This window comes from Butyricimonas faecalis (genome assembly GCF_003991565.1).
In the GTDB taxonomy this organism is placed as follows: Bacteria; Bacteroidota; Bacteroidia; order Bacteroidales; family Marinifilaceae; genus Butyricimonas; species Butyricimonas faecalis.
In genome coordinates this window covers 1,493,756-1,724,441 of sequence record NZ_CP032819.1, presented here as the reverse complement: position 1 = coordinate 1,724,441, position 230,686 = coordinate 1,493,756, and the positions used below count along the sequence as shown (strand labels likewise).

The 230,686-nt window shown below is 43.7% G+C and carries 178 protein-coding genes, 2 tRNA genes and 6 pseudogenes (1 of these 186 only partly in view); 88 read left to right on the top strand and 98 right to left on the bottom strand.

Features of this window, described 5'->3' with window-relative positions; all coding sequences use genetic code 11:
* From tgt to D8S85_RS07730, 6 genes and pseudogenes are all read left to right on the top strand, one after another.
* Positions 1–1,096: the 3' portion of a tRNA guanosine(34) transglycosylase Tgt gene (tgt, locus tag D8S85_RS07760; RefSeq protein WP_106480206.1), read on the top strand. Its footprint begins 35 nt before the window's first position; 1,096 of the gene's 1,131 nt are visible here — the last part of the coding sequence; its start codon lies off the left edge, out of view; the stop codon is at positions 1,094–1,096.
* Between the two features lie 23 nt (positions 1,097–1,119).
* Complete coding sequence (locus D8S85_RS07755; protein WP_106480205.1) at positions 1,120–2,199, top strand: LptF/LptG family permease; 1,080 nt, start codon at positions 1,120–1,122, stop codon at positions 2,197–2,199.
* Positions 2,200–2,340: 141 nt separating this feature from the next.
* Positions 2,341–3,728 (top strand): annotated as a pseudogene (locus tag D8S85_RS22335) (pseudouridine synthase).
* A gap of 94 nt (positions 3,729–3,822) precedes the next feature.
* Entirely contained in the window at positions 3,823–5,811 is a 1,989-nt protein-coding gene (locus D8S85_RS07740; RefSeq protein WP_240648908.1) for a polysaccharide biosynthesis protein, read from the top strand.
* Positions 5,811–6,191, top strand: coding sequence for a UpxY family transcription antiterminator (locus tag D8S85_RS07735; RefSeq protein ID WP_106480203.1), 381 nt, complete (start codon positions 5,811–5,813; stop codon positions 6,189–6,191). Before D8S85_RS07740 ends, D8S85_RS07735 begins: the two co-directional genes overlap by 1 nt.
* A gap of 101 nt (positions 6,192–6,292) precedes the next feature.
* Entirely contained in the window at positions 6,293–7,642 is a 1,350-nt protein-coding gene (locus D8S85_RS07730; RefSeq protein ID WP_106480202.1) for an ATP-binding protein, read from the top strand.
* Between the two features lie 40 nt (positions 7,643–7,682).
* Here D8S85_RS07730 and D8S85_RS07725 read toward each other — a convergent pair whose 3' ends face one another.
* From D8S85_RS07725 to D8S85_RS07710, 4 genes are all read right to left on the bottom strand, one after another.
* Complete coding sequence (locus D8S85_RS07725) at positions 7,683–8,018, bottom strand: alkaline phosphatase family protein (RefSeq protein ID WP_127074953.1); 336 nt, start codon at positions 8,016–8,018, stop codon at positions 7,683–7,685.
* Between the two features lie 565 nt (positions 8,019–8,583).
* The gene (locus D8S85_RS07720) at positions 8,584–9,669 is read right to left on the bottom strand and encodes a glycosyltransferase (RefSeq protein WP_106480200.1); all 1,086 of its coding nucleotides are present in this window, start codon (positions 9,667–9,669) and stop codon (positions 8,584–8,586) included.
* Positions 9,670–10,008: 339 nt separating this feature from the next.
* Positions 10,009–10,440: a glycosyltransferase family 2 protein gene (locus tag D8S85_RS07715; RefSeq protein WP_172726484.1), complete on the bottom strand. Its 432-nt coding sequence runs from the start codon at positions 10,438–10,440 to the stop codon at positions 10,009–10,011.
* A gap of 5 nt (positions 10,441–10,445) precedes the next feature.
* On the bottom strand, positions 10,446–11,609 hold the full coding sequence (locus tag D8S85_RS07710) for a glycosyltransferase (protein WP_127074951.1): 1,164 nt from the start codon (positions 11,607–11,609) through the stop codon (positions 10,446–10,448).
* 419 nt (positions 11,610–12,028) lie between these two features.
* On the opposite strand from D8S85_RS07710, the gene D8S85_RS07705 reads away from it, so the two are divergent.
* Entirely contained in the window at positions 12,029–12,421 is a 393-nt protein-coding gene (locus D8S85_RS07705; RefSeq protein WP_127074950.1) for a hypothetical protein, read from the top strand.
* 537 nt (positions 12,422–12,958) lie between these two features.
* Here D8S85_RS07705 and D8S85_RS07700 read toward each other — a convergent pair.
* From D8S85_RS07700 to D8S85_RS07685, 4 genes are all read right to left on the bottom strand, one after another.
* Positions 12,959–14,248 (bottom strand): oligosaccharide flippase family protein, encoded by a 1,290-nt coding sequence (locus D8S85_RS07700; RefSeq protein WP_106480196.1) that lies wholly within the window; start codon positions 14,246–14,248, stop codon positions 12,959–12,961.
* Positions 14,249–14,278: 30 nt separating this feature from the next.
* Positions 14,279–15,193, bottom strand: a complete 915-nt coding sequence (locus tag D8S85_RS07695; RefSeq protein ID WP_158641523.1) for a GumC domain-containing protein — start codon at positions 15,191–15,193, stop codon at positions 14,279–14,281.
* An 80-nt stretch (positions 15,194–15,273) separates the two neighbouring features.
* A complete protein-coding gene (locus D8S85_RS07690; RefSeq protein ID WP_106480194.1) occupies positions 15,274–17,091 on the bottom strand; it encodes an aminotransferase class I/II-fold pyridoxal phosphate-dependent enzyme in 1,818 nt (605 codons plus the stop codon).
* An 84-nt stretch (positions 17,092–17,175) separates the two neighbouring features.
* Entirely contained in the window at positions 17,176–18,201 is a 1,026-nt protein-coding gene (locus D8S85_RS07685; protein WP_127074949.1) for a hypothetical protein, read from the bottom strand.
* Positions 18,202–18,701: 500 nt separating this feature from the next.
* On the opposite strand from D8S85_RS07685, the gene D8S85_RS07680 reads away from it, so the two are divergent.
* The 15 genes and pseudogenes from D8S85_RS07680 to D8S85_RS07610 all read left to right on the top strand — a co-directional run bounded on the left by D8S85_RS07680 (position 18,702) and on the right by D8S85_RS07610 (position 38,647).
* Entirely contained in the window at positions 18,702–19,604 is a 903-nt protein-coding gene (locus D8S85_RS07680) for an NAD-dependent epimerase/dehydratase family protein (RefSeq protein ID WP_158641522.1), read from the top strand.
* Positions 19,601–20,587, top strand: a complete 987-nt coding sequence (locus tag D8S85_RS07675) for an MraY family glycosyltransferase (protein ID WP_127074948.1) — start codon at positions 19,601–19,603, stop codon at positions 20,585–20,587. Before D8S85_RS07680 ends, D8S85_RS07675 begins: the two co-directional genes overlap by 4 nt.
* A gap of 185 nt (positions 20,588–20,772) precedes the next feature.
* The gene (locus tag D8S85_RS07670) at positions 20,773–23,139 is read left to right on the top strand and encodes an SLBB domain-containing protein (RefSeq protein ID WP_106625013.1); all 2,367 of its coding nucleotides are present in this window, start codon (positions 20,773–20,775) and stop codon (positions 23,137–23,139) included.
* Position 23,140: 1 nt separating this feature from the next.
* Positions 23,141–24,274 (top strand): Wzz/FepE/Etk N-terminal domain-containing protein, encoded by a 1,134-nt coding sequence (locus D8S85_RS07665; protein ID WP_127074947.1) that lies wholly within the window; start codon positions 23,141–23,143, stop codon positions 24,272–24,274.
* A gap of 141 nt (positions 24,275–24,415) precedes the next feature.
* Positions 24,416–27,331, top strand: a complete 2,916-nt coding sequence (locus tag D8S85_RS07660) for an FAD-binding and (Fe-S)-binding domain-containing protein (RefSeq protein WP_181951149.1) — start codon at positions 24,416–24,418, stop codon at positions 27,329–27,331.
* A 124-nt stretch (positions 27,332–27,455) separates the two neighbouring features.
* Positions 27,456–28,426 (top strand): annotated as a pseudogene (locus D8S85_RS07655) (Gfo/Idh/MocA family protein).
* An 82-nt stretch (positions 28,427–28,508) separates the two neighbouring features.
* The gene (locus D8S85_RS07650; protein WP_106480188.1) at positions 28,509–28,904 is read left to right on the top strand and encodes a WbuC family cupin fold metalloprotein; all 396 of its coding nucleotides are present in this window, start codon (positions 28,509–28,511) and stop codon (positions 28,902–28,904) included.
* A gap of 121 nt (positions 28,905–29,025) precedes the next feature.
* A complete protein-coding gene (locus tag D8S85_RS07645; protein WP_106480187.1) occupies positions 29,026–30,315 on the top strand; it encodes a nucleotide sugar dehydrogenase in 1,290 nt (429 codons plus the stop codon).
* Between the two features lie 34 nt (positions 30,316–30,349).
* A complete protein-coding gene (gene rfbA / locus D8S85_RS07640; RefSeq protein ID WP_106480186.1) occupies positions 30,350–31,222 on the top strand; it encodes a glucose-1-phosphate thymidylyltransferase RfbA in 873 nt (290 codons plus the stop codon).
* A gap of 184 nt (positions 31,223–31,406) precedes the next feature.
* Complete coding sequence (gene rfbB / locus D8S85_RS07635) at positions 31,407–32,459, top strand: dTDP-glucose 4,6-dehydratase (protein WP_106480185.1); 1,053 nt, start codon at positions 31,407–31,409, stop codon at positions 32,457–32,459.
* 64 nt (positions 32,460–32,523) lie between these two features.
* Complete coding sequence (gene rfbC, locus D8S85_RS07630) at positions 32,524–33,069, top strand: dTDP-4-dehydrorhamnose 3,5-epimerase (protein ID WP_106480184.1); 546 nt, start codon at positions 32,524–32,526, stop codon at positions 33,067–33,069.
* An 11-nt stretch (positions 33,070–33,080) separates the two neighbouring features.
* Positions 33,081–35,021, top strand: coding sequence for a polysaccharide biosynthesis protein (locus D8S85_RS07625; RefSeq protein WP_106480183.1), 1,941 nt, complete (start codon positions 33,081–33,083; stop codon positions 35,019–35,021).
* An 83-nt stretch (positions 35,022–35,104) separates the two neighbouring features.
* Positions 35,105–35,959 carry a dTDP-4-dehydrorhamnose reductase gene (rfbD, locus tag D8S85_RS07620; protein WP_106480182.1) on the top strand — a complete coding sequence of 285 codons (855 nt, stop codon included), beginning with the start codon at positions 35,105–35,107 and terminating at the stop codon, positions 35,957–35,959.
* 38 nt (positions 35,960–35,997) lie between these two features.
* Positions 35,998–37,608 (top strand): ABC-F family ATP-binding cassette domain-containing protein, encoded by a 1,611-nt coding sequence (locus D8S85_RS07615; RefSeq protein WP_106480181.1) that lies wholly within the window; start codon positions 35,998–36,000, stop codon positions 37,606–37,608.
* A 106-nt stretch (positions 37,609–37,714) separates the two neighbouring features.
* Positions 37,715–38,647 carry a UDP-glucuronic acid decarboxylase family protein gene (locus tag D8S85_RS07610; RefSeq protein ID WP_106480180.1) on the top strand — a complete coding sequence of 311 codons (933 nt, stop codon included), beginning with the start codon at positions 37,715–37,717 and terminating at the stop codon, positions 38,645–38,647.
* Positions 38,648–38,805: 158 nt separating this feature from the next.
* Here the strand turns inward: D8S85_RS07610 and D8S85_RS07605 are convergent.
* From D8S85_RS07605 to D8S85_RS07420, 37 genes and pseudogenes are all read right to left on the bottom strand, one after another.
* Positions 38,806–39,417 (bottom strand): annotated as a pseudogene (locus D8S85_RS07605) (glycosyltransferase family 2 protein); the annotation flags it as partial.
* Between the two features lie 358 nt (positions 39,418–39,775).
* The gene (locus tag D8S85_RS07600) at positions 39,776–40,540 is read right to left on the bottom strand and encodes a S1C family serine protease (protein WP_240648906.1); all 765 of its coding nucleotides are present in this window, start codon (positions 40,538–40,540) and stop codon (positions 39,776–39,778) included.
* Complete coding sequence (locus D8S85_RS07595) at positions 40,506–41,201, bottom strand: hypothetical protein (RefSeq protein ID WP_127074945.1); 696 nt, start codon at positions 41,199–41,201, stop codon at positions 40,506–40,508. The genes D8S85_RS07600 and D8S85_RS07595 overlap by 35 nt, the downstream gene beginning before the upstream one ends.
* A 6-nt stretch (positions 41,202–41,207) precedes the next feature.
* A complete protein-coding gene (locus D8S85_RS07590; RefSeq protein ID WP_127074944.1) occupies positions 41,208–42,770 on the bottom strand; it encodes an AAA family ATPase in 1,563 nt (520 codons plus the stop codon).
* 80 nt (positions 42,771–42,850) lie between these two features.
* Positions 42,851–43,780 (bottom strand): coiled-coil domain-containing protein, encoded by a 930-nt coding sequence (locus D8S85_RS07585; RefSeq protein WP_127074943.1) that lies wholly within the window; start codon positions 43,778–43,780, stop codon positions 42,851–42,853.
* The gene (locus tag D8S85_RS07580; protein WP_127074942.1) at positions 43,777–47,208 is read right to left on the bottom strand and encodes a cell division protein FtsA; all 3,432 of its coding nucleotides are present in this window, start codon (positions 47,206–47,208) and stop codon (positions 43,777–43,779) included. The genes D8S85_RS07585 and D8S85_RS07580 overlap by 4 nt, the downstream gene beginning before the upstream one ends.
* Positions 47,209–47,210: 2 nt before the next feature.
* Positions 47,211–48,605, bottom strand: coding sequence for a hypothetical protein (locus D8S85_RS07575; protein WP_127074941.1), 1,395 nt, complete (start codon positions 48,603–48,605; stop codon positions 47,211–47,213).
* Positions 48,606–48,624: 19 nt separating this feature from the next.
* Positions 48,625–49,083 carry a hypothetical protein gene (locus tag D8S85_RS07570; RefSeq protein WP_127074940.1) on the bottom strand — a complete coding sequence of 153 codons (459 nt, stop codon included), beginning with the start codon at positions 49,081–49,083 and terminating at the stop codon, positions 48,625–48,627.
* Between the two features lie 11 nt (positions 49,084–49,094).
* On the bottom strand, positions 49,095–50,282 hold the full coding sequence (locus D8S85_RS07565; RefSeq protein WP_127074939.1) for a hypothetical protein: 1,188 nt from the start codon (positions 50,280–50,282) through the stop codon (positions 49,095–49,097).
* Between the two features lie 317 nt (positions 50,283–50,599).
* Positions 50,600–51,331, bottom strand: coding sequence for a UpxY family transcription antiterminator (locus D8S85_RS07560; protein ID WP_127074938.1), 732 nt, complete (start codon positions 51,329–51,331; stop codon positions 50,600–50,602).
* A 636-nt stretch (positions 51,332–51,967) separates the two neighbouring features.
* A complete protein-coding gene (gene mobV, locus D8S85_RS07555) occupies positions 51,968–54,028 on the bottom strand; it encodes a MobV family relaxase (protein WP_317128931.1) in 2,061 nt (686 codons plus the stop codon).
* A gap of 160 nt (positions 54,029–54,188) precedes the next feature.
* On the bottom strand, positions 54,189–54,938 hold the full coding sequence (locus D8S85_RS07550) for a P-loop NTPase family protein (RefSeq protein WP_240648904.1): 750 nt from the start codon (positions 54,936–54,938) through the stop codon (positions 54,189–54,191).
* The gene (locus D8S85_RS07545) at positions 54,826–55,335 is read right to left on the bottom strand and encodes a helix-turn-helix domain-containing protein (protein WP_127074937.1); all 510 of its coding nucleotides are present in this window, start codon (positions 55,333–55,335) and stop codon (positions 54,826–54,828) included. Before D8S85_RS07545 ends, D8S85_RS07550 begins: the two co-directional genes overlap by 113 nt.
* On the bottom strand, positions 55,332–55,739 hold the full coding sequence (locus D8S85_RS07540; RefSeq protein ID WP_127074936.1) for a helix-turn-helix domain-containing protein: 408 nt from the start codon (positions 55,737–55,739) through the stop codon (positions 55,332–55,334). Before D8S85_RS07540 ends, D8S85_RS07545 begins: the two co-directional genes overlap by 4 nt.
* Positions 55,740–56,022: 283 nt before the next feature.
* On the bottom strand, positions 56,023–56,832 hold the full coding sequence (locus tag D8S85_RS07535) for a hypothetical protein (RefSeq protein ID WP_127074935.1): 810 nt from the start codon (positions 56,830–56,832) through the stop codon (positions 56,023–56,025).
* Positions 56,829–57,842: a nucleotidyl transferase AbiEii/AbiGii toxin family protein gene (locus D8S85_RS07530; RefSeq protein WP_127074934.1), complete on the bottom strand. Its 1,014-nt coding sequence runs from the start codon at positions 57,840–57,842 to the stop codon at positions 56,829–56,831. Before D8S85_RS07530 ends, D8S85_RS07535 begins: the two co-directional genes overlap by 4 nt.
* Positions 57,839–58,456, bottom strand: coding sequence for a DUF6088 family protein (locus D8S85_RS07525; protein WP_127074933.1), 618 nt, complete (start codon positions 58,454–58,456; stop codon positions 57,839–57,841). Before D8S85_RS07525 ends, D8S85_RS07530 begins: the two co-directional genes overlap by 4 nt.
* Positions 58,457–58,585: 129 nt before the next feature.
* Positions 58,586–59,914 carry a tyrosine-type recombinase/integrase gene (locus tag D8S85_RS07520; RefSeq protein WP_127074932.1) on the bottom strand — a complete coding sequence of 443 codons (1,329 nt, stop codon included), beginning with the start codon at positions 59,912–59,914 and terminating at the stop codon, positions 58,586–58,588.
* A gap of 45 nt (positions 59,915–59,959) precedes the next feature.
* Positions 59,960–61,279: a site-specific integrase gene (locus D8S85_RS07515; RefSeq protein ID WP_127074931.1), complete on the bottom strand. Its 1,320-nt coding sequence runs from the start codon at positions 61,277–61,279 to the stop codon at positions 59,960–59,962.
* Between the two features lie 189 nt (positions 61,280–61,468).
* Positions 61,469–62,056, bottom strand: a pseudogene (locus tag D8S85_RS07510) (glycosyltransferase); the annotation flags it as partial.
* Between the two features lie 10 nt (positions 62,057–62,066).
* Positions 62,067–63,155, bottom strand: a complete 1,089-nt coding sequence (locus D8S85_RS07505) for an endonuclease/exonuclease/phosphatase family protein (protein WP_106480178.1) — start codon at positions 63,153–63,155, stop codon at positions 62,067–62,069.
* 105 nt (positions 63,156–63,260) lie between these two features.
* Positions 63,261–64,121 (bottom strand): glycosyltransferase family 2 protein, encoded by an 861-nt coding sequence (locus D8S85_RS07500; protein WP_106480177.1) that lies wholly within the window; start codon positions 64,119–64,121, stop codon positions 63,261–63,263.
* A 77-nt stretch (positions 64,122–64,198) separates the two neighbouring features.
* Complete coding sequence (locus D8S85_RS07495; RefSeq protein WP_106480176.1) at positions 64,199–65,332, bottom strand: glycosyltransferase family protein; 1,134 nt, start codon at positions 65,330–65,332, stop codon at positions 64,199–64,201.
* Positions 65,329–66,768, bottom strand: a complete 1,440-nt coding sequence (locus D8S85_RS07490) for a lipopolysaccharide biosynthesis protein (RefSeq protein ID WP_106480175.1) — start codon at positions 66,766–66,768, stop codon at positions 65,329–65,331. The genes D8S85_RS07495 and D8S85_RS07490 overlap by 4 nt, the downstream gene beginning before the upstream one ends.
* Entirely contained in the window at positions 66,765–67,235 is a 471-nt protein-coding gene (locus D8S85_RS07485) for a DUF1016 N-terminal domain-containing protein (RefSeq protein WP_106480174.1), read from the bottom strand. The genes D8S85_RS07490 and D8S85_RS07485 overlap by 4 nt, the downstream gene beginning before the upstream one ends.
* Before the next feature lie 27 nt (positions 67,236–67,262).
* The gene (locus tag D8S85_RS07480) at positions 67,263–68,192 is read right to left on the bottom strand and encodes a glycosyltransferase (protein WP_106480173.1); all 930 of its coding nucleotides are present in this window, start codon (positions 68,190–68,192) and stop codon (positions 67,263–67,265) included.
* Positions 68,189–69,013, bottom strand: coding sequence for a class I SAM-dependent methyltransferase (locus tag D8S85_RS07475; protein ID WP_106480172.1), 825 nt, complete (start codon positions 69,011–69,013; stop codon positions 68,189–68,191). Before D8S85_RS07475 ends, D8S85_RS07480 begins: the two co-directional genes overlap by 4 nt.
* The gene (locus tag D8S85_RS07470; RefSeq protein ID WP_106480171.1) at positions 69,010–69,654 is read right to left on the bottom strand and encodes an acyltransferase; all 645 of its coding nucleotides are present in this window, start codon (positions 69,652–69,654) and stop codon (positions 69,010–69,012) included. Before D8S85_RS07470 ends, D8S85_RS07475 begins: the two co-directional genes overlap by 4 nt.
* A gap of 95 nt (positions 69,655–69,749) precedes the next feature.
* On the bottom strand, positions 69,750–70,907 hold the full coding sequence (locus tag D8S85_RS07465; protein WP_106480170.1) for a glycosyltransferase family 4 protein: 1,158 nt from the start codon (positions 70,905–70,907) through the stop codon (positions 69,750–69,752).
* A 10-nt stretch (positions 70,908–70,917) separates the two neighbouring features.
* Positions 70,918–72,096, bottom strand: a complete 1,179-nt coding sequence (locus D8S85_RS07460) for a glycosyltransferase (protein ID WP_106480169.1) — start codon at positions 72,094–72,096, stop codon at positions 70,918–70,920.
* Positions 72,093–72,998: a glycosyltransferase family 2 protein gene (locus D8S85_RS07455; protein WP_106480168.1), complete on the bottom strand. Its 906-nt coding sequence runs from the start codon at positions 72,996–72,998 to the stop codon at positions 72,093–72,095. Before D8S85_RS07455 ends, D8S85_RS07460 begins: the two co-directional genes overlap by 4 nt.
* Complete coding sequence (locus tag D8S85_RS07450) at positions 72,982–74,406, bottom strand: O-antigen ligase family protein (RefSeq protein WP_106480167.1); 1,425 nt, start codon at positions 74,404–74,406, stop codon at positions 72,982–72,984. Before D8S85_RS07450 ends, D8S85_RS07455 begins: the two co-directional genes overlap by 17 nt.
* Entirely contained in the window at positions 74,399–76,003 is a 1,605-nt protein-coding gene (locus tag D8S85_RS07445) for a GumC domain-containing protein (protein ID WP_148114320.1), read from the bottom strand. Before D8S85_RS07445 ends, D8S85_RS07450 begins: the two co-directional genes overlap by 8 nt.
* Positions 75,997–76,614, bottom strand: coding sequence for a hypothetical protein (locus tag D8S85_RS07440; RefSeq protein ID WP_127074928.1), 618 nt, complete (start codon positions 76,612–76,614; stop codon positions 75,997–75,999). Before D8S85_RS07440 ends, D8S85_RS07445 begins: the two co-directional genes overlap by 7 nt.
* 2 nt (positions 76,615–76,616) lie before the next feature.
* Complete coding sequence (locus tag D8S85_RS07435) at positions 76,617–77,390, bottom strand: TolC family protein (RefSeq protein ID WP_106480165.1); 774 nt, start codon at positions 77,388–77,390, stop codon at positions 76,617–76,619.
* Positions 77,391–77,406: 16 nt separating this feature from the next.
* A pseudogene (locus D8S85_RS07425) lies at positions 77,407–78,554 on the bottom strand (sugar transferase).
* Between the two features lie 4 nt (positions 78,555–78,558).
* Positions 78,559–78,924 (bottom strand): response regulator transcription factor, encoded by a 366-nt coding sequence (locus tag D8S85_RS07420; RefSeq protein WP_106480163.1) that lies wholly within the window; start codon positions 78,922–78,924, stop codon positions 78,559–78,561.
* 167 nt (positions 78,925–79,091) lie between these two features.
* Between D8S85_RS07420 and D8S85_RS07415 the strand changes: the two genes are divergently transcribed.
* Positions 79,092–80,249: a hybrid sensor histidine kinase/response regulator gene (locus D8S85_RS07415; protein ID WP_127074926.1), complete on the top strand. Its 1,158-nt coding sequence runs from the start codon at positions 79,092–79,094 to the stop codon at positions 80,247–80,249.
* Between the two features lie 169 nt (positions 80,250–80,418).
* Here D8S85_RS07415 and D8S85_RS07410 read toward each other — a convergent pair whose 3' ends face one another.
* The 12 genes from D8S85_RS07410 to D8S85_RS07355 form a co-directional block, all read right to left on the bottom strand.
* On the bottom strand, positions 80,419–80,895 hold the full coding sequence (locus tag D8S85_RS07410) for an NADH-quinone oxidoreductase subunit NuoE family protein (protein WP_106480161.1): 477 nt from the start codon (positions 80,893–80,895) through the stop codon (positions 80,419–80,421).
* A gap of 17 nt (positions 80,896–80,912) precedes the next feature.
* Positions 80,913–82,685: an NADH-dependent [FeFe] hydrogenase, group A6 gene (locus D8S85_RS07405; RefSeq protein WP_106480160.1), complete on the bottom strand. Its 1,773-nt coding sequence runs from the start codon at positions 82,683–82,685 to the stop codon at positions 80,913–80,915.
* A 57-nt stretch (positions 82,686–82,742) separates the two neighbouring features.
* Positions 82,743–84,533 (bottom strand): NADH-quinone oxidoreductase subunit NuoF, encoded by a 1,791-nt coding sequence (locus tag D8S85_RS07400; RefSeq protein WP_106480159.1) that lies wholly within the window; start codon positions 84,531–84,533, stop codon positions 82,743–82,745.
* Between the two features lie 42 nt (positions 84,534–84,575).
* A complete protein-coding gene (locus D8S85_RS07395; protein ID WP_106480158.1) occupies positions 84,576–84,965 on the bottom strand; it encodes a (2Fe-2S) ferredoxin domain-containing protein in 390 nt (129 codons plus the stop codon).
* A 34-nt stretch (positions 84,966–84,999) separates the two neighbouring features.
* On the bottom strand, positions 85,000–85,539 hold the full coding sequence (locus D8S85_RS07390; protein WP_106480157.1) for an ATP-binding protein: 540 nt from the start codon (positions 85,537–85,539) through the stop codon (positions 85,000–85,002).
* Between the two features lie 266 nt (positions 85,540–85,805).
* The gene (locus D8S85_RS07385) at positions 85,806–86,183 is read right to left on the bottom strand and encodes a response regulator (protein ID WP_106480156.1); all 378 of its coding nucleotides are present in this window, start codon (positions 86,181–86,183) and stop codon (positions 85,806–85,808) included.
* Between the two features lie 769 nt (positions 86,184–86,952).
* The gene (locus D8S85_RS07380) at positions 86,953–87,672 is read right to left on the bottom strand and encodes a PHP domain-containing protein (RefSeq protein ID WP_106480155.1); all 720 of its coding nucleotides are present in this window, start codon (positions 87,670–87,672) and stop codon (positions 86,953–86,955) included.
* Between the two features lie 11 nt (positions 87,673–87,683).
* Complete coding sequence (locus tag D8S85_RS07375; RefSeq protein WP_106625011.1) at positions 87,684–88,019, bottom strand: DRTGG domain-containing protein; 336 nt, start codon at positions 88,017–88,019, stop codon at positions 87,684–87,686.
* Between the two features lie 43 nt (positions 88,020–88,062).
* On the bottom strand, positions 88,063–89,409 hold the full coding sequence (locus tag D8S85_RS07370) for a [Fe-Fe] hydrogenase large subunit C-terminal domain-containing protein (RefSeq protein WP_106480154.1): 1,347 nt from the start codon (positions 89,407–89,409) through the stop codon (positions 88,063–88,065).
* Between the two features lie 136 nt (positions 89,410–89,545).
* Positions 89,546–89,956, bottom strand: coding sequence for an ATP-binding protein (locus D8S85_RS07365; protein ID WP_106480153.1), 411 nt, complete (start codon positions 89,954–89,956; stop codon positions 89,546–89,548).
* 12 nt (positions 89,957–89,968) lie between these two features.
* On the bottom strand, positions 89,969–90,313 hold the full coding sequence (locus D8S85_RS07360) for a DRTGG domain-containing protein (RefSeq protein ID WP_106480152.1): 345 nt from the start codon (positions 90,311–90,313) through the stop codon (positions 89,969–89,971).
* Between the two features lie 80 nt (positions 90,314–90,393).
* Positions 90,394–93,393, bottom strand: coding sequence for a hypothetical protein (locus D8S85_RS07355; RefSeq protein WP_228423151.1), 3,000 nt, complete (start codon positions 93,391–93,393; stop codon positions 90,394–90,396).
* Positions 93,394–93,610: 217 nt separating this feature from the next.
* Here D8S85_RS07355 and ligA point away from each other — a divergent pair.
* From ligA to D8S85_RS07345, 3 genes and pseudogenes are all read left to right on the top strand, one after another.
* Positions 93,611–95,290 (top strand): annotated as a pseudogene (gene ligA, locus D8S85_RS07350) (NAD-dependent DNA ligase LigA); the annotation flags it as partial.
* Positions 95,291–96,115 (top strand): helix-hairpin-helix domain-containing protein, encoded by an 825-nt coding sequence (locus D8S85_RS22330; RefSeq protein WP_455423434.1) that lies wholly within the window; start codon positions 95,291–95,293, stop codon positions 96,113–96,115. It abuts the pseudogene before it with no gap.
* 124 nt (positions 96,116–96,239) lie between these two features.
* Positions 96,240–98,741: an ATP-dependent Clp protease ATP-binding subunit gene (locus D8S85_RS07345; protein WP_106480150.1), complete on the top strand. Its 2,502-nt coding sequence runs from the start codon at positions 96,240–96,242 to the stop codon at positions 98,739–98,741.
* A 96-nt stretch (positions 98,742–98,837) separates the two neighbouring features.
* Here D8S85_RS07345 and D8S85_RS07340 read toward each other — a convergent pair whose 3' ends face one another.
* Together D8S85_RS07340 and D8S85_RS07335 are read right to left on the bottom strand one after the other, a co-directional pair.
* On the bottom strand, positions 98,838–100,829 hold the full coding sequence (locus D8S85_RS07340; protein WP_127074925.1) for a hypothetical protein: 1,992 nt from the start codon (positions 100,827–100,829) through the stop codon (positions 98,838–98,840).
* A gap of 88 nt (positions 100,830–100,917) precedes the next feature.
* Positions 100,918–101,439, bottom strand: coding sequence for a GNAT family N-acetyltransferase (locus D8S85_RS07335; RefSeq protein ID WP_106480148.1), 522 nt, complete (start codon positions 101,437–101,439; stop codon positions 100,918–100,920).
* 179 nt (positions 101,440–101,618) lie between these two features.
* Here D8S85_RS07335 and miaA point away from each other — a divergent pair, with 179 nt between their 5' ends.
* Entirely contained in the window at positions 101,619–102,527 is a 909-nt protein-coding gene (gene miaA / locus D8S85_RS07330; protein ID WP_106480147.1) for a tRNA (adenosine(37)-N6)-dimethylallyltransferase MiaA, read from the top strand.
* A gap of 10 nt (positions 102,528–102,537) precedes the next feature.
* Here miaA and D8S85_RS07325 read toward each other — a convergent pair whose 3' ends face one another.
* Together D8S85_RS07325 and xerD are read right to left on the bottom strand one after the other, a co-directional pair.
* Positions 102,538–103,110, bottom strand: coding sequence for a hypothetical protein (locus D8S85_RS07325; RefSeq protein WP_106480146.1), 573 nt, complete (start codon positions 103,108–103,110; stop codon positions 102,538–102,540).
* A gap of 55 nt (positions 103,111–103,165) precedes the next feature.
* Positions 103,166–104,080, bottom strand: coding sequence for a site-specific tyrosine recombinase XerD (xerD, locus tag D8S85_RS07320; RefSeq protein WP_106480145.1), 915 nt, complete (start codon positions 104,078–104,080; stop codon positions 103,166–103,168).
* Positions 104,081–104,332: 252 nt separating this feature from the next.
* On the opposite strand from xerD, the gene aroQ reads away from it, so the two are divergent.
* The gene (gene aroQ, locus D8S85_RS07315; RefSeq protein WP_106625009.1) at positions 104,333–104,746 is read left to right on the top strand and encodes a type II 3-dehydroquinate dehydratase; all 414 of its coding nucleotides are present in this window, start codon (positions 104,333–104,335) and stop codon (positions 104,744–104,746) included.
* Positions 104,747–104,813: 67 nt separating this feature from the next.
* Positions 104,814–106,214, top strand: a complete 1,401-nt coding sequence (gene pyk / locus D8S85_RS07310; RefSeq protein WP_106625008.1) for a pyruvate kinase — start codon at positions 104,814–104,816, stop codon at positions 106,212–106,214.
* 103 nt (positions 106,215–106,317) lie between these two features.
* Here the strand turns inward: pyk and mscL are convergent, their stop codons facing one another.
* Complete coding sequence (gene mscL, locus D8S85_RS07305) at positions 106,318–106,746, bottom strand: large-conductance mechanosensitive channel protein MscL (protein ID WP_106480144.1); 429 nt, start codon at positions 106,744–106,746, stop codon at positions 106,318–106,320.
* Between the two features lie 116 nt (positions 106,747–106,862).
* On the opposite strand from mscL, the gene D8S85_RS07300 reads away from it, so the two are divergent.
* The 4 genes from D8S85_RS07300 to D8S85_RS07285 all read left to right on the top strand — a co-directional run bounded on the left by D8S85_RS07300 (position 106,863) and on the right by D8S85_RS07285 (position 110,945).
* Positions 106,863–107,756 carry a cation diffusion facilitator family transporter gene (locus D8S85_RS07300; protein WP_127074924.1) on the top strand — a complete coding sequence of 298 codons (894 nt, stop codon included), beginning with the start codon at positions 106,863–106,865 and terminating at the stop codon, positions 107,754–107,756.
* Positions 107,757–107,760: 4 nt separating this feature from the next.
* A complete protein-coding gene (locus tag D8S85_RS07295; protein WP_106480142.1) occupies positions 107,761–108,393 on the top strand; it encodes a DUF5715 family protein in 633 nt (210 codons plus the stop codon).
* A 124-nt stretch (positions 108,394–108,517) separates the two neighbouring features.
* Positions 108,518–109,618: a redox-regulated ATPase YchF gene (gene ychF / locus D8S85_RS07290; protein ID WP_106480141.1), complete on the top strand. Its 1,101-nt coding sequence runs from the start codon at positions 108,518–108,520 to the stop codon at positions 109,616–109,618.
* Positions 109,619–109,646: 28 nt separating this feature from the next.
* Positions 109,647–110,945 (top strand): NCS2 family permease, encoded by a 1,299-nt coding sequence (locus D8S85_RS07285; RefSeq protein WP_127074923.1) that lies wholly within the window; start codon positions 109,647–109,649, stop codon positions 110,943–110,945.
* Between the two features lies 1 nt (position 110,946).
* Here the strand turns inward: D8S85_RS07285 and D8S85_RS07280 are convergent, their stop codons facing one another.
* Complete coding sequence (locus tag D8S85_RS07280; protein ID WP_106480139.1) at positions 110,947–112,023, bottom strand: RluA family pseudouridine synthase; 1,077 nt, start codon at positions 112,021–112,023, stop codon at positions 110,947–110,949.
* A complete protein-coding gene (locus D8S85_RS07275) occupies positions 112,020–112,844 on the bottom strand; it encodes a PASTA domain-containing protein (protein ID WP_158641521.1) in 825 nt (274 codons plus the stop codon). Before D8S85_RS07275 ends, D8S85_RS07280 begins: the two co-directional genes overlap by 4 nt.
* Before the next feature lie 161 nt (positions 112,845–113,005).
* Between D8S85_RS07275 and D8S85_RS07270 the strand changes: the two genes are divergently transcribed.
* From D8S85_RS07270 to D8S85_RS07235, 8 genes are all read left to right on the top strand, one after another.
* Positions 113,006–114,784, top strand: a complete 1,779-nt coding sequence (locus D8S85_RS07270; RefSeq protein WP_106480137.1) for an amino acid ABC transporter substrate-binding protein — start codon at positions 113,006–113,008, stop codon at positions 114,782–114,784.
* Between the two features lie 371 nt (positions 114,785–115,155).
* Positions 115,156–117,339, top strand: coding sequence for a RelA/SpoT family protein (locus D8S85_RS07265; RefSeq protein ID WP_127074922.1), 2,184 nt, complete (start codon positions 115,156–115,158; stop codon positions 117,337–117,339).
* Positions 117,340–117,402: 63 nt separating this feature from the next.
* The gene (locus D8S85_RS07260) at positions 117,403–117,966 is read left to right on the top strand and encodes an RNA polymerase sigma factor (RefSeq protein ID WP_106480135.1); all 564 of its coding nucleotides are present in this window, start codon (positions 117,403–117,405) and stop codon (positions 117,964–117,966) included.
* 73 nt (positions 117,967–118,039) lie between these two features.
* Positions 118,040–119,206, top strand: a complete 1,167-nt coding sequence (locus D8S85_RS07255) for a FecR family protein (protein ID WP_106480134.1) — start codon at positions 118,040–118,042, stop codon at positions 119,204–119,206.
* Between the two features lie 60 nt (positions 119,207–119,266).
* Positions 119,267–122,239 (top strand): SusC/RagA family TonB-linked outer membrane protein, encoded by a 2,973-nt coding sequence (locus tag D8S85_RS07250; RefSeq protein ID WP_127074921.1) that lies wholly within the window; start codon positions 119,267–119,269, stop codon positions 122,237–122,239.
* An 18-nt stretch (positions 122,240–122,257) separates the two neighbouring features.
* Complete coding sequence (locus D8S85_RS07245; RefSeq protein WP_127074920.1) at positions 122,258–122,857, top strand: hypothetical protein; 600 nt, start codon at positions 122,258–122,260, stop codon at positions 122,855–122,857.
* 12 nt (positions 122,858–122,869) lie between these two features.
* Positions 122,870–124,279, top strand: a complete 1,410-nt coding sequence (locus D8S85_RS07240; RefSeq protein WP_106480130.1) for a RagB/SusD family nutrient uptake outer membrane protein — start codon at positions 122,870–122,872, stop codon at positions 124,277–124,279.
* A gap of 204 nt (positions 124,280–124,483) precedes the next feature.
* Complete coding sequence (locus D8S85_RS07235; protein WP_106480129.1) at positions 124,484–126,466, top strand: TlpA family protein disulfide reductase; 1,983 nt, start codon at positions 124,484–124,486, stop codon at positions 126,464–126,466.
* Between the two features lie 51 nt (positions 126,467–126,517).
* Here D8S85_RS07235 and D8S85_RS07230 read toward each other — a convergent pair whose 3' ends face one another.
* Positions 126,518–127,918: an alpha/beta hydrolase family protein gene (locus tag D8S85_RS07230; RefSeq protein WP_106480128.1), complete on the bottom strand. Its 1,401-nt coding sequence runs from the start codon at positions 127,916–127,918 to the stop codon at positions 126,518–126,520.
* A gap of 172 nt (positions 127,919–128,090) precedes the next feature.
* On the opposite strand from D8S85_RS07230, the gene D8S85_RS07225 reads away from it, so the two are divergent.
* Positions 128,091–131,384 (top strand): golvesin C-terminal-like domain-containing protein, encoded by a 3,294-nt coding sequence (locus D8S85_RS07225; RefSeq protein ID WP_106480127.1) that lies wholly within the window; start codon positions 128,091–128,093, stop codon positions 131,382–131,384.
* Here D8S85_RS07225 and D8S85_RS07220 read toward each other — a convergent pair.
* Positions 131,377–131,769 (bottom strand): response regulator, encoded by a 393-nt coding sequence (locus D8S85_RS07220; RefSeq protein ID WP_106625007.1) that lies wholly within the window; start codon positions 131,767–131,769, stop codon positions 131,377–131,379. The two genes, D8S85_RS07225 and D8S85_RS07220, sit on opposite strands and share 8 nt — an antisense overlap.
* Positions 131,770–132,069: 300 nt before the next feature.
* On the opposite strand from D8S85_RS07220, the gene ybaK reads away from it, so the two are divergent.
* The 7 genes from ybaK to D8S85_RS07185 all read left to right on the top strand — a co-directional run bounded on the left by ybaK (position 132,070) and on the right by D8S85_RS07185 (position 140,051).
* Positions 132,070–132,546 (top strand): Cys-tRNA(Pro) deacylase, encoded by a 477-nt coding sequence (ybaK, locus tag D8S85_RS07215; protein ID WP_127074919.1) that lies wholly within the window; start codon positions 132,070–132,072, stop codon positions 132,544–132,546.
* Positions 132,547–132,687: 141 nt separating this feature from the next.
* Positions 132,688–133,482, top strand: coding sequence for a metallophosphoesterase family protein (locus D8S85_RS07210; protein WP_106480125.1), 795 nt, complete (start codon positions 132,688–132,690; stop codon positions 133,480–133,482).
* Positions 133,463–134,122: a hypothetical protein gene (locus D8S85_RS07205; protein WP_106480124.1), complete on the top strand. Its 660-nt coding sequence runs from the start codon at positions 133,463–133,465 to the stop codon at positions 134,120–134,122. The genes D8S85_RS07210 and D8S85_RS07205 overlap by 20 nt, the downstream gene beginning before the upstream one ends.
* Positions 134,123–134,370: 248 nt before the next feature.
* The gene (locus D8S85_RS07200) at positions 134,371–136,596 is read left to right on the top strand and encodes a patatin-like phospholipase family protein (protein WP_106480123.1); all 2,226 of its coding nucleotides are present in this window, start codon (positions 134,371–134,373) and stop codon (positions 136,594–136,596) included.
* Between the two features lie 742 nt (positions 136,597–137,338).
* Positions 137,339–138,337: an IS110 family RNA-guided transposase gene (locus D8S85_RS07195; RefSeq protein WP_106625029.1), complete on the top strand. Its 999-nt coding sequence runs from the start codon at positions 137,339–137,341 to the stop codon at positions 138,335–138,337.
* 266 nt (positions 138,338–138,603) lie between these two features.
* Complete coding sequence (locus D8S85_RS07190; protein WP_106480122.1) at positions 138,604–139,152, top strand: hypothetical protein; 549 nt, start codon at positions 138,604–138,606, stop codon at positions 139,150–139,152.
* Between the two features lie 242 nt (positions 139,153–139,394).
* On the top strand, positions 139,395–140,051 hold the full coding sequence (locus D8S85_RS07185; protein WP_106480121.1) for a hypothetical protein: 657 nt from the start codon (positions 139,395–139,397) through the stop codon (positions 140,049–140,051).
* A 162-nt stretch (positions 140,052–140,213) separates the two neighbouring features.
* On the opposite strand, the gene D8S85_RS07180 is transcribed toward D8S85_RS07185, so the two are convergent.
* Entirely contained in the window at positions 140,214–141,005 is a 792-nt protein-coding gene (locus D8S85_RS07180; RefSeq protein ID WP_106480120.1) for a hypothetical protein, read from the bottom strand.
* A gap of 127 nt (positions 141,006–141,132) precedes the next feature.
* On the opposite strand from D8S85_RS07180, the gene D8S85_RS21470 reads away from it, so the two are divergent.
* From D8S85_RS21470 to D8S85_RS07170, 3 genes are all read left to right on the top strand, one after another.
* Positions 141,133–141,288 (top strand): hypothetical protein, encoded by a 156-nt coding sequence (locus D8S85_RS21470; protein ID WP_172726482.1) that lies wholly within the window; start codon positions 141,133–141,135, stop codon positions 141,286–141,288.
* Between the two features lie 113 nt (positions 141,289–141,401).
* Positions 141,402–142,136 (top strand): hypothetical protein, encoded by a 735-nt coding sequence (locus D8S85_RS07175; RefSeq protein WP_106480119.1) that lies wholly within the window; start codon positions 141,402–141,404, stop codon positions 142,134–142,136.
* Between the two features lie 67 nt (positions 142,137–142,203).
* Positions 142,204–142,773 (top strand): hypothetical protein, encoded by a 570-nt coding sequence (locus D8S85_RS07170; RefSeq protein WP_106480118.1) that lies wholly within the window; start codon positions 142,204–142,206, stop codon positions 142,771–142,773.
* 291 nt (positions 142,774–143,064) lie between these two features.
* Here the strand turns inward: D8S85_RS07170 and D8S85_RS07165 are convergent, their stop codons facing one another.
* From D8S85_RS07165 to D8S85_RS07115, 11 genes are all read right to left on the bottom strand, one after another.
* Complete coding sequence (locus D8S85_RS07165) at positions 143,065–144,486, bottom strand: NADH-quinone oxidoreductase subunit N (RefSeq protein WP_127074918.1); 1,422 nt, start codon at positions 144,484–144,486, stop codon at positions 143,065–143,067.
* 340 nt (positions 144,487–144,826) lie between these two features.
* Positions 144,827–146,323, bottom strand: coding sequence for a complex I subunit 4 family protein (locus tag D8S85_RS07160; RefSeq protein ID WP_106480115.1), 1,497 nt, complete (start codon positions 146,321–146,323; stop codon positions 144,827–144,829).
* 69 nt (positions 146,324–146,392) lie between these two features.
* Positions 146,393–148,297: an NADH-quinone oxidoreductase subunit L gene (gene nuoL / locus D8S85_RS07155; protein WP_106480114.1), complete on the bottom strand. Its 1,905-nt coding sequence runs from the start codon at positions 148,295–148,297 to the stop codon at positions 146,393–146,395.
* Between the two features lie 244 nt (positions 148,298–148,541).
* Positions 148,542–148,871, bottom strand: coding sequence for an NADH-quinone oxidoreductase subunit NuoK (gene nuoK, locus D8S85_RS07150; protein WP_106625006.1), 330 nt, complete (start codon positions 148,869–148,871; stop codon positions 148,542–148,544).
* Positions 148,872–149,110: 239 nt separating this feature from the next.
* The gene (locus D8S85_RS07145; RefSeq protein ID WP_106480112.1) at positions 149,111–149,623 is read right to left on the bottom strand and encodes an NADH-quinone oxidoreductase subunit J family protein; all 513 of its coding nucleotides are present in this window, start codon (positions 149,621–149,623) and stop codon (positions 149,111–149,113) included.
* A 232-nt stretch (positions 149,624–149,855) separates the two neighbouring features.
* On the bottom strand, positions 149,856–150,308 hold the full coding sequence (locus D8S85_RS07140; protein WP_106480111.1) for a 4Fe-4S dicluster domain-containing protein: 453 nt from the start codon (positions 150,306–150,308) through the stop codon (positions 149,856–149,858).
* Between the two features lie 10 nt (positions 150,309–150,318).
* The gene (gene nuoH, locus D8S85_RS07135; protein WP_106480110.1) at positions 150,319–151,395 is read right to left on the bottom strand and encodes an NADH-quinone oxidoreductase subunit NuoH; all 1,077 of its coding nucleotides are present in this window, start codon (positions 151,393–151,395) and stop codon (positions 150,319–150,321) included.
* 271 nt (positions 151,396–151,666) lie between these two features.
* Complete coding sequence (locus tag D8S85_RS07130; RefSeq protein WP_106480109.1) at positions 151,667–153,292, bottom strand: NADH-quinone oxidoreductase subunit D-related protein; 1,626 nt, start codon at positions 153,290–153,292, stop codon at positions 151,667–151,669.
* 195 nt (positions 153,293–153,487) lie between these two features.
* On the bottom strand, positions 153,488–154,051 hold the full coding sequence (locus tag D8S85_RS07125) for an NADH-quinone oxidoreductase subunit B (protein ID WP_106480108.1): 564 nt from the start codon (positions 154,049–154,051) through the stop codon (positions 153,488–153,490).
* A complete protein-coding gene (locus D8S85_RS07120) occupies positions 154,042–154,392 on the bottom strand; it encodes an NADH-quinone oxidoreductase subunit A (RefSeq protein WP_106480107.1) in 351 nt (116 codons plus the stop codon). The genes D8S85_RS07125 and D8S85_RS07120 overlap by 10 nt, the downstream gene beginning before the upstream one ends.
* A gap of 131 nt (positions 154,393–154,523) precedes the next feature.
* Positions 154,524–154,895: a hypothetical protein gene (locus D8S85_RS07115; protein WP_127074917.1), complete on the bottom strand. Its 372-nt coding sequence runs from the start codon at positions 154,893–154,895 to the stop codon at positions 154,524–154,526.
* A 195-nt stretch (positions 154,896–155,090) separates the two neighbouring features.
* Here D8S85_RS07115 and D8S85_RS07110 point away from each other — a divergent pair, with 195 nt between their 5' ends.
* Positions 155,091–156,977, top strand: coding sequence for an amidophosphoribosyltransferase (locus D8S85_RS07110; RefSeq protein WP_127074916.1), 1,887 nt, complete (start codon positions 155,091–155,093; stop codon positions 156,975–156,977).
* A gap of 267 nt (positions 156,978–157,244) precedes the next feature.
* On the opposite strand, the gene D8S85_RS07105 is transcribed toward D8S85_RS07110, so the two are convergent.
* The 13 genes from D8S85_RS07105 to D8S85_RS07045 form a co-directional block, all read right to left on the bottom strand.
* Positions 157,245–158,237: a hypothetical protein gene (locus tag D8S85_RS07105; protein ID WP_106480104.1), complete on the bottom strand. Its 993-nt coding sequence runs from the start codon at positions 158,235–158,237 to the stop codon at positions 157,245–157,247.
* 16 nt (positions 158,238–158,253) lie between these two features.
* The gene (locus D8S85_RS07100; RefSeq protein WP_127074915.1) at positions 158,254–159,255 is read right to left on the bottom strand and encodes a hypothetical protein; all 1,002 of its coding nucleotides are present in this window, start codon (positions 159,253–159,255) and stop codon (positions 158,254–158,256) included.
* 197 nt (positions 159,256–159,452) lie between these two features.
* On the bottom strand, positions 159,453–159,902 hold the full coding sequence (gene smpB / locus D8S85_RS07095) for an SsrA-binding protein SmpB (RefSeq protein WP_106480102.1): 450 nt from the start codon (positions 159,900–159,902) through the stop codon (positions 159,453–159,455).
* Positions 159,903–159,914: 12 nt separating this feature from the next.
* Positions 159,915–160,493 (bottom strand): YIP1 family protein, encoded by a 579-nt coding sequence (locus D8S85_RS07090; RefSeq protein WP_106480101.1) that lies wholly within the window; start codon positions 160,491–160,493, stop codon positions 159,915–159,917.
* 179 nt (positions 160,494–160,672) lie between these two features.
* Positions 160,673–160,915, bottom strand: a complete 243-nt coding sequence (locus D8S85_RS07085; protein ID WP_106480100.1) for a hypothetical protein — start codon at positions 160,913–160,915, stop codon at positions 160,673–160,675.
* Between the two features lie 69 nt (positions 160,916–160,984).
* A complete protein-coding gene (locus D8S85_RS07080; RefSeq protein ID WP_240648902.1) occupies positions 160,985–162,259 on the bottom strand; it encodes a sugar MFS transporter in 1,275 nt (424 codons plus the stop codon).
* Between the two features lie 117 nt (positions 162,260–162,376).
* Positions 162,377–163,546, bottom strand: a complete 1,170-nt coding sequence (locus D8S85_RS07075; protein ID WP_127074913.1) for a TlpA disulfide reductase family protein — start codon at positions 163,544–163,546, stop codon at positions 162,377–162,379.
* A 7-nt stretch (positions 163,547–163,553) separates the two neighbouring features.
* Positions 163,554–164,804, bottom strand: coding sequence for a thioredoxin family protein (locus D8S85_RS07070; protein WP_106480098.1), 1,251 nt, complete (start codon positions 164,802–164,804; stop codon positions 163,554–163,556).
* 11 nt (positions 164,805–164,815) lie between these two features.
* Positions 164,816–165,541 carry a fibrobacter succinogenes major paralogous domain-containing protein gene (locus D8S85_RS07065; RefSeq protein WP_106480097.1) on the bottom strand — a complete coding sequence of 242 codons (726 nt, stop codon included), beginning with the start codon at positions 165,539–165,541 and terminating at the stop codon, positions 164,816–164,818.
* Between the two features lie 10 nt (positions 165,542–165,551).
* Positions 165,552–166,427, bottom strand: coding sequence for a hypothetical protein (locus D8S85_RS07060; protein ID WP_106480096.1), 876 nt, complete (start codon positions 166,425–166,427; stop codon positions 165,552–165,554).
* A gap of 16 nt (positions 166,428–166,443) precedes the next feature.
* A complete protein-coding gene (locus tag D8S85_RS07055) occupies positions 166,444–167,982 on the bottom strand; it encodes a RagB/SusD family nutrient uptake outer membrane protein (RefSeq protein ID WP_106480095.1) in 1,539 nt (512 codons plus the stop codon).
* A 12-nt stretch (positions 167,983–167,994) separates the two neighbouring features.
* Positions 167,995–171,513 (bottom strand): SusC/RagA family TonB-linked outer membrane protein, encoded by a 3,519-nt coding sequence (locus D8S85_RS07050; protein ID WP_228423147.1) that lies wholly within the window; start codon positions 171,511–171,513, stop codon positions 167,995–167,997.
* A 170-nt stretch (positions 171,514–171,683) separates the two neighbouring features.
* Positions 171,684–172,844, bottom strand: coding sequence for a FecR family protein (locus D8S85_RS07045; RefSeq protein WP_106480093.1), 1,161 nt, complete (start codon positions 172,842–172,844; stop codon positions 171,684–171,686).
* A 615-nt stretch (positions 172,845–173,459) separates the two neighbouring features.
* Between D8S85_RS07045 and D8S85_RS07040 the strand changes: the two genes are divergently transcribed.
* The 13 genes from D8S85_RS07040 (at position 173,460) to D8S85_RS06980 (ending at position 190,209) form a co-directional block, all read left to right on the top strand.
* Positions 173,460–174,851 (top strand): aminopeptidase P family protein, encoded by a 1,392-nt coding sequence (locus D8S85_RS07040; RefSeq protein ID WP_106480092.1) that lies wholly within the window; start codon positions 173,460–173,462, stop codon positions 174,849–174,851.
* A gap of 18 nt (positions 174,852–174,869) precedes the next feature.
* Entirely contained in the window at positions 174,870–175,994 is a 1,125-nt protein-coding gene (gene dnaN / locus D8S85_RS07035; RefSeq protein ID WP_106480091.1) for a DNA polymerase III subunit beta, read from the top strand.
* 250 nt (positions 175,995–176,244) lie between these two features.
* Positions 176,245–177,021: a 3'-5' exonuclease gene (locus D8S85_RS07030; protein ID WP_106480090.1), complete on the top strand. Its 777-nt coding sequence runs from the start codon at positions 176,245–176,247 to the stop codon at positions 177,019–177,021.
* A 578-nt stretch (positions 177,022–177,599) separates the two neighbouring features.
* Positions 177,600–178,253, top strand: a complete 654-nt coding sequence (locus tag D8S85_RS07025; RefSeq protein ID WP_127074912.1) for a hypothetical protein — start codon at positions 177,600–177,602, stop codon at positions 178,251–178,253.
* 258 nt (positions 178,254–178,511) lie between these two features.
* Positions 178,512–179,561, top strand: coding sequence for an efflux RND transporter periplasmic adaptor subunit (locus D8S85_RS07020; protein WP_106480088.1), 1,050 nt, complete (start codon positions 178,512–178,514; stop codon positions 179,559–179,561).
* A 9-nt stretch (positions 179,562–179,570) separates the two neighbouring features.
* A complete protein-coding gene (locus D8S85_RS07015; protein ID WP_106625004.1) occupies positions 179,571–182,606 on the top strand; it encodes an efflux RND transporter permease subunit in 3,036 nt (1,011 codons plus the stop codon).
* Between the two features lie 60 nt (positions 182,607–182,666).
* Positions 182,667–183,929: a TolC family protein gene (locus D8S85_RS07010; RefSeq protein WP_172726481.1), complete on the top strand. Its 1,263-nt coding sequence runs from the start codon at positions 182,667–182,669 to the stop codon at positions 183,927–183,929.
* A gap of 240 nt (positions 183,930–184,169) precedes the next feature.
* Positions 184,170–185,957 (top strand): arginine--tRNA ligase, encoded by a 1,788-nt coding sequence (gene argS, locus D8S85_RS07005; protein WP_127074911.1) that lies wholly within the window; start codon positions 184,170–184,172, stop codon positions 185,955–185,957.
* A gap of 20 nt (positions 185,958–185,977) precedes the next feature.
* Positions 185,978–186,481 (top strand): flavin reductase family protein, encoded by a 504-nt coding sequence (locus D8S85_RS07000; RefSeq protein WP_106480085.1) that lies wholly within the window; start codon positions 185,978–185,980, stop codon positions 186,479–186,481.
* Positions 186,482–186,484: 3 nt separating this feature from the next.
* The gene (locus D8S85_RS06995; RefSeq protein WP_127074910.1) at positions 186,485–187,330 is read left to right on the top strand and encodes a histidinol-phosphatase; all 846 of its coding nucleotides are present in this window, start codon (positions 186,485–186,487) and stop codon (positions 187,328–187,330) included.
* Between the two features lie 4 nt (positions 187,331–187,334).
* Positions 187,335–188,381 (top strand): FKBP-type peptidyl-prolyl cis-trans isomerase, encoded by a 1,047-nt coding sequence (locus D8S85_RS06990; RefSeq protein WP_106480084.1) that lies wholly within the window; start codon positions 187,335–187,337, stop codon positions 188,379–188,381.
* 32 nt (positions 188,382–188,413) lie between these two features.
* On the top strand, positions 188,414–189,430 hold the full coding sequence (locus tag D8S85_RS06985; RefSeq protein WP_106480083.1) for an FKBP-type peptidyl-prolyl cis-trans isomerase: 1,017 nt from the start codon (positions 188,414–188,416) through the stop codon (positions 189,428–189,430).
* A gap of 5 nt (positions 189,431–189,435) precedes the next feature.
* Positions 189,436–190,209, top strand: coding sequence for an inositol monophosphatase family protein (locus D8S85_RS06980; RefSeq protein WP_106480082.1), 774 nt, complete (start codon positions 189,436–189,438; stop codon positions 190,207–190,209).
* 32 nt (positions 190,210–190,241) lie between these two features.
* Here D8S85_RS06980 and D8S85_RS06975 read toward each other — a convergent pair whose 3' ends face one another.
* The 4 genes from D8S85_RS06975 to tilS all read right to left on the bottom strand — a co-directional run bounded on the left by D8S85_RS06975 (position 190,242) and on the right by tilS (position 195,074).
* Positions 190,242–191,543, bottom strand: coding sequence for a DEAD/DEAH box helicase (locus D8S85_RS06975; protein ID WP_106480081.1), 1,302 nt, complete (start codon positions 191,541–191,543; stop codon positions 190,242–190,244).
* 49 nt (positions 191,544–191,592) lie between these two features.
* A complete protein-coding gene (locus tag D8S85_RS06970; RefSeq protein ID WP_106480080.1) occupies positions 191,593–192,405 on the bottom strand; it encodes a patatin-like phospholipase family protein in 813 nt (270 codons plus the stop codon).
* 52 nt (positions 192,406–192,457) lie between these two features.
* Positions 192,458–193,462, bottom strand: a complete 1,005-nt coding sequence (gene gap / locus D8S85_RS06965; protein WP_106480079.1) for a type I glyceraldehyde-3-phosphate dehydrogenase — start codon at positions 193,460–193,462, stop codon at positions 192,458–192,460.
* Positions 193,463–193,742: 280 nt separating this feature from the next.
* On the bottom strand, positions 193,743–195,074 hold the full coding sequence (gene tilS, locus D8S85_RS06955) for a tRNA lysidine(34) synthetase TilS (protein ID WP_106480078.1): 1,332 nt from the start codon (positions 195,072–195,074) through the stop codon (positions 193,743–193,745).
* Positions 195,075–195,288: 214 nt separating this feature from the next.
* Here tilS and D8S85_RS06950 point away from each other — a divergent pair, with 214 nt between their 5' ends.
* The 15 genes from D8S85_RS06950 (at position 195,289) to D8S85_RS06880 (ending at position 217,553) form a co-directional block, all read left to right on the top strand.
* On the top strand, positions 195,289–195,801 hold the full coding sequence (locus D8S85_RS06950) for a TlpA family protein disulfide reductase (RefSeq protein ID WP_106480077.1): 513 nt from the start codon (positions 195,289–195,291) through the stop codon (positions 195,799–195,801).
* A gap of 150 nt (positions 195,802–195,951) precedes the next feature.
* Positions 195,952–196,524 (top strand): RNA polymerase sigma factor, encoded by a 573-nt coding sequence (locus D8S85_RS06945; RefSeq protein ID WP_106480076.1) that lies wholly within the window; start codon positions 195,952–195,954, stop codon positions 196,522–196,524.
* A gap of 92 nt (positions 196,525–196,616) precedes the next feature.
* A complete protein-coding gene (locus D8S85_RS06940) occupies positions 196,617–197,789 on the top strand; it encodes a FecR family protein (protein WP_106480075.1) in 1,173 nt (390 codons plus the stop codon).
* A gap of 83 nt (positions 197,790–197,872) precedes the next feature.
* Entirely contained in the window at positions 197,873–200,038 is a 2,166-nt protein-coding gene (locus D8S85_RS06935) for a SusC/RagA family TonB-linked outer membrane protein (RefSeq protein WP_127074909.1), read from the top strand.
* A gap of 21 nt (positions 200,039–200,059) precedes the next feature.
* On the top strand, positions 200,060–201,241 hold the full coding sequence (locus D8S85_RS06930; protein WP_127074908.1) for a SusC/RagA family TonB-linked outer membrane protein: 1,182 nt from the start codon (positions 200,060–200,062) through the stop codon (positions 201,239–201,241).
* A gap of 11 nt (positions 201,242–201,252) precedes the next feature.
* Positions 201,253–202,791 (top strand): RagB/SusD family nutrient uptake outer membrane protein, encoded by a 1,539-nt coding sequence (locus D8S85_RS06925; RefSeq protein WP_106480073.1) that lies wholly within the window; start codon positions 201,253–201,255, stop codon positions 202,789–202,791.
* 18 nt (positions 202,792–202,809) lie between these two features.
* The gene (locus tag D8S85_RS06920) at positions 202,810–203,550 is read left to right on the top strand and encodes a DUF4843 domain-containing protein (RefSeq protein ID WP_106480072.1); all 741 of its coding nucleotides are present in this window, start codon (positions 202,810–202,812) and stop codon (positions 203,548–203,550) included.
* Between the two features lie 16 nt (positions 203,551–203,566).
* Positions 203,567–205,174, top strand: a complete 1,608-nt coding sequence (locus D8S85_RS06915; RefSeq protein ID WP_158641519.1) for a PKD-like family lipoprotein — start codon at positions 203,567–203,569, stop codon at positions 205,172–205,174.
* Positions 205,175–205,332: 158 nt separating this feature from the next.
* Positions 205,333–206,265, top strand: a complete 933-nt coding sequence (locus tag D8S85_RS06910) for an ABC transporter ATP-binding protein (protein WP_106480070.1) — start codon at positions 205,333–205,335, stop codon at positions 206,263–206,265.
* 11 nt (positions 206,266–206,276) lie between these two features.
* Positions 206,277–208,577, top strand: a complete 2,301-nt coding sequence (locus D8S85_RS06905; protein WP_106625003.1) for a Gldg family protein — start codon at positions 206,277–206,279, stop codon at positions 208,575–208,577.
* Position 208,578: 1 nt separating this feature from the next.
* Complete coding sequence (locus tag D8S85_RS06900) at positions 208,579–210,882, top strand: Gldg family protein (protein ID WP_106480069.1); 2,304 nt, start codon at positions 208,579–208,581, stop codon at positions 210,880–210,882.
* 29 nt (positions 210,883–210,911) lie between these two features.
* The gene (locus D8S85_RS06895) at positions 210,912–211,838 is read left to right on the top strand and encodes an ABC transporter ATP-binding protein (RefSeq protein ID WP_106480068.1); all 927 of its coding nucleotides are present in this window, start codon (positions 210,912–210,914) and stop codon (positions 211,836–211,838) included.
* A 6-nt stretch (positions 211,839–211,844) separates the two neighbouring features.
* Positions 211,845–214,166, top strand: a complete 2,322-nt coding sequence (locus D8S85_RS06890; protein WP_106480067.1) for a Gldg family protein — start codon at positions 211,845–211,847, stop codon at positions 214,164–214,166.
* Positions 214,167–214,562: 396 nt separating this feature from the next.
* Positions 214,563–216,047, top strand: a complete 1,485-nt coding sequence (locus tag D8S85_RS06885; RefSeq protein ID WP_228423144.1) for a hypothetical protein — start codon at positions 214,563–214,565, stop codon at positions 216,045–216,047.
* Positions 216,048–216,173: 126 nt separating this feature from the next.
* Positions 216,174–217,553: an MATE family efflux transporter gene (locus D8S85_RS06880; RefSeq protein ID WP_106480066.1), complete on the top strand. Its 1,380-nt coding sequence runs from the start codon at positions 216,174–216,176 to the stop codon at positions 217,551–217,553.
* On the opposite strand, the gene D8S85_RS06875 is transcribed toward D8S85_RS06880, so the two are convergent.
* Positions 217,524–218,102, bottom strand: coding sequence for a Crp/Fnr family transcriptional regulator (locus D8S85_RS06875; protein ID WP_106480065.1), 579 nt, complete (start codon positions 218,100–218,102; stop codon positions 217,524–217,526). The genes D8S85_RS06880 and D8S85_RS06875 overlap by 30 nt on opposite strands.
* Before the next feature lie 71 nt (positions 218,103–218,173).
* On the opposite strand from D8S85_RS06875, the gene D8S85_RS06870 reads away from it, so the two are divergent.
* The 5 genes from D8S85_RS06870 (at position 218,174) to D8S85_RS06850 (ending at position 227,698) form a co-directional block, all read left to right on the top strand.
* Positions 218,174–221,101: a transglutaminase-like domain-containing protein gene (locus D8S85_RS06870; protein WP_240648899.1), complete on the top strand. Its 2,928-nt coding sequence runs from the start codon at positions 218,174–218,176 to the stop codon at positions 221,099–221,101.
* Positions 221,102–221,143: 42 nt separating this feature from the next.
* A complete protein-coding gene (locus D8S85_RS06865; RefSeq protein WP_106480063.1) occupies positions 221,144–223,354 on the top strand; it encodes a beta-N-acetylglucosaminidase in 2,211 nt (736 codons plus the stop codon).
* A 408-nt stretch (positions 223,355–223,762) separates the two neighbouring features.
* Positions 223,763–224,920, top strand: coding sequence for an MFS transporter (locus D8S85_RS06860; RefSeq protein ID WP_106480062.1), 1,158 nt, complete (start codon positions 223,763–223,765; stop codon positions 224,918–224,920).
* 55 nt (positions 224,921–224,975) lie between these two features.
* Entirely contained in the window at positions 224,976–226,070 is a 1,095-nt protein-coding gene (locus D8S85_RS06855) for an ROK family protein (protein ID WP_127074906.1), read from the top strand.
* A gap of 122 nt (positions 226,071–226,192) precedes the next feature.
* Positions 226,193–227,698 (top strand): glutamine synthetase family protein, encoded by a 1,506-nt coding sequence (locus D8S85_RS06850; protein WP_106480060.1) that lies wholly within the window; start codon positions 226,193–226,195, stop codon positions 227,696–227,698.
* A 55-nt stretch (positions 227,699–227,753) separates the two neighbouring features.
* Here the strand turns inward: D8S85_RS06850 and D8S85_RS06845 are convergent, their stop codons facing one another.
* Both D8S85_RS06845 and D8S85_RS06840 read right to left on the bottom strand, forming a co-directional pair.
* On the bottom strand, positions 227,754–228,437 hold the full coding sequence (locus tag D8S85_RS06845; RefSeq protein ID WP_106480059.1) for a hypothetical protein: 684 nt from the start codon (positions 228,435–228,437) through the stop codon (positions 227,754–227,756).
* A gap of 58 nt (positions 228,438–228,495) precedes the next feature.
* Positions 228,496–230,280 carry a MutS-related protein gene (locus D8S85_RS06840; RefSeq protein WP_127074905.1) on the bottom strand — a complete coding sequence of 595 codons (1,785 nt, stop codon included), beginning with the start codon at positions 230,278–230,280 and terminating at the stop codon, positions 228,496–228,498.
* 166 nt (positions 230,281–230,446) lie between these two features.
* On the opposite strand from D8S85_RS06840, the gene D8S85_RS06835 reads away from it, so the two are divergent.
* Positions 230,447–230,520: transfer RNA gene (locus D8S85_RS06835), tRNA-Asp, on the top strand.
* A gap of 19 nt (positions 230,521–230,539) precedes the next feature.
* Positions 230,540–230,613 (top strand) — tRNA-Asp (locus tag D8S85_RS06830).
* The last annotated feature ends 73 nt before the right edge of the window (positions 230,614–230,686 follow it).

Below are 230,686 nucleotides of genomic sequence, written 5' to 3'. Positions count from 1 at the left end.
TGATGCACGGTGTGGTGTGTTAACCACGGATCATGGGAATATTGAAACTCCGATCTTTATGCCGGTGGGTACGGTGGGAACCGTGAAAGCCGTACACGCGAGAGAGTTGAAGGAAGATATTAAGGCCCAGATTATTTTGGGTAACACGTATCATTTGTATTTGCGACCGGGTACGGAGGTGTTGGAAGAAGCAGGAGGGTTACATAAATTTAATTCATGGGATCGTCCGATCCTCACGGATAGTGGTGGTTTTCAGGTTTTTTCTTTGGGTGATTGCCGGAAGATTACGGAAGAGGGCGTCGTGTTTCGCTCTCATATAGACGGTTCTAAGCATCTGTTCACGCCGGAGAATGTGATGGATATTCAGCGTAAGATAGGGGCTGACATTATCATGGCGTTTGATGAGTGTCCTCCGGGACAGAGTGAGTACGGTTACGCGAAGAATTCTTTGGAGTTGACGCAGCGTTGGTTGGAACGATGCGTGAAACGATTGGATGCCACGGAGCCATTGTACGGTTATCACCAGTCATTGTTCCCGATCGTGCAAGGATGTACTTTCCGAGATTTACGTGAAAAGGCGGCGGAACACGCTGTCGCTCTTGACCGGGAGGGATACGCTATCGGGGGATTGGCCGTTGGGGAGGAGGCCGATGTGATGTATGAAATGATTCAAGTGGTGAACCGGATTTTACCGCAGGATAAGCCCCGTTACCTGATGGGGGTCGGGACCCCGGAAAATATTTTGGAAGCTATTTCTTTGGGCGTGGATATGTTCGATTGCGTGATGCCAACCCGAAACGGGAGAAATGGTATGTTGTTTACCACGGAGGGCGTGATTAATATAAAGAACAAGAAATGGGAAAAGGATTTCAGTCGTATTGACCCGGCCGTCTTGAGTTTTGTTGACAGCGATTATTCGAAAGCGTATTTACGTCATTTAATCAAGGCGGATGAAATTTTAGGGCTACAAATTTGCTCGATCCATAATTTGTCGTTTTATTTGTGGTTAGTACGTGAAGCTCGCAAACACATATTAGAAGGAGATTTCGTGACATGGAAAGAGAGCACGATAAAAAAAGTTACACGAAGATTATAGTGCTGAGAAGCAACTAACATAAAATGAAAAAATTAGATTTATATATTATCCGGAAGTTCCTAGGTACCTTTTTCTTTTCGATGGTACTGATCTTGAGTATTGTCGTGGTTTTTGACCTTTCGGAAAGACTGGAAAAATTTATTGAAAACGAGGCACCCGTGAAGGAAATCATATTTGATTATTATCTGAATTTCGTGCCTTATTTCGCGAACGTGTTTTCCTCGTTGTTCACCTTTATTTCGGTTATTTTCTTTACTTCTAAGATGGCTTATAATAGCGAGATTATTGCTATTTTAAGTACGGGTATCAGTTTCCGGAGGATGGTTCGCCCTTACATGATTTCGGCCGGAGTGATTGCTTGTCTGTCGCTCCTTTTAAGTGCTTTTATTATTCCGAATGCCAACAAGAAGCGTATCGCGTTCTCGGAGCAATATATCTGGAAAAAGTATAGTAACAAGGAAGAGAATATTCACCGGCAGATTGCACCCGGTGTCTTTATTTATATGTCGAGTTTTAATGTCTATTCCAGCCGGGGGAATGATTTCACTTACGAGGTATTTCGGGAAGACACGTTGGTTAGCAAGTTGACGGCAAAATCGATTTCATGGAATAAAGAGCTTGAGAAATGGCGGATCAATAACTGGACGTTGCGGGAATTTGACGGGATCAAGGAGACTTACACTACCGGGCAAACGATTGATACGGTATTGAGTTTCAGTGCGGCTGAATTTTCAGAGGATCCCAAGAAGATCAAGGAACGATTGACATTGCCGGAGTTGGATGAATACATTGCCCGGCAAAAATTGCGGGGAAGCAGTAACGTGGTCGAGTTTCAGATCGAGAAGTACAAGATGTTTTCGGGGGCTTTCGCGACATTTATATTAACGTTAATCGGGGTATGTATTGCTTCTCGTAAAATTCGGGGAGGGATGGGATTCCATTTGGGATTGGGGTTGTTAATTAGCTTTTCGTACATATTATTTATGCAATTTTCCACGGTTTTCGCAACCAATGGAGGTATGAGTCCGTTATTAGCGGTATGGATACCGAATATGTTGTTCGCTGTGGTGGCCTTATTTGTATACCGGGCGGCACCGAAGTAATAGAAAGTTGAAAAATGTAGAATTGAAAATGGATAATTAAGAAGGTATGAAAATGAGTGCATATCTTCAAGCAATAGAGTAGGCCGTGATGGCTGTAAGCAAGAATCATAAATTTAAAATTAAAAATTTATACGTAAGTATATGAATAGGGAGACTAAAAGACCTAGAATTACAAGACCGATCGAGCATCGTGATGAGAATCGTCGGGGTAGAACATCGCGTTTCGAAAACCGTGAAGGTGGAGAAAGCGAAACAAGAAGACCTAATCGTTTTAACACGGACAGGCCTAGACGGGAACAAGGATACGGGTATATCCGTGATTTGAACAAAGAACGTGAAAGAGAGCGTAACGGAGGTGCGGGAGATCGGGAGATCGGGAATCGTTATTACCGGGATGCCGATAGAAACCGGGAAAGGGGGATCGGGACAATAATCGTTACGAGAACCGGGATAATAGAAGATCATACGAGAGAGATTCCAGAGATAACAATCGTTTCTCCGACCGGGGTGATCGTCGGGAAAGACGTCCTCAAGATCGGAATGATAATACAGAAAGAAGAGATAATCGTTATCAAAACAGGGATCGCAATGATCGGCGTGATGAAGGACGTCGGGAAAGAGGTGCCCGCGATGAAGGTTTTCGTAGAGAGGGTTATCGGGGAGAACGTCGGGATCGCAGAGAGGAAAATGATCGTCGGGATCGTAATTCTGATCGTCCGGTAAGAAAAGTGATTGCTCGTCGGAAAGATGAAGATAACGCCCCGAAAAGCGTGTACAGCAAGAAAAAACAAATTGAATATCGCAAGAAAAACGAGGGGGAGGAGACGGAATTGCGATTGAACCGTTATATCGCTAAAGGCGGTGTGTGCTCCCGTCGCGATGCTGATGTATTGATCGCTGCCGGTCGGGTGAAAGTAAACGGGGAAGTCGTACAACAGGTTGGGGTAAAAGTGAAACGCACGGATAAAGTGGAGGTGGATGATCAAATGATTACTCCCGAGCGGAAAGTATATTTGGTGTTGAATAAGCCGAAAGATTACGTGACGACGGTGGAAGATCCTTTGGAGCGTAAAACCGTGATGAGTTTGATCGAGGGAGCTTGTAAAGAGCGCGTGTACCCGATCGGGCGACTTGACCGTCAGACCACGGGAGTGTTGCTTTTCACGAATGACGGTGATTTGGCAAAAAAATTGACACACCCGAAGTATAACCAGAAAAAGATATACCACGTGTTCTTGGACAAGGTTGTTCAAACGGGTGACTTGGAGGCTATTCGTAAGGGAATCGAGTTGGAGGATGGTTTTATCCAGGCGGATGACGTGAGAGTGGCTGAAGATGATCGTACGCAGGTAGGGATTGAAATTCACTCCGGTAGAAATCGTATTGTCCGGAGAATTTTTGAGCATTTGGGTTACCAGATCCTTCGCTTGGACCGCGTCTTTTTTGCCGGGATTACAAAGAAAAATTTGCCTAGAGGGCATTGGCGATTCTTGACGGAAGAAGAGGTTAATATTTTGAAGACCTACTAAAAATTTTTTTTTAATATAATTACTATTACCTTTGCGGATGTCCACCTTTTAGGAGGTTTGTTCCGTAAAGGTTTTATTTTTATATTAGAAAATTATGGTTGCACTTATTACAAATGGATTGAATAGGATGAGAACGTTGCGCTCATTCTCGTACACGCCACGTTGGATTGTATTTTTGATCGACGTGGCTCTTGCCATTATGGCAGTAAGCATTGCTTATCTGATTTGGGTCAATTTCCAGATCGACCGGATGAGGTTGGATTTCGTCTTGACCGGAGCCCTTGTTATTGTCGGCGTTCGGGTGATCAGTTTTCTCTTGGGACATACTTATTCCGGAATAGTACGTTTCACGGGAACGGAGGATGCATTGCGCATCTATTACGTGCTGACGGCAGGGGAGATCGTCCTTCTTCTGGCGAGTGGCGTGTTTTTCCTGTTGTATGGTTATCTTTTTATCCCGGTTTCGGTTTTACTTACGGAGTACATTCTTTTGACCAGTTTGATGGTTATGAGTCGGGTGATCGTGAAAAAAGTTTTCGCACAATATATCGGTGCCGAGCGTACCAAAAAGAACGTGATTATATGTGGTAGTGATGAATACGGAATCATGGCCAAGCATGCTATGGATAACGTGGAGGATGCCACGTATAATATTCTTGCATTTGTTGATGTGAATGACCGGAAGGCGGGAAAAATTATCGAGGGGGTCAAGATTTATAAGATGTCGTCTTTACCCGATTTGTTGAAACGTAACCGGGTGGATAAGGTGGTTATTGCTAAAAAGATGATTTCTCCTGATAAAAAGCGGGAAATTGTCGAGATTTGTTTGGCTGCCGATGTGAATGTGCTTGAGGTTCCTCGTTTCGAAAGTTGGATTAACGGGGAGTTGAGTATACGACATATCCGGAATATCAAGATCGAAGATTTGCTGGAGAGGGACGTGATTCACATGGAGGAGACCAATCTCCGAAAACAGTTGTTGAACAAAGTGGTACTAGTGACCGGGGCTGCCGGTTCGATCGGGAGTGAAATCGTGCGGCAGTTGACGCATTTTAATCCATCCCTGATTGTTTTATTTGATCAGGCCGAGTCGCCACTTTATGATATTGAGTTGGAGTTGAAAGAGGAGTGTGGTTTCACGGATTACAAAGTCGAGATCGGGGATGTGCGTGATGTAGACCGGGTGGAAGGACTTTTTAAAACTTATCACCCAAATATCGTGTATCACGCGGCGGCTTACAAGCACGTGCCTATGATGGAAAAACACCCGATTGAAGGCGTGAAAACGAATATTTTCGGAACGAAAAATGTTGCTGATTGTGCTGTAAAATATGATTGCCAGCGTTTTGTGATGATCTCCACCGATAAGGCCGTGAACCCGACAAACGTTATGGGGGCAAGTAAACGTATCGCGGAAATCTACACGCAATCATTGAATCATATTACGAATACTCGTTTTATTACCACTCGTTTTGGTAACGTGTTGGGTTCGAATGGTTCCGTGATTCCTCGTTTCAAGAAACAGATCGAAGCGGGTGGTCCGATAACGGTTACTCACCCGGAGATCACCCGTTTTTTCATGACGATTCCCGAAGCCTGTCAACTTGTTTTGCAGGCCGGGGCCTTGGGGCATGGCGGTGAAATATTTGTGTTTGATATGGGGAAGAGCGTTAAGATTGTCGATCTGGCTCGCAAGATGATTAAACTTTCCGGTTATGAGGTAGGGAAAGATATTCATATTGTTTTTACCGGTTTGAGGCCGGGAGAGAAATTGTACGAAGAGGTGCTTAACGTGAAGGAGAAGACCTTGCCGACCGTGCATGAACGAATAAAGATTGCTAAGGTACGTGAGTATAATTATGGTGAAGTTACAGATGCGATGAAGGCTCTTGATATAGCTTTACAGACAAAAGATAATTTTGCCGTGGTGAAACAAATGAAATGTATCGTTCCTGAGTTTAAATCAAAAAATTCAATCTATGAATCTATCGATTTCCAAATGGAAGAGGAAGGGGTAGAGCATCATATGGAGGAGGTTTTAAATAAAATTCAGGTGACCGAAAACTTAGAAGTCAGAGAGTAATGGAGAAGACGAATTGGTATGCAGTTTTCACTGCTTTTCGGACGGAAAAACGTGTGAAGGAGCGTTTGGAGCAAGCGGGAATCGAAAATTATTTACCTGTACGGGAGGTGGAATTCGAGAGAGACGGGCAGGTGAGGAGATTGGAAATTCCTGTGATTTCAGGGTGTATTTTTGTGCATGTTCCTGAAATGAGTTTACCATCCGTGTTATCAATTTTGGGTGTGATCGCGTTGTTGAGGAAAGAACGGGGGCCGATCGTGATTTCGGACAAGCAGTTGGATAGTTTGCGGATGTTGTGTGAACATGCCGAGACGCTTGAAGTTGTAAATGAGGGATTACCGGGAGAATCTGTTATAGGATTGTTGCTACCGAAAAAGTAGATACTGAATGGTAGAAAAAGATTGAAAAGTGTATTTTTAACACGACTTATTCATTGGAAAAGTGTATATTTGTACTTATGTAAACCAAGGAAAAGTGTATTATGTTATACCGGAAAATCGGAGACTATATTGAAAAATATTTGCAATCAGGTTCTAATAAAGTGCTGATTGTAGATGGTGCACGTCAAATAGGAAAATCCTATATTATTCGCTATGTCGGACAAAAATTGTTTCAGAATTACATAGAGGTTAATATGGAAGCGGACAAACTGGGGGATCGGATTTTTGCGGAAGCCAAGACGGTAAATGACTTTTATCTAGCATTAAGTGTCGTGGCGGGAGATAGGATGAAAGGAAAGGAAAACACGCTTGTCTTTATTGATGAGATTCAAGCTTATGATCACTTGCTCACGTTACTGAAATTTCTGAAAGAGGATAATAGATTTACTTATATTGCTAGCGGTTCCTTGTTGGGGGTGATGTTGAAAACCACCTCTTCAATTCCTTTAGGAAGTATAGAAATCAAGCACATGTATCCGATGGATTTCGAGGAATTTTTGATAGCCAATGGTATCGGAGAGTTTGTTATGCAAACCATGCGAATGCATTTTGAGAAACGGCAATCCTTGCCTGATGCTCTTCACGCTAAAATATTGGATTTATTCAAAAAGTATTTGATCGTGGGAGGATTGCCTGATGCGGTGAATACGTTCGTGGAACAGCGTAACGTGATGGCTATTCGTAAGATCCAAGAAGATATTCATGCCCTATACGCCCTTGATGCTTCAAAATACGAGAAGGAACATGCCAGATTGAAAATACAGCGTATCTATAACCTTATACCGTCAAATCTTGAAAACAGGAAAAAGCGGATAATAGCAAAAAGCATTGAGGATAAGAAAGGTAAACGAATGACGGATTATGAAGATGAATTTGATTACCTTATTTCGGCAGGAGTGGCTTTGGAGGTGAGAGCTATCAGGGTTCCGAGTTATCCGTTGATGGAGAATTGTGGAAAGAATTTACTCAAACTTTACTTGAACGATGTAGGTTTGTTGACAGGTTTGTTTTTTAAAAATAATATTCAAGCCATCCTGCAGGATGTGCGAAGTATCAATTTGGGGTCGGTGTACGAGACTGTGGTGGCGCAAGAGTTGCGTGCTCATGGATTTAATCTCTATTACTACGATAACAAAAATAATGGTGAAGTGGATTACTTGATAGATGATGCCGATCAACTTACCGTTTTGCCGTTGGAAATAAAATCCGGGAAGGATTATGCCATTCACAGTGCGCTTAATAAATTGTTGAAAATAAAGGAATACAATATACACCAAGGCTTTGTATTGTCCAACGAGCAAAAGGTTTATCAAGAAAATGGTATTACCTATCTTCCTATTTATGATATCATGTTTTTTGAACCGGGAACAAAAGTCGTGGGTGGGCTATGATATACCGATAGTTCTTTATTTGGGTTAAGTTTGGGTTACACTACATTTTCTGGGCTGTAATTTTGTTTGGTTGGGGTAAAAGTCCTGTTAGATAAATTATTTGTCTGTCACTTGATTCTCCCGACTTTGTTTGAGGGAGTATATGTGGAAAATAATATGTATTTTCTTTTTTTAGTTGATTAAGATTAGGTGTTATTGCCTTTCCGTTGAAATAAAGATCATTAGCATATGACAAAAACGATTCGACAATAATAATGATTATATTATTTGATGAATTTATAGGTCGTATATTTGAAGATTGGGCGAAAAATAATGGTTCAAATTTTTGATCTTCTTCTGAAAATTGTTTTGTTGTGTCAATCGTCTTTATTTCCATGATGAAATGATATGTTATCCCGTTCCGGAAAGTTGATTCTGTTGGAGAATACATGTATGGGGAGATAAATTTGTCTTTTAATGTATAAGATTTTAGGAAGGTAGAACAAAAGAAGAGTCCTGTTAATAGTATGGCTAAACCTAAAAAACTTAAAAATACTTTCCATTGACATTTAGGTGATATTATATGCAATATGCGTTGAGTGATGATTACAAAAATTATTGTTGAAATGGGGATAATACAATCTAGTACTTTCATACTGTCGATAATATTATTTTTCAAACCGTGTAAGTTATTGAATTCACAATATAAAGATATCGAAATATACGCATGAAAGTTTCGACTATACCAAATATTTGCTAATGTGAATATATCAATGAATATAAGTAAGAAAATAGACATGTTTTTACTCCTGCTGATGAGGGGTATAAATGCACATAACAAAAGAGATGTATCTATAATTGCAGTACTGATGTTCTCCAAAAGACCAATAGGATTTATTGTCCATTTTTCTGTAAAAACACAAAAAGAAGCAATATCCCTATTTGTTTTGAAAAAAGATGAATCAAAAATTTGCACATCGACCGTTGTTTCTTTTATATATTTTTTGATATAATTGTTTGTATGTATCAGCCATTTTTTTCACGGTGAAATCGGCTAAAAATGTACATCTTGCTTGTGTGGATAATTGAGAGTATAGTTGAGGATTAGTGGTTAATTGAAGTATTGTTTCTTTAAATGCTTGTGATGAATTTTGAACTGTAAAACCTGCTCCAGTAGATAGTAGTTCTTTAATACCGCCAACATTTGATGCTATGACTGGTTTACTATAGGATAATGCTTCTATAATAGAAATTGGAAGCCCTTCGAAATTAGAAGGTAAAATGAACAAATCTGAGTATCGAATATATAAAGATGCGTTTATGACACTACCTAAAAAATACGTATTAGACGAATGTTTACATTGAATATCACTAGTATTGCCAATCCAGATAAACGCAAAATTAGGTAATTGCTCGGCAATATCAAGGAATAGGTCTAGTCTTTTAGGTGGTTCTGTTCTTGCAATACACAAAATAAGTTTGTCATATTGTTTTTTTAAATTTTGAATTTTTTGTGCGATTGGGGCAGAAATACCTTCTGTTTGTAATGTGTTATCTTCGATTCCATTATATATATAACATATATTTTTTTGGATATGTTCTTTTTTTAAATTTTCGAAATCATAACGACTTACCGCAACGATCTGTGCTGCTCGTTTTTTTAGTAATTTTTCAAGCCATAAAAAAGACTTGTTAGCAATACGTATCGTGTCAAAGCCATGTACTGTATATACAATTTTCCTTTTGGGGAAGCATAGACGTCCTAAAATTCCAATTTTAGAAGAATGTAGATGAATAATATCTGGTTTTAAATGAAAGCGATAATATAATAACTTGAATATAACTATGAAGTCTAAAAGAGAAATAGCTCGTTTTAGTTGTTTAATTTTGATGATACATACGTTAGGATGCAATGCTTCCCATGCGTTACCATCGGAACCGGAAATGACGAATACTTCATTATCTGTTGATTGTTGATTTGCTAAATTGATAACAACAGATTGTGCCCCTCCCAGGGTCGAACGTGTTATAATATGGACAATTCGCATCTTATTTTATATATTTCAATATTAATCGGCGTAAATATTTTACAAGAGAAAAAGCGGATAAAATAATCCAATAGAGAAAATTAATATATCTTTTTTGATAGCAGTATTGTAAATTTTCTAATTCTCCTTTTTCCATTTTCCATAATTTGGAAGATAAGTTTTGGGATGAATTGTTGATATTGTTACTATTTTGAGAATATTTTACTAATGGTATATTTAAAATTGCACATGAATGTTGGTGACATATTTCTAACCAAAGTTTGTAATCCTCTGAATATTTCTTGTTAAAGTCAAATGGTGGATTTGGTAGAATATCTTTCCTTACGAGTACAGAGGATGTTATAAAGTAGTTTTTGAGAAGTAATTGGTTAAAACTGATAGTTTGTATAATTTGTGCTGTTTTATTTTTTTGAGAGATTCTCCTAGAAGAACAATGTTGGGGTTTTGTAATAAATATTTTTGTTGTATTTCAATTTTAGAAGTATCCCATATGTCATCACTATCAAGAAATGCAATCCAATCTCCTTTGGCTAGAGTGATGCCATGATTTCTAGCGGCAGCGGGACCTGCATTTGTTTGTTTAACGAGTTTTAAATTCGTGATGTTGTGTTGTTCTTTGAAGTTTAAGATTAATTGATAAGATTGATCTGTAGAACCATCGTCAATTACTATTACTTCGTGGACGGCTAGGGTTTGGGAAAATATGGACAAAAGTACTTGTATAATATTTTGTTCCGAGTTATAGCAAGGTATGATAACAGAGATCTTCATATACTTTATTTTAGTAGCGTTGTTTGAATTTTTTTTGTCCATTCTTCGACAGTTAAATCTGCGATACCCTTATGTATTGTTGATTTTTTTATAGGATTTGAAAGAATATCATTAATTCTTTTTGCATATATTTTTGGTGAATAGTCAGAAATATAGCCATTTCCCCCTTCTTGAATAAGTTCTTCTGTCCCTCCTACGGGTGTTGTTACAACAGGAATTCCTAGATACAGGGCTTCAACAATTACAGTGGGAAATCCTTCAGAGTAGGAGGAAACTAATAAACAATCAGATGTTTTTAAAAGAGGATAAGGATTAGGTAAAAATCCGGTTAGAATTACATCCTCTGTTAATTGGTTGTTATTTATATAGTTTGTGAGATTATTTCTTTCATTTCCTTCTCCAATGATAATTAATTCTATTTGTGAATTGTTTTTTTTCAAGATGGATAATGCTTCTAGTTGGAGCATGACATTTTTATTTTGGTCAAGTCTACCAATTGATATAAGACGATATTTTTTTCTTTTGGGAATAGAAACAGGTTCTTTTGATAATATTTCGATGTGGTTAAAATTGTATCCATTGTTAATCATTGTGATTTTTGGATGACTGAATGGGAATAATTTTTCAATTGATTTCTTTGTATTTATGGAGATGGGAACAATATGATCAGCTTTTTTTAATGCATTTTTTTGCATTTTGAAAAGGGCTTTATAGATATATCGTTTTATACCATGATAGTTTTTCCATTCAAGATCATAAATGGAACCATGGAACCACATGATTTTTTTTGAAGAAGAATTAGGACTATGTGCAACTAAATATGATGTATATAAATAATTGAAAGAAATTTCAAAATCATAATGCCGTGAATGAATATAATATTTATATACCCATTTGGGAAAAATAAATATCATTAAAGATAGTAATATACGATGAATATGTCCCCAAAATCTATTACCATTGTGAATCTGTAAATATTTATCTGTAAATGACATCGATTTTAATTTGCGCACATTGTCGGGTAGTTGATATGAGTGGGTAGAACATTCTAAACGTTCGATCAAATCTATTTGATAATGTTTAGAAAGCTCTTCTATTAAGGTATATAGAACCTTTTCGGACCCCCCTCCTGTTGATATTGTGAAAGGAATAATTAATATCTTTTTCATGAGAAATTTATCTGATGTTTTTCCGATACAAAAATAGAATAATTAAAGCAGGAATTGCATTGTAAAATAAGAATTGTCCCATTACTTGGAAACTTTGTAAAATGGATGAATTAAATAATATGGCAATATAAAAAATTGCTGCACGAAAGAGCAATTGAGAGTCCATGCTATGTATATATATATGATTTAAATAGGCATAAAAATATCCTATTAAGATAAAAAAGAGTATAACCAAGATATATCCACCATTCATGTAACATTCAGATTGTGTATGAAAAACGAGATCGCTTCTTCTACTAAATCCGAAATATAGTTGATTGTAAATAGTCAAACCAGAATGATCTCTAAATAGTTTTCCGATAGCAGGAAGGCTATGGAAAAATGAATTGATGATTGTGCATTTGAACTCATTATTCTCAATGACTGGAGTGATCATGTGTGCTCCTCCTGCATATAGTTCAACTGTTTTAGCTAGTTCTTGTGTTTGTATGGAGTATGCTGTTGTAGAAGCATTAGGTGATGTACGTATATCTGCAAAGGCGATTAGAAAATATAGGCAAATAATACCACACAATATTGCTGGAATAGGCTTGATTTTTATGATTTTCGGAGTAAATGCGGCAAATAAAGTTAGTAAGGGGTATACCATACTTTGTCTATTACTATTTAGAGAAAAGAATAATATCAATATGGCAGATAAAAAAAGTATACAAAATTTGAAGACGATGTTTTTGTTATTAAAACAGATAAGTGTTAAATATCCCAATATAGCAAAAGGAAGGAAAAATTTAGCCCAAATAGAACATAACTGAATAATTTTATTTTTAAAACCAATAATTTCTTCTGTTTCGGATAAATAAATGTTTGAAAGATAGGTGTTTATATCTCTAAAATATATAATTAATGAGAATATTCCAAATAAAAGAAAAATAGAGGATACAATATAAATTTTCTTGTGATTTATTTTGTATTTATATACGTTATTTCTAGGCTTTAATTGAAAATATGTCCAACCGCTTATAAAGGATATATACATGAAGAGTAAGATGATATAACTTTGAAGTATCGTTTCTTGTGTGAAGTCTTCATTATATCCTCCGACACTTGGATAACCGTAAAATATAGCAATACAAGGTATAATGTAAAGTCGAAAGAAAAATATAATAAAAGCAAAGTTTTGAGGTGCAAATAAATATTTGAAATTAATGTTGAACTTATGATAACTGAGGTTGGAAACAAGTAAATAGAAACATACAACGCCAGACTCTATTGCAAGAAAATGACCTGAAATTATTTGAAAAAAGACAAATAGGCAGAAACATAAAACAGTACAAATAGAATTCATTGTATTATATTTTAAGTTTATATTTAAATATACAGAGAACAATAGTTCCCATTAAAAATGAAAAAAAATAACTTATTGGTAAAGCATAAATAACTTCATGCTGATTAATTATATGGACAGTAATAATTAAAGTTATGGCGATTGCTGCATCGGCAATTGTTCTTATCCAGGTTTCTCCGTGGGCAATAATTGTTTGACCAAGGTATAAATTTATAGTTGATAATAATCCTGTGAATAAAATGATTTTAAACACGACATGGGATGTTATATATTCAAAGTGATATAAATCTTCTATAATAAAATGTGAAAAAATAAGTGATAAGATTACGATTACAGTGGCGATTCCAAGGCTAAAATATAAACCAAGTTTTTCGGTATTTTTGTAATCTCTTGTTTCTTGCATTGAAGTGAGCCATGGTAATGCTACTCGTGATATTTGAGTTGGGAAAAATTGGATTAAGACTAACCATTGATAGGCGATAGCAAATATACTTAAAGCATTTTCTCCTCCTTGTGTATTATAAATAATATAATTTGCATACCATTGTGCTGGTGCAACAAATATTGCGGCGCTAAAAATAGGAATTGATAATTTGAAAATTTCAGAATAAACAGAGTTAGAGAGTTTCCAAGTTAGTGTGATTGTATATTTCTGACAATTTTTTCTAATGAAGTAATAATTACAGATTAAACTTAAAATGAAACTAATTGAATTTCCCAAAACTCCGCCTTGTACACCATGTTTTGCAACTAAAGTATAAGTAATTGCTATGGAAATAATTCCTTTTAAAAGGCTAACTTTTGCGACATCTTTGAATGCTTTAAAGCCTAATAAGATTGCAATTTGTACTAAGTCTAAAGCACTTGTTAGGAACCAAATTATTGCAGCAATAAGGGTAAGTATGGAGGAAGTTTCCCATATTTTAAACTCAACAGGTAAATACTGAAGAATTATTCCGACAAAAGAAACAATCAGAGAAGCACTACATACAATAATATAAATAGCAGGGATCAGTCTTCCTATTTTTCCTTTATCATGGAGATATTTGGCAACTAGAACAGTGGCAATGACATTGAGCCCAATAACACCAAAAGTATGTAAGCCTGCGTTTGCGGAAATAAATAGCGTGTATTCTCCCAGTAATTGTTTTCCTAATATTCTAGCGATGAGAATATTAGCAATGAAATTTAAACCTTGGCTGAGAATACCAGCTAAAGTCCCCCAAAATAAAGATTCGAAGAAATATTTGCGTTTTTTGAATTGTTCTTTTATAGAATTACTTATAAATGACATTTTGTGAGGGCTAAAATCTTATATGTTTCTTTAATCATTTTTATTACTCCAAGAATTGATGATTGGGTGAATAATTACAATATATAAACTGACAAGTATTCCTAATAATCCAAATACTGCTATGTAAAAAATTATACTTCTAGGAGAATTAGTTGGAGAATTTGGTATAATAACAGGATCTATTGTGGTGATATAGGTTGATAGGTTTTGTTGAGTTAATTTTTTTTGTTGTAATTGTTTGGTTAGCGTTGTATTTAGCGTGATGAGTGTTTGATATTCAGTTTCTAATCTTATTAGATCGGGAGTTGAAACAGAATGTTGTTTTTTTGCCTTTGTGAAGTTTAATTTTTGTAGCTCTTGTTGTTTTTGAATGATTTTTTCTAATACTTCATTTATGTTGTTTTGTAATAATACAATAGCAAGTTCTTGTTGTTTTGAATACCAATTTATTAAATAATTGCAGAGGGTTTGCTGTATTTTTAGTGCTAGGCGAGCGGCTTCTATAGGGGTTGGCATGTTTGCTTCAATGAAAACGGTTTGATTGGCTTCATCAACAGATATTTTGAAATTATTTTTAATCGGTATTATATTTTCTAGTTCTTCAGATCGCAGTAGAGTTGAATCTGTAATAGAATTTGAATCTATTAATTGAACTAAAAATGGGATACTTTGTGCAATTTGTGGATATAGTCGTAATGGAAGAATATTTTCTTTTTTATCTAACCCGAAATTATTTTGAATAACTACTCCTTTGTCATTATTTATATTATTGAATAAGACTAAGGTGGAACATTGTGCAGAATAAGAAGGAGGTGTTTTCATCTTGAAAAATGTTCCGATTCCAATTATAATAAAAATTCCTATTGTAAAAAATATAATTTTTTTCTTTTGTACAAGGACCGAAATCAAATTAGTTAAATTGTTCATTTGTAATTGTGTGCTCATATTTTGTTTCATTTTTGTATGTTTACTTTGAATACAAATATAGATTATAATTTGCCTATTTAGCAAGAAATCAAATTTGTTTATATTGCTTGAAGTTCTTTTAAGGCATTTACTAATGCGTTGTTATCATTCGTGTCTCGAATGGCAATACGGATATAGTTGGATGAATTAAAAGCTGATTTAGTGCTACAATCTTTGATTAGTATATTGTAATGTTTTAATAATAATCTAGTTAATTCTCTTGATGTGTATTGTTTTATAATTTCACATAGAAAGTAATTAGCTTGCGATGGGATGATACGTAAAAAATCTATTTGTTGTAGCTCAGATAAAAAACGTTTCCTTTCAGCGATAAATTTTGAGCAAGCATTTGAATAGTCTTGCTCGTATTTACCGAAAATTTGCATATAGAATTCTGCAAACGAGTTGATATTCCAAATGGAAATATCTTTTTTTATCCATGCAATTAATGCTTTATCACTAGATGCTAGTATTCCTAATCTAAGTCCTGGAACTCCGTAAGATTTTGAAATACTTTTTATTACAACTAAATGATTATAGTCATCTAATGTTTTATTATGTAGTAATGAATTGTTGGGATAACCTTCGGAAAAATCAACAAAAGACTCGTCTACTATAAATCGAATATTCTTTTTCTTTGTCCATTCGGCTAGTTCTAGCACCTCTTTCATTGGAACAAAATTGCCAGAAGGATTATCTGGATTTATTAATAGTAATGTCTGAATGTCTTTTTCTGCGAAATAATTCATAATGTCCTTTGCGGTATAAGAAAAATCACGATTATCTGGAATGTAGGTAACGAGTTCTTCTTGTTTTTTCCTATTGGGATATTCTTCGAACGTGGGGAATATAACTCCAATTTTCCCATGTAATTTCTCTATTAGACTTTTTATTAGTTCTGCAGCACCGTTTCCAATACATACGTAATCACTTTTTATACCAAAGTATTTCCCTGCAAGTAAAGAATTTATTTTCATGCCAGAAGGATATTCGGTCAATAATATGTCAAAATTGGCTTTTAATTCTTCTTTCATTTTTTTAGGAGGAAAGTATGGGTTTACTAAATAACAAAAGTCTAATAATGATGGAAATCTCCAATATCCACCGTATCTAGATTGATATTTTATTAATTGGTCTTTCTTAGTAGCGAAAATTGTTTCTGCAATGTCTAAATCTTGTATGTCATCAATTTCATACCATTTTTCCCCATTTAATGGTAATGCTTTTAAATGAGTGTCGTCTAGACGAGAGATGACTTTTAGGACTTGTTCATAATATTCATTGTGTCCTAAAGCTTTGCAATAAGCGTCTAGAAAGGGAACATATTTGTGTTTTGAGAACTCTTTACTGAATTTGTAGATATTGACAGTTTTGTAATAATTATGTGCATCTGAATATTTAAATGCTTTTTTGGAAACAAAATTTTCAATATTATTTTCTTCATCCAGCGTGACCATTGTGCCATCCATCCAAGATTCGTATTTATCTACCAATGCAATATCAGGATATGGGTTGTCAATTATTTTTCGGAATAGTGAATTATCAAATATTAAATCAGATTCAATTAGAAGAGAATCATCTTCTTGTAATGATTCTTTGGCTAATGCAAGTGAATATATATTGTTGGTCTTATCGTATATAGGATTGTAGATGTATTCTATTTTTGTGTTTAAATAATTATCACCTAAATAAGAACGTAGTTTTTCTCCTTGATACCCAATGACGATGATGATTTTTTTTAAACTCAATTCGGAGAGTTGAGTCATTAAGCGATCGATTAAAGTAATACCGTTAACTTTAACCATGCATTTCGTGTTATTTTGGGTTAGTTCTCCTAGTCTTTTCCCCATTCCCGCTGCCAGAATAATTGCTTGCATATATTTTTATTTTGAACGTTCTGAAAATAATTGAATCTACTTTTTAGTAGGGTTATACATAATTGCATGAAAGAACCTTGGGTATTAAGATCTTTCGAATGGATAACAAAATTCAGGTAACTCTCTTTCTATTTTTTCTAAAACACTTTGAGGAACGGGATAACGTTTCCATAAACAAGTGTTTTTTATCGATATTGCAGGATCAAAGTTGCGTTTTGGAAAAAGGTGATCTTCTTTTTTTAAACCAAGAAATGCATTGACTTGTTCTGCAAATTCGTCATAGTGATAAATGGCATCTTCAAATTTTATTCTCAGTATATTTGAATTTTCCGGTTCAAATATAAGTTTTTTACGAATACCTCTATAAAGGGCAATATATTTATCTAAATCTAAAGGGATCCATCCCTCTCTCCAATAAAAATAATTATCGATATAGTGATCTCTAGGATCTCTGTCAACGATAACTACCTTTAAGTTGTTGCAATAATTGAAATAACGATTCACATTTGTTGGAGGAAGCAATTGGTCGAAATATATAAAATCAAATTTGTGTTGAGGATCAAGAGACTCACAAAGAGATTCCATGTATTCTTTTACACATTGATAAAAATATTCTGGTTCTGGATTGGAGAAATACATCGGAGATTTCGGGAGATAACGGGCTATATATTTGCGATTACCGCCTAGAAGTCGTCGAATTCTTGGGTATAACTTATACATAAACAATCGTTTCGTTTTTGGGGCAATAATTTGATGATGCTCCCAGTAACCGGGCCATTCAACATCTATAAGTTTATTGATAAATTCATAACTTATTTTTTTGAAAGCACCTTTGAAGAATTTCTCGTAATGTTTTGCTAATAAATCTCCAGATTGATATTCGATATAATGAATAAAATCTCGTATCGCAATATCCGTGTTCATTCTATGTTGATTGTGTAGCAAAGCATCTTCTAGGGTTGATACTCCACCATAATCTTGTAAAAAACGGAATTCATAATCTCCTGGATTATGAATAGATGGAAATTCTAATAGATAATCTGTAACAATTCCAGAACCTGTATTTCCGAAACTTGCACATGTTACGATTTTGTATTTTTGTTCATTCATTGTTCTAGAAATTTGAGTGAAAAGATTGGAGCCTTTTATGTGTGACAAATATAGGAAGAATTTTGGATGTAGAGATGAATTTAATATAGCTGTATTGGTATCGAACATTTATGAATGGATAATAAATATAAAAATAAATGTAAATAGTATGTGTGTAATTTGAATTAATAGACATTGGTGGAGGTGTAATTGTTTGATTATATTGTGTATATATGTATTTGTGATACATGTATTTGTTAATAGTTTGTTAAAAACAAAAAACATCATTTTATGACGCAACCATTGATGTACTTTTACATCTTGATTAAAAACAACACACACAACACTATTATTGGTATATATGAGAACTAATAAAACATCTGAGGTCTATACGACGTAAAAGAGGGGAGGATAAAAGGAGAGAGCGTATCCTATTTTTAAACACGCTAAGATGAAATAATAATGATATCCCATGTATATGGGAAAGCTAGAAGTTTATGCCGTTTTAAATGGATCAAGGAATGAAGAAAATATTGATTATTGGAGGAGATAGTTTTATTGCTGGGCAATTTATAAATAAATATGTATCAACGGATTCTATCACGTGTTACAGTCGTAGACCGACAGGATACGAGAAGGAGATCGTTGTGAAAGCATTTCGAGATATGCCTGTTGAGGCATTTTCAGGATTTGATGCGGTAATAAATTTTGCGGCTATTGTGCATCGTCCCGAGGTAAAAGATCAAGAGCTTTATGATGACGTGAATTATCGGATGGCTTGTTTGTTAGCACAGAAAGCAAAACAGGCTGGAGTACGTCAGTTCGTACAGATGAGTACAATAGCGGTCTTTGGTTGTGCCAGTCGAATTTCTGAGACAACCCCGGAAAGACCACAGACTTATTACGGAAGTTCTAAACTTAAAGCAGATAAAGAGTTAGTGGCAATGAGCGATCGGGAGTTTAAAACTGCGATTATTCGTCCTCCGATGGCTTATGGGGGAGGTATGGCTCCGGGTAATATGTTGCGTTTGATTCGTTTGGTAAATAAACATATTCCGCTACCTTTTGGTTCTGCCCGGAATAGTCGTGATTTTATTAATGTGAAAAATCTGGTTGAATTTATTCATTTAGCAGTGGAGAAAGAGGTTGAAGGAGTATTCTATCCGACGGATAAAGTTCCTTATTCTACGCGTAACGTGATCGAGGAAATTTCTCGTCAATTAGGGGTACACACGATAAATTTGCCTTCTCCTTCCATATTTTTGAAGCTGGTAGAGAAGGTTCGTCCTGATCTGTATCAGAAACTCTGGGGAGATGTGGTTATTGATCGTCAGTTAGCATTGAGTGCTATCGGTTATGAGCCTCGTTATACTTTGGAGGATGGAATACGTGAGATGGTTGAATCGTTTAAGCAACAGAAATGATAAATTGGATCTATGGATTTGTTCTCTTGCTGCTTTTCGTGCTGGAGAACATTTATTTTAAGATAGCCAAGCGGTATAATATTTTGGATATTCCTAATGCAAGGAGTTCTCATCATGCGATTACCCTACGAGGAGGTGGGGTGATTTTTTATTTAGGGGTACTCGTGTATGGATTGATCTTTGATTTTTTCGCACCTTGGTTTTTGTGTGGGTTGACATTGGTGGCTTTGGTGAGTTTTATTGATGATATGCACCCGCTTTCTGCCAAGATCCGTCTTTTGGTCCAAACCTTTTCTCTGTTATTGCTTCTCTTACAGTTGGGTGTCCACGAAGTCTCGTGTGGATACGTGGTTGAGACTTTATTTTTCGTGGTTGTGGCTTTGTTCTTCGGATTGGCCATACTCAACATTTATAATTTCATGGATGGTATTAACGGTATTACCGGAGGATATAGCCTGGTTGCCATGTTGGCGTTATGGGGAATCGATGCTTGGATTCTCCCAATAGCGCCGACGGGGTTTATTCCTGTGATAATACTTTCGTTGTTTGTATTTAATTTTTATAATTTCCGTTCTCGTGCCAAATGTTTTTCCGGGGATGTGGGGGCTATATCAATGGCTTTTATTATCCTCTTTTTGTTGGGGAACTTTATAATACCTACCGGACACGTCTCGGTATTAATATTTTTAGCTGTTTACGGGATAGATGGGGTGTTGACGATTATACATCGTATCTTGTTAAAAGAAAATATTGGTCAACCCCACCGGAAACATTTGTATCAATTGTTGGCTAACGAGGGAAAATTTCCCCATTTATCAGTTTCTTTGATTTACATGGGAGTGCAGGCGATTGTTAATGTGGGGTATTTGTTGGTGTTGGTGTATGCACCCGAGCGTACGCTGATGTATTTCATGATTGCATTGGTCGTGTTGTTGGTCGTTTATTTGCCTTTGAGGCGTAAATTTTATGCGTTAAGGGGATAAGTGCAAGTTTTATCGGGACATATTAGGCTGGAAACGATAATAAAATTCAATGTTTGATTTTTGATTTTCAATTAATACCGTATCTTTGTGACCGATCCGGCATATACGTCCATCACGATTGATTTAGAGATTCAATCGTGATGGACGTATGGGATGGTTGCATAAAAACATTCAAAAAAAGTAATATGAGATTTTTAATATTTATTGTACTTATGCTTGGCATCACGGGAATCGCTTGGGCGCAGATGACCGATGCACAAGTCGTTGAAGCAGTGAAGTCCGCACAGGCTCAAGGAAAAAGTCAAGACGAGATTATTTTGATGTTATCGCAAAAAGGTGTCACGAAAGAGCAGGTGTTGAGAATCAAGGAGAATTACGAGCGAGAAAATGCGGGGAAGCAAGGTGGTTTGGCACAGGGAAATAGAGAACGTATCGAAACTATTTCGTTGGGAAATCGGGATGTGGTGTTAGTTACCGAAGGGGATAAACATAGCATTTTTGGACGGAATTTGTTTAATAATAAGAATTTAACCTTCGAGCCGAGTTTGAATATCCCTACGCCGGAGAATTACGTGTTAGGACCGGGGGATGAGGTGATCATTGATATATGGGGAAATTCGGAACTAACCGTTCGCCAGGTGATTTCCCCGGAGGGAAATATAAACGTGTCGAATATCGGACCGATTTATTTGAATGGAAAACGGATACAAGAAGCATCATCTTATTTGAAGGCGATGTTTAGTCGTATATACTCGGATTTAGCCTCAGAAAATCCATCAACATTCCTGAAAGTGTCGTTGGGACAAATTCGAAGTATTCAAGTAAACGTGATGGGAGAGATCGTCATGCCCGGAACGTATATGTTGCCCTCTTTGGCAACGGTGTTTCACGCGTTGTATGCGGCAGGAGGTGTGAATAACGTGGGGACTTTGCGGGATGTTGTGTTATACCGGAATGGAAAAGCCTTTAAGCACGTGGATGTCTATGACTATATCATGAATGGTAATAATAGTTTTGACATCACGTTGCAAGATGGTGATTTGATTAACGTGGGTACGTATGAAAAGATTGTTACCGTGGTTGGTAAAGTGAAACGTCCGATGCGTTACGAAATGAAGGGTGAAGAAAGTTTGACTCAATTGTTGGAGTACGCGGGAGGATTTGCGAGTGATGCGTACAAGAAGAATGTGAATGTGAGCCGTAAGGGCGATTCCGAATTTCAAATATATACTGTAAACAATGCAGATTTTGCCGATTTTATCTTAGCAGATGGAGACTCCATTATGATTGATCCGATCATTAGTCGATATGAAAATCGGGTAACCGTGGATGGAGCTGTATATCGTCCGGGAAATTACGCGATAAATAGTTCCATAAAGACCGTGAAAGATTTGATTAACCTGGTGGAGGGACCGCGGGAAGATGCCTTCTTGAACAGAACTATTTTGTACCGGGAAAAAGAGGATTTGACGAAAGAAATGCTTGCTGTCGATTTGGGAAAACTACTAAGAGGTGAGATAGATGATATTCTTTTAAAGAAAAATGACCGCTTGTATGTGCCTTCTGCAACGGAATTACGGGGTGATTACGTGATTGATATTCGGGGAGAGGTAAAGAACCCTCGAAAATATCCTTTCGTGGATAACATGACATTGGAAGATGCCGTTCTTCAAGCGGGAGGTTTGTTGGAATCGGCATCCATGGTACGCGTGGATGTCGCTCGGAGAATCAAGGCTCCTAATAGTACGGAGGAAGCTCCGGAAGAGGCAGAATTATTTACATTTGCCTTGAAGAATGGTTTGGTTGTAGAGGGCGATCCCGAATTTACTCTTGAGCCGTTTGATGAGATTTATGTCCGTCGTTCTCCGGGATACAGCGAACAACAGAACGTGGTGGTGAGGGGTGAGGTACTTTACCCGGGTGTGTATGCCAAACGTTCATCGAATGATCGTCTTTCGGATCTCGTGAAACGGGCTGGTGGTGTGACTTCGAAGGCTTACGTGAAAGGGGCACGCTTGTTGCGTCGTATGAATTCGGACGAGTTGGATAGAGTGAAATCTGCGATGCAGTTGGCAAAGCATTCCAAGCGCGATTCCGTTGTTATTGATAGCATGGTGTTTGAACAGGTATATTATGTCGGTATTGACTTGAAGGATGCGTTAGAGAATCCGGGAGGGGAATCCGATTTGGTGCTTCGGGAAGGAGATATATTGCAAGTGTCGAATTACGTGAATACCGTTAAGATCAGTGGAGCGGTGATGTATCCTAATGCCGTGACTTACATTAAAAAAATGAAATACAAGGATTACATAGAGAACGCGGGAGGATATAGTGTCGATGCAAAAAAAGGAAAGGCTTACGTGTTGTACCCGAACGGGACACTCGCTGTTTGCAAGGGAAATCGGACAAAAATCGAGCCGGGAAGCGAGATTATCGTTCCGTTGAAATCCATGAACAGGAATCGGCTGGGATTACCGGAAATTTTAAGTCTGACATCATCAACGACTTCGATAGCGGCAATGGTTACTGCAATTCTTAACAACACGAAATAGTATGGAACAGGAAGTAAAGCAGGCAAATCAGATGCCACAGGAAGAAGAGATTGATTTGGTTGAGGTGGTTCGGAAATTGTGGAAAAACCGGAAACTGATACTGAAAATTACCGTCGTGTTCATGGTGTTAGGGGTATTGGTGGCCCTATTTAGTCCGAAAGAATATACTGCCGGATGCACGATGGTCCCTCAATCTGGAGATAAAAAAGTGGGTGGCAATCTGAGTGGATTGGCCTCCATGGTTGGGATTAATTTGGGGGGTGCTTCGGGAGGTGAGGTTTTATCTCCGACAATTTATCCTAAAATTGTGGCAAGTATTCCTTTCAAGAAAGATTTGATGGTAACACCTTTAAAGTTTGAAGGATACGCTCAACCGATTACGCTATTGGATTATTATACAAAAGATGAATACCAAAAATTTAGTTTGGGTCATGCGATTGTAAAATACACGGTTGGGTTACCGGGGGTAATCATGAGTGCGATTCGGGGAGAAGATACAACTCGGATTTCCGCGGGAAAAGGAAGTGCGATACAGTCTCTCTCAAAGGATGAGAAAAAGATGGCCGAGATGTTGAATAAGATGATTTCTTTGAACGTAAATGATAAAGATGGTTATGTACAACTGTCTGCATCTTTGGGAGAACCATTGGCTGTAGCTCAACTGGCGGAACGGGCACAAGAACTGCTGCAGACGTATATTACGGATTTCAAGATTGAAAAGGTGAAGTCAAACTTGACCTTCGTGGAACAACAGTATGATGCCGCGAAAAAGCGTTACGAGAAAATGCAGGATAGTTTGGCTCGTTTCAGAGATGCAAACAAAAGTTTTTCTTCTGCAGTGGCAAAAACTCAGGAAGAGGCTTTGACGAACGAGTATAATCTTGCTTATAGCGTGTATTCCGAATTGGCAAAACAGATGGAACAGGCTAAGATTGCCGTGAATGAAACTACCCCGATTCTGACGATCGTGGAGCCGGTTGTTGTCCCGATGGAACGCTCTAAGCCGAAGCGCGGATTAATCTGCGTGTTGTTTACCTTCTTGGGTGGTTTTGCCGGAGTTGGTACGGTCTTGGCATTACCTTTCGTGGCTGATGTTTTTGGAAATGATAAACTAAGACGGTTTATAAAAGAGTAAACTCGTGACCGGAAATCTGGTTGTCCTATTATAGGAGGTATGTCAAAATGTATTGGCATACCTCTTTTTGTGGGAAGTTTTTTACCTTTGTAACATGAGGGGAATTGGTGTGCGGGGTGAAACATTTGATGGTAATTGAAAATGATTGATTTTGAGCAATTAACACGAAATATAAAGGGGGATGTGATGACGGACTCCCTTCACCAAATGATTTATGCAACAGATGCATCAGCTTACCGGGAGATGCCGTTGGCCGTTGTATATCCTCGGGATGCCTCGGATGTGAAGGCGTGTATCGGGTTTGCGAGGGAAAATGGGATTACATTGATTCCCCGGGCTGCTGGAACTTCTTTGGCCGGGCAGGTTGTGGGGAATGGGGTGGTCGTTGATGTGTCCCGGTATATGAATCGCGTGTTAGAGATAAATGAAGAGGAACATTGGGTTCGGGTTGAACCGGGGGTGGTGTTGGATGAATTGAATATGCGGGTAAAATCATTGGGACTGTTCTTTGGACCGGAAACCTCTACGTCTAATCGTTGCTGTCTGGGAGGAATGGTGGGGAATAATTCGTGTGGTTCTCATTCTTTGGTGTACGGGAGTACGCGGGATCACCTTTTGGAAGCAAAAGTTATTTTGAGTAATGGCGAGGAGGTTGTGCTGAAAGGGCTGGAGAAAAAAGAAGTGTTAGACAAGATGACATGCGACTCGTTGGAGGGAAAGATATACAAGTGTGCCGTGGAGATGCTGGAAAAGAATGGAGAGGAGATTGTTCAACATTTTCCCGATCCGGCATTGCGAAGAAGAAATTCCGGATACGCTATAGATCAGTTGTTATACTCAAATTATTTTGATGCTACTCGTGAAGATAAGTTTAACTTGTGCAAGTTGTTGGCCGGATCGGAAGGAACTTTGGCGTTTGTAACCGAGTTGAAATTGAATCTTGTCCCGTTGCCACCCAAAGAGAAGGCGGTAATTTGTGTACATTGCAGGACATTGGAGGAGGCATTCGAGGGAAATCTGGTTGCGTTGAGACATCATCCGGTGGCGATCGAGTTGATGGATCAAAATATTTTGGAATTAAGTAAAGGAAATATAGCACAGAACAAGAATCGTTTTTTCATTCAGGGTGATCCTGCCGCGATCTTGATTGTTGAGTTGGCATTGGACAGTAGGGAGGAGGTCGATCGGGTGGCAGATCGGATCGAGGCGGATATGAGAATGCACTGCTATGGGTATCATTTCCCGCGAATATACGGGAGTGATATTAACCGGGTATGGAGCTTGCGGAAAGCCGGGTTAGGACTGTTGTCCGGGATGCCGGGGAATGCGAAGCCCGTTTCCGTGATCGAGGATACAGCCGTGGCGCCGGAACGCTTACCTGCTTACATGAAAGATTTCGGGAAAATGTTAGAACGGTTGGGGTTAACGTGCGTGTATCATGCACATATCGGTACCGGTGAGTTGCATCTACGCCCCGTGTTGAATTTGAAGGAGGAAAAAGATAGGGTGTTATTCCGGCGTGTGGCCGAAGAAACAGCCAAGCTAGTGAAGAAACATTGCGGATCGTTGAGTGGGGAGCATGGTGACGGACGGTTACGGGGAGAGTTTATTCCCTTGTTATTCGGGGAAAAGGTGTACGGTTTGATGCAGGAAACTAAAGTCTGTTGGGACCCGGAAGGCGTTTTTAACGCTCGGAAGATCGTGAACACACCCCCGATGGATACCTCGCTTCGGTATGAGGTCGGGGATTCGAACGTGACGTGTCACACGTATTTTGATTTTTCGAAAGAAAAAGGTTGGTTGTGTGCTATTGAGCAATGTAACGGTTCGGGAGATTGTCGGAAATCGTATGCTTTTGGTGGAACAATGTGCCCGAGTTTTCGGGCCACGAGGGAAGAGAGCCATACGACACGCGCCCGGGCGAATACATTACGGGAGTTGCTGGCTCGTCCAAGAACGAAAAAAATATATGATCAACGGGAGATTTTAGAGGTATTGGATACCTGTGTTTCATGTAAGGCCTGTAAATCAGAATGTCCTTCTAACGTGGATATCGCTCGTTTTAAAGCAGAGTTCTTGCAGCAGCATTATGACGTGTGCGGCATGCCAATGAAGGCTTATTTAATTGCCCGTTTGACTGAAATTCAGCGTTTGGGTTCGATTTTCCCGTGGCTGTATAATGCCGTCGTTCGAAACCGGGTGACAGGTGGAATATTGAAACGCATATTGCATTTTGCACCGGAGCGGGCAATTCCTACTCTTTATAAAACCACGTTGAAACATTGGTTGGGGCGTTACCGGTGGAAGAATAAGGGAACAACCGTGGGGAAAGTGTTTCTTTTTGCCGATGAGTTTACGAATTACATGGACGTGGAGATCGGGATAAAGATGATCAAATTACTGGATCGGTTGGGATATGAAGTCTGTATTCCAAAACACGTGGAGAGTGGGCGAACGGCCATCTCGAAAGGCATGTTAAAAGTGGCGAAAAAGGTGGCCCGAAAGAATGTACTGCTGCTGAAAGACGCGGTTTCAGAGCGTATCCCATTGGTGGGCATCGAGCCTTCATGCATCTTGTCATTCCGGGACGAGTATCCGGATTTGGTCGGGGATGATTTGAAGGAAGAAGCCGTGAAGTTAGGAAAGAATTGCTTGTTGTACGACGAATTTTTTACCCGAGAGATGCGTGCCGGAAGGATACGGGCAGAACAATTTACCCGTCAGCCGTTGAAAATTATCTTGCATGGGCATTGTCACCAAAAATCGTTGGCTTCCGTGGAACCTTCTCGGGAGATGTTGTCTTTACCCGTGAATTATAGCGTGGAAGTCATCCCTTCCGGATGTTGTGGGATGGCCGGAGCTTTCGGGTATGAGAAAAAGCATTATGAGTTGTCCATGAAAATCGGGGAACAGGTGTTGTTTCCAGCGGTGAGAGATGCGGGGGAGAATGTTTGTATTTCGGCTTCTGGAACGAGTTGTCGGCAACAAATAAAGGATGGTACGGGAAAACAGGCGTTGCATCCGATTGAGGTCCTGTACGAAGCATTGCAGGTATGAAGGAAAAATAACTTCGAATTTCGTCGTCCTTTCGTTTGATGTAAAGTATTAAAATTATATTTTTGAAGTGCAAATTTTTAATTTGACAAAAAGTAGACGTGAGTAAAGAATTAATAAAATAGATATGAAGAACTTTGCAATTATTGGCGTGGCAGGATATATCGCTCCAAGGCATTTGCGAGCCATAAAAGACACGGGGAATCGGCTGGTAGCTGCTTATGATAAATTTGACAGCGTGGGTATTATGGATAGTTATTTCCCGAATTGCTCTTTTTTCACGGAGATGGAGTTGTTCGATCGTCATTGCTCGAAATTGAAAAAACAGATGAACGGGTGAACATGTTATCGATCTGTACGCCGAATTATTTGCATGATGCTCATATCCGTTATGGTTTGCGTTTGGGGGCTGACGTGATTTGCGAGAAACCGTTGGTGTTGAATCCTTGGAACATAGATGCCCTGGAAGACGTAGAAAAAGAAACAGGACACAAAGGATACACGATCCTGCAATTGCGTTTACACGAGTCAATAAAAGCTCTGAAAAAGAAAATAGAAGAAGGGCCGAAAGACAAGGTATATGACGTGGATTTGACGTATATTACTTCTCGCGGGAATTGGTACTACACGAGCTGGAAAGGGGATGAACGCAAGAGCGGGGGTGTCGCCACGAACATCGGGGTCCATTTTTATGATATGCTGTCATGGATCTTTGGTCCGGTGAAGGAAAATATCGTACATGTGATGAGTCACGATCGGGTTGCCGGTTTCTTGGGGTTGGAAAAGGCTCGTGTGCGTTATTTTTTGAGCATAAATGCTGATAATTTACCTGAAAATGCCGTGCAGGGAGAGAAAAGAACGTATCGTTCTATCCGTATAGAAGGAGAAGAATTTGAATTCAGTCAGGGGTTCACGGAACTGCATACCGAAAGTTATCGGAAAATTTTGGCAGGAGAAGGGTTCCGCATCGAAGAAGCTCGTAATTGCATAGGGATCGTTCACGACATTCGACATGCCACCCCGATCGGCTTGAAGGGAGATTACCATCCTCTGGCTAAATTGCCATTGGTGAAGCATCCGTTTGGGTGGGGGAGATGAGAAAGTTAAAAACTAAAAGATAAAAGCTAAAAACTAAAAGCTAAAAAAAGACTAAGGGGTAAAAACTAAAAATAAAGGGAAAATGAAAATTATTGATAATGAGTTGTTGGACGAGGTTTCTCGGCAAGCGGAGGAAAGCCCGCGTTTGAGGATGAATTATAATTTTCACGACACGTTGGAAGCCAATGCTCAACGGTTGCTGAATGCCTTGGAACCGGGAACTGAATTACCCGTGCATCGACATTGTTTTACCGCGGAAACTTATATCGTGTTGCGCGGTGAAATAAACGTGTTCTTTTATGATGACGACAAGCGGGTAACCGAGTCCGTGACATTGAATCCCTTGAAAGGTGAATATGGTATTCATATACCTGCCGGACAATGGCACACGCTGGAAGTCGTGGAGAAAGGGACCGTAATCTTTGAGGTGAAAGATGGACCGTATCGTCCGTTAGGGCCGGAAGACAGACTGGATTAATTTTAGATTTTAAATTTTAGATGTATGATTTCCACCCGCGGGGGGCAATTGCTTTTTAATCGTAAATCGTAAAATTAGTTCATTCTAAACTCTAAATTTTAAATTCTAAATTCTATCACGTATGTATAATAAGTTATTAGATAAAAAGGCAAAGTTAGCATTAATCGGGTTAGGATATGTCGGGTTGCCGATTGCTTTGGAGTTTGCCAAAAAAATTTCTGTGATCGGGTTCGATATAAACGAGGAACGCTTGGCAAAGATGAGAAAGAAGATAGACCCGTGTAACGAGTTGGGGACGGAAGCATTTGAGGATTGTGATATCTATTTTACCTCTTCTGTGGCTGAATTACGGGAAGCGTCGTTTTTTATCGTGGCGGTGCCGACCCCGATCGATAAATTTAATCAACCGGATTTAAAGCCTTTGCTGGCGGCTTCCCGCACGGTAGGGATGGCTTTAAAGAAAGGTGATTACGTGGTTTACGAATCCACGGTTTACCCGGGCTGTACGGAAGAAGATTGCGTCCCGGTGCTGGAAGAGGTGTCCGGGCTGAAAGTTGGAATTGATTTTAAGATCGGTTATTCTCCCGAACGAATCAACCCGGGCGACAAAGTTCACACGTTGGCCAACACGGTAAAAATTGTTTCAGGAGGTGATGCCGAAACCTTGGAAACCGTGGCTAAAGTTTACGAGCTAGTGGTGAAACCGGGAGTACATCGGGCTCCGAACATCAAAGTGGCTGAAGCAGGGAAGATTATCGAAAACACGCAGCGGGACGTGAATATCGCTCTGATGAACGAATTGTCCATTATCTTCAGCCGTATCGGTATCAACACGTATGACGTGTTGGAGGCCGCGGGAACGAAATGGAATTTCTTGAAATTTTATCCCGGTTTGGTAGGAGGGCATTGTATCGGGGTCGATCCTTATTACTTGGTACATAAGGCAAAAGAATTGAAATATCATCCGCAAATGATTAATGCCGGGCGGTTTGTAAATGACTCGATGGGAGGATATATCGCCAAGAAAATCGTGAAAAAGATGATCGGGATGGGAAAGAATATCCTGGGGGCTCGCGTGTTGGTTATGGGTGTTACGTTTAAAGAGAATGTATCGGATATCCGGAATTCGAAAGTCGTGGACATCGTGAGAGAGTTGAAAGATTTTGGCGTGGATGTAGATGTCACGGATCCGAACGCGGATTCGGAGGAAGTGATGCACGAATACGGTTTCCGGTTGATCGAAAAACCCCGGGCAAACTACGATGCCGTCATCGTGGCGGTTGCGCATAAAGAGTACATGGATTTGGACGAGGACTATTTCCGGGAATTGACATACGAACATGCTGTATTAGGAGATATAAAAGGAATTTACAGGGGGAAAATTCACCAGATGAAATACTGGAGCCTATAAATAAAATGATAACTTTGCGTCAGAATTTAATGATATGAAAGGAATTGTATTAGCCGGTGGATCCGGGACCAGGTTATATCCAATTACGAAAGGCGTATCGAAGCAATTATTGCCGATATATGATAAGCCGATGGTATATTACCCCATTTCTGTATTGATGTTGGCGGGAATCAAGGATATTTTAATTATTTCAACCCCGCAGGACTTACCGGGTTTCGAACGTTTACTCGGTGACGGTTCCGATTACGGGGTTCGTTTCACCTACGCGGAACAACCCAGCCCGGACGGGTTGGCACAGGCATTTATTATCGGGGAGGAATTTATCGGGCAGGATTCGGTTTGCTTGGTGTTGGGAGACAATATTTTTTATGGACAACATTTTACAGGCATGTTGTTAGATGCCGTGAAGGCCGCGGAAGGAGAGAATAAGGCAACCGTTTTCGGTTATTGGGTGAATGACCCGGAACGTTACGGGGTGGCCGAATTTGATCAGGACGGGAATGTACTGAGTATCGAGGAAAAGCCGAAAAAACCGAAATCGAATTATGCCGTGGTCGGGTTGTACTTCTACCCGAACGAGGTGGTGCGTATTGCTAAAGAGATAAAACCGTCCGCTCGCGGGGAGTTGGAAATTACTTCTGTGAATCAAACCTTTCTGGAGGCTGGCGATTTAAAAGTTCAGTTATTGGGACGCGGATTTGCTTGGTTGGATACGGGAACTCACGATTCATTGGCTGAAGCCTCCAATTTCGTGGAAGTGATCGAAAAACGCCAAGGCCTAAAGGTGGCTTGTTTGGAAGAAATAGCCTACATGAAAGGATGGATTGATGCAGAGCGTTTGAGGACTGTGGCACAACCGATGATTAAAAACCAGTATGGGCAATATTTATTGAAATTACTGCAATAATTCCAACAAATTGCAGGTTGCAAGTTACAAGTTGTTTTACAGGGTATAAGTTATTTCTAAATTATGGGAACGGTTAAGTGTTTTGAGGATTTTAAGATTTGGCAGGATGCCCGTTTGTTGGTAAATCAAGTTTACTTGTACACGACTGTAGAGAAGTATTATGGGTTTAACTAAATTTTGAAGAATGAAAAATTTACTAATCACTGGCGGGGCCGGCTTTATCGGTTCACATCTGGTTCGGCTAATGGTAAACAAATATCCGGAATATCGTGTGATCAATTTGGATAAGTTGACCTACGCGGGCAATCTGGCCAATTTGAAGGATGTCGAGAAAATGTCGAATTACAAGTTCGTGAAAGCGGATATTTGTGACTTCGAGAAAATACGAGAGATTTTTACCGAATATGAAATAGACGGGGTAATCCATTTGGCAGCAGAGAGCCACGTGGATCGATCGATCAAAGATCCGTTCTCTTTTGCCCAGACAAACGTGATGGGAACGTTAAGCTTGTTGCAAGCTGCCAAGCTGGCTTGGGAGGGTAATTTTGACGGAAAACTGTTTTATCATGTTTCAACGGACGAAGTGTACGGTTCTTTGCAACCGGATGGAGGATTCTTTTTGGAAACCACAAAATACGATCCTCACTCTCCCTACTCGGCCTCGAAGGCTTCCTCCGATCATTTCGTGAGGGCGTACCATGACACTTACGGGTTACCGGTGAAAATCTCGAATTGTTCCAACAACTACGGGCCCTTCCAGTTCCCGGAGAAGTTAATCCCGCTATTTATCAACAATATTCGTCACAACAAACCGCTTCCCGTGTATGGGACAGGAGAGAACGTGAGAGATTGGTTGTTCGTGGAAGATCATGCACGGGCCATTGATTTGATATTCCATAAAGGTAAAGTGGGAGATACTTACAATATCGGAGGGTTCAACGAATGGAAAAACATTGATCTGATCAAAGTGATGATCCGGGTTACCGACCGTTTATTAGGACGTCCGGAAGGAACTTCCGAGAAGTTGATCACGTATGTAACGGACCGGGCCGGACACGATTTGCGTTACGCGATCGACTCCACCAAATTGCACGAAGAACTAGGTTGGGAACCTTCCCTGCAATTCGAGGAGGGGATTGAAAAAACAGTAAAATGGTATTTGGAAAATCAGGATTGGTTGGATAACGTGACGAGTGGAGAATACATGAAATATTACGAATCAATGTATAATCTGTAAATTGAAATATGAAATTGTACCTGGTGTTGCATTTTCAATTTTCAATTTTCAATTTTCAATGATAATGAAGGTTATTGATACAGAAATAGAAGGTCTTGTTATACTTGAACCGCAAGTGTTTGGTGATGATCGGGGGTATTTCTTCGAAAGTTTTTCGTTAAAACGTTTTGAAGAAAAGGTAAGTAAAACCGTGTTCGTGCAAGATAACGAATCTAAGTCTAAATATGGCGTGTTACGAGGATTACACTACCAATTGCCTCCATACACGCAGGCAAAACTGGTGCGTGTCGTAAAAGGCCGTGTGTTGGATGTTGCCGTGGATATTCGTAAAGGTTCGCCCACTTTCGGAAAACATGTAGCCGTGGAATTGAGCGAGGAAAATAAATTGCAATTCTTCCTGCCCAAGGGATTCGCGCATGGATTTGCCGTTTTGAGTGAAGAGGCGGTATTTCAGTACAAATGCGACGAGTACTACGCTCCTGACCACGAAGGGGCGATTCGTTACGATGATCCGGAACTTGGAATTGATTGGAAATTGCCGGTAGAAGATATCATATTATCGGAGAAAGATAAAAAACATCCGAGGTTGCAGGATGCGATATGGTTGTAAAAAAGAATTGAATGAAAAATTATTTATTTGGACCGAATGGATTAGCTACCAAGATTGTACACGCGAAATATCTGAGTCGCTGGATCGTGATGGGGATTGACGTCGTGCTGTCAACTTTGGTAACGGTTTTTGCTTACTGGCTTATCCGGTTTGTCAGAGAAGAACCTGTTGTTTGGTCATTGGCTATATATTTGGCATTACTGGCAGCAACCATCAGCGCGTTAGCGTTTGCGATATTACACGTCCATCGCGTCGTGATGCGTTTCACCACGTTGCGGGAGACATGGCGTATGGGAATGGCGATGACCTTGAAAGTGATCATTCTTTACCCATTGATTCACGTCTTCTACCCGCAAGTATCCAACGAAAGATTGATCTTGGGAGCTTTGTTGGATGTGATGACAACGACGGTCGTGTTGGTATCCGTGCGGGTCGTGTTGGTAAGTTTGTATGATTTCTTGAAGGTGCGCTTGAATGGAGAACAAAAGCGGGTATTGATCTTCGGGATGGACGATTGTTCCGCCTCGCTCAGTACGGCCGTCTCTAACAGTTTCCTGCCTTCATACAAAGTGACGGGCTATTTGACGATAGGGAAAAGATATAAACATTACCGCTTATCCGGTGAATCCGTGTACTTTATCACGGGAGAAGAGGGATTTAACCGCTTGGTAAAGCATTTGCGGATTCATGGTGTCGTGTTTCCGAATTATCGGACGGCCCAGGAAGAACAAAAACGGTTGGTGCGCTATTGCCAGAAATTGGGTTTGGAAATGTTGGTACTGCCTTCCGTGGAGGAAATGAGTGACGGGCAGTTGCCGCGCCCGCAGATGAAGGAAATCCGTCTGGAAGACCTGCTTGGGCGTGACGAAATCAAGATCAGCATGAAAGAAATTGCAGAAGGATTGGAGGGGAAAGTGGTCATGGTAACGGGAGCAGCCGGCTCTATCGGGAGTGAATTGTGTCGGCAGTTGACGCGTTTTAAAGTCAAGCAATTGATCTTCCTGGATTCAGCAGAAACCCCGATGCACAACATTCAGTTGGAATTCACGGATAAATACCCGACAACACCCTTTGTCCCTGTCATCGGGGACGTAAGATCGCTTGATCGCATGGATTTTGTATTCCGTAATTATCGTCCTCAGGTGGTATTCCATGCGGCGGCTTACAAACACGTGCCCTTGATGGAAGCGAATCCTTGTGAAGCCGTGCGGGTGAACGTGTTCGGAACCATGAATGTGGCTGACCATGCCGTGAAATATGGTGTCGAGCGTTTTGTGATGGTATCCACGGACAAGGCGGTAAACCCGACAAATATCATGGGAGCTTCCAAGCGTTTGGCCGAAATCTATGTACAAAGCCTAAGCGTGGCCATTCGGGATGGCTTGCAAGCGGGGACAACCCGCTTTATCACGACTCGCTTCGGGAACGTGTTGGGATCTAACGGTTCGGTGATCCCGAGATTCCGCGAACAGATTCGCAATGGGGGACCTGTAACGGTGACACACCCCGATATTATTCGTTATTTCATGACGATCCCGGAAGCCTGTCGTTTGGTGATGGAAGCCGGCACGATGGGTATGGGCGGTGAGATTTATATTTTCGAAATGGGACGTCCCGTGAAAATTGCCGATATGGCAAGACGGATGATTGAATTATCGGGATTTGATCCGGACAAGGACATCTCCATCGTTTACACGGGATTGCGACCGGGCGAGAAATTATACGAAGAACTGTTGAGTAACAAGGAGAACACCCTACCCACCGCTCATAGCAAGATTCGGGTAGCGAAAGTCCGGGAGTATAATTATTTTGATGTCGTAAATGAATTGAATAAATTGAATGAACTGGCTGCCAGGGTAAATATCCCGGATGTGGTGAAGATGATGAAGGACATTGTGCCCGAGTTTGTCAGCATGAATTCCGAATTCGAGAAATACGATAAGCGAACATAACGTCTTCAAGCCCGTGAAAGCCAACGTGTGTCGGCTTTAAGGGGAAAAATCATAAATCATAAATCTAAAATCAAAAATTACAAATGGCAAATATATTGATCACGGGTGCGAATGGACAGTTGGGTACCGAACTGAGAAATCGCAGTTTTTCTTTGCTGGATGACGTGTTTTACACGGATATCGAAGAATTGGATATAACGAATTTTAAGGCGATATGCTCCTTTATCGAGACGCATGATATCGACACGATCATCAATTGTGCCGCGTACACGGCTGTCGATCAGGCCGAGGAAGACGAGGAAAAAGCGATGAAACTGAATCGTGATGCCGTGGCAAACCTGGCTAATGCAGCAGTGAAATTGGATTGTCTGTTGCTTCATATCTCGACAGACTACGTGTTTGACGGAACCTCCGATCATCCTTACACGGAAAAAGATCCTACAAACCCGCAAAGCGTGTACGGGAGAACGAAATTGGAAGGAGAACAGGCCATCAAGAAATCTGGATGTCTGTATCTTATTATCCGTACGGCTTGGTTGTACTCCGGGTATGGACATAATTTCGTGAAAACAATATCCCGCTTGGCTTCGGAACGAGACGAATTGAACGTGGTGAACGATCAGTGGGGCACGCCGACTTATGCCGGGGATCTGGCCGAGGCGATTATTCGTATCATGGAACGGGATGATCTCCCGGAGTTGGAGGGAGTGTATCACTTCACGAACGAAGGGGCCTGTACGTGGTATGATTTTGCCAAAGAAATCGTGGCGATTACAGGTGCAAAGTGTAAAGTAAACCCGGTGACAACCGGGGAATATCCTTCCAAAGCGAAAAGACCTGCTTATTCAATTTTAGATAAGACAAAAATTAAAGAGACCTTCGACTTGGAAATCCGGGATTGGAGAGAAGCATTAAAAAGTTGCATGGCAACTTTTTAAGGTGTATCTTTGCGGGCGTTTTTAGAAAAAGATAAATAATGATTACAGTTTCGGATTTAGAGATTCAGTTTGGGAAGAGAACTTTGTTCCGGGATGTGAATTTGAAATTTACACCGGGAAATTGTTATGGAGTAATCGGTGCCAACGGTGCCGGAAAATCTACGTTCTTGAGAATATTGAGCGGCGATTTGGAGCCTACGCGGGGAACCGTGATGTTCGGACCGGGAGAACGGTTGTCGGTATTGAAACAGGACCACTTTGCTTTCGACGAGTGTACCGTTTTGGACACCGTGTTGCAAGGACACGCCTCTTTGTGGAAAGTGATGCAGGAGAAAAATGCGATCTACATGAAGGAAGATTTCTCGGATGAAGATGGGATTCGGGCCGCCGAACTGGAAGAACAATTTGCCGGAATGGACGGATGGAACGCGGAGAGTGACGCGGCGAACTTGTTGAGCGGATTGGGAATCAAGGAGGATTTGCATTATTCCTTGATGAAAGATATAAGTGGTAAACAAAAAGTACGGGTTTTGTTGGCTCAGGCCCTGTTCGGGAAACCGGATAACTTGCTGTTGGATGAGCCTACGAATGATTTGGACTTGGAAACGGTGATGTGGTTGGAAAATTATCTGGCCAATTACGAGAACACGGTTTTAGTGGTATCGCATGACCGCCATTTCTTGGATGCCGTGTGTACGCACTCGGTGGATATTGATTTCGGAAAAATCCAGTTGTTTGCCGGTAACTACAGTTTCTGGTACGAGTCGAGCCAGTTAGCCCTGCGCCAGGCTCAAGCTAAGAACAAGAAAGCCGAGGAAAAAAAGAAAGAATTACAAGAGTTTATTTCCCGCTTTAGTGCCAACGTGGCAAAATCAAAGCAAACCACGAGCCGCAAGAAAATGCTGGAGAAATTGAATATCGAGGAGATTTTACCTTCTACCCGGAAATACCCCGGAATAATCTTTACCCCGGAACGGGAAGTGGGCGACCGGATCCTGGATGTTCGTAATTTGAGTAAATCCATCGAGGGACAGACATTATTCCGCGACGTGGAATTTACCGTGGAAAAGGGAGATAAGATCGCTTTCCTGTCACGGGATCCGAGGGCGATGACCGCTCTGTTGGAGATCCTCACGGGGAACGAGAAACCGGACACCGGTAGCTTTACCTGGGGGGTAACGATCACGAGTGCCTACCTTCCGTTGGATAATTCGGCTTATTTCCAGACGGATATGACTTTGGTCGAGTGGTTAGGACAGTATTCGGCAGATACAAGCGAAACATTTTTAAGGGGATTCCTCGGGAAAATGTTATTTTCCGGGGAGGATATCTACAAGCGGGTGAAAGTGTTATCCGGTGGAGAGAAGATGCGTTGCATGATCGCCAAGATGATGTTGACAAACGCGAATGTCTTGTTGTTGGATTCTCCGGCAAATCACCTGGATTTGGAATCTATCCAAGCTTTTAATAACACGTTGGTGGCCTTCAAAGGGATCGTTCTGATGAATTCTCACGACCACGAAATCATCCAAACGGTTTGTAACCGGATCATCGAATTGACTCCTAATGGAATGATAGACAAGCGAATGGACTTCGATGACTATATCACGAGTGACAAAATTAAAGAGCAGTTGAATCAGATGTACTGATATTCATCCTAATTACCGCTGTAAATATAAATATCCGGAAATATTACTAATTAGCAATATTTCCGGATATTTTTTTATACATTTGTGTAAACAATAGAGGTGAATTATGAAGTGTGTATTAGTGACTGGTGGGGCAGGTTTTCTGGGATCTCATTTATGTGATCGATTGATAAAATCGGGTAATTATGTGATTTGTTTAGACAACTTTTTTACCGGATCGAAGGAAAATATTCAACATTTGATGGGCAATTCTAATTTTGAATTGGAGGAACGGGATATTATCTGGCCTTACATGAAGGGGGTGGATGAGATTTATAATCTGGCTTGTCCGGCATCACCGGTACATTATCAATGTGACCCGATAAAAACGATAAATACCTCTGTTTTTGGTATGGTAAATATGTTGGAACTGGCGAAAGGCGTTAAAGCCAGGCTGTTACAGGGATCGACAAGTGAGGTGTACGGTGATCCCGTGAAACATCCGCAAAATGAAGAATACTGGGGTAACGTGAACCCTGTCGGGCTTCGTTCCTGTTACGATGAAGGAAAAAGATGCGCGGAGACCTTGTGCATGGATTATCACCGCCAGGCCGGGGTCGTGGTGAAAATTATTCGTATATTTAACACGTATGGTCCTCGCATGGCCCCCAATGACGGGCGGGTGGTTTCGAATTTCATCGTGAACGCTTTACAAGGAAAAGATATTGAGATTTATGGTGATGGAACCCAGACAAGAAGTTTTCAATACGTGGATGATTTAATCGATGGTATGCTTCGGATGATGGCCACCGGGGATGAGTTTACCGGTCCCGTGAATCTAGGGAATCCCGGGGAATTCACAATGTTGGAATTAGCGAATTTGGTGCTGGAGTTGACAGGGTCCACCTCTCGAATCGTGTTTGGAGCACTCCCGGAAGATGATCCCAGAAAGCGCAAACCGGATATAACGTTAGCTCAAAAAAAGTTGGATTGGCAACCGACAATTCCTTTGCGGGATGGATTGTTGAAGACGATAGATTATTTCAGATCTAAGTTGTAATTCAGCATCTTCTTATCCGATTGGAAAGAGTTAAGCGTGAGTTAAGTCGCGACAAACAGAGGACAGACCTTTCCCCTCCGTTTTAAAGCCGTTTGTAGAAACGAGTATGACACGTCGGCTTCACGACGGGAATCGGGTTATCCCCGTTTATCTCTACCTTATCTTTTCACTTTCTCCCACGTACCTTTTCCATTGAATTTTTTTAAGTAGAAAAAAGCTTTTAACACGCTTAGATTCATAAATATAAAATAGTAGGGGATAAACAAAATTTTTATTTTTATCTGTTTCGTTGCCAGTATTGCCCCGAGGCAGGCTAGGAGGTAAAAAATGGTTTGCAGGATGAATATCACCTTATACATGATACTGTCCTGAATCATGGTGGCAAGTAGCAGGTTCAAGGGAAATAGCAGGAATAACAGGACTGGGGTGACCGACCAACGTAGCACCCGATGGGATATGTATTGAAAGGAGAGGGAGCCGTATTTGAATATGTTCAGCAAATCCTTTAATCGCGTGATGGCTTGTAATCCCCCGGCCGCGATGCGCACTTTGCGTTTTTGTTCTTCGTGCATATCCGCGGAGCCGGATTCAATGGCGTAGGCCTTGTCGCGATAGGCAATTTTGTATCCTCGTGTGGCAATTCGAAGCGAGAGCGTGAAATCGTCCAGTAGGGTGTCTTCCGGTATGTTTTCGAACAATTCCGTGCGGATGGCAAATAACTCTCCGGCGGCTCCTACTGCCGAGTGCAGTTTGGAGTCCCACGCTTGAACCTGTAATCATTTTGTAAGTGTCTGTAAATCAAAAGGAACTTTATAATATCAAGTTGAATTGATACCATAAAGTTCCCATTGGTTGAAAGAGTGTTCTCTTCCGAAAATTTGCCTAACAATGCTTCTTACGCTATATTTTAATGATTAACATCCGTTAACTCGCTACTGAGGGCAATATTCGTTACTTTTCTACATTCAACGATCAGAAAGCAAGTTTTCGTTGCTCTCAATTATCGATAATGTTTTAAGTCTTCTATACATAATCTTTAGATTTTAGTTCGCAGCAATGGCGTACATTTCTATTTTAAGCCATAATTTGAGTACTTTCCTTTTGATCTTCTATTGTATGGATATGTTATTATCTCAGATAGGGTTTGACAATATCTATGCTCCAGGCGTAGTTAAGATTGGCTTGTGAGCCGTCAGCAAACGAACCAGAGGTAATACCCACGACTTCACCATATTCATTGATAAGAGCACCACCACTGCTACCGTGGTCAATAAGCGCACTAATCTGCATAAGATTATCTGCACGCCATTGAGACACTTCGCCAGAGGAGAAGGTGTTTTCAAGACCTCGCGGACTTCCGATAGCATATACTTTCTCTCCGATTTTCGGTTTTTCTGTGGCTATAGGAATATAGTTATTGTTATCACAATCCACTCGGAAAAGGATGAAGTCTTCATCTTCACTCCTTGTAATAATCTCCGTAACTTTATATGCCACGTCACTGCCAACTAATTTGATTTGTTCTAAACCTATACCTGTTCCTTTGAACACATGGTAGTTGCTCACAGCAAGACCACCATTACCAATAAAGAAGCCAGAGCCTTGATAGGCGTTGGAACCATCAGTTGTAAACACCATAAACACCGCACTTCCGTAACGGTCGAAAATTTGTGAACCTTCCAATTTGTCGCTGGAACGTTTATTGACAATTTTACTTTTCCGAGCAGTAGAACGTGACGACTTTCCATTGGAACAATCAGCCATAGTAGTGCCAGGACGCTCTCGGTCACGTCGATGGCCCGACTTGTGAGCGCATGACACAAAGCATATTACCAAACAAAACAGGATGGCAACATGTTTAGATGTTATTCTTTTCTGCATTTTCAGCATCATCAATAATATTTTTCGGAATAATATGTATAACAAAACGTTGGTTGTCTCTTTCTTTGCCTCCTCTTTCTCGCATCAGGGTACCATCCAACAGCTTGAAGCGTTCGGTATTTTCTCCGCCTGTATAGCCAAAGTTATATCTACCATCACCACTTCCTGCTATTTGAATTTCGCAGTTTGCTCCGAAATCAATATGACAAAAATCCTTCCAGAACTTCATCAATGTAAGGGCTCGCTGAAAACTCCAATCGTAGTTAGCATCGGTCTGCTTTGTAGAGTTGCGCGAAGCTTGACCTTCAATAATGAGCAAGTACTGGTTTCCATCATTCCTATCAAGAAACTCTTTGATTTCAGTACCTGCTTGGTGAAGGCTTGCAGTGTCAGCCTCTAAATCGGATAGCTTATATTTGGTTTCCTCAAAGAAACACCTTACGTCGAGGACATATTTTTTATACTCTGCTCGATACGCAAAGTTCTTTGATTTGCCCAATTCTCGGGTTGAAGCCTCTACCTTCTTTATCTCTTCAAGCTGTTTCTCTGTCGCCTCCATACGCTTATGTAGAAGCACAATAACGAGGACGAAGAGTGTTAGCATGATGAAGAACAAGCTCGTCATCAAGTCCGAGTAACTGGTCCAGAAAAATGATTCTTTCTTTTCTGCCATATATACTTAATTGTTAGCATTTTGAGAAGGGACTTGCTGTACAGAAGCCGCTTGGGCAGGTTGTTGAACAGGATTCATCTGTACACTGTCCTTCATTTGTTGTATAACCAAAGTGGAGTCTGTTTTCTCATCTATATCTTCAACGGTAGCTTCTATCGACGCACTATCAGATGCGAACCAAATATTATAGACTGTGTTTGTGATACAAGCCAATGCAATAAGAATCACTGACACAACAACAATCCACTTCATCCATCTTGGCAGAATAGGCTGGACTGAATAAGGCGAGAACTCCCCTCTGAAAGAAACAGAGGTAAGTTCCTTGACAGTTTGTGTCATTGTACTACTTACTTGTGAAGCAAGTGAACTGTTAGAACGTTCCATGCGGTCTATGAGCTTATCTAATTTGCCAGGAATTCCTGCGATTTCTACAAGCTGCTTTTGTAGCATCGGAATTTGGTTTAGTTCTGCTCCAAATTGAACTCTTAACTCAGTATTTAACCTTTCAAAAGATTCTCTCTCGTCTGCAATTATTCTCTTAAACTCTTCTGCTTGCTGAACCAGAGTTGAATTAAGTTCGCTTGTATTGGAGCTGGCTGTTTCTTTCAAAGTCCGCAGCGCATTTCGCAATGCCACGTCAACATCAGCAGAGTCTTTAGCGATTTCTGCTTTGTGACGCATAAAGAACTGCTGAATTTCCTCTAATACATGTAAGCGGTTAGCTTCTTGCTCAAATTGAGTGGTAAAAGTATGGATTGCATCAGTATAGCCGTGAATATCATCCAAATACTTGTTAAATTGCTCCAATTTGTCGGTACATTCTTTCAGTTCTTCAAGTACGCGAACATTTGCTTTTGCCATCTTCATCACGTCCATGTCATGTACGGCTTTGATAACGTCGCCCTGAATGCGGTAGGATTCATTAACCTCACGCAATGCACCGCGCAGTGAAGAGGTGTTCTCAGCAAAAGTGTTGTTGAACTTATTAAGATTCTTCACCAAGCGATTGAGTGCATCGGAGGTATCAGAAGGCAGCTCTGGCAGTAGTTTTGCCTGAAGCCATGCAAGAAATGTATTCTTGCCGGATTCACCTTGCAGTTTATACCTTTTAAATAATAATGATGCTATGGTGGTGAGCATGATACCCATGATGCTGGCAAGCATTGCCCATGCGACCCCTGACAACAAATCGTTTACACCCTCTGCGGCAGTTCCAAAATTTCCAGATCCAGATGAAAGAAGGTCTGTTATACTACCCGTCGTAATAAGAGAACCTAAACCGACAATCACACCTGCCATCGTTCCTGCGAGCCCGCAATACAGTGGAGTTGGTGTAAGCGTGTTGATGTCATTCTCCACAGAATCACAGTGGCGGTCCACTGCATCCTTCAAAAGCGAGAAATCAATCACTGATCCAGAATTATTTTCTAAGTATTTATTGATTGATTCTTTGATTGATTCAAAAACATTGTTACCACGTCCATAAATACCAGAAACGAAATTCGTCTCAGGATTATGAGCGATACCCCAAGAATTTTCTTCCGCAAAGATTTTTTTGTAATCTCTCATGCGTAGTACATTCTTCACGAAGAAGAATATCTGTAGTGCGATTATAAACGCAACTATGATAGGAACTAATAGTGACATATTTACTTGATCAGTTTGATTTTAAGTGGTTTTGTGACTTTCCATGTGTTATCGTCAATTTTTTCACAAATGCCCTCGTCTTCAAGGCGGAAATCTGTTGCTTCTTTTATAGAAACACCACTACATTCAACTTTCTTCTGCCAATCATTTCTAGATTGAATCTTATCCAAGGCAATAATGTTAAACTTACCTTTAGATTGACAGGTGAAGGTAAGTTTAAATACACAACCTTCTTGATTCGATTCATATATCGTAGTAAAGTATATGTCAGTATCGACTTTTGCATACCCTACTTTTTGATATTCATTTTCCTTTCGTGAAGGAGCAGGCTCCTTCCGTGTGGATACGGGTTGGGAAGCAGTGACTGTTATCTTATTAATAATTCCAATTACTTGAGCCATTTGATTTTCCAATTGGCGTAAACGGCTGTCAGAGTTAGGCGCATAAGAAGAACTTATATTTGACATTCTATTATTGCGTTGTGAAGATAATAAGTTGTTTACATTTACTTGAAGTTCTTTAATTCTACGAGATTCGTCAAGAGACTTCTTAACAATTTCATATACCTGTTTTTCTTTTATTCCTTTAGGTTTAAGAAGAGATATAATAAGAGCTATCAAGCCAAGAATAAAAGCCCCAATTGAAATGTAAGCCCATGTACTTTTAGGGCTTTTCAATTCTGCTATTTTTTCTTTCATCTCTGCGCTTTCTTCCTTGGTTAAATTTAACTCTGCTGTAAGTGTATCAACTTTATTTAAGAGTTCTGTCATAAGAGTATCATGATCTGCAATTTTTTGTTTTACAGAATCAGGAAGTTCCACGATTGTCCTAATCTCATCTTTTCCTTTTGAAGATTTATCATCCTCAAAGAAACTACAAGAAGATAAAGCTAAGACGGCAGTCAACACTATGAGACTATAAACTTTTTTCATATACTTGAATTTTCTAAATAATACTCTTGAATTTTGCTTGAAAGAGACTGAAGGACTCCCTTAATTGGATAGAACGTAATTGCATCCTCAATGAGATTATCCTTATTTCCGGACTCTTTAATAGAGAGTTCTATACCTTTATCAAGGTATGTTTCCAAGTCCTTTGTGCATTCTTCTCTCGCAATCTTCATAGTGACGTTATCAACACCGAAGTTGTTGTCTAAGTTGAATGCTGATGGCATTTCAGTAAGAGTAAATCGGAAGAAGTCTTTTACAGACTTAACAATATCTGCTTTTTGAGTTTCAGAAATTGACGCATAGGTATCACTTGCACCAGCCAGTTTGCCAGATGAGTCACGGAGAACTAAAGTTTCCGGCTCTTCATCGTAAGCTTCTGTTGCAATCAAGCCACCCTTGCATGTGGATTCCTTAGGATTAGAGCCCTGCTCCAATCCAAGAATATCAAGGGCAGAACCATATTCAGATTCCAAAACTTTCTCGAAGATGATTTTTGTGTATTTACCAAGAATTTTTGCGTCAGACGATATGATGCTAATAATCTTGCTACCATTACCGCTAAATGCTATATGACGAGGTGCTTTCAGCCCTTTTGCCTTTACAATTTGAGCGATATGATAAATGATGGCAGTATAGAAGATGATGAACACCACCTTAAACTTCGTGTCATTTTGAAGTATCTTATTGAAATCAATATTATTACGGGCAAGTCCTTTTGTGGCAGAATTATCTTTCAGCGAGAAAAGGAATGATGCCATATTTGCAGGTTGTCCGAGGTTGCTATTAAAGATGTTTACTAGTTCGTTAAGTTCTGGTTTTGACTGAAGAAGTCCGAGAATGTCATTCTTGAACCAGTCTACAATACCATTATTAGGATTAATGTCAGAGAAAGAATCCTCAAAGAGCGAGTTCGCAGCGAACTTAAATGACGTGATATATTCTACTTTGCCGTTTGAAGAGAAGGCAATATCAGTAGTGCCACCACCAATATCCACATTAACGAGGTTCGTTGCTGTCGCATATCTACGGAAGTAGAATTGTATTGGAGCAACAGACTCTGATAGATTTCTTGTCGCACCATCATGGTTAAACAATTCTGTGTAGGAGTCGTTCCATGCCATGCGTAGTTGAGCAAGGCGGCGCGGTGACATGCTGTTTGGATAGAACCATGTGATTTTTGTTCGCGCAAGGCTACCGTTATTTGCAATGACCTTGTTGCGAATTATCATCATGATATTACGGATGTAAGCTTGCATTGCTGATTGTGCATTAGGCTTGCTACTCCATTTTATATTGACCATAGGCTTTGCATTGTATGCAATGCCTAATTTTTTATTGTATGTAATATCGAAATTTATTAAGCCGAATGTTCTTAATTTCTCCGTCCAGTCAGTAGATTTTGCATATGACAAAGCGGTTCGTGTTGGGAAAGAAAAATCTGAGTCATCTCCTACCACAGCAGGAATGAAATCACGAACCATCAAGTCGTTTTCATCAATCAAATCTAAAGGAATGAGTTTTCCTTGAATTTCGCGGAAGGACTGAACAAAGAACTCTGCGAATATAGATTCTGAGTCTTTATAGTTGAAAGAGTCAGAACTATTATTGTCAGCTTTCTTAAATTCAATATGTGTATTGGATGTACCCAAGTCAACAGCAAATTCAAAGTCTTCCAGATTTTGATGTGTGAGGAAGTTTGGAATAATTACATTGCTAACGCCTCCCTTATTAGAAACTCTGATAAAGTCAAAGTTGCTATTCTGGATTGTATAGGTTTCGGCCTTAAAGTCGAACAGGCCTTTTTCTTTGTTTCTGCAATCAACAGGAATATCACGTATGATTTCCCCTTCTCGGTAAAAATCAAAATTGAATTGATTGGAGAATGTACTTACGCAGGAAACCGTATATAGAGCATCGTCCTCATTTTGGAACTTTATGGCAGGCATTACAAGACCTGTAAAATCGAAGGTTGTCATGCCACCAGAGTTTTGAGTCTCTGAGACTTCAGCTTGCCTCTGGGCATAATAGATACGCTGATACTCAATGTAAGTTATATTACCATTACCCATAATAGGTATGCGTATAACTACATTTACTGAGCCACCGGCAATGGATTCCATCTCAAACGCTGGTTTACCGTCTGGCATAATTGAGTTGAGTGTTTCAATGGAGAAGTACTTGAAGTAAAGAGGCTTAATCGGGAGTAAGAAAGAGGTCATCTGCTCTACATCTTTAATATTCCCGTCGAAGAAATACTTCTTATTCAAAGAATGAGGGACCTTGACTATAGAATCTTCAAGGAAATCTCCTATGGTCAAATATGCAAAAGTTGAGCCTTCATAAGGTAGCGTTCTACGTTCGATGTTAGAAACATTTGGTTTGTATGGTGCTCTATTTGTGTTTCCCCATGTACCATTAGCATATTGCAGACTAGCATATTTATTTCCTGCTTCAACGGGAAGAACAAGAGGCTTCACACCTGCTACGCTTCGTTCGGGACGGATTGTAAACTCGTTTTCAATTTCTCTTGAAGATTTCTTCTTAAACAGGACAGTACCAAGAACTTCAACCTGGTTACTCTGTTGATGTGACTGCACGTCAATATAAGAGAAATCCTTAGCTGATGCTGGGGTAATCTCGTTTAACTTGTTCTTGATTATCTGGTCTGAAATAGCCCTGAATGTCAAGTTAAGATAATTCTCAATTTCTGGGAACAGGTTTGAGAAGCCGGGGATTGTCTTTCGGAGTGTCCACCATGCCTTAATGTAGTCGAAGTCTCTTTTATAAAGGGGTACATAGTCGCCGTCAAATGGGCGGTCATTGTTTGCAAAGAATATGTCCTGAATATATTCAAGGCTATTCGCACCGCTAAAGAATAACGTTGACGGTGAAGTGGCACCGATGATGTTTAATTCATCTGGCCCATTCGTATAATTCAGAAGATAGATGTTCTTCAACTGTCCGAAGTTATATGTGCGAGCATCGGAAACAAGATACTTCTGTAGGGCATCGGCCACATAGAAGTGGCTTGCGTTTTGGTCGTTCTTCAGAGCATCAATCATCACGGACGGATTCCAAGTGATGATTTCAATCTTATCTTTGAATTTATCGATATTGAAAAAGATCTCACCGACATCTAAAGTATCTGACACCATCTTATGAAATATGGTGTTGCCTTCCAACTCTCTAATATCACGAGTCGCTCTACGACATACTTCCTTAAAGGCTGTTTTCACAAGATCTATTCTTGCAAACGGAGACGGGATTGAAGTAATTTCATTTTTGGCACTTGCTCCATCGGGATCTTCTATTGTGTCCCGAGCATTGGAATTGTATGGGAATGCTGGGCTTTCGTTCCATTCTCGAATGGTGGACGTTCCCTCTCGATATAGTCTAAATACTTTTGACATGGCTACGCATTAAATTTTTCGTTAAACAATTTTCTCATGGCAAGGAAGAACATTTCAAGGAACTTGTCGTTGTCTTCTTTACTTTGGCATTTCTTGACAGCTGAGTTCAAACGATCGGTCACTAAATCATAATCAGATTTAAGGCTGATTATCTTTTTAGGCTTAACTCCTGTGACGACCTCAAAAGGTTTATCTTTTGTGTTAAGGTTGAAAAGATCTAATGAGCGTTTATTTCTCTTCATTTCGTCAAGCCATTCGATGAACAAACCTGTAAGGTTCTGAAGCTCCGTCATAAAAGAAGACCCGTACAGACCATTGAAGTTGTCATTGTTGGCATTGAAATCCTTAGACGAATAATAGTCAAATTTGTGATTCAGGCAGTTGGTCATCATCATGAACTCTGTCAAAGGGGCGAAAAGCAAACGTTTTTGATTCTCGTAGAAGGAGTCGAATGTAACAGAATTAGTGAGTTCCTTCAGACCAAGTTCTTTGTTTGACGTATTTGCGTGTTGCTTGTTACTGAAATCCACGATAGCAGTAGCAGCAAGGAATTCTACGAGATGAGCATCGTTTTGCTGCGCTGATCCACCTTCGTGGTTTTCATAGGTATTTGTAACATTATCAGCAAGAAAATAAAGCGCATCAATAGACTTATTCTTGCTGATATTGTTTTCGTAATAAGCCAATGCGGATTTGGTCTTAGAGATGAAGGTCGATGAATCAATCTCGCTTTCATCGTCATTCTTCAGTTTGAAATATGGAAGAATGGTGATGGCACCAATTTCTGCATGGTTAATCAGATCATTGTTTGGGAAGTTAGTTCCAGTGCGAAGAGTTTTCAATAAAAGAGGAAAACCACTTGCACCAGTTCCACCAAAAATGGAACTAATGATAAAAATCTTGTCACCCGATTCGAAGTTGTTGGCGAAATCCTGGAAGTCATTAGAATCCACAATTTGATTGAGTACAATACTCCCGATATTGGGGTTGCCCTTGAAGCCTACATCCATAGACGAGCCGAGGTTCTTTTCAGAGAATAGCATTCTCATCATGGCCTGCGATGATTTATCCATGGAAGGAAGATCAATAAACTGCAAAAATGTCTTATCATCGGTGTCATTTATGCGAAGAGTATAGTTCACAAGAATTTGGGACAGCTCTTTTCTAAAGAAAGTTGACTCATTTTTCGGGGTGAATGAAAGGGAAGAATGAATAGTCCTGTAGGTGTTCATAAGGGCTACAGTTCTTGTTAAGTCTGCATTAGAAGCGTCGGGGTCGATAATAATAGGCACGATTTCGTCTGCACCAATATTTACACCTGCCGCCATCATCATTGTGAAAGAACGGAGAACACGTGCACCTGTTCCTCCAATTCCGAATACATATAGTTTGGCCATGATTAATAATATTTATATGTTAAAATGGAGCTCGGGAGCAGTTTGTACTCCACCACTTGATAATATACGAGAATATGATGAAAGCTATGATAGCATCAAGCATATTGGTAACTCCAAATGCAAGGATGTCATCTGAGTAGATAGGAAGGTCAACCATCTTTTGGGTCGCGGCATCTTTTTTTACCATTAATCCTGCATAATAATCTTTAAGAACCCATTGCCATCCGACTACAAAGTTTATCACAGCGTTAATACCCAAGAATATAAGCCATCCCCACCAATTGTTCAGGCGTGGATGATTAATAATGTAATAGTAGCAGACAGCTACAATTAGGGAAATCACCAACATGGTAAGGCCGATGCCAATAAACATGTTGCTTAACTGCTCTGGAGATGATTCTCCCCAAAGATACTCTGCAAGTTCTATTCCAAAGAAGTCTTCGAGCCAGCAGTAGATACTTCCAAAAAATTCACTCATGATATTTAACTTTATTTATTTTTTAATTCAAAGGAAACCGATCCATATGTAGTTGAGTTCTTATAGACTTCTGCCACACCCTTAATCAGTGCCATTAGTCCTGTTGTTTTGTCAAGATTTTCTTTTATATTTTGTCCTGTTGTGTCATCTGAATTAGATATCCATGTTGCCAAATAAGGGTAAGAAAAAGAAACCGTTTCTGATTTCAATGTCTCGGGATTGGAGATTTCTAAAGTGACAACATGGCTATACGGACTATCTGTAGCAATAATCTCTTCAACCGACGCCACTGCTACTTGTTGAGGGTTAGCAGATTTGTATTGTGCAATATTCTTATACAGATTGCTGCTTTGCAACGATCCTCTTAAATTTACGAGTAATTCAATATGTATTTTTCCTGAATGGTTTGTTACATAAGTACTTTTACTCATATCGAATGGTATTTTCTGTGGAGCTGCGTACGCACAATATTCTTTAATACCGCCTATAATATTCTCGACAGGAACCTTTTGGTTGAATTCAGCCAAATACCTTTGATTACCAATTACCCAAATATAGTAAGGTCGTTTTACATCCTTCAAAAATTCCCGATTATGTCCGCAAAACCAAAAACCACTAAATTTGGAGTCAAGTTTGATTATTTCAACTCCCAATTCGGGATTTTTTGCCAGAGCTTCATTAAACGTGTTTTTAATAGAAATCTGGTAATTCCCTAAAAAATCAATCGCATTCTGAGGAATGTCAAGGATACAATCTGAGATAAATATAGAAACCGTTTGTTTGCCATTAGCCTTTACTATCGTGTCAAAAATCTGACGAAGGTCTGTATTCGTTCGGTTTCCACCAGCTTTAGCAAAAGATTGTGGGGTAAGATTTTTAATATATGTATTTAAGTCCCCAGTGAAAGGGATAACTTTCGAATTGATATAGTACAATGAACAGGATGTAGTCAATCGCTTCAAGTCGCTTACATAATCAAAAACTGCATCTTTTAGATTTGATCCAGCACACATATACGCATCCATACTACCGGAATTTTCTACATATACTTTTAGCTCAATAGAGTCTTTTGTTTCCTTTGGAGCAGGTACTGCATCCCATGTTAGTTTGATCTTACTACCCTTCCCAACGCAGGTAGAGATAACTGCAATAATGATGATTGTACAGATCACAATCGGAATAATGAACTTTTTATTCATATGAACTTCTTTAATCTTTATTTTAATTGTACTTTTGTTGGCATTAGTGATTGCCACTATCTCAAATCAAGCTTCCATGTTTTGGAACGGCAAAAGAATCTTTTCAAAAGACACTCCATCCATGCCCCTGACATTTAATTTGAGATATTTGGACCTCTCTTTACACAAGGATCCAATATAAACTTATAGAATTTATAACTATAACTCTGTCCTTCAAAACATCTATATCCTATAAGGGCATAATAACAATATGTTGATGACAAATGATACACATAATACAAATTGGAATAGTATCTTTTTCATAAACATTTTTGTTATTATTCAACTAATTCTAGAAACGCATTTGGCACATATGCTGTCACCATCGTTATCAAACCTTCAACAACCACACCTACTCTCTGTTGTCCTTGCCATCTCGCCACTCGTCCAACGACTCCCTTGAATGCACCGTCAACAACTCGTACTAATTGACCTTTCTCGAACTTGGGCACTTCGTCTAACGACACGATAGTATTGTCCGCATCGGCTGCACAGATAATCTTCAGACTTTCCATCTGATAGTCGGGGACTATCAATGGTGTCTTGTTGATTCTGCAGCCAACGTGGACGTGGCGATAGTAAAAACGAAGGAATGGGAGGTTTACGTTGTCGTAAACAAAAGTCTTAATTTGTTCTTCTGTACCGAATGCGAAGAAAATGTTGGGCAATCGTGATTCAGCGACAACTTTGCGTTTGCCGTTGATAATTTTAACTGCATTAGTAGTGGGATAGAAAGCGATGATGCCCTTAGCTACAAAATAATCGTATGCTGCTTTCTCTCTTCCATATGTGCAACGGAGGGCGTACCAATGGGGAGTATCTTCCTGCTTCTGTTGCTTTAATGTCGTTCCCGTATGCACATTTCTGGTGGACACCCCTGTATGTGAACTCACTGCTGATATAGTGCTTTGAGCTTCGGGGAGGACGTTGGGGGTAAGCCCAGCGCAAGGAGGAGTTTCACCATCTCCAACGGTGTGTACATTTTCTGGTGTACATTCATCGATTTTCATATCGGTGCTAACTTTATTCTAGACAGAACTCGGTTAAGTTGCGACACAAAAAAAAGCGTGAGTCGTCCTGTTGTCCGTCCCACGTACCAAGGCTCTTGCATTGCCAAATCCAGTTGAACAGACAACGTTAGAGCCCACGCCGATATGAAAATCGCATCCGTAAAGAGACCTATACAGCATATTACATTGCACCCCCAAGGACACAATCTATGCTTACAAGGTCTCCACGGGATTGATATAATCACACCCGGGACATCTACCGTTGCTACGTTCAAGACTGGATTTTGAATTTGCAAGATTCGGTACGTCTTAAACACAGCGTCGAGTAAACGCCTTCAATATGTCAGAACTATCGTCCCACCCAAGCCCGCTTCGCACAGATATGTCTTTCGATTTTACCATGCTCCACACGGCGTGAGCTGTCTCATTATATCTTCTACAAGAACTCGTCTTGGGCTGATATTCAGTTGAGACATGATAGTCCGAGTGCAAATATAGGCATTTTTAATCAGAATAAAGAATAAATCTCAAAAAAATCTTATTGTTAACTGGGGAATTGGTGGGAATTGGTGAGGAGTTACCCAAAATTGGACTTGTTGAAACTGTGCTTTTGTGTGACATACATTATGTGTAAGGTCAACGCTTTTGCGTCTTTCTCTTGGCTGGTGTTCCCAAGCCGACCTTCTGTGTGCCATCCCAATTCGTAAGCTGGTCGGCACATCCGTTTGAGCCGCTGAGTGAGACATAGGTATCGGCGCTGCATGACATGTGGTCGACAAATGCAAGTAAGTTTTGACAAAGGGGTTCGGTATAAACGACTCCCTTTGTGGCAAAGATCTTTGTCCATGATGTAACACATTCCTTGCGAAAGTTACTGCAATCATCCCATACCATACCTGCAAGGAATTTGTCTGTGGCTGCTTCCACTCTCTTTGCAGAGTCGAGAGAAAGGTTGTACTTTGATGCTGTTGCCATGATGCCATAATAGATAGCGTTGGCTTCTTTCTCAATGAAGTCTATCCGTCCTGTCTTTGAGAAACTTTTGAGGGCATCGTACCCTTCATTTATAAATCGGTCTATGATGTCTTGGTATCTGGATTGTTTGGCTTGCTCCTCTCGTTTAGCTGCCGCTTCCTCTTTCTTGCGTTCCTCCACACGCAGCATCGCATCTATGATTTCAGGTTGATGCCTCATCTCATTCCATTGAAGAACAAGATTCCTATACTTTGACAATAGTGCATTGTAGTCATTGCCTATATCTGTGAGTTCATCCCTTGCAACTGACAGTTGCCTTTTAAGACGGCCAATCATTTCATCTTTTTCTGCAGCCACTCGTTTGATTGCATTCTCGTCAAGTTGAGATATACGCTCTTTGACTATTGCGTTTTCTTCTTTCAAGACTATGTTCTCTGCTTCAAGCGACCTATTCTCATTGATAAGGCGATTGAGTTGCTGCATATAGTAAGTGTAAGTTTTGTTGACAGATGCTCGTATACCATAATTCTGCTTATCACGTTCAACATTGATGGCTGTTACAAGAGCCTTGATAGCATCATTGATGTTTGTTGTCCGTTCCTCTCGCCAAGTCTTTTGTCCGATAAGTGCAGGAATAGGAATGGCAAGTTCTTTCTTAACGGCATCCATTGCCTCTTGAACAGGTGTCTTGATATTGAGAAGAGGGAAGGTGAGCTCTTGCTTGTCAATAGTGGCAAGAACAGCGTATTTCTCCACCTTGTCAAGAGCAGCTTTCGCCTGTCGCTCGGCTTCAAGAACGACTTTGTTCTTATGCCTTCGTCCTCGCTTTTCCTCCTCTGACAATTCATTGTAAGGGATACCGCGTGCAAGACCATACTTGCGGCCAACCTCATTGTGATAGTCTGTATGAAGTTGCGAGAGATATTCCGACTTTGCTTTTCTCGTCTCTCCCCACACCTTGGCATAAGACACACACTCAACATAATCCTTTGAGGCAGTCTGCTTGGTGTAGTTGTCTCGTTCCTCTTTGGGTAATGCTCTCCATTCCTTAGTTGAAAGCACTATGTCGGGATTGTTCTTGTTGACATACTTGCTACCAATGCGTCCACGTTTCTTGACTTTCTCCACAGGAATAGTCTGCACATGGGCATGGATACTTGTTTCGTCACAATGGACTGCGAAACTGATAATATTCTCCTCGCCCCATTTTCGACAGGCAAAGTCGTAGGTGTCCTTTGCCCATTTATAAATGCCTTGTTGCAATACGATGTGGCTATGATCTGCATCAGGATTGGCAGTGTCTATCCTTTGGTTGCCAAAAGCGAGGTTGTACAGCACGTCGTGGTCGCCACTGAATATCATGGCGACAGTGCAGTTCGGACTGTTCTTTGATACTTGGTCTGGATGCCTGGCATCCATGTATGGCTTGAATCCCAATTCATCAAGGCGCATCTGAATGCGCTCATGGAGTGGAATGGGATTGGAACCAAGAGGGACAATCTTTCCATCCTTGACTATCTCGAAGTTGAGATTCTTGCGAGAGAAGTTGTAATGATTGTTCTTCTCCTTGTCGGCATTCTTCAGACGATAAACATTCTCGTCCCAGCCTCTGCGCTCGGCTTCGTTGCCCACTTGGGCGGAGAATGATTTCTTGTCTTTGCCGACATGGATAGCGGCACGTGGTATGTTGCTTTGCATATTGTATTTCTGTCTTGTTGACATTGTAAAAGGCGTAACTCGGTATAATGGCAGCAGGTCTCGGGCGAAGCCTGAGCATAATAGAAGGACTTTTTAAGTGAACAGCGTCAGCAGGTGAATCTAAAAGTCCCTATTATGTTCATGGACTTTTGCAAAAAGTCGGCTCCCTCACGAAAGACTGCCTCTATCCTTGACTATCCGCCATCTGTGCGTTTTCCGTCCGGTAGGTTAGATTACGATAGACCACCTTTGTCATCATCTCGTTGAGTCGGTCGGCAATTCGGTCACCATATCGCTGACGGATTTCCTTGGGCTCAAGGTTTGTGGTGAAGACCGTGAACAGTTGTGCGTCATACCGCATAGCCAAGAGTTCCTTGATGGGATAAATGAAATTGCCGTAGTCCTGCACTTCAGCAGGTTCAGTACCAATATCGTCTATACCTAATATATCAGCTTCCGCCAATTTGCAAAACTTATTATAATCCGTCTTGCGTATTTGCACAATCTGCATGGCATTGACAATGGTAAAACTATAGTAGTTATCAGAACTATGTCCAGCATTAGGCGATAGGTTCGGTTTGAGGATTTCCAATCGTCTGACAAGGTTCTGCAAAGCCTTGAGCATAGTGGTCTTGCCGTTGCCGCATCCGCCACATAGAACGATTCCGAACTTTGCAGTGTTTGCAGTCAGGCAATTGGCTACCTGTTTGAGTTGCTCTTCAACAAAACCATTATAGATAAACCTGCGATAGCGGATCTGTACTTCCATGATATATGCTGCCAGAAGATATTCGTATGCCTGCTCCTCCAACATAGGCAGTCTAAAACGCCCCGTCATAGTCCGTCCCTTCCGCAGGAACTGGACAAGTCCTGCGATTTTCTTTTCGTTTGCTATTTCCATATACACCTCCGTTTTTACTGTCAAAAATCTCACATCTTCCCTTTATAAAAGAATCTTTGCTTTGGTGTTTGTCTTTATCTTTAATATGTGTCAAGTCCTGTGTCAAACCATGCGTCAAGTTATCCGTCAAGCCTACTGTCAAGTTATCTGTCCATTCAAGCAGTGTGTAATTGGACGGTAGATGGCGGGATTTGCCTTCTGTAAAAGCGATAAGTTTGCGCTCGGATAGATGCTTCCGTGCCGTGATGACAGTTTGCCTTGAAAGGCGCAAGTCTTCACATATTCTTGTTGTGGAGCACGCAAACGGCATTTGCCAATACCGCTTGTTGCTCTCGTTCACAAGGTAGGCAAACAAGGCTATCTCACTCGCTGGCATTGGCGACAACAAAGCAGAACGCCAAAGCTGGTTCATGTGTTCGATATACGTCATACGTTCTCTTTACTATCGTTGTCGTAAGCATTAGGCAAGTTCTTGTCCACTTTACTCTTCCGTTTGCAATAGCCTACAACTGTTTCGTTCATGGAGCGAGCGTGTGTAATGGCTTTGACTGTCGAGGCAGGGTACATGTTCTTGTTGCCAAACTTGATGTGTTGCAAGTAGCCTGTGCGATGCCACTGCCATAGGGTAGCAGGACATACATTGAAAATCTTGCAGACCTCCTCTGTTGTAAGAAATGTTTCCTCAGATTCTTCCTTGCGAGCAGACGCAGCTTGTTCCTCCCATTCCTTGCGTGACTGCGCCAAGAGAGCATTTGCAAAATGGTGAAGGTCTTCGGGAGTAACGGTTAGTGCTACTTGTCCTCCCATCTTTGTCAATGACATGATGTCAACCATATTTTTTCTTTTGATATTCGTTATACATACGCTGTTTTGCTCGTAAACCAGGATGCTCTTTCTCGCAGCGTGATAAAAAAGAAACACCGCCAATCCGCTGGTTTGTCGGATTGACGGTGCAAAGGTATATGGCTTTTGACGGCTCTCAATGAGATTTGAATAGGCAGTAGGATGCGACTACTATTGACTACTCTTTGTTAATGGAATTAACGTGACAATATCAAAAATCCTTAGCCAAATGCTGTTTTACGTTTGACTAAGGATTGTAAATGGTAGCAGATTGTCAGAAACGAAATATGCTGCGACAATATGCAATAATCATAGAAAGGAAGTTCTTGCGTCCTAATTTGCGGTCGTAGAAATGCACCTTATTTTCATTGGTGACATTGTAGCCTATGGCATTTCGTAAAGACCTTCTGTGATACTTGATTTTCTCCTCAACCTGTTTCTTGACGGCATCGGACTCGTATTTCAAGTTTATATGATACTTGCTGAAATACTTGTCGAAACTACTTTTCTTCAGGTTGAACTCATCGACCAGCAGACTGCGAGGAATTGTTGGAAACAATATGCCGTCCTCTATTGCACAATGGATAATGGCGGCTGCATCATCTGGATGTTCACCTCTGATAAGCTGGTGAAGTCCGTAATGGATAGCATAGTATTGGGCTGCGAATGGAGTATATTCAATAAGTTTGGTCGGACGTTCTTCATTCGACACCCCACGAATAATCTTCAAGAACCCTAATACCATCTTTTGGGTAATGCCATAAAAGTGCTTCCGTATCAGTTCCTTGGTCAATGCCTCCATCTCGTCATAATGGCAGTTTCCTCTAATGGCAATATATTTGAGTGTCTTGCGGATTGAAGGTTTCTTTGCCAATTCTTCCCAAGGTGTAGTTTGGTATGACATAACAGCAATAATGGTCATGCCGAAGGCTTCAAGACTTGGCTTTTCGATATTCTCGTTCACTTTCGTTCCATCAAATTCTTCCTTTATGAGCGAAAGCATGAACCTAACGTTCTCTTCAGTTATGTTGCGAGGCTTGCCGAACTGCTGTTCAAGATCCTCGCCGAGTTCGTTTATGTTCATGCCTTTCGGTAATTTAACTGTCTAATTTGCTCGTTGAGCATTGACAACTTGCTTATCAGTTCATCAAAAGAAGGCACCTGTCCGAAAATCATGTGCTCACACATGAACTTATAGTCATCTTGCCATAGTCTTGCAATATCCTCGTTGGGCACGATACATAATGTGGCAGGATATAGCTCATCATAGTTGAAGCCCTTAAGTCCGATGAACTTTCTGCGATGTTCAAGTACCGCCTTATACAGGGCTTCGTTGTGGATTGCACGGTCAGCAATTTTGTTTTCAGAATCCATCATCATTGCCAAATCATATATATGGCGAGACATACGCTCCACTCTGACCTCGCTCTTCCTGAACTCTTCATGCAGCAGGAAAACCTTTTCAAGGAAAGTACGCTCGGGGATGACAGCGTTCACCTCAAATGGCTTTTCTGCAAATGGAGCTTTGCTGAAATGGGCGTCAATAGCAGCGTTGATTGCTTTTTTCTCAATAGGCTCCATCATCGATCTGCCGCTGATTTCTATCTTTACCGTATTCTTGATATATGGTGATACTTCATACAAACTATGATAGGTTATTGTTATCACTTCTGGGTCTGTTGTCGTGACTGGTGTGATTACAACATCCACACTAAAGGCATCTGCCCGTATGCCCAAATCCACTAAAGCTTTCCTTACATCATGCTGCATCTTCTCTCTTACGAAAGAACAGGCGGCGCGACGTAGTCTGTCGCTGATTTGAGTTTTCGATAATTCACCGCTAAAGCCAAGGAATTCTCGGCTAAGTGCAATATCCACGTCTTCGGAGAATCTGGCAATCAAGTTCCAACATTTGCTGAGACTTGTACCTCCTTTGAAAGCAATATGTTCTGCATATGGCAAAGTATGAAGGGCTTTCAACACCTGCGTTACCCACCAGTCCTTTTCGATACTTGACGGCGGTAATCCGGTCTGCAATGCCACGGTATTGATAGCTTCACGTTGTCTATCTTCTGGTATGTCTATGAATTTCATCGTGCAATTAGTATTTTGCGCACCCATGCAGGGGCAAGTTTTATATCATGATTGAAATCGTTGTCGTTTACATTCTTTGCGTGCTCGACAAGCACGTTGCGTTCCTCGTCGGTTATTTTGTTCTCGCCTATGGCGCGCATGGCTGTTACAACAAGCATCATCAGCTCTGATTTATAGGCAAAGTTCTTGCCCGAAGAAGAATGCTTGAACAGGATGCCACGCCCATTTCCGATCTTTATCCTACGTGGTGCGCCGTTGGTCAGGAACACGACATTCATGGGCATCTGCGTGGACAATCCGAGACGATTCAATGCATAAGCTCCCATAGGTACAATCTTCGCCTTGTCTCGTTTGGCTATAGCCTGGGCAATGTCTTCAACAGATGGATAGATAATGCCAAGTCCATATTCCTTGTCCTCTTTTGGGTAATAATAAATGCCATGAGCCAACCGCACCAACATTCCGTCAGTGTACATCCGATGGAATGTTGACTTCACGGCTGATGGTGTTCCGCAGTCTGCATAGTCTTGTTGAAAGACTATCGAACCACGTCCTTTTCCTCTAAGCCTCATTTCTATCTTGTTTACAGTGCTTTGGCTTGATGTCTGTACCATGTTTTTGAAACCTTTTTATTATATTTTTGGTTCTTGTTTGTCTGCAAAGGTATAGTATTTTCTTCTAAACGCCAACGTTTTCATTGAATATCCGTTTTTGAAACGCAATTTTGGCAAACTCGCAATAGGTCAGTCTATCAATTTCACCAGCTCGCGTTTCATCTCGTTGTCGATTTCTCTGTAACGTGCAAAAGCTCGACTGCCATCTGTGTGTCCCGAAAGAGATGCAACAAGATTTGGATCTTTCACCTTCTTGTATAGGTTGCCGATGAACGTCTTTCTTGCTGTGTGGCTTGTCGCAATATCACAGATTGGTTTCTGTATAGGCTCACGAGTCTTGTTGTCAATAACAGTCACCATGCGGTCAATGCCGAGCAGTTTCAGAATTTTCTTAATCTGACGGTTGTATATGTTCTGATTTATCTTTGGCAACAACCTTGTTTCAATGTCTGCATATTTAGCGAGAATCGCTTTCGCCTTATCATTGAGCGGTACTCGGATGGTGCGTGGTTTGTGGTTCTTTGTCTTTTCAGCAATGTATTCCACAGCACCATCAACGATGTTGGCACGTGTCATCTTTTCAAGGTCTCCCACACGGCAGCCGATGAGACAATGAAACATGAATATGTCACGATATACTTGTGTGGATGGCGTTTCGTTACTGAGGTCGGCATAGTAGACTTTGTCACGCTCTTCAAGTGTAAGATAAAATGGAGGGCTGTCCAGTACCTTAGGCATCTCAAAGGTGGCGAAAGGGTCGTTTGTCGTGATATTATGCTTCAAACACCAGTTCACAACCGTGCGTATTCTTCTGAATATAGTATTGATGGAATTTTCCGTTAGTTGGCGTGGTTTGAAACGCTCCTCTATGTCATCGAAGATTTGAGGGTAATGCTCATAATATTCAGCCTCGTTTACCAGATATTTATGAAACTCACGCAAGTCATCGGCTGTTATGGCATCAAGTCGCATGGTGTAACCTCGTCTACGCATAATTTCCCTTTGGAAACGCTCGAAGTGCTGCAACTTACGTACGTTATGCTCATGATGCCTTATAGATTCCTTTTCCATTGGGTGGTTCTCGGCATACTGCTGGCATTGATACACAAGACTGTATTCGTCACCTTTTCTGCCTTGGCGGATGTTGATGTTAGGATGATGAAACTCCTCGATAACACCTTTTAGCCAACGGCTGTCCGCTCCATGATAATATTGTGCGGATATAAGCGCTGTCAAGTCCTGCACGGCTTTGTCGAATGCCGTACGCTTTGCCTCCGCTACAAGAGCCACACGTGTCTTGTAACCCTGCCGTTCCGCGCTCCAATGATTAGGATTGATGGATAACTCGCTGACAGCCTTGATGTCAGTCTTGCCGTCACGCACACGGAAATAAACGTGCGCCTGGTCGGTTATGTTGTTCTTTGCCGAGGTTTCTCGGATGAATGCTGTTACTTTCATGCTACTCTATATATAATGATGTATAACTGGTAGATTGTATAAATGTTAGTTGATGAGGTTGACAAGATTTACTTTCGTTTCCTCATCAATCTCTCTGTATCTGGCGAAAGCTCTGCTTCCGTTTACATGTCCTGTCATGGAACTCACAAGCTCGGGGTCTTTCACTTTCTTGTATAGGTTGCCGATAAAGTTGCGTCTTGCCATGTGGCTTGTAGCAACATCACATATTGGCTTCTGAACCTCCTTTCCTGTGATGGTGTCAAGGATAGTAACCTTTCTGTTAATGCCACATTCTCGAAGCACGGCACGGATGCCCTCGTTGTATTGATACACTTGCTTTGTCGGCAGAAGCTTTTCTTGCTTGCCATCGTAACGTTTTAATATTTCCATAGCCTTTGTGGTAAGCGGGACGCTCACGGTCTGCGACCGTTTGCGCATGGTCTTGTGTGGAAGATACTGCAATATGTCACCGACTATATTGTCTTTGGTAAAAGAGAACATGTCTCCGACTCTACAACCCACCATTGATTGGAAGATGAACAAGTCACGATACACTTCTAACTCTGGCTTGTTATGTAGGTTTGTATTGTAAACCTTGTCACGTTCTTCTATCGTCAGATAAAAAGGTGTGCCTTGTACCGATGCAGGAATAGTGAACGCATCGCATGAGCGGTTTGTTGTGAACCCCATCTTGATGCACCAATGCCCAACAATACGCAGATGATGCATGATACCTATAATCTGTGTGCTTGACATCTGCTTGGGAGGGTGCATGTCAAGGCTGAACTGTTCGTAAAACTCAGGGTAGTCATTGTAATGAATATATTCGTTTATGACATACTCTCTAAAATCAAGGTAGTCTTCGGGACGGATAGTCTCGCAATAGAGCGTGAAGCCTTCCTCTCCTTCTACTTCCCTCTTGTAGGCTTCATAGCGTTGAAGCTTCTTGATGGTTGGTTTATAAACGAGTGCTGATTTCGGACTCATGGGATGTTCCGCAATGTATTGTTCCATTCTCGAAACAACTGTAGTCAATGTCTCTGTTGACCTTGAAGTTGGATTGACACATTCATCAATCACATTCTTCATCCATGCAACATCAGCAGTCGCAGAGTTATACTGCTCGCTAAGAGCCGTTGTAATGGTCTGCACCAAAAACTTGACTTTCTTCTGCTCGTCAGATGGTAATTTCTTTGTCCTTCGATAGGAAAGTGCATCATTGTCCCAATAGTCAAGCATAACCTCAATGTCGGAACGGACTTTGAGGTCAACATTCTTATCTCGGAGTCGAAAACAAAGATTGGCTTTTGCAGGAGCGTCTTTGTCTTTAGTCTTGCATTCCTTTGTGATGATGGTAATCTTCATGTTCCTATGTTTTTTATTTCAGCCACAAAGGTAATATCTTTCCCGTAAATGTTCCCACATATCCCCAATAAACTATGATTCGTTTAAATCTATTTATGATTTGGTTTTTGCACTTTATTTCCTTATTATCAGTTATTTGCAGGTATTATCGTCAAAATTCATCAAGTCGAATCATTGTTGTTTTAGTATATACAGTTTCCACTCTTTTAGTTTTGATTCGTAGCGCCAGTAAAAACCTTCCCCGCCTGCCGCCGCGTTGTCTTTCCCCTTGTTTTCGATACGCTTTTCTCCGGCCACGCACCCCGTTTGGGGATCGGTGAAACAAGTCATGATTTCTTTTATCGACGCTGCGTTGAGCATCGTGTTGGCATCCGTGAAAATGGTGTACGAAGTTTTAACATAGGGCATGGCCCGGTTCAAAGCGGCCGTCTTTCCTTTACGTTCGGGGGCAAAGAGAACCGTTGTTTCCGGGTACGCGGCCAATAGCGTGTTCGTGGAATCGGTGGAGCCGTCGGTAACCCACATCACGTGTAACTTGTCTTTCGGGTAATCGAGCAGCGCGCAATTGTCCATTTTTGCTTTGATGACCTTTTCTTCGTTGTAAGCTGCTATCAGAAGCGTGACCTCGGGAAGAGGAACCGGGAGCGTTAACGGCTGTTCCGGGCGGAATTTTTCTTTGATCTTGACAAGGGCGTATAACAGGATGCCGTATCCGATGTAGGTGTAGAATACGATGATGATGGCGAGCCAGAATAAGGTTTGAAGAAATGGTGTCATGATTGTTATTTTAGATCGAATGCTTTAATTTCACTGTCATGATAATCGGGTTGTGGTCACTCCACGGAAGGCGGGGGGAATCGTACTCTAATCCCGTGAAGGATTTGTCGTAACTTATAAAGTCTATTCGTAACAATCCTTTCATCCCGTTGAATGAATACCCGTATCCTTTTCCTCGATCTCGGAAACCGTCTGTTAAGTTATTTCCTGCAATATGATTGTAGGCAAAGGACACGGGGGTGTCGTTAAAATCTCCGCATACGATGATGGGGTAACGTGTCGTGTCAATGATTTTTCGAATTTGCATGGCTTGATTGGCACGAATGATAAAGTTATCTTTTAGTTGTTCCACGATGTTCACGAGCGTACGGGCTTGGCCTTTCCAATCTTTAACGCTTTTGTAGGCTTTGTATTTTTTACTGTTCATACTGACATTTGTTGTTTGTAAGTGGTTGTTGAATACACGGATGGTGTCTTCTCGAACCAAGATGTCCGCCCACATGCCATTGTTTTTTTCGGAATTGAAATTGATTTCACCATATCGGATTATGGGATAACGACTGTATATGCTGATGCCAAAATTAGCCCATGTTGTTTGTTTGTTAAAATACACGCGGCGATGTGGTAATCCAAATTCTTGTTGTATGGCGACGCTATCCAAATTTGTTTTTTCACAATGTTCTTGGATACACAGGATGTCAATATGATTTTCCTCGACAATCTTTTTTATATCATATTGAACGTTACGTGCAATCCAGGAAAATCCATTCACGTTGTAACTGGCAATTGTTATGTCATTTTCTTGCGTGTAAAGAATGTCTTTTTTCCAGGGAGATTGGAATGTTCCGGTGAAATAGTTGTAATTGCAAATAATTGTAACGCATGGAAGTATGATCCACCATTTTTTGCAAATGGCCCAAAAAATAAGAAGGTATAAGTTTGCAAAAATGATTGCAGGCATGAATAATCCGGATAATGCCGGTAACCACCAACTGTTAGGATTGGTGGACGGTGCAAATATGCCGGCTATACCCAAGAATGCCATTCCTAAGGTTGCAGGTTTCATTAATAGATAAAAGAAAAACCTTAGTGCAGCCATTTTTTACAATTTATTAAATAAGTGGGGTCGAAAATATTATGCAAATATAGCAATATCGGTGTGATTTTATTGTATTATTTTTAAAATTTCATTGTTTGGTGATGTTTAATGCCGAGGTTTATCTATTAAATTGGATTCCTCGTCTTTGTATTCTTCTTTTTTGGTAAACAGGTTTCCTGCATTTTTTAATGCTTTCAAGGCTCTTATTTTAAAACTATTAAAAAATGAACCGTTTGCACCTACCGTGCCATACCCCGTGACAGCACGGGCTTTACGCGAGCGGATAAAACGAATTTTGCCATATTTCTTCAGTGCAAATGCCATGGAGCCGTCTTCACCGCGTTTGATTTCTACTCGATAACCGACTTGACGACCGTGTTCGATTCGGTAAGCAAATACGAGTCCTCTCACGCTGAGTTCCGGGCGTTTGAAAGATTGCAAGAGTAAATGGAGATCCCGTAAAAATTCGTAGATTTTTACGGCTAGCCAAGGATGTTGTTTATCCGGAATATAACTCCAAAGCGAGGAAACGGCAACGGTATCGGGTTTTTCTAGCGTTTTGACAAGTGTTTCAATGTACTTTTTGGGATACATGGTGTCAGAATCAATGCAAATATAATATTTCCCTCGGGCATGGTTTAAACCGCAACGGCGGGCATATCCGCAACTATGTTCATATTCCGTGTAATAAGGAACTCCGGTCATTTTGAAGATTTCGGCTGTTTTGTCGGAAGAGTCATTATCCACGCCAATAATCTCCATCGGGTATTGACATTCGCTATCACTTAGCGACCAAAGATTTGCAAGCAGATGTTTTTCTTCATTGTACGCGATAATGACTACTGAAACTAAAGGTGTATCACTTTGTAGTTTTTCAATCTTTGTTTTTATTTCACGAATAATTTCTTGCGGTGCTTCCTGTAATGGTTGTTCATATACTGAAAGATATTTTTTGTACCAGGTCATGATTTGTTGTTATTAGTTAATGATTTTTGTAGAGAATGGTCCCATTTATTTTTAAAATATTTTCGTTTTGAATTAAGTTAGAAGGTTTCATTTTTTGCCTTTATAATAGCATCGATGACTTTCTTCATTTGATTGTTCCATGAAAGTGATTGGATGGAGTTTCTTATCGTTTGCGGTGTTGCATGCAGTTGGTTATAAAACGACAATATGGTTGTTATGTTTACAATACTTTCATCTGCTGGAATTTTCATGATATAAGGCATGTTTTCAAAATCGTCATCTATTTCGGAATATACGAAAGGGATGCCTCTGGCCGCGTATTCCCTGTTTTTAAGTGTTTTAATATGGGTGATTCCGCTGCGATGACGTCCTAGGCTGCCGATTCCGAAATCGCATTGCTCAAAGAGCAGGTCAAGATCTTTTCCCGTTTGGCGTCCATGCAAAATGACATAAGGGGCCAAATGGTTTTCTTTGACGATGGACATGCATTCTTCTCGTTCTCTTTGAGTGAAAAAATCTCCGATAATGTGGAAATATACTTTATATTGAGGAGATGTGTTATAGTAATTGACAAGGCCTTTTAATAAACGGTCAAATCCATGCCAAAAGTGTATTTCGGCAACACCGATGAGATGAATTTCTTGAGAAGTGTCGTTTACGTGTTGTTTCATCGGGATGTCATCAAAATCAATTCCGTTAGATATTTGGATGGTGGGAGTTCCAAATATCGTTTTGTAATTGGAGAAGGTGATGATTCGATCCACGTATTTGGCAAGTCGCTTCCTGAAGCATTGGTCAACAAGTAATTGTATTTTCCTATTGAAGGAAACGTATTCTTGATCGTACGGGTATGTGGGGATCTCCATGACCATGTGAATACCTGCTTTTTTTATTTTACGCGCTAACCTGATCGTGAATGGATTGGCATTATGGTCAGAGCGGATATATACCAGATTGATTTGATTTTTAATGATATAGTGGAGCACCGAATGGAATTCAAAACGTTTGTATAGCTTTCCTTTTATTCCCCCTCCGTAATCGGCTAAAATCTCTTGATCCACCAGGCGGTATTTTATCCCTTGTTTTTCCGATAAGTAACAGAGATGTGTTTCTACCCCGTTAGCCTCGAGAGCTCGTACTTGATAGTGGATTTTTTTGCTAATTCCATTGGTGGCGTGAAAGCCATGGAACGTGAGAAATAGTGCTTTCATGCTTTGAGTTTAAACAGTTTTACTAAATTGTATTCTTTCGTGATATGCATATAGATTGAATCTATCCCTATAAAAACAACCGATTTTATGATCAAATTGATGAATAGTGAATATGAGGTTATGAAAGGGGTAACTAAAAATAGTGTAAGGAATACGATGCCGCCAAGTAAAATAGGAGAGAGAAGTTGTTTGCCCAAATGAAGGATGGAACGACGAAAGGTGATGTGATACATTTGGTAATAGCATTGAAGGAAACTGATTGAAAACGTGATGGTGATACACCAGGCCACGGCATCCAGTGTTTGGAAAATGAACAATCCGACACATATACCTGTCACGTTGATGATCGAGGAGAATACCCCACATAGGAACAGGCTTCTGGTATCGTTGGAGGCTTGGAAGATGGAACCGGAGGTGGACATGATGATTTGTATCCCGACAGAAATGGATAATATTTGGAATATGGACACGGAGGGTAGCCATTGTTCTCCGAATACGATCAGGGTGATTTCACGTGCCGAGAACCAAAGGAAAACGGATAATGGCAATCCGATGAAAGCCAGTAAACGGATGATTTTTTCGTATGCACTTGCCAGGTGATTTAAGTCATGCTGGTAGTCTGAAAAGATGGGGTGCATCACGGGAGTGATAACATGGGCGATATTTTGTAAAGGGAGCATCATCAGCCGGTATGATTTTTCGTAATATCCCAAAGGCGACATCCCCATGTATTTTCCGATGAGGAGCTTGTCGAGATTTCGACTGAAATAGTTGATGATATTGAACATGAATTGATAAGCCGAGAACTTGAATATTTTCCGGATGGAGGGAAGCCCCCAAGTCATTTCTAATGTTTGAGGATATTTTCGATAAGATATGATAAATAATAGGATACTGGAAAGAATGGGGTTTATGATCAATGCATAGAGTCCTGCGCCGCCAAGAGCAGCCAGAATGGCAATTACTCCTCCGATTATTTGCACACCGAGACTTCTCCAGGCAAGGAATTTGAATGCTTTCGCTTTATACAACAAGGCATTGGGGACAATGTTTACGGATGCGAAGAAAAGATTTATGGCTAATAATTGAGTAACTGTCCTCATACTCGGTTCTTCGTAGAAAAAGGAAATAGGCCACGAGCAAAGAAAAAATAATAGCGTTAAGATACATCCGCTCCATACGGTAAACGAGAACAGATGATTGAGATCTTTTTGTTGGAGTTCCTTGTTTTGTATGATAGCCGCTCCGATTCCCAGATCACTGAATATGCTGAAGAAAAAAGTGATAACCGTTACCACGGCCACGATACCGAATTTATCCGGGGATATTAGCCTGGCAAGAACTCCGGCAATAACCAATGAAACGAGTATCCCAGAGTATTTTGCAATGGCCGTGTAGAATACTCCGGAGAGTAGGTCTTTTTTAATCGAACTCATAATAGTTTTTTTAATTCTTCTATAGGGAAGTTTTTGAGTTTTGGTCTTATTAATAGTTGGATTTCATTAGCTGTATTTTGTAATATCGATAAATTGTCAATTGTAACTGATGAATTTGTATTGGTTTTATTATTAGGTAGTTGTAATTCATCAGTTACGACTGATGAATTTTCATCAAGTATTTTCCATTCTTCATAAAAAATGCGCATTAGACGAATATTCGTTTCCGAAAATCCTCTTAAACCAGGTAGTTCTTTATGTAGTTTATTACTGATATAAGGGATCGCGCCGGTTCCCCAGTATTTATTTCGGGAGCTTTGAGAGATATAGCGTCCAACTCCATAATACAAACTCAATTGTTCTTTATTGACAAGTTTTACTGCTTGGTATTGGCTTTGTAGAATGGCTGTTTTTATTGTTTGAGCAGCTATAAGGTATTGTGTTTCTAATGAATAATGTTCTTTCATGATATTAAATTATTTGTATTCAGTATTTTAATTTTTAAGTAAGGATTTGAATAATAGAATGCCGATGGTTTTGCAGTTTACAAACTCCCAATAGTTTATTACAGCGTACCAAGCAATGTAAAGACGTTCTTTTACAGGTAGCTTGAATGCATTCCGTATGGCTGCATTGAGCATTTTAGACAGATGATGGTTTATGATTTCTTTTGTTGTCGTCGGAGAGTCATTGTGATTCATTAATTCATTTGCCACGGTGAAATATCCTTGAATATTTTTGATGGAAAACGGGCGGGTAGTGATCGAATCCGTTCTTACACGTCTTTTGAAAAAAGTTTGTTGAATATATTTTACCCGTGTAGCGTTTAAATATAACCGGGCAGTATATAATTCGTCTTCGTGAATAATATGAGGGTAAAACCGAATGTTATTTTCCTGCAGAAAACTTAAACGGGTAAAGCTAAGGCAAGCTGATGTCCGAAAATTACCCGTACCGTCTTGTATTTCTAATAATTCGATACCCGTCCAAACTTTATCTTCTATTTGTAAATTGCGCTGATACGGATAATTTCTTAGGGTGATGTTTTCTTCACAGAAACTTTCTGCATCGAAAAAGACGAAATCTAATTGTTCTGAGGTACATTTCTGGTAACAAATTTCTAAAGTATCATGATCCAAAAGATCGTCACTATCCATGAAGTAAATGAACTCTCCCGATGCTTTTTCAATCCCGACATTACGGGATACTGACAACCCTTGATTGCTATGAGTGAATATTTTTATCCTATTGTCTTGCTTGGCTAATTCCGAGAGAATGGATAGACTATTATCCGTTGAGCCATCATTGACGGTAATAATTTCTATATCGTATAACGTTTGCCCTAGTATGGATTGAATCGTTTGCCTTACATATAATTCAGTATTATACACGGGGATAATCACGCTTACTTTAACTGGTTTCATTGCATTTTGTTGTTTTCGTGTGTACTTCTTGAATTTCTTTGTGAAAGAGTGTTGTGCGGTTGTAAATGCTCTTCCAATGTTTGAAGTTTCCTGTTTTTGTGTAATGATTCAAGTAATTTTATTTTTATAATGTGGCTTATGGCATCGCATATCGCTTTTAGTTCGTGATAAACATGGCGAGGCGGGAATAGCTTTTCAACCATATTCCGATCCCATTTTTGTGTGAAAAAAGGGAGATAATAATCATCTTGAGGGTTTACGATAATATTGATTTCGTCTTTCCATTCGTAGCGATTGATCATCAGATCCCCTTCTGTTAGTTTTAATAATTTATATGGTAATGATTGATAAGGTAAATAATTAAGAAATAGTTCTCCGTAGTTATTTTTATAATTTCCGGGCATGAGTTCTTTCTTGTATAAAACCAGTTTATCATTGATGTCAAGAATAACCCATTGGTGTGATTCTTTAGGGAATAGAAATTCTCCTATAAGACTGGGAGTTTCTATGTATCCACGTTTACCTACTCTACAAATCTCTTGAATAAATAGTTGAGGGTTGTCTACATGCTCCAAAACTTGATTACAGATCACGTAATCAAATTCTTTGTTTTTGAAGGGCAGGTGTTCTCCATCTGCATGTACAAAATGTTGATGAGGAAAGATTTTTATATCTCCGCATCGGTGCGTATTATTATCGATGTATTTATCAACAATCACATTAGAACGATAGAGAGGATTATGCCCAGAACCGATTTCTAATACCCGATCGTGTTTACAGATGTTCAGATCCCATCTGTCTTTTGGTGTACGAGTTCTCATAAGTTCATTGTTTTATTATTTAAATCTTCCCATACTCTTTTCTGAAAATTGTATTGTTTGATAATCTTGGCCGGGTTACCCACGGCAACAGAATAATCCGGAATATTCTTGGTAACGACACTTCCGGCACCAATTTGACATCTTTTACCGATATGAACTCCTGCAACAATGACAGAGTTGGCCCCGATATGGGATTCATCGTCAATAATAACCTCTTTTTTCACTAATGGCTGTTCATTAGAATCTCGCTCCCCATCTTCATACCCATGGTTGAAACCCGAAATAAAAACATGTTGACCTAATCCTACTTTATTTCCCAAACGTACAGGACCTATAATTACGGAACCAATTCCAACACGAGAATTATTCCCGATAATGATATGCCCAGCCCCGTTATTTATCGTTGTAAAGTCTTCGATGAGACTATTTTTACCTACAATAAACTGGTTCCACGGGAATACATCAATACGTGATCTTCTTTTTCGAATGATAGCTCCTTGCCCTTTTTTATGTATAAAAGGGTTTATAAACCATTTGATCCAAAAGCGGGGGTAAGGATTATTAGAAGGCGTGATAGACCACAAAATGAATTTTCTAATGTGGTCATTTCTTTTTATTATTGCTTTTAGTCTATCAATCATTATTGGTGTATTTATTAATTTGACCTTTAGTAGGGGTTCATTTTTACTTCTTGCTATGCTCTAACATCCGGATGCATTGCTTTCTTTAATCCATTCTAGTGAGGTTGTATATGATAATCGTTCATAACGTTCTTTTCATCGTATATTGATTCATATATTTTCAGTAATTGTTCTGCCGTGTGTTGCCAGGAGAATAGTTTACTTCTTTCCAAACCGTATGCAATTTGTTGATTCCGGTAGGAGAGATCTGTTTCCAGTTTGAGCAATTCTCGGGCGATGGCATTTGCGTCTAGTGGATCAACTAATATCGCTCCGTCTCCCGCAATTTCCGGGATGGCCGAGGTGTTGGAAGTAATAACCGGAGTTCCACACGCCATGGCTTCCAAAAGAGGGATTCCAAAACTTTCCCGTAGGGACGTGTAGAGGAAAGTCCGGGCGCCATTGTATATGGCGGGCAAATCAGAATGGGGGATATAGCCCGGAGAATAGAGCATGTTTTTGATATTTTCGATGCCCTCCTGTTTTAATATTTGATGGATAATTTCTTCTTTCAAATCAGCAATTAACAGGGGTAACGGGTGGGCAGATTGTTGTACGTATACGCTGTACGCCTTTAACGTGCGTGGCGTATTTTTTTTAGGATCGGTATTCCCCAAGAAAAATAAATATTCTTGGGCAGGGATGTATTTTTTCGTGATGTCGTAAACCGAATCCAGCGGATGGAAACGTTCGCTGAAACCATTGTGTATGGCAATAATTTGTTCTTCCGGCAGATGCAATGTTGCCTGAATCCGATGACATTCGAATTGCGACACGGTAATGATCTGTTTGCATTTTTTTAGTATCCGGGGGACAACAAAACGACGATAGTACCACCCCATGTTTTGGTACATGGACCTGTTATTGTGTACTCTTTTCTCTAAAAATATAATGTCATGTAACGTGAGGACAAGCTGTGCCGGACAGCATAATGGAGCCGTGTTACTCGTGCAATGCACGATATCCGGTTTTATGTGGCGAATGGCTAGTGGTAAGGCTACTTGTTCCCATAGCGGATAGGTCGGGCATTTTATTTCTACGATATGGAAGTTGGGAGATTCTTCCAGGCAATGATCCTCTCCCGGGGCAACCAGTATGTAGTATTCATGGGTGTGATCTATTTTTTGCAGTTCTCGAATGGTTTCGAGAGCAACAAAATCCATCCCGTGTTTATTCGTGCGAAAAATGCGTTGTGCTTCAATGGCTATTTTCATGGAGGTATTTTTATAACGTTGAGGATCCGTTTTTTTTCGTGTTCACGAACTTCTTGTTCATTCCCTTCATCCGGAATAAATTGACTACCATCATGACAAATAACAAGGGGAGCTTGTTGATTGATTTTTTGAATTGATCGTCAACCAGTTTGTTCGGTATCGCGAGGCACAACGTGACTCCCATGATAAGAAATAACGCCCACCATTTCAAGGCAAGCGGCCAATCGATGATTTGCATGATACATCCCATCACGATGATTCCCCCGAATAGGATAAGACGGGGTGGTAACATCCATTGAATCAGTTTATCGCTGTAATCGATATTCCCGGACAGAATGGCTCGGGGAAGATCCCTGAAGACTCGCCCCCATTGAGCGAATTGGGTAGCTAACCAGCGACGGCGTTGGTTGTAAAATCCTTTCTCCCCTTGTGTCTTCTCGTCATACACGTACACTTCGTCCAGAAATTCAATAAATATCCTCTGTTTAAGCAATAAAACTTCTAATTCCTTGTCTTCCCCTGTGGTGACGAGGTGTTTTACGTTGTCATGAAACCATGGGTAGTTGAATATCATTCCCGAACCGATCAAGGCGGAAGATATCCCCAATCTTACATGCCCGCGCCGGAAAATGGAGTTATTGACCTCTTCACTCAGGCCGTCCAGAACGGCGATATCCGTGTTCCGATTCTTGGCCGTCCGGTGTGCCTGGATAGCCTGTACTCCGGCGTCAAAGACTTTGTTGATCTCTGTCAAAAAGTTTGAATCGACAACGTTATCCGCATCCAGAATAACAACGGCATCAAATTCATCTCGTCCGAAGTGGTCCATGGCGAAATTCAATGCTTTCGCTTTCGAACTGTTTTCATAGTTCGCCCGGAGTAGTGTGATCGGGAGTTGAGCCAACCGTTTGTTTGTTGAATCCTGCATGTGATCCGATATGACAACCACGTTATACAACTCTTGCGGGTAGTGTTGTTGCAGGAAAGACTCCACGACCGGAATGATAACCCGATCCTCTTTATAAGCGGGGAACAGGACGACAAATTTGTGCTGTTTATGGGCTGTCGGGTAATATGATTTTCTTGTTCCTAGGGAGGCAAGAGAATAAATGAGAGGATATGCAACGGCAACACTTGCAAGGATCCAACAGACATACTCGAATAGGTATAACGCTTCCTGAATATTCATATATTTTCTCTTTTATGTTTTAATTGAAAAAAATCCCTACACCCGTTGAAAATGGCCTTGGCCTGCAATGATCTGCCGTGTAGTAGATGTATCGCTATATTTTTAGGATTGGCCATTAAAAGCTGATATAGTATAGATATATAGAGAATTCCTCCTTGTCGGTTGCGCCAAGTGTATAATAGGCGATTTCGGGTGAGGTAGTATGTTTTTAACGGGGAATCCTTACCGGTACTGCGGCTCTCTTTGTGGTATATGGTGCAACGAGGTTCGTACCATAATTGATACCCTTGTCTTGATATTTGTGTACACCAGTCCATTTCTTCATAATAGAGGAAGTAGATTTCCGGCATGATCCCGACCCGTTCGATGACTTCTCGTTTTACCATCATGGCGGCTCCATGCAAACAATTCGTTTCTTGCGGTGTGTCGAATTGTCCTTCATCCGCTTCGTTATACCCGATCGCCCGATTGCGTAACGTGTATTTACTTAAAGGTGTGAATCCCGCGAATTGTATGTGCCGGGGAGGAAAAGCAAATTTGATTTTCGGACTTACGGCACCTATATTCGGAGAACTATACAACCGTTCGTGTAGATACTTTAGGTCGTTGGCCGTGATCAAGGTGTCGTTATTTAGCAGGAAAATACTTTTCCCTGTTGCGGCTTGAATCCCCAAATTGTTCCCTCCCGAAAAACCTACATTTTGTTCGCTGCGAATGAGGAGAACTTCCGGATATTTTTTTCGAAGAAGTAACGCTTCGTCCCGAATGGAACCATTGTCAACCACGATCAGCTCGTACGAACAATCTTGCGGGTGTTGTTGTAGTGATTCAATGAGTTGACAGGTTTCTTCCAAACCGTTGTAATTAATAGTAATGATGGATATATCAGGCCGTTGGTTCATGCTGTGTTAATTCTTTATCGTAATAGGGGGCAATGAATAAGAATACAAATAGAATACAAATGAGGATGCCGTTCGGGTAAGTCGTGATGTCATTGGCATAGGCCGCGACAAATACACCTGCCAATCCGGCTATAATGGAAAATAAAATATGCTTCAGTCGTTTGTCCTTGATGATGAACATGGCAATGTAGGAGGCTCGTATGAAGATGAGTACCAACAAAGAAAGGTAGAGAGATAATCCCACGATTCCGGTTTCCAACCAATACATCGTGAGGAGAGAATCCGGGGGTAATTCGGATAATTTACTATTTATGGCGAAACGTTCCATGCGTCCCCCGCTTAGTCCCAGTCCGACACCGAAAGGCTTGTCTCTCATGAGAGGAATCATTTTTTCCTTGTTGATCCCTCGGACTTTGAAAGAGGCATCTTCTTTATTGAAGGTGGAGCGCATTCTGCGAATAATGGAGCTGCTGTTGCCGATATGGGTTTGGGTGAGAAATAGAATGATGACGATTAATATGCCTCCGGCAATGAATAGATGCTTGAGGCTTCGGCATAATATGGCGTATGCACATAACCCGACTAAAGGAACGGCAATGGCACTACGGGTTCCGGTGATTAGTAACCCGTAGGTGGAGACGAGGGCTGTAAACCAGAATAGATATTTTATCCAGCGTGTTTTGACGAAAAAACCTGAGATCCCGAATACAACGAGGGAGAGGCCCATCGTGATCCCGAAGTTGGCTGCATCCGACAGGAAGGAGAAGTAGCGAACCCCGTAATGGATAATATGGGTTCTTGCCCCGTCTTCCACGAATAGCCAATATAATTCGGCAGAATCAAATCCATGGCTTTTTTGCCAATATCCTTTTAAGGCTGCCAACGCGGATAGAATGGCCCACAGGACTAATAGCCTATGAAAATGTTTGAATCGAGTAAAGAGGACGGGAATGATTATGGCACTTATCAACGGGAAAAGAGCATATCCGTTGATGGCGATAAACCAGGCGTCAGCCACCGCTAGCGGGTTGAAAAGTTCAAATAAGCAATACAAGAACCATATACCCCATAAAGCGGTTAGTACATTAAAGCTACGTTTCCATTCGTACACCTGGAAGATGTTTTTTAAAAGAAGAAGAGATCCGATACCCAAGGTTAAACCGAGCATAATCATCCCGATTTTCAATGGAATATATCGGTCGATTCCGGTGATGACATAGTTTATGACAAAAAAAACGTAAAAGTAGTACTGTTTCTGACAGCATGCAGCTGTAACAATGGCTATTGCCGGTAAACAAGCAAAAAGAAAGGCAGGGATAATTCCTCCTTTTAGTGTTAATAGGTATATCGCGCCCAGACCGATGAAAAAGGCGACCGTGGTAATATAGGATGAGCCATTTTTAAACATGACTTGGCGGTTTATCTTTAGAGATTCGTGTCGTCTTGTCGTTCGCGGTTAATCCTAACTGTGAGAGTTTATACAATAATTTGCGTAGAAACGTGTAAGGTGGCATCAAACCGTTTATATCTTCCGCCGCGTCCCGTTTCGTGTAATTCAACACCAAAAACAGCGGCGTCTGATGACACATTTCTTTTGTACGTCCGAATCGTTGCTGGTCTGTATTTTTCCACGTACGTCTGGAATCTACGACTTGCAGATTCAGGCTGACATGTTGTAAGATATTGGCTGTTAACGCGGCTTCTTTTAGCGAGGGATACTCTACGATAACGATTTTGTTTTTTAAGTTGTCCTTTTCCAAATCGTCCGGGGCACTCGTGTTCATGGATTGAATAAAAGCTTGAGCATTTGTCTGTGGTTCATTTTGCCAGGATAATGGTGTTACATCGTATCCTCGTTCCATGAATTGTTGAGTCATTTGCTCCAGAATATAACTTTTCCCTTCTCCGGGTTCGTTACTGATTAAATTTATAATATTACTTTGATCGGGCTTGAAATACGTCGTGGCGGAATTACACAAGTTTTGGGTGGAAAGCGTGGTGTACACGTTGTTATATCTTCTGGCTGCAAAAGATAATTGCCGGGTAAAAGCTCCCAGTACCTTACATCCGGTCAATTGCTCTGCCTTGAAGAGGTTGTGTAACGTATGATCCAGTATCTCGATAATCAAGAAGAAAAAGATAGTGAATATCAGTGTGGCCAGGTAAGCTCCGATTGTCAATAATTTGTGCTTGCTCAGTGCAGAGGGAACCAGGGGGTAGTAAGGGGCGTTCATTAGTTTCAGACTGGCAGAATTCATTTGAATACTCTTCTGTTTTAATAAGGCTGTATTCAAGGCATCAAGTATCGCCAAATACCTTCTTTCATTGATATTTACCATACGCTCCTTGCGTGTTAGGGTCGAACCGATAGGGGCAAAATGGATGTATTTTTGAGCCATGTGAAGCTTTCGTTTATTTAAAACGATTAATTCTGCTTCTGCCTTTTTATAAGCGATAACTTGTTGCAGCCATTCCGCGATAACGCTCTCGTTGGAAATTCCCTCTTTACTGTATTTCAAATACCCTATTTTATGAACGGCTTCAGCTAGGGCTGTTTCATTTGTATCTAATTCGCGCTGGAGAGAATCAATGGTTGCTTTCGAAACAACATCATTCGTGTAGTATTTTGCCATGGCTAGCTTTTCATTGAGCTCGCTGATTTTGCTATTTAAAAGGATAAACGAATTATTGTTTTGAATGATTTCCGTGTATAACTGCATCCTTTTTTCGAGTTCCCGTTTTAAACTGTCTGTTGAATTATAATTGTTTCGTGTTTCCCAATATTGTAACTCGTAATCCCGATTCAAAGCAGCCACCTGCTTTGTCTCTTCGTCATAATTGATTACCTGTTTTTCTACTCGATATTGGGTAAGGGAATCTTCTGAAATCTTGAGTTCTTTTCCAATGCTATCCAGTTCATGGCGGAAATGTTTGATGACATTATTGGTTTCCCCGAAGCGTAACTCTTGGTATTGTTTATTAAATTCATCAATCAAAATCACCACGGTTTGGTAGGCAATCCCGGGATCGTTCGTGGTGTAAGAAACTTCAAGTACGTCGCTATTATCGAGGCGTTTGACATGTATTTTTTTAACGCTTCCCGATTAACATAGGGGAGATTCCATTGGTATATTCCATACACATAATTTGTCGGATCGTTCGTTTCGTAAGCAAGTAAATTTTCATAAGTACGTTGCTCGTTAATCGAGTCATTATCAGATTTTTTGTCTATCAAATGATGAATAGGTCTTCCATGATTGTAGAGATTCCTATAATTATTGGCTTGGGTATATATGTTGTCTTTATGGGGATCACCATATACCATGATGCGGGCATATAGGCGCAATGAAACTTGTTTTAAAGTTTGATCCGCCGTGATAATGTTTAACAGGTTATCCATCATACTGCCTTGGGTATAAGAAGTCATGGTCACCCCGCTTTCGGATAAGATATTGACTCCCGTGATAATTCCGGTATATATGGAGCAAGTCGTCGTGTAATCGCGAGGAGTATTATTTGTTTTCCAGTAGACGAGAGAAGCAACGATGATCGGTGCTATGATCAACCAGAATCGAATGCGATAAAAGAACTTGATAAAGTAGGTAATATATTTCATAACTATGGGTTCTTAAAATGAATATTACTGATGAGTTCAAGCTTTAAGAACATGATATTTAATTCATTTATGATTTTCTCATATTCAATTTTTGCTACTTTCTGCGAATGCTTTAAGTCACTTAATGACCTGTCGTTATTGTTTTTGTTATTGATATAGTCAAGTTCCGCTACTTGATATTCTGCATTGTATAAGGTGATGGATTCTGTGGCTAGTTTTAGTAATTTCAACTGGTATTGAATATTGCAGTACAATTCGATGATTTCGTTTTTAATCTCGTCAAATTCGACTTGTTGCGTGTATTCCGCGTTTCGGACAATTTCTTTTTGTTTTTTTACCGTTGCTCTATGGCTGAACAGTCTATTAAAAGGAATATTGATATTTGCACCGATAGACCAACTATTTTGTGTCGATCCCGAGTAAACCGTTGTTAAAGGAACATATTGGGTTTCTTGATCGGTGTATGTCCCGAGAATCCCATACGTGTATCCGGCCCGTACGGAAAAGTATTGCAGCCAATCTCGTTGGGTGGATTTCAAGTCATTGCGGGCAGCTTCGATAGATGCGCCTATGGCTTTTAGCCGGGGATTTCTTTGGGCTCCTTCGAATAACGAGTCTAATGGAGGTAATTGATAATTAATATATTCGTTGGTAGTTAATGCTTGTGGGACAAATCTTTCGGTATTAAGAATAGAATCCCTCGTCTGTGCTTTTTGAGCGGAACAGACGAAATTAGCGTATAATAAACAGGCTATAATAATGAATTTAGCACCCATATTTTAAAATATTGTTTCACACATTCTCTTTTTGCACAAATGCCGTGAATGTTTTGCAAATAATTTTTATATCGTTCCCGAACGAAAAGTTGCGGGCATATTTTATATCCAATTGTTTTCTTTCTTCGGCGGAAAGGGCGCCTTGGTCACCTCTTTTTTCTACTTGCCACAAACCGGTGAGGCCGGCAGGGCCATAAAGCGTTCGATGTATTCGTCCGTGGTCAGCAGTTCCGCCTCGTACAAGGGAAGGGGACGGTTGCCGACGATAGACATATCTCCTTGCAGTATATTAACCAGTTGTGGAAGTTCGTCGATGCTATATTTACGGATGATACGTCCTACCTTGGTGATTCGCGGATCGTTCTCGAACTTGACGAAAGCATTTTGCTGTTGTTTCCGTCTGTTCTTTAATAATTGTTTTTCTGTTGTGATAAAATCGTCAGCCACGAGAAGAGTTTCGCCTGTTTGATGGGATACCGGGGGAATTTCCGTGTAATCCTGTTGTTCCTGCGTTTCTTCCCGGTATTGATTCAATGCCTCGAATTCTTTCAAGCGCTTGTCTGCATCCATGTACATGGAACGGAACTTGAGGAAATCAAATATGTCGTAGTTACTCCCCACCCGTTTGGATTTATATATAACGGGGCCTTTACTTTCCACCCGGATGGCCACGGCTGTTACTATCAGAAGCGGGGAGAGGCAAACGATGGCCGTCCCGGAAAAGAGAATGTCAAATGCCCTTTTCCAACAAGGCAGCTTGAATCTTCGGGGATTATTGGGGGTATTCGTTGTTGAATGCTGCCTTATTTGGGGCAGGACAGTCAATACGGTCTGTAAATCTTCCGGGGTCGTGTTGATATTGATGATCTCACTGGCGCCGGAAAGAAGGTAAGTGGCAATGTCTTCTTTTGACACCTTTTCTGAGAGCAGCAGTAAATACGTGTTTTTCAAATTGCTTTGCTTGATGGCCTCCAGCCATCGTAAATTCCTTGTTTTGTTGTACGATTCGATAAAGACATAGGCGGGCGATACATCTTTCTTCGATTGTTCGTGGATGTACAAAATCGCCTTGATCGGGTTGTTGAAAGTAAGCACTTGACAATCCAGATAATGTGATATTCTATTTATCCAGTCGGTGTTTTTCCCGATATAATACGTGTACATGTCTTTAACGCAATAAATTACGGACTCTGATCTTTAACTCCTGCGGGTTAAAAGGTTTTAGCACGAAGTCCGAGGCTCCGGCTTCCAACAATTCAATCCGATCGTTACTACTCTCCAGGCTGGACAAGATAATAACGGGGATAAAATTGAACGTGGAACTCGCTTTTAGCTGCTTGAGGAATGTTCGTCCGTCCATTTCCGGCATGTTTACATCCGATATAATCAGATCGGGAATATTTCCGGCATACATCCATGCGAGTGCCTCAATCGGATTTCCTTCTGCATGTACGTTGTAGTCTCTAGATAGTTGGATGGTGATAACTTTCGCTATTTCAGGTTTATCGTCCACTATCAGAATGTTTTTACTCATATATCACCTTTTTTGATGGTACAAAGGTATGATATTATTGCAAAGTAGCATTTGTTTTGTTTGTATAAATATGAGAAAAGTTCATTTTTTTGTACATTTATTGAAAGATGTCTAGAAAATAAATTATAGTTTGTACATTTGGGAATGCATTTATAAAAATTGAGGGTATGAAAATAAATCCTGCTGAATATAAAATATTAGTGGTAGATGATGTTCAGTCAAATGTATTGCTGTTAAAGGCTTTGCTTGGACGTGAAGGGTTTGGTATCGTGATCGCGATGAACGGGACGGAGGCCTTGCAAAAAGTGAAAAGTGAACATCCGGATTTGATCTTGTTGGACGTTATGATGCCCGACATGGATGGATTCGAAGTGGCAGGACACTTGAAACTGGAGCCGGAACAAGCTGAAATTCCGATTATATTTTTGACCGCGTTGAACGACTCGGCGAGTGTCGTGAAGGGGTTCCAGCTCGGGGCAAATGATTTTATATCGAAACCTTTTCGTAGGGAAGAATTGTTGATCCGGGTGGAGCATCAACTTTCTCTGGTGGATGCCAGACGAATTATTTTACGTCAGACGGAAGAGTTGAGAAAGACGATTGCCGGTAGGGACAAGCTTTATTCCGTGATCGCTCATGATTTACGGTCTCCGATGGCCTCGATCAAAATGTTGTGCAATACGATCATGATGAGTATTGACCGGCAAACAGTTCCGGCAGACGTGTTCGAGATGTTGGAAATGACCAATAAAACGGCAGAAGAAGTATTTTCGTTATTGGATAATCTGTTGAAGTGGACCAAGAGCCAGTTGGGTAAATTGTCCAATGTCCCGCAATCGATTGACATGGTCGGGTTGGTGAATGGCGTTATCGAGGTGTTTAAGCCGATAGCCGGGAGCAAGTCCATTTCCTTGAAATTGGATTCAGCGGTCGAGTCCGTCCATGTTACCGTTGACATCGAGATGATTAAATCCGTCGTGCGCAACCTAATTTCAAACGCGATTAAATTTAGTCATAAAGATACCGCAGTTGTCGTACACGTGAGGGTACAAGAGGTCGCGGATGAAAACAGGACAGAGGCCGGAAATGATAAAGAAGTACTTGTCACCGTGTCTGATAGCGGATGTGGAATCAAGAAAGAAGATCAAGAAAAATTGTTAAACGAGGCCACGCACTTCACGACCTTCGGTACGGATAGCGAGGAAGGATCCGGCTTGGGCCTATTGTTGTGTAAAGACTTCGTAAGCAAAAATCACGGAAGGCTGTGGTTTACCTCAGAGGAAGGTGTCGGTTCTAATTTTAATTTCACCATTCCGCTAAAGTGATTTCGTCGGGGATAAAATCAATTATAATTTCTGTATCAACAAACTACCCCCTCCAACTCCCCCTTACACGGGGTGAGGGTTGATTACCAAGTGGTTTCCCCTCCTATGTAAGGAGGGGTTAGGGGAGATAGTCGTTAAACAACAGACTTGTTAGACACCCTCCTTCATCTTACTCGAATTCCTTTAGAATTTTCTCCACCTCCCCGGGAGTAACCCGCCCGTAGACTTTTTCACCGATCAGTACAACCGGGGCAAGCCCGCAGGCACCCACGCACCGTAAGCTGGTTAAAGAAAACTTCCCGTCCGGGGTAGTCTCTCCGACATTTACTTTTAGAATCCGTTTGAATTCATCCAGTACCTTCTCTGCCCCCCGAACGTAGCAGGCAGTCCCCATGCACACGGAGATCGGGTGTTCCCCTTTCGGGGTCATCGAGAAGAAAGAATAAAAGGTTACCACCCCGTACACCTTCGATACGGGTATATTTAGTTGACGGGCGATCACTTCCTGTACCTCTCTGGGCAGGTAGCCGATCAGGCCTTGTGCTTTGTGCAAGATATTAATTAACTCTCCCGGTTGGTTCCCGAACTCTTCACACAGTTTTACCAGTTGGTCAACTTTGCACTTCGCTAATGTTATTTGTGTCATAATGATAGCTTCGAATATTATTGTTCAATAATCTCTTTTCCTCTGTTAAAGTAGCACGTGTGCAACAAGTGATGTGCCTTTTCGCTCATGGGTTTGCCCAAGAACTCCTCGTACAGCGAAATGATGTACGGGTTCTGGTGGGACTTCCGGAGCGATTTTTCGTTGTCTTCCGTGTAAAGCGCCTGTGTACGCGCTCTCAACAAAGAAGAATCTCCATGATGCAACGGCTGACCTCCACCACCGATACACCCACCGGGGCAGGCCATGATCTCGATGGCGTGGTATTGGGACTTGCCGGCTCTGATCTCGTTCATCAGCTTGCGGGCATTTCCTAAACCATGGGCCACGGCTACTTTCAATTCAAATCCATCGACGTCTATCGTGGCTTCTTTCAAATTCTCGATGCCTCTGACACCTTCAAAGTCCACGTTATCCAGCGTTTTCCCCGTGTGGATTTCGTAAGCCGTACGCAAGGCGGCTTCCATCACGCCTCCGGTAGCCCCGAAGATGACGGCAGCACCCGTGGATTCTCCCAACGGCGCGTCGAAATCTTCGTCTTCCAACTGCATGAAATTAATGTTGGTCTGCTTGATCAACGCGGCCAACTCGCGGGTAGAGATGGAGTAATTGACATCCGGGTCCCCGTTTGTCTTGAATTCGTCTCTCTCGCACTCGAACTTTTTCGCCAGACAAGGCATCACGGATACCACGATGAGGTTCTCGCGTTTGATACCCATTTTCTCGGCCCAGTAGGTCTTGGCAATCGACCCGAACATCTGTTGCGGGGAACGGGCGCTCGAAGGCATATCCAGTAAATCCGGGAATTGCTTCTCGAAGAAATTCACCCAACCCGGGCAGCACGAGGTAATGATCGGTAATTTCACCGATTTATCGCCGTTTAGGAAGGCTCCCAGGCGACCCAGTAATTCGGTACCTTCCTCCATGATGGTCAAGTCGGCCGCGAAGTCGGTGTCGAACACCTTGGCAAAGCCCAGTTTGCGCAAAGCGGCCACCATCTTTCCGGTAACGGAAGTTCCTGCCGGAAGAGCGAACTCTTCACCCAGGGCGGCACGAACGGCCGGGGCGGTTTGCACGATCACGGTCTTGTCGGGATCGGCTAAATCTTTGATCAAACGGTTCGTGTGATCCAGTTCCGTCAAGGCACCCACGGGACATACGGCAACGCACTGCCCGCAAAAAGTACATTCGGAATCCTGCAATGACTGGTCGAACGCGGGCATCACGACAGAACTGAATCCCCGGTTAACGGCACCCAGTGCGCCCACGGTCTGCACGTCATTACACATCATCTCGCAACGACGGCAATAAATACACTTCGTGGCATCCCGGCGGATGGAAGGGGACAGGTCAACCCGGAACTCGGTCTTCTCTCCCTCGAAAGGCAACTCCCGTATCCCCAGTTTAATGGCCACGGATTGCAATTCGCAATTACCCGATTTGGCACACACCAGACAGTCTGACGGGTGGTCGGACAACATGAGTTCCAGCACCGTTTTGCGGGCATTCAGCACCCGGATCGTGTTCGTGTGTACGTTCATGCCATTCTCGCAGCGGGTGGCGCAAGAGGGGGCAAGGTTTTTCCTGCCGTCCACTTCAACCACGCAAATACGACAAGATGCCGGGGCATTTTTGATGCACAAATCCTTCAGGTTCATGTAGCAAAGCGTGGGTATATCGATACCCAGTTCCCGGGCTGCTTCGAGAATCGTGGTCCCCTTGGGAACACTGATTTCCCGGTTATCTATTTTGAGTGTTATATTTTCATTCATAGTATAAACTTCCTCAACTGCCGAAGCAATTCTAAATTTTAAATTCTACATTCTAACTTATCTCGTACTTACCGCTTTGAACTTACATTTTTCCATACACGCGCCACACTTGATACATTTGGCCGTGTTGATAAAATGCGGTTCTTTGCGTTCCCCCACGATGGCATCTACCGGACAATTACGGGCACAGAGTCCGCATCCGATACAAAGTTCCGGGTCAATGTGGAACATCAGCAATGCCTTACATTGTCCTGCCGGACATTTCTTGTCTTTGATGTGGGCGAGATATTCGTCATGGAAGTTATCTATGGTCGACAGCACCGGGTTCGGGGAGGTTTGGCCCAAACCACACAAAGCCGTGTCTTTGATCACGCGGCTGAGGTTTTTCAACGTTTCCAGGTCTTCCATCGTCCCTTTACCCTGCGTGATCTTGTCCAAGATTTCGTGCAGGCGTTTGTTACCGATACGGCAAGGTGTACATTTACCGCACGATTCTTCCACCGTGAATTCGAGATAGAATTTGGCCACGGATACCATGCAATCATCCTCGTCCATCACGATCATACCCCCGGAACCCATCATGGAACCGGAGGCCAACAGGTTGTCGAAATCGATCGGTACATCCAAATGCTTCTCGGTCAAACAACCGCCGGAAGGTCCTCCGGTTTGTACCGCTTTAAATTTCTTACCGTTTTTGATACCGCCGCCAATCTCGTAAATCACTTCACGAAGGGTAGTTCCCATGGGCACCTCGATCAGTCCCACGTTATTGATTTTTCCGGCAAGGGCGAAAACCTTGGTTCCCTTGGAACGTTCCGTCCCGATTTTGTTGAACCAGTTGGCTCCCTTGATAATAATGGCCGGGATATTGGCTAAAGTTTCCACGTTATTCACGTTGGTCGGGCGATTCAGGTAACCCGATTCTGCCGGGAAGGGCGGTTTTATCGTGGGCTCCCCGCGGTGTCCTTCCATGGAGTGGATCAACGCTGTTTCCTCGCCGCAAACGAAGGCGCCTGCCCCGTAACGCAATTCGATGGTGAACGAGAAATCGGTACCAAAGATATTCTCACCCAGTAAACCGAATTCTTCGGCTTGGTGGATGGCTGTTTTCAGGCGTTGAATGGCAAGCGGGTATTCGGCGCGGATATAAACCAATCCTTTGGTGGCCCCGATACTGTACCCGCAAATGGCCATGGCTTCAATCACCGAGTGCGGGTCACCCTCCATGATCGAACGGTCCATGAATGCCCCCGGGTCACCCTCGTCGGCATTACACACCACGTATTTCTGATCCGCTTGATATTTGCTGGCGAATTCCCACTTCAAGCCGGTCGGGAAACCACCGCCTCCACGACCCCGAAGTCCGGATAATTTGATCTCGTTGATCACTTCCTCCGGTTTCATCTCGGTGATACATTTCGCTAGTGCGGAATATCCTTCGCGGGCGATATATTCTTCAATATTTTCCGGGTCAATGAATCCGCAGTTACGCAAAGCGATACGCAATTGCTTCTTGTAGAACCCCATGTGTTTCGAGTCGCTCACCGCTTCTTTCTTCTCCGGGTCTTTATATAATAATCTTTCGACTTTACGTCCTTTGATAACATGTTCGTTTACAATTTCCTCGGCATCGTCCGGTTTCACCTGTACGTAGAAAGTGTTGTCGGGCATGACTTTCACGATCGGTCCTTTCTCGCAGAAACCGAAACAACCGGTTGCGATGACCTGAACTTCGTCCTCCAGGTTCCTCTCTTTTAGACATTCTTCCAGCCGGGTAATAATCTGATGACTGGCAGATGCTCTACATCCCGTTCCACCACAAACGAGGATATGCATTTTATAACTCATAGATTCAAGGTTTTGATTAGTTGTTCTAGCTGTTTTTTTCTTTTAGATCGTTTCAAAATTCACCGGAATGATATCGGCCACGAGTTCGTCATTCTTCAGGTATTTCTGGATGATTTCTTCGGCTCGTTCCTCGGTGACGTGTCCGAACACGATCGGGTCTTTCCCCGGTTTTGTGATTTCCACGGTCGGCTCCGCGTAGCAGTACCCCATACATCCCGTTTGTGTCACCACGGCTGTAATCCCGTTTTTCTCCAGGTTCTCGATAAAGTAGTTCATGGTGTCCTTACTGCCCGCGGCGATCCCGCAAGTTGCCATAGCCACTTTAATCTGGATCAGGTTTTCAACCTGTTCACTTTTCTCTCGAAGATCAATCTTCGTCTGCACGTTTTCTTTGATGCGTTTGAGGTCCGCGAGTGATTTGATTTTTTCCATATAAAATGATTAAGGTTATTTTGTTTTAATTGGTTTATGTAATCTCTTTGATGTTTTCCCGGATCATTTGTCTCAATGCCATCACGATCTCCGGGTCATTTAGAGGGACTCCCTCCAGTATTTCTTTTACTTCACGCGTGTCGAACGTGTATTCCCCTTTCTCCGTGACATGATGGTACGTGAAATCGATCCCCGGGTTGGCCGACACGAGAATCACGATACTTCCTGCCACATCACCCAGTGGTGGTCTGTCCCAGTGTGAAAGACCGAATTTTGCCTCGATGGTGGTACCTTCTCCCGGTTTGGATCTTATTTTCAAGGTTCCCCCTGTTGCTTCTGCGTTCTGTTTGAATAGGGGAATCCCCAACCCGACTTTACGCACGGTTCTGCTCGTGAAAAAAGGATCGGTAACTTTGGCCGCGGTGGCTTCGTCCATGCCACATCCGTTATCTCTGATCGTGATGACAAGAGAATCTTCTGTTATATTCTCTTGCAAGTCAATCTCAACACGGGAAGCTTGGGCTCGTATCGAGTTCTGGGCTATATCTAGGATATGGTCCGATAACGTTTGCATGTAATACCTGTATTAATTACTCCATTTTTTCTTGAATGAGAAGCACGCATTCTTATAGTTTTTACTTTTTTCCCCTGGTTTTATTTCAATCGCACGAAAAATCGTTCCAAATATAGTTAAATTATTCATGTGAACAAGAAATTTGTTATCAACTTGCCATTATATAGATTGTTTCTAATGTAGAAATTATTCAGTATTTCGACACGTTGATTTTTGTGATTCGTGTATCGGGAAATAGATGTATATCGTGAGAATTTTGTTTTCCCTTAGGGAAGATACTTCTTCAAAGTTTCTTTTAATAAACGCGAGTCGATCGGTTTTACAAGATAGTCAGTGCAACCGGCTTGGCGTGCTTCCTGTTTGTCACCGTCGAAGGCAAAAGCACTCACAACGATAATGGGGATGCACGTGTTTAACTTCCGGATTTCACGGGTGGCTTCCAAACCATTCATGTTCGGCATTTTGATATCCATGAGAATCGCGTCGGGGGAGTATTCCCTGTATTTTTGGATGGTTTCCAAACCATCTACGGCATGGATGATCTGGTAATCTTTTTTCAAGATAGTCATGAGTAAAAGAAAATTACTTTCGTTGTCTTCAGCAACGAGTAGTTTCTTGAGTGGCAATGTGTTTTGACTATCCATAGTGTTTTTTGGGGGTATCAAAAAATGAACGTTTTATTATATTGAAATACTGACCATCAATAAAATGGCGAATATCAATGTTTACTTTGCTTTCTACTTGATCGACAGAATATTAAAAAATACGCAATATAGTTTTGCTTTAGACAAAAATATCTATATTTGTGATATTAATAAACGTTCGTTTTTTGCTATAAAAATCATGTAAAATTATATCCCTGTAATATCGGTTTTCTATTGGAGCTTCTATTTGATAGAGCTATTAGGCTGTGATCAAATTGCTACCATAAACCCATCACCCTGTTAATAATTGCTATGGTACTACAATAATTTCATATTTTAATGGGAGGGGAATAGGAGCGGAATGGGAGGGGAATGGGAGCGGGTCGCTACATGATGGCTATATGATTGCATTTTGATAGCTTTATTTTACATTAATTCAGGCTTAATTGATGTTGAGCTTGAATTCACGTGTGTGGGGTGTGTCAAAAAACTTATTTTTAAGCAAAGTAGGAGAGTAATTCAACGGGACTATCTAACAAGTTTTATTCCTATCAACAAGCTACCCCCTCCAACTCCCCCTTACATAGGGGGAGGGTTGATTACCAAGCGGTTTCCCCTCCTGAGCAAGGAGGGGTTAGGGGAGGTAGTTATTAAAAGACTGACTTTTGATAAGCAGTCGGGTGTTTATCGTTGATAAAATCGTCGAGAAAATGTAGGTATGCGATGCTGAAATGGAGAACTCATCCCGCGGGTATAACGGTATGGGACATCAGGAGACGTGTGCGGTGATGGCCGACCGAATGGAATCGAATGACAAATCCGGTAGCGAGAGTATCGAAAAAACTTTACCGATGTCGTCAACATAATGTGCGTCGGAAGAACGGATAAATTTGTATCCGGATAAATAGGCGTTTTGTTGAAGAAATTGTTCCCGTGTCGTGTGGGGACTGAGTTCAAGCGCTTCGCATTTCAAGTCTTTGGGGACAAAGCCGAGTTGCGAGAGGATGCTGAAACGGGGTTTGTCGATGTGGGCCGGGATGAAGATGCCATCCAGCGCGTGAACGGTGTGTTCTATCGTGTTTATATCGACGTCCAGGGCCGTGATCAGTAGTCGCTCTTCTTCGTAGATGATTTGTTCCATAGCGTCCACCACGACTTGGTAACCGAATTTGTCCGGGTTGTTTTTTATATCCGGGAGGTGGAGATCCAGGAAGTACTGGAATTCGGCAAGGCGTTCCAAGGTGGGGAAGTACGCGAGGGCGTGAACCTCTTCCGCCGTGTTGATTTCCGTTCCGCAAAGAACCCGTACCCCCTGTTGTTCGCCCAGTTGGCGGATCACGGGGGCTTGCCGGGTGGAGTTGTGGTCCGAGATCCCGATGAGGGAGAGGCCTTTCTGCAATGCCATGCCGATGATGTTCGCGGGACTCATGTCGAGATCTCCGCAAGGTGACAGCACGGTGTGTATATGTAGATCGGCCCGGATTTCCATGAGATTCGCGATTACGGGTGAAGTAGTTTGTAGAGTTGTCCCGTGATCTCGAATGTTTGTAACGGGGTGGTGAGGATGGGTATGTTTTCGTTATTGCTTTCTTCCCGGGTGTCTTCTTCCGGAACGTGTCCTTTCACCAGAATGACGGCGGCGATTTCTTTCAGGGAGGCGATGGCCATGACGTTTTTGTGTGTTTGGAGGGTGATCCATATATCGCCTTCTTGGGCGTGTCCCATGACATCGCTTAGCAGGTCGGACGTGTAGCCTCCTTTAACTTCTCGTTGTAAACCTTCCTGTCCGGAGCATACCGTGAGGTTTAGTTGGGAAACAATGTCTTGTACTGTCATAATTCGTAGTTTATGTTTTTTCGTGAATATGTTGTTTGCTTGTTTATTCTCCAAATCTTTTTAATCCCCACGTTTTTTCTGAGAGTTCGAGGGATTCTTCCGGTGTCATCAAGGCTTCGTTGCACAGGAGTTTTTGCATGAACACGCATTGGTTGAGTTTCGCTTTTCCTTGAACGACATCCCTTGCCAGCGTGTGGCAGGCCGGTGCGCCGCAGGCCCCGCAGTCGATACGCGGGAGAACGCTCATGATGCGGTTTAATTTTTCCATTTTCTCCATGGCAACAAGCATGTTTTCGTCGAGTTGTTCGATGGAGCGCGGCGGGATTTCCCCGCTGAGTTTACTTTGTCGGAAGAGGTAGGATTCGTATTCTTGTATGTCATCGAAATCGGGTGGCTGTTGTTCGTGTTTGCTGGCTTGCATCCGTTTGCGCAAGCGTTCGATGGTGAGGAACCGGTTGTTCACGACGAGTGCCCCTCCGGCGCAGGAGTGGTCGCAGGCTCGCAATTCAAGAAAGTCGATGTCGGTGAGTTCGTCATTTTCTATTTTTTCGAGGATGTCGATCACGTTGTGGATTTCGTCGATTGCCAGGCAACGGCCTTCAAATTTGGAGGCTTCCCCTTCCGACAAGTCCCAGGCGATGGATTCGGGGGAGAGATACGTGCGCTCGGTTACCGTTTCCACGGGTTGATCCCGGTGTTGCGTGAGGCCCAGTTGTATTTTGTTGTAGATGAAATTCAGGTTGATAACCCCGTCGATGTTGGATTGATCGTCTCCCACCGGGCTTTTTACAGCCGCTATTTTTGCCGCGCAGGGCGTGACATAGAATATTCCGACGTCATCGGGCAAAATGTTTTTGTCAAGGTATTTTTTGCGGGCAAAGATGGCTGCCAGGTCCATGGCTTGTTTCAACGGCACGATGTGGTCAATCAGCGAGGGGAATCGTACTTGTATCAACCGGACGATCGCGGGACAGAAGGACGAAAGGAAGGGACGCTCGTGGGAATTCTTTTCCATGTGACGTTGTATGGCTTTTGCCAGAATGCCCGATGCTTGTGCCACCTCGATTACCTCGGTGAATCCCATCTGGTGGAGTTCCGCGAAGATTTGTTGTTCCGTGATCTCTTCCGAGAATTGTCCGAAAAGGACTGTCGGGAGAAGGATGATCCGGTGTTTGAAGTTGAATATTTGGTTGAAATCGTCCTGTTCCACGTATATGGCATGTTGCGGGCACGACTTGAGGCATTTGCCACAGTCTACGCAAGCATTTTTGTTTATCGTCGCCAAGCCTCCTTTAATGCGGATGGCTTGCGTGGGGCAAAGGCTCATGCAGTGTGTGCATCCGATGCAGGCGGTACTGGCGACTTTTAACGCGTGGTAGAACGGTTCCATGATTAATTTTAGATTTATGATTTACGATTTATGATTTTAGATTTTGGATTTTAGATTCCAGCCGCACAAGACTGACACTTCTTAATTTCCTACTTTCAACTTTTAGCAGTTAGCTTTTTCTAATCGCCCGTGGCGATTAGAAAAACGTGGTCATCGTGACTTTTGTTCCCTCGTTGACTTTGGATTCGATGGTTAGTTTGTCGCAGTTTTTCTGCATGTTCGGTAGACCCATGCCTGCCCCGAATCCCATTTCCCGGACTTCGGGTGAGGCCGTGGAGTATCCTTCCTGCATGGCGAGGTCGATGTCCGGAATGCCGGGGCCCCGGTCGCTGATGACCACGGTGATGACCGCGGGGTCGATGGACACTTGCATGGTGCCTTCATAGGCGTGAGCAACCACGTTTACCTCTGCTTCGTAGAGGGCAACTACAATCCGCTTTAGCACGGCGGGATTGACGTTTAGTTGTTTCAATATTTTTTTTACCTCGCTGGAGGCGGTTCCGGCACGAGAAAAGTTTCCCCCCTCGATGTTATAGTTGAATTCCATGGTGTTTGTTTTTTAATAGATGGGTTCTAGCCCTGCTTCGTACAGGAGTCCGCAAACTTTGAACATGCTTTGTTTGCTTTGTAGGATAGCGATGTTGCATTCTTTGGCTAGTTCTACCATATCGGGGGTGGCTTGTTTTCCTCGAACAAATAGGATGAAATTGATGTCAGACATTTCTGCCGTGCGAATCACTTGTAAGTTGGCGAGTCCCGTGATGAGAATCATCTCGCTGGTATCTAACCGGAGTACATCGCTCATCAGGTCGGCAGCGAAGGCGTGGCGGATGGTTTTGTCGAGATGGTTGTTTTCGTGGATTACTTGGGCATTTGATAACGCGGCAATTTCCTTGAGAGTCATAAGTTTGTTTTTTGATTGCTCCTAAGGTAATCAAAATATTCGGATTTCCAAATTGTGGGAATCCGAATATTTTGAATCGATTAAATGGTGAAGGCTACCGAGAAGAGCATGTCGACAAACATGGAGTTACTTTTCGTCTCGTATCCGGTTCGGAAACCGATGTTTACGGGGAACGGGAGACGGAAGAAATGGGTTGCGGCCGAGATTTCGATTCCATAGGAGTGGTAGGTTTTGTCCCAATAACGATTTTTTTCCCAACCGGTGTCAAAGAAGGGTTCAGCCGTGAATCGTTTCATGTAGAGAAGCGGTCCGACGTGGGCATCCGGGTACCAGAAGGGGAAGGCGTAGGAGATTTTCAGCGTTGACAGGTTGTACCCGTAGAGGGAGGCTCCCCGGGGGGAGTATATCTGGTTTCCGTAGTAGTTGGTTGTTTTATTGGATTTCAGTTGATGACCAAAATAAAGCGTCCAGGAGTGATGTTTCCAGAATCCGGGAAGGTATAAACGTCCATCCGCCCATTGGGTGTCGCCGTAGTCCAAGCCGTCGAAAGGTGTGTGGGTGTATCCTATTTCCAGACGTTGTCCCCAGCGGGGATAGATGTCCCGCTGGCTCATCCGGGTTTGGTTGCTGAGCACGAGCCCGTAGCGCATGATCTGGAGTTTTACATCATCCGGGTTCGCGAGCACGGAGTTGTACGGGGTGTTGGAAGGTAGGCTGTACCACCGGTTGTGGTTCAACAGGTAGGCATGTTTCGCTGTTATCGAGTGTACGGCTTGAATTTCATATTTCACGTATGGGAGGATGTAACGGGAATAGTTTTTCCGGGAGATGTTGAAAGGGAACTGCACCGTGGCGGTTCCTTTCGTGCGTTGTGATTTGTAAATGGTACGAATCGTGTCGATTTTCCGGGTTAGAATGTTTTTTATCGCGTAGTCTTGCATGAAGTCGTCGTTGCGTCCGCTTTTGAATTCCAGTTGCAGGGTGGGCCAGAATCCTTTGTAGGTGGCTTTTACCTGCCAGTTGCCGTGTTCATACCCTTTTCCTCTCACGAATCCCGCGGTCAGGAACAGGGTGCTTAGTTTGTTCTGGGAACTGACGGCTACCCCGAAGTCAATGTCCACGTCTTCGGCATCCGGGAAGATGGGACCCCAGCTGTGGAAGTTGAAGAGGTGGGAGGTTTTGTTGTATTTTCGGCTGACATAGGTGGAGTCGGCGGTTAATTTGAATTGCCAGTTTTCTTGTCGTGTCACGCTGTCGGCGATGCGGAAGGTTCGTGTGTCTATCGGTTTGTTTTCCAGTTGGCTGATGGCAATTTTCCCCGGTTTGTACCCGTCGGAGGTGTAGAATGAGAATAAGAGTGAATCTTTGTTCGGGGTAACGATCGGGTAGCGCAGTCCGAATTTGGAGTTTAGTATGTTGGTCCCGAATTCCCGCGGTTGGGTTTGCCGGTAGAACGAGTTGTTGGCGTCGAAGGCTCCCCGGTATATGATCTGGTCGTTCACGGTGATCGGGTTATCGATTTCGTAGGGTGTGCAGGCGGTGATCGGGGTACGCTTGCCGGTTTGAATATCGATGGATTCAAGGTGTTTGCCTTTCGAGGAGACTACCACGGTAACGATATTGTTTTTCCCGTCGTAGGAAGGGTGCACGAATAGTTCGTCTCCCGAGCCTTTTACCCGGAATATTTCTTTCTGGAACGTGTTGTCAAGGATCACGATGGAGGCGTTGTCTTCCTTGTCAACTTCTACGAATCCCCAGTTTCCGTTTACGGCAAAGGGGGCGTACCTGTTCTGCCGAGTGGGGTAGCGGTGATATTTTTTGTGGCGTAGGTCATAGCTGGCGAGGACCATTTTGCCCCCGTGTTCCCAGCGGGGATGGTGTTTGTACTCGGACCATAGGAGTGTTTCGTTTTGGTAGGCAAATTTGTAATCATACAGGATTCCCGTACGGGTGATGATTTCGTCTTTGTCCGGGTGTAGGAAAACGAAAGTTCCTTCTTGTGCAAGTCCTTCTTTGTAGGCGATGATTTGGCCGGACGGGGTGGCTGTCGGGTAGTGGTAGTTCGTGTATATTTTGTTCGCGGTCGCGATGGTGTCGAAAGCGTGGGGTACTTGGTCGGCCTCCTGTTTCCATATTTGTTGGAGTTCACTGAAGTTGTCCCGGTAGAGGGTTCGTTTGGCATCGCAATAGGTGTTGGCCTGTTTCACGCTGTCGGGGTTGATGAAAAGAGATTGGAAATGGCGGGAGGACCAAATGGAGTCCCGTTTTTCGTTCATCGTGAGTTTGAGGCTGCGGGAGAAAGGCGTGATCCCGTACGGGCGTTTCCCGACCCGGGTGAGGGCATTCTGCCAGATGGCGGGACCGTAGTGAACACGGCTGTTCCCGACCATGTAGTAGCCGAGGGCGTAGTGGTTGGGAACAAAGTCTTTGTAAGAGCCGAGTACGGCCTTGTAGTAGGTGTATATTCCTTTTTCCGTGATCTGGGCTTTCATTTGGTTGAGAAATTCGGGTGAACGTCCGCGCCCGCCTTTACCGACAGAGGTCTCGAATACCGTGGCGTCTCCTTCGAGAAACCACATGGGGACATATACCCCGATGACGGCCATCGTGATTTGTTCCCCGAAGATGTAATATAATGCTTTGGTAAAGCTTTGATTTACTTTGTCGTATTGCACGACGTGACGGAATTCATGGATACATAGGTGTTCTAACCAGGCATCGCTGACTTCCTGCGGGGGAGCCGTGTAGAGTTCACTTTTTTTGGGGGCCCAGCTTGCATTTCCGTTTGACACGCCACCGTTGGCCCGCACGATCATAGATATCCTTTTGGGAGTGATGCCGAGGGTGTTGGCATGGGCGTATAGTTTCTCGTAGATGTTTGCCAGGTATTGGGCGTTGTCTTCGAAGAAGTCGGGGTAGATGATCTGGAAGTTATCCGTTTTGATTTGTCGCCAGCGGGTGCTGCACGGGTCTTGGCCGAGATCAACAAATTGGGCTTTACCGGGAGTGATGAGAGTGAATGTAAGCAATATGCCTATTGTCAGAGCATTTAAGAATAACGATGTATGTTTGTGCCTCATGTGTAGTGTTGTAGTTTGTTTTTATAAAATTATTCCGCTAAAATAATTATTTTTTCCCACAATCTCCATCAATAACGATTATCTTTGTACATGATGAAAAGGAGATTCAATCTCTTTTTTACCATGGTTACAAGTTACAGGTTACAAATTGCGGGTTATGACCTGAATACATCTGAAATTTTAACTTGTAGCCTGTAACTTGTAGCTTGAAATTGTTATGGATAGAATTGTTGAGTTGAGAAAGTTGTTGGAGTATTACAACTACTTGTACTATGTGAAGAATGAGCCGGTGGTTACCGATCAGAAGTTTGACGAGTTGATGCACGAGCTGGAAAGGTTGGAAGCGGAGCATCCGGAGATGTTTGATCCGAATTCACCGACACAGCGGGTGGGGAATGACACGACGAATGAGTTCGTGCAGGTGGCGCATAAGTATGGCATGATGTCCTTGGCGAACACGTATAGCGAACAGGAGATCCGGGATTTTGACGAGCGGGTGCGGAAAGGTATCGGCGGGGATGACGTGGAGTATGTCTGCGAGTTGAAGTATGACGGGACTTCTATCAGCCTGCGCTACGAGGAGGGTAATTTGCAGGTGGCGGTGACACGGGGTGATGGCGTGAGGGGGGATGACGTGACAACGAATGTACGGACTATTCGAACGGTGCCGTTGCATATGCAGGGGGAGGATTATCCCGCGGAGTTCGAGATTCGGGGGGAGATTCTGATGCCTTTTGCCGTGTTTAATCGATTGAATGAGGAGCGGCTGGAGGCGGGAGAGGCTTTGTTTGCCAACCCGCGGAATGCGGCGGCGGGTACGTTGAAGTTGCAGAATTCGTCCGTTGTTGCCAAACGGCAGTTGGATTGTTATTTGTATTACGTGCCCGGAGAAATCACGTTGACCCCGACGCATTACGGGAATTTGATGAAAGCGAGGGAGTGGGGTTTTAATGTTCCCCCGTATATCGAGTTGTGTCACAATATTGATGAGATTCTAGATTTTATTCACAAGTGGGATGTGGAACGGAAGAATCTTCCGGTACCGATTGACGGGATCGTGATCAAGGTGAATAGTATCAGGCAACAATTGCAATTGGGATACACGGCGAAATCGCCGCGTTGGGCTGTGGCTTATAAGTTTAAGGCGGAACGGGTGGAAACGCGATTGCTTAGCGTGGATTACCAGGTGGGACGTACCGGTTCGATTACTCCGGTGGCGAATCTGGAACCGGTTCATATCGCGGGTACTACCGTGAAGCGGGCTTCGCTGCATAACGAGGATATTATTCGAGAGTTGGATTTGCATCAGCATGATATGGTGTACGTGGAGAAAGGGGGAGAGATTATCCCGAAGATCGTTGGGGTAGACGTGGAAAAGAGGGTGGCGGATGCCCCGGAGATCGAGTTTATCACGCGTTGTCCGGAGTGTGGCACCGCGTTGATTCGCCATGAGGGAGAGGCAAATCATTATTGTCCGAATGAGGATCATTGTCCCCCGCAGATTGCCGGGAAACTGGAACATTTCGTGAGCCGGAAGGCGATGGATATAGAGGGTATGGGAGGGGAGACCATTGATTTGTTGTTGACGAAAGGGTTTATCCGGGATATCGCGGATATTTATACACTGCCCTCTCGGAGAGAGGAGTTGATCGGGTTGGAAAAGATTCTTTACCCGGAGAGTTACGTGATGACCAGTATTCCGTTGGGGAAGGTGATTTACGCTTTTGAGATCGGGATGAAGAATATATCTGCCAAAAACGCGGATGTTTTGGCAGAGCATTTTGGTAGTTTGGCGAAATTGGCCGGGGCTTCAAAAGAGGAGTTGATGGCTGTTGGAAGCTTGCAATTCCCCGGTGACCGGGAGAAAAGTGTCAATAAAATATTGGAGTATTTCCGGATGCCGTTCAACGAGCCGCTGGAGCGTTTGAAGCAGGCCGGGGAGGTGGATATGCTGCCGTTGGATGTGGTGATTTACGCGCTGGATATACCCGGAATTGATTTCCATAAGGCGGGGTTGTTGTCGGTTAAGTTTGACTACATTTACCGTCTGTACACGGCAACGCTGGAGGAGATCGCGGAGACTGACGAAATGTCACGTGAGGATGCCGAGCGGGTGTATCGTTTTTTGCAGGGGAAGGAAAAGTTGATCCGGAAGATGAACACCTTGAGCGTGTATCGTTTACAGGAAAGATCGGTGGATAATTTGATTGCCGGGATCGAGAAATCAAAGCAGAGGAATCTGCCGGAATTCATTAATGCACTGGGGATTCGCTATATCGGAGAGACGGCTTCGAGAAATTTGGCCCGTCATTTTAAGGAGGTCCGGAAGTTGATGGACGCGACATTTGAGCAGCTGACGGAGGTGGAAGATATCGGGGAGCAGATGGCGGGTAGCGTGATCCGTTATTTTGAAAAAACGGAGAACCGGGAGATGATGGAACGCTTTTTGCAATATGGTATTAGCGGAACAATGCAGGAAGAGGAGGGAGAATCCGATCGGTTGGCCGGAACTACCTTCGTGATCACGGGAACTCTTTCGTTACCGCGGGAACATTTTAAGGCTATGATCTTGAAGGCCGGGGGAAAAGTCAGTGATTCCGTGTCTAGCAAGACGACTTATCTGCTGGCGGGAGAGAATGCCGGGAGTAAATGGCAAAAAGCACAGAAGTTAAATGTAACTATTTTGACCGAAGAAGAGTTTAACACGTTAATGGGTTCATGAGGAGGAGGATGTTTTGAAGGGGAGTAAATGCTTGTGGACTTATTTTGAATATTGAAGTATATCGTTTATCTTTACGATAAATAAAAAGTAACAAGTAAAGCCGTGGAAGGGCGGCATTGAAAATATGGGAAAAGAAGATACAAGACGACTAAAACAGATTATGACTTCGGCAGGCGAGGAAGCAAAGCGACTGGGAAATTCTAAAATTTACCCGGAGCATTTGTTTTTGGGTTTGTTGAAGTTGAGGAGTGGAAGGGCGATTGATATATTGATGTCTTTGGGATTGGATTTTTACGAGGTGAAAGATAAGATAGAGCAACGCCTGGGGGGTAAACGTTATAAATCCGATAAAGTGGAAAGTTTTGACTTTACATTAGCGGCGAATAGCGTGTTGAAGCGTGTATCCGACGAGGCGTGGGATCTGGGGGATAATGAACTGGATTCGGAACATGTGATGCTGGCCATATTGAGAAATCAAGCCGGTTTTGTGACAAAGTTGTTTAAAACTATGAATATAGATTACGACATCTTTAAAGAGGCCGTGCTAAAAGAGAAGATGCGGATGCAGTCCGAGTTCAATGACGAAGGGGATGATCCGGAAGAGGGAGATGATGAATCTTCGATGTATAATCCTTATCGTCAGGGAGGGCCTGTTTCTTCCAAATCCGATACTCCCGTGTTGGATAATTTCGGGAATGATATCACGAAAGCCGCGGAAGAGGGGGCTTTGGACCCGATCGTGGGACGTGATCGGGAGATCGAGCGTTTGGCACAGATTCTGAGCCGTCGTAAGAAGAATAACCCGGTGTTGATCGGGGATCCGGGAGTCGGTAAATCGGCTATTGCCGAGGGCCTTGCCTTGCGTATCGTTCAGAAGAAGGTGTCGCGGGTGCTATTTGACAAGCGAGTGATTTCTTTGGATATTGCTTCTATCGTGGCGGGAACGAAGTACCGCGGTCAATTCGAGGAACGGATGAAAGCGATTCTTGCCGAGTTGGCAAAGAATCGGAATATCATTTTGTTTATCGATGAGATTCACACGATTGTCGGGGCCGGAAGTTCCGGGGGTAACTTGGATGCGGCCAATATGTTGAAACCGGCGTTGGCCCGCGGAGAGATTCAATGTATCGGGGCAACGACGTTGGATGAGTATCGCCAGAATATAGAGAAGGATGGAGCCTTGGAGCGTCGTTTCCAGAAGGTGCTGGTGGAACCGACCTCGTTTGACGAGACGGTGGAAATATTGAATAATATTAAGTCCCGTTACGAGGATCACCATAACGTGCGTTACACGGACGAGGCGATCAAGGCCTGTGTAAAACTGACAACCCGTTATATTTCCGATCGGGCTTTGCCGGATAAGGCGATTGATGCCTTGGATGAGGCGGGGTCGAGAGTGCATATATCCAATATAAATGTACCACCTATTATCGAGCAGTTGGAGAAGGACGTGGAAGAGGTGAAGGAGAAGAAGAAGGAGGCCGTGAAACAACAGAACTTTGAGGTGGCGGCTGCTTTCCGGGATAAGGAACGACAGTTGTTGAAGCAGTTGGAAGAAGAGAAGGTAAATTGGGAACGGGATTTGCAGGAGAACCGGGTGACCGTGACCGAAGAGCATATTGCCGAGGTGGTGGCTATGATGACCGGGGTTCCGGTGAAACGTATTGCCAAGACCGAGGGAATGAAGTTGTTGCAGATGCATGATGAATTGAGCGAGAGTGTTGTCGGGCAGCAGGAAGCGATAGAGAAGATCGTGAAGGCGATACACCGAAACCGTGCCGGGTTGAAAGATCCGAATCGTCCGATCGGTTCATTTATTTTCTTGGGACCGACAGGTGTCGGGAAGACGCAGTTGGCCAAGGTGCTGGCCCGTTACTTGTTTGATACCGAGGATGCGTTGATCCGGATAGATATGAGTGAGTACATGGAAAAATTCGCCGTGTCCCGACTGGTGGGTGCACCTCCGGGATACGTGGGATACGAGGAAGGTGGGCAGTTGACCGAGAAAGTACGTCGTAAACCGTATTCTGTGGTGTTGCTGGACGAGATCGAAAAGGCTCACCCGGATGTGTTCAATATTCTGTTACAGTTGTTGGATGACGGGCAGTTGACCGATAGTTTGGGACGGAAAGTAGATTTCAAAAATACGATCGTGATTATGACATCCAATATCGGTAGCCGTCAGTTGAAAGATTTCGGTCGGGGAATCGGTTTCGGTTCTCAGAATATGGAGGGAAATAGCGAGTACGCCAGGGGTGTTGTTCAGAAAGCGTTGAAGAATGCTTTCTCGCCGGAGTTCTTGAATCGTATTGATGATATTATCATGTTTAATCCTTTGACGAAAGAGGATATCTATAAGATTATCGATATCGAGTTGAAGAGTCTGTTTAAACGGGTGAACGATCTCGGTTTGGTGATTACGATCTCGAAAGAGGCGAAAGATTTCATCATCGAGAAAGGGTATGATCCGCAGTATGGTGCCCGTCCGCTGAAACGAGCTATCCAGAAGTATCTGGAGGATGAGTTGGCAGAGGTGATTATCAAAGGAGTCGCAGAGGGAACGGAGTTGGATGTGGGGTATGATAAGGAGAACGATAAATTGATGATCGCCGAGAAAGAAAAATAAATGAGGGTGAAATATAACAACAGCCGATGGTTACTTTTAGTTCCATCGGCTGTTGTTATATTTCTAACTCTCTCCCTCCTCTGGTTATAGAGGAAATTATTTTTTAATTACTTTTTGTAAAGCATGTATCATGGGTTCCACGCTGAGGTCATTGCCCGTGGCTTGTATCATCCACTCGTTTGGAGTTAAACGTCCCAGACGGTAAATGCGATCGACTTCTTGAGCGAAATTCTTGCCGTTAAGATAGTCTTCCAGTTGGAATTCGATGATTTGACCGAATGCATACGCTGACAAGTATAGCGGATAGCTGATCATGTGAGAATAGATGGCTAAAACCGTTTCGTCTTTTTTGCCAAAAACAGGAGCGTAATATTTATTCCATATTTCTTTTGATAAGTTGATTGTGGCTTCTTTTAGCTGCTCGGCTGTCGCATTCGGGTTCGCGTACAACCATTCCCAGATGGAGATGTCAAGCATGGATACACCCATGATTTCGTATAGACTCCAGAATTTATCAAGAATGTCCATGTTGTCTTTTTCCGGATCATGGTTTTCGATGCCCAGTAATTGCAGATCCCGTTTTTGGAACACGAAAGCGAGGGCTTCGGTAAAGGCGGTATTGGGGACTCCTGCCATCATGAAGTTGTCGACGTTGTACATGGAAATGGTTTGTTCCACGTTATGGCCGAATTCATGGACGGCAATGTTGTATCCCTTGTAATTCATACCTTCTGCCGGGATTCTAGTGCGGAGGTGTGATTGTTGGCCTTTCATGGCGGCTCCCCACGCGTGTCCTGAACCCCTGGCTGCATCCACGGCTATTTTATCGCAAATTTCGTTTGCTCTTTCGGGGGTGAACCCTAAATGCACGAGCAAGGAAGGAAGTCCTGCCTTAAAAGCTTCGGCAGTGGGGTAAAGTTTTTGAATTTGTGTGTCCAGTTTGGTTTCATCCAGGTTGCTGCGGGGTTTGAATCCATCGTACCAAATGTCATAAGCTTCCAGTTTTCGGCCCAGGCGTTTGGAGATGATCTTACCGACCTCTTTCAGCTCCGGTGAAGAGAGAAATTGGGTGAAGAGAGTTTTTACATCTTCTACCGATACTTCCATTTCTCCCGAAAATTTCCTTTCAATGAAATTTTTACCGGTGTAAGGATCGATGGCTTTCATGGCGTGGAAGTTATTCAACATACGTTGATAGCGTTCTGTCGCCTCCGGGGTTCCCGTTGCGGTTTGTCCGTTTTGGGTGAGCGTGTTGGTGTAAGGATTCCAGTCGTAAGTTCCGGAATTGATGACTTGCACGGGAATTTCCTGCGAGATAATCCGTTTCATGACTTCATAAACCGTGCGTTGCTTGGACAAGCCTTCTTTTCCTTTGTTGTAGTTGGCCTTGATTTCGTCTCTTAAATTCCAATGGGTAAGTAAGATTTTGTCTTCGGGGAAGAGTTTTTGCCCCTTGGCGTTTAACACGTGGCCCATGTAGATGTTGTAGCTTGAAATGTACACGTCGGCATCACTTTCCGCTTTTACTCCGGCTTGGATTAGTTCTGCCGGAACCCGTTGGGTGAATACATCACCAAGACGGGCATAGGCCCAAGCCATGCGGTCGGAGCCTAGTTTTTCCTTGTCCTGTAAAGGTACTTCCGGGAAGTTGAGGGCAATGATAAAGCCGATTTTATTGTTGTAAAGATCGTTGATCAAATGAGAGCCGGGGCTATAAGCACCGAACATGGGATCGATGTCATGAAGAGGACCGTTGTCTTGGTGCAGGTTTAATTGAAGTTGAAGCGTGATTTCATTAAAATGTCCCCATAGGGCTTCGAAGTAATGACTTACTTTTTGGAATACTTGTTGTTTTTGTTCGGGAGTGGTGATGTAGTTTTTCACGCAAAATTCTTGGAATTCGGAGTCTGTGCCATCTTGTGGTTGCCAAAGATGAGCGACTTGTCGTACCCCGGTTTCGATGGCGATGGTGTTAGTAACTCCTTTTGCCTGAATGTCGGTAATGGTGGCTTGAATTGTTTTTTCCGGAATAGCAGCTTTCGTCAAGAATCCTGAGAATAGACAAACTAGTAATAACGAGTGTTTCATAATCGTTTGGGTTTAATAAACTTTTTGGACAACCTTCTAAAATGAAGAAAAAAGGCTGTCTATTTACTTTTGACAGCCTTGATTTGGTTTATTGATTTAGTAGTTGGAAATATACAATGTCTTCCCAGCCATTTCCTCGTCGGAGCCAATTTTTTCGGTATCCGGTCTGCACGAAACCAAGTTTTTCGAAGAGTTTGCGGCTGCCAATGTTGCCACTGGGTACGCTACTGTAAATCTGGTTTAGTCCCAATGTTTCGAAACAGTAGTCGATCATCAGGCGAATGGCGGCTGTCGCGTAGCCCTGTTTTTGATTTTCCGTATTGTGGATCATAATTCCGATACCGGCACGCTGATGGTACGGGTCGAAATCATAGAGGTCAACTAGTCCAATCCGCTCGTTCGTATCCACTCTTTCAATCATTAAGCGGAGTTGTTTGGTGGTATATATATCCAGATGACAAGTTTCGATGTATTTCTTTAACGTAAACAGGGAGAAAGGGGTAAGCGTGTCGCTGACTTCCCACAGATCCATATCGTTTTCCCATTTATACAGGCATTCCAAGTCTTCAGGTTCTAAAGCTCTTAAGCGAATGATGTCATCATTTATCATAGTTGCTGTTTTATAATTTTTTAATAAGTAGTATTATTTGTCGCTTTCAAATATAACACTTTTTGGCATTAGTTGGTATTAACTCAGAGAAAAAAATCGGAGGGGAGATGAATCTTGCCACTTTTAAAGCTATCTTTGTCGGGAGAGATAAAAACAGGTATCATCATAGAGCAATATTCATGTATAATTTACTGACCATTTTGGGGGCTACGGCCACAGGGAAGACCTCTTTAGCGGTACGTTTGGCCGCGGAACTGAAAGGAGAGATTATTTCAGCCGATTCGAGACAAATTTATCGTGGAATGGATCTTGGCACGGGGAAAGATTTGGACGAATATGTTTACGAGGGGAGACGTGTGCCTTATCATTTGATTGATATTGCTGATGCCGGGTTTCGTTTTAATCTGTTCATGTACCAACAGGAGTTTTTAAAAGTGTGGAGGGATTGCGAACGCAGAGGTGTTTTTCCTGTTTTGTGTGGGGGAAGCGGTTTGTACGTGGAGTCTATCCTAAAAGCTTACCGGATGACTCCTGTTCCGGAGAATCCCGAGTTACGGGAGCAGTTGGCTCATAAGTCTTTGACAGAGTTATCGGGTATATTGGCTTCTTATCGTTCGTTGCATAATACCACGGATACGGACACGGTGAAGCGAGCTATTCGGGCTATCGAGATTGCCGAGTATTATAAAACTCATGAACCGGAGGAGGGGGAGTTCCCGGAAGTAAAGTCGTTGATTGTTGGCGTGTTGTTTGATCGGGAAACTCGTAGGAAGCGAATTACCGAACGTTTGCACACTCGTTTACAAGCGGGTATGGTTGATGAAGTGAAGGGATTGCTTGATAAGGGGATAAAGCCGGAAGATCTGATCTATTACGGGTTGGAGTACAAATATTTGACCTTGTATTTGACCGGAGAGTTGAAGTATGACGATATGGTGGAACAATTAAATATTGCCATCCATCAGTTTGCCAAACGTCAAATGACATGGTTTCGTAAAATGGAACGGGATGGATTTGACATTAAGTGGTTAGATGGGAATATGCCTTTGGATGAGAAAGTTGGACAGGTGAAAGAGTGGCTTTATTGATAATTGATAACTAGTCATGGCAATGGCAACTACAATCGTGCCCGTGATCGTGATGATGTTCTTCTTCCTCTTCTTCTTCTTCCTTGAGAAGCATCTCTTCTAGGTGAGGGATGGTACCTTCCAATAAGAAGGCGTTGCTTTCATTGCTTTCGGATTTTAAGCGCTGGATGGCTATGTGAATTTTTTCTTCCGGGATGTTGCCGTGTAAGTTTTCAATGACAGTGGATGCTTCTAGTGCCGTGATAAAGTCTTCATGTAATAGCATATCAACGAACACGTCCAGGTATTCTGAAAAATCGATAGCTGATTCCCAACAGATGCGCAATAAATTGGCTTTACCGCTACGATCGGGGGCGTTGATCAATTTATCCATCAAGACCGTTTTGAAGTCGGATTCTTTCACGTCCGAGAGTAAGGCCGTGAGGTTGGTAATCATGTTCGGATCCTGACTTTGTAGCAAAATATCCAGCAATTCGGGGGCGATGGAAATGTCTCCTTCTTGTTTTATTTGTTCGATAGCTCCTCTAACGACGTCCATGTCGTTGCTGGACAACTGTTTTAATATATCTTGTTTGTTTTCCATGTGTTTTCGTGTATTTGTATCCAATACTTTTGAATACTGGATACAAATATAAGGATCATTTGCGGGATTTCTTTGCTCTGGGGTGAAAATTTGTGATGGTATCCCTAAGGTACGAGTTATCCAGGTGTGTGTAAATTTCCGTTGTCAAGATAGATTCGTGTCCCAGCATATCTTGAACTGTGCGAATGTCTGCTCCTCCGTTTACCAGGTGTGAAGCAAATGAGTGGCGGAAGGTGTGTGGTGATACTACTTTATTCAAGCCGGCACGGAGTGCTGCTTCCTTGATGATGTTGAATATCATTACGCGGGAAAGAGATTTCCCCATCTTGTTTAAAAAGAGAATGTCCTCGAATCCTCTTGCTTTTTTCATCCTATCACGATCTTTTTTCAAATAGCAACGGATTTCGTCTTTTGCTTTCGCTCCCAGTGGAACAATCCGTTCCTTGTTTCCTTTTCCGTTGATTTTGATGTATCCTGTCCGGAAGTTAATTTGTGATAACTTCAAGTTGACAAGTTCGGATACGCGTAAACCGCAAGAATATAATGTTTCGAGGATTGCTTTGTTACGTTGTCCTTCTTGTTTGGTCAGATCCACAGCATTAATCATGGCTTCAATTTCTTCGACGCTAAGGACGCTGGGAAGGTTTCTTCCTATTTTTGGTGCATCAAGTGAGTTTGCCGGGTTATGTCCGATAGCTCCATCATATAACAAATACTTGAAAAAAGATTTGATGCTGGAGATGCTTCTAGCTTGAGTACGAGGGGTAACCCCGGTGTCTTTGAGGGCGGAGATATACTCGTTTAATACGTCATAGGACACTTCTTTGGGAGTCAATGAGGGTGTCCGTTGTTCACAATAGGCCCCCAGCTTTCTGATGTCATTCAAATAAGCTTCTACCGAGTTGGTTGATAGTGATTTTTCTAAAACCAAATAAGTCCGAAAACTGTCTATCGCTTCGTTCCAAATCATTTTTAGCTATGTTACAAAATAAATACTACAAATTCTAATTCACCACTTTAAACCTATCTCAAGAGTATTTTGATAGATTTTGCCAGATAAAGGTATGAGTTTTTTCTTTGAGTTGTAACAGTTTTGTCAAGTTTAACACTCATAATTTTTATTATTAAGTCTTGTAATCGAAATTTAATGCCTAAATCCGGGTTAAAATGTCCGGTCTCATTGTTTTTTTTGTTAATTTTGTATTCAGTAAAAACGGAGAATATGAAGATATTGATTTTAAACGGTCCCAATCTTAATCTTTTGGGAATCAGGGAAAAAAATATTTACGGGGAGACCTCTTTCGAGGATTACCTGTCGGGGTTGAGAGATTTTTACACGATGGTAGAGATTGAGTATTACCAGTCGAACGTGGAGGGGGAGCTTATCAATAAAATTCATGAGGTGGGATTCTCCTATGATGGGATCATTTTGAATGCAGGGGCCTACACGCATACTTCGATCGCGCTTGCGGATGCTATCTCGGCAGTCCCTTGTCCCGTGATCGAGGTGCATATTTCTAACACGGCAAAGCGGGAAGCGTTCCGTCATGTTTCTTTCTTGACACCTGTTTGCCGGGGAGTAATTGCCGGTTTTGGGTTGAAATCTTATGAGCTTGCATTACAAGCTTTTATGTGAACGGATTCCCGCGTTACAGGTTACAAGTTGGGAAAATACGCGAAAAATAACGATTATTATTAATGATATGAAGAAGACTAAGATTGTGGCTACCATATCTGATAAAAGATGTGAGGTAGAGTTTTTAGAGAAGTTATATCGTGCCGGGATGAACGTGGTGCGGTTGAATACAGCTCATCAGGATATGGAGCAGGCGTTGAAGGTAGTGGAGAATGTTCGAAAAGTTTCGGATAATATAGCCATCTTGATAGATACGAAAGGACCGGAAGTGAGAACCATGCTTATGGATGAACCGATGCACGTGGATCGGGGAGAAACGGTTTATCTGACGGGTGATCCGGAGTTGAAGATGGATGGGAAATTGATACACGTGTCGTACCCTTATTTTGCAGAAGATATAAAGGTTGGTGACAAGGTGTTGGTGGACGATGGGGACGTGGAGTTGGTCGTTGTTGAGAAGAAGGATCATTATCTGGAAATGATGGTGACAAACGAGGCTGTTATTAAGAATCGTAAGAGCGTGAATGTGCCGGGAGCTTCTTTAAAGTTGGAATCATTGAGTGGTAAAGACCGGGCGTTTATTGATTTCGCGATAGATAACAATTTGGATTTTATAGCTCATTCATTCGTACGTAATAAGGAGGATGTTATGGCGATACAGGCTATTTTGGATGCCCGGGGAAGTAAAATCAAGGTTATTGCCAAGATTGAGAATCAGGAGGGAGTGGATAATATTGACGAGATTTTGGATTATGCTTACGGGGTGATGGTTGCCCGCGGTGATTTGGGAATCGAGATCGAGGCGGAAAAAATCCCTAAGATTCAACGATATATTGTTAAGAAATGTATTGAAAGTAAGAAGCCCGTGATTATTGCCACACAGATGTTGCACACGATGATTGAGCATCCCAGACCGACTCGTGCGGAGATCAGTGATATTGCGAATGCGATTTACATGGGAACGGATGCGATCATGTTGAGCGGGGAGACGGCTTACGGTGCATATCCTGAGGAGGCGGTAAACGTGATGCGTGAAGTGGCAGAGGAGAACGAGGGAACAGTCCCTCCGGATGCGGGGAGAAGTTTGGTGCGTATAAATAACGAGATTACGGCAGCGTTGGCTCGTTCTGCTGTCAAAACAGCATTGATGTTGCCAATTAAGGCGATCGTGGTTGACACGCTTTCCGGACGTACGGCCCGTTATTTGTCTGCTTTTCGAAGTGATCTACCGGTTTATGCCCGGTGCTATAATGAACGGGTCATGCGTGAACTGGCGCTCTCGTTCGGGGTGTATCCTTATTATACAGAGAAGCCGATGTCCCGGGATGAGTTTATGAATGATCTTCCGGAGATGTTAATGCAAAATGGTATTAAGGCGGATGACTACGTGGTGGTTGTCGGGGGAAGTTTCGGGCATGGTAAAGGTGCTTCGTTTATTGAGGTATGCAAGATAGGGGAAATTCGGTAGTGGATTTACGATTTGTGATTTACGATTTATGATTTTAGAGGTTAATGATACAACTTACCTTTCTTTTAAATCATAAATCGTAAATCTTAAATCGTAAATTGTATCAGTGTTTGTCTTTTAAGATATCCCGAATTTCTGTCAATAGAATTTCTTCTTTTGATGGGGCAGGAGGAGCAGCAGGAGCCGGGGCCTCTTCTTTCTTGAATCTCAATTTATTCATGAATTTGATCGCGATAAAGATGGAGAAGGCAATAATCAAAAAGTCGATTGTGGTTTGTATAAAATTACCGTAGTTGAGCGTGACAGCTTCGACCATTTTGCCTGTGGCCTCGTTCATGTGGGCTTTTTGCAGTACGATATGTAAATTGGTGAAATTCATACCACCGATAAGCATTCCGATAGGAGGCATGATGATGTCACTGACCAGTGATGATACGATTTTTCCGAATGCACCACCGATAATGATACCGACAGCCATGTCTACCACATTCCCTTTCAGGGCAAAAGCTTTGAATTCATCTAAAAGTTTCATGTTTTGATTCGTTTTGTAATTTGAATTTTTGTATGTTTAAACATTTGAAATGTTCTAAAATCCTGCAGTAAAATTACATTAATTCTTGTAACTTTGCAAACATTTAGCTATTATCGATGGAAAGCCGGGAAAAGCAAATATATAGGGTTACAATTGTTGGTTCAATTGCCAATTTCTTTTTGTTGGTGTTCAAGTTTGTTGCGGGAACATTAGGGAAAAGTAGTGCCATGATTGCTGATGCAGTACATTCTTTATCCGATTTTGTAACAGATGTAATCGTCTTGATTTTCGTGAAAGTTTCTGCCAAACCCAAAGATGCGGGGCATGATTACGGGCATGGTAAATATGAGACATTGGCAACTGCAATTATCGGGATTGTTTTGTTGATGGTCGGGACAGGGATTTTCTGGAACGGGTTGAATCAGATACTTGCTTTTTATCGAGGAGAAGAATTAGGTGCTCCCGATTTAATAGCTTTGATAGCAGCTCTTGTTTCGATCGTGGTGAAAGAAGTCCTTTACCGTTATTCGGTTATCGTGGGGCATAAGGTGCAAAGCCAAGCTGTTGTGGCAAATGCTTGGCATCATCGTTCGGATGCTTTCTCGTCTATCGGTACTGCTTTGGGGATTGCCGGGGCTATTTTTCTAGGGAAAGACTGGCGGGTACTTGACCCGATAGCAGCCGTTATCGTGAGTATTTTCATCGTAAAAGTGTCCATCCGGCTTTTGATTCCTTGTTTGAATGATTTATTGGAACGATCTTTGCCGGAGGAGATTGAAAGGGAAATAATTGCGATAATAGATGAAGACCCGCAAATAAAGGATCCTCATAATTTGAAAACTCGTCGTATCGGTAATGATTTCGCTATAGAAGTGCATATCCGCTTACAGCCGGATATGACCGTTCGGGAGGCTCATGGGGTCGCTACCGGTATTGAGAATCGTTTGAGGGCTAAATACGGATCACATACTCACGTGGCCGTGCATGTGGAACCAGTGAAAAATGAATAGATAGATGAGAAGAACGGTGTGGTATTATACGGTAGTGTGCGTGTTGTTGATATGGGTCGGGGCTTGTAAGGAAAATGAAAAGAGTAAAAAGCCTTTTGTTTATTTTAAAAATTACCAGAGAACTTTTAACGATCTAAATGACAGGCATCTGTCATCTGCCAAGCGGTTGGGAATTACTCCGTTGAAATCGTCGGAGGATTTGAGTAAGGCAGATCGGAATTTAAAAGAGATTAAATCCTGTAAATTATTCCAGGTAGATAAATTAACACATTCGGAGCCTTATCTTGTCCCGGAGGCCTGTGATTTATTGGCTGATATAGCTCGAAATTTTAAAGATTCCCTGTATCAGAAAGGATTGCCTTCCCATAGTATTGTCGTGACAAGTGTGTTGCGCACGGGATCCAGCGTGAAGGATTTGCGAAAGAGTAATGGAAATGCCAGTGCTAATTCCGCTCACGTGTACGGGACAACTTTTGACGTGGCGTATACACGTTTTAAGAAAGACGGGCGTAAAGAAGCCCCGGAAGAAAAGTTGAAAAGCGTGTTGGCGGAAGTGTTACAGGATTTGCGTTTGCAAAAGAAATGCTATGTTCGTTACGAGTTTAAACAAGGTTGTTTTCATATCACGACAAGGTAACATAAGCAATATTCGTAAAATATGTATTATTAAAAAGAATCGCTATCTTTGTCGGCTGAAAAAAATGCATTCCACGGGAGTGGTGTGCTGGCGGGTTAGGTAATAATTAAAATGACAAAATAGAATGGGTTTACAATGTGGAATAGTTGGTTTACCAAACGTGGGAAAATCGACATTATTTAATTGTTTGAGCAATGCGAAGGCACAATCGGCAAATTTCCCTTTTTGTACGATAGAGCCGAACGTGGGGGTGATTACCGTGCCGGATGAACGACTGAATAAATTGGTCGAGCTGGTACAACCTCAAAACGTGGTACCAGCCGTGGTGGAGATTGTGGATATTGCCGGATTAGTGAAAGGCGCCAGCAAAGGTGAAGGGTTGGGAAATAAATTTTTATCCAATATCCGGGAAACGGATGCAATTATTCACGTGTTGCGTTGTTTTGACGATAATAATATCGTGCACGTGGATGGTAATGTTGATCCGATTCGTGACAAGGAGACGATTGATACCGAGTTGCAGTTAAAAGACTTGGAAACGGTGGAAAACCGTTTGGCAAAAGAGGAAAAGAAAGCCCAGACCGGAGGAGATGCAAAGGCGAAACGTTTGGTCGAGGTGTTGCACTTATATAAGGATGCGTTGGTGCAGGGGAAATCTGCTCGTTCCGTGCAATTGAACGATTTGCAGCAGGAGGCAGCGAAGGAGTTGATGTTGCTGACGAATAAACCGATTTTGTATGTTTGTAACGTGGACGAGGCTTCCGTCGTGACGGGAAACAAATACGTGGATGCCGTTCGGGAAGCCGTGAAGGACGAGGGGGCAGAAGTGTTGGTGATCGGTGCTGCCATCGAGGCGGATATTGCAGAACTGGATACGTACGAGGAGAAACAGTTGTTCTTGCAGGATCTGGGACTGGAGGAAGCCGGGGTGAATAAATTGATTCGTACGGCTTACAAGTTATTGAATTTGCGTACTTATTTCACGGCAGGACCGAAGGAAGTGAGAGCATGGACTTTCAAGAACGGGATGAAAGCCCCACAGACCGCGGGGATTATCCACACGGATTTCGAGAAAGGTTTTATCCGTGCAGAAGTGATCAAATACGAAGATTTTATTGCTTTGGGGTCTGAGGCGAAATGTAAGGAAGCCGGGAAAATGTCTGTGGAAGGAAAGGAGTATGTGGTGCAGGACGGGGATATGATGAACTTCCGCTTTAACGTGTAATGAAGACTTTGTTTTATCTTGAATTGAGATGATATTAAAAAAACTTTTTGGATTTGATCCCAGTGTGATGAAGGTGAAGACCGAGGTCATGGCTGGGATCACTACTTTTTTAACGATGTCGTATATTCTTGCTGTGAATCCGGATATTCTTTCGGCGGCATCGATGGATCGGGGGGCTGTGTTCACGGCCACGGCTTTGGCGGCATCTATTGCCACGCTGCTGATGGCTATTTTGGCAAAATTACCTTTCGCTTTGGCTCCGGGTATGGGATTGAACGCTTTTTTTGCTTTCACGTTGGTGCAGGGTATGGGATATTCTTGGGAGAGTGCCTTGGCGGCTGTTTTTGTCGAGGGGGTAGTGTTTATCCTGTTGACCGCGTTTAATATACGAGAATTGATCGTGAATGCTATTCCCGAAACCTTGAGACACGCCATGTCCGTGGGAATTGGTTTGTTTATTGCCTTTTTAGGATTACAAAAGGCGGGGTTGATCGTGGCTGATCCTGTCACATTTGTTTCTTTGGGCGAGTTTACTCCATCAACGTTGTTGGCCGTGGGTGGAATTATTATCGGCGGAGTGTTGGTTGCCCGGAGAGTGAAAGGGGCTCTTTTTTACGCGATTGTGGCGGTCACGTTGTTAAGTATTCCTTTGGGGATAACCCGGATACCGGAAGGCTTTTCTTTAGTATCGATGCCTCATTCTCTGGAACCGGTCTTTTTCAAATTGGATTTTCATTCTTTGTTGTCCCCGAATATGTTGATTGCGATTTTCTCGCTCGTGTTCATGGATATTTTTGATACTTTGGGAACATTGGTTGGTACGGCAAATAAAGTGGGGATGGTGAAACCGGATGGGAGTATTCCCAAGTTGAATCCTGCGATGATGGCGGATGCAGTGGGAACGACTGTCGGGGCTTTACTCGGGACATCAACTACCACGACTTACGCTGAAAGTACTGCCGGTATTGCCGAGGGTGGACGTTCCGGTTTGACAGCCGCTGTAGTTAGCGGGTTGTTCATTGTCGCTCTGTTCTTTGCTCCGTTCTTTTTGTTGGTTCCGGGTATTGCTACGGCCGGGGTATTGGTGATCGTGGGGAGTTTTATGTTTGACGCGGTGAAGAAAATACATTTTGATGATATAACCGAGGCTTTTCCTGCTTTCGTGACGATTATTATGATGCCTTTGACTTATTCGATTGCCGAGGGGATTGTGTTGGGAGTATTGACTTACGTGTTGCTTAAATTGTTAGCAGGTAAATATCGAGAGTTGAATCTTACGATATGTATACTCTCGATATTGTGTATTTTGAAATACGTGTTTATCTAGGTTATTCCATGTCTTCCAATTCCCGGTTTGCCACGTAGCCTCGCCATTTTTCAATGAGCTGTTGCATGTCTTGTGGTATTTCGGAATTGAAGTCCATCCATTCTCCCGTTCCCGGATGTTCAAAACCGAGGGTCTTGGCATGTAAAGCTTGACGGGGACAGAGAGCAAAACAATTCTGCACGAATTGTTTATACTTTGTGAAGGTGGTGCCTTTCAGTATTTCATTGCCGCCGTATTCAGGATCATTGAATAGCGGATGTCTGATTGATTTGAAATGAGCCCGAATTTGATGGGTTCGTCCGGTCTCCAACACGCATTCCACGACATTCACGTACCCCAGGCGTTCCAACACGTGGTAGTGGGTCACGGCGTGTTTACCGTAGTCGCTTCCTTCCGGGAATACACCCATGATTTTCCGGTTGGAGATGCTCCTCCCGATATTACCGATAATTGTCCCGTTGTCATTTTCCAAGTTTCCCCAGCACACGGCCACGTATTTCCGGCTGGATGTTTTATGAAAAAATTGGGAAGCCAGCTTGGTTTTTGCTTCTTCCGTTTTGGCAATAACCAGCAGTCCGGAAGTATCCTTGTCTATTCGGTGGACCAGTCCGGGACGGGGGTCGTTTTCTTTGAATAACGGATTTCCTTTCAAGTGCCATGCCAAAGCGTTTACAAGCGTCCCCGTGTAATGCCCGTAGGAAGGATGTACCACCATGCCCGGTTCTTTGTTAATGACCAGCAGATAGTCGTCTTCGTACACGATGTTTAGTGGAATATCTTCCGGAATGACTCGTATTTCCCGTTTCGGGTGGGGAAGCATTAAGGTGACAATGTCTTTGGGTTTCACGCGGTAATTGGATTTTACCGGTTTATTATTGACTAGCACGCATTGAGCTTCCGCGGCTTCTTGAATTTTAGTGCGGGATACGTTGGGTAACCGATCGACCAAGAATCGGTCGATACGTAATAAATTCTGGCCGGGATCAACTTCCAGACGGAAATGTTCATACATTTCCTGTTCTTGTTCCGGTTCGTCCTCGCCCAGTTCTTCCAAATCTTCTACTTCTTCTTCTATCATGGTTGTTGCTCCTCAATGGACAGGGAGTCCAATGCCATTATTTTTTCTTTATCTTTTGTGAGGTAAAGCGTGATATCTCCCCCCATCTTCATGGTCATGTTCTCTTCAAATTCAGGCATTTGTTGGTATACAATTGCCGTGGATTGGTCTGCCCCGCTTTTAACCGTGTTGTCGGGTAAGATTTCTCCTACATTCAAGAATGCTCGTAATAGCAATGCTTTTGCTTCTGCCAGAGTTTTTCCCACTAATAATGGGATAGCTACCTGGTCGTTGGACGTATTTCCATTTCCGAGTACGATATCCACCGTTTCTCCCTTTTGTATCAAACTGTTGGGTTCGATGATATTTCCCTTGTATTTAAAATCAAGTACCAGGTTTTTGAAATTGGAAGGAGCATATTCGATCCTCCCGACGTTGATACCCAAGTTCTTCAATCGTTGTAAGGATTGGCGGAAGGCCACGTTACGAAGGTTTGGGAAGATGATTTTTTCCGGAGCATTGGCATTGATGGTCAGTTGAATGGCCCGGTTGTTCTTCACGTGGGCATTCGGTGACGGGAATTGTTCCACGATGGTTCCCGGTTTGGCATGGTTGTCATAGATCGAATCGATGACAAGGATTTGCAAATTCTTGTCCTTGGCGAAAGATTCCGCCTCGTCGGGAGTGAATCCCCGGAGTTCCGGAACTGTGATATAGTAACCATGATTCGTGTATTTATCCAATCGCTTCAGCACGATATACCCGATCAGGAACAACACGATGCAGGCTATGGCTATGTTGATCAATAACACGATGATATGTCCTTTTTTTAAGAAACCCATAGAGTGTATAATGTTTGTAAGTTTATAAACTTTCGTGCTCATCACTGCTGAACACGGGCATTACCGGTATCGAAATACCTTAACTTTGCAAAAATAACAGAGATTTTTCAATTATCACTACTATTTTACTATTTTTGCTTTGAAAATAAGAAGTGATAAAGATGGTAAGATTCGTTTTAGTATGCTTGTTGCTGGGATTGACGGCGAATGTCGGAGCACAAGAAATCAAGATAGAGAAATCGACAGAGAAAATCGTGTATCAAGGAAAGTCCTATTATCTTCATACGGTGAAAGCCAAGGAGACGCTTTTTTCCATATGTAAGGCTTATGGCGTCTCTGTGGATGAAGTGAAAGTATTAAATGATAAAAAAGAGAATGCCCTTTCGATCGGGGAGGTGTTGAGGATTCCTGTGGTGGAACCGTTTAAATCCATTGATGATAAATTTTATTATCACCGGATGAAACCGAAAGAGACATTATATTCTCTTTCCCGGAAGTTTAATATCAAAATGAAACGGATTCTGAAAGATAATCCGGAGTACGACGTAAGTCGACCCATTGCAGAAGGTTCTGTCGTGAAATTAGCATTGAAGCAGATAGACCGAAACGTGTTGGAAGCTGAATTACGTTGGGAAAAACGTCAGGCGAAAGAAATACAACAAGTTCGGAGTGAAGAGATGGAAAAGTACGAGGAAAGTTATCCGAATACATTCCCGCCAGCCCGGGATTCATTGGAAGGAATGGAGCAGCAGGCGGTGGGCGATACCCTGTTTATTGTTCCCGATATTGCTCACGAGCAACGCCACGTGAAGGTTGCTCTTATGTTACCTTTGTACGTGAAAGAAAACAAGTTGCCCTTGTCCGAGGAGGAAATCCCGGTGGACACGCTGGGGGTAAATATACGGAACGAACGATGGCGTTTATCTTCTCGTACAGAACCTTTCCTACAATTTTATCAGGGAGTGCTGATGGCCGTGGATAGTTTGAAACGGCTGGGATACACGATCGAATTGCATGTCTATGACACGGAACGTGATCCCAATACAGTGCAAAGTTTGGTAGGGGAATTGAATTTGTTATCTCCGGATCTAATTATCGGTCCCGTGTACCCGAACACCTATAAGGCAGTTGCCGAACAATTAGGAAACCGGACGATTCCGATGATATTCCCGCTTTCTTCGCGGGGAGGCGATTCGCTTCGTTTCCCGAATTTCGTACAATTGAATACCTCTACGGCTTCTCTAGTGGAAGAGATGGCGGACTGGATTGTCGCGAATGGAGCACAGGCTCATCTGATAAATATCATTCCGGACGGAGGAGCCCGCGCCGGGGATGAGAGTCGTTTGACAAATCTGGTACAGAATCGTTTACAGGAGAACGGGATGAGTGATATGACAAATTGTCAATGGCGCCCTCAAATGCATTTGGATTCATTACGCAAGATCATGAAGCCGGGTGTAGAAAATATTATTTTATTTCCAACGATAAACGAGGCTGCGGCTAGCCGGACGTTGCCTGTACTGTCTGCATTGGCTGATCAGTTCCGGATCACGGTAATCGGTTTCCCCGATTGGTTGAAGTTTACTTCTATTGACGAGGAAGTGCTCTTTAAGTTAAATGTGAAAATGATGACGAATAGTTACGTGGATTATCAAGGTGACGTGGCTAAGAAGTTTTCCGCGAAACATCGGAATTATTTTTATTCGGAACCGAGTAATGTGGCAAATCGGGCATTTGATATGGTGATGTGTTTTATTCCTTTGGTAGATGCAGAACGGGGAAACACGCTGAATGCGTTACGGGAAAAGGATATAAGCGGGGCATTTACCCGATTCCGGTTTCATCCCGCGAGTGGATTGGATGGTTTGGAAAATCGGGGATTATACTTGCTTAATTATAACCGGAACTTTGAGATTATCGTGAAACCGATAATAAAATAAGGAACTCATATACCACTTTACAACGAAATATAAGTAAACTTTTCCCAGATAATACACGTTTGTCTTCCGTGGCATATTCGATGTTCTTAGGGATTAAAGACGTATCAAAGACGAATCAAAGACGTTACAAAGACGTTCGTGAACGTCCCGGATACGTCTCCGTGGCGAAATGGATGGGTGCTTGTCTTGGAAGTTAATTCCTTATCCATTGGATTACGAATGTGAATATACCTTCTTGCATGCAGGAGTTAACATCTCACAATAAAATCGTATAAGTTATTATTATATCTTGAATAGAATGCAGATCGGGGAAGTACGGCATTTTTTTTGATATGATTAATAGGAATAGAATTTAACTAAATTAACCTGTTATGACAGAAACAACGACACTCGCTACGATACAACAAAAATATAGATCTTTATTAAAGTCATGTAAGAATCTGATTTCAGCAGAAGATATTCGTCTCGTGCGCAAAGCTTTCGATACGGCAATGAGTAGCGAGGCAAATGCTCAAGTAGTTACTGAAGAAGATATTCATCGTTTACTGGATACCGGATTAATTATCACGTCCGAAATCGGGTTAGGGAGAACTTCTATTATTTGTTTGATGTTACACCGGGCAATAGCGTCCGGCGCCTTGAAAATAGAACAGGTAAAAACGGTATTTGGAGGAAAAGTGGCTCAAATATTAGCCGGTTTGCGAGATATAAGCCATATTTACGCCACTCACCGGGTGGTGGATTCCGAGAACTTCAGGAAATTACTGCTGAGTTTTGCCGAGGATGTACGGGTGCAGTTGATTTTTCTGGCGGAAAAATTGTATGACTTGCGACATGCCGAGAGTTTACTTCCGGAACAACAACGGGAATTAGCTCGTGAGACCAGTTATATTTATATCCCTTTTGCCCATCGTTTAGGTTTGTATAACATCAAATCGGAGATGGAGGACCTCGCTTTGCGTTACGGGGAGCCGGAGGTGTACAAGGAGATTTCTTTAAAGCTGGAGGGAACACGAGAAGCCCGGGAAAAATATATCAATGAGTTTATCGCCCCCATCGTGGAAGAATTCAATAACCGGGGAATTAAATTCAAGGTGAAGTGGCGTACCAAGACAATTGCTTCGATCTTGAACAAGATGCGGAAAAAGCAGGTGGAGTTCGAGGAAATCTATGACATATTTGCGGTTCGTTTTATATTGGATAGTAAGGGACCGGAGGAAAAGGCTGATTGTTGGAGGGCTTATTCAATCGTTGCCGACAAGTACACGCCTAATCCTCAGCGATTACGGGACTGGATTTCAGTGCCTAAATCCAACGGTTACGAATCATTGCAGACGACGGTACTCGGTCCTAATAACCGGTGGGTGGAAGTACAGATTCGAACGGAACGGATGGATGAAATTGCAGAAAAGGGATTTGCGGCTCACTGGAAATATAAAGGGGGAACGGCCGACAAGGCCATCGAAGAGTGGCTGACAGAGTTACGGGAGATACTGGAGAGTTCGGAAGTCGGGGCGATGGATATGCTGGACGATATTAAAATTAATCTGCAAGATAAGGAGGTACACGTGTTTACCCCGGCAGGAGATTTGAAAACGTTACCGGCAGGAGCGACATTACTTGATTTTGCTTACGCTATCCACACGGCCGTGGGATCCCGTTGCGTGGGCGGAAAGGTAAATCAACGTAACGAGACATTGCGCTACGTGTTGAAGAACGGGGATCAAGTATCTATCCTGACCTCGAACAATCAACAACCGAATGCCGATTGGTTGAATATTGCCACGACTTCAAAGGCCCGTAACAAGATCCGTCAGTTTCTTACCGAAGATTCGAGGGCTCAGGCCACGTTGGGTAAGGAAATGTTGACTCGTCGATTTAAGAATTGGAAGTTAGAGTTGACGGATGAAGTGATTCATCGTTTGCAGCAGCATTATAAATACAAGTTTGCTATCGATCTTTACCAGGCGATTGCCGAAGAGAAGTTGGATATGGCGGAGATCAAGGAGTTTATTACTCGCCCGAAAGAGGAGGAGCGTACGATTGCCACCGCGAAGGAGGAGGTGCAGGTTACCCCGTCCCGCCCGATTAGCGAAGACGTGTTGTTGATCGATCGGAACGTGGATAACGTGGTGTACAAGTTTGCTCGTTGCTGCAATCCGGTATTCGGGGATGATATTTTAGGATTCGTTTCTATTGGTGAAGGGATTAAGATTCATAGGACCCAATGTAAGAATGCTCTTGATTTGCAACGTCGCTATCCATACCGGATCGTGCAGGCTGCTTGGACTAACGCCGGTACGACTTCTTACCAGACGGTGTTGAGTATCGTGGGACGTGAAGATGCGGGAATGGTAACCAAGATTACCGAAGTGATTGCCAAGGACCCGAAGATCACGTTACGAGGATTATCCATTAACTCGAGTGAGGGGTTATTTGATGGACAAATCACCGTATTGGTTAGTGATACGGAACATTTGTCACAATTGATTTCCCGGTTGAAACGTATACCGGGAGTGATGCGGGTATATCGTCATGATTCTGTGAAGGAGTAGTGTTATTTTGATTTTTTTATATATTTGCATGATTCTAAATGATTGGTTACACGCAATAGTAATATGTCGGAGCAGAAAGAGGTAAAATGGTTACAAGGATTGAAGATGGGGGATGACCGGGCCTTTAAAGTCCTGTTTGAAAAGTATTACGCCTCACTTTGTGCGTTTGCAACCAATTTCGTGGATGATCCGGACGTGGCGGAAGATATTGTGCAAGAGATATTTTTTAAACTATATACGGATAAACCGACTTTTGATGTTGTGGTGGCCTTGAAATCCTACTTGTATCTGGCGACCAAGAATCAATGTCTGAATTATTTAAAACATGCCCGAATCGAGCAGGAATATGTGTCTTCCTTAAAGGAACGGGAAACAACGACATTCTTTTTCAACCAGATCGTGGAGCAAGAATTGCTTACCTTGTTGTCGGAAGCAATACTGGATTTGCCGCAACAGACGGGACAAGTATTTCAGTTGGTGATGGAAGGTTTCGATAATGCAGAGATCGCGGAGAAATTGAATCTCTCCATAGATTCGGTAAAGTCACACAAAAAGCGGGGAAAACAATTGTTGAAGAACCGGTTAGGAGATATAACGGCTATCCTTTTGTTCCTGTCGAATTGTTAAATTTACAAGAAAGTGTCATTCAAGTGACACTTTTTTTATACTTGATTGTTTTTAGGTCGTAAAAGAAATCAAGATGAAAGAAGCATTTGAAATAGCGCGAATTATTCAAAAGAGTTTGAAAGGAAAACTTTCAGAATCAGAGGAAAAGCTATTGTCTGATTGGCGAAAAGTTTCTGAGGAGAATGAACATGCCTTTCAACGAATGATTTCGGAGGACTTTTACACGGTTGGGATGGAGAAGTTGGAAACGTATGATTACCGGGTGGCCTACGGACGTTTCTTGCAAAAGAAGTACCAGCGACGTCGTAAAAGAAGATTCTTGATAAGCATGGCTCGGGTAGCTGCCGTTGCTTTGCCATTTGTGATGGCCGTTGTTCTATATGTCGGGTTGAATCGAGAGGAAGAACAAACGTTGCGTCCTTCCTTGGCTTCAAATATCCTTCCGGGAACGAGTAAAGCCGTGTTGACACTGGCGAACGGGCAAATGATTCCTTTGGGCAAGGAAACCACAGATAGTACGATTATCACGGATGGAACACAAATTAGTGCTTCGGGATCAGGGATAACATATGCCGATGGGGGAGAAAGTGAAGCGGTAGTTTACAATAAATTGGATATTCCTCGTGGTGGAGAGTTTTGCTTGACGCTTTCAGATGGAACAAGAGTATGGTTGAACTCGGAAACTTCTATCCAGTATCCGGTGGTTTTCGGGACAAAGGAACGACGGGTTTTCATACAAGGCGAGGCCTATTTTGAAGTGGCAAAAGACGCGAAGAAACCTTTTACCGTGCAGTTCATGAGTTCATCGGTAACGGTGTTGGGAACGTCTTTCAATATCCGGGCCTATCCGGAAGAAAAACAATCGCAAACCACTCTTGCAGAAGGATCCGTGCGGATTTACAGTCCCGGTAGTTCAATGCTGTTGAAACCGGGAGAGCAAGCAGAGGTGAAGGCGTTATCGGGAGAAATGGTAAAGAAGGAGGTTGAGGTAAAGACTTTTACAAGTTGGAAGGACGGGCGCTTCGTGTTTGAGCAGGAACCGTTGGAGAATATAATGAGAACATTGGAACGCTGGTACGATATTCGTGTGATATTCCGGGATGAGGGGGCGAAGCGAATTTCTTTATCGGGAAATTTGAAACGATATGGTGATTTCTCCCAAGTGATGAACATGTTGCAGATGACGGGAGATGTGCGATTTGAATTACATGGAAATGATGTATATATAACTACAGAGTGAACCCCTCGATGGCCACGAGGGGAGAGGTAAGTGTGTAAAACTAACTAAATTAATTACATTATGAAGAAGAACCGAAATAAGTCTCTTCTAGGAGATTTATGGCTAATAAAGAACCGATTAATGAGGAGAATGACGATCGTTTTATTATTGTTTTCGTCATTCACGGCAGTGGCTCAGAATGTCACTGTGAAAATGAAGAATAGTTCATTTATCCAGATTGCTAAAGAAATTCAAAAGCAAACGGATCTTACCTTTTTGTATAATGATGCAAAAGTGGGTAATATTACAGGATTGAATCCTGATTTCACGAATACGGATGTAAAAACCGTTTTGGAGTATTGTTTGAAGAATTCAGGACTTACCTTCTTGATCATGGACAACACGGTGGTTGTTAGTCCCGTGAAACCAACAAACCAACAGCAAGGGAACAAACTTACGGTGACAGGTAAGATCACGGATCAACAAGGACAACCTCTTCCGGGTGTGAATGTCATTATTAAGGGAACAACACTTGGATTCGTGTCAGACGTGGAAGGGAAGTTCACGGCGATTTGTTCGCGGGGTGATTCCTTGCTTTTCTCGATGGTCGGTTTCGAAATGCAAACCGTGGCAATTCATAATGACACCCCTTTAAATATCAAAATGAAGGAAGCCACGGAAGCATTGGATGAGGTTGTTGTTGTTTCAACGGGGTATACCCATTTGCCTAAAGAGCGTGCCACGGGATCGTTTGGCGTGGTTACCGCGAAGGAATTGGAAAAACGTCCTAGCCCGAATGTGTTAAATCGTTTGGAAGGAGTTGTCCCGGGAGTTTACGTGGATATCAAGAATTCAGATATGACTTTTTTGTATGGTTCTAACCGTACTGATGGACAACTGGAGGAACAAAATAATATTTCCATGAATATCCGTGGTAAGAGTAGTTTTACGGATGCAATGGCTCGTCCGTTACTCGTTGTTGACGGATTCCCGACGGATTTGGAAATGAAGAATTTAAATCCTAACGATGTAGAATCAATCACCTTTTTGAAGGATGCGGCTGCTGCTTCAATTTGGGGAGCCCGGGCTGCCAACGGCGTGATTGTGATAGAGACGAAAAAAGGGAAAAAATCAGGTAAACCGGGAACTGCCGTGAGTTTTGGAATGAATATTATGACTTCTGCCGCTCCTCGTTTTAATTCATTGCCTGTAATGAATTCTGCTGAAATGATTGATTACGAACGGGAAATGGTAGATAAAGGATATATTACTCGTCCTGTAAATTCTCCATATAGTGCGGGATATGCAATTTCTGATGCTGCCAAAATATTATTGGATGCTAAAGAAGGGCAGATCAGCCAAGCAGATGCCGATGCATTACTCGATGAATTAGCAAGTCGCAAGGCTTATCGGGATGTGAAAAAATATCTGTTGCAACCCGCTTTTTCTCAACAATATAACCTGTCATTTAGTGGTGCGTCGGATCAGACGTCTTATTTTCTGTCGGCTTCTTACGCTAATGAGCAATCTAGCACGAAAGGAGAACAGGGAGATCGTTTCACGTTGACCTCTAATTTGAATTTTAAATTACTGAATTGGGCTACATTGAGAACAGGGGTGCGGGCTTCCTTGATCAATATTAAAAATAATGGTCTTGGACTTTCCGCCATGCAGCCTTCTCTGGGAATATTACCTTTAATGCCTTATAACCAACTTGTGGATGATAACGGTAACCGGGTTGATTATTATCGTTACAATGAGGAATTTGTGAATGAAAAAGAAGGGCAGGGATATAAAAATTGGCGTTATAATTATCTTGATGAGTTGGATAACATGGATAATACCCGGAAAGAGCAAGCCGTTTCTTTAACGATGGGATTGAATATACCTATTCCCGGGGTAAAAGGTTTGGCTTTGGACGGTTCGTTGATGTACGAGAGGACTAATTCTAAGACGAGAATTTTGGAGAATGGGGATACGTATGCTTCTCGCGACAGATATAATTATGCTACACGGTATGATGCAAATACAGGAACATTGACTCACGGACTTCCGGATGGAGGCTTGTTGAATCTGATTAATTCAGACGCCAGAAATTATAGTTTGCGCGGACAATTAAATTACGACAACACGTTTGATGAGATTCATCAAATATCTGCTTTGGCGGGAATTGAGTTGCGTGAAACGAGAACTTGGCAAAATAGTGCTTGGTATTATGGTTATAATGATCAAACACTGCTAGCGGCTTCACAGATACAGAATCCTTATACCAACATATGGGGATGGACCTCATACTTAAACACGGGAAGTCCGGAAACGGATTACCAGCGTCGTTTCTTATCGTATTATGGAAATGTATCATATACCTTGATGAGCAAATATGTATTGACCGGTAGCGTGAGATACGATGATTACAACAATTTTGGGGTTGACCGGAAATATCGAGCCACGCCGATGTGGTCAACGGGATTGTCATGGCATATCGGTAGAGAAGATTTTATTCAAGACAATGTAGGGTGGTTAAATCAGTTAACATTCCGGGCCACTTATGGTTATAATGGAAATATCGATCAAAATCAATACCCTTTCACGCAAATATCCTTATCGACGAGTAACGACGCCTTCACGCAATTACCTTCTTCAAGTATAAATTTTGCTGCAAACCCATCCGTGCGCTGGGAAAAGACAGGGGTTTTGAATTTTGGATTAGACTTCGCGGTATTGAATCGCAGATTGTCTGGTTCAATCGAGCTATACCGTAAATATTCTCGGGATTTATTTGCCGATTATACAATCAACCCGATATTTGGAGCCAACGCCTCTTCTTCTTACACCCTTTCTCGGAATGCGGCAAAAGTGAACGGTAAGGGTATCGATTTAGCATTGAATGGAGTGATTGTTCAAAAAGGAGATTTTAGATATGATGCAAAATTAACTTATTCGTATAACACCAACGAGGTCATATCCTCACCTTACGAGATGTCTCCCTATTTTTATTCCAGTGGTGGTGGTAGTGGTCGTATGTTGGAAGGATACAATATGAATAACTTCTAGGCTTATCGTTGGGCAGGTTTGGACGAGAATGGAGATTCCCAGATATACAATGCGGATGGAAACATTGTTAAATCAACGGAGAGCGTAACAAACGATGATCTTGTTTACGTGGGAACTTTAACTCCAAAATATTTTGGTGGATTCTTTAATACTTTCTCCTACAAAGGCTTATCCCTTTACGTGGGTATAACCTATAAGTTGGGGTATATATTCCAAAAGCCGACTATTTCCCAACAGGCCGGGGGAAGAAACACGTATTATGAAATAAATGAAGATATGGCAAATCGTTGGCGTGAAGCGGGGGATGAAGCAACCACCAATGTTCCGCGCATCGGGACGGATGCCAATAGTTTCGTGCGTTATCGCGGGGCTGACATACATATCCAGAAAGGGGACCATATTAGATTAAGAGAGGTTTCTTTAACTTATAACATACCGGCTAAGTGGTTGAATAAACTATTGATTAATAGCGGATCTATTGGTTTTAGTGCAAATAATCTAGGGTTAATCTGGAAAAAGAATAACGCGGGGATCGACCCTGACTTTATTCCCAACAGTCGTAGTCTCACGATGTCGCCTACACCGTCCTACAATTTCTCGTTAAACCTTAATTTTTAAAGATTAGTCGATATGAATAAAAATATAATATTAAGTTTGGTTATGGGGTTTTCCTGTTCACTTTCCGCTTGTTCGGATTGGGTGGATATTAAAACAAAAGGAAAACTGATCCCGGAGGAAACGGTGAACTATCGTTACTTGATGAATAATACTGAAAACTTTAAGTACACGCTTTCCTATCAAGATGTTGCTTCGGATGATATTAATATGTCTGATGAGACCCAGCAAAATGCTATTTATGAAACGCATAAATTCATTCCGATATACACTTGGGCCGATGAAATATATAGCCAGTCAGAAAACGACCAGGAGATGAACGCTGTCTATCAAGTCATTTATAACTGTAATGTAGTTATCGACGAGGTGATGGGCAGTAAAAATGGAACGAATGCCGAAAAAATGGCAATTCGTGCTGAAGCACTCGTACACCGTGCCGATGCCTATCTGGCTTTAGTAAATGTTTACGGGAAACCATATAACGCGGCAACCGCGACAACCGACCAAGGCGTACCTTTATTAACGACTCCTCGCGTTGAGGGATCTTTACCTCGTGCCTCCGTGGAAAGAGTATATGAGCAGATTATTCAAGACTTGAATGACGCGTTTGAATATTTGCCGGATGTTCCGGAATACAATTTTTATCCGAGTAAATGCGCGGTATACGCCTTGAAAGCAAGGGCTTATCTGTTGATGGGGAATTATTCAGAAGCAAAGACAAATGCCGAGGAAGCATTGAAATTAAAAGGTGATTTGGAAGATTTGAATTTGTATGCTGGTGATGCTGCATCTTATCCGGAAAATTTGCAAGATAAAGAGGTTATATTGGCCAAAATGCCAAGAACCACCTTTGCTTTGGCTTCGTATAGTGCGGTAGATTTAGTATTAAGTGATGATTTGTTGAATTTATTTGATCAAGAGCATGATTTACGTTACTCGTATCTGACAAGACCCATGTCAGAATTAGGAGTGACCTATTCCGGACGGATATACTTCAAAAATCATTTGTACTCCAATACTTACCCGAAATATGAATCCCGTAACATGGGCCCGTGTGTACCCGAAATGATGCTGATTGAGGCAGAGGCTTGGGCCCGCGAGGGAAACACGGCGGAAGCCATGAACCTTGTGAATAAATTGAGAGAGTATCGTTACGCTACGGGCGAGGACTATTCATTGACAGCCGCGACAGCTAAAGAAGCTCTAGGCCATGTATTGCAGGAACGTCGTAGAGAATTGATGTGCCATGGTTTACGGTGGATGGATCAACGTCGTTTGACCAATGATCCCGACTTCCCGACACAAACGGTAACTCGGGTATTCAAGGGAACAACTTACACGTTGGAACCCGGTGCCGTACGTTATACCTTCCCAATGGGAGAACTTTACCTTGAAGAAAATCCGGAGATCGGACAAATAAAATAAGAGTTCGTAGATGGGAGTGTCTAACAAGTCACTCTTTTAATGACTACCTCCCCTAACCCCTCCTTGCACAGGAGGGGAAACCGCTTGGTAATCAACTCTCCCCCTGTGTAAGGGGGAGTTGGAGGGGGTAGCTTGTTGATAGAAATAAGACTTGTTAGACACCCTCTTCTTACCGACTCTTCATAAACTATTAAATTGTATTGTATGAAAAAAATCACGTTGTTAGGAAGTATCGTCATACTTCTCTTATTTACCTGTGTAGCTAAGGCACAGGATCGTAAACCTTTTCACATCATTCCATTGGTACCTGTTGTCGGGCAGGATGTGAAATTCACGTATGATAATTCGTTGACCTCACTGGCTGGCGAGGAAACCATTTACGGAACAATTTACTACTGGGAAAACTTGCGTTGGCGAGCAGAAGACTTGAAGTTGGTGAAAAATGATACGGCATGGGAGGCTACTTGTCGAGTGCCTGAAAATTGTGCATTGCTATCATGCAAATTTTACGCGGGCGACAAAAAGGATTCCGGTGGACGTGGCACGTACACGACCATGACCTTTGACAAACGTGGACAGAATCTACCGACTGCTTACATGGCTTGGGGAATGTTGCGGAACAAAACGTTGGAATCCCTACCGGGCTATTGTGAAGAAGAGGCGTATATCGGTGATGATATCATGCGTTTTTGGCTGAACCAACAACTTATGAAAGATCCTGGGGCTCGGAAATACGTGTTTTACTATGCGGCAAAACTGTTGAACCAAATGATACCGGGAGAGAAACACGAACAAATGTTAAGCGACGTGGATTTCATACTGAATCTACCGGATGCAGATGAGGAGACATTACTGAAAGCATTGGAAGTTGCCAAGGACATCGTGAAAGACAGCACGAAAGCGGTAGCCATAGAAGCCCGGATCTTAAAAGATTACCCCGATGGAATTCTGGCCAGGGACCAAGAGATCTGGCGAATCTTCCGAATCATGGATGCCGATGTAAAAGCCCCGGAACTGGAGGCATTCTTAAAGCGGTTCCCGACGGAAAAGTTTCAAGAAATAGAAACTGAAACTTCGTCCATGTACCTGGGTAAAATCTTTCAGGCCGTCATTTACCAGGCTGTTATCAAGAGAAACGATTTTAGCCTGTTGTACAAATACATTCATGATGTACCTCATCTTTATTTACAGACATTCTACTGGCATATGGTACAAGTGCCGCTGAGAACCAACCAGAGAACGCCGGAGCAGGTATTTCCTCCTGCCAAAGCCATTTACAACGAGCTGATGACCCGTCCTCAAGCCGGTTCCGAGCGGGTGTATTCCAAAAGAGAGTGGAAAGACTATTTACTTACCAGATGCAAAGATATGATCTTGAAACACGCGTTCGTCTTGGATGCAACCGGTACATCTGCCGAAGCCTTGGAGTTGATGGAGGAAATCAAAGAGAAATACAACTTCAAATCGGCAGAATACAACGATCAATACGTTCGTCTATTGGAGAAAAATGGCTATCAGTCGATGGTAATTCCCACCATCATCGCAAGTATACGGGAAGATGCCTTTACTCCCGAAATGTTAGAAAACCTGCGCAAGGATTACGTGAAACAACACAAGAACGATAAAGACTTCGAGACTTACCTCGCTTCTTTAAAGTCACAAGAAAAGCAACAGGAATTGCAAAAACATTTGCAGGAAACGATGATCAACAAAGATATTGAACTTTTTGCCATGGAAGACCTGAACGGTAAAAAGGTTGACCTTTCAAAAATGAAGGGAAAGATAATCGTGTTGGATTTCTGGGCAACCTGGTGTGCTCCTTGTAAGGCCTCTTTACCGGGCATGCAAATGTCAGTAAACAAATACAAGGACGACCCGAACGTGGCGTTTTTCTTTATTTCCACGATGGAAACGGCTGCTGATTTTAAAGAACAGATTCGGAAATTCATGAAGGAACACAACTACACGCTGCACGTGCTTTGCGATAACGTGAACCCGAAAACGAAAAAGAGATCGGCCGTTTATGATACTTACGCGAAGGCGTTTAAATTTTCCGGTATTCCTCACAAACTGATTATCGACGGGAATGGAAAATTACGTTGGAGCATTAACGGATACATGGGAAGCCCCTCGGCTTTGGCAGAAGAAATGAACCTGATGATTGAGATGTTGAAAGCTGCCAAATAAGTTTGGTAATCAACCCTCCACTGTAGTTTAAATAAGGCGCTGAAAAGCGCCTTATTTAATATTCTCTCGCAACCAATCCCCCATAATTTGCAACGCCTCCTCAGAAAACACGTCTTCCAGATCGGGAATCTCCTCCCGGGTACACTCTTTACAGCGTTGAAACATATGGTTCAAACCGGGTAATTCCACGATCTTGTACCGCGTATTCCCACCTTTATCCAGCAGTTGCTTGATGGATGCCAAGTTTTCTTTCGCGGGCACCATGATATCTTTGTCCCCGTTTAACGCCAGCACGGGTTGGTGAATGCGAGGGATATAATCTTCCGGATCATAACTGATCATCTCCCTGTACCAGCGTCCTTGTGCTTGACGCAAGTAACGACTGAAAAACATTTCGTCTCTCCCGTCATTAAAATTGACGGCTTTCAGCGTGGCTTCATCCTGTTGTGCCACCCATTGATCGAAAGCCTGCCGCAAAGGAACGTCCAACGGCTCATCCAAAGGTACGGCATGAACTTTGTCAAACAGCGTATTAAAAAGACTCATGAACTGATCAACCCGCTCCGGCGTCATCCCGGGAGTCGTGCGTAAGATAGCGTCATTTTGTAGTTTTAAAATCTGCAGCCCGTCAACGCCCACACCCGCGAGAGAGATAACGAATGCCACATCCGGCGAATCGGCTCCCAACATGAGTGCCACCTGCCCGCCTTCGCTATGTCCGATCACCCCGATGCGCTTGGCGTCTACCTCCGGCCGTTGTTTCAAGTAGTCGATCCCCGCTTGGGCATCCCGAGCAAAATCGCTCGTCGTAGCCTCTTCATATACCCCGTTGGTCTCCCCGGTTCCCCGGTCATCGGTTCGTAGCACGACGAATCCTTGTCGGGTCAGGTAATCCGCGATCTTTAAGAATGGCTTGTGTCCGGAAAAAGTCCCGTCCCGATCCTGTTTCCCGGTTCCGGATATGATAATGGCTGCGGGAAAAGGACCTTTGCCTCGCGGAATCGTCAGCGTGCCTGCCACTTGTATCGAATCACACGATGCGTACCTGACATCTTCGGAACGGTAAGGATAAGGTGGGTGTGGATTTTGTGCAAAATAGACCGGCTGCAGGCTATCGACTTTCCCGAGAGCGAATTCCCGTCTCTTCCCGTAGGTCGTTACTTCTGCTTGAATAGAATCCTTGCCGGAACGGAAGAAACCTTCAAAGCGAATATTCTCCCGGTTAAAGATAGCGAGAATACCCTCGTCCGAAAGTACAAGCGTGTCGGCTTTTGCCTTCTCAACCCATTGTTCCGGAAGTGATAGGAAAGCTTGAGACGTCCCGTCCGGTGTGGTTTCTAACTCGATAAATACTCGTTTACTACCGGATTGCCCTTGCCACGCGTGAGGCGAAGAGGTACATCCGATCAGCGTAATGGAAAATAACAGTGCGATTGTTTTGAAATGTAACATACAGTTTTAATTTTAGTTCTCCCTCAAAACATCCAACTGCCTGAAAAGTGTCACTCGGCCTGTGAAATTCTTCCCGTAAAACTACCCCCTCCAACTCCCCCCCCCCCCCCCTTTGCAATCTCCCCAAGAAAGCATACCTTTGTCCAAAATTATCACACGTAAAACAACACCTATGTCATTTGAAAATACACCCCTGGTAGCCCGTTACGAGCGGCGCCTGATCATAAGAAACAAATTGTTTTGGATATTCGCCTTTTGCGTGATCATCGGCATCACGCTTTCGCACTGGATATGGCAAGGGGAGGGATTAGGCAGCTCGCGGTGGTTAAACAGAGCTTTGCCCTCGTTCATCCCTTTTTGGAATGCTTGGTTTTATAACCTGCTGCAAGGCATCATCGTGATTTTCATCGGCATCGACTTCGTGTGGAGAGACCGGCGCTTGGAAACGAATGCTGTGTTCTCAGCCCGTCCGGTGACCAACCTGGCTTACCAAACGGGAAAAGTATTGGGAATCGTGGAAGTTTGCTTGATACTGAACCTCATCACGATGGCCTTGGGAATAACCTTCCATCTCCTGTTCGGTGAACCGGGAACATTTCAATTGAAAATTTACCTCGTCTACCTCTTCCTGCTCACCTTGCCCACCTTATCCTTCGTCTTGGGCATAGCTTTAATCGTGGCCAACCGGGTAAAAAACCATCCCTTGGCCATCTTGATACTACTCTCCCTCTTCGCCGCCTTTTACTTCGGTACCGCGGACTTACTGTGGGGAACCGTCGACCCCTGGGGACGCGTGCAGCCGCTATTATTCTCGGATGTGACGGGAATGACCCGCCCGGTGTGGTTGATCTTGCAACGGGGCATGTTCCTTCTCCTGGGCCTGGGACTCATCACGCTTGCCACGGGAATGATGCCGCGCCTCTCCGAGCGGCCCGCTACCCTGTGGAAAGTGAGAGCCGGGGGAGGAGCGTTGATACTGCTCGGCCTCGTGCTGGGAGGAACCTATTACGCCCAATTCCACGAAATCAACAGCCGCAGAGCCACCTACCGGGATATATTCCAAAAATATGTAGACATAAAAGGCACTCGCGTGAAAACACACGATATCTACTTCCGCCAAGAAGGAAATAAAATGATAGGGGAGAGCACCCTGCTCTTGGCAAACGAAGGCCCGCAACCCTTGCCGACCCCCGTGCTCTACCTGAACCCGGGACTACGCGTAACAGCCTTACGGGGGCATGACAACGAAGAGTTGCCTTACCACCGGGAAAGCCAAGCGATTATCTTGCAAACACCCCTGCCTCCCGGCGAGGAAACTCTTGTACGCCTAACCTACGAGGGGCCGATTGACGAGGCCGTTTGTTTCCCCGATTTCACGGACGAGGAGTTTCATGACACCCGCTTGCGGTGCTTCTTCCGGGGATACGATTCGCGATTCCGGCACGGAAGATGTTTTGCCCGTGTTGGGGACAACTACACGTTGCTCTTCCCGGAATGCTTGTGGTACCCCGTTGCCATTCCCCCCGTGAACGTGAACACCCCCTTGGCCCGGCAGTATGATTTCACCCGTTACCGCCTGAAAGTCGGGAATGTCGGGCAGCGGGTGGCTATTTCGCAAGGGAAAATGACAACCAATGGCGACACCGCCATCTTCACCAACCACCAACCCTTGCCCTCCCTAACCCTCGCGATCGGAACGTACGAACGCGAGGCCATCGTCTTGGACTCCTTGACCCTTGAATTGTATTATTTCCCCGGGCATGACTTCTTCACGCGGGACTACACCTGCCTGAAAGACTCCGCCCGACTCCTCTTGGAAGATCCGGTAAGCCAGATCCGGGAGATAAAAGGAGGGGATTACCCTTACCGCAAATTTACCTTGGTCGAAACACCGGCGAATTTCGTCCCCCACTCGCGGAAAGGCCTCACGGGGAGTGAATTCGTTCAACCGGAGATCCAGTTTTACCCCGAGAACATGTACCTCGGGTATTACATGCACGTGGGCTTATGGCCGGGAAGCGAGGATGAAAGAACCCGTTTCGAACTCGAGATGGAAGAACTCCGCAACGTGTTCGTCATAAACTTACTCGCGGGCGTCTTTGATTGTTCGGCCCAGTTCGGCGATTTCATGGGCGTGCTGCAATCCGACCAATACCCGGGCTTTGGCGCCATCGTCAACGATTTGGCCAAGGTCGACTTCTTCAACGGGCCGATGGTCTACATAGGAGAGGAAGTCAGTGATTCCGAAATCATCACCTATTGGCAGGAAAAATCCATGCGGGAGGCTTTCGCGGACCAGGAAGTAGAAGGAGATCGATTACAAACACTGCTGAGAAAAAAGTATAGATTGATACAAAAACACCTGCAAGCCCTCGTCGGGGAGCGGGAATTATTCCATTTCATGAAGCAATTCAAGCAAAACCATCTCTTCGCCTACCCGCCATTCGAACAACTTGAGCGGGAATTTAACGCTCGTTTCCACGTCAACCTCCGGGAAATCCTGGATTACTATTACGACAGCAAAGAACTACCGGCATTATTCCTCCGGGACATGAAAGTCGAATTATACGAAGAAGGCGAGGAGGCTAAAAACATCGGCAGTTGCAAAATATACAACCCTACATCCTCCCCGGCCGTAGTGACGCTTAGCGTGGCAACCTACTCCATGGGCGACAACGAACACGGCTCCGGCCTCCGTAACTATCTGATCCCCGGGCACACGTGCAAAGAAATCCGGGCCGATCTGGGTACGCGCAATATGTTCGCCCTGGAAATGAACCTCAGCCAGAACCTTCCCGGTGAACGAACCTTGGAATGGACCTCGTCCGAGAACATACCCAAGACGCGCGACGCGGAAACGGGCATTTGGGATACGGACAGCACCCTCTTCACTCGCGAAGAACCGGGAATAGTGGTGACTGCCGAGGACCCCGGTTTTAGCATTCACGAGAAAAACCGGAAGGGAAAACTGGCCGCTTACCTTTCCACCGAACAGCACGGGAAAAAATATCATTACATCTACGACCACGATCGTTGGACCCTAGTCCTGGATCCCCAATGCTACGGCGATATCGTGAAAAGCGCTTACTACAAAATGGCCGGAGCCGGGAAATCCCAAGTGGAATGGAAAGTGAACGTGGAGACCCCCGGGAAATACGAAGTGTTTGCCTACCTCCCGAACGTGGAAGCCACCTCCGCCCGTAAAGTTTTTATCGGGGGAGCCCGACTTTTTTACCGGGTGACCTCCGCCGACGACGTCACCGACGTGGAATTGTTTTTGGATGACGAGCAACCGGGATGGATCTCCTTGGGAGTGTTCAACTTCGATCGCGGTGAATACAGCGTCTTCTTAAGCGATCGCGGCGGTGATTCTTTGTCCCGCGACAATAATGATACTCGCGGATGGGATGGCGAATCCGTGCAATTCATCTTTGCCAATGCCGTGAAATGGGTTCCGGTTAAATAGAATCGTGATGCTCCTTGATCGAAAGCAGGAGCGAAATAGTGCTTGTTAATTCATGAATATCCACGGGTTTCGTCACGTAAGCATTACACCCGCACGCGTAAGCCGTTCGCCTGTCCTGCTCGAAAGCGTGGGCGCTGACAGCAATAATCGGAACCTCCTCGTCTATCTCCCGGATGGCTTGCATGGCAGTAAGCCCATCCAAGCGGGGCATTTTGATATCCATCAATATGATATCGGGAGAAGAATTCTTGAATAGCCGGACCGCCTCAATACCGTCGCGTGCGTGGATAATCTGGTAATCTCGTTTTAATAGGGCGAACAAAAGCAAATAGTTGCTTTCGTTATCTTCTGCAATAAGAATAAGCGGCTGTATCTCTAACTTCATGAAGTGTTTCGTGCTATTTGTGTGGCAATATTGCGCGTTCATTAAATGAACGTTTAATAATATCTCATATACCTAAGTGCCAATAAAATGCGGATTGTTAATTCCCATCTCGCTTTCTAATTGATCTTGAGAATTTTAAAAATAAGCAATATAGCTAGTATGAAGTTAAAAAAATACGTACATTTACACACTCAATAAACGTTCGTTTAATGATACAACTTTCATATCAGAAATCGCCCGTACTTCACCTCAATTCCCCGGTGATTCATTACTTTTGCATGGAAGTAAAAACGTGTAGAAATGAAAGCCAAGATAAACAAAACCAACGCCGCTCGTTTGCTCGATAAAGCGAAAATCCCCTACGAGCTCATCCCTTACGAGGTAGATGAAAATGATTTGGCTGCCACTCACGTGGCGGCACAACTGGGCGAGAACATCGAACAGGTATTCAAAACCTTAGTGCTACACGGGGATCGAAATGGCTATTTCGTCTGTGTCATCCCGGGTGATCACGAACTGGACTTAAAAGTGGCAGCCAAAGAATCCGGGAACAAGAAAGCAGATTTGATCCCGATGAAAGAATTATTGCCCGTTACCGGCTACATCCGGGGAGGATGCTCACCCATCGGCATGAAAAAAGAATTCCCCACCTTCATTCACGCTAGCTGCCTGAAGTTCGAATACATCTACATCAGCGCCGGCATCCGGGGCCTACAAATCCGCCTGAACCCCAAAGACCTAATCTCCTACACCCGTGCTACACTCCTCCCGGCCTAACCCCCAATCCGCGTAGTATTCCACCCTCCCCCTGTGCAAGGGGGAGTCGGAGGGGGTAGCCCCTGTGTTCCATTCCCCCAACTCCCCCCCAAATAATTTGGTCTGCTTTTTGCATTACCGAAAACATAAACTGGATATTGCATGAAAAAAGTAATTTTGTATGGCATACTACTCCTCCTATATCGGTGTGATTTAATCGAATACCACCCGTATGACGTCCGTTTACACGGGCAAACGGGTATAAACGCGAAAAACATCGCCCGTATAGAAGAGAGCTGCAAGGGAAAAGACACCCTGCGCTTCGTGTTAATGGGCGACAGCCAGCGCTGGTACGACGAAACGGAAGCCTTCGTGAAAGCCCTCAACAACCGGGACGACGTCGACTTCGTGATCCATGGCGGCGACATCTCCGATTTCGGCTTGACGAAAGAATTCCTCTGGGTGCGTGACATCATGGAAAAACTGAAAGTGCCTTACGTGGCCCTGCTCGGGAACCACGACATCCTCGGCAACGGGATGGACGTGTTCCTGAAAGTGTACGGGGACGAAAACTTCTCCTTCCGGGCGGGGAACACCAAATTCATCTGCCTGAACACCAATGCTCTGGAATTCGACTACTCGCACCCCGTGCCCGACTTCACCTTCATGTACAACGAACTGCAGGACACGGTGGGCTGCCCCCGCACGATTCCGGTCATGCACGTGCAACCCTTCAACGTCGAATTCAACAACAACGTGGCCCGCGGCTTTCACCTCCTGTTACAGGAATTCCCGGGAATGGAGTTCTGCTTGCACGCGCACAGTCACTCGCTGCTTCATGAAGAACTATTCAACGACGGGATCCCGTACATCGGTTGCGCCGCCATGAAAGACAAAAACTACCTGTTATTCACTTTAACTCCGGGAGGATACGCGTATGAAGTGGTCTATTATTAGGGTCGGCATCGTGGCCCTCTTCATGGGTATGACAACCATCGTGTCGGGAATGACGGAGGACGACCGGGCGCAACGACGGGCAGAACGCCACCAGCGTAAATTGCAGCAGTACCGCTCCGGGTGGAACCGTCTGATCCCGAAATACCAGAACATACAATATGCCGGATCCATGGGATTCCTCTCCCTCGGCGTCGGCTGGGATTACGGTCGAGAAAAGCAATGGGAAACGGAAATCATGTTCGGCCTCGTACCTCGTTTTTCTTCCAACAAGGCAAAAGTAACCTTCACCTTGAAACAAAACTACGCGCCCTGGGAACTCCCTCTCGGCGGCAAATGGTGGCTGGAACCCCTCGTGACGGGCTTGTACATGAACACCATCCTCTCCGATGACTTCTGGGTAAAGGAACCGGAAAAATACCCGAATAACTACTATAAATTCTCCACCCGCGTACGCTTCCACGTCTTCGCCGGCCAGCGAATAGCCATCGATCTCGGGCCTCATTCCCCCTTCCGCCGCGTCACGGCATTTTACGAACTGAGCACCTGCGACCTCTACATCATCAGCAGCGCCACGAACAAATACGTGAAAACGTGGGACATCCTCAGCCTCTCCTTTGGCGTGAAGTTACATATCCTGTAATAATTTCTCGTATATTTGTTGAATCATATAAAACCGAATAGCATTATGATTTTAGATTTTGGATTTATGATTTATGATTTCCACCCACGGAGCCAACGCTTTAACTACCCCCTCCAACTCCCCCTTGCACAGGGGGAGAGACGAACGCGAGAAGACGCTTCAATGTTACAATGTAGCTTGTCCTCCCCCTTTCCAAGGGGGAGCCAGAGGGGGTTCATTCTAAATTCTAAACTCTAAATTCTACATTAATGAAACATCTGCCACTCCCCAGCCCCGCGACTTCCCGCATCCCGACCCTCCGACGCCTCCTCTGCCTCGGCTTGTTGCTACTACTCGTACCCCTCGCCGCAGAGGCACAGCGGAAAAAAGTGGGTGTCGTCCTGAGCGGTGGGGGAGCGAAAGGCGTGGCACACATCGGCGTGTTGCAAGTGTTGGAAAAAGCGGGCATCCCCGTGGATGTCATCGTGGGTACCAGCATGGGCTCCATCGTGGGCGGACTCTACGCCATCGGTTACTCGGCCGACCAACTGGACAGCCTCGTGCGCGTGCAGGACTGGATGTTCCTCCTAAGCGATAAAGTGAACCGCTACGACCTCCCGTTCGGGGAAAAGGAACAGGACGGCAAGTACCTCCTTTCCCTCCCTTTTGACCGGGGGAAAAAGCGTCCCTCGGGATTCATCAGCGGGCAAAACGTCTACAACCTCTTCTCCGACCTCACCGTCGGCTACCACGACTCCCTCGACTTCCTGCAACTGCCCATCCCCTTTGCCTGCGTGGCGGCGGACCTCTTCCAACGCGAAGAGATCGTGATGACCAGCGGGAACCTCGTGCAGGCCATGCGGGCGAGTATGGCCATCCCCGGTGTCTTTACCCCGGTGCGAACGGGCAACCGCGTGCTGGTGGACGGGGGTATACTGAACAATTTCCCGACAGACGTGGCCCGCCGCCTGGGTGCCGAAATCGTCATCGGGGTCGACGTCCAGGCCGATTTGATGAAGGAAGACAAGCTGGCGTCCGTCTCCGGCGTGATACCGCAAATCATCAACCTCCTCTGCATGAACAAGCACGAGGAAAACGTGCAACTTGCCGACCTCGTCATTCGTCCCGACGTGAAAGGCTACTCGGCCGCCAGTTTCAGCGCCCGCTCCATCGACTCGCTACTCGCCCGGGGAAAAGTGGCTGCCCTGCAACAATGGCCCGCGATCATGCAGGTAAAAGAATTGATCGGGAAACCCGAACGCTCGGGCCGCGAGATGCCCCAAGCCCCCCGACCGGATAAAATCCCCATCCGGAACATCATCATCCGCGGCCTCTCCCCGCGCGAGGAGGAATGGGTGCGCCGGAAAATGCGGATCGAGGAAAACAGCGAGATCACCTTGCACGACATCCATCGCGAGATAGCCACCCTGTACGGCACGAAAGCATTCGCGGCCGTGAACTACCGCCTGCTGGGGACCGTCCCCCGCGACCTAGAGCTCACCCTGCAATCCAACCCCATGAGCACGCTGAACGTCGGCTTCCGCTTCGACACGGAGGACATGGCGGCCCTCCTGTTCAACACGACCTTAAACAACCGGGGCCTGCGCGGCTCGCAACTCGCCCTGACCGGACGCTTGAGCAAGAACCCTTACGTGAAACTGGAATATTCCCTGGAAAACACCTTCCTGCGCGGCTTCAACCTCGCCTACCTCTTCCGCTACAATGACGTGAACTACTACCGGAAGGGGCGCAAGACGAATAACGTGACCTATCGTTACCACATGGGCGAGCTGGGATTATCCAGCCTCTACCTGCGGAACTTCAAATTCAAAGTGGGATTGCGCTACGAGTATTTCGACTACAACTCCCTGCTTTTCTCCAACGAGGACGAGGTCATGAGCGTCCGCCCCGAGGGCTTTTTCAGCTATTACGGGGTGGCGGAACTGGACACCTACGATCGTCGCTTTTATCCCACCCGGGGCATCTCCCTGCAGGCGGCCTACTCGCTGTACACGGACAACCTGGCCACGTACGACGGGGGATCGCCCTTCTCCGCCCTCTCGATTCGCTTCCGCCCGGTGCTTTCCCTTTCCGACCGCTTGAAAATGCTCCCCTCCGCGTACGGGCGGGTGCTGATCGGTCACGATCCCGCCTACTCCTATCTGAACCAACTCGGGGGCACGGAATTCGGACGCTACAACGCGCAACAGATGCCTTTCGCGGGAATCAACCGCGTGGAGGTCTTCGAGAACGCCGTCATCGTGGGTCGCTTGCAACTCCGCCAGCGCATGGGCCACAAGCACTACCTCTCCCTTACCGGCAACTATGCCCTGCAGGACGACAACTTCTTCGACCTCTTCGGCCGTAAAGGTATATGGGGTGGGGGCATCGGGTATTCCCGCGACTCGATGCTGGGACCGATTGATCTGATCTTCAGTTTCTCCGACTGGTCGGAAAAGGTGGAGTTTTATTTTAACCTAGGGTTTTATTTTTAATTTAGAATTTAGAATTTAAAATTTAGATTGAACCCCCTCTGGCTCCCCCTTGGGAAGGGGGAGAAACGGACGCGAGCAACCGCCTCAATGTAACAGCACCGCGCGTCCTCCCCGGAGAAACGGACGCACTCCCCCTCAATGCCACAGCACCGCCCATCCTCCCCCCAGGGAAACGGACGCACTCCCCCTCAATGCCACAGCACCGCCCATCCTCCCCCCAGGGAAACGGACGCACTCCCCCTCAATGCCACAGCACCGCCCATCCTCCCCCCAGGGAAACGGACGCACTCCCCCTCAATGCCACAGCACCGCCCATCCTCCCCCCAGGGAAACGGACGCACTCCCCCTCAATGCCACAGCACCGCCCATCCTCCCCCCAGGGAAACGGACGCACTCCCCCTCAATGCCACAGCACCGCCCATCCTCCCCCCAGGGAAACGGACGCACTCCCCCCCAATGCCACAGCACCGCCCATCCTCCCCCTGTGTAACCTTAGCTTTGTATCATGAAAAGTAAATGGAATAAAAAAGTAATATTTATATTTGTAAAGTATGAACTAATTTGAAAGAAAGGAAACCGAGGTGTGAACCGTGAGCTGTGTTTGAAAACAGCTTCATCCCCCTATTTGGACACCTTGGCTTTCTTGAACGGGGACCTGTATAAGAAATTAACTTTCTTGTTGTTAAGGTTTTTAGGTGACGTTCAATATCCTTTCCCTCTTCAAATTGCTAAACACAAAGATATGGAAAACTTTTATTTTATCGGGGTAGACGTTAGTAAAAAGAAACTTGATTTTTGCGTGTTGCTAAACGGCACGATAGTTCTTGAAGAAGTAGTAAACAATAACATCCCGTCGATACGTCGTTTCCTGGAAACGTTCTTGGTTGATTTTAAAACCTCGATCGATAACCTGCTAGTCTGTGCCGAGCACACGGGGCAGTACACCTTCCCCCTGTCAATCGCTTGCCAGTCTCTCTCTTGTGGTTTATGGCTTGAAAATCCAGCGCAGATCAAGTATTCTTCGGGCTTCTCACGTGGGAAGAATGACAAGGTCGATGCTCACCGAATCGCTCGCTACGCCTCTCGTTTCAGTGACAACGCTCGTTATTACCAGCGTCCTCGGGAAGAGATCGAGCGCCTCAAGCAGTTAAGGAACGAGCAAGACCTTTACAAGTCGGACTTGGCCAAGTACAAGGGGCAACTCTCCGACCAACGAGAGTTCATGCTTGATCGAGTCTATCAAGAGAAGGCTCAAAGACTGGAACGGTTGATAGAAGAGCTGGAAAAATTGATCAAAGATATCGATCTACTCGTCGAGACAATTATCCGTTCCTGCCGTGTTCTCTGGCGTCAGCGGGAGTTGTTGCTATCAGTCGAGGGGGTTGGGCCGAGTGTCGCCCTTTGCTTGATCATCGAGACAGAAGCGTTCACGCGCTTCGATGATCCCCGCAAGTTCGCCTGTCATGCCGGGGTAGCACCTTTCCGTTACACCTCGGGAAGCAGTCAACATTCCAGGAACAAGGTATCCCAGCGGGCGAACAAGCAAATCAAGACGTTGTTACACATGGCTGCCTTGTCGATCACGGGAAGGAAGTCTGGTGAGTTAAAGGCGTATTACGAGAGAAAGGTTAAGGAAGGAAAGAACAAGATGACGGTCATTAACGCGATCAGGGCAAAGCTGATCGCGAGAATGTTTGCTGTCATCAAAAAAGATCAATTTTATACCCCTGTTTATTCATGAAATATTTGCATAAATCATAAGAATAGGGAGAGTTAGAGGGGGTAGTTGGGAAAGCTAAAAACTAAAAGTGTGTAGCCCCGTGCGGCCGGAATCATAAATCTAAAATCCTAAATCCATTCTCTGTCAGCTCATTTTAGATAAATAGTAAGGACAAAGTCTTCCCCGCTCAACTTGGATATTGTAATTGTCATGATTTTATTTATTTTTGTTACATTCATTTTAAATACTAGCAACAGGAACCATGAAAAAAAAGAAATGAAAATATCATGAAATTATTATTACTACTATTTTTAATACCGGTACTAAAGGTTTCAGAGCTAAACCAACCCTTGTACTCCAGTATCTCTAATGACACTATAATGGGTAAACAAGCTAGTTACTGTTACATGAAAGATACTAGAATAACCACGATCATTAGAAACGTTAACAATGTAGACACGAGCGAACATGTTTATTTTGATAATGGAGAAGTTGTTTCCTGGGCAAGATTTGTGGCAAGGCCCATTAAATTTACCCAAGAAGAGCTTCACTCTGTGTTTAGAAAAAATCTTACCGACAGCGAATGGGATTGTATCAAGGGTAAAGTGGGATTTTTTTTACAAATTTGGGTTGTCGCGGATAAGAAAGGAAATCCGGTTGAACTTGAGTTCACGGTAAGAAACACCGACCCCGTATTTCTTAAAATGACCCCGGATAGGTTGTTCCAGATAGAACAAGAATTGAAACAACTATTGAAAACAGAAATAGCGGAAGACGAGCATGATATAAAGAATGTAAAACATATCGTCATGGTTTCTTACCAAGATTTGAAATAATATCAAATCAGATTTATAGAATATTATTATATCAGAATGAAAAATATCACCTCATGGTGCAGAAGGTACAGATACAAATTTTGTATGAAGCATTTTTGACTGATTCTCGTACAAGTACACCTCACTCAACATGAACAAATACAATTTAATATTACTCGTTTTTCTCGCTCAATTGGGGAATTGTCATTTTTATGATTTACACAACCAGCAAGACCAGTCACCAATAATTAATAACTAAAGCCATGAAATTGATACTAGGAATTTTAATTTTATTATTTTCCTCGCTAAACGATGGGACATTCAGTGTAAAAGAAAAATTGCAACGTACACCATATGCAGAACTACCCTTTGAATGCATAAGGAGAGCACCTTGGGGTAAGCCAGGCTATGCTATAACGAAAGAAGAATACGAGCACCTACCTGTCTTCACTTACGCGAACTTGGGATTGACGGAACGCAACGATTATGACGAAGAAGTTACAATCTTTCGGAAATTTGCTTCGGACTTCGATAATTATTGTATTGTCGCGTTGGAAATAGGTGTTTCTGATCCGGGAAAACAATTGCTAGTCACGTACGACAACAATGGTAAATTGATAGATTTCTTGGAAGCTGGAATTTATGACGGGGGCACAGAAAATCGTTTGTGTTTAAAACAATGGAGAATAGATACCAATAGAAAAATCATGGTGACATGGATAAAAGCGTTAACTGGAAAAGAATGGAATATAACAAAAGATTTTTCTTCCATACAAGGACAACGTATCGATTGCCATTATCAAATTGATAAAAATGGAAAGTTTTATAAAGTAAAAGAAATTATATATCAAGCGAAGAACTATCCCATGAGTTATCTTAGAAGTGACAAAAATTTGTGGGAGGGTGACGAGAGTTTTTAACTTTTAGCTTCCCGACTACCCCTCCGACTCCCCCTTACACAGGGGGAGAGACTACCGCGAGAACGCGCTTCAATGTAACAATGAAGCCCATCCTCCCCCTTCTCAAGGGGGAGCCAGAGGGGGTTCAATCATAAATCAAAAATCATAAATCAAAAATCCAACTCATTCTCCCAGCCTGGAGTGAACCGAATTGGACGTGATTTTCCCGTCGGCGGTCATGGCCAGGCTGTAGACGTGGATGTTTTCCGGCTTGACGAAGGAAGGGATGGCGATGGAGGTTATGCCACCATCGCCTCTGTCGCGTAGTTGCTTGACGAGGGCGAAATGGTCGTCGGGGCTGTAGATAACGGTGTACACGCGGTCGTTCGTCCAGCAGTAGGCACCCTCGTAAACGTTGGCTACCTGCGTGAGGGTAATGTTGTACATCTCGCCCTCCTCGGCGGTCACGGCGGGGGTGTCCGCGTCGGAGAGGGGCGTCACACGTGACTGGAAGCTGGTCTTCTCGGCGAGGATCTGCTTGCGGCTCATGTTGGTCCGGTTGGCGTTCACGGATGGAGCGAGCAACGGTCCGGCGGCGAAAAGGACGCGCGTCCAGTCGATCTCGCTGGTGTACTCCTCGTTGGCTTTTTTCTTCGGGTTGACGGGCGTGTCGGGGTTAATCTTCGTGGTGGTCAACACGCCCTCGCGTTTCTTGTTGACGCTCGTGAAGCGATTGGCCCATTTCGTTCCGTTCGAGTCGCGGGGGAAGGTCACGCGGAGCACCGGGTTCAGGTACCGTACCTCCGTGTTGAGAGCCGAGAATCCCGACGCGTTGATTTTCTGTTCCTCGTTCAAGGGCGCTTGCTTGCTGTTCTTGGCGCGGCAACCGACTTCGCCGTTGCCTAAATTGGAGAAAACCTCGTTAGCGACTTTCCCGCTCTTCTGGTAAAAGTTGGTGGATTTTATTCGTGCCATACTTTCAGATATTAGTTGAATATTTCAAAAGGCCTTTCCCCACGCATCGAGGAAAGAACGAGATAAAGGTAGGACCCTTTTTCGACTTGGACAAGGAAAAATAAATTTATTTTTAATAAAATTTAACATGTTTTATATGTCGTCCGCCGATGAAGAGATGGGTGACGGACGTTTGGCATACAAAAGGCTAGCTATCTTCGTGATAGGTCAACTGTTCGTTCTGTTAGTTACCGGTAAGTTACCGGAAAGTCACCGGAAAGTCACCGGAAAGTTACCGGAGTAGTTCGGTGACTTATCGTTCACGATTTGGTAATTACCCTAAAAAATTGTAAACTTGACATGAAGGTGTGATTAAGCATTATTGGAGGTTTATTAAATCATTTAAGAGGAGGCAGCATGAGCAAGAAAAAGAAGAAGAAAAAAAAGAAAATGACGTCACCGTTCCGGCAACCGTCGACCACCCGTTCCGGTGGCATCACGACTTATTACCGGAAGGGCAAGGAATGTCAGTGTGCCAGCAAGCGACCCGCCGGGTCGACGGAGGCGCGCGATCGGCGTCACGCCAACCGATCGGCAAGGCAACAATTGCTGACGAATGTTTTCAAGTTTGTTGATAGGCTCGTGAAAACCCTCCTGCGGAAGCTCGCGGAAGCCAATTCGTGGGTACCTTTCGCCAAGGATACTTCCATGAGCGCGCCTAATTTATGCCACAAGGTGAACGCTTCGGCCTGTGGCGAGCATGGGGTGGAGAATTTTCGGGCATTCATGTTCAGCGTCGGGTGGCTTGCCGTGCCGCTTTATACCCGCGTGTGCCGCGACGGGTGGACGTTTACCCTCGAATGGCGCCGCCACGGGATTCTCGACGAGGCGAGGGACGGCGACACGCTGATCATGGGCTATTTTTACGACTGCCTGCCGGACGCGCCACGCGTGCTTTACCTGCCCGCCGTGACCCGCGGCGACGGGACGGCCACGTTCACGCTACCCGATCCCGCGGGACCGGGCGGGGAGCCTCTTTCCCCGGAGACGGTGGTGCATATTTATCCTTATTTCAAGTGCCCGGACGTGGAGGAGTACACTCGTTCCATCTATTTGCGTGTTGCGCCCGGGGCGGAGGAGGTGCTGGGGTAGGGAAGGGTCCCCCCGGGAATGTTTTAACGATACGGTTATGAAAGAATTTAAGCTAAAAGAATAGAATATGAAAAATAGTAGGTTCGGTTGTTTTGTTTGTTTGGTCGGGTTATTGGGGGGGGTGTCTTGTGAGGCAAGAAAGGAGCGTGTAAAGGTTCAAGGGGAGATGAATCAGGAGGGGGGTAGGGATAAGGTTTATGAGGCTGTTTTTGTACTGGATAGATTCAAAAAGATGATTTCGGTGACATGTGTTTCAGAGGAGGTAATATATCCGCGGTATTACGGGGGAACGTATATTAATGACGCGGGGAAGCCCGTGATTTTGACGACAGATACTACCAAGAGGGAGTTGATAAGAAAGCTCGCGGGATGTGACGAGGTTGTTGTATTGCCATGTGCGATTTCGTATCGGTATTTGAAGGACGTGGATGACAAGATAAAATCTTGTTTGGGTGATAGGCCTGGGTTAATAGAAAAGGTGGGTATAAATACTTTTGGGATATTGACGGATAAGAATTGTGTGGATGTATCTTTGGTGTGTTGTACTCCTGAAAAAGTGGAGTTATTTAAGTCTCTAGTTGTTGATGATCCATGTATTACGTTTAGTGAGAATGTTTCGCGGGTGGTTTTGCAATAAAGAGAGAGATTGGATTTTGGATTTATGATTTGGGATTTATGATTGAACCCCCTCTAACTCCCCCTTGGGAAGGGGGAGAAACGGACGCGAGAAACTGCCGCAATGTAACAGCGCTGCGCCTCCTCCCCGGGAGAAACGAACGCGAGAAATTGCCGCAATGTAACAGTGCAGCATGTTCTCCCCCTGTGTAAGGGGGAGTCAGAGGGGGTAGTTGTCGCGTCAGCCTTGTGCGGCTGGAATCATAAATCATAAATCATAAATCATAAATCATAAATCATAAATCAGTTCATTCTACATTCCAAAACTGTAAGTTCCGATGCTCTCGTACACGATGCTGAGGAGTCCCACGAGTAGGATTCCGGCGCTGCAGATGACGAGGCTTACGCGGGAGTAGTTGTCGGAGGCGAAGGGGGCGATGGGTTGCTCGCTTTTGTTGATGAACATGGCTTTGACGACTCTCAGGTAGTAGTAGAGGGAGATGATGGTGTTCAAGAGGGCGATGAAGACGAGCACGTAGTATCCCTGTTGCGCGGCGGCGGCAAATATGAAGAATTTGCTGAAGAATCCGGCGAAGGGCGGTATTCCGGCCAGCGAGAAGAGGGCCAGCATCATGACGAAGCTCAGGCGGGGGTTGGTGGCGTATAGCCCGTTGTAGTCGTCGATCGTGATTTTACCGGAGCGGTGTTCCACGACGGCGATGACGCCGAAGGCGGCGAGGTTGGAGAGCATGTAGACGAGCACGTAGTATACGAGTCCGGTCATACCGAGGGCCGTTCCGCTGATGACGCCCAGCATGATGTACCCGGCTTGGGAGATGGAGGAGTAGGCGAGGAAGCGTTTGAGGTTCTGTTGGCGTATGGCGAAGAGGTTGGCCAGGGTGATGGAGGCGACGATGACCCAGTAGAGGATGGTCTGCCATTCGTTCACGAGCGGGGCGAAGACTTTGTAGAGGATGGTCATGAGGACGAACGCGGCGGCGCCTTTGGAGATGACGGAGAGGTAGGCGGTGACGCTGGTGGGGGCTCCCTCGTAGACGTCGGGCGTCCACTGGTGGAAGGGGACGAGGGAGAGTTTGAAGCCCAGTCCCACGAAGAAGAAGACGAAGGCCATCAGTTGGAGGGGGCTGCCGTTGAGCCCGGCGGGGATGTCCTCGAAGTAGAGCGTGCTGGCGGTGCCGTAGATTAACGAGATGCCGTAGAGCGACAGGCCGGAGGCGAAGACGGCGGTGAGGATGTATTTGGCACCGGCCTCGGCCGATTGTTGTTTGTATTTGTCGAAGGCGGCAAGGGTGGCCATCGGGATGGAGGCCGTTTCGAGGCCGATGAAGAACATGAGGAAGTTGCCGGCCGAGATCATGAAGTACATGCCGAGCAGGGTGGCCAGGGTGATCATGTAGAATTCACCGCGGCGAATGATGGCGCGCTCGCCGGAGAGCCAGTTGTTGGCTTGCATGAAGACGAGCAGGGTGCCGATGCCGAGGATGGTTTTCATGACGCTGCCCATGGCCGTGTTGTGGTACATGCCCCCGAAGGCGGTGACGTCCGGGGTGGGACAGATGTTGAACAGGATGTGTATGCCCACGAGGAGGCAGGCTACCGGTTGTATGTATTTCAAGCTTTTCGGGGTGCCGAATATGTCGTAGATGAGGAGTAGGACGATCACCGCGACGAGTGATATTTCCTGTTGCATGTGTAAGAAGTTCGTGTAGACCATTTTGATTTATGATTTATGATTTTAGATTTTAAATTTTAGATTCCGGCCGCACGGGGCTGGCGCGGGGGCTACCCCCTCTAACTCCCCCTTACACAGGGGGAGGATGGCATTGCGGTGGATTTGGAAGTCCATCGCTCGGCCCTTGGGTAGGGGGAGGATGGGATCGCGGTGTATTTGGGTGTCCATTGCTCGGCCCTTGGGAAAGGGGTGGAGGTGCGGCGCTGTTGCATTGCGGCGGTTTCTCGCGTTAGGCTCTCCCCCTGTGTAAGGGGGAGTTGGAGGGGGTAGTTGTTTCATTCTGCATTCTGCATTTTAAATTTTAAATTTTAAATTTTAAATTCTACATTCTTCCCAGCGCCGCGAGTACGGAGTCAAGCGAGGTCCGGATCATGTCGGAGAGCCACAGGGGGGCCAGTCCGATGCCGGCGATGGCGATGATGAGTATGGTCGTGGAGAAGCGTTCGTACCAGTTGGCGTCGGAGAGGGCGTAGTGGTGTTCGTTGACCACGCTCCCGTAGAGTAGTTTGCCGACCACGCGCAGGATGTACACGGCCGTGATGACGATGGACGTGCAGGCGATGATGGTGAATACCCGGTGGAAGGTGTCCGTTTCCTGGAAGGCCCCGACGAAGACGGTCATTTCAGCCACGAATCCGCTGAGTCCCGGGAGACCGAGGGAGGCAAGGCCGGCGATGACGTAGCAGACGCCGAGGTAGGGCATGATTTTCATGAGTCCGCCCATTTCCCGGATGTCGCGGGTGTGCGTGCGCCCGTAGATCATGCCGATGAGGGCGAAGAAGAGGGCGGTCATCAGGCCGTGGGAGAGCATTTGCATGACGGCTCCCGTCATGGCCGTCTGGTTGAGCATGAGGATGGCAAAGAGTACGAGCCCGCAGTGGCTGACGGAGGAGTAGGCGTTGATGTATTTCAAGTCGGTTTGCACGATGGCGGAGTAGGCCCCGTATACGACGCTGATGCCCGTGAGGATGATGAATATCCAGGAGAGTTCTTTGGCGGCTTCCGGCATGAGGTAGATGGCGACGCGGAAGCAGCCGTATCCCCCGAGTTTCATCAGTACCCCGGCGTGGAGCATGGAGACGGCCGTGGGGGCGGAGGCGTGACCGTCGGGCGACCAGGTGTGGAACGGGAATAGCGCGCCGAGTACCCCGAAGCCGATGAAGACGAGCGGGAAGAACCAGTGTTGCAGGTTTTCGGGCATGGCGTGGGCCCGCGCGATTTCCTGGAGGTTCATGGTGAGCGCTCCCGTGGCGGAGGAGTGGAAGTAGATGCCCAGGATTCCCACGAGCAGCAGGGCCGATCCTCCCATGAGCATCAGGGTGAGTTTCATGGCCGCGTATTCTTTTTTCCCGCTACCCCAGACGCCGATCAGGAGGTACATGGGGATGAGGGCGACCTCGTAGAACATGAACATGGTGAAGAGGTCGACGGAGATGAAGAACCCGAACACGCCGATGGTCAAGAGGTTGAACCACAGGAAGTATTCTTTTTGCAGGAAGTCCATTTTCCAGGACGCGAAGGTGCCCGTGAAGACGATGATGGCGGATAGCAGCAGCATGGCTACCGAGATGCCGTCGACTCCCACGGAGTAGTGTATGTTCAAGGGGGCGTACCAGATCGTGCTGGCGGTGAAGAGCATTTCGGCGGTGTTGCCGGCTGCCCGTTCTCCCAGGTACGCGAATACCAACCCGACGGCCAAGGCCAGCAGGAGGGAGGCTCCGGTGGCTACCGCTACACGTATTTGTTGCAGGTTTCTGGATAGGAATAGCCCGCACATGGTGAGTATTGGTATTAGGACGAATAGTGATAAGAAGTTCATATTATTTGTGATTTATGATTTATGATTTTAGATTTATGATTTTAAATTCTACATTCTACATTCTAAATTCTACATTATTAATAAAATTGCAACTAGTATCAACAGGGAGCCGAGGAGGATCACGTAGGCGTGTTGTTGTACTTGTCCGGATTGTAGTCCCCGGATGGAGTAGGAGAACCGGCGCGTGGCGTTTGCCAGGCCGTTGAGCGAGCCGTCGATGACGTGGCGGTCGAACCAGGCGATGGGACGGGATACGTGGTTGAAGATGACGCGTTTCGTGATGAAGAGGTACAGTTCGTCCATGTAGAACCGTCGGTAGGCGGCGCGGTGCAGGCCGCTGAACGCGGTGGCCAGGCGATCCGGTACGGGGTTCGAGCCTTTGTAGAACCAGGTGGCGAGGGCGATGGATGCCGCGGCGATGATGATGCTGGCGGTGGCTATCGTCCAGTCGAGGTGGATGGTGTACGCGAGGCCGTTGCTGCTGACGAATTTACCGAAGGGTATGAACCCGGCGATGAGTGTTACCGCGGCGAGGAAGACGAGGGGCAGGGTCATGCTTTTCGGGGCCTCGTGCGGGGTGTGTTCGTGGGTGCTTTCTTTGCCCCAGAATATGTTGTAGTAGAGGCGGAACATGTAGAATGCCGTCAGGGCCGCGATGAAGCTCATCACGACGCCGAGCACGGGGCTGAACATGAAGGCGGCCGTGAGTATTTCGTCTTTACTGAAGAACCCGGAGAAGGGGGGTATGCCCGAGATGGCGAGGCAGGCGACGAGGAAGGTGGCGTGCGTGACGGGCAGATATTTGCGAAGTCCGCCCATGTGGCTCATCTCGTTGCTGTGGACGGCATGGATGATGGCACCCGCGCCGAGGAATAGCAAGGCTTTGAACATGGCGTGGGTGAAGAGGTGGAACATGGAGGCCATGTATCCCAGTCCTTCGTGTCCTTCCATGCCGGAGACACCGAGGGCGACCATCATGAAGCCGATCTGGGAGATGGTGGAGAAGGCCAGCACGCGTTTGATGTCGGTCTGCACGCAGGCGACTACCGCGGCGTAGAGGGAGGTGACGGCTCCCACGACCGCGATGAGCACGAGTACTTCGGGTGCCTCGAAGTAGTAGACGGGGAACAAGCGGGCCACGAGGTAGACTCCGGCAACGACCATGGTGGCCGCGTGGATCAATGCCGACACGGGGGTCGGTCCTTCCATGGCGTCGGGCAGCCAGATGTGTAGCGGGAACATGGCCGATTTCCCGGCTCCTCCCATGAATATCAAGGCCATGGCCCAGCTCATCACGGAGCATCCCATGAAGGTTGTTCCGGCAGCCCCGGCAAAGAGGGAGGTGTCGCCCGAGGTGAGCAGTTGGAACGAGAATGTTTTCGTGTAGAAGGAGAGCAGCAGGATGCCGATCAGGAAGCCGAGGTCAGCGAAGCGGGTGACGATGAAGGCTTTTTTGGAGGCGGCCACGGCCTCGGGTTTGGTGTAGTAGAAGCCGATCAGCAGGTAGGAGGAAACTCCCACCAGTTCCCAGAAGATGTACATCTGGAAGATGTTGGTGGCCACGACGAGTCCCAGCATGGAGAAGCTGAAGAGGGAGAGGAAGGCGTAGTAGCGCTGGAATCCTTTTTCCCCGTGCATGTATCCCAAGCTGTAGACGTGTACCATCAAGGATACGGTGGTGATGACGACGAGCATCATGACGGAGATGGGGTCCAGCAGGATGCCGAGGTCGATGTGCAGGTGGCGCGTGAAGCGCAGCCATTCGAAGTTGAAGGGTGTGACGGGGAGGCGTACGCCTTCTACCCGGGGCATAGAGAAGTATTGCCATGCCGTCATGTACGCGAGCAGGGCACATATCGCCAGGGATAACGTTCCGATGCATCCGGCGGTGGCGGGCTTTAGTTTCGTGCCCAGCAGGCCTAACGCTAGGAAGGTTAGCAGTGGTAGGGTTAGTATTAAGGTTGTGTATTCCATGTTTAGATTTATGATTTATGATTTCTTGATTTTAGATTCCGGCCGCACGGGGCTGGCGCGGCAACTACCCCCTCTAACTCCCCCTTGCACAGGGGGAGGATGGCATCGCGGTGTATTTGGGTGGCCATCGCTCGGCCTTTGGGAAGGGGGAGGAGGCGCGGCGCTGTTGCATCGCGGTGCTTTCTCGCGTTAGGCTCTCCCCCTGTGTAAGGGGGAGTCGGTGGGGGTAGTTGTTTTTTCATTTTCAATTCTCAATTTTCAATTGTTTATCTTCTTCTTCTCGCAGTTCGTTTAAGTTTTTCACCTGTATATTGCGGATGTTCCGGTATATATTGATGATGATGGCTATGGCGACGGCGGTTTCGCAGGCGGAAACACCGATGGCGAAGAGGGTGAAGAAGAAGCCTTCCAGTTGTTCGGGGAAGAGGTAGCGGTTGAACACGGCGAAGTTGATGTCCACCGAGTTCAGGATTAACTCGATCGAGATGAGCACGGCGAGCAGGTTTCTTCGGGTGATGAACCCGTAGATTCCGGCAAAGAGCATGATTGTGCTGATCACTAGGTAGTATTCCATGTGTAGTTCCATGTGCTATTTATGATTTTGGATTTATGATTTATGATTTATGATTCCGGCCGCACGGGGCTGGCGCGGCAACTACCCCCTCTAACTCCCCCTTGCACAGGGGGAGGATACGCTTCATTGTTATATTGAAGCGGTTTCTCGCGTTAGGCTCTCCCCCTGTGTAAGGGGGAGTCGGTGGGGGTAGTTGTTTTTTCATTTTACATTCTACATTTTACATTCTATATTTTTCGTTATCTTTTTCTCGCGATCATGATCCCACCGATGATGCAGGTCAATAACAGGACGCTGATGACTTCGAAGGGGAGGAGGTATTGGTATTTCTCCGTGCCCATCAAGGCGGTCCCGATGACTTTCTGGTTGATCTCTCCGCCCACGAAGCGGGAGGGACCGAAGGAGTGCATTAAGGTGATGTAGACGCATATTGCCGTTCCGGCGAGGGCCGTGATCAGTCCGGCAAACATCTTGCTGTTCTTTAGTCTGCTGACTTTGCTTTTGTCGGGCGTGGTGAGCAGTATCGAGAACACGTACAGGATGATGATACCCCCGGCGTAGATCGTTAGCTGTACCGCTCCCAGGAATGAGTATTCCAACTGGAAGTATATTCCGGCAGTGGCGAAAAGCACGAATAGCAGGTAGGTGGCCGATCTTAAGATTCGGTTGGTTGTCACGGTCAGGATCGAGAAGACAACGATGACTGTTGCCAGGATGAAGAAGACCGTTTCTTGTAGTTCTGCTGTACTCATATGATGATTTTAGATTTTAGATTTATGATTTATGATTTATGATTCCGGCCGCACGGGCTGGCGCTTTTGGTTTTCACTTTTATCTTTTAGTTTTTATCTTTTATCTTTTATCTTTTATCTTCTCGACGACCCCCTCTAACTCCCCCTTACACAGGGGGAGGATGGCATCGCGGTGTTTTGGGGTAGTTCTTTTCATTTTAAATTCTACATTTTAAATTCTAAATTCTACATTTTACATTCCTTCCTCGTGTAGGTATTTTACCAGTTTGCTGCGCGTGTAGACGGCGTGTTCGAACGTGGGTCTGAATTCGATGGCTTGTTGAGGGCACATTTTCACGCAGAGTTGGCAGAACATGCAGCGGCCGAGGTCGTAGCGGTATTTTACCAGTACTTTTTTCTTTTTGCCGGCTTCGTCCGTGACGAGTTCGGAGGTGACTTTGATGGTGCCGTTCGGGCAGTTCATCTCGCAGATGCCGCAGGCGATGCATTTGTGGTGGTTGTTTTCGTCGTGAGGCATTACCAGTTCACCGCGGAATCGGTCGAACATTTTCAACGTGGCCCGGTTTTCCGGGTATTGTTCCGTTGTTTTCTTGGTAAAGAATTCCCGTAGCGTGACTTTCATTCCGGTCAGCAGGGAGAGGAGGCCTTTGAAGAAGGTGGTGATGTATTTTATAATGCTCTTCATAGTTTCGTCTTTAAAAGTGTAGTTTAAATACGACAATGATTACCATCAGGAACAGGTTGATGAGGTTGATCGGCAGCAGGTAGCGCCATTCCAAGCGGAGTAACTGGTCGATGCGCAAGCGCGGGAAGGTCCATTTAAACCACATGATGATGAATATGACGACGGCTGTTTTGCCGAAGAACCAGAAGATGGAGGGTATGTAGTCCATGATTTGGTTGAAGTTTTCCCAGCCGGGGACGTGTAAGGGCATCCACCCGCCCAGGAAGAGGGTGCTGGCCACGGAGGCGACGACGAACATGTTCAGGTATTCGGCGAGGTAGAAGAAGCCGAAGTGCATGCCGGAGTACTCGGTGTGGTAGCCTGCGGTTAGTTCGGAGTCGGCTTCCGGCAGGTCGAAGGGCCCCCGGTTGGTTTCGGCGGTTCCGGCGATGATGTAGACGATGAAGGCGATGCAGGCGGGGAGGTGTCCTTTGAATAGTAGCCACCCGTTTACCTGGCTGTCGACGATGGTGGAGAGTTGCATGCTTCCGGTGAAGACGACCACGGTGAGGATGGATAGCCCGATGGATAGCTCGTAGCTGATCATCTGCGCACCGCTTCGCATGGCCCCGATGAGGGAGTATTTGTTGTTGCTGGCCCATCCGGCGAGCAGGATTCCCACGATGCCGATGGAGGAGACGGCGATCAGGAAGAAGATGCCGACGTTGAAGTCGATGACGTGCAGTCCTTTCGCGAAGGGGATGCAGCCGAAGGCCAGTACCGACGCGATGATGACGACGAAGGGGGCGAGGTTGAACAGGAAGCGGTCGACGTGGTTGATGTCGATGATTTCCTTGGTCAACATTTTGATCATGTCGGCGACACTTTGTATGATGCCGTAGGGGCCCACGCGGTTCGGTCCGATACGGCATTGGAAGAAGGCACACACTTTACGTTCCACGTAGATCAGCACGAGGGCGATCACGGCGTATCCCACGAGCAGGCAAAGCCCGACGAGGATGAATTCGACCAGCGTGGCGGCCGCGTGCGGGAGGAAGCTCCTTAGGAGTTCGTCTACCCATTGTGTTATTGTTGAGAAATCAAACATGTTTCGATTTTAGATTTATGATTTGTGATTTATGATTCCGGCCGCACGGGGCCTGATTAATTTTAGATTTTAGATTTTAAATTTTAGATTCCGGCCGCACAGGGCTGGCGCGGCAACTACCCCCTCTGGCTCCCCCTTGCACAGGGGGAGGAGGCGCTTCATTGTTACATTGAAGCAGTTTCTCGCGTTAGGCTCTCCCCCCGTGTAAGGGGGAGTCGGAGGGGGTAGTCGTTTCATTCTACATTCTACATTTTAAATTCTACATTCTTTGTCATCTGTCAATGTCCGGAACAACGTAGTCGAGGGTACCGCCGATGGCGATGAGGTCGGCGATTTTACCGCCTTTGGTGATCAGGTCGACGATGGATACCAGTGGCAGGCAGGGGGAACGGAATTTTACCCGGTAAGGGTATTTGTCGCCCCGGCTTTCGAGGTAGACACCGAATTCTCCGCGGCTGGCTTCGACGCTTTTGAAGTAGTGACCTTCCGGCAGTTTGATGAGCGGTTTGGTCTTCACGGCGTAGTCGCCCGCGGGGATGTTGTCTACCAGTTGTTCCAGTATATGTAGTGATTCGAGGATTTCGTCCATGCGTACCATGTAGCGGGCGAAGGAGTCGCCTTCGGTGTAGAGGATTTCTTTGAAATCGACTTTGTCGTAGACTCCGTACGGCGAGTGTTTGCGCACGTCGCATGACCACCCGCAGGCGCGTCCCGTCGGTCCGGTTGCCCCGTAGCTGATGGCATCTTCTTTTTTGAGGATGCCGACGCCTTTGAGACGTTGTTGGGCGATGACGTTGCCCGTGAATACGTCGTGGTATTCTTTGAGCATGGGGGGGAGGTATTTGATGAATTCTTTGATCCGGTGTATGAGGTTCGGGTGGATGTCGGCCATCACGCCGCCGATGACGTTGTAGTTCTGGATGAGGCGTCCCCCGGTGGTTTCTTCCATGATGTCGAGCACTTTTTCCCGGTCGCGGAAGCCGTAGAAGAAGGCGGTCAGCGCTCCCATGTCCATGCAGAGGCAGGACCAGAAGAGGAGGTGGGAGGAGAGGCGGTTGAGCTCGTCCATGATGGTGCGGATGTATTTGACGCGTTCCGGTATTTCCAGTCCCATGGCTTCTTCGATGCACATGCAGAGGGCGTGGCGGTTCTGGTGGGCGGCAAGGTAGTCCAGTCGGTCGGTCAGGGCGAGCGTTTGCGGGTAGGTGAGGCTTTCGCATAGTTTTTCGATGCCCCGGTGGATGTATCCGCAGTTGACGTCTACCTTTTTCACGATTTCTCCTTCGAGGGATACTCGGAAACGGAGCACGCCGTGGGTGGCGGGGTGTTGCGGTCCGATGTTTACCACGTATTCGTCTTCTTCGAAGAGGATGTTTTCTTTCTCGCTGACTTCCCCGTCCTGGGTGTCGGATTCGAAGGTGGGGACGGCGTCCAACGTTTCTTCACTTTCCAGCCGCACGGGGTTTATTTCGGGGTCGGCGTTGTAGTCTTTGCGCAACGGGTAGCCAACCCAGTCGTTCCGCAGGAAGAGGCGTCGCATGTCGGGGTGGTTGATGAAGCGGATACCGAAGAAGTCGTAGACTTCGCGTTCGTTCAGGTTTGCCGTGGCCCAGATGTCCGACACGGTGGGCAGTTCCGGGTTTTCCCGGTCGGTCGTGAAGGTTTTAAGGAATAGTTTGTGCTCGTGAGCGGTGGATTGCAAGAGGTTGATCACCCCGAGGGAGTCACCCCAGTCCATTCCCGTCATGCAGATCATGAAGTCGAAGGAGAGGTCGTGGTCGTGCCTCAGCCGGAGTGCCAGTTCCCTGTACTTGGCAGGGGGCACGGTCACGGTGAGGATGCCGCTTTCGTCGATTTCCGCGTCGGGGATGATGTTTTTTATTTTATTTGCTAACATGTACTGGTTGATTTCTTGATTTATGATTTATGATTTAGGATTTAGGATTGAACCCCCTCTGGCTCCCCTTGGGAAGGGGGAGGATGCGCTGCGCTGTTGCATTGGAGCGTGTCCTCGCGTTGGTCTCTCCCCCTGTGCAAGGGGGAGTTGGTGGGGGTAGTTTTTCATTCTAAATTCTAAATTTTACATTCTACATTATTCTTTGTTTTCTTTTTCCTTGTGGTTTTTGCCACCGAGGAAGCGTTCCACTTTTACTTTGCGTTGCAGTTGGATCATCCCGTAGAGGAGGGCTTCCGGGCGCGGAGGACATCCGGGGATGTAGACGTCGACGGGAATGATGGATTCGACGCCTTGCACGACGTGGTAAGAGTTTTTGAACGGTCCGCCGGAAATGGCACATCCACCCACGGCAATCACGTATTTGGGTTCGGCCATCTGGTCGTAAAGACGTTTCAGCACGGGGGCCATTTTGTGGACGATGGTGCCCGCCACCATGATGAAGTCGGCTTGTCGGGGACTGGCTCGCGTTACTTCAAACCCGAATCGGGAGAAATCGTAACGTGCCGCTCCCACTGCCATGAATTCGATACCGCAGCAGCTTGTCGCGAAGGTAAGCGGCCAAAGGGAGTTCGAGCGTCCCCAGTTGATGACGTCGTCGAGGCATCCCACGATGACGTTGGTGCCGGATGCCCGAAGTTGTTCAAGATATTCGTTATCGTTGAACTCTTCATATTTCATGGATTTGATTTTTACTTCCATTCCAACGCTCCTTTCTTCCACGCGTAAGCTAATCCGAGGATGAGGATCAGCATGAAAAACAAGACGTTTAGCAAGCCGTTAATCCCGGCGTCTTGCACGGTGACCGCCCAAGGGTAGAGGAATACGGTTTCCACGTCGAACATTAAGAATAAGATGGCAAACAGGTAGTATCCCGCTTTGAATTGCATCCATGATTTTCCTCGCGTGGGTACACCGCATTCGTAGGCTTCTCCTTTCTGTTTGTTGAAGCTACGGGGAGAAATGGCCCGGGCGATGCTCATGGCGATAACTACCAGTAAGATGGCTGTAATGAGTACAACCACGAATAATGTTAGATTCATAATATAAAAAGTTTCAGGTTTTCAAGTTTCAGGTTACAAGTTCGGTTACAGGGAAAAGTGTGGCAAGTTGCAAATTCGTGACTGCAATTTGCAGGGGGATCGGCCCGCCCTGTAACTTGTTTGATTGCCGGCTAAACAATGATTTCCCGCAGGGCAAAGACGTAGTATTTGGTCTTTCCGAGGGTTGAGTAGGGGTGAAAGTAGAGGTTGCGTTTGGCGTGTGTGGCTACCGTGTTGTTTTTGCCGTTCCTTTGCAGGAAGGAGGGGACCAGGTGTGATTTGGAGTCCGGGACCAGGTGCGAGTAGCCTAGTGAAAGTTCGTAGCTTTCGTGAAAAAAGAGTAACAGGGGGATCGTGGCGGCTTCGCAGGTTTCGTTCCGGTAGAATTCATGTGCTACGTGGGCTTCTTCCAAGGTCAAGTTTTGTCCTTGGGCCGGAATCCCGCTGGAGCTAACCAGTGCGAATAACACGATCAATATACTATTTTTCAGTACGTTCAACATTATTCTGTTTTCTTAAGGCCCGCAAAGATAGCCTAATTTTAAAATTTGATTGAAAAATGTGTGGTAAAGAATGTTAATGGGAGGGGGTAGAAGCTTGTGTTTTTTCCCCGTGATCTGCGTTTTTTTTCTTATTTTTGTGACTTCTCCGGGAAAGGAGAATGTCCCGGGGGTTAATACAAGAAATTAGGTAAAAATATGAGTGACACCATTCATCATGAGTGTGGTTTCGCGTTGATTCGATTGCTGAAACCATTGGATTATTATCAGGAGAAGTACGGTTCTTATCTTTATGGACTAAACCGGTTGTACATTTTAATGGAAAAACAGCGTAACCGCGGTCAAGACGGGGCGGGGGTCGTGGGGTTGAAGCTCGACATGGAGCCGGGGTACAAGTATATGGATCGGGTGCGTTCCTGTGACGCGAATCCGATACAGGAGGTGTTTGACCGGATTCACGAGCCGTTTACGCCGGAGGCGCTGCGGGGGAAGGATGCCGCTTGGGCGAAGAAGAATCTTCCGTTTGTTTCCGAGATTTACTTGGGGCATTTGCGTTACGCGACTTTCGGGAAGAATAATATAGATTACGTTCATCCGCTGAAACGGGCAAGTAATTGGCGGGCGCATAATCTGGCGTTGGCGGCGAATTTTAACTTGACGAACGTGGATGAGTTGTTCGAGAGTTTGATCCGGGCGGGGCAGTATCCGCGCAATTATTCCGACACGGTGACTTTGCTTGAGAAGGTGGGTTATTTTCTGGATAGCGAGATCCAGGATTTGTACCGTTTCTATAAAGAGAAGGGTTTTTCGAAGCAGGAGATTACCCCGTTGATCGAGCGGACGATTGATTTGCCGAAGGTGCTTGCCCGAAGTAGCGAGGATTGGGACGGGGGGTATGCCGTGGCCGGGGTGATCGGGCACGGGGATGCTTTCGTGATGCGCGACCCGTGGGGGATACGTCCGGCTTATTATTATAAGGATGAGGAGGTGGTCGTGGTGGCTTCCGAGGCTTCCGTGATCCAGACGGCTTTTCAGGGGGTGAATATGGAGATATCGGAGATTCGTCCGGGATACGCGTTGTTGATCAAGAAGGATGGGACGGTGACGGAGGAGCTCGTGCGCGAACCGCGGAGGCGTGCCAGTTGTTCGTTCGAGCGTATTTATTTTTCACGGGGGAATGATAGGAGTATATATCAGGAACGGAAGAAGTTGGGCGAGTTGTTGACCCCTCGTTTGGTGAAGGCCGTGGAGGGGGATCTGGATAACACGGTGTTTTCTTTTATCCCGAACACGGCGGAGACTTCGTTTTACGGGATGGTGAAAGGGATTCAGTTGTATATGATGGAGGAGAAGAAGCGGTTGGTCCGGGAGGGGAAGGCGACGTGGAGCGAGGAGACGCTGGACGAGATTATTTGCCGGGAACCCCGTATCGAGAAGATCGTGATCAAGGATGCGAAGTTGCGGACGTTTATTACCTCGGATTCGGGGCGCGACGGGCTGGTGGGACACGTGTATGACGTGACTTACGGGGTGGTGCAGCCGACGGATAATCTCGTGGTGATTGATGATTCGATCGTGCGGGGGACGACGTTGAAGAAGAGTATTTTGCGTATTCTCGATCGTCTTGGTCCGAAGCGTATCGTGGTGGTGTCTTCCGCCCCGCAGATTCGTTATCCCGATTGTTACGGGATCGATATGACGCGGATGAACGAGTTTATCGCGTTTAACGCGGCGATCGAGTTGTTGAAGGAGCGGGGTATGGAGGGGCTGATCGACGAGGTGTACTGGAAGTGTAAGGCGCAGCAGGGTTTGCTGAAGGAGCAGGTGGTGAATTACGTGAAAGAGATTTACGCTCCTTTTACGGAGGAGGAGATTTCCGATAAGATTGCCGAGATGGTGCGTGACGAGCATCTGAAGGCGGAGGTGAAGGTGGTGTTCCAGTCCGTGGAGGATTTGCACGCGGCTTGCCCGAATGATACGGGTGACTGGTATTTCACCGGAGATTATCCTACTCCCGGTGGGAATAAGGTGGTTAATACTGCTTATATTAATTGGGTGGAGGGGAGGAATGAGAGGTCTTATTGATTTGGGATTTGTGATTTTGGATTTATGATTGAACCCCCTCTGGCTCCCCCTTGGGAAGGGGGAGGATGCGTTGCGCGATGAGAACCCCTTCGGGCTTCTCTTTGGGAAGGGGGAGGAGGGGCAGCACGGTTGCATTGGAGCGTGTTTTTGTGTTGGGTTTTCTTCTGGTGAAAAAGGGGGAGGCGGATGTGTTTGAAATTCCACATCCGCCTCCCTTTTGATAAATGGTTTTGATCTATTGGCTTCTATGCCATAGCTTCCGGTGGATTAGTCGTAGAGACTGAAGAATATCAACGGCAGTCTGAATTCTTCTCCGTCTTGGAATCGGCATATTAGCGGTAAGTTGTCATCTTCTTCGTCAGGGTATACGTCGAGATCTCCGATTTTCTCGTCCCTGTCCGTGAACACGATTACAGCTGACATGTTTTTTTTCCAGAGTTCGAGTGCTAACTTGTTGTTATTGCCTTCCAGCTGATTCACCAGATTCAGGAAATTATTATACTGGTTGACGGTGACATGTGCCCGGAGGTTGTTGTATTCCGTCAAGAGTACCAGGTTGCCGTTCTCCAAGTTTATCGACTGTAAGAGGGAAGGCCCGCCTTCTTTCCGTACGATAAATTCCGAAGTTGGGAAATTGGCTTGGCTATTTTCAAAAGCCTTGTAGGAGTAGAAGTAGGGGGGAGTATTTTCAGTTATGTATACCGAGAGTCCATCTCTATCTTCGTTATAGAGACGTTCAGTGGTCATGATCAGTTGTTCGTCCAGGTAGAACTTTGTTTCCTCTTTCATCGTGTAGTTGCTCCATTCGCCATTTATCACGATGCGAAGGTTGTTCCGCGAGTCGTCTGTCTGCGAGTAGGGAATGAGTATTTCGATGAACCCATCGGCGTCGATGGTCGTGTCCAAGGCGTGTGTCGCGGGGTTCCACGCGATTTTCATTCCGGTGAATTTGTTCTCCACGGGTGCAGCTGTTGACCTGGAGTTCAACGTGTTGAAGGTAAAAAAGTCTTCGATATCCACGTCGTATTTATCCAGCGCGTCTTCTATTGGGCCTACCACGTCCATTCGATGTCCTTCGAAATAGTCATCGATGATCGTGTCGATGAGCCAGAAGTCTTGAAGCATTCCCTTGAGTTCAGATTTGGAAATGGATGTGAACGGTTTGTCGAAGTCCGACATCATCACTTCATTCTTGTCGTCGTCATCGCTACATGCGACGAAAACGAGCAAACACAGTATGTAAAATAGTTTCTTCATCATGTTGTTATTGTTTGAATTAGAGGTTCATTTCGAGAAATATCGATGGCAGTCTGTATTCTTCCCCGTCTTGGAATCGGCATATTAGCGGTAATTCGTCATCTTCTTCGTCGAAGAATAGGTCGAGATCTCCGATTTTCTCGTCCCTGTCCGCGAACACGATTACCCCCGACATGTTTTTCTTCAAGATTTCGAATGCTAACTTATCAATATTATCGTTGCCTCGCAGCCGTTGTAGCAGTTGTAGGATGTTATTGTAATTGTTCATGGTGACATGTGCCCGGAGGTTGTTGCATTCTGTCAGGAATGATGCGTTGCCATTTTCCATGTTTATCGACTGGAAGAGGGATCGTCCGCCTTCTTTCCGTATGGTGATTTCCGTACTTTGCATGGTGGTGGCGTTATTGTAGGTATTGTTTTTGAACGTGGACTTGTAGGAGAAGAAATAAGGGGGAATATTTTCATTCGAGTATTCTATACCCTCCTCCGAGTTTATGTAGTTTTCGATGTTTATGATCAGTTGGCCGTCCCGGTAGTATGTTATTTCGTTTCTCCTGTTGTTGTTGTTGTTCCATTCGTTGTTTACCACGATGCGAAGGTCGTTCCGCGAGTCGTCCGTTAGCGAGTAGGGAATGAGTATTTCCATGAATCCATCGGCGTTGATGGTCGTGTCCAAGTCTTGTTTCTGGGGGTTCCACGTGAGCTTCATGCCTGTGAATTTGTTCTCTACGGGTGCAGCTGTTGACCGGGTACTCCGGATGATGCTATTGTTGAGATTGATATCCACTTTATATTTCTCCAGCGCATCGCCTATTGGGCGTATCACGTCCATTCGATGTCCTTCTTCATAGTCATCGATGATCGTGTCGATGAGCCAGAAGTCTTGAAGCATTCCTTTGAGTTCTGACTTGGAAATGGATGTGAACGGTTTGTCGAAGTCCGACATCACTTCATTCTTGTCGTCGTCATCGCTACATGCGGCGAAAACGAGCAAACACAACATGTAAAGTAATTTCTTCATAATTCTTTTTTTTAATTGAATCTAAGTTGTTTTATTCATCGACAATACTTTTTCCCACACAAGACGGTTCGTGGGTGTCTTGTGCGAGAATACGTCTGTCTGCTTTGTTTTTCGTTCGCGAATATATGTAAATTTTCTTTAATCGGAAACGATTGTCTTCCGAATTGTTTGGTTTCGCGGGAGGATTCTGTCGCGTGTTATTTTTTCATGTAGCGGTCCATTTCCCGTTTGGCGTCTTTCTGTTTGAGGGTTTCCCGTTTGTCGTATTCTTTCTTTCCCCGGGCGAGGGCGATGCGGAGTTTGGCAAAGCCTTTCTCGTTGATGAAGAGGCGGACGGGGACGATGGTGAGTCCCGATTCCTTGGTTTTGCGTTCGAGTTTGACAAGTTCTTTCTTTTGTAGCAGGAGTTTACGTTCGCGACGCTCGATGTGGTTGTAGTAGGTGCCCAGTTTGTATTCGGCGACGTACATGCCTTTGATCCACAGTTCGCCGTTGTGGAAGTAGCAGTAGGAGTCCACCAACCCGGCTTTCCCGGCCCGGATGGATTTGATTTCGGTGCCGGTGAGCATGATGCCGGCGGTGTATTCTTCCAAGAATTCGTAGTCGAAGGATGCTCGTCTGTTTTTTATATTGATATCGTTTTGCATAGGTCTTGATGTTTAAGCGTAAATGGTTGGTATTCTGAATATAATCATGAGCAGTTGCTGGATGATGATCGGTGACACGATGACGAGCAAGCCGATGATGACGAGGGCACTTTTGCGGTATTGCGCGTCGAGGGATGTCAACCGGTTTAGTCCGACGTAGAGGGTGCGTAGGCACAGCAGGCTGCATATGGCCATAAGCTGGGATAGGAATCCTTCCGAGAATCCGCTGGAGAGGCAGTGGAACGGGATGAAAACAGCCGAGCTGTACACGGCGAGGTGAAGGACTGTCCGGTTGGCTTGGGGCACTTTGTTGATGAGGTATTCCCGGGCTATCCGGTAGGTGATGTAGCACCCCACGACGGAGGCCACGAAGAGGATGATACCTATTCCGATGGCATAAAGTGGTGACGTTGACAAGAAGCGTAGCAGTATGGCGCACACGGAGGAGATCGCGGAGAGGGGCACAAGGAAATTCTTGAAAAGTTCGATGCCTTCCCAGTTTTCCCGGTTTATCGCCTGCCACTCCGTTTCGGGGTGAAGCAGTAGTTTCCGGGGCCTCGCGAATATGCTATTGATGTCCGATTTCTTCATAGTGACGCGAAAATACAGTTTTTTATCGAGATTAGATCGCTAATCATCCGCTTTTGATGACTTCGGGGAAGGTTGTTTGATTTTTGGCCCTTTGAAGACGACCGATGTTGAACGGGCGCGGGGCATTGGGGTGCATGGGGCGAGGAGGGAAATATTGGAATAGAGGGCTTGGGTCACCTCTATTCTTCGTCTTTTTTCTTTAATTCTTTCGAGAAGAAGAAATAAGCAATAGTACACACGATTAGTGGGAATATGTAAATTAATCCCGGGGAGAAGAAGGCGAAATACCACGGCATTCCCCATTCTTCGTGGGCACCTATTTCCAAGGCTTTGTAGCCTACGTGTACGATTCCGATAGAGAGGAAAGCAACGGCGGCGATTCCGAATAACTTCTGGTTTTTGGCGGCTTTTGTTTTGTCCATAATTGATTTGTCTATGACAAGTTTGCAGGTTAGTGATAAACTTGTAACCTGCAAACCTGCAACTTGTAACTATTTTTTATAAAGATGTTTGATTCCAACCCGGTGTCCGGCTACGGCGAAGTAGAGGATGAACAGGTAGCAAGGCAACGTCATCCAGTAGGCTCCTTGGTATCCCATGGAGGTGGTCAGTGAACCGTATAACATCGGGAGTAAGGCTCCCCCGGCGATGGCCATGATAAGGAGGGCCGATCCGGTCTTCGTGTGACGTCCCAACCCGAAGATGGCAAGCGGGAAGATGGCGGGCCACATGAGTGAGTTTGCCAAGCTTAACAGGGTCAGGCACCAAATAGAGATGTTGCCCGGCAGCAGGACGGTGCAGATGCCTAGGATGACACCCAAGGCGGCACAGACGGCGAGGGCTTTTTCCTGACTGATGTATTTGGGGATGGCAATGATTCCGATGATGTAACCGACGATCATGGCGATCATGCCGTAAGTCGGGAATATCCTAGCGGTGTCCATGTCCATTTTCATGGATTGGGCGTAACCGATGATCGTGTCGATGGCGATTACTTCAACACCCACGTACAGGAACAGGGTTACGATGCCTATCCACAGGTGGGGGAAGCTGAATATACTTGATTTTCCACCGTGTTGCAGGCTGCCTTCTTCTTCTTCCGGGTCCTCGATTTGAGGGAGCGGGGAGAAGCGGACGAATAGCGCCAGCACGACGAGTGATACCATGATCACGACGTAGGGTACGATGGATTTGGAGGCTAAGAGGTCGAGTTCCGCGGCTTTTTGCACGGCATCCATCGTTTGTAGTTTTGCTTCGAGTAAGTCAATGTCTTTCAACATGATTGATCCGAGGATCAACGGGCTGATGGCTCCGGCCACCTTGTTACAGATCCCCATGATGCTCACGCGCTGGGCGGCACTCTCGGCGGGGCCAAGCTCGATGACGTAGGGGTTGGAGGCTGTTTGAAGCACGGATAGCCCCGTACCCATGATGAATAATCCAAGCAGGAATAACCCGTAGGTGCGGGTCATGGCGGCCGGGATGAACAGTAATGCACCGATGGCCATCACGAGAAGACCGAGCATCATTCCGTTCTTGTATCCTGTTTTCCGCAGTACCCAGGACGAGGGCAGTGCCATGACGAAGTAGGCAATGTAGAATGCAAAGGTTACCAGGTAGCCCTGCCATTCATGTTGCAGTTCGCAGGCAATTTTGAGATAAGGGATCAAGGTGGCGTTTAACCACGTGACGAACCCGAAGATAAAGAAGAGAATACCGATAATGATAATCCCCATGCTGTAAGAATTTTTCTTTTGTTCCATCATCTTTTCGTTAAAATATACATAAACACGTAACACTTTCAAGAGTTCACAAAGTTATTAATTTTTGCTAACGATGGATGAATTTGAGGGAAAATAATCAACTTACTTATAGAAATGATTTTATCTGTTTTTTGCCTCAAGTATGGTTTCAAGTTCATTGCTGTTGTGCCCGGAGAAGATGATGTTTCCCTCGGGGTTAATGATTAGGAATGTCGGAATGCTTGTCAAGTTGTAGTCTGCGCGGGTTGCCTTGCTGAATTCCGGGGTAGCGAGGTATTGCTCCCAAGGTAGTTTTTCTTCCTCAAGAGCTTTATGCCACTCTTTTTCATCTTTGTCAACCGAGATGCTGATGAAAGTTACTTTTTCCCCGTGTATTTTGTACATTTCCCGCAAGTGAGGGAAGCTGGCGCGACATGGACCGCACCAGGAGGCCCAAAAGTCAATCACGGTGTAGCCTCCTTTTTTTAAGCGGGAGAGCAGTGATGTTTCTTGTTTGTCGGGTGTAATGACTTTTCCGTCTTCCAGCGGTTTGCCTTGTACGTATGCACGGGCTTCCTGTAGGTATTGCCGGAAATCTTTCAACGCGGAGCAAGTATCTTGACAGGAGGCAAAGAAGCCGGCCAATTCGTCGAGATAGGCTTGGTCGTAGGTAAATGGCTCTTTCTTTAACTGGTTGACAAGATAAAGGTTGACCGGTAGGTTGTGGTGTTGTCGTATGAACTCTTTCGTTTGGGCTTCCAGTTCGGACTTCGTTTTTGTCAGTGTTTTATACTCTTCGGGGGTCGCATCTTTCAAAAGGTGTTGTTCCAACTGACGGATGCCGTGGCGCGAAGGAATCGTTTGTTGTTGATAGCGGTAAAAAATCTCTTGTGTCGGTGAGCCTGTCAAGGTGTAGTTCTTTTCTTTTCGGACATCGTATCTCCAAAAAGATTCCGGCAGGCTGTCGATATGAGGCGTTTGGAAGGTCAATTCTCCATTTTCGACAAAGAAGTCAATCTCCATGTATCGACTGTGTTGTTGTGAGTCAGAACGATCAAGATATTCTTGATCGTTCATGCTCAATCGGCAATACGTGGGTTGATCCACTTTGCCTTGAAGTTCGAATTTGCCGTTGACGATAAAGCCTTGCGCTATTTTTTGGGAGTACTTTCCAGCGGGCGACAAGACAATTTCGGTGCTGTCGGTGGCTCCGGGAATTGTTCCCCGTAAGACGAAATGGTCTGTCGGTTTGTTGTTGCAAGAGTAGAGGGCACTCAACAACAAGAAAAAGGGTATATATCTTTTTTTCATGGAATGATTATTTACGATTGGATTCTACATGTTTTTTATAGCCGTCGAAAGTCCATTGGGCATGACTTTTTTCGTCGTCATCGGGTAGGTTGGGAAGTACTTTCTCTCCGAGTGCAATCAATCGGATGTAGTCTTTCTTTTCCAACGTATTCTCACCCATGCACATGAGGATAATGGAATACGTAACCAAGTCGTTACTTGATAATTTGTCCTCTTTCTTTTCCATGTTGGCGATGGTTTGTTTGACCAGTTTTTTGCCTACCTGCTGGTAGTGTTTCGGGTGAGGCGTCGGTGTCGTCCACAGGATGGCTCGGAAGGCAAAAGCGTATAACTTTAATTCTTCGGCACCGGTTTGAGGTATTTTCTCTTTTACGATGGCGGCTACCTTATCAATATCTTTGTTGCTGACGGGTTCTGCCAAAGCTAACATCTTTTCCAGATTCTCCTGTCCTTTGATTTGGAATCCGTGAATTTGTTTTTTTAGTGTTTCAACAGGGATGGCATCCTCTTTGGCATATCCGATGATGTGATCCTGTAATGCCTTGGCGTAATGTTTGTAAATGAATCGGTCTACCGTGTTTTCTCCCACGTTCTTTCTGATGGCAGGTAAATGTGCCAGTAAAAAGTCGAACATGGGGGAACCGATCGTGCAACTTCCATCCGTGTAGAGAGACCAGTACTCCTTTTGAGTTTTCTCTTGTTCCGTTAGGCGGTTGAGTAGTTCTTGATACACGCGGGCTGCCTCTTTGTCGTTATCGGCTTCCGATAAGGCATTTTTGTATTCCATGAGTTCCAAATTACTCATGTTTCCTTGTTGGTAAACTTGGTTCATGTAAAGTAGAGAGGTCTTTTCGTTCAACCCTTTTTCCACTCTTGCAATGAAGTTTTCCAAATTATCGCCTCCGACCAGTTTGTGTTGTACCGTGCCGTCGGGTCGGATGATGATAAATGAGGGGTAGGCGTGGACGTCAAATTGCTTGGCGAGTTCTACGCCTTCGCCTTTTTCCATGTCATATTTCACGCATACGAACCGAGGGTTAAAGTAGTCTCCCGCGGCTTTTTGCGGGAACACTTTTTCCGTCATGTTTTTACACGGTCCGCACCAGGAGGTGTAGCAATCCATGAATACCAGTTTGTTTTCTTGTTTGGCTTGAGCCAAGGCTTCTGTGAATGTTAATTTACGGAAGTTCACTCCCTCTTGGGCGAATGTTGTTATGGAAGCAAATAGAATTGCTATGAATAAATATATGTTTTTCATTGTTTTCTTGTTTATTGGGCATCACGCACGTAACGTACGCTTAAATATTTGGGATACACGTTGTCTAAATAGTCTTGTTCGGTGGTTGCGATAATTTCACGCTCGATCTTCGAGGTGTTGTAACGAATGCTTCGATAGAACACGGCCGTACCCTCCGGATAGCTCCCTTTGGCTTCCGTGGAGGTCCAGTAGTATCCGGTGGACCGGACAAGGCGCAGGCGTAAGCTCATGGGTCTTCCGGCTCGTACGGAGACATATCCGCCTAGTTGAAGGTGTATGCCACTGCCTGTTTCGTCTTGCTGGAGTAGCTCCCCGATACTCGAACCGCGCCAACCTTTTTGTGCTGCTGTTTGGGCTGACATACCCATGGCTTGTTCTAGTTTTTGCCAGTCCTCGTCTGTCGGGAGACGCCAACCCTCGGGAGCGAGAGCTAATGCCTGTTCGTAGGTGTATAGATTGCCGAAAGTTTCCAGGTCGGCTATGGCCAGCTCTTTGTCGTCAATGCCGATCAGGTCGTCGTCCCATTTGTCCTTGGCCTCGTAATAGGGGGTTCCTCCTTTGTAATTGGAGGTCATCCAGTCGATCCCGTTATAGCGCGCCCATGGGTATTCTTGTCCGTCCGTATCGCTGAACGTGCCGGTTGCTTCCGGGGTTACACGGGGTAGTTTGTCGTCGTCATTACATCCGGTGATAAGAATGACGGATATGAAGCATAATAAATTGAATATCTTTTTCATATGTTTCCGTTTAGAATATATAACCTTTTTGCTTGACCACCTCTTTCATAATATCGTATTTTTGAAGTATGAGAGGATATGAGGCGTATCGAGCTTTGAAATCCTCTTCTTTTTGATAGAAGACCGCTTTTAAAAATGAAGTGAAATCACTGCTTCTGCTTGGAAATTCTCGGTACCAGGTTGACCAGGTTAAAAATCCGAGGGCGTAGATCTCTTCATTTGTCGGGTCGTCGGATAGACCGGCCGACTCGAGTGTTTCTCCGTGAAGGTTGTTGCCCAATGCCATGAAGTCATTCAGTTCTTCGTCGTAGTAGTTCGTTTTACTGTCGACGATGTTGTAGAATATGTCAATGCAGCGTTCTTTTAGCTCTTCTTCCTCCATTTCGGCAATGCCTTGGGTGGCAAGGGCCAGACAACGTTTCCCGTTATAGTAGGCAACGGTTTTCCATCTCCAGCCGTACTCTTCCAGTGTCTCCACCAAAAAGATGGAATAAGGGCGTAACCCTTCGCCTAAATGGGGAAGAATGTAGGTTTCCGCGTAGCGTATGCCTTCTTCTTGCTTTTGATGGTCTCGGATATATGTGAAACGAGTTTCGTTTTTGGTGGTTGTGATGTCGTAAGACAAGTCGAGCAATTCCGTAAACCAATGCGGTGTCCCATCGGCATACGTACCCCGTTGTTCGTGGCGTAGGGTATCATTGAAGAGAAGATGAATGTTGTGATCTTCGTAAAATTTGCGTCGTAATATGGATTCCTCGTCATTGGCATCCGGAGAGACTGTGAAGTAATCGTACCGCATGTCTGTCGGTTCCAAATCGTCCTCCTTGCTACAAGAAAAAGTAACCGTTAAGAGGCTGAGCAAGATGATGTAATATATCTTTTTCATTGTATGTACTTGTTGGTTAATAATTACTTTCTTCCACGGGAAGGCGTTCCGGTCGATTGTTCGTGTTCAACGTGTTTTGGAAATCCAATACCTCCTTGGGGAATGCTAAAGTATATGCCTTGTCATTGGGTTCCAGTTCAAAAACGCGGGTCCTTTCCGGGCTCCAATCTTGGGAGCTGAAATCCGTGTAAAGATGTCGGATGGTTTTTGACCACGGGTATTTTTCACATACCGTGTAACGACGTAAGTCAAACCAACGGTGACCTTCCAAGCATAACTCCCGTTGGCGTTCTTCTCGAATCAAGTCGATCAGTGCGTTTCCGGATTGAGTGACCGCGGGTACCGTCGCGAATCGTTTGGCTTGCAATTGTTCGATGTATTGACGCGCCAAGCCTTCCTCGTTGTCAAAAGCGCATGCTTCGGCCAGGATTAAATAGGCCTCCGAGGTGCGGAATAAAAAGTTATCGGAGACACTACAAGAGGAACCGTAATGTTTTCTTCCCCAGTAGATTTTTTTGTAGTAATAGCCATATCCTCCTTCCGAGATATACAGGCTTTTTCTGAGGTCATTCTCTTCAAAAGCGGCGATTAGGTCATCCGAAACGTAGAACGGATACTCTTCATCATATCGGTCGTCTCCGTAAATGTTGTACGATAGGAAATGTCCTCCCATACTAAAGATTACTTCGGGATTCTCGGAGGTGAAAACATTATCTGTACCTGCAAAAAGGTTGAGGTCTGTTAAGTTGTCGTTACGATCCAATACCAGTTGGGCGTATTTACGGGCATTGGGATAATCTTGCATGTACAGGTAAACCCGAGCCGTTAACAGGTAAGCGGCCGTTATGTCAGCCCTGTAAATGCTTTTACGCGTTGTTTGCGACAAGCATTCGATGGCTCGGTTCAAGTCTTTCAGCACTTGTTCGTAGATTTCTGCCACCGAGTTGTTTTGGTACTCCTTGTCTTCGACATACGAAGTTAATTTCAACGGAACTCCCGGTGTACTGGCAGCTTTAGAAGGTACGTACGGGTCCGCGTACAGGTTTACCAAGGTGAAATAGTATAACGCCCGCAAGAAATGACACTCTCCCTCTACCCGCATTTTCGTGCTTTCTTCTTCATCGTCATGGATCGTGACTTCGTCTAATTCACTTAGAATCATGTTGGTGGCATTGATGTAATTGTAGGTCTTTTTCCAATCCGTATTCTCGGTTCCAACGCTAGTCCCTTTTAGGTTGATTCCTACTTGACGCTGCCACGTGTAATACCCGAAAACAGTTTCAAAAATACCATTGGAACCATAGGATGTCTCTTCGTTTTGTTTTAGTTCATCGCTCATGAAGTGAACATATTGATTGTACGGCTCGCCTACCGTGTATAGGGTATAACTCGCTATGTATTTGTATCCGATGGGATAATATGCACTCCCCAACAGTAGTTCGTCCAAATCTCCGATGGTTTCAACTCTTGCCAGATCTTGCGAATACTCCTTCAGGAAACTATCACAAGAGGAGAGAACGAACAAAATGCAACTGATTATGAATATCTTTTTCATGTTTTTCCTGTTTTAAAATGAGACACTCAATCCGAAAGAATAAGTGGGACGGTCTGATAGCTGTATTTCACTGAAACCGCCTTGAGTCGGAGTCTGTCCTTTTAGTTTCTTGGAACACAGTGTAAATAGGTTTGTCCCGGACAACGAGAGGGAGAGGCGGGAGAAGCCTATTTTCGACAACAAGTCCTTTCCGAATTCGTACGTGAAACTTAAACTGGAGCATTTCAGATAGTTGGCACTTACCACTCGTACATCCGAATAGTCGTACATGGTCCAAGCGTCTTCGGCAAAAGTTTGAATGTTGTCGAAGACATCCGAGTAGTGGTTCGCGTAATTCCAGTAAGCATTGCTGTACAAGGATTCCAAAGCGGGAATATTTGTTTTTAATTCATCTCCCGGATTTTGCCAACGTTTCAAAAAATCGCGGTGTACATTGTATTCCGGGGAAAGATTTTTGTTGAACATGCGGAACAAACGCGTTTTTGCACCCAGGCTGTAGGAAAACATGGCGTTCATACGAATGTTTTTGTAGCGTAACATCGTGCTTAATCCTCCGGACATATAGGGTTCGCGGCGACCGGTTGCTTTTAATACGCGGGTAAATGTTTCGTATTTGTTTAACCCGTACAACTCGTGCTTCTGGTCTTCCATGTCATTGAACAACGGACCTCCATCTACCGGGTTGAGCCCGATGAAGTCGTACGAGTAGAAGGTGTTGACTGCTTTCCCTTTGATCACGGCGGTTCCGTTCAAGAATTCCGTATAGTCATAGGTTTGGGAACTCGGATCGTTTTTCACCGTGTTTTTATCTTTTGAGAAAGAGGTGGATATGGTCCAGTAGAGATCTGCACGGGTGATCGGAGATACGGTGATATCAACACTGTACCCTTTGTTCTCCACGTCGCCCCCGTTAATCACGTAAGAGTCAACACCGTTCATGCTGGCCACCTCTTTGGTCATGAAAGCGTCTTTCGTGCGCTTGTAGTAATATTGGGTTTCGAACTGAACGCGATTGCGCAACAGTGAGAATTGTAAACCCACGTTGAAGGAGCTCGTCTTTTCCCATTTTAGATTGGGATTCGGATGGCGTTCGATGCTACTCTTCAATTCGTTATAGAAAGGATCAACGGGAAGTTTTTTTATCAACATGACGGGCGATTGACTTTCCAGCATGTTTCCCTGATAACCGAAAGAGGCTTTGAGTGTCATGTAATCAATCCATTCGGCTTTCAAGGCTTCATGTTCCGAGAAGTTGTAAGCTGCCGATGCCGACCAGATCGGTAAGAACTTATCGTTACTTTGGTCTCCGAACTTGTTGGATCCGTCCACGCGGGCATTCACGTTTGCCGTGAAATAATTGTGGTAACTGTAAGAGAGGGTGGCGTATCCGGAAAGAATGTTGGTCAAATTATTACTCAGAGAAGGTACGTTTTGTGCCAGCCAAACGCCATAATCCGGAAAACTTTCAAGGTCGATTCCCGACACGAAGGTCATGCCTCGATCCGGGTAGTAACAACGATCCGTGCGGCTGTAGCTTTTGTATTTGCTGGAACTCATCTCGAAACCGGCACTGAGGTTGATGTTGTGTTGTTCTTCTGCACCGAAGTATTTGTCGGCATTCACTTGTAAACGTGCCGTGTAGGAGTTGTTTCTTGTTTCATTGGTACTGAGTTCGCCCCCGTAGGGTAATGTGGAATAAGACGGTGCGGCTTCACCGTATTCCGAACCCCTTTCACAGGCCACGTGATACGTTTTTTCTCCCCAATATCCTTCGATCTCCGTATTGCTGTTGGTGTATGAAATGATGGCGTTGGCATTGAGCCATGAATTGATGCCGAAACGCAAATTGGCCGTAACGGTGATTCCCGAGGAGTGTTGGTCCGTGTAACTGTTTTCCAATTCGTTCAAGATATTGTATTGGCGATAGTATCGTCCGGTCTGTTTCTCATAGTAAGCATACTTTCCGTTTTCATCGTATGCCGGAATGGCGCGACTGGTGTTGTATGCATAATCCATGGGAGAGATTTCACTTTGATTGTATTTCCGACGACTCGCGTTCCCTTGTATTTGAAAAGAGGCATTCAGCCATTCTGTCAAGGTCGACTCCAGGTTCAAACTACTCGTGTAACGTTCGTTGTAATTCCCTTTAAGCACGTCGTTGTCACGCGAGTAACCGATGGATGCGTAGTAACGGGTTTCGTTTGAACCTCCCGATATGCTGACGGTATGTTGGTGAGAGAAACTGTCTTCGGTCAACAGTTTAAACCAGTCCGTGTTTAATGTTTCCAGGTAGGCGACTTTTTCGGCAAACTGCGTGTCGTTGATTTTTCCGTTATACAAGTCATTGAGTAACCCCTCGTATCCCACGTAATTGAAGTGGCCGGAGAAGACATAGTGTTGTTCGTTCAATTCGCGGGAGAATTGGATGCGTTCCTTGGAGTTCATCAGCTCTATCTTGCGATCGGAGTAACGAGGGCGTTGCCGGAAGGTGGTCGTCATGTTGTAGTTGATGATGGGGGCACCCATGCGGCCTTTTTTCGTGGTAATCACGATAACGCCATTGGCTGCTTTGGTACCATAGAGGGCTGTCGCCGCGGCATCTTTTAAAACATCCAGACGTTCGATGTCTTGCGGGTTCAATCCGGCAATGGCATTCCCGATACGATTGATGTAATCCGGGTCATTTAGCTCTTCGGCCGAGATGGGCACCGGGTCTTGCACGATAATTCCGTCAACCACCCACAACGGTTCGCGGTTCCCGATCAGGGTGGAAGTACCTCGAATACGGATCTTGGGTGCGACACCCACCTCACCGGAGCCCGACACCAAGGTCATTCCGGAGATGCGACCCTCCAACATCTGATCCAGGTTCGGTACGCCGGCAGTCATGATGTCATCCATTTTCAGGCGTTGAGAGGATCCCGTGTTTTTTCGACGGTTAATGACTTGGTAACCGGTTACCACCACCTCTTCCATCTCTTGCGAGTCTTCTTCCATGACGATGTTCAACTCTTTCCCCTTGTAGACGATCGTTTGGGTTTTCATGCCGATAAAGGAGACGATGAGGGTGACATCCGAATCTTTCGGTTGTACGATTTCGAACCTACCGTTTTGGTCGGTTGAAACGCCGATCGTCGTTCCTTTGATCAACACGGTCACGCCGGGTAGGGGAGCTTTCTTTTTATCCGTGACGATTCCCCGTATCTTTTTAATCTGTTCTTGTTGCTGAAGTTCGGCCTTACGAATGACGATCACCTTATCGAGAATGGAGTAGGTGTACCCGCTATTCTTCAGGCAAGCATCGAGAATGGTTCTTACGTCGGAATCCTTCACGTTCATGGTGATTGATCCGATGTGATCCAGTTCCTCCACGTTGTAGACGAACGTGTAGTCGCTCTGTTGCTTTATGATCCGGATGATTTCCCGGATATTGCCATTTTCCACCGCTACCGAGAATTTGGCCTCTTGGGCGTGGATTCCGGCTGATAAATTCATGCAGAATAACAGCATCAATAAGCTACTTAATTTCATAACTAACAGTAGTTTTTTTAATTTTTCACGCGCACAAGCGTGAATAAAACAATCTTTTTTCATAATTTTGTTTTACTGATTTGTACTTACACTCGCTTTGACCGGGGAGTGTGGTCCACGAATTATAGCGATGGGACGTGCTGCCAACATGTCCCGTTTCTATTTTCAGATTACTGGATATATATGTTTTTTCCCTCCTTTCTGCACTTGACCACGTGCGTTTCTTCAATCAATTTCAGCACTTTGTCTATGTTTTCATAACGCGATGTCTCGATAGTGAATTTCCGTTGTTTCAGGCTTTCTTTTTCGAAAATGACGTTAAATTCGTACCAGTGCGATAATTCCTGCATGATTTCTCCGAGTGGTTTCTCGTCGAAATAAAACATATCCCGCACCCATGCCGTGACGACGTGCGTGTCCACCTTTTTTACTTCGATCCGGGAGTTGCCCGGTGTGGTGATGGCTTGTTGGCCGGGAGCAATAATGGTTGTCGACAGTCCATTGCCGATCTCCACTTTCCCGTTCACGAGGGTCGTTGCTACATTCCCGTCGGGAGCGGAAGCATTCACGTTGAAGGTGGTTCCCAACACGGTGACCGTGGTCCCCGCGGTTTCAACGACGAAACGGCGAGCGGTATCGGGTGTTACTTCCAGATAGGCTTCTCCCGTCAGGCGGATTTTTCGTTCTTTCCCCTTGAATTGAACGGGATAGGTCAGAGTACTTTCGGAATTGAGTTTCACGGTAGTGTTGTCGGAAAGACGAACGGTGTATTCCCCGTATTTTGGAACGATGATCGTGTGATAGATTTCATCGATTTCTGTCGTCTCTTTTTCCGCGGTGGCATAATCGATTTCCTGTTTTTCCGCGAATAAAGCAGCATTATTTTTCAATGCCTCTACGGAAGATTGCGGGTCGTCCAGCATGATTTTATTCCCGTTTCCCAGTACAAGTTGTACGGCAGAAACGGGGCGGGGAGAAGTAATTATTTCTTCGTTCGGTTGTGTAAGATAGTAATATGTCCCTGTGATGGCAAGAACTAGCACGGCGGCAGCGGCTACCAAGCGGTAAAGGGTACGTTGGAATTGTTTGCGGGTTCTTTGACCGGTACGGTATTTTTTCTCGAATAGATTCCAACTATCCGCGGCGGATGGCGAGGTGGCGGTATTCTTGTTACATGATTTTTTGTATAGTTGTTCGTAGAAGGCTTTGTTCTTTTTGTCTCTTTCCACCCATGCCAAGAGTCGCCGTTCCTCTGATTCGGGCAGGATTCCCAAACGCTGGAGGGCAACGAGGCGGGCTACTTCTAATTTTGATAAAATATCTTTTTCCATCTTTCCTTTTATTTCTTGTGGAATATCCAGTTTTCATTATGAATACGGATGAGGGTGAAAACCGGGTGAGTCAATTTTAGATTTTTTTTGATACTTATATACCACTTTACAATGAAAACCGAAGTAAACTTTTCCCAGATAATACGCGATTGTCTTCCGTGGCATATTCGATGTTCTTAGGGATTAAAGACGTATCAAAGACGAATCAAAGACGTTACAAAGACGTTCGTGAACGTCCCTGACACCTCTCCGTGGCGAAATGAATGGGTGCTTGTCTTAGAAATGGATTCCTTATCCATTGGATCACGAATGGTAAATATACCTTCTTGCCTGCAGGAGTAAACATCTCACAACAAAATTGTATATAACTGCCTAAAATTTTTAGTAAGCTATTAAAACCTTATTCTTTTAGGAGAATGATGATAACCAAGCATAGCTTAACGCTAGGGGAAGGCCTGGCATTACCCAAGGTAATAATCTCCCGATGTTTAGCGACGGGATAAGGAACTCGTTTTTTGGATTAAAATGGATTTTTGAATTGTGACATTGAAAAAAAATTTATACCTTGTCAACTCATTTTGACAAGGAAAATTAATCATTAAATGAATAATAAATATGTTTGATAAAAGCGTGTATATAAATAGAAGAAAGCAACTTATCGACAAGATGAGTGGCGGCTTGGTGTTGATATTGGGTAATGAGGAAGCTCCTGCAAATTATCCGTCCAACACGTATAAATTCCGTCAGGATAGTTCATTCCTTTATTTCTTTGGATTGAATATGCCCGGGTTTGCCGGGTTGATGGACGCGGATTCCGGGGAAGTTTGTCTGTACGGAAACGACGTGGATATGGACGATATTATCTGGATGGGACCGCAACCGAGCGTGAAGGATTTGGCTGCCAGCGTGGGTGTGACTTGTTCCGCTCCTTTCTGTAAACTGGCCGAGGCTTTGAAAGAGGCTATCAGTCAAGGTCGAAAGATTCATTTCTTGCCGCCTTATCGTTATCACAACATGTTGTTGCTGGAGGATTTGCTGGGTATTCATCATTCGCTGATCAAGAATTATTCTTCTTTGGAATTGATCAAGGCCGTGGTGGCTTTGCGTTCCGTGAAAGAGGCTTGTGAGATCGAGCAAATTAATCTGGCTTGTAACATCGGTTACGAGATGCATGTGGCTGCCATGAAACACGCGTTGCCGGGACAAAAAGAGCAGTACATTGCCGGGTTGATCGAGGGAATTGCCGCTTCGTACGGAAGTTTGGTTTCTTTCCCCGTGATTCTTTCACAAAATGGCGAGACGTTGCATAATCACGATCATAGCAAGACGTTGACCGTGGGACGTATGATGTTGACCGATGCCGGAGCGGAGAACAACATGAATTATTGTTCTGATTTTACCCGTACGGTTCCCGTGGGCGGACGTTTCGATCAGCGTCAAAAGGATGTATATAATATTGTATTGGCTTGTAATAACAAGGCGATGGAGATTGCCCGTCCGGGAGTAACGTATCAGTACGTGCATCTGGAGGTATGTAAGGTTTTGGCCCAAGGGTTGAAAGATCTTGGCTTGATGAAGGGAGATGTGAATGCCGCTGTGGCTGCCGGGGCTCATGCTTTGTTCATGCCTCACGGGTTGGGTCACATGATGGGATTGGACGTGCATGATATGGAGGATTTGGGACAGATTTACGTGGGATATGACGACGAGACTCGCCCGATCAACCAGTTCGGTACTTCTTCCTTGCGTATGGGACGTAAGTTGCAACCGGGATTCGTGGTTACCGACGAGCCGGGGTGTTATTTCATTCCCGCGTTGATCGACCAGTGGAGAGAACAGGGATTGCACAAGGAGTTCTTGGTGTATGACAAGATCGAGACGTACAAGGACTTTGGTGGAATCCGTTTGGAAGATGATATTTTGATCACGGAGAACGGGTGTAAATGTATGGGAGACCATCGGGCTCCGATCACCGTGGAAGAGGTGGAAAATACGATAAATGGATAAAAATTATAAAGAGCAGATATGAGATTTGTTGTATCAAGTAGTAGTTTTTTGATGCGGTTGCAGGCCGTGAGTAAGGTGATCAGTGGAAAACCTGCACAACCGATTCTGGATAATATTCTGTTGGTTGCCAAGGATGATATGTTGTATGCCACGGCTTCCGACAAGGAAACGACGATGGAGGCCAAGATCGAATTGGATAACCTGGAGACTCCGGGAAGTATCACGATCCCGGCGAAGTTGTTGCTGGATATATTGAAAGAGTTCCCGGAACAACCCTTGACGTTTGATATTAACACGGGAACGAACGAGGTGAAGATTATCTCGGATAAGGGAGAGTTTTCCGTGCCGGGAGAGAGTGCCGAGGATTACCCGGTGCAATCCGGAATGGACGAGAGTGTGAACACGATAACAACGAATTGCGGTATGTTATTGGAGGGGATTACCCATACGGTTTTCGCCACGGCAAATGATGATTTGCGTCCGGTGATGAACTGTATCTTGATGGAGATGGGACCGGAGAATTTTACGTTCGTGGCTTCGGATGCTCATAAGCTGGTACGCTACAAACGTTTTGATGCCAAGACGGATGGGGATCAGTTTGCATTGATCTTGCCGAAGAAGCCGTCGTTGTTGTTAAAGAATATATTACCGAAGGATGATAGCGAGTTGCGTTTGCAATTCAACGAGAAGATGGCTTGCTTCACGTTCGGAAATTACAAGATGGTTTGCACGCTGGTGGAAGGACGTTTCCCGAACTATAATTCCGTGATCCCGCAGAATAATCCTAAAAAGGTTATTATCGAGAAAAAGGAGTTGTATAATTCGCTGAGACGGGTTTCCGTGATGGCCAATCAAGCTAGTAACTTGGTGAAGTTTGACTTGACCAATGGAACGATCGTGATTTCCGCCCAAGACGTGGATTATGCCATGTCCGGACACGAAACGATTACTTGCCAGTACGAGGGAGAGGAGATCGCCATAGGATTTAAGTCGCCTTTTGTACAAGAGATATTGGTCAACCTCAATACGGAATCTCTGGTGTTGGAGTTGTCCGATCCGAGTCGTCCGGGATTGTTCTTGCCTTACGAGAATGAGAACGAGAACGAGGATTTGTTGATGTTGTTGATGCCGATGATGGTTTAATCAGTAAGGCGAGATTTTCGCCTTACCGATTAAACTAATTTAAAATTTGGAGTTTAGAATTTAGAATGGAAAAATTACCCTCTCCAATTCCTCTTTACACGAGGGGAGAGGAACGCGATAGGGTACTATGATGTAGCAATGCAGCGTGTTCTCTCCTGTGCAAGGGGGAGTTAGAGGGGGTAATTAAAGCGTAGGCTTCGTGTGGTTGGAATCTGAAATCTAAAATCATTCAATCTAAAATTAGTAAGTTTTGGAATTAAAATTGACTAACCCGATTGTATTCTTTGATTTGGAGACAACGGGTATTAATATCGCGAAGGACAAGATCGTGGAAATTTCTGTTTTGAAGGTGATGCCGAACGGGAAAGAGGAACAGAGAACGATCCGGGTGAACCCGGAGATGCATATACCGGAACAGGCGTCTGCTATTCACGGAATTTATGATGATGACGTGAAGGATTGTCCGACGTTCAAGGAGATTGCCAAGGATTTGGCCCGTTTTATCGAGGGGTGTGATTTGGGAGGATATAATTCAAATCGTTTTGACATTCCGTTGTTGGCAGAGGAGTTTTTACGTGTAGACGTGGATTTCGATATGCGAAAACGGAAGTTCGTGGATGTACAGACGATTTTTCACAAGATGGAGCAACGTACGTTAAGCGCTGCATATCGTTTTTATTGTAACAAGAATTTGGAAGATGCCCACACGGCAGCTGCCGATACCACGGCGACCTATGAGGTGTTGAAAGCCCAGTTGGATCGCTACAATGACACGTTGGAGAACGACATCGCTTTCCTAAGTAAGTTTTCTACACAGAATAACACGGTGGATTTTGCCGGATTTATCATCTATAACGAAGAAGGGGTGGAGGTATTTAATTTCGGGAAAAATAAAGGAGTTCCCGTGGTGAAAGTGCTGAAAGAGCAACCCGGTTATTTTGCATGGATGTTGAACGGGGAGTTCCCGTTGTACACGAAAAAGATTTTGACCGAGATCCGTTTGAGAACGGCTGGTTTGGTGAAATAGGGTTATCATTTTTTTTACAACTACCTACCCTAACTCTTTTTTACACAAGAGGGAAGACCGCTTGGTAATCAACTCTCCCCCTGTGTAAGGGAGAGTTGGTGGGGGAAGCTATTTCTTTCCTAAAGGGACTTTTCTGCGCCCTCGTTTAAACTTGTGTATAAGTACCATTTTTTACATGGTATGCTTAAAAATATTTTATTCCCATGTAATCCTTTTCTCTAACGATCGTGTATTTATATATAGAACATATGTTTAAAGGTAGAATAATATTAATTTCAAATTCAGATAGATGATCGTGTTTATCTGAATTTGTACAAATCATAAAAATCATGTTCATTAATAACTACAGTAGGATATTTAGAACAAGTACATGGTTCCTGGTTGTTTTTTTCTTGGGTTGTTATTCTCTATCAACGCATGCTGAAAATAGGAAATGTAAAAAAGTGAACAACGATAATGTCATGTTCCAAGGCAAAGAAGCCGGAGTTTCATTTCCTATTTGGTTGTTGAACCAAATACTGCACCAGCATATACCGTTTCGTGTTAATCTCACGGAATCAGATCTGTTATTTAGTAACATGGCTTATTTGAACAACATTTCACGCAAATGTGATTTCGAGACTGATTTTTGGGTAACCAAAAGAGGAAAAATTAAAAATTGCGTTGTTGAAAACCTTTCTGATACGGCTCTTGTAAACGAAATAAAACGAGTGGTATCAATGTCACGAAATTGGAAAGCGAGTCGAGAAAATGGTAAAAAAGTAACTTCCAGTTTGGCTTTCTCTATCAGTTTGAACACAAAAGGTGATCTTGTCATGCTTGATGAAGGACCAAAATGGGGAGAACCGGATAAAAGATTTTACGGGAAAAGATACAACTTGACGAGGTATATTCACCAAGTTGCCATGCACATTTATTCTAAAAACAGCTATAGCGTGGAAAAGATTGAATATCCCGTGAATGCCTCTCCCGTATTAGGAAGTATAAAATTTAGTTTTATAGTAGATAAAGAGGGTTATTTTTCAAATTTAAAATATGCAGATGATTTATATCACAGGCAAATTGCACCTATTATTACAGGACAAATGTTCCCGGGACGTTTATTTAGCACCGAAGTAAAATGGGCCCCGGCAATCTTAGACGGGAAACCTGTGAGTGTACAGGTGAAGGCCATTATAGATTACGATAGTAATGAATTTTCTTGGGACTGCTTTGTGCTTGATGAAGAATAAAATAAAGATAAGGTAGTGTCAGAATATTAAATTCTTCTATCTTGTTGTTTTGCCCATAGAATACAACTTTGTCTATTTATTTTCGTATACGAGTCAGGTTAATGATCAATAAGATTGTTAGGGTAGCGTATCGGGTCGAGGGGAATGGACTCTAATTATTAAGTTATTTGTTAAAATGTTCGATGAATTCATCCATTACTATTTAATCGAGTGATGGGGTGATAAATAATTTGTAAAATAAATAAGAAGGTTTGTTTTATGGGATTTAAATGGATTCTTTATGTTTTGGTTGTTCTTTTGTGGAGTGGCTGCCAAGGGAAAAAGGATAACGCGTATCAGGACATTGTACGTCCTGTGAAAGTGGTAAATGTAGAGTCACTAGGGGCTATCAATAAATTATACACGGGTGTTGTGGAGGCTGAAGAATATAGTAATTTGGCGTTTAAGTTGTCCGGGCCATTGATAGCGATGAACGTGGACGAGGGGCAGAAAGTGAAAAAGGGGCAGGTGATTGCGGCGGTTGACCCGTTGGATTATCGCTTGCAGTTTGAGGCGAATAAGGCGGCTTATTTGACGGCTAAATCTCAGTTGGAACGGAATAGAAGATTGCTTTCCATGCAGGCGATTTCACAACAGGAGTACGAGATTGCCGAGGCGAATTATATAAGAGGTAAATCGGCTTACGAGACATCGGTAAACACGCTGGAAAACACGAAATTAAGAGCTCCTTTTGACGGGTTCGTGGAGAAGAAGTTCGTGGAGAATTACCAGAAAGTGAATCCGGGCGAGTCGATTGTCAAGTTGGTTAACCCGAACAAGCTGGCTGTTGGTTTTACGTTGCCGGAAACGAGTGTTGATTTGACACGCACGCCCATGACGGTGACCGTGGAGTTTGACACTTACAAGGGGTTATGGTTCAAGGCAAAGGTGAAAGAATTTATCGATGCCTCCCCTGATGGGACGGGTATTCCGGTGAAATTGGTGATTGACGATTCCCGGTTTTCGAGGGACAAGCATAATATATATCCCGGTTTTTCTTGTAAAGTAAATTTGAAGATTGAAACTCCGGTGGAGGGTAATTATATTGTACCGATGAGTGCTTTGTTCAGGAATCCCACCTCGAACGAGACGTGTGTTTGGGTGTATGACCCGAAGACGGAAACGGTGACCAGCCGGACCGTGGAGATCGGGCAGTTGTTTGGGAGTGATAAGATTATGGTGCAGAAGGGGCTCACGGATGAGGATTCGATTGTCGTGGCAGGAGCGAATTATATAACGGAAGGTCAAAAGGTGAAGTTGCTTAAATAGGTTGATATGATGAATATAGCTAGATATTCGCTGGAAAACACGAAGGTGGTTTATTTCTTTTTGGCCATATTGTTAGTCGGGGGAGTTTTGTCTTTCGATCTGCTGGGGAAAAAGGAGGATTCGCCTTTCGTGATTAAAACGGCGGTCCTTATAACGAGATTCCCGGGGACCACACCTAATGAGGTGGAGCAGTTAATCACGGAGCCGATCGAGCGGGAAATTCAATCCATGCGCCGGGTTTATAAGATCAAATCGGATTCCTATTACGGGATGTCTAAAATACAAATCGAGTTGAACCCGGCAACCCCACCGGAGGAGATGCCCCAGATGTGGGACGAGTTGCGGCGTAAGGTGCTGAATATACAACCTTCATTGCCACAGGGGGCCTCGATGATCAGCGTGTCGGATGACTTCGGCGATGTGTTCGGAATATATTACGGGCTGACGGCCGGAGAGGGTTTTTCTTATCACGATTTGCGGGAGTGGGGACAAAAGTTGAAGACCCAGCTTGTTTCCGTGGACGGGGTGCAGAAGGTGGCCCTGTACGGTGAACAGACGGAGGTGGTGAACGTGTTTATCTCCATGTCGAAGTTGGCAAATTCGGGAATTGATTTGAACTCTTTGATACAGACGATCAAGTCGCAGAATTCCTTGATTAACACGGGAGAGAAACGGGCGGGGAGTTTGGAATTGAAGATATTGGCTGACGGGACGTACAAGACGTTGGATGATATTCGTAACCAGCTGATTGTAACCCAGGCGGGACAACAGGTCCGGCTGGGGGATATTACCACGATTGAAAAAGGATACATGGATCCGCCGAGTAGTTTGATGCGGGTGAATGGAAAACGGGCTATCGGCATCGGTATTTCGACCGATCCGGAGCGTGACGTGGTGAAGACGGGGGATAAGGTGAAGGAGCGGTTGAGACAGTTGGAGGAGTTGATGCCTGTGGGGATCGAACTCGTGACTCTTTACCCGGAGAACGAGATCGCGCGGGAGGCAAACAATGGTTTCCTGTTGAACCTGGTGGAGTCCGTGGTGATCGTGATCTTTATTATTTTACTGGTGATGGGGACTCGTGCCGGGTTACTGATCGGTTCGTCGTTGATTTTCTCGATTGGTGGTACGATGCTGATTATGCAGTTTATGGGGGTCGGGTTGAACCGGACATCGCTGGCGGCCTTTATTATCGCGATGGGGATGTTGGTGGATAATGCTATCGTGGTGACGGATAATGCTCAAATATTGATTAGGAAGGGTATGCGTCGGCGGGATGCTTTGATCAAGGGGGCGACGGTTCCGCAATGGGGATTGCTGGGGGCCACGCTGATTGCTATATTTTCTTTTTTGCCCTTGTATTTGGCGCCTTCTTCCGTGGCGGAGATGGTGAAACCGTTGTTTATCGTGTTGGCGGTTTCGTTGGGATTAAGTTGGATTCTGGCGTTGACGCAGACGACCGTGTTCGGTAATTTTATATTGAAGGAGAGTTCCGGAGATTCGAGTAAAGATCCTTACGATACGAAGTTTTATAATAAGTTTGTTTTTGTGTTACGGGGATTGATTAAGCGCAAGGTGATCACGATGGTCTCGGTGGTCTGTTTATTCTTGGTGGCCATGTATATCATGGGGATTATGCCACAGAATTTCTTTCCGAGTATGGATAAACCTTATTTCCGGGCAGATTGTTTTCTGCCGGAAGGGTTCAGTATTCGTGAATCGGAGGATATGATGTCGGATATTGAGGCTTATTTGCTGGAGCAGGATGAGGTGGTGAACGTGTCGGTGACGATCGGGGGATCGCCATTGCGGTATTATCTGGCAAGCACGTCTTTTGGACCGAAGGCGAATTTCGGGAATTTGTTGATCGAAGTGAAGAAAAAGGAGCAGTCTCCGGTGGTGGAGGAGCGTTTGAATACTTACGTGCGGGAGAATTATCCGGATATGTTGATCCGTTCTTCTTTGTTCAAGTTGTCTCCGGCGGTGGAGGCCGCTATCGAGATCGGATTTATCGGGGAGAACGTTGACACGCTTGCTGCCTTGACGGAACGGGCGATGGATGTCATGCGGGAATGTGACATGGTGACGGATATTCGAAGTAGTTGGGGAAATCAAGTTCCCGTTTGGGAACCGGCCTACTCGCAAGAACGGGGACAACGCCTGGGGATTACCCGCCAGTCGGTGGCTTACGCTTTGAAGATTGCCACCAATGGGTTGGCCATCGGGGACTTCCGGGAGAAGGATTTGTTTATGCCGATATTGTTGAAGGAGGATGGGTTTGATAGTAAGAATTTAGATAACATGAAGACGCTGCCCGTGTTTGCCACGCAAGGGTTCACGGTGCCTCTGGCACAGGTGGTGGATAGCTTTGCTTATGATTATCATTATAACGTGATCAAGCGGTATAATCGGGATCGGGTGATGATGGCGCAATGTGATCCCAAACGGGGAGCCAATACGAAAGCAGCTTTCACGGAAGTATGGGACAAGGTGAAGCGTATGGAGATGCCGGAAGGGTACCGGATGAAAATATTTGGGGAGGAGGAAAGTCAGGTGGAGTCCAACGAGGCTTTGGCAGCCAATATGCCGTTGACGTTTATCTTGATGTTTGTCGTGTTGTTGTTGCTTTTCAGAACATATAGGAAACCGATGGTTATATTGCTGATGGTGCCGTTGATTTTTATCGGGGTGGTCTTTGGTTTGCTGGTGATGGGAAAAATGTTTGACTTTTTCGCTTTACTGGGCGTGTTGGGATTGGTCGGGATGAATATTAAGAATGCGATTGTACTGGTGGACCAGATCGGTATCGAACAGGAGAACGGGTTGGCCCCGCTGGATGCCGTGTTGCAGGCCACGAAGTCAAGAATCGTTCCGGTAGCCATGGCTTCGGGTACGACGATATTGGGTATGCTGCCCTTGTTGTTCGACGCGATGTTTGGCGGTATGGCAGCCTGTATCATGGGGGGCTTGTTGGTAGCCAGTTTATTGACTATCGTGGTGTTGCCCGTGACGTATTGTTTGATATTCGGGATAAAAGCGGAGTGATTTGGATTTAAGATTTAAGATTTAGGATTTTAGATTTTCAGTTCTCAATTTTCAATTATTATGAGGGTTTTATTTAGTATAGGAATGGTTTTGTTATTGGCGGGGACGGTGAAGGCGCAGACCTTGACGGTCGAGGAGTACCGGGCGAAGGTGCTGGAGTATAATCAGGACATCAAGCAATCGAGAGAGGCTGTTAAGGCGGCAATATACGCGTTGAAGGGGGTAAAGACGGGATTCTTCCCGAAATTGCAATTGAGTGGGAATTTTTCGTATCAGATAGAAGACGTGGAATTTATGCAGGGGGTTGATCTGAAACACAATAATTATTCGGTGGAGGCGGCATTGTCGCAGAACGTGTACGCGGGGAGTATGGTACGCAAGCAGCAGGAGGCGGCTAGGTTACAGAAAGCGATTGCCCGTTTGGGAGAAGAGTTGACGACCGATAATATTATTTATGCGGCTGACGTGAGTTATTGGACGTTGGCGGCTAACGAGAGTTTGTTTTATATCTCCCAAGAGTTCGTGTTGATCGTGAAGGAATTGGACGGAATTGTACAAAAGCGTTTTGACGAGGGGGCGATCAGCAAGACGGACTTGTTGATGGTGAAGACTCGCTTGAAGGAGGCGGAGTTGCAAGAGTCTACCCGGAATATGAATTACCAGACAGCGATGCAGTCGTTTAAAATCATGATGGGGGTTCCTTTAGAGGAAAAGTGGGTTATTACGGACTCGATTCAGAAACCGGTGATGGTTCCGGGTTTGCAACCGTTGGAGGTGGCCTTGAAACGGAGGGCCGATTACCAGATTGCCGTGCAGGATTTTAATTTGACCAAGCAACAGACCAAGATTATACGTTCCAAATATCTGCCGCAGTTTGCCGTGGGGGTGAAGGAGACGTGGGGTACGCCGTTGATTAATGTTGCTGGTGACGAGAAGTTTGCGACGGTGGCTTTTGCAAAGTTGAGTATGCCTATTTTTAACTGGGGAGAGAAACATCAGTACGTGAAACAGAATCGTGCGATGGAGGTGAGTAAGGAATTGATCATGAGTAAAGTAGAGGATCAAGTGAAAGAGGAATTGGCAAATGCTTGGGTGAAGTTGAACGAGAATAGGAAACAGGTGGAGATTGCTAATTCTACATTGGAGATAGCCTGGGAAAACTTGAAATTGAATACTTTTAGTTATAATGAAGGGAAACTACCGATTCTGGATGTGTTGTCTTCGCAGGTGACTTGGTTGCAAGCCTATACAAACGTGGTTTCGGCGAATTACCAGTATAAGGTGGCATACGCGGAGTATGTGAGAATTTTGGGAGGACGGTAGGATTTTAGATTTATGATTTCGGTCTCGAATGGTTGGTACTTTTTAATTGTAAATCGTAATTCATAAATCGTGAATTTCAGTTATAAATTAAGGATTTTTCCCTTGTTGTTGTGATTTTTTTGAGATCATGAGGGCAAGGGAAAAATTATGCTGTTTTTTTTCGGGTTTAGCGGGGATTTATAGCAAGAAATTGTATTTTTGCAGATCAATGGATTATATTGTATTAAAAGTTTGAGAGATATGACGATAGAAAAAATGCTTACTCAGCAGGTGCTGGAGGCCGTAAAGGCTTGTTATGGGGTTGAATTAACCGAGAAAGACGTACAATTGCAGGAAACCCGGAAGGAATTTGCCGGTGATTTGACCGTGGTCGTTTTCCCGTTTACCCGATATTCCAGAAAATCGCCAGAAGAAACGGCTAAAGAGCTGGGAGAGTATTTGAAACAAAATATTGAAGAGGTGGAAACCTACAACGTGATCAAGGGATTCCTGAACGTGGTGATTTCTTCCGCTTACTGGATCGAGGTGTTGAATGACGTGGCAAAAGAGGATAAGTACGGTTACGCGAAGGAGCCTAGCGGGAAGACTTACATGATTGAATACTCTTCACCGAACACGAATAAGCCGTTGCATTTGGGACATATCCGGAATAATTTTCTAGGGTGGTCTGTTTCCGAGATACAGAAGGCAAACGGGCATAAAGTGATTATGGCGAACTTGGTGAATGATCGGGGTATTCATATTTGCAAGAGTATGATTGCTTGGGAGAAGTTTGCTAATGGCGCTACTCCGGAAAGCACGGGAATCAAGGGGGATCATTTCGTGGGGGATTATTACGTGCGTTTTGACAAGGAGTACAAGGCGCAGATCAAGGAGTTGATGGCGCAGGGCAAGACGGAAGAGGAGGCGAAGAAAGAGGCCCCGATTTTGTTGGAGGCTCAGGAGATGTTGCGTAAGTGGGAGGCCGGGGACGAGAAGGTGGTCTCTTTGTGGCGGACTATGAATGATTGGGTGTTGAAAGGTTTTGACGAGACCTATAAAATGATGGGAATCTCGTTTGATAAAGTATATTTTGAGTCACAGACTTACAAAAAAGGACGTGATATCGTGTTGAAAGGATTGGCTGACGGTGTGCTTTACCGGAAAGATACCGGAAGCGTGTGGGCCGATCTTACGGGTGATGGGTTGGATCACAAGTTGTTGTTGCGGGATGACGGAACTTCCGTTTATATGACGCAGGATATCGGTACGGCATACGATCGATTCAATGAATTTAACATGGATCAGGAGATATACGTGGTGGGTAACGAGCAGAATTACCATTTCCAAGTATTATCGTTGGTTTGTAAAAAGCTGGGATTTGATTGGGCCGACAAGATCAAGCATCTTTCTTACGGTATGGTTGAATTGCCGGAGGGGAAAATGAAATCCCGCGAGGGTACGGTGGTGGATGCCGACGATTTGATCGAGGAGATGATTCACACGGCTCGTGCGACTTCCGAGGAGTTGGGGAAACTGGACGGTTACACGAAGGAAGAGGCCGAGGACGTGTATCGTAAAGTGGCTTTGGGTGCGTTGAAGTATTTTATATTGAAGGTTGACCCGAAGAAGACCATGATGTTTAATCCGAAGGAATCGATTGATTTTAACGGGAACACGGGACCGTTTATCCAGTACACCTATACCCGTATCAAGTCGGTTTTGCGTAAGGCGGAAGAGGCCGGGGTTAAGATTGTTCCGGGAGATATTCATACGGCATTGACCGAGAAGGAACAGAATTTGGTGAAACTGATTGCTAAATTGCCCGCGGTCGTGAAAGAGGCCGGAGATAATTACAGCCCGGCATTGATCGGGAACTATGCTTATGAACTGGCAAAGGAATTTAACCAGTTCTATCATGATTACTCTATCCTGAAGGAGGAGAACGAGCAAGTGCGTAATTTGCGTTTGTTACTGGCACAGCAATGTAGCGTGGCGATACAGAATGCCATGGGTATGTTGGGAATAGAGATGCCGGAGAGAATGTAATAATTTTAGATTTACGATATATGAAAAAGATTGCACCGAAAGATATAGACAAGAACGTGATTAAGTTGATCGGGCAGGATTGGATGCTGGTGGCTGCCGGGGATAAGGAGAAGTTCAATATGATGACGGCGAGTTGGGGATCGATGGGGTATTTGTGGAATAAACCCGTGGTGATGGTATTCGTGCGTCCGCAACGTTACACGTTTGAGTTTACTGAGAGAAAAGATGAGTTTACTTTGTCGTTTTTTGACGAGAAGTACCGTCATGCGTTGGATGTATGCGGTTCTGTTTCGGGACGTGACGTGAATAAGGTGCAGGAAAGCGGGTTGACACCCTATTTCACGGAGGCTGGGAATCCGGCTTTCGAGGAGGCTACGTTGGTGTTGGAGTGTAAAAAATTATATGCCGACTTCTTGAAGGAAGATGATTTTTTGGATAAAAAAGTCGTGGATAGTCTGTACGGCCAAAAGGATTTCCACAAGATGTACGTGGCCGAAATTGTTCATGCTTGGGTGAAGGAGTAGCTAATGGATTTATGCACGTATCATAGTCATTGTGATTTTTGTGACGGGAAAGCTCCGGCGGAGGATTTTGTGAAAGCGACCATCGAGGCGGGATTCCATAGTTATGGTATCTCTTCACACTCACCGCTTCCTTTTGAGACTCGTTGGTCTTTAAGCAAGAGGAATGTAGAAGCTTACTTGATGGAGATAAAGCGTTTGCGAGAGAAATACGCGGGGCAGATCGAGCTTTACGGGGGGATGGAAATTGATTATCTCAATGATGATTGGGGACCGGCGGTAGAGTATTTTCAGCGTTTGCCGTTGGATTATCGTATCGGTTCAGTGCATCTTGTAACGGAGGAACAGACGGGAGAGATGATGGACATGGACGGGAAGTTCGAGGATTTTAGGGAGAACTTGCGTTTGGTTTTTCATGATGATCTGAAATGTCTCGTGAAGGCTTATTTCAAGGCATCTTCCCGGATGGTGGAGTTGGGTGGTTTTGACTTCGTGGCGCATTTGGATAAAATATCCATGAATGGTTCACTGATGGATAGCACGTTGACGGAACAAGAGTGGTATAACCGGTTGTTGTGGGATTATATGTCCTTGATAGCGGAAAAAGGGGTTATGGTAGAGGTGAACACGAAGGCATACACGAGAAAGGGAATGATGTTCCCGAACGTGAAGTATTTCAAGTGGTTGAAAGAGTTGAATATTCCCGTAATGGTGAATTCTGATGCTCATTTGCCCCAGTTGATAAATGACAATCGGGCGTTGGCATTCGAGTGGTTGCGGGAAGTCGGAATAAAGAGCACGATGCGTTTGCATCAAGGTGCATGGGTAGAAGTACCAATAGATAATAAGTAGTATAATGAATAAATTTCTGATTCTATTAAGCAGTTTGTTTGCGTTGACTTTCTTCGGTTGTAATAACGATGAAGAGGAGCTCGATTTGATTGATACATTGGAAAATGAGAAGATTGCTATTCACGAGTACCTGAGTCAGATTACCACGCCTATTCTTTATCTTGAGTATTATAGTGTGCATGGTATGTTGATCGATACGGTTTTTATTTTCAATTACGATAATAGTGGTGAGGTGGCTAAAGATACAGGGTGGGTGTTGATGGATTACGAGAAATTTTATCTGAATGGAGCTAAATTGGATACGACGTCTCCCGAACAGGGGGATTCCACGTTCACTTATGCCTTTGGAGGACCGGTACTTTATCGTTATGACACGGTAAAGAAATATGATTATGTGGCGGAAGCGTTTCGACATATTGGTGTAGGAAGTACGGGAGGGGAAATGATTGTACCCTCTATTTTGGCCGGAGATAAAAATAATTATGGGAAACCGTTACATTATAAGTTAAAAGCGCATAAGCTCATTAACGATGTGAAAGTAAATGAATATGAGTTGATTCAAAGTTATTTGGGGAGTAGTTTTTTTGTGAGAAAGCCTTATGAGGATTTTCCTACGTATGAAATTACGTCGGTTACGGAGCGGGATACCGTTACTTATACCGCTATTGTGGAGAAAGGTGCGGGTGATCGGAATATTCAAGTGGGGGATTCTGTTTTGTTGGAAATGGATTACGGATTGTTGGATGATGTGGGGTTGCAGAATCGGGTGTTGAGAAGTATGGGGCGTGATTCTATTTATTTCTTATTTAATGAGACTTGGCAGAGAAATTATCCGGCAGGGTTGGTAAAAGGATTACAGCGTTTACAAGCTGGGGATTCTGCACATGTTATTGTGCCTTATGGAATGGCCTACGGGGCAGGGGGTACAACCCGGGAAATAACTTTTCGAGATCGTACGAAGTTAAAACAATATTTAATTCCTCCATATTCAACGTTGTGGTATTGGATACGGATTCGCAAAGTAGTTCCGCCTAAAACGGAAGAAGAATGATTTGAAAAATAACAGCTAAATAGAAACGAAAAATGAAAAGTAATTATTTAATTGTGTTGCTTGCTTTGCTGGCAAGTGGTTTCATGGGGTGTTCTGATGACGATAGTTATGATTGGTTTGGAGAACATGAGAAAGAAAAGGAAAAGTTGGCTGAGTATGTAAAAGATAAAAGTCCAAAGCAGTTTTTTGAATATGAAGGTTCGATCGGGGGAAAGAATTTTGTTGCTAATGCATATGTATTTAATTACAAAGAGAATGGCATGACTGCAGGGAATGGGGATTTTGTCTTGTATAATTATGTTCGAAAAACCCTTGATGGGACAGTATTAGATACCTCTGATAAGTATCTTGCTGTTGGTGTTGATGTGACCCCACTTGTTGCTTTAGGTGGTCCTATCTATATGTTTATGAAGGAGGATGAGAATGAACTAAATCCAATGGCTGATGTTTTTGCCTATATTCCGGAGGGAACAAAAGCAGAAGCTCTTTATTCTAGTCTGACTCCTGGATTTTTTGGAAATACGACTTATTCCTATTACGAATATACGGTAGAAAAAGTGATTAAAGATATGTCTTTGCTGGCTTATGAGAATAAATTGATAGAAAATTTTCTAGAATCAGTAAAAGATGAGATACAAGAACAGCCCATACAATTACCTTTAAATGAAGAAAGTGGCAAAGATACAATTACACAAGTAGCAAAAATACATGTTGAGACTGATAAGCAACAGGTGGAATTAACAGATAGTGTTACTATACATTATGATGCTTATATTTTGGACGAAATCAATGATAAATTTCGTGCGATTACCGAGATGAAAGATGATGAAAAAGTTACACTATATGTCCCGAATTTGATTGAGGGTTTCAAGCGAGGAGTTGTAAAACTGAAGGTTGACGAGGAGGCTTATATTCTTGTTCCTTCAGGTATGGGATATGGTTATAATGGGGTAAAAAGTTATGAAGGGCAATATTTGATACCTCCTTATGCGACACTTTTATATAAGGTTAAAGTGATATTTACCAAAAAAAATCCCCAAAAGGACTAAAAGCTATGAATATTGATTTGGAAAACACGTTGGAGCTTGCGGTTGCGTGGGCAAAGGAAGTTGGAGAAGTACAACGGTCTTACTTCAGAAGCGGTCATTTGGATATAGAAACGAAGTCAACGGTGCATGATGTCGTGACGAAGGTGGACAAACTAAGTGAATCCATGCTGATCGAGCGGATAGGTACGTGTTTTCCAGATCATAGTGTATTGGGGGAAGAAAGTGGGGAGCATGACGCTCATAGCGACTATCTGTGGGTGGTGGACCCGTTGGATGGGACAAATAATTACAGTCAGGGGTTACCCGTGTTTTGCGTGTCTATCGGGCTACAATATCGAGGAGAAACTTTACTCGGCGTGGTGTACGCTCCTTACTTGGACGAGTTGTACACGGCTATCCGGGGGAAAGGGGCTTTCTTGAATCATGTTCTAATCCATGTTTCTGATAAAACAGAACTCGATCGATCGGTTTTAGCCACCGGTTTTCCTTACGACAAAGGAATACACCCCGTGAATAATATCGATAATCTAAGTCGTATTTTGCCACATTTGCGAGGAATACGGCGTATGGGTTCTGCCGCTTACGATCTTTGCGGGGTGGCGGCCGGATTTCTGGATGGGTATTGGGAATTGGGGTTGAAACTCTGGGATGTATGTGCCGGAGTGCTTATCGTGGAAGAGGCAGGTGGACATGTTGAACCATTCCGGGATGATCGGGGAATCGCGATATTGTCGGGTAATCCGAAGATCGTGGAAAAAATGAAAGAATATATAAGTTGAGAGCCTCTTCCTCTTAAACTTGCCTGGAGTATTTACCTTGAAATTTCTATCTTAGCCCGCATATTTTTGATTTTCTCTCTTCGGATGAGGGAAAGTAGTTGTCTTAGATTGCCTCGTTTTACAGCGACAAAAGAGTGATGGTCCTTGACTTCGATTTTACCGATCTCTTCTTTTCTCAATTCTCCTTTCTGGCATAAAAAACCGACAATATCCATTTTGTTTACTTTGTCTTTTTTGCCTTTTCCGATATAGAGGGTGGACCAGTATGGTTCTGCCGGGGCCGGATACTTACCGACAGGCAAATATGTTTCCGGGGCATCAGGTAAATAATCTGGGAGCGGAGTATCTTTTTCGAGCAGGAGGAAAGCTGTTCCGGCTGCATTCATCCGTGCTGTTCTTCCATTTCGGTGTATAAAAGCTTCCGGTTTTTCGGGTAGGTGATAGTGAATAATATACTTTATTTCCGGGATATCCAGACCACGGGATGCAAGGTCGGTAGAGATAAAGATGTAAGTACTTCCGTTACGGAATTTGCACAGTACTCGCTCGCGTTCTTCCTGTTCCATTCCCCCGTGGAAATATTCGTTGTTCACACCTTTATCCCATAGGTAGTTACTCACTTCTTCTGCTCGTTCTCGATAGTTACAGAAAATCAGAGTAGGACCTTCCTCTAGATCACAGAGTAGCTTGTAGAGTGTGTCAAGTTTGTTGTAGCTTTCGGTGTATACACTTTTAAGTGTTAACTTGATGGGTTCTGCATTTTCCAGAAAATCAAGTACAAGTGGATCATGAAGTCCCGTGAATTCCGGAATTTTGACGGCTGATGTTGCAGAGGTTAAAACACGCTTTTTTAAGTGTGGTAAGTGCGAAAAGATGGTTCCCATGTCTTCTTGGAATCCAAATTCCAGCGCCTTGTCAAATTCATCAAGGATGATCGTGGAAATGGAATTCGTGTCGATTGTTCCCCGGGTGATGTGGTCAAGTATGCGTCCCGGAGTCCCGATGATCAGCGTGGGAGTGTATGATAGGCTACGACTTTCCTCGTTAATGTCGTGTCCCCCGTAGCAACATACAACCTTGAAGCCGCTTTTTAATGAGCGAAATACTTGCTCTATTTGCAAGGCTAGTTCTCTCGATGGTGCCAGGATGATGGCTTGTGCTTTCGTGTTACCCGGGTCGAGGTTTTCTAGTAAGGGTAACAGAAAAGCTAGCGTTTTGCCCGATCCGGTGGGAGAGAGCAGGATGATGTGATCGGTTTCTCTGTGAGCTTTCAGCGAGGTTTCTTGCATTTCGTTCAACGAGGATATTCCGAGGTTTTGTAAGGAGGGAAACATGGAGTTTTTAGATTTAGTGAAGTTGGATTTTCGATGAACCCACTTTGGCTCATCCTTTACAAGGGGAGAGTGCACTTAGTTTTTTCATGATCTTAGGACGAGCGAACACGATTTTAGCTTGTTGATAGCCTTCTTCCACAATTTTATCGATGTTGTTGAGGTCGAACATGCTGTATTGGCTGATGTGTTTGGGAATAATAACGATGTCACACAAGCGAGTGTCAATACTCATGTTTGATAGGATTCCCATGTGAAAGGATCGTTCTGCTAGATGTACCATGCTTTTGATTTGATTGCAAGGCTCCAGCGGGTCAATATGGACTCCGATGACGATGTCACACAAATCTCGGATGGGCCGTACGGGTAGGTTCATAAATACTCCACCGTCCGAATATTGCTGGTGATTGATCGTGACAGGTACGAACACGATCGGAATGGAACAGGAGGCTAGTACGCAGGGAATTACTTTTCCCGTGCTGAAATGTGTGGGTATACCTAAATTCATGTTGGTGGCAGTGACGACCAGGGGAATTTGTAGTTTTTCGAATGTATCAATATGGATAAATTCGGATAACTTTTTTTCCATTCCTGCCATATTCATGATACCGGTTTTGGAGACCAAAGGACGTGCAAAGTCAAGTAGTTTTTTGTTTTTGAAAAATGCAAGCCCGTCTTCTGCCGAATGACCGGATGCAAATATGAGTCCGGCTATTGCCCCTGCACTGGTTCCCGAAATAATATCCGGTTTGATTCCCAGTTCTTGCATTGCTTTGTATACTCCTAAATGAGCGAAACCTCTCGCTCCTCCTCCGCTTAGTGCCAAACCCAATTTGTAGGGTCGTTGCTGCTGGTTGTTTTCCATGTGGTTATGTGTGTAAGTTTAGGAACTAAAAAAGGGGCGATTGCCCCTTTTTTTATTTTACAGTAGCCATATGAGCTATTAACTCAAGAACTTTGTTGGAGTAACCCCACTCGTTATCGTACCAAGATACGAGTTTTACAAAGTTTGAATTTAACGCAATACCTGCTTTAGCATCGAAAATAGAAGTACGTGCATCTCCTAAGAAATCAGAAGAAACGACTTCGTCTTCGGTGTAACCAAGGATGCCTTTTAGTTCGTTTTCAGAGGCTTCTTTCATGGCAGCTTTGATTTCTTCGTAAGTTGCGGCTTTTTCCAGACGACAAGTCAAATCAACAACAGAAACGTCCAATGTCGGTACGCGGAATGACATACCTGTTAATTTACCATTCAGTTCCGGAATGACTTTACCCACGGCTTTAGCAGCTCCGGTAGATGACGGGATGATGTTACCTGCAGCGGCACGTCCACCTCTCCAGTCTTTCATGGAAGGACCATCAACGGTCTTTTGGGTAGCGGTGGTAGCGTGTACGGTGGTCATCAAACCTTCAACGATACCGAATTTATCATGTATTACTTTCGCTAGCGGAGCCAAGCAGTTCGTGGTACATGATGCGTTAGATACAATAGTTTGTCCGGCGTAAGTTTTGTGGTTTACACCCATCACGAACATCGGGGTATCATCTTTTGACGGGGCGGACATTACGACTCTTTTGGCCCCAGCTTTCAAGTGAGCTTCTGCTTTTTCTTTGGTTAAGAAAAGTCCGGTTGACTCAACTACATATTCTGCGCCTACCTCGTTCCATTTCAAGTCTTCCGGGTTTCTCTCTGCTGTAACACGGATTGCGTGACCGTTTACAACGAGTTTTCCATCTTTAGCTTCAACGGTTCCGTTGAAACGACCATGCATGGTGTCATATTTCAACATATAAACCATGTAATCGACATCGATGAGGTCGTTAATCCCAACGATTTCAATATCGTTTCTTGTCATTGCTGCTCTAAAAACCAGACGCCCAATACGTCCGAATCCGTTGATACCAACTTTAATCTTTGACATTTGTTTTTTTATTATTTGGTTAATAATGATGTTAACTCTCTCGTTTAATGTCATAAACTCATACAAATGTATGGATAAAAAAATGAAAAACAAAGAACTTTTAGATTAGTTATACGCGAACGTTTTTTTTCTTAAAAAAGTTTGCGCAAACGTTTTAAATATATATCTTTGCCCAGCAATTGAAGGAAATGTTTTTGCTTTTATAAGTGTAGTAAATTTATTGTTAGTGTGTTAAAAAGAGGTCGATTGACCTCTTTTTCTATTTCATGATTATGGCATATCAAATTCTTTTTAGTTGTTTGATAATTAGGACTCTTTTTGTGGCGGGAGATACCTTGTAGCGGTCGTCTATGCGATGACCGACTACCCAAATAATGTCTTTGCCAGATTGTAGAATAAGGCATTCTTTTTTCTGTTTAGCGCTGAATTTCAGGTCTGTGAAAAAGTCACTTAATTTCTTTTTACTACGTTTCATACCGAGCGGACAGAACCAGTCTCCCGTGGACCAGTGGCGTAACACGAGGGGATAGGTGATTTTGTCGAGATCGAAACAACCCGTGTTAAGATCGCAAGGAATAATAAAGGTGTCATCGATGTTTTGTTCATCGAGCTGGAAGATCATGTCATCGACGTGGTATTCTCCACTATCAGCCAGAAGCGTACGTTCGTCTTCTTTTTCTAAGATATTGAATAGACGCCAGTAGATTCGACCTTTCGTGAGCAAGTATTCTTCTGCTTCGAATTGCTTGCCGGGAATAGCATCGCTACTTGCCAGAATATCCTCGATTTGTGTGGCATTAAACCCGTATGGCCGGAGTATTTCGAATAAGAGTGTGTAAGGAGCCGGGGTTGCCAGAGTTTTCTGTATATCAATGAGGATTTCCCCGTTTTCTTCGCTAATCACTTCCTCTTTTAGACGGTCGATGCCATAACGATAAATTTGTTCCACTTCTTTGAGGGTGTTACAGTTCTCTCGAACCGTGTTGAGAAACGAGGGATTGATGTCCTTGCAAACGGGGATGATCATGTGGCGTATTTTATTTCGCACGTAGTCGAGCGAGTTGTTGGTTGAGTCGGTACGATACCCCAGTTGATTTTGCTCGATGTAGGCGATGATTTCTTCCCGGGAACGGGACAAGAGTGGGCGCAAGATACGGTCTTTCACTGGACGGATACCGGTGAGACCCTTGATTCCCGTTCCGCGACATATATTAATAAAGAGGGTTTCAGCAAGATCATCTGCATGATGCCCTACGACAATGTAATCCATTTTCTTTTTTTGACGCATTTCTTCGAACCATTCGTAACGTAGTTCTCGTGCAGCCATCTCTATGCTAATGCCTTTTTGCTTGGCGTATTCTTGCGTGTCAAAGTGTTTCACGCTCATGGGAATTCCATAGGTTTCACAGAATCGTTTTACGAATTGTTCATCCATGTTTGACTCTTTACCTCGCAAGTTAAAGTTACAATGCAAGGCGTATATGCGTAGGTTCAAGTACTTGAACGCATGGAGTAAAGTGATAGAATCGGCTCCCCCGCTAACGGCGATGATAAATCCCGCCTTCTTGTCAATCTCGTGTTCCTTGAAGAACTGTTTTATGGTGTCTAACATAACCTCTCTCTTTAATGAATAGCCTAAATTAGCGATTTTTCTTGAAAGAAGAAGGGAAATAAGAATAAAAATGCGGATTTTATTTTACCAGAAGCGTTGCTTTCTATTTAAGACTGTCATCGGAATCGTGTTCCAACGCTTGTATTTAATTTATTCAAGAATGAATATTAAAAATATTGTTTATCTTTGTTGAGAACCAAAAAAAGAAAAACTTATGAAAAGGGTATTTATTTTTATAGTTTTCTTGTTCGTGTTGGGAGGTTTGACTCGGGTTGATGCCCAAGAAAAGGAAACTTTGGTGAAAGTGGGGGATGATGTTCCCGAATTTGTGGTGGAGATGTTTGATGGACAAAAGATCGATATTAAAGATTTAAAGGGGAAAGTCGTGTTAATTAATTTCTGGGCCACGTGGTGTCCCCCATGTCAAGAGGAATTGAAACGAGTACAAAAGGAGATTATCGACCGTTTTAAAGGGAAAGATTTCGTGTTTCTGGCAATTTCCCGCGAGGAAACGAAGGAGCAGGTGAAAAAATTTCGGGATAGAAATGGCTATACATTCCCGATGGGCCTTGACCCGGAACGTAAGATTTATTCCAAGTTTGCCACGGCATCAATTCCAAGAAATTTTATCATCGATAAGAAAGGAAAGATCGTGGAGATTGAAGTTGGTTATACTAAAGAGTCTTTTGCAAAGATGATTGAAAAATTGGAAAAATTGTTGAAGTAATATTTGTTTATTTTATTATTGTAAGACCTTGGATAATGATGTTGAAAAGTGGCATTATCCTGGGGTTTGTTATGACGGGGTAAATCTACAAAATTATTTGTTTTTTAACTTTAAAGTTTTAATTTTGCTTTTGTATGGCATTATAAAAAGATGGAAAAAGAATATGCGGATATTGATCTTTTATTAAAGCTTTTACAACAAGGAGATGAAAAAGCTTTTCGGAGTTTATTTAAAGAGTTTTATGCTTCTTTGTGTTTGTTTGCTACTCATTATTTAGGAGATCAAGAAGCGGCCGCAGATATCGTTCAAGAATCTTTTTTAAAATATTGGAATAAAAGGGCTGATTTTGATAATTATTGTAGGATAAAGTCTTTTCTTTATGTTGTGGTTCGTCATGCATGTTTGAATCAATTGCGGAGTCAGAATTTGCGATTACACGTTTCAGACGAATTTATAAAGGATTCGGAACAGGATTTTTATAATTACGTGATGGAAGAGGAGGCTCATCGTCTTTTTAATAAAGCAATAGATAATCTACCACCTCAAATGCGTGCTGTGATAAATTTTTCATTAGACGGTTTAAAGAATTCAGAAATAGCCGAGAAAATGAATTTATCTGAAGGAACAGTACATTCTTATAAAAAAGAAGCTTATAAAAAGTTGAAAGTTAGTTTGCGAGAATATTATTATTTGTTATCAATATTATTATTTGCACTCGAATAATAGTTAATAAATATTAAATTATTTTTTGTGACACTCCATAAAATTCAAGTTTTGTGTTTTATGTATAAAAGAACTAAAGACACGTTTGAATTATGGATGATAAATATTTTGATATAGCCCAATTAGTTGGTAAGTATCTGGCAAATGATTTGACAAATTCAGAAAGGATTCGGTTGATGAAATGGGTAGAATTGTCTGAGGTTAATCGTTTGTGGTTTCATTCTGTCACGGAATCAAATTTTGTTAGGTTGAAACGTCAAAATTTAAAATCTGTTGACATTGATCAAGGATGGATTGCTTTGTTGAAAAAGAAACGGCAGGAGTATAAACGAGCATTGTATCTACAAGTATTGAAGTATGTAGGCATATTTATTATTCCTGTTTTACTTGGAGTGTATGTTTTTATGCATGTGAAAGAGCATCAAGTAATAGATGTTCCCGTAATGCAGGAGATCTTGCCAGGGAGTCATAGGGCTATTTTACAAATGGCTGATGGTTCATCTATTGTGTTGCATCCTCAGTTAGAGGAAATAGTAAAAGAGAAGGATGGAACGTTGATTGATTTAAAGGGAGAATGTGTTACATATGAGGTAACAGATAGTTCTTTAGAGCAAGAAGTAATATATAATAATTTGGTAGTACCTAGAGGTGGAGAATTTGCGATAACGTTATCGGATGGTACAATTGTTTATTTAAATGCAGATTCTAAATTGCGTTTTCCTGTGAAATTTGCAGAAGATGTGAGGATGGTGGAGTTGGATGGAGAGGGGTATTTTCAAGTAGCTAAAAATGAGAGTTCTCCTTTTACTGTGAAAGTAGGTGAAATGAAAGTTTCAGTACTTGGGACTGAGTTTAATATATTGGGTTACAAGGAATATGGGGAAATTCAGACGACATTGGTGAATGGGAAAGTGGAAGTTTCTTCTGATAAAAATAAGAAAAATTATACACTTTTACCGGGAGAACAAGCGGTATTTAATAAAAAGGATGGGATAATAAAGGTTAGTAAAGTGGATATTTCTTATGCGATAGCTTGGCGAGAAGGTTTATTGCGATTCAGAGATCGCCCTTTAAGGGAAATTATGGATGTAGTGGCTCGTTGGTACGACATTGAAATTGTATATGAAGATATAGAAGTAAAAGAATATCTTTTTGGATGTAATTTTAATCGTCATGAGACGATATTGCCTTTGTTGGAAGTTCTAGAAAGTACGGGAACAGTTCATTTTAAGATTGAAGATAAAAAGATAATTGTAAGTAAATAAAATAGCGAAGAATAGTTGTGCATTCTTCGCTAATTAATAGCCTCTTGGGGAGGCGTATTTTATAACTAAATCGATTCAAAATTATGAAAAAAAAACGTAGATGTACTCATTTATTGAGTACAAAAGTAAAAAAAATGTTGTTTGTTTTACAAGCAACGGTCTTGTTACTTCTATTTTGTAGCGTTGTTCAAGCTATGACGGACCAGCCGTTAATCAGTCTTTCCATGAAAAAGGCAACTGTAAAGGATGTTATTTGGGCGATAGAGAAACAATCCAAATTGGTATTTGTTTATAACACGAAAGATTTGGATCAGGAGGGAACGATTGATTTTGATGTTAAGAACAAAACGGTATCAGAAGCTCTTGATGTATGTTTAAAAAACACGGGACTTGAATACGTGATTCAACAAAATACGGTTGTTATTAGACGTAAGGGTGGAAAAACTTCTAATGTACAAAAGCTTGTGTTAAAGGGAATTGTTGTAGATAAAGATAGTGTGCCATTGCCGGGAGTTACAATCGTCTTAAAGGGTACGGTGTTAGGGGTTGTCTCTGATCATGAGGGAAAGTTTGTACTGGAAATACCTCAAATGGATCATCCTGTACTTGTTTTTTCATTTGTGGGGATGCAAACACAAGAGTATCAATATGTAGGGAAATCAGATATTCGAATCGTTATGATCGAAGATGTAAAAAGTATGGAGGAGGTAGTGGTGACTGGAATTTTTACTCGGCGGGCAGAAAGTTTTACCGGGGCGGCAAAAACATTTCGGAAAGATGAATTAAAACGTGTGGGTAATACAAATGTATTCCAAAGTCTGAAAAATCTAGATCCTTCACTTAAAATTTTGGATAATAGAAATATGGGATCAGATCCTAATACACTTCCAGATATGCGTTTGCGTGGAACTTCTTCTTTTCCCGCAGGAGATAATGAAATAAATTTGAAAGGGAATTATCAGTCTCAACCTAACCAGCCCTTGTTTATTTTGGATGGATTTGAGACAACGGTAGAGACGGTATTTGATTTAGACATGAATAGAGTTGAGAGTATTACCATATTGAAAGATGCTGCATCAAAGGCTATTTATGGGTCTAAAGCGGCCAATGGTGTTGTTGTGATTGAAACGGTCGGGCTCGGTGTTGAAGGAGTTCGTGTGACTTATACGGGAAATTTAGATTTGGAGATGCCAGATTTGACGAGTTATAATTTGTGTAATGCTGCAGAAAAGCTAGAAGCGGAATTTCTTGAAGGTAGTGTTTATCAAAATACTTATGATGGAATGAGTAAATATTATGAACGGTTGAAAAATGTGAAAGATGGTTTGGATGAATATTGGTTATCAAAACCTTTACAGGTTGGGGTTGGGCAGAAACATGCTTTAACATTCGAAATGGGAAATAAAGAAATGAAGACTCTTTTTACTGTGTCGTATAACAATGTAGTGGGAGTTATGAAAGAATCATATCGAAATACTTTTTCTGGGACAGCACAAATTTCCTATCGTAAATCGAACTTTTTATTTCGTGATATAGCTACAATTACAAGAAATAAAACACAGGATTCTCCATATGGTACTTTTAGCGAATATGCGAAAGCAAATCCTTATTCTCCGGCTTATGATGAAAATGGAAAACCAATGGAATATTATGATCGAGGTACGTACACGGCAAAATCACCATTATATAATGCCTATACAAATATTAAAGATCAGACTTCTTATTTGAACTTTACAAATAATTTTTATATAGAATGGACAATAATAGAAGGATTGAAAGCAACGGGACGTGTCAGTTTCACGACTAAACGTAGTGATGCGGATGAGTATTATCCTTATAACCATACAAGTCAGAGTAATTATGGAAGGGATGTATATTATAAAAGAGGTGCTTATACATTAAATACAGGAAAGAGTAATACGGTATCCGGTGATATTTATTTGAATTTTTCAAGAACATGGGGTAAACATACATTATTCAGTAATGTTGGGTGGAATATTTCAGAGAATGAGTATATGGAAATCATTAATGAGGCTCAAGGATATAAATCGGATAGTATGGATGAATATATTTTTGGGATGATGTATAAGGAGGATGGAAAACCTTCCGGAAATAGTTCTAAAAATAGGAATGTTGGTTTTTTGGGTGTGTTGGCTTATACTTATGCAGATCGTTTTTTGTTGGATGCGACATTGCGAGGAAGTGCTGCTTCTGTTTTTGGAACGGATAATCCTTGGGCAACATTCTAGAGTGTCGGATTAGGTTGGAACTTGCATAATGAAAAGTTTTTTAAAGACTTAGGTTTTGTAGAACAATTTAAGATAAGAGGTTCCATAGGATATACTGGTAATCAGAACTTTCAATCCAATAAGGCTGCGGCAACTTATAAATATTATATGAAAGAAAATTATAATTATTATTGGAGTGGAGCTTATCTAAATAATATGGAAAATCCTGGGCTTCAATGGGAGTTGAAAAAAGATTATAATGTTGGTGTTGACCTAAAAGTAAAGAATGTATCATTAATGTTTGATTGGTATACTTCAAATACGGAAAATTTAGTATCACAAATTACGATTCCTGGTTCAACCGGTTTTACTTCTGTTAGTGAAAATTTAGGATTGATTCAGAATCGGGGATTTGAGGTGGCACTAGGAATAAATATAATTAACCGTAAAGATTTCTTTTTGAATGTCAACGGTAATATAACTACAAATGATAATAAATTGAAGAAATTGTCTGGAGCCATGAAAACTTTCAATGATAATCAAATGGCTTTGGCACAAGCAGAAGATAGGGTAACACCCGTGTTGATGTATTATGACGGAATGCATATGAATACGCTTTGGGCGGTTCCTTCCGTGGGTATTGACCCTTCTGATGGTTATGAGGTGTACATAAATCGTGACGGACGACTCACGAAACAATGGAAAGCGGAAGATATGATTGCCGCAGGTGTTGCCGATTCAAAATATAATGGAAATTTTGGTTTGAACGGAGAGTATAAAGGTTTTGGCTTGAGCGTTGTTTTTACTTTTTTGGGTGGAGGAGAACTGTATAATCAAACGTTAGTGGATAAAGTAGAAAATGTCAATATCACTTATAATGTGGATAAACGAGTGTTGTCTGGAAGATGGAAACAACGAGGAGATCAGACTCAGTTTCGGCGAATTAAAAATTTAGGCGATGATTATATTATGGGGAACATGAGAGAGTCTAGTTATACGCGTGCTACTACTCGTTTTATACAAAAAGATAATGAATTGAATTTATCTTCTTTGAGTGTGTATTACGATCTGCCACGTTCATGGATGAATCGTATCGGATTTGAGAGAATCAGATTACAGGCCAATATGAACGATGTGTATAAATGGTCATCAATCAAAATTGAACGAGGAACATCTTATCCGTTTGCTAGAACATTAAGTGTTTCTTTAACTGCAATTTTTTAACAAGGTATTTTATGAAGACAAAATTATTTATTGTATTAATGATATTGGGCCTTGTTTTTACATCATGTGAAGACTGGTTGAAAGTAAATTCTGAAACAGAATTATCTCAAGATGATATGTTTTCTTCAGATGAAGGATTTCATACCGCTTTAACTGGAGTGTATATAGGTATGACAGCCACGGATCTTTATGGTATGCATTTATCTTGGCATATGTTGGACTATCTAGCTCATTATTATTGTTTGATCTCAGGAAGTAATGATACTTACCTACATAGTCATCAATATAAACATACGCGAGTTTATCCATATATTAAAGGAACGTGGAATGGTTTATATAATTTGATTGCAAATTGTAATAATATTTTAGCCAAATTGGAAGAACATAAATCGGAATTAAATCCGATTAATTATCAACTTGTAAAAGGAGAAGCATTGACGTTAAGAGCTTTTTTTCATTTTGATTTGATGCGTATGTTTGGTTTCGGAAATTTGCGGAATCGAGACGTCTCTTCTAAAAAAGCGATTCCTTATGTAACGACGTTTAGTAAGGAGGTTACTCCGCAGTTATCTTATTCGGAAACTTTTGAACTCTTGAAAAAAGATTTACTAGAGGCGATTGATTTGCTTTATGGAGAAAATGGGAAAAATTGTTATCGAATTACTGGAGATGATGATTTTTTTGATAACGGACCGAATGGTGAAGATCATGCATTCTTTACTTATTTTGATTATCAGACTTCTCCCCGAGTAGATTATTATGTGGCAAAAGCTATTCTTGCCCGAGTATATATGTGGGAGGGAACTGATGAAGGATATGCTAAAGCGGCAGAAATTGCCGAAGAATGGTTCTTGACAGAGGATGATTCTGGACAAGATTGTTGGGATTGGGTTTCTCGCAGTCGTGTGACAAATTCTAACGTTCTTTATCGGGATAGAACTTTTTCTCAGGAGCATATTTGGCATCTTTCAGTGACTAAATTGAATGATATTATAGGAAATTGGCTGGATGCATCTAATCCTAACGCTACTTATGAACGTATATTCCTTACTCAAGAAATGGCTTTTTCAATATTTGAGGTAGGCGAGGGAAATGATGTAGGTGTAAATGATTATCGGTATTCTTATCTACTTCAACCCCAAGGTTCTGGGTTAAATAATTATGCCACGTTGAAGTTGGATCAATGCAATGGAGAAACAAATTATGGACAAAAGATCCCCTTAATCAGTACTCCGGAAATGTATTATATATGTGCGGAAGTATATGCGCAACAAGGAAATCTAAAAAAGGCAATAAGTTATTTGAATACAGTACGTCGAGCTCGTGGAATTACGGCGGATCTAGATGAAAATTTAACTTATCAAGAAGTTAGAGAGGAGATATTGAAAGAATATCGGAAAGAATTCGTGAGTTTGGGGCAATTGTTCTATTTCTATAAACGTTGGGGGGTAGAAAGTGTTGCCGGGTATGCTGACATCATGGATGATACCAAATATGTTTTGCCTTATCCAGATGAGGAAGTTATATCGGGAAATCGAGTGCAATTTTAATGTTTAAAATGTAGAATTATGAAATGTTCGATAAAACAATATGCGATCTTGTTGATAATTATATGTATGGGGCTTTATAGTTGCTCTAAGAGTGATATTATGTATTACGAAGGAGGAAATGCCTTGCATTTCATGAAATTACGACAAGGGCTTTCATTTATGACAAATATGGAAGCAGAGAAAGATACGATGCAGATTAAAGTTTTGCTTGTTGGAAATCCCGTGGATCGCGATCGGGAATTTGCTGTCGAGGTTGTGAGTGATTCAATTACAACGGCTACATCTGATCAATATCGGGTGATAAAAGCTGTTGTTCCGGCTAATGATACGATTGGAACTCTTGTCTTGGAAGTTTGTAATCCTAAATTTCTGGGAATTAATGAGTCCACGTTAGTATTGAAATTAGCTGTAAAAGATAATGAAAATTTTAAAGTCGGAGGATGGTTAAATTACTCTGCTATTATTTTGACATGGACTACGGATTTAGTACAACCGGAAACTTGGAGAGCTATGAGGTTTTTCTTTACATCAAAATATTCTTCTAATGTTTATCGGGCGATTATTGCATCTACAGGATTAACCGAATTTTGGTATTATGATCCTGACCCGGAAACCGGTTATCGATTAGATCAATACGAAGGATGGGTATATGGAAAAATGTTTGGGGATTGGATTCGGGAGTATAATAAAACCCATGATGATGTGTACCGTCATGATGATGGCGCGTATAAAGGAGAAGAAATAGTGCCAATATATTAATTAAAAATTGATGATAATGAAAAAATATATTTTATATGTGCTGTTGATTTTTTTGAATATGAATTTCTTTACAGCATGTTTTGATGATAAAAGTACAGATCCAGATCATCCGATTCCGGATATTGTGATAGATACGATAGGTATTCCCGGGGCGTTTAGAGTAACACAAAATGAACGCTTGACGATTCGACCTAAAGTCCGTCGAGACAATGGCGATACATCAGACTTGTCTTACAAATGGATGTTGAATACGGTTGCGACAACCACGCAAGCGACAGGGGCGAATTATTCTAATTATGTTTGTATAGGTGAAAGTGAAGTATTAGATACTATAATATTTCTTGCTCCGAACGAAATCACTTATTTTTTATGGTTTCAGGTCACAGATAATAAGACCCAGTATCGGAGAGATATTTTATGGAAAGTACTTGTTCAATCAGCTTATAATGAAGGAATATTAATCGCCAATACGAAAGATGGTAGGACAACTGATTTTTCTTTGATTGAAGGACAACAGTTTACTGAAGGATGGACTGGTGCGGATAAGATTACTCATAATTTGTATAGTAATGCAAACGGTAATACCATGGATGGCCTTGTGAAACAAATTTGCCATTCATATAATTCGGTTACTAAATCAAAGCGTTTTTATTGTATAGGAAATGATTTTTATACTTTAGTTGACGGTTTGGAATATAAATTGGTCGGACGGGATTTTGAAGTAATTTATGATAATACGTTATCCATGAAACCAGAACAAATATTTTTTTCTAGTACTGGTTATATTGTTTGGGTGAATGATGGAAACATGTATCCCTTTAATAAGGGAATAGCACGAGATTATCCAAATATCCAGATTCCTATGGGATATGCTGTACAAGAGGGAGAAACACAGAAAATTAAGACCTCGAAAATTGATAAATATGTGGCATATACTCATCAATCCGGTAATTCAAAGTCCGCTTGGGGTGTTTGGTATGACAAAGCCGAGGGACGTTTCCTATGTCAAAAAGGATATCCTTATGTCAAAAAAAGTATAGAAACATTTGTTTCTGATCCTCAAAAAGCCTTTGACCCGAATAATCTGCCTGGTTTAGAAACAGTATATGCTGCAATCGGTGTGAATGGTGATTTTTATATGATCATGAAGAATACAACCACTGGAGTTTATCAAGTATATGTCATAGAAAGAACAACATCTAGTGCAAAATATCTTTACAATATACCAGGTAATGAAATGGATCAGGCGATAGGATATGTCGTGAGTGAAGATGGAAATGTGATTTATTTTGCAACATCGACACAAATATATGCTATTGTGTTAGGAGGAGTATCACCGCAAGTGAATCTGCTTTACACGATTTCTTCTGGTGAAATTACTCATTTTTCCATGTTTAGACAGGCATGGTATTTAATAAATCCTATGACATATGTTTCTGGAGCAGGTTATAAAGTTCCAATTGACACTCATGAGAATCTTTTGTTAACGGGTGTTTGGGATGGAAATAATGGGACGCTTTATACGATTCCGATTGTGAGTGCAAGTGGAGGTTCTATAGATCAGAATAATATTAAAACTTATTCCGGTTTCGGAAAAATCTTAACTGTCGTTTCTCAACAGTAGTACTTATTGTAGTGTGTTTGATTTAGAATGAATCCCCGTCGGTATGGATGGAAAGTGTTTTGAAATTCTCGAAATACTGACGGGGGTCTTTATGTTATAGCCATGCTAGATTTGAACGGTATGGTGTGGATGTATTTGTTTGTGAATTATTGAAAATTATGGAAAAAGCAATTATAAAAGTAGAACATTTATCCCATCGGTATAGTACACAATGGGCAATTCGGGATATTAATTTTGAAATTAATCAAAAAGGTGTAGTCGGATTGTTAGGTTCTAATGGAGCGGGTAAATCGACTACGATGAATATTATTTGTGGCGTGTTGAATCAGACAGAAGGAGAAGTATATATTAATGGAATTAGTTTAAGTGAGCGACCGGTAGAGGCGAAACAAAATATTGGTTTCTTGCCACAAAAGCCTCCTTTGTATGCAGATCTTAATGTAGATGAATATCTGACATATTGTGCCAATTTGAGATTAATGGATGACAAACAGGTGAGGTCTGCCGTGGAAGAAGTGAAACGGAGATGTGGAATCTCTCATTTTAGCCATCGTTTGATTCGGAATTTGTCTGGAGGATATCAGCAGCGCGTTGGAATAGCACAGGCAATCGTACACAATCCGGCTTTTGTTGTGTTGGATGAGCCCACTAATGGCCTCGACCCAAATCAAATTGTGGAAATTCGTGAGTTAATCAAAGAAATTGCGAAAGATCGTTCTGTATTATTGTCTACGCATATTCTTTCCGAAGTACAGGCCACTTGCGATTATATTCGCATGATCGAACATGGGCAAGTCGTGTTTGCCGGAACTATTGATGAATTTGACAATTACATTGAACCCGACACATTTGTTGCAAAATTTGAAAATCAGCCGACTAAAGAGGAATTATTACAAGTAAGAGGGATTATTCAAGTGATTCCATTGTCTGAGACGAAGTATCGTTTCCGTTTTGAAGGTGGAAATGATGTGATGCGACGAATGGTTGAATGTAGTGTAAATAACGGATGGGGATTGAGTGAAATAACATTGGAAAAAATTTCTTTAGATGAAATATTTGCTCAGCTTTCCGGAAAGAAAGAAAATGAATAAAATGAATGCGTATGAAAGTAATATATAAAATAGCCAAGTCGGAATTGAGTATGTTATTCTATTCTCCGGTAGCTTGGTTGATTCTTGTGATTTTTACTTTTCAAACCAGTATGGCTTTTTCCGGATTGTTCAGTGATTTGGTGGTAGATCAAGCAATCGGAAATCGACTTTGGGATGTAACAGAAAGAATTTATACAAATTATCGGGGGCTCCTGTCTCAAGTTCAACAATACTTGTATCTTTATATTCCCTTGTTAACCATGGGATTGATGAGTAAAGAACGAAATAGTGGATCTATAAAACTTTTATTCTCTTCTCCGATTACGAATACTCAAATCATTATTGGTAAGTATTTTGCAATGATGATATATGCTTTAGTGTTGATCGCCATTATATTGGTATATATCATTTTTGGAATCTTTACGATTAAAGATATGGATATTCCTTACACGTTATCTGGTTTGTTGGGAATTTATTTGTTGACTTGTGCTTATGCTGCTATCGGTTTGTTCATGTCAAGTTTGACATCTTATCAAGTTGTTGCGGCAATGTGTACCTTGGGGGTATTGGCCTTATTAAATTTTGTCGGACAGATTGGACAGGATATTCCTTTTTTGAGGGATATTACCTATTGGTTATCTATTCGGGGACGTTCTGATGAATTGATTGGTGGATTGATTTGTAGTGAAGACGTTTTGTATTTTCTTATTGTAATTACGCTTTTCTTGATGCTTTCTATTTTGAAATTGAAAGGAGAAAGAAAAAAGACGGTTCGTAAGATTGCAGTTAGTCGTTATGTGGGAGTTATTTTAATTGCCATATTTTTGGGGTATTTATCATCAATCCCAGCTTTAATGACTTTTTATGATGCAACCATAACAAAGCAGAGAACATTGACTCCTAATAGTCAGGAAGTAATGAAACAGTTGAAAGGTGGCTTAAGTGTTACGACTTATGTTAATTTATTGGAACCGAATTATGAGGCTGGGTTACCTAAAAATATGAATAGGGATAAACGACTTTTTCGCCAATATATTCGTTTCAAACCGGAAATGGAAATGAAATATGTCTATTATTATGACAAAACAAAAAATGAATCACTGGATCAGCGTTATCCGACATTAAATGATCAGGAAAGAGCTCGGGAACTGGCCAATGGATTAGAGTTGAATTTTAAGATGTTTCTTTCTCCTGAAGAAATTAAAAAGCAAATAGATCTTTCTGCAGAGCAAAATCGATTCGTTCGTTTGATTGAGCGGGAGAATGGCCAAAAAGCCTTTTTGCGAATATTTGATGACATGTCAAAGCAACCAAGTGAAAAGGAAATTACTGCAGCTATGAAAAGAATGGTTGTTCCCGCTATTCGAGTGGCATTTCTTGCGGGACATGGAGAACGGGATATTGATCGCAAAGGCGATCGGGAGTATTACGTGTTTTCTCAGGATATTACTTATCGGGAGGCTTTAATCAATAATGGTTTCGATTGCTATAAGTTGTTTTTGACACAAAAAGGTAAAATTCCGGAAAATACAGATATTTTGGTTATTGCAGATGTCAAGACTCCTTTGGCAAAAGAAGAGTTAGATGAGATTCAACGATATATTGATAAAGGAGGAAATGTAATTATTGCTGGAGAGCCAGGGCGGCAGGATATCATGAATCCATTGATGGTCTCTTTAGGAGTTAAGTTTATGCCTGGTCGGTTAGTACAGGAAAGCGAGAATTTTTCTCAAACGTTAGTTTTTGCAAAAGTAACTCGGGAGGTGGCAAAAATATTTCCTCGTTTCAATTGGATGTTACGTTGGAACTATCGGGTTCCTATGCTTGATGCTGTTGGGTTGGATTATAGAACCGACGCTGGCTTTAAGGTGATGGCTTGGTTAGAAACTGATTCAACAGGATGTTGGAATGAGATGGAAACAACGAATTTTGCAGAAAATAAAGCAATTTTTCAGCCAGATGCTGGAGAGAAAGAACAAGTATATACGTTGGCTCTCGCTTTAAGTCGTGAAATTGAAGGAAAAGAACAGCGAATACTTATTATGTCTGATGCAGATTGTCTTAGTAATGGTGAATTTTCTATGAAACGGAGAGGGGTGAATACGGAAAGTCCAATTTTCCCGAATTACGCATTCTCTTGGTTGTCTTATGGAGAGTATCCAATAGATACAACTCGTCCCCGTTCTCCAGACACGAAAATTTATATGGGATTAGAGGGAATCATGTGGATGAACATTGGGCTGATGGGATTCTTCCCGCTTGCCTTGGCGGCTTGTGGTATTGTTATATGGGCAAAAAGAAAGAGAAAATAATATGAAGACAATCTATAAAATAGCAAAAAGCGAGCTGAATATGCTGTTCTGCTCACCAATAGCCTGGTTAATACTTGTGATTTTTATATTTCAAGTAAGTATGGATTACGCGAACATATTGACGGAAGAATTGAAAGCTAAAGCTACAGGTTATAGCTTGATGGATGAAACCGCCAGTATTTTTTCAGGTTTCCGGGGCTTGTATTCTAGAATACAAGGATATCTCTATCTTTACATTCCCTTATTGACGATGGGGATTATGAGCCGGGAATTCAGTACCGGTTCAATCAAATTGCTTTTTTCTTCGCCGATCACGAATAAGCAAATCGTGTTGGGGAAATTTTATGCCTTGATGGTTTATGCCTTTTTATTGCTGGGGGGATTGCTCCTAATCGCTCTTTTTAGTTGTATAATAGTTAAATCGATAGATTTTCCTTTGGTTTTGTCAGGTTTACTCGGACTTTATTTATTGACTTGTGCCTATATTGCTATAGGCCTTTTTATGTCGAGCTTAACCTCTTATCAAGTTGTTGCAGCAATGGGAACATTAGCTATTTTGGCTGTGTTGAATTTTATAGGTGGTGTAGGGCAGGAAATTGCTTTAGTCCGGGATATTACTTATTGGTTATCTATTTCGGGACGTTCTCGCGAAATGATTAATGGGTTGATATGTAGTGAAGATGTCCTGTATTTCTTAATTGTGATTGCTCTGTTTGTCGTTTTAACGATATTGCGTTTGCGTTTTAATCGTAAAAAAGGTTCACAAGCTCTACGAGTTGGTTGGTATACGTTTGTGGTGGGAAGTGCCATGTTCTTGGGGTATTTAAGTTCTCGTCCGGTTTTTATGTGCTACTATGATACAACAGCAATGAAATCACGAACCTTAACGTCCAATAGTCAAGCGGTTATGGAGAAAATGGATGGAGGATTGACGATTACAACCTACGTGAATTTATTGGATGATAATTATTGGGATGCTTTACCCCGTAATGTAAATAACGATTTCAAGCGTTTCAAACAATATGTACGTTTTAAACCTGAAATTAAAATGAAATATGTTTATTATTACGACAAGACGGATAATCCTTCTTTGGATAAACGTTTCCCGGATTTGACGGATAAAGAGAGAGCGCAGGAAATTGCCAAGGGTATTCGGATGAATTTTGATCGTTTGTTATCTCCGGAGAAAATTCGAGAGCAAATTGATTTGTCCTCTGAAGGTAATCATTTCGTGAGAGTGATTGAAAGAGAGAATGGGCAAAGGACTTTTCTGCGAATTTTTAATGATATGTCCAAGCATCCCTCTGAAACGGAAATTACGGCAGCATTAAAACGTTTGGTACAAAATTCTCCAAAAGTCGCTTTTTTGACAGGGCACGAAGAACGGGATATTTATAGGGGAGGGGATGGAGATTATTCTACTTTCACAATGAGTCAATCCTTTCGTTATTCATTGATCAATCAAGGATTTGATACTGAATCTATTTCTTTGGCAAAAGGAAATACGATACCGGATAATATAGATATATTAGTAATAGCCGATCCTCAAGAGCGATTGACAGAATGGGAAATAAACGAGGTTAACCGCTATATTGCTTCGGGACGACATTTGTTAATTACGACTAAACCGGGGCGACAGACGATCTTGAATGAGGTGACGGAACCGTTAGGTGTTCATTTCCAGGATGGAATTATTGTTCAACAGAGTGAGGATTTTGCTCCAGATTTGGTGTTAGGACATTTTACTCCTGAAGCAGAACGTTTCTCTGGAACATTTGCTTACTTGAATCGGAATAACTTTCGAGTTACGGCACCGGGAACTGCTGCAATCCTTTTCCGTCCGCAACAGGGATTTCAAGTATTTCCTTTGGTTGTAACTGATAGTATGGGATGTTGGATTGAGAAAGAGACAACTGATTTTGTTAATGAATTACCTGAATTTCATCCAAAAGCAGGAGAAGAGGAGTGGAATCTACAACCCATAGTTTTGGCAATGAGGCGTCAGATTGCGGGTAAAGATCAACGAATTATGATTTTTGGAAATGCTGATTGTTTAAGTAATGGAGAATTAGCGAGATCGAGAAAAGATATAAAATCTGCTAATTTTAATTTGATTTTAGAAACATTCCGGTGGTTTACAAATGGAGAGTATCCGGTAAATACAAGTCGTTCCTATGGACCGGATGATGATATTAGAATGGAGTACAAAGATATTATCTGGGTAAAAATTGGTTTTATGGGAATATTGCCATTGTTATTGGTTGGTGCGGGGATTATTGTTTGGATAAGACGACGGGAAAAATAGTAAAGCGTATAAATAAATTATATAATATTATGAAAGAACCAATTGTAAGAGTAGAAAATGTTTCTCATCGGTATAATGTTCAATGGGCCATACGAGATATTAATATGGAAATGCCTGATAGTGGGATTTATGGGTTGTTAGGCTCGAATGGAGCTGGAAAATCAACATTAATGAATATCCTTTGTGGTGTGTTGAGACAAACTGAGGGGAATATTTTTATTAAAGGGATGAACACGAAAAAGAATTCTGTCGCGGCGAAACGTCTGATAGGTTTTTTACCTCAGAAGCCTCCTTTGCACATGGATTTAACTGTAGAAGAGTACCTTTATCATTGTGCCGGGATTCGGTTAATGCCTGATGAGGAAATTCCCGAAGCGGTTGAAAATGCTATGACTGAATGCGGTATTTTGCATTTTCGGAATCGTTTAATTCGCAATCTTTCAGGGGGATACCAACAACGTGTCGGTATTGCTCAGGCGATTGTTCATAGTCCTGAACTGGTCGTGTTTGACGAACCAACCAATGGTTTGGATCCGAATCAAATTCTTGACATCCGTAATTTGATAAAAAAGATTGCGGAGAATAGAACGGTCATACTTTCCACGCACATGCTCATGGAAGTACAAGCGATATGTGATTATATTTTTATGGTAGAAGAAGGTCACATGGTATTTTCGGGTAGTATAGACGAGTTTGATAATTATATTATCCCGAATACCGTGTTCGTCTCTTTACTCGATGCTCCGGCTCCAGAAGTATTGCTTGAAATTCCCGGTGTGACAAAGGTCGAAGAATTAGGGGGGACGAAATTCCGCCTGATGGCTGTCGATGTAAATGATGTCATCGATCAAATGGTTGCTTACAGCTATAAAAATGCTTGGCGGCTGAACGAGATACGTGTAGAGAAAAGTTCGCTTAATGCGATTTTTGCAGAATTGTCGAAAAAAACAAAGTAAAAAAATATGAAAGCGATAAAAAGAATTGCCTTGACGGAGTTGCAAACGATGTTTTACTCCCCCATAGCTTGGTTCATTTTGATTATTTTTACCTTCCAAGCATGTATGGCTTTTGTGGATGTATTTAATGGCTACGTGGTTGCCCAAGAGCTGGGACGATCAGTTCGGAATGTAACCTTGGGAACTTTTGCCAATCCTTGGAATAATGGAATATTTATCGTGATGCAGAGCTATTTGTACTTGTATATACCCTTGTTGACCATGGGTATCATGAGCCGAGAATTGAGTAGTGGTTCCATAAAGTTACTTTACTCTTCTCCGGTAACGAATTTTCAGATTGTTGTTGGAAAATACATTGCAATTATGACATACGCGCTTGTCATGATAGGCGTACTTGCTTTATTCGTCATTTATGGTGTTTGTTTTGTTCATAAATTCGATTTACCTGCGGTATTGATCGGTTTGCTGGGGCTCTATTTGTTGATCGGGGCGTACGGTGCGATAGGTCTTTTCATGTCTTCTTTGACTTCTTATCAAGTTGTTGCTGCGATGGGAACTTTTGCAATTTTTGCCGTGTTGAATTATATCGGGGGAATGTGGCAGGACATTGCTTTGGTACGGGACATCACTTACTGGTTGTCAATTAGAGGACGTTCTGGAGAATTTATCAATGGACTATTGTGTAGTGAAGAGGTTATTTATTTCTTAGTAGTTATTGTTTTATTTTTGACGTTTACTATTATCAGACTAACCGTGATTCGTGAAAAGAGAAAATTGCTTGTTAGTGCTTCTTGGTATTTTTCGGCGATATTCATTGCCGTGTTAATTGGTTATTTCAGTTCACGTCCCTCGTTAATGTTTTTTTATGATGCGACTAGAACTAAGGTTAACACGTTGACACCGAATAGTCAAGAAATAGTGTCCAAAATGGAAGGAGGAATGACAATTACTACTTACGCTAATATTCTGGATGAAGATCGATATTTGTGGTATGGGTTCCCGAAGAGCGAATTGAATGATATCAAACGTTTCGAGCAATATGTCCGATTTAAACCGGATATCAAGATGAAGTATGTCCGTTATTATGCCAAAGGGAATAACGAGGAGGCCTTAGATAAGCGTTATCCCACCTTGAATGATCGGGAAAGGATGGTGAAAATTGCTCAAAATTACGGAGTTGATTCTTCAATTTATCTTGATGTGAATCAAGTGACCCAATTGGAGGATTTATCCGGGGAAAATTATCGTTTTGTACGGGTACTTGAGCGAGAGAATGGGCGGAAGACTTTTTTGCGAATTTATGATGATATGTATGTACATCCATTTGAAACGGAAATTAGCGCTGCTTTCAAGCGTCTTGTGATGGATCTGCCTCAAGTGGGATTTGTTGGAGGACACGGGGAACGAGACTGTATTAAGCAGGGAGATCGTGATTACAATCGTTTCGCTCAAGATAAAGTGTTCCGTTATTCTTTAATAAACCAGGGATTTGATTTTAGACAAGTGACCTTGGATAAACCTGTTCCCGAGGATATCAGTATTTTGGTTATTGCGGATGTAAGGGAGCAATTACCGGAATTACATCGGAAAAACTTGGATGCTTACATTGCAAGAGGTGGAAATCTTTTAATAGCTGGAGAAGCTAAACGCCAAGAGTACATGAATCCGCTTGTAGAACAATTTGGAGTTCGTTTTATGCCGGGGCGACTGGTGAGTCCAAGTGAGAATTTCCAGGCCGATTTTATTATTTCTAAGGTGACCAAGGAAGGGGCAGAACTTATGTACCAGTTGAATGAAATGCGTAAATACGGGTATGTGGGAACCATGCCTTCGGTGGTAGGATTGGATTTGCCTGAGGTCGAAAACAAAGGATTTAAGACGACTGTATTGTTAACGACAGATTCTTTAAAAAAGGTTTGGAACGAGATTGAGACAATCGATTTTGTGGATGATACCGTTCGGTTGAATCCTGCTGTAGGAGAGGTCGAATTGAACAAAGTACCGACGATGGTTGCACTTTCTCGCAACGTAGGTGACAAGGAACAGAAAATTATTATCTTGGGAGATGCGGATTGTTTGAGTAATGGTGAAATCAGTATTTCTCGTAAAAAGGTTCGGGCTTCAAATTACTCTTTGATAACCTCTTCTTTCTTTTGGATGTCGGATGACGAAGTACCTATTGATGTTCGTCGTCCGCCTCTTCCGGATAATAAAGTTTATATTTCCAAAGGTGGGATGCTTGTAACAAAAATTGTTTCACTGGGAATATTTCCACTGGGTTTAATTTTATTCGCTATTTTAATTTGGGTTCGAAGAAAAGGACGTTAAATTAGAATTTTATCGTAGTGTGTTTCAATTTCTATACAATAATGCAGGTTTTCCCCTGTGTAAAGCAAAAGTAGGTGCGTTGAAAATTATTTTAGCGCACCTGCTTTATAATTTAACGTAAGTTTGATATAACTTCAAACCACACAATGGTTTGTGAAAAATTAGAAAAGGTCGTCGTGGGAAAATAATTTGGTATTAAGCCCAATTTAATATACCATGTGAGAATGAATACACGTGTAGGAGTGTCATTCAAAATTGAAGGTGAATTTGGTAAATATTTTAGTCAAATATAGATTTTAACGTAATTTTAACCTGTTTCATGAAGTATAAAATTTGATTGATGCTTATATTTGAAAACTAAATTTAGTTTGTGTTTTATATATTATTTATTACGAGATGAAACAGATTTACCGATTATCAATTTTGTTGTGTTTGATGATTTCGGTGATACCGTTGTGCGCGCAAAAAAAGAAAGCGCATGGTAATGCCCGAAACGAGTATGTAGTGTTGGCGTCTAAGGATGTGCAGCAGGATGTTGCTTGGATGCAAGTCGTTAATGCGTTAAAAGAGAAACATGGTGCGGAAATCTTTTTTTACGAAAAGGCACCGCGTGAAAATTTGGCCGATCTTCAACGGGTGAAACCCCGTTACGTGGCGATCGTGGAAAAACCGGAAAATTTGAACCGGGATTACGTGATTGACTTGAATAAAATGAGTCGAGAGGTCGATGAGGATATTTTTGCAGATTTTCTTTGGGGAATCATCACCGGGTATGATGCGAGTGGGGCAATGAAAATGGTGAATAATAGCACAGAGCCATTGGTGATCAAAAATGCTGTAGCTACGATTACTGAGTTGAAGAGTGCCAAATGGTTTGATCGTTACGCGTGGGTTGATGATCAGACTTTGGGCTTGTGGGGAGAGAAAACCGGAAAAGGGGAAGCGGTAAAAACCGACAAGGTATCAGTAGATGGACGGTTAAAAAAACTTTCTGATTTGTATGCGGCGTGTGATCCGGATTTGGTTGTAACTGCTTGGCATGCTACGGAAAAAGATTTGCAGGTTCGTTATTCTACGGGAGATATCCGGGCAAAAGACGGGAAATTGTATTTTAACGATCATAAAACAAAGGCAACTTGGGATGTGCCGGAAAGCGGAAAGCGGAAAGTGTACTTTGCCGTGGGTAACTGCTTGATTGGAAACGTGAACAACACGAAAGAAAGTATGGCTATTGCTTGGATGAATGGTGGTAACGCCACCGTAATGGTCGGTTACGTGGTGACCACTTGGCACGGACGTAACGGTTGGGGTGGTTTGAAATATTGGGTGACTAATCCGGGACGTTATTCATTGGCGGAGGCTATTTACATGAATCAACAGGATTTCTTGTATCAACAATATCAGTGGTATCCTTCTTTGATTAAAGAAAATTATCCTACTTTTGATGGAAATGAATTCCAACTTGCCGGACAGAAAGTGGCAGAAGCGATAAAGGGACAACCCACGGCAGATCAAGTTGGTTTCTGGCATGATCGGGATGTGCTGGCTTATTACGGTGACCCGAAATGGAACGTACGTTTACAAGAAATTCCAGAAGAGACGGATTTTACCGTAACCTCCAAGGTAAAGGGTAAAAAGTGTATTATCACGATTAAAACAAAAGAGAATTTTAGTTTGGAACGTATGAAAGGGGATAAGTTCAAACAGGAACATGTGTTGGACTTACCGTTTAATTACTTTTTTCCTGAACGTTTGAATAATCCTCGTTTGGCTGCCGGACAAGATTGGAAAGCTGTTGTAGATGAAAACTTTTTGATTATTTATAATCCGGAATTCAAGCCTAACATGACATATGAGGTTGTGTTGGATATAGATAAATAGTATTATACCTATTTAGGGGGCTATGTAAAAGGTGTGTTTCGGCACGCCTTTTTTTATTTTTTTGATATAGATCAAGTCTTTCAATAGTTGTCTGTATTATTTTTGCACGATTTTTTATGAAAGCATATGAAACCGACAAAGACGTTACGCAGACAACTATTGCAATTGACCGGACCGATATTCGTGGAGACGTTGCTGATCATGTTACTGGGGGCAATGGATACATTTATGCTGAGTCACTATTCGGATGATACGGTGGCGGCTGTTGGGGTGGTAAATCAATTATTAAACTTGGTATTTCTTGTGTTCGGGGTGTCTACCGTTGGAACTTCCGTGTTGTGTTCCCAGTATTTAGGGGCATCGCAACAAGCAAATGTGCGGCAGGTAATAGGGGTATCATTGGTTTTTAATACCTTGATCGGGGGTATCACGAGTGCTTTCCTGTATTTTCGTGCTGAAGCCTTGTTGAAGATGATGGATTTGGCCCCGGAATTGATCAGCGAAGGGTTGGCTTACATGCAAATTGTGGGTGGTTTTGCTTTCTTGCAAGCGATTGCGCTAACCATGTCTGCTGTATTGCGAAGTCACGACAAAGCGTACTATCCCATGCGGGTGACGCTGTTGATGAACGTGTTGAATATTATCGGAAACTATGCCTTGATTTTTGGTAAATTCGGGTTGCCGCAAATGGGTGTCGTGGGAGCGGCAATTTCAACTTCTTCCTGCCGTATGGTAGCATTGGTATTGTTATTCTACATCACGTTTGGAAAAGTCGTTCCTCGTTTTTCTTTTTCGTGTCTGAAGCCCTTCCCGTGGGATAAATTGAAAAATCTATTGCATATAGGTCTTCCGGCTGCCGGAGAACAGGTGTCGTATAGCTTGTCACAAGTGGTGATTACTTATTTTACGGTCATGTTGGGTACGGCAGCTTTGACGGCACGTACTTACGCGATGAACATTATCTTATTTTCGTATGTATTTTCAGTGGCACTCGGACAGGGGGCAGCAATCTTGATCGGGCATTTGGTTGGGGGTGAACGTACGGATGCAGCTTTTGTGTTGCAGAAATATTGTCTGCGACTTTCAATCGTGGTTTCTATTTGTGTGGCGATTGTCACGGCGGCTTGCAGCAAATTTATTTTCGGCATGTTGACTTCCAACCCGGAGATCGTCTATATGGGAATAATAATTCTTTGTATCGATGTCGTGTTAGAAGTGGGACGTGCGGTCAATATCTTATCGGTGAACGTGTTGAATGCCGTGGGGGATGTCTCTTATCCTTTTGTCACGGGGTTGATTGTCATGTGGGGAGTGGCTACGGCATTAAGTTACGTGTTCGGAATCTTTTTCGGTTGGGGGCTTGCCGGAATGTGGGTAGCTTTCACGTTGGACGAGAATATCCGGGCGATCATTTTCGTGCGTCGATGGAACAGTCGAAAATGGGAAGGTAAAGCGTTTACCCGGGTGGAAAAATTGTTAAAGCAAACCAGCTCGCACTCGGCTTAATGTTTCGGGGGTCATGCCAAGCCGGGAGGCAATGTGGATGAGGGGAGCCCGTTTCACCACTTCCGGGTGTTCCGTGGCCAGCCGGTGATAGCGTTCCCGGGCAGTCTCGAAACGGCAGGCATCAGCCTTTTGTTGTGATTCGATTAAGGAATTTTCCAGCATTTTGCAGTACATGTGTTCCACCTCGTGGTTCCTCCTCATAAGGTTTTGAAGTGGATCATGCGGGAAAGAGTAAATAACAGAAGGTTCGAGAGCTTCGATCATCAGATAACTTGGGGTTTGCCGGAAATAGCTTTCCAGCGAAACGAAAATCCCTTTTTCATACGAGAAGTGTTCCGTGAGATCCCGTCCGTTTTTATTGTAAAACAGACGAATCATCCCTTGGGCGACCATGCTGTAATACTTGCATATTTCGCCTTCCCGGAGAAAAAGATCTCCTTTAGCCAGAGTGAAACGTACGAGAATATTAGCTAGTTGCTCGTGGGTTTCCGGGCTGAATGGGGCTGTTTGTGCCTCGAATTGTCGAATGATTTCTTCCTTCGTATCCATGGTGCAAAAATAATGAAATATTTTATGAACTAATATCGGGGGAATGCATGGTAAAAAAGTATATATTTGAGATGATTTATAATAACGCTAAAATTAAATATATGGGGCTTTTTGATAAACTTAGAGGCGAGTTTATAGACATTATTGAATTTCTGGATAATACTCAGGATACAATCGTGTATCGTTTTGAGAGGTATGGTAACGAAATAAAAAATAATGCAAAACTTATTGTTCGTGCAGGACAAATCTTTTTACTACTGACCATATCCTTGCTATACGCGTGCGAGGAAAAGCATTTTATAACCGATGCTACTTATCGGAAGATGGTAGAAGAGGATTTTCAGAAGAAACAGGAAATCTTTGGAAAAACTCCCGGGGATCTGTTTGCCATATTTGATTCCTCTATGACCGTCAAGGAACGGGAAGCATTGATGTTTCTTTATGCTTATTCGCCTTTGATTGATATCTCTTTTTCGGGAGGAGAGTTTTTCTTGAAAAATGTACGTTTGTCTTTTCGAGCTCAAGAAGAAATGCCTTGGGGAAAGGCTGTACCCGAAGAAATATTCCGGCATTTTGTGCTTCCGGTGAGAGGGGGAAAGGAGAACCTGGACTCGGCTCGGGTCGTTTTTTACGAGGAATTGAAGGAGCGGGTGGCTGCTTGTGGGTCTATGGAAAAGGCGGCCTTGGAAGTCAACCACTGGTGCCATGAGCATGTGATATACAAACCGACGAATGCCCGGACCTCCTCTCCTTTAGCCACGAAACAGCGGGCTTACGGGAGATGCGGTGAAGAATCCGTCTTTACCTTGGCAGCCTTGCGAGCCGTGGGTATCCCCGCACGTCAAATATACACGCCTCGTTGGGCGCATTGTGATGACAACCATGCTTGGATAGAAGTTTGGATTGATGGGGAGTGGAAATACCTCGGGGCTTGCGAACCGGAACCCCGTTTAAATATCGCGTGGTTCACGCTGCCCGTGCAACGTGCGTTGTACGTGGAAGCAGAGGTGTTCGGGAAATATGCCGGGGGGAAAAAATACCTTTACGAGAACGGCAATTTTAAAATCTGGGGAAAGGATGGTGGCGAGGGTGAGGAGATTGTTTCCGTGGGAGATAACAGTACGATCGTGAACGTGACTTCTCATTACACGGATTCGGGGCAGAAAAGAGTAATGCAAACGGGAATACTCCATTTGGAAGTAAACGCGAGGGAAGTGAGAAATAGGAAAACGGTCGTGCAAATACTGGACGAAAAAAAACAACCCGTTGAGCATGCAAAAGTAGAATACAAGATATTTAACTATGGGGAATTTTATCCCGTGGTAACTCTCTACTCCGACGAACAGGGAGAAACCGTTTTGACGCTGGCACAAGGCGATTTGTTAGTTTGGGCCACGAAAGGCGAACAATTTGGGTTTGCCCGATTCCCCGTTTCCCGGCAGGATACCCTTGTGATTACCTTGGATAAAAAGACGGGTGACGCCTTTTCGGGGCAATTCAGCTTGGTGCCTCCCGAACAAAGAGATATCAAGGCTTTGACAACCGCTGAGGAAAGAGCCGTGAATGATCGTCGATTTGTTCACGAAGACTCTTTGCGAAATGCCTATATTGCCACCTTCATGACGACAAAGCGGGCGCGTGAAATTGCCGATGAATTGAAAATAGATACAGCTCGTTTTACTCGATACGTGAAAATGGCACGTGGAAATGATTCGGAGATCGAAAAATTATTCCGGCAGGCTCCGGATAAGGAATTAGCCATGCGGTTGTTGGATGTCGTGACGGAAAAAGATTTGCAGGATACTCCGGCTGACGTTTGGCTGGCACATCTGGTACAACAGGGGGATGGTATTGATAACGAGATGTTTCAAAAATATGTTTTAAACCCTAGAATACAGAATGAATTGATCACGGCTTACCGGGAACCGATCAAGGCGGCATTCGGGAGCGAGAGTCTCGAGGGAATGAAGTCGAGCGATCTGGTTGAGAGAATCATGCATAGGGTAGGAGAATATCGGGTGACGGCTTACCCGGTGAAAGTACCCACTCCCCCCGTTGGCGTCTTACGGGCAGGGATAACCGATGCGCTGTCTCGGGATATATTTTTTGTGGCTGTTTGCCGGACCTATTTTATCCCCGCTCGTTTGAGCCCTATTTCGGGTAAGCCGGAATATTATATCGCGGGGGATTGGCACACGGCTGATTTCTCGACTGAAAAATTTGTTCCAAGGGGTAAATTGATGTTACATTACGCGGGTAAACCCGTGAGAGATCCGAAATATTTCTTGAATTTTACAATCGGGAAAATGGAGAACGGACGAGTGCGTACAATTGATTTGGGAAGTAATGCCGACGTGGACATGGGCGTGGGGGCCTCCTACGAAACGATATTTGCACGTCCGGTGGAGTTGGAAGAAGGGAACTATATCCTTTCTACCGGTAACCGCCGCGGCGATGGGGCGGTTATGGCAACGTTGACCTCTTTCAAGATTGAGGCGGACCGACAGACGGATTTGGATATGTATATTCAGCCTTGCGAGGAGAACACGAAAGTGCTGGGAAAAGTCTCTTTACCTTTATCTTACGTGTCGGAAATAACCGGGAAGTCGGAGAATATAAATATTCCGGGGAAAGGGTACACGGCTATCGCTTTGGTGGAAGCCGATAAAGAGCCCACGAATCATTTGTTACGCGATATGAGTGGAATGAAGGATGATTTTGACCGGTTGGGAATACCGCTGTATTTTGTGTTCCGTGATCCGGAGAACCGGAAGAAATTCAATCAAGCCGATTTTCGTCCTTTCCCTTCAGTCATCATGTGGGGAACCGATCAAGGCGGGAAACTGCACCAGCAGTTGAGTCGTGATTTGCAACTGCAAAACGCGGAAAATTTGCCTTTGGTTGTTTTGTTGAACGCGGAAGGTGACGTGGTTTTCATCTCACAAGGTTACCGGGTCGGTTTGGGTACGCAGATCATGAACGTGATGAATCGAAAATGATGGTATAAAAAAGAAAAAGAGAAACCCGAATAAACGTTTAGTATGAGAAAATTATTGTTATATATCGTCTGTTTCTTCGCGTTACAGGTGAAAATCATGGCTCAAGATATCCAGGTACAACCAACCCCTCGGCAAATAACCGTGAAGGGAGAAAATATGGCAACTCCCGTTACTTTCCGTCTGGAAGGAGAACGAGAAGCTAATCCGCGGGCGGTTAAATTACTGAAAACATTCTTGGGGGATCGCCTTTCATCGAAAGGACTGCCTTTGTACCTGGGAGAAAAGGGCGATAGGGCCGTGCAATCCCGGAAACGTCAGATTCCGGAGCAACCGGAAGGTTATTATTTGGAAATAAACCCCAAAGGGATCACGCTTGCGGGCAATGACGAGCGGGGAACGTACTATGCCGTGCGTACCTTCATGCAGTTGTTTCGAGATAATCATTTGCCTCAAGTTGAAATCCGGGATTATCCCGACGTTCGTTTCCGGGGCGTGGTCGAGGGATTTTATGGTACTCCTTGGAGCCATGAGGCCCGTTTGCGGCAACTGCGTTTTTACGGGGAGAATAAACTGAACACGTATATTTACGGGCCGAAAGACGATCCTTATCATAGTTCTCCCAACTGGCGAAAACCTTATCCGGCCAAGGACGCAGCCCGTATCGCGGAGTTGGTGAAGGTGGCAAACGAGAACGAGGTGGATTTCGTGTGGGCCATTCATCCGGGATTAGACATCCGTTGGGAAACTTCCGACCGTGACTCCCTGATGGCTAAATTTGAGCACATGTACGACTTGGGCGTGCGTTCTTTTGCTGTCTTTTTTGACGATATTTCCGGCGAGGGGGCAAAAGCCGACCGACAGGTGGAATTGTTGAATTACGTGGATGACCATTTCGTGCGGGTAAAGCCCGATGTAACGCCCTTAATCGTGTGTCCTACCGAGTATAATAAAGACTGGGCACGACCGGAAAGCGGGTATCTAGCCACGATCGGTACAAAATTGAACCCGTCCGTGGAAGTGATGTGGACGGGAGATCGAGTGATTTCCGAGATCACCAGGGAAGGAGTGGAATGGATTCGGGAACAGATCAAACGTCCCTCTTACATTTGGTGGAATTTCCCCGTGTCGGATTACGTGAGGGATCATGTATTGTTGGGCGAAGTGTATGGTAACGGGAAAGATATAGCCGGAAGTATTTCCGGTTTCGTGGCTAATCCCATGGAATGGGCGGAAGCATCCAAATTAGCCATATATTGCGTGGCGGATTATACGTGGAATATGCAATCGTACGATCGTTCTCGCTCATGGCACCGGGCAATTCGGGCCATCATGCCGGAAAACGCGGAGGCTTTTACCGTTTTCGCACGTCATAATTCAGATTTGGGGGAGAACGTGCATCGTTTCCGTCGGGAGGAATCCGTGGAGATTCTGCCTGTGGCAGAGCGTTTCATGAAGGGATATCAAGAAGGCCGTTATGACGAGCGGGATTTTCTTGCTTTGCAGGAAGAGTTCGAGCGTGTAGCCGAGGCCGCTGATTTGTTGCTGGTTGATAACGAGAACGAGGCATTGATTGAAGAAATAACTCCGTGGTTACATCAGTTCAAAATATTGGGGGACGCGGGACGAGAGGCGTTGGTCATGTTGAAAGCCGAGGAACGTGGAGATCGTGAACTTTTCCTGCGGAAATATAATCATGTAAAAGCCCTGCGTAAAAGAAGTTACGAGCTGGAAAGGCAGTTTAATCAAAATCCTTATCAACCGGGAGTGAAGACCGGGACGACGGTACTTCAACCCTTGGTGTTGGGTATTTTCACGGAGGCCACAGAACGATTTAATCGTAAAAATGGGATGGATTTGCCTTTACTGGCTGATTATTTGCCCTGCAAGCTGACCACGAATGTGCCGCAATTGGAACACCTCCCCTTACAGGTATATCCCAATCGGGTTCACTTGACACCTTTGCTGGAAGTCGTGAAATGGCCCGCCGGGGGATATCTGCAACTGGAGTTGGATGATCTCTACCGGATTCCTGGTACCCGTATGAATTTTGACGTGAAAGGGGATCTTTCTTGGGGTGTCATGGAAGTGTCTGTCGATGGCGAGAATTGGCAGGTGGTGACACTGACCCGTGATGCTCGTGGTCGGTTGAACGGCAAATGGGAGGATACTCCCGTGAAATTTGTCCGTTTCACGAACTCGGGAAAGGATGAACAGCAGGTATATTTGCGGGAATTCTACGTGGTATTCAGTTAATTTCGTGTTCGTTTTGTTTATCGTTTGGTCTTTTTGTCGACAAAGATATGCATTTTAACTGTTGTATGGCAGTTCGATGGCATATAAGGCAGAGATCGGGACACATGAGAGCGCCGCGGGGGTTATCGGTAGGTATCAAATACGTTTCATCGATCGGCTTTAACTCGGCCGTGTCTCGTTTGTGACTGGTCTGTGTGGATCTTTTTCCCGCCGATCTCGCCCTTAACTCGGATAGGTCTGGAATTTTATTCCGAAAAATCCGTTATGATAGCCGTTTTGTGGATAATATTCGGTGTGTATTTTAATGTTTCTAAACAGAAATAAGGTGACAATTTGTTAGAGAGTTTAAATGAAATTGTTTACATTCGTTACTCTTTTAATGTTCTTGTTCGTGTTAAATTGTATATTATGAAAGAAAGTTCTACAAGTGTTAAGGCTTTATTGCCTGTATTGTTCGGTTTTTTTATCATGGGATTCTGTGACGTGGTGGGGATTGCCACCAGTTACGTGAAGGTTGATTTCGAGTTAAGCGAAACGGTTGCCGGATTCCTGCCTTCGATGGTATTTCTATGGTTTTTGTTATTGGCCGTTCCGGCAGCGATTTTCATGAACCGTATCGGTCGGAAAAAAACGGTATTGATGAGTATGCTGGTGACGATTGTGGGAATGATTATTCCTTTTGTTGATTATAACCTGTACACGTGTCTGATGGCTTTTGCCTTGTTGGGAATCGGTAATACCATATTGCAGGTGTCATTGAACCCGTTGCTGACGAACGTGGTGAAGGGAAACGTGTTGGCAAGTTCATTGACGGCAGGACAGGTGTTGAAAGCCGTTTCTTCTTTTTGTGGCCCGTATATCGCGGCATTTGCAGCAACCGAATTGGGGAATTGGCAATATTTGTTCCCGATTTTTGCGTTGTTGACCTTGATTTCAATGGGTTGGTTGATGTTTGCGCGTATTCATGAAGAAGCCCCTGAACAATCGACGTCTTCGTGGAGTGCAACGTTCGGGTTGTTGAAGGATAGGACAATATTGTTGCTTTTCTTGGGAATCGTGTTTGTCGTGGGAGTTGATGTTGGGATTAACACGGTGGCACCGAAATTGTTAATCGAGCGTTGCAGTTTTAATGTTACGGAAGCGGGAGGCGGATCGAGTGTTTATTTTGCATTCCGCACGATCGGTGCTTTCGTGGGTACATTCTTGTTGACGCGGGTTTCGGGTAACAAGTATTTCCGGGTGAACATTCTGGTCGCTATTGCTGCCATGATCGTGTTATTTTTCATGTCGGGACAATACTCTATTTTAGCATTGATCGCGTTGATCGGTTTCACGTGTTCCAGTATATTCTCGTTGATATTTTCCATGGCTATTCAAGCCCGTCCCGAGAAAGCTAACGAGATTTCCGGATTGATGGTAACAGGTATTTTCGGTGGTGCGGTAATCCCGCCATTGATGGGCTATTGTACCGATTTGATAGGCACGCAGGCAGGTTCACTTGCCGTGATCCTCGGTTGTATGTGTTATTTGTTGTATTGTTCGGTAGGAATTAAAACCCGGAAATGATTTTAGTTTTTATCCTTTATCTTTTAGTTTTTATCTTTTAACTTTTATCTTAATTATGTATCAGTTTGATAAAAGAATAGTGATGACCTTGGATGCCGGAGGAACGAATTTCGTGTTCTCGGCCATCCGGTCTAATGAAGAAATTGTGGAGCCGATCACGTTGCCTTCCAATGGAGATAATTTGGAAAAATGCCTGGAAACGATGGTTACGGGGTTTTCTGCCATTAAATTGAAGTTACCGGAAGAACCCGTGGCAATCAGTTTCGCGTTTCCCGGTCCATCGGATTACGTGAACGGGATTATCGGGGACTTGAAGAACTTGCCGGCTTTTCAGGGAGGTGTGGCATTGGGTGCTTTTTTGAAAAACAAATTTAATATTCCGGTGTTTATTAATAATGACGGGGATCTGTTTGCTTACGGGGAGGCATTGGCAGGTGCCTTACCGGAGGTGAATCGTATGTTGCGTGACGCGGGAAAAAATAAGGTGTATAAGAATTTGATCGGGATTACTCTAGGTACCGGATTCGGTGGCGGTGTGGTTCGTGACGGGGAACTTTTCTTGGGTGATAACGGTGCTGCAGCCGAAGTGTGGGTGTTGCGGGATAAACGCCAACCGATTTACGGGGTTGAGGAGGGTATTTCGATCCGGGCGATCAAAAGAGAATATGCCTCTTTGTCTGGAGATACGCGAAAGTTGACCCCGAAAGATATTTTTGAGATTGCAGAAGGGAATTTGGAGGGGAATCCGACGGCCGCCAGAGAAGCTTTTGATCGTGCGGGAGAGGTGTTGGGAGAGGCTATTGCCTCGATGAATGCCGTGGTAGATGGCATCGTGGTGATTGGTGGGGGAATTATTGCTGCCCGTAAATATTTGATGCCGGCCGTGATGCGCGAACTGAACGGAACCTTGGAAATGTACGAGGGGGCTCCGGCAGACAGGATGGAAATGAAAGCTTTTTTCTTGGATGATCCGGGAGATTGTGCGGCTTTTTTGACTCCTACTTCTAGGCGTATTGTTGTACCCGGAACAACGGAAACAGTCGAGTATGATCCCGTGAAACGCATGGGTGTGATCACAACGAAGTTAGGAACAAGCAGGGCTATCGCTTTCGGTGCTTACGCTTTTGCTTTGAACGAGTTGGATAAATAGAAAAAGTTTAAAGTTTGAGATGGGTGATTTGTGAAAAGGAATCTGAAATTAGCCAAGGGATTGTAATTTATTTTTTTTACTTTTAAACGCTAAAAATTAGTAGACCTATTAAATAAAAAAATATGAATTCAAAATATGCATTGAATCCTCATGCTTTAGTTCGTTTCTTAGAGAAAGATGCTAAAGATTTTACTAAGGAAGACATCATTCGTTACGTGACGGAGAATGGGATTGAGATGATCAATTTTAGATATCCCGGAGCGGACGGACGATTAAAAACATTGAATTTTATTATCAATAGTCTCGAGCATCTGGATAATATCTTGACGAGTGGTGAGCGGGTGGATGGTTCCAGTCTATTCCCGTATATTGAAGCGGGTTCAAGTGACTTGTATGTATTGCCCCGGTATCGCACGGCTTTCCTGAATCCATTCAGCGAGATTCCGGCGGTAGATATCCTTTGTAGTTTTTACACGAAGGACGGGAAACCGTTGGAGTTGTCACCGGAGTACACGATGCGGAAGGCTCATGAGGCTCTAAAGCGAGTGACGGGAATGGAGTACGAGGTCATGGGAGAATTGGAGTATTACGTGGTGAGTGAAAAAGAGGATTTGTTCCTGGCTTCTGATCAAAAAGGGTATCATGAATCTACTCCGTTTAATAAAGGACGGGATTTGCGCACGTTGGCAATGAAGTATATTGCCGGAACCGGAGGATTGATTAAATACGGGCATTCCGAGGTGGGTAATTTCACGAAAGGAGATTTGATGTACGAACAGAACGAGATCGAATTCCTGCCCACGAAGATGGAAGATGCTGCCGACCAGTTAATCATTGCCAAGTGGATTTTGAGAACATTGGCTTACCAGTTTGGCGTAGATTTGACATTTGCCCCGAAAATCACGGTTGGTAAAGCCGGGAGTGGATTGCATATCCATACCCGTTTGAAAAAGGGGGATAAGAATATGATGATCGAGAATGGCAAGCTAACGGATCACGCGCTCAAAGCCATTGCCGGATATTTGGATTTGGCACCCTCGTTAACGGCTTTCGGAAACACGAACCCGACCTCCTATTTCCGTCTGGTACCTCATCAAGAGGCTCCCACGAATATTTGCTGGGGTGATCGTAATCGTTCGGTTTTGGTACGCGTGCCGTTGGGATGGACGAGTGGCGCGAGTGATATGTTACGCGATGCGAACCCCTTGGAAAAAGTGGAAGATCGGGATTTTAGCGGTAAGCAGACGGTGGAATTCCGTTGTCCGGATGGCTCGGCCGATGTGTACCTGTTGATTGCCGGATTGGCGGTTGCCGCACGTCATGGGTTTGAAATGGAGAATGCCTTGCAATACGCGAAAGACCGTTATGTCGATGTTAACATATTTGATGAGGCGAACAAGAAAGTCGCTGATCGCTTGAGTCATTTACCGTCGTCTTGTTATGATTCCGCGTTATGTCTGGAAAAACAACGTGCAAATTTCGAAAAGTACGGGGTGTTTGCTCCCGGCTTGATTGATGGTTTAATTGCCGCTTTGAAGAAGTTTGATGATAAAACGTTACGTCAGGATTTAGGAAATGATGAGGCGAAGATCATGGAACTCGTACATAAATACTTCTATTGCGGATAAAAAGACAAAGGAAAATGGGTTATTCGATTTTACAAGGTGTGAATAGCCCATTTTTTTATTCTTGTTTATAATAAATTCTTTTGCTAAGCTTAAAGGTTAGCTGTGTCCCATCGTCATTGATAAAGGCCTCGTTGGTGAAACTCGTGAGAATATTATTGGAGAATTGGATTTCATTTTCGTTTAAGAGGAACCATTTCCCGGTAGCATCACGGGAGGAATTTGCACCAAGATTATAAATACGGAACGTGTAGGTGTAGTCGGGATGTAGTGAGAACGTGAATCGTTCCGTTGGTTTGATATTGTTGGGAACATAGGTTATGTATTCTCCCGTGAGTTGTGGTGCACGAGTGTTTGTTCCGGGGTGTAGACTGATGATTTGGGTAATGGTAAGGTGGTTCGGGGAGGTATGTTCAACTTCATTCACCGGAGAGAGATGTCCGAGTAGTTGAACACTGACGTGCTTGCCGTCAGGCAGTTTTAATGCTAAATATTGTTTTTCCAGTTCGCTTGCTATTTCCCCGTTGTTAATGATGAGAGTGGTCCCCGTGGCTCGATCCTTCAAAGTCGCTTTGTTCGCTTGGAACAGGTATTCTCCGGCAAAGTAATAATTGTTGGTAACAGTAGGTGTTGCGGCAAACGTGCTGTCCGATAAATTTGCGGTCTTATTTTGGTTTTTGTCCTTACATTCCTGGAAAAGCGTGATGGATAAAACTAACGTGATTAGAATGGTTGTTTTCATATCTTCCTGTTTTACCGTGTTAAACGGAAAAGAGAGAGGAAGGTTCGGATAATCATTCTTACACGAGTTTCATTTTTTCAAGCAGGATGGAGGCATTCATGTTCTGACTGATACCGGGTTTCAGTTTATAGTCGTAGGCAATGTCGTCATCCGTGTGCGTGATTTCGAAACATCGGTTGAAGAAATTGTCCGGCAGCGTGTTGGCGAGTTCTCCCAGTTCGAGGTCATGCGTGGCAACAAGTCCGGCAACAGGTAGCGTGAGTAATTTTTGAAGGAAACGACGGGAACCGTTTAATTTGTCCCGGGAGTTCGTGCCTTTCAGTATTTCGTCCAAAATGATAAACAGGCGTTCTTCCTGTTGTGCCATGTGAACAAGTTGTTGCAGGCGGAGCAATTCGGCATGGAAATAAGAGGTTCCTTTGGCTAAATTGTCAACGGTGCGCATGCTGGTAAAGAGGGCCATGGGTTGGAATTCAAAACTTTCAGCCCGAACAACAGCCCCGCAACAGGCAAGTACGAGATTTACCCCGATTGCACGCAGAAAGGTGGATTTTCCGGCCATGTTCGCTCCCGTGATAATATGGAATTCGTGTAACCGGGCGACCTCAAAATCATTGGTTACGCATTCATTAGCAGGTAGGAGGGGATGCCCGATTGATGTACCTCGTAAAAGCAGGTTGTCACCGGGAGTGGGATGGATGAAATCGGGGTGGTTATACTTGTAGTTGGCCAAGCTGACCAGCACGTCGAGTTCACCCGTGATTTCCACCCAGATCGGGATGGCATTGGCGTAATGACGTTTCCAGGTTACAAGACGCTGAATGAGGTGTAATTCCCGCATGAAAAGCCCGTTCATGAACATGGCAACCACCACGTTGGAGCGTTGGTCGAAACTTTCCTGTATTTTATGCAGGGAACGTAGGGCCTCGTCCGCGTTGTATGTTTCGTTGAACAGTTGTTGATGTAATGTTTGTAATTTGACGGAGAAACAGGTAAACGAGGAAAAGTGTCCGATCAGTTCGTGCAGGTTGCTGAATGAACGGGTGAATTCATCCAGTCGCATGTGCGTCCGCAATGTTTTTTGAGCCGGTAGGTAGCTACAAAAAAGAGACACGCAGGAGAGGAATAACGGGATGTTCAATGTGAGTACGGAGGCAATGTATAATATCCAAGCCGAGACCGTCAATGCCGGCAGTATATACAGGAAGGGGAGAGTCCAGCGAGGTAGCCCGACTTGTTCTTGTTGCCATTGTTCGATTTGTTGCATGTCCACATGGGTCATGCGCTGGCTGTTGCCCTTAGCCCGGAAAACGTGACACCATTCCGGATGGCGGGCAAATTCTTCAACGGCTTGTTGGCGTTCAAGGATGGTTTGTTTGCATTTTAGCGGGTGGAGCAACCATTCCCGTAACTTTTCTTTCCCGTGAGGGGTAACCGTGCGGTTGACGGATTGGAAAAGGGAATCTTCCCCGAATATATCAAGATCGTGAGCGTAAGGGTGGGTCGGGTCTTTGTATTCTTCACCTGTCGGGAGATTTTTAAAGTTTCCTGCAAGATACTCTAACTCTACACGGGAACATTCTTCAAGTTTATGTAGGAATTGTATCTTTTTTAATAACTTGGTTTCGAATATATTCGTGATGACGAATAGTATAATAGCTGCAATAAAAGCTACGAGATAAGGCGTGAATCCCGTGTTCGCGAAAGTATATATGAAATATATGGCTAACAAGAACAAGGTCACTTTCGCGAGCGTGATTCCATTTCGTTGTTGCTTGTGTTTTTTCAGGAGTATGATAAGGTGTGCTATTTGTGTTTGATAGTATTCTTTTGGTTGTTGCATGATATGGCTATTATTTATTGCAAATATAGTTTTTTAATCTTGATTTATTGAAATGATGGGAAAAATGGTTTGTCATGAATTTTTTTGCGTAAAAATCATTGTAGAATTAAAAACAAAGGCTATATTTGCACCCGCAATCGGAAACAACAGAGGTTGTTTTAAATTTGGTTCGGTAGTTCAGCTGGTTAGAATACATGCCTGTCACGCATGGGGTCGCGGGTTCGAGTCCCGTCCGAACCGCTTTTTTTGAAAATATTTTGGTCTGGTAGTTCAGCTGGTTAGAATACATGCCTGTCACGCATGGGGTCGCGGGTTCGAGTCCCGTCCAGACCGCAAAAGTAAATCCCAAAGAATTGAAAATTAGTTCTTTGGGATTTTTCTTTGTGTAATTCGCACCACAAGTGTG

Bases quoted from the DNA above. Each gene is read 5' to 3' on its own strand.
- D8S85_RS07060 (WP_106480096.1), bottom strand. From the start codon at position 166,427: ATGAAAAAGATATATTACATCATCTTGCTCAGCCTCTTAACGGTTACT.
- D8S85_RS07715 (WP_172726484.1), bottom strand. From the start codon at position 10,440: ATGAAGATCTCTGTTATCATACCTTGCTATAACTCGGAACAAAATATT.
- D8S85_RS07105 (WP_106480104.1), bottom strand. From the start codon at position 158,237: ATGATGAAGAAACTATTTTACATACTGTGTTTGCTCGTTTTCGTCGCA.
- D8S85_RS07340 (WP_127074925.1), bottom strand. From the start codon at position 100,829: ATGAAACACTCGTTATTACTAGTTTGTCTATTCTCAGGATTCTTGACG.
- D8S85_RS21470 (WP_172726482.1), top strand. From the start codon at position 141,133: ATGTTTTATATGTCGTCCGCCGATGAAGAGATGGGTGACGGACGTTTG.
- D8S85_RS06995 (WP_127074910.1), top strand. From the start codon at position 186,485: ATGGATTTATGCACGTATCATAGTCATTGTGATTTTTGTGACGGGAAA.
- D8S85_RS06980 (WP_106480082.1), top strand. From the start codon at position 189,436: ATGAATATTGATTTGGAAAACACGTTGGAGCTTGCGGTTGCGTGGGCA.
- D8S85_RS07040 (WP_106480092.1), top strand. From the start codon at position 173,460: ATGTTTGATAAAAGCGTGTATATAAATAGAAGAAAGCAACTTATCGAC.
- D8S85_RS06950 (WP_106480077.1), top strand. From the start codon at position 195,289: ATGAAAAGGGTATTTATTTTTATAGTTTTCTTGTTCGTGTTGGGAGGT.
- D8S85_RS07725 (WP_127074953.1), bottom strand. From the start codon at position 8,018: ATGGAAATAAAGACGATTGACACAACAAAACAATTTTCAGAAGAAGAT.
- D8S85_RS07360 (WP_106480152.1), bottom strand. From the start codon at position 90,313: ATGACTCTCAAGGAAATTGCCGCGTTATCAAATGCCCAAGTAATCCAC.
- D8S85_RS07505 (WP_106480178.1), bottom strand. From the start codon at position 63,155: ATGGCTGCACTAAGGTTTTTCTTTTATCTATTAATGAAACCTGCAACC.
- D8S85_RS07440 (WP_127074928.1), bottom strand. From the start codon at position 76,614: ATGAAATATATTACCTACTTTATCAAGTTCTTTTATCGCATTCGATTC.
- D8S85_RS07730 (WP_106480202.1), top strand. From the start codon at position 6,293: ATGTTATACCGGAAAATCGGAGACTATATTGAAAAATATTTGCAATCA.
- D8S85_RS06915 (WP_158641519.1), top strand. From the start codon at position 203,567: ATGAAAAAATATATTTTATATGTGCTGTTGATTTTTTTGAATATGAAT.
- D8S85_RS07465 (WP_106480170.1), bottom strand. From the start codon at position 70,907: ATGAAAATAGCCATTGAAGCACAACGCATTTTTCGCACGAATAAACAC.
- D8S85_RS07180 (WP_106480120.1), bottom strand. From the start codon at position 141,005: ATGGCACGAATAAAATCCACCAACTTTTACCAGAAGAGCGGGAAAGTC.
- D8S85_RS06840 (WP_127074905.1), bottom strand. From the start codon at position 230,280: ATGCAACAACCAAAAGAATACTATCAAACACAAATAGCACACCTTATC.
- D8S85_RS07325 (WP_106480146.1), bottom strand. From the start codon at position 103,110: ATGGAAAACAAACAAGATATATTAAAACAGTTGTCCAGCAACGACATG.
- D8S85_RS07240 (WP_106480130.1), top strand. From the start codon at position 122,870: ATGAATAAAAATATAATATTAAGTTTGGTTATGGGGTTTTCCTGTTCA.
- D8S85_RS07545 (WP_127074937.1), bottom strand. From the start codon at position 55,335: ATGACGTATATCGAACACATGAACCAGCTTTGGCGTTCTGCTTTGTTG.
- D8S85_RS06850 (WP_106480060.1), top strand. From the start codon at position 226,193: ATGAATTCAAAATATGCATTGAATCCTCATGCTTTAGTTCGTTTCTTA.
- D8S85_RS07050 (WP_228423147.1), bottom strand. From the start codon at position 171,513: ATGAAATTAAGTAGCTTATTGATGCTGTTATTCTGCATGAATTTATCA.
- D8S85_RS07480 (WP_106480173.1), bottom strand. From the start codon at position 68,192: ATGAAACCAGTTAAAGTAAGCGTGATTATCCCCGTGTATAATACTGAA.
- mscL (WP_106480144.1), bottom strand. From the start codon at position 106,746: ATGAAACTTTTAGATGAATTCAAAGCTTTTGCCCTGAAAGGGAATGTG.
- D8S85_RS07380 (WP_106480155.1), bottom strand. From the start codon at position 87,672: ATGGAAATCCGGGCCGATCTACATATACACACCGTGCTGTCACCTTGC.
- D8S85_RS07210 (WP_106480125.1), top strand. From the start codon at position 132,688: ATGAAAAAAGTAATTTTGTATGGCATACTACTCCTCCTATATCGGTGT.
- D8S85_RS07565 (WP_127074939.1), bottom strand. From the start codon at position 50,282: ATGAATAAAAAGTTCATTATTCCGATTGTGATCTGTACAATCATCATT.
- D8S85_RS07625 (WP_106480183.1), top strand. From the start codon at position 33,081: ATGAAAAATTATTTATTTGGACCGAATGGATTAGCTACCAAGATTGTA.
- nuoL (WP_106480114.1), bottom strand. From the start codon at position 148,297: ATGGAATACACAACCTTAATACTAACCCTACCACTGCTAACCTTCCTA.
- D8S85_RS07075 (WP_127074913.1), bottom strand. From the start codon at position 163,546: ATGAAAAAAAGATATATACCCTTTTTCTTGTTGTTGAGTGCCCTCTAC.
- D8S85_RS07660 (WP_181951149.1), top strand. From the start codon at position 24,416: ATGATTGATTTTGAGCAATTAACACGAAATATAAAGGGGGATGTGATG.
- D8S85_RS07495 (WP_106480176.1), bottom strand. From the start codon at position 65,332: ATGAAAGCACTATTTCTCACGTTCCATGGCTTTCACGCCACCAATGGA.
- D8S85_RS07500 (WP_106480177.1), bottom strand. From the start codon at position 64,121: ATGACCTGGTACAAAAAATATCTTTCAGTATATGAACAACCATTACAG.
- D8S85_RS07000 (WP_106480085.1), top strand. From the start codon at position 185,978: ATGAAAAAGATTGCACCGAAAGATATAGACAAGAACGTGATTAAGTTG.
- rfbA (WP_106480186.1), top strand. From the start codon at position 30,350: ATGAAAGGAATTGTATTAGCCGGTGGATCCGGGACCAGGTTATATCCA.
- D8S85_RS07600 (WP_240648906.1), bottom strand. From the start codon at position 40,540: ATGATGCTGAAAATGCAGAAAAGAATAACATCTAAACATGTTGCCATC.
- D8S85_RS06910 (WP_106480070.1), top strand. From the start codon at position 205,333: ATGGAAAAAGCAATTATAAAAGTAGAACATTTATCCCATCGGTATAGT.
- D8S85_RS07375 (WP_106625011.1), bottom strand. From the start codon at position 88,019: ATGACAGTACAAGACATTGTTTCCCAACTAAACCTCACGGTATGCTCC.
- D8S85_RS07275 (WP_158641521.1), bottom strand. From the start codon at position 112,844: ATGGGTTTCTTAAAAAAAGGACATATCATCGTGTTATTGATCAACATA.
- D8S85_RS07685 (WP_127074949.1), bottom strand. From the start codon at position 18,201: ATGAATGAACAAAAATACAAAATCGTAACATGTGCAAGTTTCGGAAAT.
- D8S85_RS07585 (WP_127074943.1), bottom strand. From the start codon at position 43,780: ATGAAAAAAGTTTATAGTCTCATAGTGTTGACTGCCGTCTTAGCTTTA.
- ychF (WP_106480141.1), top strand. From the start codon at position 108,518: ATGGGTTTACAATGTGGAATAGTTGGTTTACCAAACGTGGGAAAATCG.
- xerD (WP_106480145.1), bottom strand. From the start codon at position 104,080: ATGATTTGGAACGAAGCGATAGACAGTTTTCGGACTTATTTGGTTTTA.
- D8S85_RS07595 (WP_127074945.1), bottom strand. From the start codon at position 41,201: ATGGCAGAAAAGAAAGAATCATTTTTCTGGACCAGTTACTCGGACTTG.
- D8S85_RS07045 (WP_106480093.1), bottom strand. From the start codon at position 172,844: ATGGAAAAAGATATTTTATCAAAATTAGAAGTAGCCCGCCTCGTTGCC.
- D8S85_RS07580 (WP_127074942.1), bottom strand. From the start codon at position 47,208: ATGTCAAAAGTATTTAGACTATATCGAGAGGGAACGTCCACCATTCGA.
- D8S85_RS07020 (WP_106480088.1), top strand. From the start codon at position 178,512: ATGGGATTTAAATGGATTCTTTATGTTTTGGTTGTTCTTTTGTGGAGT.
- D8S85_RS06985 (WP_106480083.1), top strand. From the start codon at position 188,414: ATGAAAAGTAATTATTTAATTGTGTTGCTTGCTTTGCTGGCAAGTGGT.
- miaA (WP_106480147.1), top strand. From the start codon at position 101,619: ATGTATAATTTACTGACCATTTTGGGGGCTACGGCCACAGGGAAGACC.
- D8S85_RS07680 (WP_158641522.1), top strand. From the start codon at position 18,702: ATGAAGAAAATATTGATTATTGGAGGAGATAGTTTTATTGCTGGGCAA.
- pyk (WP_106625008.1), top strand. From the start codon at position 104,814: ATGAAGAAGACTAAGATTGTGGCTACCATATCTGATAAAAGATGTGAG.
- D8S85_RS07645 (WP_106480187.1), top strand. From the start codon at position 29,026: ATGTATAATAAGTTATTAGATAAAAAGGCAAAGTTAGCATTAATCGGG.
- D8S85_RS07085 (WP_106480100.1), bottom strand. From the start codon at position 160,915: ATGGACAAAACAAAAGCCGCCAAAAACCAGAAGTTATTCGGAATCGCC.
- D8S85_RS06920 (WP_106480072.1), top strand. From the start codon at position 202,810: ATGAAATGTTCGATAAAACAATATGCGATCTTGTTGATAATTATATGT.
- gap (WP_106480079.1), bottom strand. From the start codon at position 193,462: ATGTCAAAGATTAAAGTTGGTATCAACGGATTCGGACGTATTGGGCGT.
- D8S85_RS22330 (WP_455423434.1), top strand. From the start codon at position 95,291: ATGCCGTTCAACGAGCCGCTGGAGCGTTTGAAGCAGGCCGGGGAGGTG.
- D8S85_RS07700 (WP_106480196.1), bottom strand. From the start codon at position 14,248: ATGTCATTTATAAGTAATTCTATAAAAGAACAATTCAAAAAACGCAAA.
- D8S85_RS07260 (WP_106480135.1), top strand. From the start codon at position 117,403: ATGTCGGAGCAGAAAGAGGTAAAATGGTTACAAGGATTGAAGATGGGG.
- D8S85_RS07345 (WP_106480150.1), top strand. From the start codon at position 96,240: ATGGGAAAAGAAGATACAAGACGACTAAAACAGATTATGACTTCGGCA.
- D8S85_RS07185 (WP_106480121.1), top strand. From the start codon at position 139,395: ATGAAATTGATACTAGGAATTTTAATTTTATTATTTTCCTCGCTAAAC.
- D8S85_RS07165 (WP_127074918.1), bottom strand. From the start codon at position 144,486: ATGGTCTACACGAACTTCTTACACATGCAACAGGAAATATCACTCGTC.
- D8S85_RS07735 (WP_106480203.1), top strand. From the start codon at position 5,811: ATGGAGAAGACGAATTGGTATGCAGTTTTCACTGCTTTTCGGACGGAA.
- D8S85_RS07160 (WP_106480115.1), bottom strand. From the start codon at position 146,323: ATGAACTTCTTATCACTATTCGTCCTAATACCAATACTCACCATGTGC.
- D8S85_RS07395 (WP_106480158.1), bottom strand. From the start codon at position 84,965: ATGGAAAAAATCAAATCACTCGCGGACCTCAAACGCATCAAAGAAAAC.
- D8S85_RS07705 (WP_127074950.1), top strand. From the start codon at position 12,029: ATGACTGGAGTGATCATGTGTGCTCCTCCTGCATATAGTTCAACTGTT.
- D8S85_RS06870 (WP_240648899.1), top strand. From the start codon at position 218,174: ATGATTTATAATAACGCTAAAATTAAATATATGGGGCTTTTTGATAAA.
- D8S85_RS07525 (WP_127074933.1), bottom strand. From the start codon at position 58,456: ATGGTACAGACATCAAGCCAAAGCACTGTAAACAAGATAGAAATGAGG.
- D8S85_RS07100 (WP_127074915.1), bottom strand. From the start codon at position 159,255: ATGAAGAAATTACTTTACATGTTGTGTTTGCTCGTTTTCGCCGCATGT.
- D8S85_RS07125 (WP_106480108.1), bottom strand. From the start codon at position 154,051: ATGGAAGTAAAAATCAAATCCATGAAATATGAAGAGTTCAACGATAAC.
- nuoH (WP_106480110.1), bottom strand. From the start codon at position 151,395: ATGTTTGATTTCTCAACAATAACACAATGGGTAGACGAACTCCTAAGG.
- D8S85_RS07570 (WP_127074940.1), bottom strand. From the start codon at position 49,083: ATGAGTGAATTTTTTGGAAGTATCTACTGCTGGCTCGAAGACTTCTTT.
- D8S85_RS06880 (WP_106480066.1), top strand. From the start codon at position 216,174: ATGAAACCGACAAAGACGTTACGCAGACAACTATTGCAATTGACCGGA.
- D8S85_RS07090 (WP_106480101.1), bottom strand. From the start codon at position 160,493: ATGAAGAAATCGGACATCAATAGCATATTCGCGAGGCCCCGGAAACTA.
- D8S85_RS07455 (WP_106480168.1), bottom strand. From the start codon at position 72,998: ATGAACCAACGGCCTGATATATCCATCATTACTATTAATTACAACGGT.
- D8S85_RS07140 (WP_106480111.1), bottom strand. From the start codon at position 150,308: ATGAAGAGCATTATAAAATACATCACCACCTTCTTCAAAGGCCTCCTC.
- D8S85_RS07650 (WP_106480188.1), top strand. From the start codon at position 28,509: ATGAAAATTATTGATAATGAGTTGTTGGACGAGGTTTCTCGGCAAGCG.
- mobV (WP_317128931.1), bottom strand. From the start codon at position 54,028: ATGTCAACAAGACAGAAATACAATATGCAAAGCAACATACCACGTGCC.
- D8S85_RS07270 (WP_106480137.1), top strand. From the start codon at position 113,006: ATGGTAAGATTCGTTTTAGTATGCTTGTTGCTGGGATTGACGGCGAAT.
- D8S85_RS07710 (WP_127074951.1), bottom strand. From the start codon at position 11,609: ATGAAAAAGATATTAATTATTCCTTTCACAATATCAACAGGAGGGGGG.
- D8S85_RS07520 (WP_127074932.1), bottom strand. From the start codon at position 59,914: ATGAAAGTAACAGCATTCATCCGAGAAACCTCGGCAAAGAACAACATA.
- D8S85_RS07400 (WP_106480159.1), bottom strand. From the start codon at position 84,533: ATGAGTTATAAAATGCATATCCTCGTTTGTGGTGGAACGGGATGTAGA.
- D8S85_RS07080 (WP_240648902.1), bottom strand. From the start codon at position 162,259: ATGATGGAACAAAAGAAAAATTCTTACAGCATGGGGATTATCATTATC.
- D8S85_RS06900 (WP_106480069.1), top strand. From the start codon at position 208,579: ATGAAGACAATCTATAAAATAGCAAAAAGCGAGCTGAATATGCTGTTC.
- D8S85_RS06860 (WP_106480062.1), top strand. From the start codon at position 223,763: ATGAAAGAAAGTTCTACAAGTGTTAAGGCTTTATTGCCTGTATTGTTC.
- D8S85_RS07355 (WP_228423151.1), bottom strand. From the start codon at position 93,393: ATGAGGCACAAACATACATCGTTATTCTTAAATGCTCTGACAATAGGC.
- D8S85_RS07200 (WP_106480123.1), top strand. From the start codon at position 134,371: ATGAAACATCTGCCACTCCCCAGCCCCGCGACTTCCCGCATCCCGACC.
- D8S85_RS07740 (WP_240648908.1), top strand. From the start codon at position 3,823: ATGGTTGCACTTATTACAAATGGATTGAATAGGATGAGAACGTTGCGC.
- D8S85_RS07490 (WP_106480175.1), bottom strand. From the start codon at position 66,768: ATGAGTTCGATTAAAAAAGACCTACTCTCCGGAGTATTCTACACGGCC.
- D8S85_RS07250 (WP_127074921.1), top strand. From the start codon at position 119,267: ATGAAGAAGAACCGAAATAAGTCTCTTCTAGGAGATTTATGGCTAATA.
- D8S85_RS07170 (WP_106480118.1), top strand. From the start codon at position 142,204: ATGAAAAATAGTAGGTTCGGTTGTTTTGTTTGTTTGGTCGGGTTATTG.
- D8S85_RS07560 (WP_127074938.1), bottom strand. From the start codon at position 51,331: ATGAAAATCGATGAATGTACACCAGAAAATGTACACACCGTTGGAGAT.
- D8S85_RS07280 (WP_106480139.1), bottom strand. From the start codon at position 112,023: ATGATAGAAGAAGAAGTAGAAGATTTGGAAGAACTGGGCGAGGACGAA.
- D8S85_RS07065 (WP_106480097.1), bottom strand. From the start codon at position 165,541: ATGAAAAAGATATTCAATTTATTATGCTTCATATCCGTCATTCTTATC.
- D8S85_RS07115 (WP_127074917.1), bottom strand. From the start codon at position 154,895: ATGTTGAACGTACTGAAAAATAGTATATTGATCGTGTTATTCGCACTG.
- D8S85_RS07450 (WP_106480167.1), bottom strand. From the start codon at position 74,406: ATGTTTAAAAATGGCTCATCCTATATTACCACGGTCGCCTTTTTCATC.
- D8S85_RS07720 (WP_106480200.1), bottom strand. From the start codon at position 9,669: ATGCGAATTGTCCATATTATAACACGTTCGACCCTGGGAGGGGCACAA.
- D8S85_RS07590 (WP_127074944.1), bottom strand. From the start codon at position 42,770: ATGAGAGATTACAAAAAAATCTTTGCGGAAGAAAATTCTTGGGGTATC.
- D8S85_RS06890 (WP_106480067.1), top strand. From the start codon at position 211,845: ATGAAAGCGATAAAAAGAATTGCCTTGACGGAGTTGCAAACGATGTTT.
- rfbC (WP_106480184.1), top strand. From the start codon at position 32,524: ATGAAGGTTATTGATACAGAAATAGAAGGTCTTGTTATACTTGAACCG.
- D8S85_RS06990 (WP_106480084.1), top strand. From the start codon at position 187,335: ATGAATAAATTTCTGATTCTATTAAGCAGTTTGTTTGCGTTGACTTTC.
- D8S85_RS06940 (WP_106480075.1), top strand. From the start codon at position 196,617: ATGGATGATAAATATTTTGATATAGCCCAATTAGTTGGTAAGTATCTG.
- D8S85_RS06885 (WP_228423144.1), top strand. From the start codon at position 214,563: ATGAAACAGATTTACCGATTATCAATTTTGTTGTGTTTGATGATTTCG.
- D8S85_RS07190 (WP_106480122.1), top strand. From the start codon at position 138,604: ATGAAATTATTATTACTACTATTTTTAATACCGGTACTAAAGGTTTCA.
- D8S85_RS06925 (WP_106480073.1), top strand. From the start codon at position 201,253: ATGAAGACAAAATTATTTATTGTATTAATGATATTGGGCCTTGTTTTT.
- rfbB (WP_106480185.1), top strand. From the start codon at position 31,407: ATGAAAAATTTACTAATCACTGGCGGGGCCGGCTTTATCGGTTCACAT.
- D8S85_RS07120 (WP_106480107.1), bottom strand. From the start codon at position 154,392: ATGAATCTAACATTATTCGTGGTTGTACTCATTACAGCCATCTTACTG.
- D8S85_RS06945 (WP_106480076.1), top strand. From the start codon at position 195,952: ATGGAAAAAGAATATGCGGATATTGATCTTTTATTAAAGCTTTTACAA.
- D8S85_RS07540 (WP_127074936.1), bottom strand. From the start codon at position 55,739: ATGGTTGACATCATGTCATTGACAAAGATGGGAGGACAAGTAGCACTA.
- smpB (WP_106480102.1), bottom strand. From the start codon at position 159,902: ATGCAAAACGATATCAATATAAAAAACAGACGAGCATCCTTCGACTAC.
- D8S85_RS07665 (WP_127074947.1), top strand. From the start codon at position 23,141: ATGGAACAGGAAGTAAAGCAGGCAAATCAGATGCCACAGGAAGAAGAG.
- D8S85_RS07015 (WP_106625004.1), top strand. From the start codon at position 179,571: ATGAATATAGCTAGATATTCGCTGGAAAACACGAAGGTGGTTTATTTC.
- D8S85_RS07145 (WP_106480112.1), bottom strand. From the start codon at position 149,623: ATGAGTACAGCAGAACTACAAGAAACGGTCTTCTTCATCCTGGCAACA.
- tilS (WP_106480078.1), bottom strand. From the start codon at position 195,074: ATGTTAGACACCATAAAACAGTTCTTCAAGGAACACGAGATTGACAAG.
- D8S85_RS07515 (WP_127074931.1), bottom strand. From the start codon at position 61,279: ATGAAGATTACCATCATCACAAAGGAATGCAAGACTAAAGACAAAGAC.
- D8S85_RS07285 (WP_127074923.1), top strand. From the start codon at position 109,647: ATGATATTAAAAAAACTTTTTGGATTTGATCCCAGTGTGATGAAGGTG.
- D8S85_RS07365 (WP_106480153.1), bottom strand. From the start codon at position 89,956: ATGGAATTCAACTATAACATCGAGGGGGGAAACTTTTCTCGTGCCGGA.
- D8S85_RS07205 (WP_106480124.1), top strand. From the start codon at position 133,463: ATGAAGTGGTCTATTATTAGGGTCGGCATCGTGGCCCTCTTCATGGGT.
- D8S85_RS07175 (WP_106480119.1), top strand. From the start codon at position 141,402: ATGAGCAAGAAAAAGAAGAAGAAAAAAAAGAAAATGACGTCACCGTTC.
- D8S85_RS06895 (WP_106480068.1), top strand. From the start codon at position 210,912: ATGAAAGAACCAATTGTAAGAGTAGAAAATGTTTCTCATCGGTATAAT.
- D8S85_RS06970 (WP_106480080.1), bottom strand. From the start codon at position 192,405: ATGGAAAACAACCAGCAGCAACGACCCTACAAATTGGGTTTGGCACTA.
- D8S85_RS06935 (WP_127074909.1), top strand. From the start codon at position 197,873: ATGAAAAAAAAACGTAGATGTACTCATTTATTGAGTACAAAAGTAAAA.
- D8S85_RS07195 (WP_106625029.1), top strand. From the start codon at position 137,339: ATGGAAAACTTTTATTTTATCGGGGTAGACGTTAGTAAAAAGAAACTT.
- D8S85_RS06905 (WP_106625003.1), top strand. From the start codon at position 206,277: ATGAAAGTAATATATAAAATAGCCAAGTCGGAATTGAGTATGTTATTC.
- argS (WP_127074911.1), top strand. From the start codon at position 184,170: ATGACGATAGAAAAAATGCTTACTCAGCAGGTGCTGGAGGCCGTAAAG.
- D8S85_RS07575 (WP_127074941.1), bottom strand. From the start codon at position 48,605: ATGGCCAAACTATATGTATTCGGAATTGGAGGAACAGGTGCACGTGTT.
- D8S85_RS07460 (WP_106480169.1), bottom strand. From the start codon at position 72,096: ATGAATATTCAGGAAGCGTTATACCTATTCGAGTATGTCTGTTGGATC.
- D8S85_RS07610 (WP_106480180.1), top strand. From the start codon at position 37,715: ATGAAGTGTGTATTAGTGACTGGTGGGGCAGGTTTTCTGGGATCTCAT.
- D8S85_RS07370 (WP_106480154.1), bottom strand. From the start codon at position 89,409: ATGGAACCGTTCTACCACGCGTTAAAAGTCGCCAGTACCGCCTGCATC.
- D8S85_RS07300 (WP_127074924.1), top strand. From the start codon at position 106,863: ATGGAAAGCCGGGAAAAGCAAATATATAGGGTTACAATTGTTGGTTCA.
- D8S85_RS07435 (WP_106480165.1), bottom strand. From the start codon at position 77,390: ATGGGTGCTAAATTCATTATTATAGCCTGTTTATTATACGCTAATTTC.
- D8S85_RS06875 (WP_106480065.1), bottom strand. From the start codon at position 218,102: ATGGATACGAAGGAAGAAATCATTCGACAATTCGAGGCACAAACAGCC.
- D8S85_RS07055 (WP_106480095.1), bottom strand. From the start codon at position 167,982: ATGAAAAAGATATTCATAATCAGTTGCATTTTGTTCGTTCTCTCCTCT.
- D8S85_RS07695 (WP_158641523.1), bottom strand. From the start codon at position 15,193: ATGAGCACACAATTACAAATGAACAATTTAACTAATTTGATTTCGGTC.
- D8S85_RS06865 (WP_106480063.1), top strand. From the start codon at position 221,144: ATGAGAAAATTATTGTTATATATCGTCTGTTTCTTCGCGTTACAGGTG.
- D8S85_RS07415 (WP_127074926.1), top strand. From the start codon at position 79,092: ATGAAAATAAATCCTGCTGAATATAAAATATTAGTGGTAGATGATGTT.
- D8S85_RS07475 (WP_106480172.1), bottom strand. From the start codon at position 69,013: ATGAGAACTCGTACACCAAAAGACAGATGGGATCTGAACATCTGTAAA.
- D8S85_RS07265 (WP_127074922.1), top strand. From the start codon at position 115,156: ATGACAGAAACAACGACACTCGCTACGATACAACAAAAATATAGATCT.
- D8S85_RS07230 (WP_106480128.1), bottom strand. From the start codon at position 127,918: ATGTTACATTTCAAAACAATCGCACTGTTATTTTCCATTACGCTGATC.
- D8S85_RS07675 (WP_127074948.1), top strand. From the start codon at position 19,601: ATGATAAATTGGATCTATGGATTTGTTCTCTTGCTGCTTTTCGTGCTG.
- D8S85_RS07130 (WP_106480109.1), bottom strand. From the start codon at position 153,292: ATGTTAGCAAATAAAATAAAAAACATCATCCCCGACGCGGAAATCGAC.
- D8S85_RS07335 (WP_106480148.1), bottom strand. From the start codon at position 101,439: ATGATAAATGATGACATCATTCGCTTAAGAGCTTTAGAACCTGAAGAC.
- D8S85_RS07405 (WP_106480160.1), bottom strand. From the start codon at position 82,685: ATGAATGAAAATATAACACTCAAAATAGATAACCGGGAAATCAGTGTT.
- D8S85_RS07235 (WP_106480129.1), top strand. From the start codon at position 124,484: ATGAAAAAAATCACGTTGTTAGGAAGTATCGTCATACTTCTCTTATTT.
- D8S85_RS06855 (WP_127074906.1), top strand. From the start codon at position 224,976: ATGTATCAGTTTGATAAAAGAATAGTGATGACCTTGGATGCCGGAGGA.
- D8S85_RS07755 (WP_106480205.1), top strand. From the start codon at position 1,120: ATGAAAAAATTAGATTTATATATTATCCGGAAGTTCCTAGGTACCTTT.
- D8S85_RS07485 (WP_106480174.1), bottom strand. From the start codon at position 67,235: ATGAAAGAACATTATTCATTAGAAACACAATACCTTATAGCTGCTCAA.
- D8S85_RS07255 (WP_106480134.1), top strand. From the start codon at position 118,040: ATGAAAGAAGCATTTGAAATAGCGCGAATTATTCAAAAGAGTTTGAAA.
- D8S85_RS07070 (WP_106480098.1), bottom strand. From the start codon at position 164,804: ATGAAAAACATATATTTATTCATAGCAATTCTATTTGCTTCCATAACA.
- D8S85_RS07010 (WP_172726481.1), top strand. From the start codon at position 182,667: ATGAGGGTTTTATTTAGTATAGGAATGGTTTTGTTATTGGCGGGGACG.
- rfbD (WP_106480182.1), top strand. From the start codon at position 35,105: ATGGCAAATATATTGATCACGGGTGCGAATGGACAGTTGGGTACCGAA.
- D8S85_RS07295 (WP_106480142.1), top strand. From the start codon at position 107,761: ATGAGAAGAACGGTGTGGTATTATACGGTAGTGTGCGTGTTGTTGATA.
- ybaK (WP_127074919.1), top strand. From the start codon at position 132,070: ATGAAAGCCAAGATAAACAAAACCAACGCCGCTCGTTTGCTCGATAAA.
- D8S85_RS07530 (WP_127074934.1), bottom strand. From the start codon at position 57,842: ATGAAATTCATAGACATACCAGAAGATAGACAACGTGAAGCTATCAAT.
- D8S85_RS07690 (WP_106480194.1), bottom strand. From the start codon at position 17,091: ATGCAAGCAATTATTCTGGCAGCGGGAATGGGGAAAAGACTAGGAGAA.
- D8S85_RS07385 (WP_106480156.1), bottom strand. From the start codon at position 86,183: ATGGATAGTCAAAACACATTGCCACTCAAGAAACTACTCGTTGCTGAA.
- D8S85_RS06975 (WP_106480081.1), bottom strand. From the start codon at position 191,543: ATGTTTCCCTCCTTACAAAACCTCGGAATATCCTCGTTGAACGAAATG.
- aroQ (WP_106625009.1), top strand. From the start codon at position 104,333: ATGAAGATATTGATTTTAAACGGTCCCAATCTTAATCTTTTGGGAATC.
- D8S85_RS07410 (WP_106480161.1), bottom strand. From the start codon at position 80,895: ATGACACAAATAACATTAGCGAAGTGCAAAGTTGACCAACTGGTAAAA.
- D8S85_RS07420 (WP_106480163.1), bottom strand. From the start codon at position 78,924: ATGAGTAAAAACATTCTGATAGTGGACGATAAACCTGAAATAGCGAAA.
- D8S85_RS07025 (WP_127074912.1), top strand. From the start codon at position 177,600: ATGGCTTATTTGAACAACATTTCACGCAAATGTGATTTCGAGACTGAT.
- D8S85_RS07615 (WP_106480181.1), top strand. From the start codon at position 35,998: ATGATTACAGTTTCGGATTTAGAGATTCAGTTTGGGAAGAGAACTTTG.
- D8S85_RS07470 (WP_106480171.1), bottom strand. From the start codon at position 69,654: ATGATTGATAGACTAAAAGCAATAATAAAAAGAAATGACCACATTAGA.
- D8S85_RS07225 (WP_106480127.1), top strand. From the start codon at position 128,091: ATGTCATTTGAAAATACACCCCTGGTAGCCCGTTACGAGCGGCGCCTG.
- nuoK (WP_106625006.1), bottom strand. From the start codon at position 148,871: ATGGAATACTACCTAGTGATCAGCACAATCATGCTCTTTGCCGGAATC.
- dnaN (WP_106480091.1), top strand. From the start codon at position 174,870: ATGAGATTTGTTGTATCAAGTAGTAGTTTTTTGATGCGGTTGCAGGCC.
- D8S85_RS07220 (WP_106625007.1), bottom strand. From the start codon at position 131,769: ATGAAGTTAGAGATACAGCCGCTTATTCTTATTGCAGAAGATAACGAA.
- D8S85_RS07535 (WP_127074935.1), bottom strand. From the start codon at position 56,832: ATGAACATAAACGAACTCGGCGAGGATCTTGAACAGCAGTTCGGCAAG.
- D8S85_RS06845 (WP_106480059.1), bottom strand. From the start codon at position 228,437: ATGAAAACAACCATTCTAATCACGTTAGTTTTATCCATCACGCTTTTC.
- D8S85_RS07670 (WP_106625013.1), top strand. From the start codon at position 20,773: ATGAGATTTTTAATATTTATTGTACTTATGCTTGGCATCACGGGAATC.
- D8S85_RS07110 (WP_127074916.1), top strand. From the start codon at position 155,091: ATGAGTGACACCATTCATCATGAGTGTGGTTTCGCGTTGATTCGATTG.
- D8S85_RS07390 (WP_106480157.1), bottom strand. From the start codon at position 85,539: ATGCAAACGTTATCGGACCATATCCTAGATATAGCCCAGAACTCGATA.